A 225,926-nucleotide genomic window follows, 5' to 3' on the forward strand; every position below is an offset into this window, starting at 1 on the left:
GGTGCGCGTGACGTGCGCGGGTCATGGTGATCGAGAGGTCATGTCCATTACAAGGGGGGCTTTTCGGCCGTCCTCCGGTGGGCCCCGGTGGCCCGCACCGGCCGGGCGGGCCAGCCTGAAGACATGACTGCGCCCGCCGAGCCGTCCGGAGCCGGTGTCCCGATCGCGTCCGCACGCGGCCGGTGGATCCTGCTGACCACCGTGCTCGGGTCGACCATGGCCATGCTGGACGGGACCGTGGTGAACGTGGCGCTGCCGCGCATCGGGGAGGATCTCGACGCCGATCTGGCCGTGCTCCAGTGGACGGTGAACGCCTACCTGCTGACCCTGGCCGGGCTGATCCTCGTCGGCGGATCGCTGAGCGACCGCTTCGGGCGGCGGCGGATCTTCGTGCTCGGCGTGGTGTGGTTCGCGGTCGGCTCGCTGCTGTGCGGCATCGCGCCGAACGCCGGGGTACTGATCGCGGCCCGCGCCTTGCAGGGCATCGGCGGGGCGTTGCTGGCGCCCGGTTCGCTGGCCCTGATCCAGGCGTCCATCCGCGCCGACGACCGGGGGCGGGCGATCGGCCTGTGGTCGGGGCTCGGCGGGGTGGGCGCGGCCGTGGGGCCGTTCCTCGGCGGCTGGCTGGTGGACGGGCCGGGCTGGCGGTGGGTGTTCCTGCTGAACGTGCCGCTGGCCGCGGTGTGCGTGCCGGTCGCCCTGCGGCACGTACCGGAATCGCGGGACCACCAGGCGCACGGGCGGTTCGACGTGGCGGGGGCCGCGCTCGGCGCGAGCGCCCTGGGGCTGGTCACCTACGCGCTGATCGAGGCCCGGTCGGGCGCGCCGGCGGTGATCGTCGCCGCGGTGCTCGGAGTCCTGCTGGGCATCGCCTTCGTCGCCGTGGAGCGGCGGCGGGCCGATCCGATGGTGCCGCCGGACATCTTCGCGTCCCGGCTGTTCACCGCCGTCAACCTCGTCACCCTGTGCGTGTACGCGGCGATCGGCGGGTTCTTCTTCCTCGTCGTGCTCCAGCTCCAGGTGGTGTCCGGCTACTCGGCGCTGGCCGCCGGGGCCGCGATGCTGCCGACGACCCTCCTCATGCTCCTGCTGTCGGCGCGCTCGGGTGAGCTCGGGGAGCGGATCGGGCCGCGCGTCCCGCTCACGGTGGGGCCGCTGCTGTGTGCTGCCGGGACGCTGCTGATGCTGCGGGTGGGGCCCGCCGCCTCGTACGTACGGGACGTGCTGCCGGCGATGGTCGTCATGGGCATGGGCCTCGTGGCCCTGGTGGCCCCGCTGACGTCGACCGTGCTCGCCTCGGTGCATCCCGGCCGGGCGGGCCTGGCCAGCGGCATCAACAACGCGGCGGCGCGCGTCGCCGGGCTGCTCGCGGTGGCTGCCCTGCCGTTGCTGTCCGGGATGGGGCCGGAGGCGTACCGCTCGGCGACCCAGTTCGACGCCGCTTTCGGGCGGGCCATGCTCTGGTGCACCGGGGCGTTCGTGGCCGGCGCCGCCCTGGCCTGGGCGACCGTACGCTCCCCCGCCCCCGAGGCGTGCCACCCCCAGTGCCATACGTACTGCGCGGTGTCGGCCCCGCCGCTCGAACCCCGTGAGGAGCGCGGCTGATCCCGTGTGCTGGAGCGCGACGGCCGATCTGGTGGCGGGGACGGTGATCTCGGCCGCCGGATCGTGTGCCTGGCCCGGGTGCGGCGGGCCCGGGACCTGCCCGTCGCCGCGCTGCCGTTGCTGCTGGCGCGCACCAGCTGGTGGAGGCCGCGGTCTGGGACACGGGCGGCGGCTGCTCCCCGGCCGCCACCGCCTGGGCGGTGATCGCCCTGCCGCTACTGGCGGTCTGGGTGCCGGTCGGGGTCCTGCTGGCGGCCTCGCCCGGGGCCCCGCGCCGGCTGTGGGGGCCACTGGCGGCGGGGCCGGCCACCGCCGGAGTGCTCGCGTACTGCCTCGCGACGCGGCCGGTGACCGCCGAGATCCGGGGCCACGTCATCGGCTACGGCGTGAATGTTCCGTGGATGCCGCTGGTACTGACGGGCTACCTCTTCGCCACCCTGGGCGCCCTGCTGCTCGGCGGTGACCGGCGGCTGCGGACCCTCGGCGCGGTGTTGACGGCGGGCGCGCCGGCCTGCTCAGCGCTGTGGCGGCTGGAATTCGCCTCCACCTGGTGCGCTTTCGCAGCCGTCGCGTCCCTTCTGCTCCTGGGCTGGGTACGGCGCCCGCGCGATGCTCCCCCTGTCACGTGATCGACCGAAAGTTACCTACACGTATGTAGTGACTTCACACGCGGGCGGCAGTAGAACTCGTTCCCATTCTGTCATCGAGTGAGGAACGTCACATGAGCGAAAAACCGCTGCCCAGGAAGAGTTCCAACGGGATCTCCCGTCGGGGATTTCTCGGTAGAACAGGTTCTGTTATCGGGGCGGTGGCCCTGGCCGGTCACCTCGCCCCGGCGCACGCGGCCGCGGCCGCCCCGCCCGGCCCGATCCCCGACGGCGCCCAGGTACCGGCCCTCGTCATCGGCACCGGTTACGGCGGATCGGTGGCGGCCCTGCGGCTGGCACAGGCGGGGGTGGACGTGCAGATGATCGAGATGGGCATGTCCTGGGACACCCCGGGCTCCGACGGCAAGATCTTCCCGAAGGTGACCACCCCGGACTACCGGTCCTTCTGGCTGCGCACCCGGACCAAGGCGCCGCTGAGCAACTTCCTCGGCTTCCCGATCGACAAGGACGTCCCCAAGTACACCGGGATCCTGGACGCGGAGGACTTCGCGGGCATCACGGTCTACCAGGGCCGCGGCGTGGGCGGCGGCTCGCTGGTCAACGGCGGTATGGCGGTCACGCCCAAGCGGGCCAACTTCGCCGCCGTCCTCCCCTCGGTGGACGCCGACGAGATGTACGACACCTACTACCCGAGGGCCAACGCCGGGCTCGGGGTCGGCATGATCGACCCGGCCTGGTTCGACACCGCCGACTGCTACCAGTTCTCCCGGGTCGGCCGCAAGCACGCCCAGCGCTCCGGCTTCGCCTGGACCTTCGTGCCCGACGTGTACGACTGGGACTACATGAAGCGGGAGGCCGCCGGCACCGCCACCAAGTCGGCCCTGGCCGGCGAGATCCTCTACGGGAACAACCACGGCAAGAAATCGCTGGTGCAGACGTACCTCGCCCAGGCGAAGGCCACGGGCCGGGTCGCCATCTCGCCGCTGCACAAGGTCACCTCGGTCTCCCCCGCGGCGGGGGGCGGCTACACGGTCACCATCGACCAGATCAACACCACCGGCGACACCGTGGCCACCAAGACCGTGACCGCGAACCGCGTCTTCTTCGCGGCCGGCAGCGTCGGCACCAGCAAGCTCCTGGTCAAGTTGAAGGCCACGGGCGCGCTGGCGAACCTCAACGGCGAGGTCGGCAAGGGCTGGGGCGAGAACGGGAACGTCATGTGCGGCCGCGCCAACCACATGTGGGACCCGACCGGCAAGCTCCAGTCGACCATCCCCTGCTCCGGCATCGACAACTGGGACGCGGGCGGCGCCTTCGCCGAGGTGGCACCGCTGCCCACCGGCATCGAGACGTACGCCTCGTTCTACCTCTCGATCACCAAGAACCCGAACCGCGCCGAGTTCACCTGGAACGCGGCCGCGGGCAAGGCCGAGCTGAGCTGGCAGACCGCCTGGAAGGCGCCGTCCATCTCCATGGCCAAGACCATCTTCGACAAGATCAACTCGAAGGAGGGGACGATCTACCGGACCGACCTGTTCGGTCTCAACAAGATCTGGAACGACACCCTCACCTACCACCCGCTGGGCGGGGCGGTCCTGAACAAGGCCACCGACAACTACGGTCGGCTGCACGGCTACACCGGCCTGTACGTGATCGACGGCGCGCTCATCCCCGGCAACGCGAGCGTGAATCCCTTCGTCACCATCACGGCGCTCGCCGAACGCAACATAGAGAAGATCATCGCCACCGACCTCCCGTAGGGCCGCGTCCTCCCCCCAGCGGCCGGGGCCGTTCGGATTCACCGAACGGCCCCTTCTCCTTGTGTGCCACGCCCCGTGCGCCTCGCTCGCACCCCGTGCCGCGGGCCGGCGCTCGGCTCAGTGCCCCGGCAGCGCGCAGACGCTGTCCAGGCCGAGCACGTGGTTGAGCCGGCCGAAGGCCAGCCAGGACCCGATGCTCATCGTCAGCTCCACGATCTCCAGCTGGCTGTAGTGCGCGGTCATCCGGTCCCAGAACTCCTCGTCGAGCCCGTGGTGGTCGAGGGTGTACCGCTCGGCGTACTCCGCCGCGAGCCGGGTGCGCTCGTCGAACGCGTCGGTCGTACGCCACTCGGTGACGGCGTCGGAGAACTCCTCCTCGACCTTCTCCCCCTCCCGCTCGGTACGCCAGTCCAGGCAGAAGACGCACCCGTTGATCTGCGCCACACGCAGCCGGGCCGCCTCGAACTCGCGCAGGCCCAGGGTGGTGTGGGCGTACACCGACAGGGAGAAGTTGGCGGCGGCCATGCCGATGCCGGGGACCATGTCGCCCCACACGTACTCGATCGGGTGCTGGCCTTCGGGGATGTCGATCCTCATGACTTCGTCCTTCCGAGTCTGCCGATGGCGGGGCGCAGGGGGATGTCGAGGGCGTCGTAGAGGCCCGGTTCCGCCTCGACGAGCCAGTCGATGGCGCCGACCAGGCGGCCGACGGCGGTGGCGTTGCCGCCCGCCGAGCGGTTCTCGCCCTCGTCGGTGGCCTCGATGGTGACCTCGATGCGCGGGCGGCCCTCGATGACGACCCGGTGGGCGCCGTCGCCGCCGTCGGGCGGCATGGGCCAGTCCGGTGCGCACGAGGCGTGGATGCGGGTGACGTGCTCGATGACGATGCGGGGCTCGCCCCCGACGATGCCCTGCACCTCGAAGCGGATCGCGCCCTGGGTGCCGGCCTCGAACGTGCCCATGGTCCGGGTGGTCACCGTGGTGTCGAGCGCGCGGCGCTCCGAGGTCTCGCGGATCTCGTCGAGTTCGACCCCGAGCGCGCGGGCCATCATCCGTATCTGACCGCCCCACACCATGGTGGGGATCGAGGGCATCAGCATCATGGGCTCGTGGTCCATGGGCCGGCCCATGCCCACGAGGTCGCGGACGGAGTCCGGCTGATCGTAGGTGGAGTAGTCGAAGATCTCCTGGCAGCGGATGACGTCGACGGTGGTGCCGAGGCCGCTGAGCAGGAGCGGGAGGACGTCGTTGCCCCACCCGGGGTCGACGCCGGAGGCGAAGAGCGAGCCGCCGCCCTCCGCGACGGCGGCGAGCACCGGGTCGCGGAATTCGGGCGGGGCGTTGCGGTGGTCGTAGAGCGGGTAGAGGGCGGGACTGACGACGACCGCGCCCGACCGGACGGCCCGGGTGATGTCGGCGAGTGCCTCGTCGGGCCGGATGTCTCCGGACGCGGCGTACACCACGGCCCGGGGGCGGGCGGCGAGGACGGCTTGGATGTCGTCGGTGGCCTCGACCCCCGTCAGGCGGTCGAGTTGGCCGAGTTCACCGGCGTCGCGGCCGACCTTGGCCGGATTGTGGACGATGACTGCGCAGAGTTGGAGCGCGGGATGGGCCTCGACGGCGCGGATCGCCAGACGGCCCACGTTGCCGGTACCCCAGACAACCGTGGAAATCATGCGCGGAGGGTAGCCACAGCGCCTTGACGTTGCCAGAGTCGCGCGGCCCGAACTCGTCTTCCGGGGTGGGTTACTGGTTCTGGCCACCCAGGACGAAGAGGAGGTAGACGAAGAAGGCGAAGAGGTGGCCGACGAAGAGGTAGGCGATGAGTCGGATGATCAGGCCGCGCGGGAACTTGGACTCGAAGCGGGCCCGTATGGTCCGGGGCGCCGGTGCGGGGGTGGTCGCGCTCGACGGGGTGGTCGGATGCGACGTCGCGGTCGGGTCCGCGGGCTGCTGGGCTTGGGACATGGGGACGACTCCTCGGCTATCGGTGGTGCGTGGTCGTGTGTGTGGTGGTGCCGCCGAGGCACAGCCCGGCCAGGCTGCTCTGCAGCAGGGTGTGGACGAAGAGCAGATCGGCCCCGCCCGTCGAGGCCGCGCCGATCCGGTGCGGGGTGAGCGAGTCGAAGTGCGCGCTGTCCCCCGGCTCCAGCAGGTACTCGGTCTCGCCCAGGTGCAGCCGTAGCCGCCCTTCCAGGACGTACAACCACTCCTCGCCGGGATGTACGCGGACCAGCTCGCCCTGGCTGCGGCCCCGGGGGCCCCTCCCGGCGGTGGCCGGGTGAGGGACGTGCACGCGCAGCGCCTGCATCCCCCGCCCGGAGCCGCCCGCCTGCCAGTACGTCCAGCCGTCGGCCTCGCGGGCGCCCGGACCGCCGGCCCGTACGATGGGATCCGCGACGGCGGGGGTCTCGCCGAGCAGCTCGGAGACGGTCGTACCGTAGGTGCGGGCGAGTCCGAGCAGGAGCGGCAGCGAGGGCTGGCGCCGACCGGTCTCCAGGCGGGACAGGTGGGCGGGCGAGAGCCGGGCCCGCGCGGCGGCGGCCTCCAGGGTGAGTCCGGCGCGGCGGCGCAGCTCGCGCAGCTGCGGTGCCACGGCGGGGAGCTCGTCCGCCGCCTCGTCGGTACCGGCCGCGCCTTCGGGGCCGGTGTCGGGTCCGGGTGTCATACCCCGATTGAGCCAGATTCTTGCCTACCTGGCAAACCTCCTTGCCTCTCAGGCAAAGCGCTGCGGCGTGGCGCCGCCTTCACCTGTTCGGGGGCGCGATCACGGGCGAACGCGTGACCACGGTTGCGCCCCTCCCCCGGCGGTACAGGCTGGGAGGCATCGCACCAGGTGACCTACGGCGAGGGACGATGATCGTATCGATGATGTCCATGCCGGAGGGCACCCTGACGCGCGGCCCTGTCGCGCAGGCCCGCGAGAGCCTCGCCGTGTCCCGCTTCCTGTTCGTGGACGTGGAACTGCCCGAGGCGGCCTCGCCCGACGAACAGCCGATCGCCCAGCTGCTCGGCCTGAAGGCCGAGGACGTGGCGTGGCTCGGGCGCAAGGAGAAGTCCGCCCGGGTGGAGATCTTCGGCGACAGCGCCGCGTTCGTCGTGCCCGCGGTCGACGGGGACCGGGTCGTCCATGTCCACGCCCTGGTGACCGAGCGGTACCTCGTCACGGTGCACCGGGGACCCGCCGCCCTGATCGGGAACCTCACCGCCCGGTTCCCGGTCGAGAACCCCGCGGATTCCGTGGCCATGCTGTTCCTGCTGCTGGACGGGGCCATGGAGACCTACCGCCGGGCAGCCGTGCAGGCCCTGTTGGAGGTGGAGGACCTGGAGGACGCCATGTTCCGCCGCCGCGAGCCCGAGCAGCTCTACCGCCTGGCCCGGCTGCGGCGCACCGCCGCCCTGCTGCACCACACCCTCCTCCCCTACCACCGGGTGGCGGAGGAGAGCGTCACGCGCCGGGTGATGAACCGGGGCTTCCACGAGGAACGCCGGCAGCTCGTACGCGAGTACCGGCGTACCGCGTCTCTGGTGCTCTCCGACATCGAGTCCCTCCAGGAGACCGCCCGGCGGGCCTTCGGCAGCTACTCCTCCTTGGTGTCGGGCGACCAGAACGGCGTGATCAACCGCCTCGCCGTGGTGTCCACCATCTTCCTGCCGCTGACCTTCCTCACGGGGTTCTTCGGCATGAACTTCGCCTACCTGACGGACGAGCTGGAGAGCAGTGCCGTCTTCTGGCTGCTCGCCGTGGGCCTGCAGGTGCTCTTCCTCCTCGCGGCCCTCTACGTGCTCCACCGCACCCGGCTCTGGCGCAGGCTGCGCGAGGACGACGGCGACCCCGACGACGAGTAGGACGGGCAGGACACCCCGGTCGATACCCCCCAGGGCGCCGCGCACGCCCCGGACGGCCGTGCGTCAGCTCGGGCGCTCGTAGTTGGTCAGGACGCAGCCCTCGACCTGGGCCCGCTCCAGCCGGTGGCCGGCCGGCGCGGTGAAGCCGGTCTCGCAGTTCAGGTACAGGAACTGGAGCTGGTACAGCCCGCGGCGGACGTTCGCGTTGTTGGTCTCCACGGCGATGTTCGTGCCGACCAGCAGCTTGCTCGCAGTGGCCTTGAGGCGCCCGTCGTCCTTCAGGTCGGCCAGCTGCGCCGCCTTGGCCTTGGTCTGGAGGGTCTTCATGTCGGAGACGGTGTCCAGCCAGTTCAGGTCGTGCGCGCGCTGCTCCCCGCCGAGCCGGCCGCAGACCGCTCGCTGCGTGACGCCCCAGGCGCTCGGGGGGCCGTCGACGACCGGCATGTAGTCGATCGACTGTATGTGCTCGTCGGTGACGGTCATGCTCGTGCAGTCGACCGTCTGCGGGCTGACGAGCTGCTTCAGCTCGACGATGCTGCCGGCGCTCGGCAGGCCCGGGCTGCCGGTGGACGGCCGGCTCGGCTTCGCGGCTCCCTCGGTGGAGGGGTCGCGGACCGCCCCGCGGTGGGGGCTGCCCTGACCGTCGGGGCTGTTGACGTAGTCGGTGAGGAAGCAGCCCTCGACCAGGGCCTTCTCCTTCTTGAACCCCTCCGGGACGAAGACGTCGGGGTTGCAGGTCAGGATGCGCAGGTCGGAGTTGGGCGGGTCGACCAGGGACACGGCGGTGGCGGTCTTCAGCGCGGTCAGGGCGAAGGTCTTGCCCACGACCGTGCGGCTGGCGAGGTCGGTGTCGCCCCGGCCCTCGGCGAGCAGCTTCGCGGTGTGGTCCTTGGCGGCCTGCTGGAAGGCCTTCATGTCCGGGGTCAGGAACAGGACGATCTCGCCCCGCGCCTTCTTGTCCGTGCAGACGCCGCGCTCCGTGATGCCCCAGTCCCCGGCGCCGATGAACCCGCTCAGCGGCACCCGGCTGTCGTCCGGGTCGGTGCTGAGGTTCTCGCAGGACGTGTACTGCTGTACGTGGGCCTGCGCCCCGGCCAGCGTGGCGGGCGCGGCGCCGGTGGCGGCCGGGGAGGCGGTGGCCGGGGCGCTCGCGGCGGGCGGGCCCTGCTCGGAGGAGTCCTCGCAGGCGGTGGCGAGGGTGGTGAGCGCGGCAAGGGCCGCGGTCGCGGCGGATATCCGCTGGAGGCGCATGGGTGTCTTCCGTCGGCTGGACACGGCACGGGGGATGGCGTGCCCATGCTAAGGCCACCTGGCCGATAATTGATCTTGGGCAGGTCGAGGTGAGTCGACACGCCACGGAGCCGGTCCGCCCGTGATCATTTGTCAGGCACCGCCCCGGGGGTGCGCACCGCCAGGACCGTGTCCACCGTGTCCGCCTCGGTGGCGTTCTTGTCCGGGCGGTGGCGCAGGACCCGGGCGAAGCGCAGGGCCACCCCCGCCGGGTAGCGCGAGGAGCGCTGCAGGCCGTCGTAGGCGATCTCGACGACCAGCTCGGGGCGGACCCGGACGGTGAAGCCGTCGTCCTCGACGGCCAGCTCGCGCAGCCGCTGGGTCTGCCAGCGCAGCATCTCGTCGGTGAGCCCTTTGAAGGTCTTGCCGAGCATGGCGTACGTGCCGTCGGCCGCGCGTGCGCCCAGGTGCAGGTTCGACAGCAGTCCGGTGCGTCGGCCGTGGCCCCATTCGGCGGCGAGGACCACCAGGTCCAGGGTGTGAACCGGTTTGACCTTGAGCCAGTGTTTGCCGCGCCGCCCGGCCGCGTAGGACGAGTCCAGTGATTTGATCACGACCCCTTCGTGGCCGCGGCGCAGCGTCTCGGCCCAGAACGCCTCGGCCTCGGCCGCCTGCGCCCCCGGGTCCTCGACGGCGAGGCGGCCGACCCGCGCGTGTTCGGGTACGAGCGCGGCCAGGGCCGCGTACCGCTCGCGCACCGGGAGGTCGAGCAGGACCTCGTCGCCCCCCACCAGGATGTCGAAGAAGTAGGGGACGACCGGGAGCGTCCGTCGGGCCGCCTCGATGTCGACCCGGGAGCCGACCCGGCTCGCGATCTCCTGGAAGGGGACCGGGCGGCCGTCCGCCGCCCGGCCGATGACCTCACCGTCGAGGACGAACCGCTCCCCCGGCAGCGATCGGGCCAGCTCCGCCACCTCCGGCAGGCGCCCGGTGATCTCGTCCAGGGAGCGCGTGTACACCCGTACGTCGTCCCCGTCCCGGTGGACCTGGACGCGGATCCCGTCCAGCTTCTCCTCCACCGCGCACGGCCCGAGCACGTCCAGCGCCTCGGCGACCGACCCGGCCGTGCCCGCCAGCATCGGCTGGACGGGCTGCCCCACGCGCAGGGTGACGCCGCGCAGCGCCTGCGGCCCGTCGGCCAGTACGGCGGCCGCGACCCGCGGCAGCGAGCCGTCCAGCATCACCGCCCGGCGCAGGTCGGCGGCCGGCACCCCGGCGGCCGCGGCCACGCCTTCCAGGGCCACCGCGTCGAGCGCGCCCTGGCGCACCTCGCCGGACAGCAGGCTGCGCAGGAACGCCTGCTCGGGTGCGGTGGCACGGCCCATGAGGGTGGCGAGGACGCCACCGCGCCGTTCCACGGATCCGGCGCCCCGGGTGGCGGCGAGTTCCGCCACCGCCGTGTCGACGTCGAGGACGGTCAGGGTGGGCTCGGCCGCCGGTGCGGTCTCCTGGCCCAGCGTGCGCCAACCGATGCCGGGGCGGCCCTGGGGGAGGCGGCCGGAGAGGTACGCGACGACCAGGCCGGCCTCCTGCGCGGGTGCGGCGGCGAACAGTCCGGCGAGCAGGGCGGTCTTGCGGGAGCGGGCGGAGGTCTCGGCGACCTCCCGGGACACACGGGCGACCTCGGCCAGCAGCATGCGGCCATCCTCCCGCCCCCGGACGTCTCGCGCAGGTCGGTCGGGCACGTGGCGCTGTGACGCGCTCGTGACGACCGGGGGACGCTCTCGTGAGGAGCGACCGCCAGTCTCGTGAGTAGGGACAAAAACGACATATCGACTAACCGTCCCTTTCACCCCACCGCCGCTCCCCCTCCCTGGAGAACTCTCATGATCCGCACCTCCCGCAAGCAGCGTTTCGCGATGGTCGCCGTGTCGGGCGCGTTCGTCGCCGGAGGCGTGCTGCTGCCCGGGACGGCCTTCGCCGCTCCGCAGGCCCTGGAAACGACCTCGACGGCCGTCCACCAGGCCGGTTACGAGAAGGGCGGTCACCAGGGCAAGAAGGACCGGCACAGCAAGAAGGACCAGCACGGGAAGAAGGACCAGCACGGCCGGAAGGGCAAGGTCCGGGACGTCGAGAACATGCCGGGATGCAAGTTCTACCAGGGCAAGGTCTACTGCGAGCACCAGCCGAACCCGGCACCGAAGCCCGCCCCGGCCCCGCAGCCGGACCCGGCCAAGGTGGAGAAGGACAACCCCGACCACGTGCCGAACATCCCGTCGTGATGCCGCCCCGGTGAGCCTTTCCGGTCACGTCACCGGAAGGCCGGGCGACCCCGCGCGTACCGCAGGTGCGGTACGCGCGGGGCTTTGCATAGTCCCTGAGAAGGTGGGCGGTTCCGCCTGTGGGTGCTCGGAGCCCGGCGAACGGGCCCTTAGGGTGCCCGTATGAAGCTCCGAATGCCCCGGCGCCGCCGAGACCGTCTGCTCGCGGGCGCCGCCGCGCTCGCGGTCGTGGCGGGGGCCGGTACGTGGACGGCCGCGTCCGCGACCGGTGACGAACCCGCCGTGCACCGCCAGGACCAGGTCATGAACATGCCCGGCGCCGGGATCGACACCTCCTACTTCACCGCGGGCGGCGGCGGGGAAAAACGTCCCGCCGTGCTCCTCGGGCACGGATTCGGCGGCAGCAAGGACGACGTCCGCGAGCAGGCCGAGCGCCTCGCCCGGGACGGGTACGCAGTCCTGACCTGGTCGGCGCGCGGCTTCGGCCGTTCCGAGGGCCGGATCGGTCTGAACGACCCCGCGTACGAGGTCAAGGACGTCTCCCGGCTGATCGACTGGCTCGCCGCCCGACCCGAGGTGAAACTCGACGCGGCCGACGACCCGCGCGTCGGCGTCTCCGGCGCCTCCTACGGCGGCGCGATCTCGTTGCTCGCCGCCGGTCACGACCCGCGGGTCGACGCGATCGCGCCGCAGATCACCTACTGGAACCTCGCGGACTCCCTCTTCCCGAACGGCGTCTTCAAGAAGCTCTGGTCCGGCATCTTCTTCACCAGCGGCTCGACGGACGGGATGCAACAGGCCCCGCGCGGCCCGCGACCCGATGCCGCGGCGGCGCCCGGTTGCGGACGGTTCCAGCCCGAGCTCTGCGCGATGTACGAACGCGTCGCGGTGGCGGGCAAGCCCGACGCCGAGGCCCGCGCCCTGCTGGAGCAGCGCAGTCCGTCGGCCGTCGGCGACCGGATCAAGGTGCCGACGCTGATCGTCCAGGGCCAGGACGACTCCCTCTTCCCGCTGGACCAGGCCGATGCCATGGCCAAGGCCATCGCGGCGAACGGCGCGCCCGTGTCCGTGGACTGGGCGGCCGGCGGGCACGACGGCGGCATGCGCGAGGCCGACCGGACCGAGGCCCGCGTGGCCTCCTGGTTCGACCGCCACCTCAAGGGGGACGAGGGCGCCGACACCGGCCCGGCGTTCCGGGTCACCCGATCCGGAGGCATCGACTCCACGGACGGCGAGGTCACCCGGCGCGGCGCGACCGGCGACCGGTACCCCGGGCTGGAGTCCGGCCCGCGAGAGTTCGCGCTGACCGGACCGGAGCAGACCTTCGCCAATCCGGCGGGCGGCGCGCCGCCCGCCCTGTCCTCCCTGCCGGGCATCGGCGGTCAGCTGGCCGCCTTCGGGGCCGGGCTCTCGCTGGACTTCCCCGGCCAGAACGCCCGGTTCGAGTCGGCGCCGCTGACCGAGGACCTGCGGATCACCGGCACCCCGACCCTCACCCTGAAGGTGAGGTCGACAGCTGCCGACGGCTCGGCCGTCCTGTTCGGCAAGGTGTACGACGTGGGGCCCGACGGCCGGCAGCAGGTGCTGCCGAGCCAGTTGGTCGCACCGGTGCGGGTGGAGAACGCGCAGGAGGGCACGACCGTGCGCCTGCGCCTGCCCGCGATCGACCACGAGGTCGTGGCCGGGCACCGGCTGCGGCTGGTGGTCGCCGCGACCGACCTCGGCTACGCCACCCCGGCCGCGCCGGCCACCTACACCGTCGCCGCCCAAGGCCCGCTGGCCGTGCCCGTCGCCGCCCAGGTGCGCACCGCCTCGGCCGGCACGCCCGCCTGGACCTGGTGGCTGCCGCTGGGCGCGGTGGCCCTGGCCGCGGCGCTGCTCGGGATCCGCCGGCCCGGCCGAGGCTCCGCGGGGCCGCGGTCCGGCGTCCCGGGCCCGGACCCCGCACTGGCCGACGTACCCCTGCAGATCACCGGACTGACGAAGCGGTACGCGAAGGCGCAGGACCGGTACGCGGTGCGCGACCTGTCCTTCCGCGTCGAGAAGGGGCAGGTACTGGGACTGCTCGGGCCCAACGGCGCCGGGAAGACCACCACCCTGCGCATGCTGATGGGGCTGATCTCCCCGGACGCCGGGGAGATCCGGGTGTTCGGGCACGCGGTGCGGGCCGGGGCGCCCGTGCTGTCGCGGGTCGGCGCCTTCGTCGAGGGTGCCGGGTTCCTCCCGCACCTGACGGGCCGCGCCAATCTGGAGCTGTACTGGCAGGCCACCGGCCGCCCGGCCGAGGACTCGCACATGGCGGAGGCCCTGGAGATCGCCGGGCTCGGCGACGCGCTGGAGCGCGCGGTACGCACGTACTCGCAGGGCATGCGCCAGCGCCTGGCGATCGCGCAGGCCATGCTCGGGATGCCGGACCTGCTGATCCTCGACGAACCGACGAACGGTCTGGACCCGCCGCAGATCCGCGAGATGCGGGACGTGATGATCCGCTACGCCGCGGGAGGCCGGACGGTCATCGTCTCCAGCCACCTGCTGTCGGAGGTGGAACAGTCCTGCACGCACCTGGTGGTCATGGACCGCGGACAGCGGGTCGCGGCGGGCGAGGTCGCCGAGATCACCGGCGGCGGGGACACGCTGCTGGTGACGCTGGCGGAGCCGGTGGACGAGGTGTGCGTCGAGAAGGTGGCGGCGCTGGAGGGAGTGGGTTCCGTGGTGGCCGCCGACGACGGGCTGCTCGTACGGCTCGACGGCGCGACGGCCGCGGGCCTGATCGCCGAACTCGTACGGCTGGAGGTGCCGGTGAGCGGGGTAGGACCGCACCGGCGACTGGAGGACGCGTTCCTCACCCTGATCGGAGGTGCGGCGTGAGTACGGCGACGACGGTACGGGAGGTGGCTCCGGGCTACCGGGCGAGCCGTACGCTCCCGCTGCGCGTGGAGGCGCTGCGGCAGTGGCGCCGGCGGCGGACGCTGGTGATGGCCGGGGTGCTGGCCGCACTGCCGTTCGTCCTGATGATCGCGTTCGCGGTGGGCGGCGGACCCGGCAGCCGGGGCGGTGGGAACGGCCGCGTCACCCTGATCGACACGGCCACGGCCTCGGGGGCGAACTTCGCCGCGACCTGCCTGTTCGTCTCGGCCGGTTTCCTGCTGGTGGTGCCGGTGGCCCTGTTCTGCGGGGACACCGTGGCCTCGGAGGCGAGCTGGTCCTCGCTGCGCTACCTGCTGGCCTCGCCGGTGCCACGGGCGCGGCTGCTGTGGAGCAAGCTCGTGGTGGCGCTGGGCTTCAGCCTGGCGGCGATGGTGCTGCTGCCGGTGGTGGCGCTCGCGGCGGGCACGGCCGCCTACGGATGGGGGCCGCTGAAGCTCCCGACGGGCGGGGCGCTGGCGGCCGCGGACACCGTGCCGCGGCTCGCGCTGGTGGTGGCCTTCATCTTCGTGTCGCAGCTGGTCACGGCGGGGCTGGCGTTCTGGCTGTCGACGCGGACGGACGCGCCGCTGGGCGCGGTGGGCGGAGCGGTCGGGCTGACGATCGTCGGGAATGTGCTGGACGCGGTGACCGCGCTCGGCTCGTGGCGGGAGTTCCTTCCGGCGCACTGGCAGTTCGCGTGGGCGGATGCCCTGCAGCCGCAGCTGGAGTGGGGCGGGATGGTCAAGGGGGCGGTGGTGTCGGCCTCCTACGCGCTGGTGCTGTTCGCGCTCGCCTTCCGCGGGTTCTCCCGCAAGGACATCGTGTCCTGAGCCCGCACGGACGGCCCACGGGCGGCTCGCGGACGGCCCGTGGGCGGCTCGCGGCCCGTGGCCGTGGGCCGTCCGTGGCATTGCGGCCGCGCCCGTGTGTGGCTGCGGTCCGCACGCCCCCGGCACGATGAACAATCGCGGTCATCACGACCGAGGGGTACCGCCCATGCGCATCGCAGGACCTCCGGCCCGCAGGGCCGTGCTGACCGGTGGCCTCGCGGCCGCCGCCGTCGCCGTCGGGCTCGCGGGATGCTCCTCGCCGCGCGTGCCGAGGGAGACGACCGCCGCGCCCGAGCCGCGGCCCGACACGCCGAAGGCCGCGTACGCCCGCCTGATGGAGGGCAACGCGCGCTGGGTGAGCGGGGAGCTGGACCACCCCGACCGGGACCCGGAGCGGCGCGAACTCGTCGCCGAGGCACAGGACCCGTTCGGCGTGGTCCTCACCTGCATCGATTCCCGCGTGGCGCCCGAGCTCGTCTTCGACACCGGGCTCGGCGATCTGTACGTCCTGCGCACGGGCGGGCAGGCGATCGGCCCGGTGGTCACCGGCTCCGTCGAGTACGGGCCGATGACGGGCGGCACCCCACTGATCGTCGTGCTCGGGCACCAGCGCTGCGGCGCCATCGAAGCCGCCTACACGTCGCTGCAGGACGGCACGCCGCTGCCCGGGAACCTCCAGTCGATCGTGAAGGCGCTGGGACCGGCGTACCTGCTGACCGTCGAGAACCCGGGCGCCGACCCGGTCGACACCATGATCCACCAGCAGATCCGGGTCACCGCGGACGGTTTGCGCACCAACTCCGACCTGGCGCCCCTCGTACAGAAGGGCGCCCTGGCCGTCGTCGGCGCCTACTACTCACTGGACACCGGCACGGTGGACGTCCTGACGGGCGCGCCCACCTAGGGGGTGTCCGCGGCCCTTTCGGACCGGCGGGTCACTCGGGCTTGCCCGCCCCCGGGATCGCGTCGATCGCGGCGAGCAGCTCGGCGTCCAGCGGGCGGTCGGCGACGGCAGCGTTGGCGCGCACCTGCTCGGGGGAGGTGGCTCCCGCGATGACGGAGGCGCAGCCGGGCTGGGCGGAGAGCCAGCCGATGGCGAGTTCGAGGACGGTCCGGTCGTGCTTCTCGGCGAGCGCGGCCAGCGCTTCGACGACGTCGAGGCGCTCCTCGGTGAGGTACGCGTCGCGGCCTTCGAGTCGGGAACCGGCCGGTACGGGCGCGCCCCGGCGGATCTTGCCGGTCAGCAGGCCGTTGGCGAGCGGGAAGTACGGGAGCACGCCGACGCCGTAGTGGAGGGCCGCCGGGACCAACTCGCGCTCGACCGAACGCCGCAGCAGAGACCACTCGTTCTGCGCCGACACGAAGGGGACCGAGCCGGTCTCGCGGGCGATGTGGGCGGCTTCGGCGAGCTGCCAACCGGAGAGGTTGGAGTGTCCGATGTAGCGGACCTTGCCCTCGGTGACCAGCTCGGTGAGCGCGGCCAGGGTCTCGGCCATCGGGGTGGCCGGGTCGGGGCTGTGCAGCTGGAAGAGGTCGATGTGGTCGGTGTCGAGGCGGCGCAGGGACTCCTCGACGGCACGGCGGATGTAGGCGCGGCCACCGCGGGAACCGGCGGCGGGCCCGTACTTCATGTCCACGCCGTCGTAGCCGAACTTGGTGGCGAGGACGACCTGGTCGCGGCGGCCCTTGAGGGCCTGCCCGAGGTGGACCTCGGAACCGCCGGCGCCGCCGTAGATGTCGGCGGTGTCCAGGAGGGTGATGCCCGCGTCCAGAGCGGCGTCGACGACGGCGCGGGTGGCCTGGGCGTCCAGTCGGCCGCCGAAGTTGTTGCAGCCGAGGCCTACGGCGGAGACCTGCAGTCCCGAACTGCCCAGGGGGAGATGACGCATGCGTGTTCGATCCTCCGACTCGACGATGAATGATCAACCGACCGGCAAGTCTAGGACTCAGGACCGAAGACCCGCCGGGAATCCGCACGGCCCGGTGTGAACGCTGTGTGACGGCCCCGGAAGACCTCCTAGAGGAGCCGGACGGCTCCCGGGGACGGGGAAGCGGTCGTGACGCGGGGCGCCGTGAAGTCCGCGCGGAGGAAGGCGTTCGCCACCGCCCGGGTCACCTCCTCCTCGGCGTCCACGTCGATCAGGGACAGCGCCGAGCCGCCGAAGCCGCCGCCGGTCATACGGGAGCCGTACGCGCCCGCGGCGTTCGCCGTGGAGACCGCCAGGTCCAGCTCGGGGCAGGACACCTCGTAGTCGTCGCGCAGCGAGAGATGGCCCTCGGTGAGCAGCGGGCCCGCCTCGCGCAACCGGCCCGCGCCGAGCAGTTCCTCGACGCGCAGGACGCGTTCGTTCTCGGTCACGACGTGCCGCACCCGCTTGCGCGCGATCGGGTCCGGCAGGCGGGGCAGGGCCTGTTCCAGCTCCTGGTACGGGAGGTCGCGCAGGGCGGGCAGGCCCAGGGCCTCGGCCGCACCGTGGCAGGAGGCCCGGCGTCGGGCGTAGGCGCCGTCGGCCAGTGCGTGCTTGACCCGGGTGTCGATGACGAGGAGGCGCAGGCCGGCCGCCGCGCAGTCGAAGGGGATGTGGCGCCGGTCGAGGCTGCGGGTGTCCAGGTGGAGGGCGTGCCCCTGGGTCGCGCAGGCCGAGGCCGTCTGGTCCATGATCCCGCAGGGGACGCCGACGTACGCGTTCTCGGCGCGCCGGGCCAGTGCGGCCAGTTCGGGGCGGGTGAGCGGGATCGCGTACAGGTCGGTGAGGGCCGATGCGGTGGCCACCTCCAGGGCTGCGGAGGAGGACAGGCCCGCGCCGGTCGGTACGTCCGACCGTACGTGCAGATCGGCTCCGCCGACCGGAAGTCCGGCGTCCAGCAGGGCCCATGCGACCCCGGCGGGGTACGCGGCCCAGCTCGCGCGGCCCTGCGGAGGGTGCGCCGGGTCGAGACCGGCGAGGTCGAGGGTGACGGCACCGGAGGGGGCGTCGGCGGAGTGGACGCGCAGGATCCGGTCCGTGCGCCGGGCGGCGGCCACCTCGGTGCGCTGCGGGAGGGCGAAGGGCAGCGCGAAGCCGTCGTTGTAGTCGGTGTGTTCGCCGATCAGGTTGACCCGGCCCGGTGCCGCCCAGACGCCCTCGGGCGGGTACCCGTACAGCTGCTGGAAGCCGTCCTGTGCCGACCCGCCGTTCCCGCCGTTCCCGCTGATCCCGCCGTTCCCGCTGATCGCGCTGATCCCGCTCACGTGCTCGCCACCTCTCGCAGTCGCGCGGCCGCGTCCTCGGGCCGGACATCGTTCATGTAGGCCTCCATGCCGGACTCGGTGCCGGCCAGGTACTTGAGCTTGTCCGCGGTCCGGCGGATCGTGAAGAGCTCCAGGTGGAGTGCGAAGTCCGCCCGACCCTCGCCCGTCGGGGCCTGGTGCCAGGCGGAGATGTACGGGGTCGGCTCGGACCGGTCGAAGAGTCGGTCGAAGCGGCGCAGCAGCTCCAGGTAGACCCGGGGGAACTCGCCGCGGGCCGCGTCGCCGAGGGCGGGCAGGTCGGGGACCCGGTGGCGGGGGTAGAGGTGGACCTCGTACGGCCAGCGCGCCGCGTAGGGCACGAAGGCGGTCCAGTGCTCCGTTTCGAGGACCACCCGGGTGCCGTGGGAGCGTTCGGCGGCCAGGACCTCCTCGAAGAGGTTGCCGCCGGTGCGCTCGCGGTGGGCGGCGACGGTGGCGAGCATCCGTGTGGTGCGCGGGGTGACGAAGGGGAAGGCGTAGATCTGGCCGTGCGGGTGGGCGAGGGTGACCCCGATCTCGGTGCCCCGGTTCTCGAAGCAGTAGACCTGCCGGACGCCGTCACGGCCGGAGAGTTCGGCCGTGCGGTCGCTCCAGGCGGCGAGGACGAGCGCGGCGCGCTCCTCGTCGAGCTCGGCGAAGGAGGTCCGGTGGTCGGGGGTGAAGCAGATCACCTCGCAGCGGCCGGTGTCGCCGGCGAGGGAGGGGAAGCGGTTCTCGAAGACGGCCACCTCGTAGTCGGGGGCCGGGATCTCGCTCGCGCGCCCCTCGGTGGAGGGGCACAGCGGGCAGGCGTCGGCGGGCGGGTGGTACGTGCGGCCCTGCCGGTGGGCGGCGATGACGACCGGGTCGCCGAGCAGCGGATCACGCCGGACCTCGGGCCCGGTCCCCGTCCCGGCGGCCGGCGCGTCGAGCGGGCGGGTGTCGGGGACGGCACGGGCGGCGGCGCCGTCGTCGGTGTCGTAGTAGAGGATCTCGCGGCCGTCGGCGAGGCGGGTGCTCGTGCGCTTCACGGGAGGAACTCTCTCACTGGAGGGTGACGACCGTGGTGCGGCCGAGGTCGGACCGGCGCGCGACGGCAGTACGGTGCCGGGGCGCCCCGGTTCGACAACAATGATCTCGTTCCCGTCCGCGACGTCGTGCCCGAGGTGCCTCGGGTGCCTCGTCGCGCGCGGACGGTTCCGGCCGCCCGGTGGAATCGTTGGCCCAAGCGTCACATAACGTGCCCTGCATGGATCAGGAGTACAAGGCCGGGCCCGCCGCGGACGGCGAAGGCGCGGGCAGGCGGTGGTTCCTCGGGGTCGCGACGGGCGCGGCCGCGGCCGCGGGGCTCGGGACCGTGGCCGGTTGCGGGAACGGCGACCGCGACGGCGGATCCGAGGCGGCGTCCGGGGCGGCGTCGAAGTCCGGCGCGCCCGACGGGAAGCCGTCGCCGGCCCGCGCACCGGGTCTCGATGTCAAGGCCGAGAACGCCCTCCCGGGCCATGCCGACTGGCCGGTGGGCAAGGCCGGCCCGGCGCGGGCCATCGAGGGGTTCGCGGACAAGGTCAGCGTCCTGCCCGGCGAATCCTTCGGGCTGCACGTGTCGACGACCGCGCCCAGGTTCACCGTCTCGGCCTACCGGATGGGCTGGTACGGCGGAGCCCGCGCGCGTCTGGTGTGGCGCTCCGAGGCCCTGCCCGGAGCCCGCCGGCCGGAGCCCACGGTGGACGCCGGGACCAGGATGGTCCGCACGCGGTGGACCCGTACCGCCACGGTCGAGACGAAGGACTGGCCGGAGGGCAGCTACCTGCTGCGGCTGGACGCGCAGGGCGGTGAGGGCCGGCGCTTCGTCCCGCTCACCGTCCGCTCCGCGACGACCGCCGGCCGCACCGTCGTCGTCAACGCGGTGGCCACCTGGCAGGCGTACAACCGGTGGGGCGGCTACAGCAGTTACGACGGCCCGGGCGGCGGTTTCTCCTCCCGTTCCCTCGCCGTGAGCTTCGATCGGCCGTACGAGTACGACGACGGCGCGGGCCTGTTCCTCGTGTACGAGGCTCCGCTGATCGCGCTGGCCGAGCGGCTCGGCATACCCCTCGCCTACACGACCACCACCGACGTGGCGCGGGAGAAGCGGCTCCTGGACGGAGCGGCGGCGGTGCTCTCGCTCGGGCACGACGAGTACTGGTCGCCGGAGCAGCGGGCCCACGTCACCGCCGCCCGCGACGCCGGTACCAACATCGCGATCCTGGGCGCGAACTGCTGCTACCGCCGGATCCGCCTGGAGGCCTCCGACCTGGGGCCGGACCGTACGCTGGTCTGCTACAAGTCCTCCTACGAACAGGACCCGGGGTTCAAGCGCGGCCATCCCGCGACGGTGGACTTCCGCTCGGCGCCCGGCGCGGATCCGGAGAGCTCGCTGCTCGGCGTGATCTACGACGGCTATCCGGTGGACGCCCCGTACGTGGTGACCAACCCCGGGCACTGGCTCTTCGAGGGCACCGGCGCTCGGGCGGGCGACCGCTTCGAGCACCTGGTGGGCGTCGAGTACGACAAGGTCTCCACCGGCTTCCCCACCCCTCGGCCGATCGAGATCCTGGCCCACTCCCCCGTGGTGTGCGAGGGACGGCCCAGCCACCAGGACACCGCCTACTACACGGTGCCGAGCGGGGCCGGGGTGTTCGCGACCGGGACGATGCGCTGGGTGGAGGCCCTGGACGCGACGGGCGACGGCCGCAGCGGGCGCAACCACGGTCTGGACGCGCGCTCCGGGGCGCTGACCACGCGGGTGACGGAGAACCTCCTGCGGGTGTTCGCGGCGGGTCCGGCCGGCCGGACCCATCCGGCCCAGGACAACGTCAAGGCGGTGTACGGGAGTTCGTGACGTCCGCGGCCCGGCGCGACCGGCGGGCGGAAAGGATGGACTTCGCCCGAAGGGGGTGTTTAGGATCGTGATCACGGCATCGCGTGTCGGTCACCGACCGGGTGAGGCATGGAGGTGCCGTGACGTGCCTTTCGGAGGCATTCACCCATGTCCGTCCAGCTGAACCACACGATCATCCACTCCCGCGACAACCGGGAGTCCGCCACTTTCCTGGCGCACATCCTCGACCTGGAGGTCGGGACCGAGTGGGGACCCTTCATCCCCGTCGAGACCGCGAACGGCGTCACCCTCGACTTCGCGACCGTCCCCGCCGAATCCATCACCGTGCAGCACTACGCGTTCCTCCTCTCCGAGGAGGAGTTCGACGTGGCGTTCGCGAAGATCCGGGCGGCGCGGGTCCCGTACTTCGCCGATCCGCACGGTCGGCACCCCGGCGAGATCAATCACAACGACGGGGGCCGCGGGGTGTACTTCACGGACCCGAACGGCCACGGGATGGAGATCATCACCCGCCCGTACGGCTACCAGGAGCCGGGCGCCGCGTAGCCCCGGCCGCCGACGGAGCAGGGCCGCGGTGAGGGACGGGGCATCCCCGCCCCTCACCGCCGCCGGCCTCGCGGACGCGGAGAGATCGCAACCGGCCCTTCTCCGGAGGCCGAGGGCGAAGGCCGGCCCGGGAACGAACAGTCCGGCGACCGAAGGCCCGCAGCGGGAACTGGCGAGGATCTTGCGGTCCTCCCGGTGGGCGTTCGTCCGGTCGAGAGCCGGAGCGTGCGGACCGGAGCCCGCGCACGCGGATCGCCGCCGCCGGTGCACGAAGCGCTTCTGCCCGGCCGACAGCGCCGTCGTGCACCACTCCTCAGGAGTTCCGCGGTCACCGGTACCGGCCTCGCCGCGGGCCATATGCCAGAGGCAGCGGAACGCCTCCGATCCCTGTCCCGATGCCGGACTCGCCCGTCCTGATGACCGAATACCGCCCTGTCGAACAGTGTGGCCGATAGTGAAGCCACGCTGTTGTCACGGGATCGAGACCGGGCAATGATCGCTGGACCGCCTTCCGGAATTCGCAACTTCGGAGCCACGGTGGGAAATTCGACTACTGAACAACGGAGGTTCCTGGAACTCACCTGTAAATCCACTGGGGAAGCTCGGAGGACGCTCTTCGGCCCGGCCCCGCTGCGGCGGTTCTCAGCTTCTCCCGCACCACAACATTCGCGTAGGCAAGGCCGTTCGTGCCGAGCAGGTCCGCCGGTGGCATGGCGCCGCCCCGTACGCCGGACTCCACACCTGCGCCTCCCCGGACCACTCGGTCCGGCACGCGTCGTCATCACAGCGGCCTGACGCAGCCGCCCCGGCCCGAACGGGTCGGGCGGCCGACGGATGACGGCCATGGCTGCCCCATGCGTGCGCGGCCCTGATCCGATCATCAGCTCGCCGCCCCCTCCACCGTGCCGCTCTCCCGCATGCCCTGCATGCACACGATCCACTCCGAAGGAGTTCTCGATCCACATGTACAAACGCTCAGGGTTTCTCGCCCTCACCACGGTGGGCGTAGTGATGTGCACCGCCGCTCTCGCACCCTCCGTCAGCCAGGCGGCCGGCAGCGCCGACGGCGGGACCGGGTCCTACGCCGAAACGCACGGCCTGACCCTGGATGACATCGGGCACATCAACGCGCTGAACGAAAAGGCTCTCGATCTGGGTCGGCCCGACCGCCCGACGGGAGGGTTACCGCCGAGCGCAGCCGATTCCCTCCGGCCCTCCGCGGCGGCCGACGACAGGGTGACGCCTCCCGCCGAGCCGCTCGGCAGCCTGCCCGACCCGTACCGAGCCCGTGGGGACAGGGCCACCACCGGCATCAGCAATTACATACGCAAGTGGCAGCAGACCTACAGCCACCGCGACGGCCGACCTCAGCAGATGACCGCGGCACAGCGAGCGCAGCTGTCCTACGGCTGCGTCGGTGTCACCTGGGTCAATTCGGGCCCCTACCCGACGAACAAGCTGGCCTTCGCATCCTTCGACGAGGACCGGTACAAGGACGCCCTGGAGAACACCGGCCCGCGGCCGGGCGAGACGCGGGCGGAGTTCGAGGGACGCGTCGCCAAGCAGAGCTTCGACGAGACGAAGGGCTTCGACCGGGCTCGTGATGTCGCGTCCGTCATGAACAAGGCCCTGGAGAACGCCCACGACGAGGGCACCTATCTCGGCAACCTCAAGGCAGAGCTCACGAAGAGGAACGACGCCCTCTCCCATGAGGACAGCCGTTCGAACTTCTACTCGGCCCTGAGGAACACGCCTTCCTTCAAGGACAGGAACGGGGGCAACCACGACCCGTCCGCGATGAAGGCGGTCATCTACTCCAAGCACTTCTGGAGCGGACAGGACCCCAGGGCCTCCTCCGACAAGAGGAAGTACGGCGACCCTGAGGCCTTCCGACCCGACCGGAACACAGGCCTGGTCGACATGTCGAAGGACAGGAACACCTCGCGCAGCCCCGCCAAGCCCGGCGAGAGCTACGTCAACTTCGATTACGGCTGGTTCGGGGACCAGAAGGAAGCGAACCCCGACAACACCATATGGACCCACGCCAACCACTACCACTCGCCCGGCGGCGCCATGGGGGCCATGCAGGTGTACGAGAGCAAGTTCCGCAGCTGGTCCAGCGGCTACACGGACTTCGACCGCGGAACCTACGTCGTCACCTTCATACCCAAGAGCTGGAACACCGCCCCCGCCAAGGTGACGCAGGGCTGGCCGTAGCATCCCGCCCCTCACCATGCACACACCCTCGGCGTGGCTGACCCGCCTCACCCCATGCCACAGGTGGGGCGGGGCAGCCCGTCGATGACGCACAGGCCAGGTGCCCGGCCGGGGACAACGGGCCGGCGGCCTCAGATCTTGGTGTGGTCGGTGTCCTCCGGTCGGGTGTGGTGGGTCAGGGGTTGCACTGTGTGGCGCCGGGGCCGGTGGCGGGGGCGGAGGCAGACGTCGGTGCCGGGCCTGCAGGACGGCGGGGCTGGTGGCACAGGTCGCGGCCGCGACGGGCACGGTGAAGGTGATGGTGACGCTCGTGGTGGCCACGGTGGCGGGAGCGGCCGTCCGGGTGGCGGCCGTCGGCAGTACGAACGACGATCCCGCACCGCCCCCCGCGGCAGCGTCGGGGGCACTCCCGCCGCCACCGCCCGGGCCCGGCAAGGCGCCACCCGCGCCGCCCTCACCCGCACCCGGGCCTGCCGGCGAGGTGCCACCGTCACCCCCGTTGCCGCCGCCGGTCCCGAAGCCCCCACCCGCACCGCCTCCGTTGAAGCCGCCCGTGCCGGTGTCGGAGCCGTTGCCGCCGACTTCGACGTACAGGGTGCTGCCGGCAGTGACGGGAACACCGGTCGCCGGGACCCGCGCCCCGTTGCCGCCGGCACCACTGCCCGGCCTGTTGCCGTTCACCCACTCGGGCGCACCGTCCGCGGGTCCCGGGACCGGCCGACACCGCCTGTGCACCGGAACCGCCCGCCGAGGAGACACCATCGGATGCCCCCGGGCCCACACATGTGTCGCGGATCACTCAACCTCGCCGTCGGTCCAGGTCGTCGAGAGGGTGAACACCTAGGAGGGGACATGCAAGGTGCTGTCGGTGACGCTGAGTTCGCCGAGTTCACACGGGCCCGCTGGGGGCCTCTCGTGCGCTTCGCGTACGGCCTGACGTTGGACGTCGGCCGCGCGGAGGACCTCGTACAGGAGGCCTTGGTCCGTTTCTGGCGCATGCGCGGCAGGGTGGCGGTCGAGCGGCCCGAGGCGTACGTCCGCCGCACGCTCGTCAACCTGGCCGTGACGGCCGGGCGGCGCCGCTGGTGGAGCGAGCGGGTCCTCGGACGCGTCCCGGAGGTCGCGAGTCATCCCGAGTCCGATCCCGGCCACGGCAGCGCCCAGCGCGACGAACTGCGCCGCGCGCTGGCCCGGTTGCCCGCGCGCCAACGCGTGGTCGTGGTGCTGCGCTACGTCGAGGACCTGTCGGAACGCCAGGTCGCGGACCTCCTCGGGTGCTCGGTCGGAAGCGTCAAGTCCCACGCGTCGCGCGGTCTTTCGACGCTTCGCGGAACGGCCGCGCTCCAGGCGGCTCCTGAAGCGGTGTCCGGTTTTCGTCTGACCCGAGGGGAGGCCGCGCGATGAGCGGCATGAACGGTGCTGAGCGGGTGCTGAAGGAATCGATCGACGAGATGGTCGGCGGGTACCGGCCGGCGGGCGATCCGTTCGCCCGTGTCGAGACGGCCGTCCGTCGTCGTCGGCGCAGGAACCGGGCCGTGGTGGGTGCCTCGCTCGCTGCCGTGGCAGCGACGTCGGTCGCTGTCGTGGTCGCGCTGCCGGGCGGCGGCGGGCAGGCGTCCGAGAGGCCGGCGGCTTCCTCCCTCGAGTCACCGAGCGTGGTGCTGCCGGGCTACGAGACGGTGCCCGGCAAGGTCTACCGGGTCGCGCGCGGCACACACGCCGGGGTCGAGTGGCAGGTGGGTTCGGCCGATGGCCGCAAGGGCCAGGCGTGCTTGGTCTCCCGGAACGTGCTGATCGGGATCGCCGCGTGCTTCCCCACGGGGGACGCCGCGGTCCATTGGGCCGCGGCATCGTCGAGCAGCGCGGGAAAGACGACCGACGAGCCGTTCACGGTCGTCGGGGTCGCCCCGCCGGGTGCGGCACGCGTCAAGGTGCTGCTCCCCGGCGGTTCTGGACCGGAGGCGGAGACCGTCGAGACCCCGACCGCGCCGGACACGCGCTTCTTCGCCGTACTCGTCCCGGCGAACATCCGTCAGCAGGTTCAGGTGCAGGCCTTCGACGCGGCGGGCAGCCCCCTGGGGGCATCCGTGGCGGCCGACGGAAAACAGCAGTTCAAGGACCGTACGCCGCCGTGGTGCCGGACCGGCGGCGATCACCCTGCGGACGGCCCGGACACGACCGTCGCCCCCGACCCCGACCCGAACCTCCTTCCCGGCGCCCCGTGCGGAACGCCGTCCTCGGCTCTGGGCCGGCCGGTTGCGGCCTCGTCGGCGCCGCCCCCCTCGGGTACGGCCCGGTGAAAGGGAGGGGTCGACGACGATCCGGTGGATGCGGCGCGCTCGGTACAGCGCGCCGCCGAGCATCGTCGGGCGCCGGGACACGGGCTCGCGATCCGTGGCGTTCTCCGTGGTCGGCACGGAGGCGGTGCGGACCCCGGCCGGGGCAATCTGTGGTCACGGCGATCGGCGCGGCGACAGACCGGGCCGATCGTGACCAGCGACCGAGGGAGTGACCATGGCCGGCACCGGCAGCAGCACGTACGAGGGGTTCAACGCGCAGGAGCGGGCCGCGATGAAGGCGCACGCCCTGGATCAGAAGAAGGCGGCACGTCGTGGTTCGACCGAGGAGAAGGCGGCCGAGGCCGAGCGGGACGTACTGGCGAAGATCGCCGAGATGCGGGAGTCGGACCGGGTCATGGCCGAGCGCGTCCATGCCGTCGTCACCGCCCACGCCCCGACCCTCGCGCCGAAGCTCTGGTACGGGATGCCCGCCTACGCGTCGGACGGCAAGGTCGTCTGTTTCTTCCAGAGCGCGGAGAAGTTCAAGGCGCGCTACGCGACCCTCGGTTTCAGCGACCTGGCGAAGCTGGACGAGGGTCCGATGTGGGCGGCCGGTTTCGCGCTGACCGAGGTGACGCCCGAGGTGGAGGCGCGGATCGCCGCCTTGGTGAAGCGGGCGGTGTGACGGCCGGCCGCGCCGCGGCTACAGGAGGATCCTCGGGGCGAGGCCGAGGTCGGCGAGGGCGCCCGTGCCGCGGGCGGCGTGTTCGCCGCCCGCGAGGATCAGGGTGCGCGCCGACTGGTAGGGGCAGCCGGCCGCCTCGAACACGCTCGCGGTGGCGAGCAGCCGTTGCCCGTCGGCGTCGAGCAGGGCCGTCGCGCGTTCCACGAGGGCTGTGGCGACGGGGTTCCCGGCCACGGTGGTCCGGGCTTCCGTCAGCCGGGCGGCCGCGTCGGGGGACCCGGCGAGCACGGAGGCTTCGGCGCGTAGTGCCACGTACCAGTGGAGCCAGATCCAGGTGGTCCACTGTCGTACCTGGCCGGGCTCGGGGGCCGTACGTTCCAGCGCCGCCTCGGGCCGCCCCTGGTGGAGCATGAGGATCGCGTCGAAGACCGCCCCGTATCCGTGGGTGTTCCACGGCGAGGGGTCGACCCGTGCGAGCAACGCGCTCCATTCGCTGCGTGCTTCGTGGTCGTCGCGCAGTCCGTGGACGGTCGCCATCGCCGCCGCGGGCGGGCCGAGGACCGCCCGGGCGGGGCTGCCGGCCCGCTGCCAGGCGTCGCGGAACCGCAGGCCCGCGGTGCGTGCCCGCTCGGCATCGCCGGCCAATGTTTCGGCGACGAGGAGCCGGCCCGTGGCGCGGTGGCCGACCTCGGCGAGCTGCGGGTGTTCCGCGAGCCGCCGGGCCCACCGGCGGGCGCCGGGGAGGTCGCCCACGCCGAGGGCGGCTTCGGCGGCCTCGCCGAGCGCCTCGATCAGTTCATGGGTGCCGGCCGGGCCCAGGGCGTGCGGGCCGTGCGGGCCGCCGTCCGTCGCGGACGAGATCAGCTCGGTCCGGCGCCGTGTCGTCGCCGCTGCCGCGAACGCGTCCCCGGCCCAGCTCTGGGCGCCGGCAAGGGTGTCGAGCGCCGCGGACTGCGCGAGCGGGTCCTTTTCGAGGCGGGCGAGTTCGACAGCTCGTTCGGCGGAGGCGAGCGCCTCCTGAACGGCGGAACCGCCGGGGCCGCTCACCGCGCGGGCCGCTTCGGAGGAGGTGTCGGCCGTGCCGGCCTCGGTGTCGATCGCGTGGGTGAGGGCCCGTCCGGCCTCGACCAGCGCGACCGCGGCCCGGGCGGATGGATCGGCGCCGGCCAACTCCCGTGCCTCGGTGATGAGCGCGTCGGCTTCCTCCGGCGGGAGTGGGCGGGCGAACTTGCTGGAGAAGCGGTACGCGTTGCCGGCGGCGGCCGCCAGATCGCGGGCGGCCGCGGCGGTGTCGCCCGCTCGACGTGCGACGTCCGCGGCCGCACGGCCCAGGCGGTACATGTCGTCGCCGTGCAGCCGGCAGGCGGCCACGGCCGCGGCCCGCCGGTACATCGACGCCGTGTCGGCCGGGGCGGTCGCGAGGGCGGCGGCCTGCTCGTAGCGCTGCTGGGACTCTGCGACGAGATGACGGGTGAAGGCCAGCTCCGCCATGGCGCGGGCCAGTCGGAAGGCGTCCGCGCGCTGCTCCGGACGGCTGTGCGCCCGGGCGAGGGCGGCGCGCAGTTCGTCGGCCGTCTGATCGAACCGGGCCCGCCAGTCGGCTCGTGGCGCGGCCAGTTCGGCGCTTCGGGCGAGGCACCAGTTCAGGTGGCGGGCGTGGGTGTCGTGCAGTTCGCCGGCCTCGGTGAGGCGGTCGGCGCCGTACTGGCGCAGCGTTTCCAGCGCCCTGTAGCGGGTTCCGTCCGGGGAGAAGGTGACGGCCAGCAGGCTCTGTTCGGCGAGTCGGGCCAGCCCGTCGACGGCGGTCGCCGTGTCGAGCCCGGTGACCTCCGCCGCCGCCGGGGCGGTGAACGGTGTCACGAACACCGACACCCGGCGCAGCAGCGTCCGATCGGCCGGGTCCAGGAGGTTGTGGCTCCAGTCCAGTGCCGCCCGTACCGAGCGGTGCCGGTCCTCCGCGCGGGAGCCGCCGGTGAGCATGCGCAGGGGGTGGGCCAGGGCGGCGGTGATGCCGTCCAGCCCGAGCGTGGGATAGCGGGCGGCGGCGAGCTCGATCGCCAGGGCCATGCCGTCGAGCCGTGCGCAGATCTCGGCGACCTGGTCGTGCGCGGGCGCATCCTGCAGGCGGGAGCCTGTCGATGTCGCCCGGTCCATGAACAACGCGACCGCGTCCGATCCGTTGTCGCCGGCCGTCGACAGTGACAGCGGCGGGACCGGGTAGACCCGTTCGAACGGGACCATGAGCCGGGACCGGCTGGTCACCAGTACGCGTACGCGAGGGCAGGCGGCCAGCAGGCGTTCGAGGAACGGTGCCGCCCCCTCGACGACGTGCTCGCAGTTGTCCAGCACCAGCAGGGTGTTGCGATCGGCCAGTGCGGCGGCCACGGACTCGGCCATGTCGTGGCCCGGTTGCTCGCCCAGGCCGAGCGCCTCGGCGACCGCGGTCGCGATCATGCCGGGATCGGTGACCGGGACCAGGTCGACGAACCACACCCCGTCGGCGAACCCGTCGGCGACGTCGGTGGCCACGGTCAGCGCGAGGCGGGTCTTGCCGACCCCGCCGGGGCCGAGGGCGGTCACCTGCCGGTGCTCCCCCAGCATGGCGGTCAGCGCGGCCCGCTCGCCGGCTCGGCCGATGAACGAGGTCAGACGCGTCGGCAGGGCCGGGGCCGGGTGTGACCGGTCGGCGCGTGTCCGGTCGGACGCCCGGCGGGCCAGTGCCCGCCGATCGGTTACCTCCAACTTGCGCAGCAGGGAGGAGACATGGGTCTCGACCGTGCGCACCGAGATGTACAGCCGTGCCCCGATCTCGGCGTTGCTGAGATGGTCTCCGACCAGTTCCAGGACCTCGGCCTCGCGCGGCGAGATCTCCGCTGCTTCTCCCATGGCCGCCATTGTGTCGCACGCGTGTCCGTGGCTGCCGTTCCGTGATCGTCTCCGTGGTCGCCACGGATGTCGACGGACCGTGCCGGACGGGACGCTGTGACGAAACACGGAACGGCCTTACGTGGCCCATGACTTCAAGGAGCGCCATGTCCGACGCGACCACCTCGACCACTTCGGCCGGCTCGGCCACTTCGGGGATCAGGACCGTGCTCCATCCGGTGTCCGATCTGGGCCGGGCCAAGGGGGTGTACACGGCCCTGCTGGGCGTACCGCCGTGCAACGAATCGCCGTACTACGTCGGCTTCGAGGCCGCGGGACAGCACGTCGGGCTGGTGCCGGGCGGCGGACCGCAGGCGATGACGTCGCCGGTGACCTACTGGCAGGTGCCGGACATCCGGGCGGCACTGGCCGCGGCGACCGCGTCGGGCGCGCGCGTGACCGAGCCCGCGCATGACGTCGGTGGCGGTCGCCTGGTGGCCACGGTCGCCGACCCCGACGGCAATGTCCTCGGCGTCCTCCAGGACCGGGCGGGTGCCACCCCCCGCTCACGCGCCCGGCGCCGTGCCGACGTCGAGCGGCGACTCACCCACGACGTCGACGTGTGGGTGGCCACCGCCTCCGCCGACGGTGCGCCGTACCTGGTGCCGCTGTCCTTCGACTGGGACGGCGAGGTACTGCGGATGGCCACCCCGGCGGGCAGCGCCACCGGCAGGAACCTGGCCGCCGCCGGGACCGTCCGCCTCGCGCTCGGCCCCACCCGCGACGTCACCATGATCGACGGCACGGTCGAGGTCGTCGACCTCGATGCCCTCCCGAAGGAACAGGGTGACCGCTTCACCGAACGCACCGGCTTCGACCCGCGCGCACTCACCACGGTCCACCGCTGGTTCCACGTCACCCCGCATCGCGTCCAGGCCTGGCGCGAGGAGGACGAGCTTGCCGACCGCGAGCTGATGCGGGACGGCCGCTGGCTCGCCTGACGGGCCCGCACCGGCACCTCAGCGGGCGCTGCCGAGGTTTCGGTCGGCGTCGGTCCCCTCCAGCATCAAGGTGGTCTCCTCGATGCGCCGGAAGCGTCCGTCGGGGGCCATGGAGGCGAACACGTAGACCTCCATGCTCACGGTCGTGCCGTCCTTCTTGGTGATGTGGCAGGTGTGTCGGTCGGCGTACTTGTCGCCGTCGTGGAGCTCTTCGTGGACCTCGACCTCTCCTGCGGCGACGAGCGTCCGCAGGTGGGCGATGTGGTCGAGGAACTGGGAGCGGTCGGCCCATTCGCCGTCGGTGCGCTGGCGGTAGTCGGGGGTGAAGTGCCGGTCGGCGGCCTCGGCCAGGGTGATGTCCTCGTCGAGGAGCAGGTCGGTGAGGGCGGCCTTGATGCCGGTGCGGGTCATGTCGTGTGTCATGTGGGGTCCTTCGGGTGGGTTCGGCCGCCGGAGTTCTCGGCGGTGTCCGGCGGGGTGAGGCGCGGTCGGGTGGGGTGAGGTGAGGCGCGGTCGGGTGGGGTGGGAGTCAGGGGCGGGTGTTGGTGAGGGTGTCGTCGAGCCAGTCGTAGATGCGGGCGTTGGCGAGACGCATGGCGCCGGGGTGGCAGTGGGCGCCGGCCCCTTCCTCGGCGGTGAAGAGCATGAGGGTCTTGGGGCAGGTGAGGTGTTCGTAGAGCTGCTCGGGCTGGCCCTGGAAGAAGATGTCCTCCTCGGCGTCGCAGACGAGGGTGGGGCACTGGATCCGCTCGGCGATCCCGCCGGCGAGGGTGTAGTCGAGGTAGGAGGCGTTGAAGGCGCGGGGGGTGTCGACCCCCATGACGTACATGCCGTGGTTGAGCGCCCAGCGGGCGATCGGGTCCTTGGCCATGATCTGGTCGATGGCGGCGTCGAGTTCCGGGGCGGAGTCCGCCCGCAGGAGGCGTTCGGCTTCCGCGCGGTCGCCGGGGATGTTGCGGACGGAGGTCTCGCCGAGGTCGTAGAGGCCGTCGACGGCTATCAGCGCGGCCAGCCTGTGCTCGAACGCGGCGGCCCGGGGGGCGAGGACTCCGCCCATGCTGAGGCCGAGCAGTGCGATGCGGCTGTTGTCGACCTCCGGGATCGTCTCCGCGAAGTCGATCACCGGGGTGATGACGTTCTCCCAGTCCGGGCGGAAGACGAGGCCTTGGTGGTGGCGCGGGCCGGGCATGCCGGGACCGTCGAAGGCGAGCACGGTGTAGCCCCGCTCGACGGGGCCATCGCCCCGAAGAAGTGGAGCTCCTCGGCGGTGCCGTCGAAGCCGTTGTGCATGATCAGCGTCGGCCGGGGGTGCCCGAGTCGTCGACCCGGTAGAGATAGCCGGGCAGCGTGGTGTTCTCGTAGGGGATCAGCACCGGCTCGATGTGCGGGGTGGTGTAGAGGGCCGCGGCGGCCTTGAAGCACTCCACGGAGCGGTCGTAGGCGTGGTCGTGGCGCGGGTCGCAGTCCTTGCCGTGCAGGAAGAACTCCGCCGACCGGTAGTAGTTCGAGGCGCGCAGGAACCCGTCGCGGGCGCTGACCCGGTGACCGGCCGCCAGGGCCTTCTCGGCCTCCGACGACACCCGGCCGGCGGTCGCGAACCACTCGGTGTACCAGCTGTCGTAGTCGCCCTCGGTGATCCGCGCGGCGGTGGAGACGACCTCGCCGAAGTCGGCGCCGCCGTAGGCGATGTGGCTCATCGAACGCAGGGTCTCGTACCAGAACTGGGTGTTGTTCGGGAACAGCAGCTGCTTCATGGCGGTTTCCTCCTGCCGGAATCACAAGCACAGATCTGTGCTTGTGAGATCGACTGTAGAGCCTCGCCCAGTCAGAAGCAAATATCTGTGCTTAAGATGGTGGCGTGACTCAGAAACAACCGGCCACGCGCATCCGAAGAAGCCCCGAACAGGTCCGCGCAGCCGTCCACCAAGCGGTCCTCGACCTCCTCTCGGCCCCGGAGGGCGAGGACCTGACCATCCCCGCGATCGCGCAACGCGCGGGCGTCAACCACACCAGCCTCTACCGGCGCTGGGGCGGCCTCGACGCACTGCTGGCCGACACGGTCACCACCCGCCTGGAGCGCAACTCGCCGCTGAAGGACACCGGCACCCTGCGCGGCGACCTCATCGCCTGGGCCGAAGCCGGCGTCGCGAGCATGCACACACCTGAGGGGCACGCCCTCGTACGCGCTGTCGTGCTGTCCATGCCGAAGAACACCCAGGAGCGGAGCGAGCGCGCCCAGCACTTCCGGCGCCGCATGCATTCCATCGAGCAGATCCGCGAACGGGCGACGGCCCGCGGCGAGAACCCGCCGCCGCTGGAGCAGATCCTCGACCAGCTCATCGCGCCCTTCTACATCCGGACGATCTTCGGCATCGGCCTGCCGGCCACCGGCTACCCACAACTCCTCGTGGACAGGCTCCTCGGCAGCGCCCGCGGACCGGACCCGGCCTGAGGAACGGGGTCCTGCCTCTCCCCCCCTCCGCACGTCGGACACGGCGAGGCAGGAGAGCGCGGGCCTCGGAAGCGGTTCGCCCCCTCGGCTACGAGCCGTGGGGTGCGTACGGCTCCTCCCCCGCGTACATCTCGGTGAGTTCCGCGCCGATCCGGGCCAGCCACCGCCGCACCTCCGGCGGCTCCAGCACCTCGACCCGCGCTCCCAACCCCGCCAGGTGTCCCGCCAGGGCCTTCGCGGCCGGGCCGTCGACCCACACCTCGGTCCAGCCGTCGGGCAGCGGACCGCCGACGCGCACGCGGCCGCCGAGGAACCGTTGCAGCAGGGCCAGCGCGTCAGGGTGGACGCGGGCCCGCGCGGTCACCGCGTACATGCCGTCCTGGAAGGCTCCGGACAGCGTCCGCCACGCCGTGGCGAGGTCGAAGTCGGGCGGCCGGGTCACCGGTTCACCGGTCGGCTCGACGGAGGTGACCCGGCTGAGCCGGAAGGTGCGCAGGCCCTTGTCCGTACCGGCCACCAGATAGTCCACTCCCGCCTTGGCCACCAGCCCGAGGGGGTCGACGGTGCGTTCGCCGGCCGGCTTGCCGACGCCCGCGTACCCGAGGCGGACGCGGATCCCGTCCACAACGGCGCCTTGGAGCGCGGAGCGGTGGGCGGCATCGGCGGTGACGGCGTTGCGGGACCAGTCCGTGGCGTCGACCACCCCCGCCCGGGTCGCGGCGTGGGCCTGCGCCCGCATGGTCGTCGGCAGCGCCCGGACCAGCTTGCGCAACGTGGTGCGCAGCTCGGGGGTGTCCGACAGGGGGCCGGCGACGAGGAAGAGCGCCCGGATCTCGTCGGCCGTCAGTCCGGTCAGATCGGTACGGGCCCCGCCGACGAGGGACCAGCCGCCGCCGCGGCCGCGCTGCGAGTAGACGGGGATGCCCGCCGATGCCAGCGCCTCCAGATCTCGGCGCGCGGTGCGCTCGGACACCTCCAGTTCGGCGGCCACTTCGGGGACGGTGACGCGGCCTCGCTCCTGGAGGAAGAGCAGGGTCGCCAGCAACCGGTCGGCTCTCATGTGCCCCTTCGCCTCTTTCGTGGGTGCCGTTTCGTCGTCTTTCATTCTCTTCGGAGAACTGGCCAGAAGGTGGCCACTTCTGCGCGCAGGATGAACCCATGAACAAGACCGAGCAGCTCATCGAGACCCCGTCCGACTCCCCCGGCGCCGCCCCCTCCTCCGTCGATCCGCGGACCGACCTCGCCGCGGCCGTCGAACTGGCCGGCCGTACGCTGGCCGCCGTCCGGCCCGAGCAGTACGACGCCCCGACCCCTTGCGAGGAGTTCGACGTACGGCGGCTGTCGAGCCACCTCGTCGCCGTCGTCCGCCGGATCTCGGTGATCGGGCGCGGCGAGGACCCGTTCAGCGTCCCGTCCTTCGCCGACGAGATCGCCGACGGTGCGTGGGCGGAGGCCTGGGTGCCGGGTGCCCGCGAGGTCGCGGAGGTGTGGGCGGATCCGGGCGTCCTCGGCCGGGAACTGCGCCTGCCGATGGGGGTCCTGCCGGGTGCGGCCGCCGCGGCCGTCTACACGCACGAACTCACGGTGCACACCTGGGACCTGGCCAGGGCGACCGGGCAGGACCCGGACTGGGACCCGGCTCTCATCGAGCGGGTGATCGGCGTCGTACGTCGCGCGCTGCCGGCCGAAGCCCGCGGCGGACGGATTCCCTTCGCGGAGGTGGTGGTCGTGGACCCCGAGGCCCCGGCCATCGACCGGCTCGTGGCCTGGGCCGGGCGCCGGCCCTGAGGGCCCGTCGGGGTAGCGGCGCACCACCGTGTCGGTGAGGCGGCCACCGCGACCCGGAGGGGGTGGCCGGCGAACTGCCCGCCCGCCGGCCCGCCGGGTCGGCGGCACGCCTCATGCCCCTGTGACGGTCATCCGTTCCATGACGGCCACCGGCAGCACCGGGTTCCGGGCCGCGGCCGCCGCCGTCTCCTCGTCGCCGAGCAGCGCGACGAGGAGCGGTACGGGCACCCGTGGATGCCGCGCCGCCATCGCGCGTACACCGCTGTCCGGGTCGTCGAGGAGCCGTACCACCGCGTCCGGCGCGAGCCGGGGGTCGGTGGCGGCGCGCAGCCGTACCTCGGCGTCCTGGTCCACGCTGAACCGCGCCACCAGGTCGGGCGTCGAGTCCGGTTCGTCCAGGGCCAGTTGACGCAGCCGCGGATGCGGGTCGTCCGCGTGGCGGAGCAGGTCGCGCCGAGGGAAGTTCGGGTGCCCGTAGGGCCGGTCGGGGGTGGAGTAGCTCCCGTTCCACCACTGCCACACCTCCAGCAGCATGTCCGCCGGGGCGTCGTCGCACCGCTCGGCGAGGAAGAGCCGTACGACCCGGTCCTCGTCCCGGGCCAGCCGTTCCACGACGTCCGGCGGCAGGCGTCGGGCCCTCGCGACGCTGCTGCGCAGCAGGACGTGTCCGGATGCCGCGAGGCGGCGCATGGCCTCCTCGTCCTCGTGCAGCGCCTCCACCCACCCGACCGTCCGCCGTATCGTCCGGGGGTCGATGTCCACCGGGACGGCGGCCCGCCGTTCCTCCGTCAGCTCGGGCCGTACGGACACGGCGAGTCGTACGTCGCCGTCGGGGTCGGCGGCGAGTACGTCGACCAGGTCGGGCCCGAGGTAGGGGTTGCCGGCCAGGATCCGGCGCAGCCAGGGGTCGGGGTCCGCGCAGAGCCGCAGGGCGAGGTCCGGATCCAGCCGGTGGCTTCCGACGACGTGGCGGTCCCTGCCGGCGGCTTCGAAGAACTCGGCCGTCAGCGGGACCTCCTCGTGCCGGGCGAGTGTGACGGCGGTCCGCACGGCGGGGTCGGGATCGGCCGCCAGCCGGGCCCGGGTCCCGTCGTCGAAGTCACCCCAGGCGGCCTCGCACGCGGCGGCCCGCACCCTCGGGAGCGGGTCCGCCTGCAGGGTGAGGCGTAGCGGGAGGGGCAGGGTCGGCATCCGGGCCAGTTCCTCCCGGACCGGGCCGAAGGGGTCCGCGGCCAGCGTCTCGTACGCCTGCGGCGTCAGCCCCCGCCCGGACAGGGCCGCGGCCTCCAGGAACAGGTGGCGCCGGGCACCGCCCGCTTCGCCGAGCACCAGCCGCGACCACTGGCCGGCGGAGAGTCCGAGAGAAGCGGGTACCTCGGCGAGCCGGGCGCGCACCCGGCGGTCCGGGTGGTCGACGGCGGCGTCCACCACGGCGGGCGGCAGATCGCGCCGCGCGAGTACGGACGGGGCCAGGTCCAGGTGGTCGAGCAGCCGGATCCGGATGTCGTCCGGTGCGGCGGTGTTGAAGGTCAGCCCCTGCAACCAGGCCTGTCGGAGCCGCGGCGCGGCCTGGGGCCCCCAGCCCCGGTCCGACCATCGGTCGTCGAAGCCTCGTACGTCTGTCCCCATCCGGAGAACGGTAGACGATGTCGGCGCCCCCGTGCCGGTCCGGGGAAACAGCGACGCCCGGCCGGGAGCGATGCTCTCGGCCGGGCGTGCGCGACAGGTGCACTGTCGGTGTCGCAGGGGCGGCAGGATTCGAACCTGCGGCCTTCGGTTTTGGAGACCGGCGCTCTGACCAGCTGAGCTACACCCCTTCGGTGGGACCAACCATGGCACGAACGCGCCCGGAGATCCAATCAATTAGCGGCTCGACCGGGTGAGAGTTCCTCGGCGGTCGACCGGACCGCGCCCGGGGGGTGTCCGCCGGTCCGGGGGTGGCGCGACCTCGGGGTGCGGAGGATCGTGGGTGGGGGGGGACCCGTGGAGCGGAGGTTCCGTCATGCCCCGAAGCCGACGAGCGGGGCGCCTGCGGGGCTCGCTCCTCGCGCTCGCGTTCCTCGCGCCCGCCCTGCTGGGCGCGGCCCCGGGCGGCTCGGGGGAGACGATCTCCCTCGCCGGGAACGAGCCGGGCGAACGGCTCGACGTCACGTTGACGCGGGTGGTGGATCCGGCCGACCCCGCAGGTCAGGAGCCCGCGGGAGGCGAGCGGCTCGTCGCGACGCGCTTCCGGCTGGAGAACACCGGGACCGCCGTCTACCAGGACTCCCCCGCACCGGCCGCGCACCTGCTGGACAGCAACGGGCGGCGGTTCACCGGAGACGACGTCCCCACCGCCGCGGGGCCGTCCTTCCCCGAGACCGTCACCCTCGACCCCGGCGGTACGGCGGAGGGCTTCATCACCTTCCGGCTGCCGCGGGACGCCGACCCGGCCGCGGTCCAGTTCGCCCTCGATGCCGGCCTCGCCGACGACGTCGGGCACTGGAGCCTGCCGCTCCCGTAGCGGGCGAGTTCCGGCCGCCCCCTTGACCACTCTGGTCCAGACCAATAGTTTCCGGCATGCACAGCGCACGCGCACACGCCCCGCTCCCCGCATCCGCAAAGGAAGCCCATGCGCCGCAGCATGCTCGGCAGGCTGGCCGTCGCCGCCTGCTCCCTCTCCCTACTGACCGCCTTCGCGCCCGCCGCCGTCGCCCAGGCCGACGGCGGCGGCCACGACCGTTCGTACAAGAAGGTCGGCTACTTCACCCAATGGGGCGTCTACGGACGGGACTTCCAGGTCCAGGACCTGGAGGCGAACGGCTCCGCCGGCAAACTCACCCACATCAACTACGCCTTCGGCAACGTCAGTCCGCAGGGCCGGTGCTTCACCGGGAACGTGCCCGGCGAGGCCGACGCCTGGGCCGATTACGTACGCCCGCTCGACGCCGCGAACTCCGTCGACGGGGTCGCCGACACAGGCGAGCAGCCCCTCGCCGGCAACTTCAACCAGCTGCGCGAACTCAAGGCCAAGCACCCCGGCCTGAAGGTGCTGATCTCGCTGGGCGGCTGGAGCTGGTCCACGCACTTCTCGGACGCCGCGCTCACCCCGGCCTCCCGCAAGGCCTTCGTCGAGTCCTGCATCGACCTGTACATCAAGGGCAACCTGCCGCAGGACGGCGCCCGCGGCGGCGCGGGCGCCGCCGCCGGCGTGTTCGACGGGATCGACCTCGACTGGGAGTGGCCCGGTTCCGCGGGCGACACCGACACGAAGTACCGGCCCGAGGACAAGCAGAACTTCACCGCGCTCGTCAAGGAGTTCCGTACACAGCTCGACGCGTACGCGCGGAGCCAGAAGAAGAAGACGAAGTACGAGCTGAGCGCCTTCGTCCCGACCGCCCCCGCCAAGATCGACGCGGGCTTCGACGTCCGCCGGATCATGCGCGACCTCGACTTCGTGACCCTCCAGGGCTACGACTTCCACGTCTCCGGCGAACCGAGGACCGCCCAGCAGTCCGCGCTCCGCGCACGGGGCGACTTCAGCGTCGACGGCACGGTGGACGCCTGGCTGCGACGCGGCGCGCCCGCGAACAAGCTCGTGATGGGCATGCCGTTCTACGGCCAGGGCTGGACCGGCGTCAGCGGCGGCGGGGACGGCATGGGGCAGCCGGCCACCGGCCCGGCACCGGCCACCTGGGCCGCCGGGTACGAGGACTACAAGGCGCTGAAGAAGCTGGCCGAATCCGGTACCTACACGATCCACCGGGACCGGCGCGGCGGCCACGCCTGGCTCTTCGACGGCACCACCCTGTGGACGTACGACGACCCGCAGGTGCTGCGCGCCAAGACCGGGTACATCCGCGAACACGGCCTCGGCGGCGCGATGTTCTGGTCGCTGGACGCGGACACGGCGGACGGCGAGCTGATGACCGCCGTCGACCGGGGCCTGCGCGGCCGCTGACCGGGCGGACCGATACCGGCGCCGCCGGGCCGCGGAAAACCATCCGGCCCGGCGGCGCCCCTCCACATACGCTCCCCCGCATGAACAACGGGACGGTACGGGCGGTCAACCGCCTCACGACACGCTGGGCCGCGCAGGCCCCCGCACCGGACTCGGGAACGGTCTTCGCCGCCTCCGGGGTCTGGCCGCTGCTCGCCCTGCTCGCCGACGGCGCGGGCGGTCCGGCCCGCGCCGAGCTGGCGGAGGCGTTGGACATACCTGCCGAGGCCGCCGCAGGGGCGGCACGGGAACTGCTGGACGCGCTGGGCCGCGTACGAGGTCTGCGGGCGGCGACCGGTCTGTGGACCAGGGCCGAGGTTCCGCTGGAGGAGAGCTGGTCGGCGAAGCTGCCGGCGGGAGCCCGGGGCACGCTGAGCGGCGTACCGGTCGCCGACGCGAAGGTGCTGGACGCGTGGGCGCAGGAGCGCACCGGCGGGCTGATCGAGCACGTTCCGGTGTCGTGGCCCGAGGACACCCGCCTGGTCCTGGCCTCGGCGCTCGCACTGCGGGTGCGATGGGTCGAGCCCTTCCAGGAGGCACCTGTCACGGTGGCCGAAGGCCCGTGGGCGCGCCGACTCCTGCGTCGGCTGTCCCGGACCACACGTTCCCTGGACGCGGTCCGGGTGGCCCACGGGCCGGGCGGAGCCGTCACCGTCCTGGAGGTGGCCGGCACCGAGGACGTGGACGTGCACCTGCTGCTCGGCGAGCTGGGGACCTCGCCCGTCGCGGTGCTGGAGACCGGACTCACCGCCGTCACGGGCGCCGTCCCGTCACTGCCCGGCAGCGAACTCCCCGACGGAAGCCCGGGCCCCGGGCTGACCACACGCACCGTGGATTCGCCCTTCCCGGTGGACCTGCTGCAGGTCCGTACCGTGGCCTTCTCCCTGTTCGCCGAACACGACCTGCTCGACCGAGCCCCGCTGTTCGGGCTGGACACGGCCCGCGACGAGAACTTCGAGCACTTCCCCGGTGTCAGTTCCGAGCCGCTCGCCATCGGTTCGGCCCGGCAGTCCGCGATGGCCCGGTTCCACGCGACGGGGTTCGAGGCCGCCGCCGTCACCGGGCTCGCGGCACGTCCGGGCGGGTCCGCGCCGGGACGCGTACGCCACCGGGTCCGCCGGGCGGAGCTCCGGTTCGACCGGCCGTTCGGGTTCCTGGCCGTCCACCGGGACTCTCGACTGGTCCTCGCCGCGGGCTGGGTCACCGACCCTGAGACGGCGGTCGAGGGGGGTCGGACCGGCGGTGCGAGGCGGCCAGTGCCGCGGTCTCGGTGAAGGCGGGGACGCGTCCGGTGCCGCCGCGGCCGGAGACCGAGAGGGAGGCCGCGGCCGTGCCGTACGCCACCGCGTCCGCGAGGGTGTCACCGAGGACGAGCCGGGCGGTGGTCGTGCCGGTGAAGCAGTCCCCCGCACCGGTCGCGTCCACCGGCTCCGGGTTGACGGGCACGGGGTGGTACTCCACCCGCGTGCCGTCGTCCAGCAGGAGCCGGTCGGCGCCCGCGGTGACCGCGACCGCGCGGGCGCCGAGCGCGCGGCAGCGGGCCGCGGCGGTGCCCGGGTCGGTGGTGTCGAGCAGGGCCGTCGCGTCGGCCGGGCAGGAGGCCTTGAGCAGCCCGGTCAGCGGCGCGATCCGGGTCAGCAGCTCGCGGGCCTCGGCCGGGCCGGTCAGCCGGGAGCGGAAGTTGGGGTCGTAGGTGAGGTGCCCGCCCGCCCCGTGCACGAGGCGGGCGGCGGACAGTACGGCGGCGCGGCTGCTCGGTGACAGGGCGCCGGTGACGCCGCTGGTGACGACCGCTCCGCAACGGGTCAGCAGCGCGCGCCAGGACGCGATGTGGTGGGGCGCGAGGGTGGAACCGGCGCTGCGGGTGCGCCAGTAGACGAACGCGCGGTCGCCGTCGGTGTCGGCGGAGAGCAGGTAGGCGCCGTTGGGGTGCGGGGCGTGGCGGACATGGGAGACGTCCACGCCGAGTTCGGCGGCCCGGCGGAGCAGCGGCACGGTGAGTTCGTCGTCGCCGACGACGGCGAGCAGAGCGGTACGGGCGCCGGCCGCGGCCGCGGCGGCCGCCGCGTTGAGGGCGTCCCCGGAGTAGGAGATACGGGCCCGGGTGCCGTCGGCGGCCTGGCGCAGGGCGGTGTCCGCGTGGATCTCGACCAGGACCTCGCCGAGTACGAGGACGTCGTAACGCGGTCCGGTTCGTCCGGGCACGGTCAGGACCCCGCGGCGGCGTCGCGGGGCGCGGGGCACGGCGGGGCCGCTCCGGCGAACACGGCGGCCAGTTCGTCCGGGTCGGCCGGTAGTCCGCCGCCGATGCCGACGGCCGTGGCGCCGGCCGCGAGCCAGTCGGGGACCTCGGCGGGCCGGATGCCGCCGGTCGGGACGATCACCGCGGTGGGCAGGACGGCCTTGAGCGAGCGGACGAATCCGGGGCCGCCCACGTGCGCCGGGAAGACCTTGGCGGCTCCGGCGGCCCGGACTGCGGCGGCGATCTCGCCGGGGGTGAACCCGCCCTCGATGAAGACGGCTTCGCGGCGTACGGCCACGGCGCGGACCTCGGGGGCCGGGTAGGGGGAGATCAGGAAAGCGGCGCCCGCGTCCAGGGCGGTCTCCGCCTGCGCGGTGCTGGCGACCGTGCCGACGCCGATGAGCGCCGGGCGGCCGTGGACGTCGCTCAGCGCGGCGGTGCGGGCGACGGCCCCGGCCCAGTCGGGGGTGGAGGTGGTGAGTTCGACCGTGCGGCAGCCGGCGGCGAGCAGGGCGGCGGTGCGGCGGACCGCCTCGTCGGCGTCGGCCTCGCGCAGTACGGGCAGTACGCGCTGGGCGGCCAGCGCCGCGTACAGGTGGCCGGACTCGTGGCCGGACAGGTGATCGGGCAGGTCGGGCAGGTGATCGGGCAACGGAGGACCCTCCCCTTCGCTCCACGCCACTTGTTCCATGTAGTGGAACGTCGTACCGTGTGACGGAACCATATGATCGGGACCCTACCCACGGGAGCGCTCGTGTCAATGGACGAAGCGGCGACGGGCGGGCGCGCGGGGCGGACCTCCACGGCCGGTTCCGCCCTGGAGAAGTCCCTGCGCGTCCTGGAGGCGGTGGCCGCGCCCGGCGGCCCGCACCGCCTCGCCGATGTGACGACGGCGGCCGCGGTGCCCAAGTCGAGCGCCTTCCGCATCCTGGCCTCGCTGGTCGAGCAGGGCTTCGTACGCCAGGAGGCCGACAGCCGGTACGGGGTGGGGCCGCGGCTGCGCGGACTGTCCGCCCTGGTCGACGCCGGGGAACCACCCAGCATCGGGCGCATCCTCGACGAACTCCGGCGGGCCACCGGCCAGACGGTCCATCTGGCCCTGCACAGCGGGCGGACCATCACCTACATCCGCAAGCTGGAGAGCGAGGAACAGCCCTTCCGGACGGCCTCCCGCGTCGGCATGCGCATGCCGCTGCACACGACCGCGATCGGGAAGAGCATCCTGGCCCTGCTGCCCGCCGAGGAGGTACGGGAACTGATCGACGCGACCGGGCTGCCGCGCCGGACACCGCACACCCTCACGACCGCACGGGCCCTGCACGCCCAACTGGCGGCGGTCCGCGCCCAGGGCTTCGCCGTCGACGACGAGGAGAACGAACCCACCATCCGTTGCATCGGCTCGGCGATCCTCGGTCCGACGGGCCGGCCGGTCGGCGGGGTCAGCGTCACCACGGTCACCTTCCTCGTGTCCCGCGAGGAGATCGAGGCGTACGCACCGGCCTTGCGCACGGCCTCGGAGGCGCTGGCTCCGCTGCTGTGACCCCCGGTGGAGGGGCGGTGAGAACTCTTCGGGAAGATTCTTCCGGATAACTGTTATCGACGCCCCCGTCGACGGTCTCCCATGTATCGGGCATCATCGACCGCCGGTACGGACAGGGAACATCACATGACTACTCAGCACACCGCAGCGCTCGTGGCAGCGGCCCGCGCGGGCGACCCCCGCGCGCAGGACGAGCTCGTCAGCGCCCATCTCCCGCTCGTCTACAACATCGTCGGGCGGGCTCTCAACGGCTCCTGCGACGTGGACGACGTGGTGCAGGACACGATGCTGCGGGCGCTCGACGGGCTGGGCGGCCTGCGTGTGGACGAGAGCTTCCGGTCCTGGCTGGTGGCCATCGCGATGAACCGCGTACGGGCGCACTGGCAGGCGCGGCAGAGCGGTTTCGGCGAGAGCACCCTCGAAGCCGCGAGCGATGTCGCCGACCCGGGTGCCGACTTCGTCGACCTGACCGTCGCCCGCCTGCACCTCGCAGGCCAGCGGCGCGAGACGGCCCGCGCCACCCGCTGGCTGGAGCCCGAGGACCGGGCGCTGCTGTCCCTGTGGTGGCTGGAGTGCGCGGGGGAGCTGACCCGGGCCGAGGTGGCGGGCGCGCTGGAACTGTCCCCGCAGCACACGGCGGTGCGGGTGCAGCGGATGAAGGCGCAGCTGGAGTCGGCCCGTGTGGTGGAGCGGGCGCTGGACACCCACCCGGCGTGCGAGGAGCTGCGGACCGTGATGGGGGGCTGGGACGGGGAGCCCTCGGCGCTGTGGCGCAAGCGAATAGCCCGGCACGCCCGTGAATGCGTACGTTGCTCCGGTCTGTGGAGCGGACTGGTTCCGGCGGAGGGATTGCTGGCCGGTCTGGCCCTGGTCCCGGTGTCGGCGGCCCTGCTGGCGGGGATGAAGACGGGCGGAGCGGCCGGCTTCGCCCCCGCGAGCGTCGCCTTCGCCGAGGGTGTCGACGGGGGCTTCGAGGGCGGCCTCCACGGCGGCTTCGACGATGCCTCGACCCAGCTCACCCCGGTGGCCGACATGGGCGGCGGCGGTCGGGGCGCGCTGCGCAAGCGCCGGCAGAGCCGCCGCCGGGTGGTCGGCGGTGCGGTGCTCGCCGCCTGTGTCGCGGGCGGTGGGCTGGTGTACCTCGGGGGCCTGCCCGGTTCCGGCAGCACGAAGGACGGCGCCTCCGCGCCCGCGACCCCGCTGGCCGCGCTCTCGGCGACCGAATCCCCCGCCCTGCCCTCGGAGTCGGCCTCGCCGTCCGCCTCCCCCTCGCCCTCCCCGTCGGCATCCGCCTCGCCGAGCCCGTCGGCGAGCCCGAGCCCGACGCAGTCCAAGAGCAAGTCCCCGAGCCCGAAGGCCTCGCCGGTCAAGCCGGCGCCCGCCCCGCCGTCGGGGATCGCCGGCCAGGTCGTGGCCCTGGTCAACAGCGAGCGGGCGGCGGCCGGCTGCGGCCCGCTCAAGGAGGACCCGCAGCTGCGGGCGGCCGCTCAGGGGCACTCCGACGACATGGCGGCCCGGGACTTCTTCGCGCACACCAGCCCGGACGGCAAGGACCCCGGCGACCGGACCACCGCGGCCGGCTACCGCTGGTCGACGTACGGGGAGAACATCGCGCGGGGCCAGCAGACGGCCCAGTCGGTCATGGACTCCTGGATGAAGAGCCCGGGCCACAAGGCGAACATCCTCAACTGCTCCTTCAAGGACATCGGCGTGGGCATCCACCAGGGGTCGGGCGGCCCCTGGTGGACCCAGAACTTCGGCGCGCGGTAGCCGGCGCTCGCCCGACCCGTGGCGGCGGGGCCTGGACGCGCTAGTCGGTCGCTGCGTCAGGCCGCAGGCCCCGTAGCTTCTCCGGGTTGACGGTGACGCGCAGTGCGGTGATCCGGCCGTCGACGGCCTCGAAGGTCATGGCGCCGACGGTCGCGCCCTGGTGGACCAGCAGCAGACCGGGCTCACCGTTGATCTCCGCGAGGCGCAGCTCCCCGTCGCGGGCCTCGACCTTGGCCATGACGCCGAGCCACCAGCGGGCGACGTGGTCGGCTCCGTGCAGCGGGCGACGGGCGGCGGTGACGACGCCGCCGCCGTCGGCCCAGGAGGCGACGTCCGGGGCGAGGACCGTCAGCACCTCGCCGAGGTCCCCGCCGAGGCACGCCCGCCGGAACTTCTCGACGATCTCGCGCTGCTCGGCCGCCTTGGCGGTGAAGCGGGGTCGGCGGGCCCGGACGTGTTCGCGGGCCCGGTGCGCGGACTGGCGGACGCTCGCCTCGGACTTCCCGACGACCTCCGCGATCTCGGTGTGGGAGTACCCGAACACCTCGCGGAGCATGAAGACCGCGCGCTCGGTCGGGCTCAGGGTCTCCAGGACGACCAGGACCGCCATGGAGACCGTGTCGGCCAGTTCGGCCTCCTCGGCGATGTCGGGCGAGGTGAGGAGGGGTTCGGGCAGCCAGGGCCCGACGTACGCCTCGCGGACGACCTGGGCCGACCTGAGCCGGTTGAGGCTCAGGTTGGTGACGGTGCGCACCAGGTAGGCCCTGGGGTTCTCGACGGCCGCACGGTCGGTGCGGTGCCAGGCGAGCCAGGCGTCCTGCACGATGTCCTCGGCGTCGGCGACGCTGCCCAGCATCCGGTAGGCCGTGCCGAACAGCAGTCGCCGGTGTTCCTCGAAATCCTCACTCATGATCACCAAGGTGTCATCCGTCGACCCGCCCGATCAAGGGGGGGTCCGGATGTCGACCTCACCGCCGGCGGCGCGACGGTGGGACCGGCGGTCAGTGGTGGAAGCCGGACCTCGGCTCGGTGGCCGGTACGGGCGGGGGCGTGGCCGTCAGGTGTTCCACGGCCGCGCGCAGGTCGGTGACGAGCAGGGCCATCTGGTCGCGGGTCACGCCGTGCCGGACGAGGACGCGTTGGATGACCGTGTCGTCGCGATCGGCGGGCAGCGGGTACGAGGGCACCTGCCAGCCGCGCATGCGCAGCCGATCGGAGAGGTCGTAGAGGCTGAAGGGGGAGGCGTCCCGGTCGGTGAGCTTGTAGGAGACGGCGGGCAGCGCGCCCTGGCCGTCGTAGAGGAGGGTGAAGGGGCCCATGTCGGCGATCTGCCGGGCGAGGTACTGGGCGGTGTCGGCGCAGGCCTCCTGGACGCGCCGGTAGCCGGCCCGGCCCAGGCGCAGGAACAGGTAGTACTGCGCGATGATCTCGCCGCCGGGGCGGGAGAAGTTGAGGGCGAAGGTCGGCATGTCGCCGCCGAGGTAGTCCACCTTGAAGACGAGTTCGGCGGGGAGCAGGTCGGCGGTGCGCCAGATGATCCAGCCGACGCCCAGCGGCGCGAGTCCGTACTTGTGGCCGGAGGTGTTGACCGAGGCGACGCGCTCCAGCCGGAAGTCCCACACCACGTCGGGGTGGAGGAAGGGCGCCACGAACCCGCCGCTCGCGGCGTCCACGTGGATGGGGACGTCCCAGCCGTGCTCGGCCTGGATCCGGTCGAGCTCGGCGGCGATCTCGGCGACGGGCTCGTAGTCGCAGGTGTAGGTGACGCCGAGGATGGCGACGACGCCGATGGTGTTCTCGTCGACGTACTCGGCGAGCTGATGGGCCCGCAGGCCGGTGGCATCGGCCTCGATCGGGACCTGCCGCAGTTCGACGTCGAAGTAGCGGGCGAACTTCTCCCAACAGATCTGGACCGGGCCGCACACCAGGTTGGGGCGGTCGGTGGGCAGGCCCGCGGCGCGGCGGCGCTCGCGCCAGCGCCATTTGAGGGCGAGTCCGCCGAGCATGGCGGCCTCGCTGGAGCCGGTGGTGGAGCAGCCGGACGCGGTGGCGCCCGCGGGGGCGTTCCACAGATCGGCGAGGATGTTGACGCAGCGGGACTCGATCTCGGCGGTCTGCGGGTACTCGTCCTTGTCGATCATGTTCTTGTCGAGGCAGACGTTCATCAGACGGTGGACGCCCTCGTCCGACCAGGTGGTGCAGAAGGTGGCCAGGTTCTGGGCCGCGTTGCCGTCCAGGAGCAGCTCGTTGCGGAGCAGCTCGTAGACGACCTCGGTGGGTGAGTGGTCCTCAGGAATCTTGTACTTGGGGAGGATCTGGCCGCTCAGCGTGGACGCGAACACGTCCGTGTCGGCGTCCTGGGCGCGTGCGTCCTTCGTCTCATGAAGAGCCATATCGGGACTATAGGCGCAAAAGTGCTCGCTATCGGGCAGGATGACCGGTCGCCCCGGACCGACCGCGCGGCCTCGCGCGCGTGACGGCGGCGGCAGTGGCGGTGGCGGTGGCGGCGCGGTCGGCCCGTGACCGGCAGGTGGTTCGAAGCAGCCGCCTTCGAGGTACGGACCGTCGGCCTTCACCTCGCGCCGCTCCTCCACAGACGTTCGAGGACGGGCTCGACGCGGTCGGCCTCCCGCCGGGCGTCCTGGGCGCTCGCGGGAGACATCTCACCCGACATACGGAAGGCGTTGTGCTCGCGATGGCGCGACCCCGCGTCCTCCGACACCGAACCGGTCGAGGCGGTCGAGGCGGTCGAGGCGGAATGGGAACGGTCCCAACTGTGCTGCGCGGCCACCGGCACGACTCCGGCCAGCATGGCGAGCAGTACCTGCGACAGCACCGTCCAGGGCGCCCGGGACACGAGGGCGAGGAGCACGACCACGAGCACGACCACGAGGAAGGTCTGGATCCGTGCCATGGAGGCGAGGTCCGCCGTCTCGATCCGCCCCAGGTCCCCCTGGGCCGCCCAGGTCTCCAGCCCGTGACCGAACACGGCGTCCAACACGAGCCATCCCGCCCCGACTGACAACAGGGGGATGCCGATGGCCAGGTCGGCCGACCCGGCCACGTCCTCCACGACGGTGCGACCGGCCAGGAGTGCGCGTCCTACCGGCCGGCTCGAAGAACACCGCGCCGCGGACCCCCGCGGAGACACTCCCCGGGCCGCGCCGCACGGCCACTCGGCACCGCCGGCCCGGTCTGACGCTCTGCTTCCGGCCGACTCTGCAGTGTGATCCCGCACATATCGCCCCCCTCACCCAGAAGAAATTACCGTCAAGTAAGGTTTACCCAGAAGATCTTCCCGTTCAAGCCCCCGAGGCTGCGTCGAACGGGAAGATCATCCAACTTGTTCTACCGGAAACTTATCCGCGCATGTCCGGATACAGGCCAAGCCTCTCCCGAGTCCTGATACCTCTTCGGCCATGAAGAAGATCACTCGCCGTCAGGCCTTGGGGACAACAGCCGGTGCCCTCACCGTGCTTGGCCTGACCGCCGCTGCCGCGGGCGCCACGAACGCCGCCGCGACTCCCACCGAGCCCACCACCCCGGGCACGGTCGACGAGGTCTACAAGGGCCGTCGTATCCAGATCACCGCCGGCGGTGGCGGCCACCACGGCGGCCACCACTCGCCCGGTCAGCCCACCGTCCGAATAGACGGCCAGGAACTGCACATCATGCGCAACGCCGACGGCACCTGGATCAGCGTCATCAACCACTACGAGACCTTCGCCGACCCGAAGCTCCTCGCCCGGGCCGCGGTCCGCGATCTCCAGGGCGCCGCCCTCGTTCCCTTCGGAGGTGCGGCATGACCGTACGCAAGAACCAGGCGACGCTGACGCCCGAGGAGAAGCGCGCCTTCGTCTCGGCCCTGCAGGAGCTCAAGCGCACCGGCGTCTACGACCGCTTCGTCACCACCCACAACGGCTTCATCATGAGCGACACCGACTCGGGCGACCGCGTCGGACACCGCTCCCCCTCCTTCCTGCCGTGGCACCGGCGCTTCCTCCTCGAGTTCGAGGAGGCGCTGCAGAAAGTGGACGCGAGCGTCGCGCTGCCCTACTGGGACTGGACGGTGGACCGGACCTCCCGCGCCTCCCTCTGGGCCCCCGACTTCCTCGGTGGCACCGGACGGGCCCGCGACGGGCAGGTCATGGACGGCGCCTTCGCGTACTCGACCGGCAAGTGGAACATAAACGTTCGTGTGGACGGGCGTGCCTACCTGCGCCGCGATCTCGGCACGGCCGTCGCCCAGTTGCCGACCAAGGCCGAGGTGGACGCCGTACTCGCCATGCCGGTCTACGACATGGCGCCCTGGAACAGCTCCTCCAACGGCTTCCGCAACAACCTGGAGGGCTGGCGCGGCGCCAACCTGCACAACCGGGTGCACGTGTGGGTCGGCGGGCAGATGTCCACCGGGGTCTCCCCGAACGACCCGGTGTTCTGGATGCACCACGCCTTCATCGACAAGCTGTGGGCCGACTGGCAGGCCAAGCACCCCCGGTCCACGTACCTGCCGGGGGCGGGCACGCAGAACGTCGTCGACCTGAACGACACCATGCGGCCCTGGAACAACGTGACCCCGGCGGACATGCTGGATCACCGGAAGTTCTACACCTTCGACACCGAACCGGTCGCCGCCAACCAGCGGTAGTGCAGTTCGGGGCGGCCGACCTGGCCGTACCGGGGGGTGCGGTCCGCGCGGCCGGTGTCCACCAGGTGCTCCAGGTAGCGACGGGCGGTGATCCGAGAGATCCCCGCCGCCTCGGCCGCCCCCGCCGCCGTCAGACCCTCGGGCGTCGACCGCAACAGGGCGGCGACCCGGTCCAGGGTCGGGCCGCTCAGCCCCTTGGGGAGCTCGGCCGGGCGGGGTGCGCGCAGAGCCGCCATCGCCCGGTCGACGTCGTCCTGACCGACCGCCTCGCCCGCCGTCTGGCGGAACTCGGCGTAGCGCAGGAGCCGTTCGCGCAGGGTGGGGAACGCGAACGGCTTCAGTACGTACTGGACCACGCCGAGGGAGACGCTCTCGCGGACCACGGCCAGGTCCCGCGCGGAGGTCACCACGATCACGTCGACGGGATGTCCGGCGGCACGCAGCCCGCGCGCGAACCGCAGGCCGTGCCCGTCGGGCAGGCCGAGGTCCAGGAGCAGCAGATCGACGCGGGTCCGCTCCAGGAACCGGGTGGCCTCGGCGAGCGAGTGGACGGCGCCGACGGCGGTGAAGCCGGGCACCCGGCCGATGTAGAGCGCGTGCGCGTCGGCGGCCACCGGATCGTCCTCGACGATCAGCACGCGGACCTCGCCGCCGCTCATCTCGGATCCCCCGGACCGGCGGGCGCGGATGCGGGGGCGGGCCCCGGCGCGGGCGCGGGCTCCGACGCGATCGGCAGGCGGACCGTGAACTCCGCTCCACCGCCAGGGCCCTGGGCCGCGACCACCGCGCCGCCGTAGCGCTCCGCCACCTGCCGGACCAGCGCCAGGCCGAGCCCGCGGCCCTCGCCCTTGCCGGACCAGCCCCGGCGGAACACGTCGACCCCCTCGGGCAGGCCGGGTCCGTTGTCCGCGACGCGCAGCAGCAGCTCGTCCGGCTCGGGCCGCAGCGTCACCGCGATCCGGGCCCCCGGTACGGCGGTGAGCGCGTCGACCGCGTTGTCGATGAGATTGCCGAGCACGGTGACCAGGTCCCGGGCCGGCGGCAGCCCGCCCCCTTCGGCCAGACTGCGACTGTCGGCGGTGACGACCAGCTCGACGCCCCGCTCGTGCGCCTGGGCGGCCTTGCCCAGCAGCAGCGCCACCAGCACCGGCTCCCCCACCGCGGTGACCACCTCGTCGGTCAGGGCCTGGGCGAGTTCCAGCTCGGCGGTGGCGAAGTCGACCGCCTCGTCCGCGCGGCCGAGTTCGATGAGCGAGACCACGGTGTGCAGCCGGTTCGCGGCCTCGTGGGCCTGGGAGCGCAGCGCCTGGGTGAAGCCTCGTTCATGGTCCAACTCGCCGGTCAGCGACTGCAGTTCGGTGTGGTCGCGCAGGGTGACCACGGTGCCCCGACGGCCGCCGCCCGCGACCGGCGAGCTGTTGACCACCAGCACCCGGTCCGCGGTCAGGTGCACCTCGTCCACCCGGGGCCGGTCCGCGAGCAGGGCCCCGGTGAGCGGGGCCGGCAGACCCAGCTCGGCGACCTTGGTGCCGGTGACCTCGCCCGGCAGGGCCAGCAGTTCGCGCCCGGCGTCGTTGATCAAGGTGATCCGGCGCTGCCCGTCGAGCATCAGCAGGCCCTCGCGGACCCCGTGCAGGGCCGCCTGGTGGTAGTCGTACATCCGGCTGAGCTCCGCCGCGTTCATGCCATGAGTGTGACGGCGCAGCCGCGCGTTGACGACGTACGTGCCCACGCCGCCGAGGGCCAGCGCGCCGCCCGCGACCCAGGCGAGGGCGGAGAGCTGCGCGGCGAGCCGATCGCTGATGGCGCGGACGGTGATCCCCGCGCTGACCAGGCCGATGATCCGGCCCTCGTCCTGGAGCGGGGTGACCACACGGATGGACGGGCCGAGGGTGCCGGTGTACGTCTCGCTGAAGGTCTCGCCGCGCAGCGCGGGGGCGGTGTTGCCCATGAACGGCTCGCCGATCCGGCGGGGGTCGGGGTGGGTCCAGCGCCGCCCCTCCGGGGACATGATCGTCACGAAGGCCACCCCGGAGTCCTCCCGGACCCGCTCCGCGTAGGGCTGGAGCAGGGTGGACGGGTCGGTACCGCCCGCCGCTCCCCGTACGGCCTCGCGTACGGACGGGGAGTCGGCGACCGCGCGGGCCACGGCTCCGGCCTGGCGTCGGGCGGCCTCCTCGGCCTGGCCGCGGGCCGTGGCGTACGCGAAGACGGCGCAGCCCGCGACGACCACGGCGACCAGCAGCACCTGCATGGCGAAGAGCTGGCCGGCGAGGCTGCGCGGGGGGCGGGGGAAGCGGAACATGGCGCTCAGTGTGCCCCGGGTCGTGAACTCAATGAACGTAAGGGTGACCGGGGTCACAGCCCTGGGCGATGGTCTCCCCGAACGTAATCACCACCGGGAGGCATCGTGGCCGCCAGGCGCGACAGAACGCACTATCTCTACATCGCGGTGATCGGCGCGGTGCTGCTCGGCATCGCCGTCGGCTTCGCCGCCCCCGGCGTGGCCGTGGAGCTCAAACCGCTGGGCACCGGCTTCGTCAACCTCATCAAGATGATGATCTCGCCGGTGATCTTCTGCACGATCGTGCTGGGCATCGGGTCCGTGCGCAAGGCAGCCAAGGTGGGCGCCGTGGGCGGACTGGCCCTCGGCTACTTCATGGTCATGTCGACGGTGGCACTGGCCATCGGCCTGCTGGTCGGCAATCTGCTGGAACCGGGCAGCGGGCTGCATCTGACCGAGGCCGTGCGCAGTGCGGGCGAGGCGCAGGCCAAGGCGGGCGGGGCCGAGAGCACGCCGGAGTTCCTGCTCGGGATCATCCCGACCACCCTGGTCTCCGCCTTCACCGGCGGCGAGGTGCTGCAGACGCTGCTGGTGGCGCTGCTGTGCGGGTTCGCGCTGCAGGCCATGGGCACGGCGGGCGAGCCGGTGCTGCGGGGCATCGGGCACCTCCAGAAGCTGGTCTTCCGGATCCTCGCGATGATCATGTGGGCGGCGCCGGTGGGTGCCTTCGGGGCCATCGCGGCGGTCGTCGGGGCCACCGGCATCGACGCGCTGAAGTCCCTCGCCGTGATCATGATCGGCTTCTACACGACCTGTCTGCTGTTCGTGTTCGTGGTCCTCGGCACGCTGCTGCGGGTCTGCACCGGGGTCAGCGTCTTCGCCCTGCTGCGCTATCTGGGCCGGGAGTTCCTGCTGATCCTCTCGACCTCCTCCTCGGAGTCGGCGCTGCCGCGGCTGATCGCGAAGATGGAGCACCTGGGGGTCTCCCGGCCGGTCACCGGGATCACCGTGCCGACGGGCTACTCCTTCAACCTGGACGGGACGGCCATCTATCTGACGATGTCCTCGCTGTTCATCGCCGAGGCGATGGGCAAGCCGCTGGCGCTGGGCGAGCAGATCTCGCTCCTGCTGTTCATGATCATCGCCTCGAAGGGTGCAGCCGGTGTGACCGGTGCGGGTCTGGCCACCCTCGCCGGAGGACTTCAGTCGCACCGGCCGGAACTGGTGGACGGCGTCGGCCTCATCGTGGGCATCGACCGGTTCATGAGCGAGGCCCGGGCCCTGACGAACTTCGCGGGCAACGCGGTCGCCACGGTGCTCATCGGAACGTGGACGAAGGAGTTCGACCACGCGCGCGCCACCGAAGTCCTCGCCGGGCGAATGCCGTTCGACGAGAGCACCCTGGTGGACGACGGGCACGGCACGCAGGGCGAGGGCGAGCCGACACGGGCCGCCGAGTCCGGCGGAACCTCGGATTCCGTGCCGCAGCCGTCGAGCAGCCCCAAGGACGGGGTACCGGTCTGACCGGAGCGCCCCCACGGGCCGACCGGGCAGGGCTCGCCCCCACGGTGCCCAGCCCGGTCGGCCGACGCATTCTCCCCAGTTGCACCCATAGTCGGTATTCGGCCACCGATAACCGAACCCCCCGGCTGTAAAAGGTACTTCCGTAACCGGCTGTGTGCATGACATCTTGCGTCCACCACTTGTTTCGTTCGACCCGGCCTGACCACCGGGTCTTCGGAGGACGCATTGATACCCCACATATCCAGCCGACCTCGACGTACCCTCGTGCTGGCCGCCACGCTCGGCGCGGCACTCGCTTTCGGGGCCCCCGCCGCGCTCGCCGGCACCGCCCCCGTCTCGCCCAACGGCTCGTCGGCCCCCGCCCCCGCGGCGGCCCCGAAGGCCGCGGCCCCGACCTCCCAGAGTGCGACCTGGGTTGCCGGTACCCGCGCCTACCTCGTGATCACCGCTCCCGGTGACACCACCGCGGTACGCAACGCCGTCACCGCCAACAACGGCACGGTCTTCCAGTACTACGACGCGATCGGCGTGATCGTCGCCCACTCCGCGTCGGGTACCTTCGCCACCACCATGCGCGGTGTGAGCGGCGTCCAGCAGGTCGGCGCCACTCGCACCTCGGACGTCCCGGCGGACGCCTACAACCCGGCGCTTCCCGCCAACCCGACGCAGGCCACGACCCCTTCGGGCGAGCCGGTCCGCGCCGACATGACCCAGATCAAGGCCGACCAGGCCTGGGCCGTCACCACCGGTTCCGCCTCCGTGAAGGTCGGCATCCTGGACACCGGTGTCGACGACCAGCACCAGGACCTGGCCCCGAACTTCAACGCGGCGGACTCCGCGTCCTGCGCCTACGGCAAGCCGGACGCCCGTACGGGCGCCTGGCGGGACGTCGGCACCCACGGCACGCACGTGGCAGGTACGGTCGCGGCCGCCAAGAACGGCAAGGGCGTCATCGGCGTGGCCCCGGGCGTGAAGATCTCCTCGGTGCGCATCGCCGAGCCGGGCTCCTCGCTCTTCTTCGCCGAGAACACCGTCTGCGGTTTCATGTGGGCCGGTGACCACGGCTTCAAGGTCACCAACAACAGCTACTACACCGACCCGTGGCAGTTCAACTGCCCGGACAACGCCGACCAGGCCGCGATCATCGAGGGCGTCAAGCGCGCCCAGGAGTACGCGGAGGGCAAGGGCTCGCTGCAGGTCGCGGCGGCCGGCAACTCCAACATCGACCTGGCCAACAAGACGACCGACACCGAGAGCCCGAACGACTCGACGCCGGTCACCCGCACCATCACCAACGCCTGCCTGGACATCCCGACCGAGCTCCCGGGCGTGGTCACGGTCTCGGCGATGGGCACCACCGCGAAGGCCTCGTACTCCAACTACGGTCTGAACGTGGTAGACGTGACCGCCCCGGGCGGCGACTCCGTCGGTATCTACAGCACCCAGCCGGGTGGCAAGTACGGCACCATGAGCGGCACCTCGATGGCGTCCCCGCACGTCGCCGGTGTGGCGGCCCTGCTGGCCAGCACCAACCCGGGCATCACCCCGGCGCAGCTGCGCGACAAGCTGGCCACTCAGGCCAACGACGTGGCCTGCCCGTCGGACAGCCGTTGCAAGGGCACCACGGCGAAGAACGGCTTCTTCGGCGAGGGCCAGGTCGACGCGCTGAAGGCCGTCGGCAGCACCCCGCCGCCCGGCAAGTACTTCGAGAACACCGGTGACTTCGCCATCGGCGACAACACCACGGTGGAGAGCCCGATCACCGTCAGCGGTGTCACCGGCAACGCCCCGGCCACCCTCAAGGTGGGCGTGAACATCGTGCACACCTACATCGGTGACCTCAAGGTCGACCTCGTCGCGCCGGACGGCACCGTCTACACCGTGCACAACCGCGCGGGCGGCAGCACCGACAACATCAACCAGGTCTTCACCGTGAACGCCTCCTCCGAGGTCGCGAACGGCACCTGGAAGCTGCGCGTCAACGACAACGCCGGCGGCGACACCGGCAAGGTCGACGCCTGGAACCTGACCTTCTAGAAGGTCGGACGTTCCGTCAGCGCCCGAGCACGTCGGCGAGCCAGTCGAAGACGACGTCGCAGTGCTGCTGCGGGGCCATCGGGGAGCAGTGCAACTGCGCCCCGGTGGCCTCCGTCATTTTCACGTACTCCCGGCGCCTGCGCAGGAGGTCGTACATCTGCTGCGGCTGGCCCGGGTAGAACAGCTCGAAGTCGTAGTCCACGACCAGCGTCGGGGCCTTGATCCGCCCGACCACCGCGGTGATGTCGAGGCCCATGGCCACCCGGGCCGGGGTCCAGATGTCCGTGAGCACCACCCCCTCGCGGGCCTGGCGCAGGGCCTGCCTGTCGAAGATCTCGAACCGCTTCTTGACGGTGAAGGCGAGCTCCGGAGTCAGCTCCGGGACGACCTCCTCGTTCCAGACCCGGTTGGTCTCCTCCTTGTCGGAGGTGACGACGGCGCGCAGCTCCGCGTCGAATCCCAGCCAGGGGCTGACGCATCCGGGCTGGCAGGCCACGGCCGCGAGCCGGTGCTCGAAGGCGGCGGCGCGGGCGACCAGGTTGCCCCCCATGCTGAGGCCGGTGATCGCGATGCGGCCGCTGTCGACGTCCTTGCGGTCCTCCAGCCAGTCGACGATCGGGGAGACGACCTTCTCCCAGCGGGTGGTGAAGGGGATCTCCTCCACGAACAGCAGCTGGCCCTGCCCGGGTCCGTCGTAGACGAGGGCGTTCCAGCCCCGGCCCAGGGCGGCGGCCACGCCGTACGTCCACATGTCCACGTTCTGGCCGTCGCTGCCGTTGGTCAGGATCACGGTGGGACGCGGTACGGCGGGACCGTCCGGGCGGAAGAACCACACCGGCAGGTGGGTCCGGCCGTACGGAATCTTCGCGCGGACGGCGGCGGGCGAGCACAACCGGGTGAAGGTGTCCCAGGCCCTGCGCCCGGCCAGGTAGACGGCCTCCTCGTCACCGGGGTGGTCGGTGCCGAGCACGTAGAACAACGACTGCGCGTAGTACTGGGCGGCGCGCAGGGACCGGAAGCGACGGGTCTGCGAAGGGGCCTCGTGGCCGTGCCGGCCGGCGGCCGGGGGCGCGGAGAGCCGGTCCCCCCAGGCCCGGAACGTGTCGCTGAACGTCTGCTCGGACAGACCCGCCGCGTTGATCGCGTTGACCGCCGTCAGGACCTCGCCCACCTCGGAGGCCCGCATCCCCGCGGCGCCCAGGGCGAGCAGGCCCGCGAAGTTGAAGCCGGGATCGTCGAAGAGCTTCATCGCCCCGGGGGTGGGGTCCACGGCCTTGGCGGACGGCTTGGGCGCGGCGGCCGCGCTGCGGGCACCACCCCCGACGGCGAGCGCCCCCGCCCCCGCGGCGAGCCCGGTCAGGGCCGCGCGACGGGTGAGTGCGGAAGGCTGCAGCGGTGTACGAGCGGTCATGCAGCGGACCGTACGCCGGGCCCGTGACCGGGCCGGGTCGGCGCGCCCTCCCTTGCTCCGAACGGCCGCGCGCCGGCCGCATGCCGGCCGGGACCGTCAGCCCCTCCGCCGCCCCGTCCGCAGCACGCAGTCACCGCAGAGGCCGCCCCCGGGCACCTGGTAGTAGAGGCAGCAGCTGCGCCGTACGAAGGCCACCCCGAGCCCTTCCTCGTGCAGGAAGGTGCCGGTGCCCCCCAGCGCTCCGCCGTCGGCCAGCAGGGCGCCCGCCGGCTCCACGGCCGCGCCGCCCGGCACCCGGTCGATCAGCACCCGCAACGCCCCGACGAGCCCGGACGCCGCGTTCCCCCGCAGGATCTTCGGCGAGACCCCGAAGCACTCGCGCAGGCCCTCGTCGAGCACCGCCAGATGCGCCAGGACGTTCTCCCCGAGGTCTTCGGCCGGCAGACCGGGGGCGGGCTCGGGCAGCCACAGCTGGAGCGATCCCGCGTCCGGCAGCCGCCACCACACCCGATCGGCGGCCAGGTCCGGAATCCGGCCGGACAGCGCCGCGCACCCGAGCCCCAGCGACCAGAGCCGGGAGGCGATCCCGAGCTGCGCGGTCGAGGCGGCCACCCGGCCGGGCCCGGTGCCGATCCGCCGGCCCACCTCGGCCACGTACGGCCCGAGTCGCTCCCCGTACAGCGCGGTGAGCGGGAGGAAACCGGGGCCGGGCGGCTCCTTCCCGTAGGGCACGGTGAAGAAGGGTCCTACGGCGGCCAGTCGCCGCAGTACGTCGTCCATGGGCGAAATGATCGCAGCGGCGCGGGACCGGGGTCGGGCCGGGTCCCGGGGCAGGGGTCCCAGGGCAGGGGTCCCGGGTCCGGGGTCAGGCCGGCTCAGGGGTCAGGCCGGGTCCGGGGTCGCCCCGTCGAGGACCTCCAGGTAGTGCGGGTTGCGCATGATGCCGAGCACATTGCCGAAGGGATCGGTGACGGCGGCCGTGACGAAGCCCCCGTCACCGTGCGCGGTCACCGGCTGGTACTCCTCGGCCCCCAGGTCCAGCAGCCGCTGTCGCACGGCGGGCAGGTCGTCCACCGCCCAGTAGGCCACCGCTCCGCCGGGCTTGTCGGCCGCGCCCGGCGGAGCGTAGCGGCGGTCGACGATGCCCAGCTCGTGCTGGTGGTCGCCGATGCGGAACTCGGCGTACCCGGGGCGCTCGAAGTACGGGGCGATCCCGAGCACCTCGGTGTACCAGTCCTTGGCCGCCTCCAGGTCGTCGGCCCAGAAGTTGATCGTCGCGATCCCTCGCAGCATGGACGTCCTCCTCGACGGACGGAAACCTCGTCCCGACTCTACGGCGGACTCCCCCGGGAGGGCCGTAACAGACCCGGGTGGCGCAGTCGTACCTCCCCCGTGATCCCACCGTTCACGGACACACCGCCGACGAGCATGCGTTCGATGTCGGGGCGGGTCGGCGCGGCGCCGGGACCGGCCGCGGGATCCGCTCGCCGGGCCTCACTCGGGGGCGCCGGACTTTTTTCACATCGTCGCAGGTCAGGCGTGATCGCGCGGCGACCGATGGTAGCCGGCACGGCCGTCCGGGGGGCCCATGTCGTGCGGTTGAAGGGATGTCCGTGGATCGTGATTACGGGCGCTCCGAGGCGGGGACCCAAGTCCCCGGAAATCAGTGTCGCGCCATTGCCAAATTGGGGGTTCAAGAGAGGACTTCGAGGAGCTACATTGAGCCACTCGCGTTCACCTGACAGCCGGTTGCCTTTCACTCGTGTTTTGCACGGGGGGCGACGTCATGGACGCAGACTGTGCAACCACCCCACCGCCCAGAAGGACCGAAGGCTCCGTGCCCGTACCCGTACACCTCGCGGGCCGCACCGTGCGGCTCGAGCCCCTCGCCCCCCACCACACCGAGGCTCTGGCCGTGGCCGGGGCCGAGGATCGTACGACTTACGCCTTCACTCCCGTGCCCCACGGTGTGCAGGCGTCACACGAGTACATCGAACGCGCCCTCGCCGATCAGGCCGCGGGTCGATCGCTCCCGTTCGCGGTGGTCAGAGCCACCGACGGGCGGGTCGTCGGTTCGACCCGGTTCCTGGAACTCGACTATTGGCAGGGGCCTCTGATCTGGCCCGCCGTGCCCGGAGTCCCGTTCGGCGATCCGGCGACGGCGATCCCCGATGCCGCCGAGATCGGCAATACCTGGCTGTCCCCGGGCGCCCAGGGAACCGGCATCAACACCGAGGCGAAGCTGCTCATGCTCCGCCATGCCTTCGAGACCTGGGGGGTACGGCGCATCTCGCTGCGCGCTGACGCGCGCAACGGCCGTTCGAGAGCCGCGATGGAACGGCTGGGCTTCACCTGCGAGGGGGTCCGCCGGGCCCACTCGCGGGGGCTGGACGGTGCCGTCCGCAGTACGGCCTTCTACTCGATCCTCGACGAGGAGTGGCCGGCCGTCCGGTCGATCATCGAGCTGAGGCTGTCGGCGGGCGCGCAGCGCAAGCGGCGCCGCAAGACGCTCATCCCCGCATAACCCGTCCGGCCGGACGGAAGAACGGAAAAACGGTCCTGCCTCCCGGCCCTCGCCCCGGCCTCCTCACCCGAGGAAGGCCGGGGCGAGGGCCGAGTCCATGAGCCGGGCGGGGGCGCCGCTCCCGTCGGCCGGTACGGCGTACAGGTCGGCGCCGAAGTCTCCCGGCAGGGCGTAGACGACGGTCCGGTCGTCGCTCCACACCACCTGGTCGTCGACGCTGCGCTCCTCGGCGAGCGGGGTCTCGGCGCCGGAGGCCAGGTCCAGGGCGTACAGCCGCCACGGCGCCTCGGCCGGCAGCCCCGGCACGCGCTTCTTGAACACCGCCCGGGTGCCGTCCGGGGACAGGGACGGGCACTCGACGTTCTCCCGCAGGGTGGTCACGGTGCGCCCGCCCAGGTCCCCGCGGACCAGGTGGGTCCGGCCGCCGGTGGCCAGCGTCGCGTAGAAGGTCCGCTCGTCGGCGGCGAAGGTGACCCCCCAGAAGTTGACGTCGGCGCTGCGGTACGGCTTGCCGTCCTTCAGGATCGTGAAATCCTCCAGCGAGGTTTCGAGCCTGCCCGTGCGCAGGTCGAGGACCGATGTCCGCGTCGAGAAATTCGTACCGGCGTACGAGTCGCCGCCGACGAAGACCGTCCAGGCGGCGAGGTGCCCGCCCGGCGAGACCCGGGCCCGGGTGGGGAGTCCGCCCAGCGGGTGGGCGGACACCTCCTTCAGACGGGCGTCGAGCACGACGGCCCGGTAGCCCTCCTGGACCCCGTTCCGGTCCGACCGGAGGCAGATCCCGGTGTTCCCCGCCGCGTGGAAGCGCAGGCAGCTCACCCCGGACGCGGTACGGGGCCCCCGCGGCGCGTCGGTCGCCACCGTGGCGAGCTCGTCCCGGTGCGGTCCCCAGGCCATGGTGCGGAACACGATCCGCCGGCCGCCGTCACCCGCGGCCAGCGAGACGGCACCCGGGGTGACCGCCGGGCCGCCCGCCCGTGCGTGGTCCTTCTCGTCCGCGCGGGAGGAGGCCCGTACGACGGCGAGTACGCCCACGGCCGCGAGCAGGACCACGGCGGTGGCCAGGATCAGGATCCGGCGCTGGAGCGTCATGGGATGACTCCGGGGCGGTGTGGGGTTCCGGGGGCGGCGCGGGCGCACCATAACCGGCGGCCCGTGCAAGGGCCAGGCACGCGAGCGGGCGGGTTCGTGAACGCCGGCGGGCGCACGGGGCCCGGGCAATGGCCTCCCCCAGGGCACCCCAAGAGTAGGGAAAATGCGGAACCCTGACATGCTTTCGTTCATCCTTCGAACGGAAGGACCAGCAGTCAGACCACCCCGCCCCTTCTGGGGCAGCAGCAGCCGGAGAGCCACCGCACATGTCGTACGCACCCGACGGGCAGCAGTACCAGCCGTACCGGCCGGAAGGACAGATACCGCAGCCGCCCCACGGCGACCCGCACGCCCAGCCGTACGGACAGCAGCCGCACCGGCAGCCCCAGGGGCAGCAGCCCAGGCACGGGCAGCAGGCGCAGTACGCACCGCAGGACCCGTACGAACAGACGGCGCGCTACGGACCGCAGGATCTTTTCCCCGAGGAGCCGCCGCGCCGCCGCAAGGGACGCCGCCGGCTCATAGCCGGCGCCTCCGTGCTCGCGCTCGCCGGTATCGCCGCGCTCGTGCTGAACCACTTCGAGATACCCCCGTTCACCGACAAGGGCTCGTCGGTGTCCTTCGGGCAGGGGCCCGCGGGTGGCAAGAAGAACGACGCTCCCCCGCCGAACTCCAAGATGCTCATGCCGACCGGGCCGACCGCCGAGTTCAAGAACACGATGACCCTCGCGGACGGCACGCACGTGGCCGTCACCACGCTGGACGGCAAGAAGTCCGGCTTCAAGGGCAAGGTCTGGGTCTGGGCCCCCAAGGAGTACAACGACCCGAAGTTCGCCAAGAGCGGCTTCCCGGTCCTGATCGCCCTCCCGGGCGGCGCCGGTTACCCCAGCAACTACTGGATGGGCACCGATCTCGGTCTCCAGACCAGCATCAGCAAGTGGTACGGGGAGGGCAAGAGCAAGCCCTTCATCCTGGCCATGCCGGTGCTCAATCCGGGGCCGGACGACAAGGGCGTCTACTGGGACGGCTCCGACATCCCCGGCCAGCCCAAGATGGGCACCTGGCTGACCGAGGACGTCCCGGACCTGATGAAGGCGAACTTCCGCACCGTCAAGTCCCGTGACGGGTGGGCCTTCATGGGCTCCTCCACCGGTGGTTTCGCGGGCATGAAGGCCGTGCTGAAGCACCCGGACAAGTTCAAGGCCGTGATCGCCTCCGGCCCGGACATCGTCCCGGACTCCTCCCTGTGGAAGGGCCACGACAAGGAGAAGGCCGAGAACAACCCGGAGCTGCTGGCGAAGCACCTCATCGACACCAAGGGGCCCGAGGTCTACCTCGCCTTCCAGGTCGGCGACAGCGAGAACAACAAGAAGACGCTGCCCGACGTGCAGAAGTTCGTCGCCACCTACGGCAACAAGGGCCCCATCCACGCCGAGTTGAAGGTCATCAAGGGCGGCCAGCACAACGCCAAGACCTATGTGCCGAACATGGGTGAGGGACCGATCCAGTTCATCAGCAAGGTCATGGAAGGGCCCGTCGAGTAACCACCGACGCGCGCGCACCATCGAGTTCCGGCCCGCCGAACACCTTCGGCGGGCCGTCGCCGTTCCACGCCGCCCAACCCGGATCGCCCGTCACCGCGAACCGCACCCAGGCCGCGTGCATCTCGTCCGCGAGCGCCTGCGGGGTGTCGGGTCCGGCCAGCCAGGCGGACTCCGGCGCCGCGAGCGTGTCGAACACGAAGCCCAGCTCCAGGGCGTGACAGGCGCCCAGGCCCGGAAGCCCGGAGGGCCAGGCGAACTCGTACACGAAGCTCGGCGCCGCCCGCCGGGCCCCGGCGAGCCGGCGCAGCGGATCGCGCAGCAGCCCATCGGTGAGCAGTTGTCCGGCGAGTTCGGCGGGACCGGCGGCGGGCAGTACGGCGCGCAGCGCCCGTACGGCGGCGCGGTCCTTGCCGGAGCGGGCGCGGGCGAGCGCGACGGCGAGCGGGCCCAGTCGGTCCAGCAGCCGCATCCCGCCGGTGGGGGCGAGCCACAGCCGGTATTCGTCTCGCGTCCAGCCCAGGAGCAGCGGTACCTCGTCGGAGGCGGCCGCGGCGCACAGGGTGTCGAGGGGGTCGGCCGGAATCGTGTCCGGGTCGGTGACCAGGCCGAAGGCGGGTCCGCCGACGAGCGGGCCGGATCGGCGCAGGACGGCCGCCTGTGCGGCGAGCAGGTCGGGCAGGGAGGTGGCCGTGAAGGCGGCGGCGGTGGCGTCGACCTTGAGCAGCGAGGCCATCCGGCGGACCATGGCGCGGACCTTGGGGCGCGCCACGACCTCAGGAGCCCCGCTCTGCAGGACGGCGCGGGCGAAGAGCCCGGCCGCGCCCGGGGCGGCCAGGAGGGCACCGATGCTGATGGCGCCGGCGGACTCGCCGAAGACGGTGACCCGGTCGGGGTCACCGCCGAAGGCCGTGATGTTCTCGCGCACCCAGGTGAGGGCGGCGATCTGGTCCAGCAGGCCGCGGTTGGCGGGGGCGTCGGGGAAGAGGCCGTAGCCGAGGACCCCGAGCCGGAAGTTGCAGGAGACGAGCACGACCCCGTCGCGGGCGAAGGCGGAGCCGTCGTAGACGGGGACGGCCGAGGAGCCGCGGGTGTGCGCCCCGCCGTGGATCCAGACCATGACGGGCAGCGACGCCCCGCGGGCCGGGTCCGGGGTCCACACGTTCACGTTCAGGCAGTCGTCCCCGGGGACGACCGGGTCGGGCAGCAGGGCCGCGAAGGTGTCCGGGTAGGGCACCTTGGGCGCGGTGGGGCCGTAGGCGCCGCAGTCCCGTACGCCGTCCCGGGTGGGCGGGGGCGCGGGCGCCGCGAAGCGCAGGGCGCCGACGGGCGGGGCCGCGTACGGGATGCCCCGGAAGACCGCGGTCCCATCAGGTCCGGTCCGGCCCTCGACGACGCCGGCCGTGGTCCTGACCCGCGGTCGGTGGCTGCCGGCGGGCGCGCCCTCTGCGCTCATCTCGTCCTCCTGCGCTGACGATGCCGGGGGCGGTGCCCGTGCGACGGTCCCGCCGTGGCACCGTCGCACAGCCGTCCAACGGGTGACAAGGCGTGACCGGGTCCGGGCCCGCCCCGGTTGGACGGGCATGCGATTCCTGCGTATCCACCATGCCGTGCCCCTCCTGCTTCTGGCCGGCGCAACGCTCCTGGCCGGTCCGGCGCGGGCCGCCGCCGGGTCCGACTTCCAGTACGTCGGCCAGGACGACCGGGTCCACGGCCTCACCGCCCCCCGGGGGTGCGTCGAGGCGGAGGGCGGGGGCGCCCGGGCCGTCACCAACGGCACCGGCAGCTCGGCGACCCTGTACGAGCGGCCCGGGTGCTCGGGGCGGGTCCTGCGGGTCCTGCGGCCCGGTGAGGTCGGTCAGGTGCGGCCGTACTTCGCCTCCGTCCGGTTTTCCGTCACCGGGTAGGCGCATCGGCCGTGACCCCTCGGCCGCCCCCGCGTTGTATGCCATGTCAAATGCCACAGATTCTGTGGCGCCCCACATATCTCATGAGGAGATCTTGATGTCGCGTATCGCGAAGGCATTCGCCATCACCGCTGTCACCGGTAGCGCCGTGGTCGCCGGTGCGGGTCTGGCTGTCGCCGATGCCGGAGCGCACGGTGCGGCGGTCGGCTCCCCCGGTGTCCTGTCGGGCAACCTGCTCCAGGTTCCGGTGCACGTCCCGGTCAACGTCTGCGGCAACACCGTGAACGTGATCGCCCTGCTGAACCCGGCGTTCGGCAACACCTGCGTCAACGCCTCCGGCGGCGGCGCCGACCACCACACCGAGGGTGGCGACTACGGCCACTGATGGCCTGATCGGCTGATCCGCTGATCCGCCGATCGACGGAAGGGCCCCCGCCACCCGGCGGGGGCCCTTTCCCCTTGCCCGCTGCGCGCGCACGCGGCGCACGCCACGTCATTCGTAGCGGTACAGGCCCTGGTGGCCGGACATCTCGCGCGGGGTGACGTTCCACGGCGGCATCGGCTCGTCGAGGGCGATCACCCGGCCGCGCTGGACATCGCCGACGGCGAGCGGGGCGGCGGGCAGGTAGCCGGAGCCGGGGTGCTTCTGCTGCCAGCGGTCCCAGATCAGGTCGACGAAGGCGTGGTGCAGCCAGAACGCCGGGTCGTTGGGCGCCGTACCGCCCGTCATGTGACCGCCGATCCACTGGTGGACCTTGTTGTGATTGCGCCAGCGCTCGCTCCTGGGGGCCGACCAGCCCTCCAGCTTGTTGCGGAAGCCGCCCGCGGTGGCCGTGGAGTCCCAGGGGGAGACGTCGTAGGTCGGATCGTCGATCGCCCACCGGAGCTCGGCCGCGGTGGGCAGGGTGATCGGGTTCTGCGGCCGGCCGAGGTTGCGGGTGAGGAACGCGGACTCGGTGATACCGACGGTCACCGTCCAGTTGCCCGTGTCGTAGGCGAACGGCCCGGTCATCACCTTGCGGTCGCTCGCGCGGCCGGTGCCGCCGAGGAAGTCGTCGGCCCAGAGGGAGGAGACCGGGCTGGTGTCGGTGGTCCAGTCCCAGTACGGGACGCTCACGCCGGGGTCGATCTCCTGCAACTGCCTTTCGAACTCCAGCAGATACCGCCGGTGCCACGGGAAGAAGGACGGGGACATGTGCCCCACGCGCAGCTTGCGGGCGCGGTCGGGCACGAAGTACTTGTCGTGGGTGCGTACCAGGGCGTCGTAGGCGCCGTTGCGCTTGAGCTCCAGCACCGCCGCGGTGAACCGCTTCTTCTGGGCGCTGGTGAGGTTCTTCTGGTTCTGCCGAACGTGCAACGCGGGGCTCCTCCCGTTCCCGTGGGTCAGTCAGCCGTGGTGCGGGGCCGCGAAGGCGAGCTGGGCGGTGCCCAGTTCGTCGACGGCGGCCCGGGCCACTTCCAGTGGCGTGGAATAGGACTGGAAGTGGTTGATGCCGCTGAGGTAACTGCCGTCGGCCCGGCGCATGACGTGCAGCGGGCGGCCGTCGATCCGGACCCCGGCGACGTCGACGGCGATGTGCCGGCCGCGGTAGGTCTCCTCCTCGGCCAGCGGCGCCGGGGTGACGGTCTGCCGGGGGCGCCGGGCGCGCAGCACGGGGGCCAGCGCCGCGGCCGTACCGGCGAGCACGGCCGCGGTGAAGGCCGTACGGAGAACGGCGCGGCGGGTCAGTGGTGCGGCGGGCGATGCTGCGGACATACGGACTCCCTCGCTCGGTGGCCGGCGGCTACGGGTCTAACGCCGCGCGGCGGGCGAGGTCACCGGTGGGCGCGCCCGAGCTGCTTGTAGAACAGGGTCGTGGGGTGGAGCCGGCCCTCCGGGTCTGTGGCGTAGTCGGGGATGGTGCCGGCCTCCGTCCAGCCCGCGGAGCGGTAGACGCGTTCGGCCCCGCTGCCGGTCTCGGTGTCCAGGAAGAGCAGCACCACCCCGGCGCGGGCGGCGGCCGACTCGGCCTCGGCGAGCAGGGCGCGGGCGGTGCCCCGGCCGCGGGCGGCCGGGTGGACCATGAGTTTGCGCAGTTCGGCACGGTGGCGGCCGTTCGCCTTGGTTTCGCGGTACCAGCTGACGGTGCCGTCGATCCGGCCGTCGTCACCGGTGCGGGAGACCCACAGGGCGAGGGAGCCGTCCTCGACGGCGGGCAGCAGGGAGTCCCACCAGGCGGCGGCGCCGTGCCGGTCGAGCCCGGCGAGGAAGCCGAGGGAGGAGCCGCCGTCGACCACGGCGAGGAGCAGGGCGGCGAGTTCGTCGCGGTGGGCGCGGAGCGCGGTGGCGGAGAGGGCGGTGATGGTGGCCGTCATGGGGCGAGGATAGGGACCGGCCGGTGGCCCGCCGCAGGCGGGGCGGGGTGCGGCGGCCGTCACGCGGCCCTGCCGTGGCGCCCCGGCCGGCCCGGCGTCGGGGCCGGCCGGGGCGCCACGGCTCACGGCGCGGGGAGTTCCGCGAAGTCCGCGACCAGGCCCCGGTGGTGGCCCGCCGTGCCCAGGGCCAGGGAGTCGGCCTTGGCCCGCTTGAGATAGAGGTGGGCGGGGTGTTCCCAGGTCATGCCGATGCCGCCGTGCAGCTGTACGCACTCCTCGGCGGCCCGGACGGCCACGCCCGAGCAGTAGGCCTGGGCCACGGCGACCGTCAGCGGGGCGTCGGGGGCCGAGGTGGCGAGGGCGTCGGCCGCGGCCCGCGCCGCCGCCCGCGCGGAGGCCACGTCGAGCCAGAGCCGGGCGAGGCGGTGCTTGAGGGCCTGGAAGGAGCCGACGGGGCGGTTGAACTGGTGGCGGCCCCGGACGTGGCCGACGGTCTCCGTCAGGCACCACTCGGCGATCCCGAGCTGTTCGGAGGCGAGGAGTCCGGCTCCGGAGAGCAGGGCTCCGGCGATGGCCGCCCGGGCCGTTCCCAGGTCGGCCAGGCGGGTGCCCGCGGCCGCTTCCAGCGTGACGGTCGCGAGCGGGCGGGTCAGGTCCAGCGGGACGCTCGGTGTCAGCCGGGCCGCTGCGGCCGGGACGGCGTGGAGCCCGGTGTCGGCGAGGACCAGCAGGACGTCGGCGGCCACCGCGTCCGCCACGGAGGTGATCGTGCCGGTCAGGATCCCGTCGCCGAGGTCCCGGACGGGGGCCGGGAGGGGCGCGCCCGGGGCCGACGTCAGCGGCACGGCGGGGACGCACACCGTGCTGCCGGAGGCCAACTCCCGCAGCAGCGGGGCGGCTTCCGCGGTGTCGCAGCCGAGCAGGATCTCCGTGGCGAGGACGGCGCTCGTCAGGTAGGGCGCGGGCGCCACGGCCCGGCCCAGCTCCTCCAGGACCACGGCCGCCTCGCGGTGGCTCGCGCCCTGCCCGCCGAGCTTCTCGGGAACGAGGAGCCCGGCGGCGCCGATCCCGGCGGCCAGGGTGTGCCAGAGCGCCGGGTCGTGCGGGCTGCCGGTCTCGGCCCGCTCCAGGACGCTCTTCGCGTCGCAGCGGTCGGTGAGGAGGGCGCGTACGGCGGAGCGGAGCTCCTCCTCGGCCTCGGAGTAGAGCAGGTCGGTCGGTGCCGCCGCGGTGGTCATCGGCTCAGGTCCTTCCAGGCGAGGTCCTTGTCGTCGCGCGGCTCGGGGGGCAGGCCGAGGACGCGTTCGGCGACGATGTTGAGGAGGATTTCGCTGGTGCCGCCCTCGATGCTGTTGCCCTTGGCGCGCAGGTAGCGGTAGCCGGCCTCGCGGCCGGTGAAGTCGACGCCTTCGGGCCGGCGCATGGTCCAGTCGTCGTACAGGAGGCCCTCCTCCGCGAGGAGTTCGACCTCCAGTCCGCTGATCTCCTGGTTGAGCCGGGCGAAGGTGAGCTTCATGCCCGATCCCTCGGGGCCGGGCTGTCCGGCGACGAGCTGCTGACGCAGCCGTTCCCCGGTGAGGCGGGCGACCTCGGCCTCGACCCACAGTTCCAGCAGCCGCTGGTGGAGGGCGTGGGTGCGCAGCTCGGGGCGTTCGCGCCAGGCGGCGGCGACGGGGGCGATCATGCCGCCCTCGCGTGGGATGCGCATGCCGCCGATGGAGACCCGTTCGTTCATCAGGGTGGTGCGGGCGACCGCCCAGCCCTCGCCGACGGCGCCGAGGCGGTGGGAGTCGGGGATGCGGACGCCGGTGAGGAAGACCTCGTTGAACTCGGCCTCGCCGGTGATCTGGCGCAGCGGCCGGACCTCGACGCCCGGGGCGTGCATGTCGCAGAGGAAGTAGGTGATGCCCTGGTGCTTGGGGAGCCCGGGGTCGGTGCGGGCGATCAGGATGGCCCAGCGGGCGGTGTGGGCGCTGGAGGTCCACACCTTCTGCCCGTCGACGATCCAGTCGCCGGAGCCGCTCTCGCGGACCGCGCGGGTGCCGAGCGCGGCGAGGTCGGAGCCGGCGCCGGGCTCGCTGAAGAGCTGGCACCAGACCTCCTCGCCGGTCCACAGGGGGCGCAGGAAGCGCCGCTTCTGCTCGTCGGTGCCGTAGGCGAGGATCGTGGGGGCGGCCATGCCGAGGCCGATGCCGATGCGGCGCGGGTCGTTGTCGGGGGCGCCGGCGGCTTCCAGTGCGGCGTCGACGACGACCTGGAGGGAGCGGGGCGCGCCGAGGCCACCGAAGCCCTCGGGGTAGTGGACCCAGGCGAGTCCGGTGTCGAAGCGGGCGCGCAGGAACGCGCCGCGGTCGGTGTCGGCGGGCGGGTGGGCGGCGAGCAGGTCCTGGACGCGGGTGAGCAGGTGCTCGGCGGTGATCACGGTCATCGGGTCACACCCGGCTGCCGGGGCATGGCCAGGACGACGCGGCCGGTGGTGGTCCCGTCGGCGAGGCGCTGTACGGCGTCGGCGACGGCGGGGAGTGCGACGAGTTCGCTGATGAGGGGCTTGACGGCGCCTTCGTCGGCGAGGCGGGTGAGTTCGGTGTGGCAGGCCAGGATCGCGGCCGGGTCCTTGGTCGCGTAGAGGCCCCAGTGGAGGCCGAGGATCGAGTAGTTCTTGACGAGGGCGTGGTTGAGGGCGGGGGTGGGGATGGTGCCGCTCGCGAAGCCGACGACGACGATGCGGCCCTCGAAGGCCACGCACTTGGCGGAGGCGGTGTACGAGTCGCCGCCGACGGGGTCGTAGACCACGTCGGCTCCGCGCCCGCCGGTGAACTCCTTCACGCGGGCGACGACGTCCTCGGTCGTCCGGTCGATCACGAGGTCGCAGCCGAGTTCCTCCGCGGCGGACACCTTGGCCTTGCCGCCGACGACCCCGATGACGGTGGCGCCCGCGGCCTTGCCGAGCTGGACGGCGGCGCTGCCGACCCCACCGGCGGCGGCGTGTACGAGGAGGGTCTCGCCCGGCTGGAGGCGCGCCCGGCGGTGCAGGCCGAACCAGCCGGTCTGGTAGCCGATGTGCAGGGCGGCGGCCTGGGCGTCGTTCAGGCTCTTGGGGGCCGGCAGCAGGGCGCGCTCGGAGGCGATCACGTACTCGGCGAAGCCGCCGTGGGGCAGGCTCGGGGTGGCGATGACGCGGCGGCCGTCGTCGGTGAGGCCGCAGATCTCGACGCCGGGGGTGAAGGGCAGCGGCGGGCGGATCTGGTACTGGCCGCGGACGAGCAGCGCGTCGGGGAAGTTGAGGTTCGCCGCGAGCACCTGCAGCCGCACCTCGCCCTCGCCCGGGACCGGTTCGGGAATCTCTTCGAGGCGCAGGGCCTCTCGGGGTTCGCCGGGGGTATGTACTCGCCATGCCTGCATCCGGGGCCTCCAGCCGCCGTCGATGAACCACGCTCCGCGCGCATACTAAGCGGTCGCTTGCCCTTCTGTGAACCGTCGGCCGGGGTGGAGAACCATCGGGTCCGGATCAACACGCGTCATTCAGGCCACATCCGCCTCAAGATCAGGCAACATGTGGCGTGCACGTGTCATGACTCAACGGGGAACAGCACCTGTCCAGGGGGGACACCACATGAGAAGAAGCATGTCCGCGGCCGTCGCCGCCGTCGTTCTGACCGGCCTCATCACCGCGGCCGGCCCGGCCGTGGCGGCCGACGCGAAGTGCGCACCGAAGATCCAGGTACTCGGCTCGATCGGCGACGAGTCGTACGCGCGCGACGTGATGCAAAGCCAAGGCGTCTTCGACCTCGGCGCGGGCGACCTCGCCGTCGGCGTCTCGGGCCACAAGCCCGTCTACTGGACCGGCACCACCGTGCACCGGGTCCCGCTGACCGACCCGAACCGGACGGGGCAGGTGCTCGCCGTCAACGCGCACGGCCTGATGGTGGGCGTCCTGCACGTCTTCGGGGGCACCTCCCCCCTGTTCACGTACCAGGCGGGCGCCGCGTCGATCACCCTGCTGCCGGACAGTGACGGCTCCTACCGGGAGGCCGACATCAACGACGCCGGATTCGTGGTCTCCCGCGCCGACGGCGGGACCGGCGCCGTCTGGAAGGACGGCCAGAAGGTCCGCGAGCTGCCCGTCCCGGCCGACGCCGGCCCGGAGACCCGGATCACGACGGTCACCGCCATCAACAACCAGGGCGACATCCTCGGCATGGCGACGCAGGACTATGAGGTCCCCGAGACCGGCCAGCACCTGGAGGGCACCCACCCGGTGCTGTGGCCGGGGGACGGCACGGCCGCCCGGCTGCTGGCTCCCACCGGGAACGACAGCTACGTCCAGGACATCGACGAGAGCCGCCGGGTCGTCGGCTACGACTGGGCCGGACCGTGGCACGAGTACACCCCCGTGATCTGGGAGCCCCCGCTCACCGGGCCTGTCACCTCTCCCGGGGGCCTGAGCTCGCACCCGTACGCCACCTTCGAGGCGATCAGCGCGCACACGAACCTCACCGTCGGCACGGCCAAGTTCCACCCGGAGCAGCTGACCCTGCCGGACCAGGCGCTGCTGAAGTCCGGCTCCGGGCCGGTCAAGGCCCTGCCGCGGCTGGCCTCGGGTGGGGCGAGCATGGCCGACGCGGTCTCGGACACCGACCGGGTCGGTGGGGCGGCCGTGAACGCGAAGGGCAAGCTCAAGCCGGTGATCTGGACCTGCGCGACCAAGCAGGCCTACAACCCGGGAAGTTGACCCGGCGGCCGGGCACGCTTCGGGCATGGTGATCTGAGCCCCGGCACGCTATCGATGGGCGCATGGAGAACCCTCCGCGCGGGCTGCCCGCGCCACCGGCGCTCGGCGCCGCCGCCCTGCCCCCCGGTACCTACGCGGGGCAGGTGGTCCTCGTGACCGGCGGCGGCACCGGGCTGGGCAAGGCCATCGCCACCGAGTTCGCCCGGCTCGGCGCCGATCTGGTGATCGCGAGCCGGCGCGCCGAGCAGCTCAAGGCGGCGCGGGAGGAGTTGGCGGCCGTCCCCGGCGCGGGCCGGGTGACGGCCGCCGTCTGCGACATCCGGGATCCGGAGCGGGTCGCCGATGTCTTCGACGCCGCGCAGGCGGCCTTCGGCCTGCCGGACGTGCTGGTCAACAACGCCGCCGCGAACTTCCCCTCCCCGGCCGAGGATCTCTCGCCCAACGCTTGGCGGGCGGTGGTCGACATCACGCTGACGGGCACCTGGTTCATGACGCGCGAGTTCGGTCGCCGCCACCTCGCCGCGGGCACCGGCGGCTCGATCGTGAACATCGGCGCCTCGTACGCCTGGACGGGCGGGCCGGGCTTCGCCCACAGCGCCGCCGCCAAGGCGGGGGTGAAGAGCCTCGTGGAGACACTCGCCGTCGAGTGGGGCCCGTACGGCATCCAGATCAACGGGCTCGTTCCCGGGCTGTTCCCGCACGGGGACATGAGCGAGGACATCCGGGGCGGCCTGGAACGTGCCGCGCCCGACGCGAAGGACGCCCGGCAGCCCGCCCTGCGCGTCGGCGCACCGCGTGAACTGGGCTGGGCCGCCACCTTCCTGGCCTCGCCGTACGCCCGGTTCGTCACCGGGCACACCCTGGTGGTGGACGGCGCGAACTGGCAGCGCCGCTCGGTGGTCAACCCCGAGGTGGTCCCGGTCCGCACCCAGCTGGGCCGCGGCCCGTTCACCCCCTCCCCCTGAGCACCGGTTGTCGGTGGGCGGTGCGAGGATCGGGGCATGTCTCTCGCCGAACTGACCCTTGACCGCTGGCGTTCGCTCGACCTGGCCGCCGCCGGACGCTTCGCCGACGAGGCCGCCACGCAGGTGGGCGGCCGGGTGGTGCTGCTCGACGCCGTCGAGCACCTCGGCCGTCCGCTGCACCGCGTGCTTGTCGAGCGTGAGGGGCGCCGGTTCGCCCTCGTACCCGGCGGGAGCGTGCGGCTGGGCTTCGACCTGGACGCCTGGGAGCCGACGCCCGCGCAGGCCGCCGACTACGCGGAGAGCGTGGAGGAGGGGTACGGGTACGGGCACGAGGACCTCAAGGCCTATCTCGCCGACGTACTCAGCCCGCCGCGCACCGCGACGCTCGCGACGGTGCTCATGGCCGTGGAGGACGAGGCCCTGACCGAGCACGTGGCGGACATGCCGGCCGCCCTGGCAGCGCACGGGCTGCGGATACCGGGCGCCGACGAGTGGGAGCACGCGTGCGGGGCCGGGGCCGGCACCTTGTTCCGGTGGGGGAACGACTGCCCCCTGGACGAGCCCTCGTACGGCAGCGGGGACGTGCGCCACCGGCCGAACGCCTTCGGGCTGCACATCGCCTACGACAGCTACGGCACGGAGCTGAGCGGGGACCCGACCGCGGTGCACGGCGGTGACGGCGGCGAGGCCGTCTGCGGCGGGTACGGCGATCTTCTCGGGTGGCTGCCGCTGGCGACCGCCAACCGCAACCCGTACGCGGCCGAGTTCACCTACGGCCCGGACGGCGAGGGCATGTACGAGGAGTTCTCGACCCGACCCGTGCTCAGCCTCCGCTGAACCGCGGGGGCCGACGGGCGGCCTTGGCCGTGTAGCCCTCCCGGCAGTCCTCCGAGGTGAGGGTGAGGGCCGCGGTCATCGCCACCCGGTCGAGGGCCGCCGGGAGGGCGGCGTCGGCGTAGCCGTCGATCGCGCGCTTGATGCCCTGGACCGCGAGCGGCGCATTGTCGGCGATCTCCCGTGCCACGGCGCGGGAGGTGGCCTCCAGTTCCTCGCCGGGGACGAGCAGTTGGACCAGATGCAGCCGGTGCGCCGTCGCGGCGTCGATGCGCCGGCCCGTCAGGGCCAGGTACTTGGCCCAGCCCGCACCCGCCTCGCGGGCGATGCGGAGGTCGCCGCCCGCGTCCACCGCGACACCCAGCCCGGCTTCCGGCAGGGCGAAGACGGCATCCTCGGCCGCCACCCGGACATCGGCCATCAGCGCCAGCTCGAAGCCGAAGCCCAGGCAGTAGCCCTGGACGGCGGCCACCACCGGCTGCGGGAGGCGGGCGAGGACGGCGAACCGCTCGTGCACCCAGCGGATGCCCTCGTAGTAGTTGCGGGTGCGCTCGGCCGGGGAGCCTCCCGTGACGGCGCCGCCCGGCGCGGTCACGTCGATGCCCGCGCAGAAGGCCCGCCCCTCGGCCCGCAGCAGCACCGCCCGGACGGACGCATCGAAGCGGATCCGGTCCGCGAGCAGGCCGAGCTGGCGGGTGGACTCCCAGCTCCAGCCGTTGAGCTTGTCCGGGCGGCACAGGGTGAGGACGGCGAGGCCGTCCGCGACCTCCAGCCGGATCCGCTCCTCACCCTCCGCGATCTCCGTGGAGATGGTGTCGATCACCGTGTCCCGCACCCCCGGCCCGATGGCTGACGACCCGCCGAACTGACGGATCGTCAGACTAGGGGTGGTCGGTCAGCGGGGGAAGACCTCGAACGCCACGGCCGGACGCCCGCCGAACCGGGCCGCGGCCTGCTGGGCGTTGCCGGTGAGGAAGGTGCGCACGTACTCCTCGGGGTCCTGGTCCGTGAGCACCTCGATGTACGCCTTGTGTTCCAGCAGGGACTTGATCGAACGCTCCAGCCCGGGGCCGGCGTCGACCGCGTGCGTCGGGGTGCTGGACCCGGCCACCGCGACCCAGCGCACGCCGTTCCAGGGCTCCAGACCCTGCTCGATCAGCTCGGGGAAGATCCAGCGGTTCCCGGCGTCACCGGCCGCGTCCAGCACGGCCCGGCCGACGGCCTTGTGGTCGGGGGTGTTCCAGTAGCCGCCGCCCTGCGCGCCGCCCCAGGTGTCACGGTGGTTGAGCGTGACGATCAGCTCGGGCCGGTGCCGCCTGATGGCCGCCGCGATGTCCCGGCGCAGGTCGAGGCCGTACTCGACGACGCCGTCGTGGTGGTCCAGGAACTCCACCTCGGACACCCCGACGACCGCCGCGCTCGCCCGCTGCTCCGCCTCGCGCAGCGGACCGCAGGTGGCGGGGGCGATGCTGTCGATGCCCGCCTCGCCGCGCGTGGCGAGGAGGTAGACGAACTCCCGGCCCCCGTCCGTCCAGTGCGCGATGGCCGCCGCGCACCCGTACTCCAGGTCGTCGGGGTGCGCGACGACCGCGAGGGCGCGCGTCCAGTCGGTGGGCATGGGCTGCAAGGCGGCCTGCTGATCAGGTTGTTCGGTCATGTCTCGCACAATAGGCGAATGGAGAGACATGGGCGGGTGGTGGCGCTGCTCGACGCCACGGGGATCTTCTTCGAGCCGGCCCGCACGGCCTTCCCGGGCGCGAGCGAGGCCGCGTGGGAGCGGGCCGGGCGGCTGGACCCCGGCGCGATCGGGCCGGACGGGACCTGGGCGCTCGACTTCCGGTGCTTCGCGATCGCCCGGCCCGGGGGCCGCTGGGTGCTGGTGGACGCCGGGGTCGGACCGGCGCAGTCCCCCGCCGCCCCCTGGGCGCCGGTGCCGGGGCGGCTGCCGGACGCCCTCGCCGAGGTCGGCATCGCGCCGTCCGACGTGGAGACGGTCGTCCTGACGCACCTGCACGAGGACCACGCGGGCTGGTCGTCGGGGGCCGACGGGCAGCCGCTCTTCCCGGCGGCCCGGTACGTCGTACAGCGCGCGGAGGTGGCCGCGCTCGACCGGGCGGACCCGGTGTGGGACTGGACGGTGGCGCCGCTCCGGGCGAGCGGGCAACTGCACGAGGTGGACGGGGTCCATCGGACGGCCCCCGGCATCACCCTGCTGCCGACGCCCGGGCACACCCCCGGGCACCAGTCGGTGCTGGTGGACCAGGGCGCCGGGGCCCGGGACGTGGTGGTCACCGGGGACGTGCTGGTGCACGCGGTCCAGCTCGGGGACCCGGCGGTGCCGTACTCCCACGAGCGCGACCGGGAGACCGCCCGGGCCTCCCGGGAGGACCTGTTGGCACGGGCGAGGGAGCGCGGTGCCCTGCTGGCGACCGCGCACCTGACCCGCGCCTTCGTGGAACCCGGCTGACCGGGGCCCCGGCCGACCGTGTCTCGGCCGACCCGGGCCCCCGCCGGCTCAGATCTCGTCGCGGGCCAGGGACAGCAGCCGGTCCAGGACGCGGGGGCCGCCCGCGCGGACGCCGTCGTGCTCGAACTCGTCCGTCACCCAGGTCCGCAGGCCCCGGACGGACCGGGCCGTCTCCAGCGAGTGCGCGGTGTCCACGTACATGTCGTCGTGGTAGACGGCGGCGGCCACCGGCACCTCGTTGGCGGCCAGGCGCGCCGGGTCGTAGAGGGGCTGCCAGCCGGTGCGGGCCGCCAGGAGTTCCGCGGTCTCGCGCAGGGGGGCCAGGGCCGGGTCGGTGGTGAAGTGCCAGGGGTGGATGGTCTCGCCGGTCAGGAGCAGCGGTTCGTCGCCCGCGAGCGCCTTGTCGGCGTCGAAGCGGGGGTGGTTCGCGCGTACCCGTTCGGCGGCCCAGGCGGTGGGCGCGGTGGGGTCCTGGGCGTAGATCGCCTCGTGGACCAGCGCGTAGAGGGGGTGCCCGGCGAAGGAGAGCTGGGCGCGGACGCCCTCCAGGAAGGCGTCGGAGAGGGTGGGCCCCGCGGGGGTCGGCACGAAGGCGTCCTCCAGCAGGTGGTGGAGCTGGTGGCTGCCGTCGCCCCCGCCGAGGAGGATGCCGAGGGACTGGAACCCCTCGACGGTGAGGCGGTGGCCGCCGGGGAGTTCGGTCGGGGTCCGCGCGAGGTGGGCGGCGATGCGGCGGACGCGCTCGACGTCCATCGGGTACCGGGCGTAGTGGGCCAGGTTCTTGCGTGCGATGCGGGGGTACGCGGCCTCGTACACCTCGTCGGCGGTGGCGGTCAAAGACGGGAGGCCGCCGGTGACGAGCGCGGCGGTGAGGCCTTCGGGCGCGGTGGAGAGGTAGTGGATCGTGCAGAAGCCGCCGAAGCTCTGGCCGAGCACGGTCCAGGGCGCGCCGCCGGTCAGGCCGGGGCGGATGGTTTCGGCGTCGCGCACGATGGAGTCGGCGCGGAAGTGGGCGAGGTACTCGGCCTGCTGGGCGGGGGTGCCGCGCAGGGGCAGGGTCTGCCGGTTCACCGGGGTGGAGCGTCCGGTTCCGCGCTGGTCGAGGAGCAGCACCCGGTACTCGGTCAGCGCCCGCTCCAGCCAGGCCTGGCGGCCGATGAAGCGGCGGGCGCCGAAGCCGGGACCGCCCTCCAGGTAGAGCAGCCAGGGCAGCGTCTCGGGGTCCTTGCCGGCGGCCACGACCTCGCGGGCGTACAGCTCGATCCGCTCCCCGTCCGGGCGCGTGTGGTCCAGGGGGACGGAGAACCGGTGGTCGGTGACGACCGTGCCGGGCTGGCGGTAGCTGTGTGCGATGGTCACGGACGGCCCCCAGGGGTACGAGGAGATGAAGGACCGCGCCCCGGCCGGGTGGCGGCGGGGGCGCGGGGTGGTGGCCCTGAGTCTACGGAGGGCCGGGTCCGGCCCGATGGGCCGGACGGGGTGTCAGAACTCGACGACCGAGCGGAGGACCTCGCCGCGCTCCATCCGGGCGAAGGCGTCCTCGACGCCGTCGAGCGGGATCGTCTCGGAGACGAAGGCGTCCAGGTCGAGGCGGCCCTGCAGGTAGAGGTCGATCAGCAGCGGGAAGTCGCGCTCGGGCAGGCAGTCCCCGTACCAGGAGGACTTCAGGGCGCCGCCGCGGCCGAAGACGTCGAGGAGCGGGAGTTCGAGCTTCATCTCCGGGGTCGGCACGCCCACCAGGACCACCGTCCCGGCCAGGTCGCGCGCGTAGAAGGCCTGCTGGTACGTCTCGGGGCGGCCCACGGCGTCGATGACCACGTCGGCGCCGTTGCCGCCGGTCAACGCCTGGATCGCCTTGACCACCTCTTCGGTGCGCCCGTTGACGGTGTGGGTGGCGCCCAGACCCCGGGCCCACTCCAGCTTCCGGTCGTCCAGGTCCACCGCGATGATCCGCGAGGCGCCCGCGAGGCGGGCGCCGGCCACGGCCGCGTTGCCCACTCCACCGCAGCCGATGACGGCGACGGAGTCGCCGCGCCCGACGTTGCCGGTGTTCAGGGCGGCGCCGAGGCCGGCCATCACCCCGCAGCCCAGGAGGCCGGCGGCGGCCGGGGCGGCCGCCGGGTCCACCTTGGTGCACTGGCCGGCCGCGACCAGGGTCTTCTCCGCGAAGGCGCCGATGCCGAGGGCCGGGGAGAGCGGGGTGCCGTCCTCCAGGGTCATGGGCTGGGTGGCGTTGTGCGTGGCGAAGCAGTACCAGGGGCGTCCGCGCTTGCAGGCGCGACAGGTGCCGCACACCGCGCGCCAGTTGAGGATCACGAAGTCGCCGGGGGCGACGGACGTGACGTCCGGGCCGACCGATTCGACGACTCCGGCGGCCTCGTGGCCGAGGAGGAAGGGGAATTCGTCGTTGATCCCGCCCTCCCGGTAGTGCAGGTCGGTGTGGCAGACCCCGCAGGCCTGCACCCGGACGAGGGCCTCGCCGGGTCCCGGGTCGGGCACGAGGATCGTCGTCGTCTCCACCGGTGCGCCCTTGCTCCGGGCGATGATCCCTCGTACGCGATGTGTCACGTCGTACCCCGCTCTGATCGATTCCGTCTGGATCAACGAACGTACACGGACGGCACGCGGTACGGGAGTTGTGTCACGTTCCGGCGCGCGACCCGGCCAGATCCGGCGGTACGGCGGCCCGAAGCGCCGCACCGAAGGCCGCCACGGCCGGGTGCGCGCCGGCTCCGCTGCGGAAGGCGAGGTTGGTACGCCGTTCCATCAGCAGTCGGGTGAGTCGTACGGCCGGATCGGCCGGGCCCGTGACCCCGAGCTGCGGGACGACGGCCACCCCTTGGCCCGCCGCGACGAGGGCGAGCACGGTGGCGAACTCGTCGACCTGGTGGCGTACCCGTGGGGTGAAACCGGCGGCCTGGCAGGCCCGGACGGTCATGGCGTGGCAGAGGGTGCCGGGGGTGGCGGTGATCCAGGGCGCCTTGGCGTGCGTACGCAGGACAGCGCCCTGGTCGGATCCGCCGGACGGGTCGGGGGCCTCGGAGGGCCGTGTCCCGGACGGGTCCGGGGCCTCGATGGCGGGCGCGGCCAGGTACATCGCCTCGCCGTAGAGCGGTTCGGTGGCCAGTCCCGGTTCGGGCTCGGCGGGTACGAAGTCGTACTCGTGCACCAGGGCCACGTCCAGGTCCCCGGCCCGCAGGGCGTGCGCCACCGCCGCCGGGTCGGTCTCCGAGACCATCGGCTCCAGCCCCGGGTGGCGCCGGGCGAGGGTGATCAGCGCGGCCGGGACGATGGCCCGGGTGGCGGTGGGGAAGGCGCCGATCCGCAGGGCTCCGGCCAGGCCCCCGCGCGCCTCGGCGAGGTCGGCGTCGGCCCGCTCCAACCGTTCGAGGACGGCCTCGGCGTGTCGGACCAGGTTCTGGCCGGCCGGGGTGAGGCGGACCCCGCGGCCGGTGCGCTCCAGCAGGGGCAGGCCGGCCTCCCGTTCGAGGACGTTGAGCTGCTGGGAGACCGCCGAAGGGCTGAAGGTGAGGGCCTCGGCGACGGCGGCGATGGTGCCGCGGCGGGCGAGTTCGCGCAGCAGGCGCAGGCGTCGTACATCGAGCATCGGCTCAGCTTACGGGTCGAGTAAGAAAAGCGAACTGGATTTGATCCTTCGGGCGGGCGAGGCTCTTGGGCATGGCACAGGACATCGCACAGGACATCACGCAGGACATCGTGGAGACCCTCCCGTCGCACGGGATCCACGTACCGCTCGTCACCCCCTTCACCCGCGGCGGGGAGGTCGCCGTGGAGGCGCTGGAGGCGCTGGCCCACGAGGTGCTCGACGCGGGCGCCACCGGCATCGTCGCGCTCGGCACCACCGCGGAGGCGGCCGGCCTCGACGAGGCGGAGCGAGACCTCGTCACGGGGGTGTGCGCCCGGGTCTGCGGGGAGCGGGGCGTGCCGCTGACGGTCGGGGCGGGGGCCGGGGGCACCCGGGCCGCCGAGGCCTCGCTGGCCCGGCTGACCCGGTGGCCCGAGGTGCGGGCGGCGCTGGTGACCGTTCCGCCGTTCGTCCGGCCCGCGGCCGCCGGGGTGCTGGCGCACTTCACGCGACTGGCCGAGGTGAGCCCGGTCCCGCTGATCGTCTATCACATCCCGTACCGCACGGGGCAGCCGCTCGACGCGGCCACGCTGCGGGCGCTCGGGGCGCTGCCGGGGGTCGCCGGGGTGAAGTACGCGGGTGGCGGCATCGGCGAGGAGGCGGTGGCGCTGCTCGGCGACCTGCCGTCCGGGTTCGAGGTGCTGGCCGGTGACGACGTGTACCTGTCCCCGCTGCTGGCGCTGGGTGCGGCGGGCGGGATCCTGGCCTCGGCGCATCTGGCGACGGACCGCTTCGCGGAGCTCGCCGCGGCTTGGCGGGCGGGCGACGTGGCCACGGCCAGGCCGCTGGGACACGCGCTGGCCCGAATGTCGGCGGCGACCTTCGCCGAGCCGAATCCGGCGGTGCTCAAGGGTGTCCTGCACGCCCAGGGGCGCATCCCGACCCCGGACGTCCGCCTGCCCCTGCTGCCGGCCTCCCCGGGGGCGGTGGCGGCCGTCACAGCCATGTTGGAGCGACTGGGGTGACGGCCGAGCCGTCGAGGCGCCCCTGAGGCGACCGAGGCACCCCGGGGGCGCCCCTGAGGTGCGCACCGGCCGGCGATACGCCGGAAAGAATCCTCTATGGGCGATTTACCACCTACGGGCCGGTCGCCCGAATGAGGGTGTCCGAGAGCGGACTTGCCCGTATTGGCCGCCGGGCCGGCGACCCGTGATGTGAGCCACACCGAACACCTCAACATCATTTCCGCAGAACAGCCGATTCCCTTTTCCCGGAAAGGGAATCGGCTTTTGCATCGATACCCCTTCAAGGTCATTTACCCGGCCGATAGCGAGATGTCGATCTATCGGTGGAATTCGGGTCTTGTTCCCGCGTGGCGGGCTCGCCTACGGTCACCTCGTTCCTGGTGGTCAGCTGCCGAATACGGCCGCCGCCCGGGATCTCCCGTCCCCCCACGTGAGGAATTCCGCCATGCCTGCAAAGGGTAAGCACCGTCGGCCGAAGCACTACCGGATCACCCGCAAGCTGGCGCTCGCCGGCACCGGTGGCGCGGCCCTCACCCTCCCGCTGATCAGCGCCACCTCCGCCGGGGCGGTGGAGACGGCCGCCGCCCCCACCACGTATTCCGTGGTCGCGGGCGACACCCTTTCGGAGATCGCGGCGAAGCATTCCCTGAGCGGTGGCTGGCAGCAGCTCTACGCGGCGAACCGGAGCGTCGTCGGCGACGACCCGTCGATCATCCGGCCCGGCATCAAGCTGAAGCTCGGCGTCCAGGCGGAGACCGAGCGTGCGAGCCGGTCCGCAGCCCGGACCACCCTCACGCCCGCGGCCGCGCCCGCCGCGAAGCCCGCGGCCAAGCCCGCCACCACCTACGCGAACAATCTCGACGGGTGGATCCGCGAGTCCCTCGCCGTCATGGCGAAGCACGGTATTCCCGGTTCCTACAACGGAATTCACCGCAATGTGATGCGGGAGTCCTCGGGCAATCCGCTGGCGATCAACAACTGGGACATCAACGCCCGCAACGGAATCCCGTCCAAGGGGCTGCTCCAGGTCATCGACCCGACCTTCCGCGCCTACCACGTGCCCGGCACCTCGCAGAACTCCTACGACCCGGTCGCCAACATCACCGCTGCCTGCAACTACGCGGCCGCGCGCTACGGCTCGATCGACAACGTCAACGGGCCCTACTAGGAATCTCCCCGAACCGGTTCACACCGGACGACGCCGGGCGGCGCGGACGAGGATCCGCAGGGGCGCCGCCAGGCCGTATCCGATGTCCCGGCGCAGGGCGGCGGCTCCCGCCCGCTCCACGGCGGTCAGCTGGTGCGCCATCAGCTCCGCCATCGTCGCGATGACGGGACGCAGTCCAGGTTCGGCGAGATCGAGGATGCCGTGCGTCGCGTCCAGGGCGCTACGGGCACGCCGGCACTCGGCGGCCAGCAGAGCGCGCACGGCCGGGGTGTCCCGGGCCTGTTCCAGGTCGGCGCGGGTCACGGAGTGCTCGTCGAGCCGGGCGCGCGGGATGCAGAGCCGACCGTCCGCGAGGTCCCCGTGGAGGTCGGCGAGGAAGTCCACGCGCTGGGCGGCGTCGACGAACCGCCGCCAGCCCGCGGCCTGTTCCGGGTCGGGGCCGCCCCGGTACTGCAGTCCGGTGAAGACCAGCACCCCGGGCCAGGCGTAGGCGTCGAGGTAGGCCTGGAAGTCCTCCTCCGCGGCGAAGCCGTCGAAGCCGGCCTCGGCGGTGGCGGCGCCCTCCAGGAACCGGGAGACCCAGTGCGGGGGCAGGCCGCGGGAATCCACCGCGTGCGCGTAGGCCCGCAGGAGGGGGTCGGGGCCGTCCCCGGACTTCAGGGCCGCCTCCACCCGCTCGGACAACGCGGCGAGACCGGCGGCCCGTTGCCGGGGGGTACCGGTCTCGGCGACATCGTCGACCAGGTTCATGAAGGCGAGACCGGCGGCGAGGGCGGGCACCAGCGGCGGCGCGGCCAGCAGCCGCAGCGCCAGGTACGGGGCGGACTCGCGGCGCAGCACCCGGCGCGCGGCGTGCGTGTAGTCCTCCCGCAGCCGGGTGCCGCGGACACCGGCCGCCGTGAGGGTGTTGCGCCAGCTGGGCATCGTGGTCGTGCTCCTGAACCTGTCGGACCGCGGGTGTGTACGGATGGACGAGGTCAGAACTTGGTGGCCTTCTTGACCTTGCCGTCGATGCCCGCGAGCAGATAGCCGCCGCGACCGTACTCGTCGGTGACGTAGGGCCGCATCGCGGGGACCTGATCCATCATCCAGGGGTCGATGATCACATAGGTCGAGGTCGGCTTCTCGACGCCGAACTCCTTCTTCGACTGCTCCAGCAGGCCCGGCACCGCGTCCCAGTTGACGGTCGCCATGTCGATGAGCGGCTCGCCCTCCTCCACCGTGCCGTCCGGGCCGGTGCGCTTGGCGGCGCCGTCGCGGTACTGCCAGGCGTCGACGGTGTCGGCGCCGGGGGCGGTGGGAATCGACGCGAGGACATACCCCTCGTAGACCGTGAGGTCGACGAAGGTGGTGGTGCCGGTCTTCTCCTTGAGGGCGTCCAGGGCGATCCGGATGTTCTGCGGGGTGAGCATGCTGCCGCGGGCCGCGACGCTCTTGGACGTGCTCGCCTTCGCGCCCGGGGTGGACGCCGGGGTGCCGGCCGGCGTGGCCACGGCGGGCCGGGTGGCACGGGAATCCGCCACGTCGTCGTCGCCGGACTTCCCGTCGGGCATCCACTGGACGATCCCGACGACGGCGGCCGCCAGCACCACCGTGAGGGCCGCGCCGATCAGGGCCGGGCGTCTGCGCGTCGCGTTCGTCAGCCGGACGGGCGTGGTCGGAGCCCCGTACGGGGAGCCGCCCTGGCCGAACGGAGGCGGGGTGGGCGGGCCGTACGGGCCGCCGTACGGCCCGTACTGACCCGGGACGACGGGCGCGGCGGGTGCGACCGGTACGGAGACGGCCGGAGCGGCGGCGACCGGCGATGCGCCCGCCGCGTGGCCGGATCCGAGGGCGGCGCTCGCGTCCCGGAGCAGTTGTTCCAGCTGCGCCCCGTCGGGCCGCGCGGCCGGGTCCCGTACGAGCAGCCGTTCCAGTACGGGCGCCAGCGGGCCGGAGCGCACGGGCGCCGGGATCGGCTCGTCGAGCACGGCGACGACCGTGGCCAGGCTGGTGGCCCGGCGCAGCGGATGGACGCCCTCGGCGGCCACGTAGAGCAGCATGCCCAGCGACCACAGATCGGAGGCGGCCAGCCCCTCCTCCCCGCGGACGCGTTCGGGCGCGATGTACTCGGGCGAGCCGATCAGCACCCCGGTGGACGTGAGTCCCGTCGAATCGTGGAGGGCGGCGATGCCGAAGTCGGTGAGCACCGCCGACCCGCTGGGCCGCAGCAGCACGTTGGCGGGCTTCACGTCGCGGTGGAGCACGCCCTCGTCGTGCGCGGCGCGCAGCGCGGAGAGCACGTCGAGGCCGAGCCGCACCACCTCGGCGGGCGGCATGGGGCCGGACTCCAGGCGGTCGTGCAGGGAGCCGCCCCGGACCATCTCCATGACGATCCACGGGTGTCCGTCGGTGCCCTGCGCGGGCTCGACGATGTGGTGGATCGTCACGACGTGGGGGTGGGCGAGGCGGGCGAGGGCGCGGGCCTCGCGGACGGCCCGTTCGCGCATCTGATCCGCGAGGCCGGGTTGGGCGGCGGCGGTCGCCGGGTCCGGCGGGCGCACCTCCTTGAGCGCGACCTCGCGGTGCAGGGCGATGTCGCGGGCGCGCCACACCGTACCCATGCCCCCGCTGCCCAGGGGTGCGACCAGCTCGAAACGGCCGTCGATCAGCTGTCTGCCGGCCTCACTCGTATCCATGGCCGCTCATCGTAAGGGGCGGCCGGCTCAGCAGTGCCGGCGGTCCACCGTGAGCGTGCCCTGGACGGTGGCCACCGTTCGGTCGTAACAGCCGCCGGGTGCGGCGGACCCGTACAACCGGTAGCGGGAGGAGGTGGTGGCGACCGCGTGCCGCTGGTCGCGCGGGACGTTCGCGGTGTAGGTGGCGTCGCCGGTGTACCGGTCGTCGAGCCGGGAGCTGCCGACGGTCCGCCCGCCGCGACGGGTGACGGTGTCGGCGCGGTCGCCGAGCGAGAGGACGGTGCGCAGCCGGTCGCCGGCGCCGAGGGTGGTCTCGCCGTCCATCGTGTAGGTGCGGGTGGTCCGGGTGGTGGTGGGTCCGTGCGTCACGCTCTCCTCGTCGGTCCAGGTGGCGGTGAGCGCGTCCTGGTTCTCGCCGTCGGTCCAGCGGTGCACGGAGGTGTTCCGCACGGCGCGCGTGACGGTGGTGGCCACCCGGCCGTGGGAGGTGTTCAGGTGCCCGGCGACGGTCAGCCGGTGGCCGCCCTCGGTGTCCAGGCGGTGTTGCGCGCCGGGGGCCGCCGGGGTCCAGTGGGAGTGGCCGGTCGGATCACTCCCCTCGTGCCGGGTCAGGGCGCCGGTGACGATCTCCCGGCCCTCGTCCTGCCAGAGCAACAGGTTGGTGGGGGTGCTCCAGCCGCTCTGTCCGGCGGGGACCCCGGCGACGGAGACCTCGATCCGGTGCGGGCGGCCGTCGTTGAGGAGCGCGGCGTAGGGGGTGAGGTCGTAGCGGATCGGCTGGACGTCGAAGGCGCGCGGGCCGGGGGTGACGTACCAGAGGAAGGGGTTGGACCAGCCTCCGGTCCAGACGGTGGGGAAGGGCGCGGCGATGCCGGCGAGTTGTCCGTCGACCGAGACGCGGACCTCGCGGTAGGGGCCGTCGGCGGCCTTGCAGGAATACGGGGCTGCGTCCGGGGTGGTCATGTACCAGTACTCCTCGCAGCCGCCGCCCGAGCCGGTGGCGTACACCTCGGCGAGGAGGCGCTCCGTGTTGCGGGGGGTGGTGACCGAGGGGGTGGTGAGGGGCAGGACGCGGTCGGGGGTGTCGGGGGCCGGGTCGCGGCCGTCGGCGGCGTAGAAGGTCAGGGTCACCTTGACGTCGATGACGCCGGTGTAGGTGTCGTCGACGACGTTGCCGATGAGCATCTCGACGGGTTGCGGGCGGGCGAGGGTGTCGCGGTAGCGGGTGACGTCCTTCTCGACGGACCAGGTGATGCCGTCGGGCGAGGGTTGCGGGGTGGAGGTGCGCAGGATCTCGACCCCGCCGAGGGAGAGGTGGCCGAGGCGGTCGTACTGGCGTCCCTGGACCTTGCCGTCGAGGCGCAGGACGACCTTGGCCCAGCCGTTCGTGCCGCAGGCCGCGGGTGGTGTGTAGCTGCCCCGGTAGGGCGTGAAGTCGCGGAACCGCGCCTCCGCGAGGGTCACCCGGCAGGAGCGGGTGGCGGGTCGGGCGACGGGCGGGGCCGCGGTGAGCGGGTCGTGCCAGTCGGTGCCGAACTCGGCGGGCGGCGGGTCCACGACCGGGGCTCCGGCGGCGGCCGCGGGTCCCGCGGCCGCCAGGGTGGCGGCGGTCAGCGCGATCGCGCCGAGCAGGCCGGTGATCCGGTGTCGTCGTCTCATGGGCCCGCAGTGAAACCCGGCCGGCCGGGGCCGGGCCAGGGCCGGTGCTCCGGCCCTGGCCGGTTCTGAACCGCCGGTCGGCTCGCGCGCGGGCGTCAGCGGGGCAGGACGACCACGCCGTCGTCGTCGGCGTGGACGATGTCGCCGGCGCGGAAGGTGATGTCGCCGATGGTGACGGGCTCGTCGATCGCGCCGTCGCCGGCCTTGCCGCTCTTGCGGGGGACCGTGCCGAGCGCCTTGACGCCGAGGTCGAGGCCGCCGAGGGCGACGCTGTCGCGGACCGAACCGTTGATGATCAGGCCGGCCCAGCCGTTGGCCTCGGCCGCGCCCGCGATGAGGTCGCCGACGAGGGCGGTACGCGGCGAGCCACCGCCGTCCACGACGAGGACCGCGCCCTCGCCCGGCGTGTGGAGGAGGGTGCGCAGCAGCGCGTTGTCCTCGTGGCAGCGGACGGTCCGTACGGGTCCGGCGAAGAGCCGGCGGCCGCCGAACTGGCGGAACCCGGTGGCGCAGATGGCCAGGGACTCGCCGTACTCGTCGTACAGGTCGGCTGTGGGGACGGGGGTGACACTCATTCGGCTACCGGTTTCCTCGCTGCTCGTGCTCGTACGTCGCGGTGGTGCGGCCAGCGTAATCGGCCGAACACGCGGGACGGCAGGGCGGTTCACCGAGGTGGCTCGGCCCGTGAGGAGGGGGACGGCCGGGGCGGGACGCCTGTCGCCGGTGGCGGCGGCGAGGCCCGAGCCGGACATCGGCCGGAATCCGACGGGCGGCCCCGCGTTCGCGGGGTCGGATCGCTCGGGGCCGGGTCAGTCCCGGGAGTTGCCGAAGAGGATGCGGTAGCCGATCAGCAGGACCAGCGAGCCCGCGATGGCGGAGCCCCAGGTGGCGAGGTCGAAGAACTGGGTCTGGATGGGCTTGTCCAGGACCTTCGCCGACAGCCAGCCGCCGATGAAGGCGCCGGCGACGCCGATGAGGGTGGTCCCGATCAGGCCACCGGGGTCCCGGCCGGGCAGCAGGACCTTGGCGATGCCCCCGGCCAGCAGTCCCAGGATGATCCAGCTGACGATCCCCATGTCCAGTCACTCCGCTTCGGTCGTCCGGTCGTTCAGGTGTTCCGGTGTTCTCCCAGGAGGACGCGCGCGGGCGTGGATCGGTTCTCCGACGATCAGACCGCCACGCGGCCGACCTGCACGGGAAGCTCCGCGCCCGGGAGGTGGCCGGTGTCGGGACCCGGCCCGGCGGAGGGCGTCCGGGTGAGCAGGAGCACTCCGCGCGCGGCGAGGAAGGCCCCGGCTCCGGCCAACAACAGGCCCGGCACTCCGCCTTGCAGCCGTTCGCCGAGCAGGACCATGCCGATGACGGCCGCGGCCAGCGGGTTGGCCAGGTTCACCACGGCCAGCGGGGCGCCGAGTCCGCCGCGGTAGGCCCGCTGGGACAGCAGCATCCCGCCGACCGCGAAGACGACGACGAGCAGGGCCACCGCGACGACCCGGACGCTGAGCAGGGCTCCGCCGCGACCGGCCGCCACGGCCACCGTCTGGGTCAGGGCCGAGGCCGCCGCGGAGGCCAGCCCGGAGGCGGTCGCGTGACGCAGGCCCGAGCGCGGGTCCTTGTCGGCGGTCAGCATGAGGATCACGGCGAGGGTCGCGCCGGAGACCGCCAGTGCCTCGATCAGCGTGAGGGTGTCGTCGGGCGCCGGCCCGGAGGCCGGGAGCAGCAGCAGGCCGAGCCCGGCGACGGTGGCCAGGGTGCCGCGCCATTCGGTGGCCGCCACGCGACGGCCGGCCCTGCGCGCCCCCAGCGGGACGGCGGCCACCAGGGTGAGCGCTCCGAGGGGCTGCACCAGGGTGAGGGGGCCGTACCGCAGGGCCGCCGCGTGCAGGAGCGCGGCGGCGGCGTTCAGCCCGGCCGACCACCACCAGGCGCCGGAGCCCAGCAAGGCCTTGGCGCTGCGCGCGACGGCGGCCCGGGCGAGCCGCTCCTGGGCGACGGCGGCGGCCGCGTAGGCCACGGCCGACGCGAGGCAGAGCCCGACGGCGAGGGCGGTGTCGTTCATTGTCCGGCTCCTACGGCCGCGTCCGCGCTCCGCGGGCGCGGCAGGCCTCGTACGGGGATGTCCTGGACCGGCTCCGCGGTCGATCCCGGGCCCGGGCCGGCGTCCGGGTCCGGATCCGGTTCGCTCGGGCGCGGCTTCGGGACGAGCAGCAGGGCCGCCCACAGGAGGACGGCGGCCACGACGGCGTCGAGCCAGTAGTGGTTGGCGGTGCCGACTATCACCAGCAGGGTCAGCAGCGGGTGCAGCAGCCACAGGAAGCGCCACCGCGAGGAGGTGGCGGCGATCATGCCGAGCGCGAGCATCAGCGCCCAGCCGAAGTGCAGTGAGGGCATGGCGGCGAACTGGTTCGCCAGGGTGTCCTCGGCCGGTGCGGCCTTGTACACGGAGGGGCCGTAGACCTGGGCGGTGTCGATGAGCGCCGCGGCGTCGAGCAGGCGCGGGGGCGCGAGCGGGAAGGCCAGGTGCAGGGCGAGGGCGGCTCCGGTGAGTCCGGCGAGCACGCGGCGCGTCCACAGGTAGTGGGCGGGGCGGCGGACGTAGAGCCAGATCAGGAAGAGCGCGGTCGCCGGGAAGTGGACGCCGGCGTAGTAGGTGTTCGCGGTGGTGACGAGGGCGTCCCCGTGCAGCAACAACCGCTGGATCGCGCCCTCGCCGGGCAGGTGCAGGAAACGCTCCGCGTCCCATATGCGCGCCGCGTTGCGGAAGGCGTCCTCGGTGCGGTCGGTCGAGAGCAGCCGGCCCGCCTTGTAGACGGTGAAGAATCCCGCGACGAGCAGCAGCTCGCGTATGAGGCGGCGGCGCGCGGCTCTCGGTCCGACTGCCGGCCCGGCAGGTGTGGTGTGGGAGCTCATCCCCCGGTCTCTCTTCCTGTTTACGCGCACAGCGACACGCCAGTGTATCGATACATTGGCGTATCGATACGCTGGTGTACCGATACGGTCGCGTTCCCGTACACTTCCGTAGTGGAACCTGCCGCCGAGGCGCCCCCAGAGGAGAGCCGCATCCATGACGACGACGCCGTCCCCCGCGCGCCGCTCCAAGATCACCCCGGAGCGTGAGCAGGAGTTCTACGACGCCGTCCTGGAGCAGCTGCGCGAGCACGGCTACGAGGCCCTGACCATGGAGGGCGTCGCCGCCCGGGCCAGCTGCGGCAAGTCCACGCTCTACCGGCAGTGGAAGACCAAGCCCCAGCTCGTCGCCGCCGCCCTGCGCGCGGGCCGCCGCGGCACCCTCGTCGCCGTGGACACCGGCTCACTGGCCGGCGATCTGCGGGAAGCCGCCCGGATCGCGGCCGGCACCTCCGGCAGGGACACCCGCCTGACGCAGGCCCTCGGGCACGCCGTGCTCAGTGACGAGGAACTCCAGGCCGCCCTGCGCGAGGCGCTGGTCGAGCCGGAACTGGCGGCGTTCGACGAGATGGTCGGACGGGCCGTGGCGCGCGGCGAGATCGACGCGGACCATCCGGCCGTGGAGTTCCTGCCCGCCCAGCTGATGGGCGTGCTCCGCATCCGGCCGGTGCTGGAGGGGCGGTACGCGGACGCCGACTACCTGGTCCGGTTCGTCGACGCCGTGCTGCTCCCGTCCCTGGGCCTCACGCCTCCCCGCCCCACCGGACCCCCGGCCGACCAGGCCCCCTGAACCGGCGGGCCGCCGTCCTGATGACCTGACGGCGACCTGCCCGCGCTGCCTCGTGGGGACGGCGGCAGCGCGCCACCCGGATCGGGCGGCGACCACTCACCCCAGGAGTGGTCACCGCCCGATCCGTGCGGCTCCGCACCGGCTCCGGCGACCGGCCTCAGCGGGGCGCGCCCATGGTCCGCGCGAACACCTCCGGGTCGGCCTCGAAACCGTGCAGCCGCAGGCCGAAGGACCAGGCACCCGAGGCGTCGCGGGTGAACTCTGCGACGGTGGCCGCGGTGGCGGAGGCCACGGCCGTGAAGTCACCCTGGGCGAGGTCGGCGTGGCCCTCGCGGATCCGGTACCCGGTGCCGCCGATGTCGGCGAAGCTCTTCGTACGGCCGGCCGCGCCGGCTTCGGCGTTCTGGATGACGACGCCCACCACCACCCGGCTCGACTCCGGCGCCATCCGGTTCAGCTCGATGGTCATCACCTCGTCGAAGCCGAAGCCCTGGCCGGTGTGGCTGTCCCGGTTCAAGGTGATGGTTCCGTCGGGCGACCGACTGCCGAAGTGCACCAGCTGGACCGGCGCCCCGTGGAGGTCCTCGGCGCCGAAGACGGCGGCGACGATGTCGAGGTCGTTCGCGGGTGCGCCCGTCGGGCTGGGGTCCCACCGCAGCGCGAACTCCACCTTGGCCAGTCCCTTGCGTACACCGCTCACCGAACTCCCCCTTCGTTCACAGGCATTGCCCGCCCATGATCCCACGGCCCCCGGGCCCGGCCCGAACGATCGTACGCTTCCGGCCATTTCGGCCGGTTCGATCGCCTCGGCCCGGATGGGCCGTACGCACCGAATTCAGCAGCGGCGAAATGGCGACAAACCCGATGTGCACGCTTCGCACCATAGCGACGCATTTCCGTTCCATCGCGCCACGGGCGTTTCCGGGCCGTCCCTTCCTCCCGTTACGACCCGAGGCCACCGCACGATCTGCGGCTGAACCGGATCGTTATCCTCAAGTTTTCCTCAAATCTAGTGACGGTGAGCCCGTCCGCTTCCTAGCTTCCTCGTACACGCGTCCCCACGTCCCCACATTCGCGCGGTTTCACACGCCCCCGGCGATCCCGGTGACGCGTCCCGCGTTCCCCAGGAAAGAGTTCAGCATGAAGGTTCCCCAGGCCGGTGCGGTCGCCGCAGTGATCGCGATCGCCCTGACCGCCTCCGGGTGCGTCTTCGACGAGGGGGACCAGGGAGACGAGACCCTCTCCATCGGCATCAAGTTCGACCAGCCTGGCATAGGCATGCGGGAAACCGACGGCACCTTCACCGGATTCGACGTCGATGTCGCGACGTACGTCGCCAAGGAACTCGGCTACAAGCCGAACAAGATCGAATTCAAGCAGGTCTACAGCAACGACCGCGAACTGCTGATCCAGTACAACGAGGTCAAGTTCGTCGTCGCGAGCTATTCGATCAACGAGAAGCGCAAGGAGAAGGTCGACTTCGCCGGCCCGTACTTCGTCGCGCACCAGGACCTGATGACCCGCGCCAACGACGGTTCGATCGCCAAGGCCGAGGACCTCAATTCGAAGAGCCTGTGCTCGGTCAGCGGCTCGACCTCGGCCGAGAACCTGCGCAAGAACCTCGCCCCCAAGGCGGGCCTGCTGGAGATGAGCGGCTACGCGGACTGCGTCGTCGCGCTCCAGGACAGCCGGGTCGACGCCATGACCACCGACAACTCCATCCTGGCCGGGTACGCCGCCCGCAAGGGCAACGAGGGCAAGTTCAAGCTGCTCGGCACGAGCCTGAGCAACGAGAACTACGGCATCGGGGTCAAGAAGGGCAACAAGGAGCTCCAGCGCAAGATCAACGACGCGCTGAAGAAGATGGTCGCGGACGGCTCCTGGGAAGCGGCCGTGAAGAAGAACTTCGGCACGAACTACAAGTACGAGCCGGCTCCGGCGATCAACCCCGTGAGCTGACGCCCGTCGAGGCGGCCGGCGCCCTGCGGGGATCTTCGGCGCGCCCGCGTCCGGCCCGGGAGCGGTGCCGCCTTCACGACCCGACGGCCGTGACCCCCTGCGAGGGGGTCACGGCCGTCCGTGTGATCCGCGCCCCGCTCAGACCACCGGGGCCTTGCCGCGCAGCACGGTCAGGAACTCCCGCATCCAGCGCGAGTGGTCCGGCCAGGCCCGGGCCGAGACCAGGGTGCCGTCGACCACCGTCTCGGCGTCCTCGAACTCGGCCCCGGCCGCCTTCATGTCCAGTTCGAGCGCCGGGTACGCGGTCACCCGCCGGCCGGTCAGGCCTCCGGCCGCGGCCGTGATGAGCGGGCCGTGGCAGATCTGGGCGATCGGCTTGTCGGATTCCGCGAAGGCGGCCAGGATCCGGCGCACCTCGGGGTCGTTGCGCAGGTACTCGGGTGCCCGGCCGCCGGGGACGACCAAGGCCGCGTAGTCCTCGGTGACCACGTCCGCGAAGGCAAGGTCGGCGGGCCAGGTGTAGCCGGGCTTCTCGGTGTAGGTGTCGAAGCCCTCCTCGAAGTCGTGGACCACGAACCGCAGTTTCTTCACCTGCGGCGCCGCGATGTGAACCTCGTAGCCCTCCTCTCGCAGGCGCTGGTACGGATACAGGACCTCCAGCGATTCGGCGGCGTCGCCGGTCACGATGAGGATCTTCACTGCCATGGGCTGCTCCAGAGAGGGCCGGTCAGGGTCGGTGCGGCCCCGCCCGGGGCCACCGCTACCCTGCCCGCGCCGGACGGTCGGCACACACCAAGATCCCCCACTACCGACACGTGGTTTTCACCTGTTCGGCACATGACAATGTGACCCTCGCTGTGCCACTGACACTCCGCCAATTCCCCGGGCGGGGACGGTGCGTAAGGAGAGGCAACCCCCCACCTGATGAAGATCTCGCGCATGACCCCCTGGGCGGCCGCCCTCGCCGCCGCCACTCTGGTAGGCATACCGGCGGCCGCGTCCGCCGGCCAGCAGGGCACCACCGCCGCCGGGAACCCGACGGCCGCCGCGGCGGACCCGTACGCGGACTACTACGCGAACGCCCAGGGCAAGACCGGGCCCGCGCTGAAGAGCGCCCTGCACGACATCATCAAGACCCAGTCCAAGGTGTCCTACGACGGCGTGTGGAACGCCCTGAAGGTGACCGACCAGGACCCGGCCAACTCCGCCAACGTCATCCTGCTCTACTCCGGCCGCTCCCAGTCCAAGGCGACGAACGGCGGCGGGGCCAACGACTGGAACCGCGAGCACGTCTGGGCGAAGAGCCACGGCGACTTCGGCACCGCCACCGGCCCGGGCACCGACCTGCACCACCTGCGCCCCGAGGACGTCACGGTCAACAGCACCCGGGGCAACAAGGACTTCGACAAGGGCGGCAGCCCCGTGAGCGAGGCGCCGGGCAGCCTGACCGACGCCGACTCCTTCGAGCCGCGCGACGCGGTCAAGGGCGACGTGGCACGGATGCTGCTGTACATGGCCGTCCGCTACGACGGGGACGACGGCTTCGCGAACCTGGAGCCGAACGACAAGGTCAACAATGGTTCGGCGCCCGCGATGGGCCGGATCAGCCTGCTGAAGCAGTGGAACCAGATGGACCCGCCGGACGCCTTCGAGCAGCGCCGGAACCAGGTCATATTCGACCGGTACCAGCACAACCGCAACCCGTTCATCGACCACCCGGAGTGGGTCGACTCCATCTGGTGACCGGCGCCCGCGGTCACGACGTCCTGCGGGGGTTGGGCCGCGTCAGGCAGGGTATTCCCAGGCCAGAGGCTGCGACCCGCGCCCGACGGCAGCAGCCGGCGGAGGTACGTCGTGATGGACGGAGCCGGACTCTCCGATCGCGAGCAGCGCGCCCTCTCCGCGATCGAGGCCGAACTCAAGGGTGATCGTTCCCTCGACCGGATCCTGCGGTCCACGTCGCACCGGCGCCGGCGCACCGTGGCAGCCTGGCTGCTCGGTGCGGTGGCGGCGGTGCTGTTCGTGGCGGCCTCGGTCACCGTCTCCCGGCTTCTGATCTGGCTCTTCGCCGCGGTCTGGACATCGGCGGTGATCCTCGCGCTGCCGCTGGTCGGCCAGTGGCTGCGGCGCCGCCGGCAGCGCGTCGACCGTACGGAGCGTACGGAGCGGCTGTGACGGACGGACGGGGCGGGGGCCGGCCGGGGGCGGGGCGGACCGGCCGGGTCAGAGCCGGTCGGCGAGGGCTTTGAAGTCGGCCCACGGCAGCTGGGGCGTACGCGCGTCCCACACCTTCTGCGAGAGCGCGGCCAGCGGAGTCTGGATGCCCGCGGCCACCTGGGCCTGGGTCTGGGCGCCGGCCAGGTCGCTCCAGATGGCGAGGCGCCCGCCCAGGATCTGGGGACCGTACGAGGCCGGGACGGGGGTCGTGCCGCGCAGGACGAGCGGGGTCCACTGCTCGTAGATCCGCTGCCCGGTGGGGTACGTGAACTGGTTGGGCTGGCCCAGTACGTAGTAGAGGTATTCGTCGTTGAGGTTGACGAGCTTGCGGCCCTCGCGCAGGTACTCCAGCGGCGGCCGGGCGCCGTTCTCCTTGCCCGTCCAGTACTCGACCTGGATGTCCTTCGCGGCGCTCGTCACGCCGCCCGCGAAGAACCCGTCGTTCCATGCCTTGAGGGCCTTCCCCGACGGCCGGACCACGGCGGCGCGGTCGTTCAGCCAGCCCGTGGCCAGGTCCTGGACCCGCGCGGAGGGCCCGTACCGCTGCTGGGCGGCGCGGGCGAGCTGGGGGAAGGAGGCCTGCGGGTCGCGGTAGACCAGCGCCTGGTACTCGTCGGCGCCCAGGTGCCAGGCTCCGCCCGGGAAGAGCGGTATGTACTCGCGCAGCAGCTCGTCCACGAGCTTGGCGGACGCCGGGTTCGATATGTCCACGGCGCCCTTGACCGCCCGCCCCTGGGTGTCGCGCAGCTGCAGGTCGGGGTGGGCGCGCAGGACCGCGCCGAGGTGGCCGGGCGAGTCGATCTCGGGGACCACGGTGATGTGCAGCCGGGCGGCGAGCGCGTTGATCTCGCGGACCTGGGCCTTGGTGAGGTGCGGGGTGGAGACGATCTCGGGGTGCGTGTCGGACTGGATCCGGAAGGCCTGGTCGTCGGAGAAGTGCAGACCGAGCTGGTTGAGCTTGAGGTCGGCCATCTCGCGGAGCCGGTCCTCGATCCAGTCCGGGGAGTAGAACTTGCGGGCGATGTCGAGGTTGAGGCCGCGCTGCGGTTTGGCGGGGGCGTCGCGCACGGTGCCCTCGGGGGCCGAGCCGGCGCTCTTGACCGCCTGCTTGAGGGTCCGGGTGCCGTAGAAGACCCCGGCCTGGTCGGGGCCGTTGATGCGGACGCGGCCGTCCTTGACGTCGAGGGTGTACGACTCGGGCCCTCCCGCGGCCCCCGCGTCCAGGGAGAGCTGCACGTCCCCGGCGCGCGGCGCGGCCGACTTGCCGTAGCCGATGTTCAGTTCACCGGCCAGCAGTTGGGCCTCGTCGGACAGGGCGGCGGTGTCGTCCGGGGCGACCACCACGCGGGCGTCCGGGGTGGGCTTCCAGCCGGGGCCGCGGGCGGGTACGTGCTCCCGCACCGCCGGGATGGTGCGCGGGGCGGTGGACAGCGGGTACGACGGGGTCGGCGTGGGGGTGGGGGCGGCCTCGGCCGGGCGCGCCGCCGTCGTGGAGGAGCCCGGGGCGCTGGGGGCGGCGGGCGCCTCGTCGGAGGCGGCCGTACAGCCCGGGAGGGCAAGGGTGACCAGCGCGGCGACCGTGGCCGTCGCGATGGTGTGGACCCTCCTGTGTCGCCTCTGTGTGCTCATGATGGATGCGTGTCCCCCGTACCAACGTGGCACGGGGGACCCGGGCGCGCGACCCGGCGGGCTCAGACCAGGACGTCGCGCGCGGCGACGGCGAAGCCGTGGTCCTGCTCGGGGGCGCCGCCACCGACGCCGATGGCGCCGATGAGGCGGCCGTCGCGGTGGACGGGCAGCCCGCCCGCGATGAACAGCAGCGGCCGGTCGAGGGCCGTGGGCAGGGTGTGGAAGGGACCGCCGGGCCGGACGGCTTCGACGAGGTCGGCGGTGGGCGCGTCCAGCTGGAGCGCGGTGTAGGCCTTGCGGGTGCTGGTCTCGCCGGAGATCAGCACGGCGCGGTCGTCGCGGCGGAAGGCGAGCAGGTGGCCGCCGGCGTCGAGGACGGTGACGCTGACCGTGACCCCGGCCGCTTCGGCGGCGGCCGCGGCGGTCGCGACGAGCAGCTCGGCGTCCTCGGTGGTCAGGGGGGCGACGGCGGTACGGGTGGGGGTGGACATGCGGGTCTCTCCTTGCGGGTGGGGGGTGCGTGGGTACGGGGGGATCAGTGATGGGCGGGGACGGCCGCGGTCGTTCCGGGGGCGCCGGCCGCCACGACCGTGCCCCGCTCGCCGCGGGCCGAGCGGGCCGTCGTACGGCGTTCCAGTGCGCCGGAGACGAGGGCGAGCAGCAGGGCGGATGCGGCCAGGGCGGCGCCGACCCAGTTGGGGGCGGTCCAGCCGAGTCCGGCGGCGATCACCAGGCCGCCGAGCCAGGCGGCGAGCGCGTTGCCCAGGTTGAAGGCGCCGATGTTGACGGCCGAGGCCAGGGTGGGCGCCCCGGCGGCCTGGTCCAGGACGCGCTTCTGGAGCGGGGGCACGGTGGCGAAGCCGAGGGCGCCGATCAGTACGAGGGTGACGGCCGCGCCGACCTTGGTGTGGGCGGTCAGGGTGAACACGGCGAGGGTGACGGCGAGGGCGCCCAGGGCCACGTACAGCATCGGCATCAGCGCGCGGTCGGCGTACCGTCCGCCGATGAGGTTGCCGGCTACCATGCCGAGGCCGAAGAGGACCAGGAGCCAGGTGACGGAGGTGTCGGCGAAGCCAGCGACGTTCGTCATCATCGGGGTGACGTAGGTGATCGCGGCGAAGACACCGCCGAAACCGAGGACGGTCATCGCCATCGCGAGCAGCACCTGGACGTTGCGGAAGGCGGCGACCTCACTGCGGATCCGTACGCCGCCCTCGGGCCGGGGCAGGTCGGGCACCAGCCGGGCGATGCCGAGCAGACCGGCGACACCGAGCGCGGCGACGATCAGGAAGGTGACGCGCCAGCCGAGGGTCTGGCCGACGAAGGTGCCGAGCGGGACGCCGACGACGTTGGCGACCGTCAGGCCGGTGAACATCATGGCGATCGCGCCGGCCTTCTTCTCGGGGGCGACGAGCTCGGCGGCGACGACCGCGCCGATGCCGAAGAAGGCGCCGTGGGCGAGCGAGGCGACGACGCGGCCGGCGAGCATGACGCCGAAGGCGGGGGCGAGGGCGGAGAGCACGTTGCCCGCGATGAAGAGGCCCATGAGCAGCATCAGCATGCGCTTGCGGGGGATGCGGGTGCCGAGCACGGTCATGAGGGGTGCGCCGAGGACGACGCCGAGGGCGTAGCCGGTGACCAGGAAGCCCGCGGTGGGGATCGAGACGCCGTACGTGCCGGCGACCTCGGGGAGCAGGCCCATGATCACGAATTCGGTGGTGCCGATCCCGAAGGCCCCGACGGCGAGGGCGAGGAGTGCGAGAGGCATGGGGGAGGTGTCCTTCAGGGGAGGGGGTGGTGCGCGGTGCAACGGCGGCGACGGCGGGACGTGGGCCGGTCACGACCCGGTTCCGCTGATTGCGGTCGCCGATTGCATGCGTCCACATTAATTGCAGACGCGGGATATTTGCAAGCGCGGGCTATTGCGCGTGTGGACTATCCTGGGGACACAGACCCAGCCAGGGACGCTTCGATGGAGGAGCCCATGACGGCCACGGACAGCGCGCTCACCGCCCTCTCCCAGGGCTGGTGCGCCCTCTCCCTCCTGCACGGGCGGATCGAGGCACACATCGAACGGGCCCTGCAGGCGGGCCACGGACTCAGCGTGCGCGAGTACTCGCTGCTGGACGTGCTCAGCCGCCAGCACAACGGCCCGGGCGGACACCTGCGGATGCACCAGGTCGCCGACTCGGTGGTGCTCAGCCAGAGTGCGACGACCCGGCTGGTGAGCAGGCTGGAGGACCGCGGCCTGCTGAACCGCTACATCTGCGACACCGACCGGCGGGGCATCTACACCGATGTCAGCGAGGCGGGCCTGGCCCTCCTGGCCGCCGCCCGCCCCACCAACGACACCGCCTTGCGCGAGGCGCTCGACGAGGCCTCGCTCGACCCGGAACTCGCCCCGCTGGTGGTGGCGGTGGAAAACCTCCGGCGCTGACCGGCACCGACGGGCACGGACCGGAACCGACCGACGCCGGCCCTGCCCCGGCCCGGGGCCTCCCCGGGCCGGACCGCCTCAGCGCGGGGCGGAGCTCGGCGGTGGCGAGGACGTCACGACGGCTCCGCGCGCCCCGGAGGGGCTCGCCGAGGGCGACGCCGCTCCCGACGGCCTGGGCGAGACCGGGACCGACGGGCTCACCGACCGGCCGGGGGGCGAGGAGGCGGCCGGGCTCCCCGAGGAGTCCACGCCCGGGCTCCGCTCCCCCGAACCCGACGGCCGCGGCGCGGGAGACGTCGGCTGCTCCGAGGAGGGGCCGGGGGCCGTGATCCTCGGCGGGGTGGCCGGCGGCACCGGGCCGGGCGCCGGATCGGGGGCCGACAGCAGGTAGCCGATCCCGGCGACCGCCGCTGCCGCCGCCAGGCCCGCCAGGCCCGCCAGGCCCGCCGGCGGCAGGGCGAACCGCCGCAGCCCGGCCATCGGGCGCCGTCCCGGGTGGGCCCCCGGCGGCTCCGCGGGGCGCAGCCGCCGGACGTCGATGCCGTCCGCGCGCGCGTCGAGGGCCGCCCGCAGCCGGCGCTCGACGGGGCGCTCGGCGAGGCGTTCGCCGTCACGCGTCATATCCGTCCCTCCAGAATCCGTTCCAGGGCGTCCAGGCCGCGGCTCGCGTTGGACTTCACCGCTCCCCGGCTGATCCCGAGGGTGGCCGCGATCTCCGCCTCGCTGAGATCGGCCCAGTACCGCAGCACCAGCACCTGGCGGCGGCGCGGGGTGAGCCGGCCGAGCGCGGCGAGTACCTCGCGGTGCGCCTCGTCGAGGACCACGTGGTCCTCGGCGGACGGTATGTCGGCCGCCGTCGGCGGGGTCCAGGCCCGGACGGTCCGCCTGCGGCGCAGCACCGAGCGCGAGGTGTTGACCACCGCGGTCCGCAGGTAACCCAGCGCGTTGTCGACCTCGGTGATCTGCTCCCCGTGCCGCCGGTACAGCGCGGTGAAGGCGTCCTGGACCACGTCCTCGGCGGTGGCCAGGTCGTCGACGAGCAGCACCGCGAGCCGGACCATCCGCAGCCGGTGCGCGTGGTAGAGCTCGGTGACGGTGGGCGGCCGCGATGCGCCGAGGCCCGTGTGGTCGTGGTCGTGGCCGTACGGCGGCCCGTACGAGGATCCGTACGGATCCGGGCGCGACCGCGGGGAGGCGGCCGGGGCCGAACGCTCGCGGCGCAGCAACGACCAAAGGCCCCGCCACGCCCGGCCGAAGCCGGGCGTGAGGGGGCCGACGGGTGATGCCAGTTGGAGCACGGGATTCCTCAGCTGTTCGCGCGGCGCCGCACGGCGTACAGGGCTCCCGCGCCGGCCAGGACCAGAACGGTGGCCCCCGCGCCCATGGCGACCGTGGTCGCCGAGGAGCCAGTATGCGCGAGCTCCGGGGTGCCGGGGGCGGCGGCCGGCTCGGACGGCGACGTGCCGGGCCGGACGCCCGACCCCGGGGCCGACGGAGCGGCGCTGGGGGCGGCGCTGGGAGACGCGCTCCGCGTGTCCGATCCCGCGCTCGGCGGGGTGCTCACCGACGGGGAGGGCTTGACCCCGCCCACGCTGGGCGAGGCACTCGCGGGCACGCTGACGGCCGGGGAGGGCGCGGCCGAGCCGCCGCTCGCGGCGAACGCCGGGCCGGCGAGGGCGAAGGCCACCCCGGCGGCGGCAGCGGTGACGGCCGTCGTCCGGCGCAGGGCCAGGGGGACGCGCAACAGGTTCTTCACGGTGGTTCTCCACGGTCGGGTCGAGGACGCGGGACTGCGCCCCTTCACCCCCGCACGACGCGCGACCCCCCGGGAGGTTGCCGCCCTTCCGGAAAAACTTTCCGACCGGTTTCCGGCGGCGCTGCCACCACCCCGGCGAGCGCCGTGGCCAGGGTGGCCACGCCGTCCTCGATCTCTCCCGTCGAGCCCGCCGCGTAGCCGAGGATCAGTCCCGGCGGGCCGGGCCGGATCCGGTGCCAGGACAGCGGATGGGTCTTCACGCCCAGGTCCAGGGCCGCCGAGGCGAGGTCCGTGTCCTCGAAGCCGGCACCGTCGAAGGTGACCATCAGGTGCAGACCGGCGGCCGCGCCGTGCACCCGGGCACCGGGCAGCAGTTCGGCGACGGCCCCGAGCATGGCGTCGCGGCGACGGCGATGACGGCGCCGGACGTGGCGCAGGTGCCGTTCCAGCTCGCCGGAGTCCATCAGACGGGCGAGGACCAGTTGGGCGAGGACCGGATTGCCGAGGTCGGCGTAGCGTTTGGCGGCGGTCACGGCGTCGCGCAGGCGCGGTGGGACCAGGAGCCAGCCCAGGCGTAGGGCGGGGGCGAGGAGCTTGGACACGCTCCCGGCGTAGCAGACCCCCTCGGGCAGCAGGGCGCGCAGGGCGGGAACGGGCGCGCGGTCGTAACGGTGCTCGGCGTCGTAGTCGTCCTCGATGACCAGTCCCCCGGCGGCCGCCCAGCCGAGCAGGTCCCGGCGGCGCTCGCCGTCGAGGACGACCCCGGTCGGGAACTGGTGCGCCGGGGTGAGCAGGACGGCCCCGGCGCCGCTCGCCCGCAGCGCGGCCACGTCCAGCCCGGCCTCGTCCACCGGCACGGGGACCGTCTCCAGCCGCCCGTACTCCAGTTGCTGCCGGGCGCCCAGCGAGCCAGGGTCCTCCACGGCGACCCGGTGCACGCCGTCCTCCCGCAGGACGTGCGCGAGCAGCGCCAGCGCCTGGGCGACGCCCGCGACGACGACCACGTCGTCGGGGTCGGCCCGGATCCCCCGGTTCCTGGCCAGCCAGCCGACGACCGCCTCGCGCAGTGCGGGTGCGCCCTGGGGGTTCCCGTAGCCGAAGTCGGCCGGATTGAGGGAGGCGAGGACCCGGCGTTCGGCCTGCAGCCAGGCGGTACGGGGGAAGGCGGTGAGGTCGGGCACGCCGGGCGAGAGGTCGATCCGGCACGGTACGGCGCGCAGCGCGTCCACGAGTCCGCCCCGCTCGGGCGCGCGGGAGGGGGCGGCCGCCGGTGGTGGTGGCGCGGCGACGACCACGGTGCCGCCCCGGCCGCGACCACTGACCTGGCCGGTCTCGGCGAGGCGCTGGTAGGCCTCGGTGACGAGGCCCCGGGAGACGCGCAGTTCGGCGGCGAGGACCCGGCCGGCCGGAAGCCGGCTGCCGACCGGGAGGGTGCCGTCGGCGATGGCCGCGCGGAGCCGGCCGGCCAGCCATTCGGTGCGGCCGCCGGGCGGGGCCTGGCCGACGTCGAGCTGCAGGAAGTCCGAGCTGCCGGGGCTTTTGGACCCCTCGATGTCACCTTGATTGGACCTCCTCATGGGGCCATTGTGCGCCCAGGCTGGATCCCATGCAGACACGGCCCGCTTCCCCTTCCCCCTCGACATCCACCCCCACCCCCACCTCCGTTCCCGATTCACCGGACTCTCCCGGCGGGTCCACCGCGCTTCGTGACCTGGTTCCGGGGATCGCGGGGATGGCGTTGGTCGGCAGCAGTGTCACGGTCTCGCGGGCGCTCGTCGACGCCCCGCTGTTCGCCACCCAGGCCGTCCGGTACGCCGCCGCCGCGCTGCTGCTGTTCGCCCTCGCCCGAGCCGCCCGGGTGCCGGTGCACCTGCCGCGCGGCCGGGAGTGGCTGTGGCTGGCGGGGATCGCGGCGACCGGGCTGGTGCTGTTCAATGTGGCCGTGGTCCGCGGGGTCGCACACGCCGAACCGGCCGTCATCGCCGTCGCGGTGGCCTCCGTACCGATCCTGCTGGGACTGCTCGGCCCCTTCCTGGAGGGGCGCCGACCCAGCCGCCGGGTGCTGCTCGCGGCTCCGGTGGTGGTGGCGGGGGCGGTACTGGTCGAGGGGACGGGCCGCACGGATGCCGCGGGGGTGGCCTGGGCGGCCCTCGCGCTGGGCTGCGAGGCTGCCTTCACCCTGCTCGCCGTGCCGGTGTTGCGCCGGCACGGGGCGTGGGGGGTGTCCGTGCACGCGGTGTGGCTGGGTGCGCTGATGCTGGCGGGGCTCACGGTCGTCTTCGAGGGCCCGGCCGAGCTGACGTCGCTCGGCCGGGCCCAGTGGGCGGCGGCCGGCTACCTCGCCGTCATGGTGACGGCGGTGGCCTTCCTGCTCTGGTACCGCACGGTGGCCGCCGTGGGCGCCGGCCGCGCCGGCCTGCTGACCGGGGTCGCGCCCCTGGCCGCGGCCGGTGCGGGGGTCCTCGCGGGCAGCGGTGTCCCGGGGCCGGCGGTGTGGCTGGGCCTGCTCGTGGTGATCGCGGGGCTGGCCGCCGGGCTGCGCCCCGACCGAGCCCCGCGGTCCACCCCTACGCTGCCGTCATGAACCCACGCTCCGGCGCGCGTAGCAGAAGAGGTGCTCCTCCGGGACCGCCCGGTCGTCGGCGGGCCGGAACTGCGCGGTGTGGTGGTGGAGTACCTCCAGGCCCAGGTCGGTGAGCCGGGCCAGGTGGTCCGCCGTGGAGAGGCTGCTGACGGTGACCTCGTGGCCCATCCACTCGATGTCCAGGCCTCGGATGTCCCCCGGTACCGTGGCCAGCACGAGGTATCCGCCCGGCGCGACCCAGGACGCCATGCGGTCCAGTGCCTCCGCGACCTCCGGCTGGTCCATCACCAGCAGTGGGAAGAAGGAGCACACCGCGTCGAAGTCGGCCCGCTCGGGGGTGTAGGTCCGTACGTCGGCCTGCTCGAAGCGGGCCTGCGGGACCCTGGCGCGGGCCAGTTCGACCATGGCCGCCGAGACGTCGATGCCGGTGACGGCGCAGCCGGCCCGGACGAGAGCCTCGGCGGTGGGGCGTCCGGTGCCGCTGCCCACATCCAACACCCGCGCCCCGGAAGGCAGTCGACCGGTGAGCCAGTCAAGAGCGGCCAGTTGGCCGGGGACCCGCCCGAAGACCTCCTCGTAGCGCTCCCCCAGATCGTCGAACACCTCTGCCGCCGACTTGCGTTGACTCATCGGGCCGCCCCTTCGTCTCCGGAGTGACCACCGTACCGGCGCGGTGCGTCGGTCGTCCGCTCCCCCGTTAGGATCTGGTGCCAATGATCATCAAGGGGGAGCCCATGACCAACAGCGCCGACGCCGTACTGAGACCGCTCGGTCCGGGCGATCCGCAGGAGATCGCCGGATACCGGCTGCTCGCGAAGATCGGCGAAGGCGGTATGGGTTCCGTCTACCTCTCGCGGACCCGCGGGAACCAGCCGGTCGCCCTCAAGGTCATCCGTCGTGAGTTCGCCCAGGAGCAGGACTTCCGGGTCCGCTTCGAGCGCGAGGTGCAGGCCGCCCGCCGGGTGCAGGGCTACCACATCGTGCCGGTGCTCGACCATGACACCAGTGGCGAACAGCCGTGGCTGGCCACGGCGTTCGTGCCGGGCCTGGCGCTCGACGACGCCCTCGCCACGCACGGCCCGCTGCCGCTGTCCGCGGTGTTCCAGCTGATCGGGTGCACGGCGCAGGCCCTGCACTCCATCCATGCCGCCTCGGTGGTGCACCGTGACCTCAAGCCGAGCAACATCCTGCTCGGGTCCAACGGCCCGTGGGTGATCGACTTCGGGATCGCGCGCGCCACGGACACCACCCAGTTGACGCGCAGCGGCGGTTTCATCGGGACGCCGCAGTACATGTCCCCCGAGCACGCGCTCGGCCGGACGGTCACCGCGGCGACCGATGTCTTCGCGCTGGGTCTGATCGCCGCGGTCGCGGCCACCGGTCGCCACCCGTACGGCGACGGGGCGGGTCTGTCCATCGCCGCCGCGATAGCCAACACCCCGCAGCAGGCACCGGACCTGAGCGGCTACTCGGAGCCGCTGCGCGGACTGTTGGAGGGCTGCCTGCACTCCGATCCCGAGCAGCGGCCCACCCCGACGGAGCTGGCCGAGTGGTGCGGCCGGGCGGCGGGCCGGGAGCTGCGGGACTTCGACGGCTGGCTGCCCGCTCCGCTGGCCGCGGAGATCGAGCGGCGCGAGCGGTCGGCGCGGGCACAGGCCCAGGCGCCGGCGCCGTCCCCGACGCAGTTCTCGGCACCGGCGGCACCGGCGCACGCCCCGGCTCCGGCCCCGCCGTCGTACGCGCCCACGCAGGCGCCCGGGCCGGTCCCCTCGGCGTACGCGCCGACGCAGGGCCCCGGCCCGGTGGGCAGCGCGCACCCGCCGCTGTACGGCGCGCCCACCGCCGCACCCGCCTACGCCCCGACCTACGGCGCGCCTGCCGAACCGGCCGCCCCCGTCCCCGCCCCCGCTGCGCGCCGCGGTCGGGTACCGCTGGTGGTGGGAGCGGGTGTCCTGGTCGTCGCCCTCGCCGCGGGTGGCACCTGGTACCTCACGCGCGAGGACGACAGCGACGCGAAGCGGACCGCGAGCGACAGCGATCAGAAGAAGCCGGCCGAGTCCCCGAAGGACGCGTCGCCGGCGACCCGGGCCGGCGGCTCGACCCCCTCCCCCTCGGCTTCGGGCTCGTCTTCCGGCGCGCCCGCCACGCGCACCTACACCTCGGTGTTCAAGGACAAGCCGCTGAAGCTCCTGGCGCCCAGGGAGTTCGGCAAGGTCAACGACGTCGACCTCGACTTCCCCAAGGTGGCCACGAACGGCGAGGTCGGCTGGCAGGACCAGGAACTGGCGATGGGGTACGACGGCGTCAAGACCTCGACCTCCTTCGGCAAGAGCAAGGGAGCCACGCCCGAGCAGTGCGAGACCGGGGCCGCCACGGACCCCATCCCGAACCGGATGCGGGAGGCGGACCTCACCGGTGCGGACAGCACCATCGTCCAGGGCGACCTGCTGTGCACCGTCACGACCAAGGGCAACCTGGCCATGGTGAAGATCGTCAGCCTTGAGCCCTCGACCGACAAGAACTACACGACCCCGACGTACATCACCGAAGTGACGCTCTGGAAGCGCTAGTCGCGGTCCGCCGGTGAGGCCGTCGCGTGCGGCGCCGCGAAGGGGCCGTCGCGGTCATCGAGGATGGCCGCGACGGGCCCTCGCCCGACGCCCGCTCACACGGCTCGTTCCATGCAGACCAGGTGGTCCCGTTCGTCCCACGCGGCGGTGACGGTGAAGCCGAGCCGTTCGTAGAGCGTGATCGCTCCGGTCCGCCAGTCCCACACCGACAGCCGCACCGCGGCGGCGCCGCTCTCCTCGGCATGGGCGAGCGCGGCGCCGATCAGGCGGGACGCGACGCCCAGCCCGCGGAACTCCGGTGCCGTCCAGAGCCGCTTCACCTCGTGCCGGCCCCCGACCGGGGCGGTCACCACCAGACAGCCGACGGCGGTGTCCCCGCTCAGCGCCAGCAGCACCACGTCGTCGGCGAACGCGGCCCGCGGATCGGCGATCTCCGCCCGGTAGCGGTCCGGCAGACCGTCCACGCCGGCGACGGCCGCACCCTTCTCGGCCTCGGTCCGCAGATGGTAGGCGGCCAACAGCTCGGCCAGGCCGTCCTGGGCGCAGAGGGCCCGACCGGGCCGGCGGACAACGACAACCTCGTATCGATCGGTCACGAGGTGAGCATCGCAGCAGGGACCGGGCCGCCGGTCGGGCGGGTCAGGTGGACGCGGGGACGAGGACGACGGCCGTCCCGTACGCGCACACCTCGGTCCCGACGTCCTGCGCGTCGGTGACATCGAAGCGCATCATCAGCACGGCGTTGCCGCCGCGCGCCTTCGCCTGTTCGATGAGCCGGTCCATGGCCTGGTTCCGGGTCTCCACCAGGGTCTTGGTGAGGCCCTTCAGCTCGCCGCCGATCATCGACTTCAGGCCCGCGCCGATCTGGCTGCCCAGGTGGCGGGAGCGGACGGTGAGGCCGAAGACCTCGCCGATGACGCGCTCGACCCGGTAGCCGGGGACGTCGTTGGTCGTCACGACGAGGACGCCGCTCTCGTGTGCGCCGGCGCCGCCGCCGTAGTCATCGATTCCCATGGCACCCACTCTCGCACCCGCCGGGCACCGTCCGCACCCCGAAGCGGATGCGGACCGCCGCCGGGCGGGTGCGTGACCACACCTCAACCTCCTTGTGTACCACCCAGGTTGTAGGACGTCGCCTCCTTGAGTGGTAGGCCGGTCTCATCCCCTGGATGGGCGCGGTGCCGGTGGCCGCGCCGTAGATTCTCATCCGCCGGCTCATCGACCGGCACCGGCCCAGTCCCCCCGGGGCCCCGCTGCGCGGCCGTGCCCGTTCGGGGGCGGGCACGGCCACGCACCTCCGTGGAGCAAATTGGTCATATCGGGTTAAACGGCGGTGAGCCACCGGGACCACGCGCCCCACCCTCGCCATAGTCGTCCCTGGCAACCGCCTGGTTGTCGCCCCGTGCCGCGCGTCGCGGCCGGGTGGATGTCTTCGTAGAGGAGCCGGCTCATGCTGAAGCCCACCAGAACCACCCTCGCTCTCGCCACCGGCAGCCTGGTTCTCGGTCTGGTCGGAGCGGGCGCCGCCGTCGCCGACGACGGTCCGGAGAACCGCCCGCCGCGGGAGATCGTCGTCGGCGGTGGGTCCGCGGAGCCCGGTGTCTACCCCGAGCGGCACGTCACCGGCAAGGTCGTCTCGAAGGGCCCGCTGACGGTCCGCAGCAAGCCGAGCACCCGCTCGCAGTCCCTCGGCCACGTGTACCCGAACAGCAAGGTCGAGATCGACTGCAAGAAGTACGGCGACAACGTCGACGGCAACCGCATCTGGTACCGCCTGGCCGAGCGGAACGGCAGCTGGGAGAACGACGCCGCGGCGCCCAAGCACGCGTACGACAAGGAGCGCTGGGTCTCCGCGCGCTACGTCAAGAACCTCTCCGAGGTGAAGTACTGCCGCTGACCCGGTCCCGCCGGTAGGCAGCTCCCACGGGTGGCCGGACCGGCAGGTCGACAGTCAGTCCACCGGGCGTACGGCACGCGGACCCACGCACTCCGCGCCGTACGCCCGGACCCGTTCCCGCAGTTCTCGGTCGGCCGTGACCACGACGCAGCCGCGCTCGGCGTACGCGGCGGCCAGCTCCACGATCCGATCGTCACCGCTCCCGGGCGCCGAGTCCACCCGTACGCCGGGCACGGAGTCGACGCCCCGGGCGGCGCCTTCGACGACGAGGACGATCTCCTCGTCCCCGCCCCTGCCGGCCAGCAGGTCGCGCAGCCGGACGGCCGCACCCCGCCGATCCCGCCACCAGCCTTCGGGCACCGAGCCGACGACGTTCGCGCCGTCCACGATCAGCACCTGCCGCTGGGCACCGGTGGCGTCCCTCGCGTTCACGGTGGCCCGATCCTCAGAAGTCGCCGTAATTGACCTGCCAGGTGGGCAGGCCCATCCGGCGCCAGATGGCGACCACCCGGTCCCGGTCGTCGAGCGAGACCCGTACCGCGTACCGGTGTCGCACGTGGGTGTCGAACAGCTCCGCCTTCACCACGTCGTCGCGGCGCGTGTCTCCCGCCGGACGCATCCACAGCTCGTCGTACGGCACCTCGTGGCGCCGCAGCCAGGACTCGGTCTGCGGGCGGTGCTCCTCTCCGCGCCCCGACAGCAGCACGATGACATCGCCGTCGGCACGCCGGAAGGCGTCGAGGGCGTGCCGTACCGGCTCGTTGAGCAGGTCGAGCTCGCAGCGCGAGAAGTCGTACGGGCCCCGGTCCCCGGTCAGGGCGAGCGTGCCGTCGATATCGCACATCACCGCCGCCGGCAGGGCCGGGTCGGGGACGTACTCGGTCACCGGCGGCGCGGCCATCGCTCCCGACCCGCCGTTCATCCACTCCGCCGTCAGCCGCCAGCCTCCCCGCCGCGCCTTCTCGTGCTTCTCGGCCAGGATGCGGATGATCTCCTCGCCGACCTGGCGCTCGCGCCCGGCGTCCCTGCGCAGGCACTCCTCCAGCGGGACGTCGGTGAAATCGTGCACGACGAAGGTCGCGAGCCCGCCGACCGCCGCCTTGAGCCGCTTGGGGATGTTCTTCGTCAGATGGGTGTTGTCGACGACCACGTCGAATCCGCCGTCGACCGCGGCGCGGACCGCCGCGTCCTGGACGGCCAGCACGGTCTGCTCGTGCCGGAAGCTACGGCCCCGCGCGGGGTCCGGGAGGTCGAGCATGAGGCGCAGGTCGTCGAGGTTGACGCGGCGCATGCGGCCACCGGCCTCGGCCTGCAGGGCGCGCGCCGCCGTCGTCTTGCCGGAGGCCGGCAGGCCCGTCATGACGTGCACGACGGGCAGCCGGGGCTCCTCGGCGGCGACCAGGGCCGCGGTCTCGCCCGCGGCCGCCTCGGCGGTGGGGTTCGCGGTGGGGTTCGCGTCCGTATGGGGTGTCTCTTCGGACACGGGTCAGCTCTCCTCGTCGTTCGTGAAGGGGTCGGACGTCTCCGGCCGCACGTTGCGCCAGACGGCCAGTTCCGTGGACCGACCGTCCAGGCGCAGGAACATCGCGGCCCGGACCTCCCGCTCGGGCAGGGCCTTCACGGCACGGGCGAAGGCACCCCGGTCGGCCGCCAGGTGCGCCAGCCCCGCGTAGGCCTCGTCGATGGCACGCTCGCGCAGCGCCGCCTCGGACTCGAGCCGCTCGATCACCTCGCGCACCCACGCGTCGAACTCGTCGGGTACCTGGTCGAGCAGGGCGTCGAGCGGCTTGCCTCCCGACGCCTCGATCTCGGCGGCCGTGGTACCGAGGCCCTGGGCGAGCTGCTTGAGGGGCAGGCCGGCGAACCGCTGGATGCCGTGGGCGCGCCAGATGTCCCGCTCGGTGGCCTTGGTGAGCACCCGGTGGAGCCGTACGTACTCGGCCAGCTTGGCCTTCGCGCGCACACCGGAGGCGAAGCGCAGCACGAACCCCTCCGCCTGGGTGCCGGTCGCCGAGGCGCCGCCGGGCAGGGTGTTGGACTCGGCCAGCGCGATCAGCTCGTCGAGGGGCATGGCGGGCCACACCGTGACGACGGAACCGATCCCCTCCCAGTGCGGGGCGGCCTCGGCGAGCGGGACCTCGGTGCCGTCCGGCCCGAAGGCCGCGAGCAGGACGAGGTCCCGGCGGTCGCCGTAGTCGACGACGATGCGGTTCTGCGGGTACAGGATCTCGGCGAGGTAGGTGGTGCCGGGGCGCAGGGCCCCGGTGTCCCGGCCGTCGAGCGTGCGCTGCGCCCAGGTCGCCTGGGCGCTGATGAAGGAGCCCTTGGAGGCGACCCGCCAGCGGCCCGCGTAGTGGAAGACGACGGCGAGGCTGCCGTCGACCTTGTCGTAGACCTCGAACGGCTCGTCCGGGAGGGCGGGGGCGTACGGCTGACCCGACTCGTGCTCGCCGACGTTGAAGAACTTCGGCAGCGGCAGGGCGACGACGGCGCCGGTGGTGTCGTCGGCGACGAGTCCGCGACAGCGCGTGGTGACGTCGTTCCATACGCGGTCGTACTGGGCCGTCCGTGTGTAGGTGTAGATGGACAGCGGCAGTTCGGGGTGCGACTTGCGGGTCACGTACCCTGCGTCGATCGACTCCGCCAGCGCCTGCGCGGGCATCAGGTCATGCAGAGTCAGGGTCTCCTGGCTCATGGGGTCCTCCCGGTTCGAGATGGCTCATTCTCACGTGCGGGAGGGTGTGCCCGGTAGTCAATTATGCCTGGTCGGCGCTCCGCCCAGGCGGTTGATGTCGGCCGGCCGCAGGATGTGGCCGGGGACCTCGGTGCCGGGTCGGGCGACCGCGATCATGGCGCGGCCGAAGGCCTCGGAGGTGATGACGAGGTTCGGGGCGACCCGCCGCACGAGGGGGACCAGCGGTCCGAGGACGGCGTAGAACATCCGTGAGATGCGGGCCTTGGAGGGCACGCCGCGCACCGGCTGGACGATCCCGGGGCGGAACATGTAGGCGCGGAAGGGGAGTTCCAGCAGGTCGTTCTCGGTCCTGCCCTTGACCCGGGCCCACATGGAACGTCCCCGCTCGGTACTGTCCGTGCCTTCGCCGGAGACGTAGACGAAGGTCATGCCCGGATTGGCGGCGGCCAGGGGCCGGGCCACGGCGAGCGTCAGGTCGTGGGTGACGTGCCGGTACGCCTCCTCCGTCATACCGACGGACGAGACCCCGAGACAGAAGAAGCAGGCGTCGTACGCGGCCGGGTCGATCCCGGCGGCCGCCAGGTCGGACGGATCGCCCTGCACGGACTCGCGCAGCTTGGGGTGGCTGACGCCGAGCGGCGTGCGTCCGACGGCGAGGACGCTCTCGACCGCCTCGTCGCGCAGGCATGCGCGCAGGACGCCCCGGCCGAGCATGCCGGTCGCGCCGAAGAGGATCACCTTCACGGACATCCCCTAGTGAGAGACGCAGAGCTCGTTGCCCTCGGGGTCGGCGAGGGTCGTCCATACGCTGGGGCCCTGGCTGCCCTCGTGGAGGTGCGTGGCACCCTTGGCGATGAGGCGTTCGACCACCGCCTTCGGGTCGTCGGAGCCGGTCCGGACGTCGAAGTGGGCCCGGTTCTTGACCGTCTTGGGTTCGGAGACGTACTGGAAAAGGACGCGGGGCGCGCGCTCCAGCCCCTCCGGGTGGCGGATCGCGGCGCCCGCCTTCCAGACGAGGGTGCCCCGGTGGGTCTTGGTGTCGTCCTCGCTCGCGTGGCCCGCCTCGATCAGGCCGCGGATGAACTGCTCGTCGCTCGGCTCCACTTCCCAGCCGAGGGCCTCGGCCCACCAGTCGGCGAGCGTGTGCGGGTCGGTCGAGTCGATCGTCACCTGAAATGTGTACGCCATGCCCGGACCCTACTGAGGAGGCGGCGCCGTCGCCACACGGCCGGAAACGGGGGTGGGTGCGGGGCGGGCGCCTCATCGGCCCGGAGCCCCGCCGCGGGCGGTGAGGTGCGAGGCGATCAGTGCGGTGAAGGTCAGCAGCCAGGCGGCCACGGCGATCCAGAGCAGTACCTCGCCCAGCGGGCGCAGCCAGGCGATGCCGGCCGGGTCCGCCACGGAGAGGCAGGCGGTGGCCGTCATGCCGAGCGGGAAGACGGTGGCCCAGCGCCGGATGTCGTAGCGCGGGCGCGGGTGACGCAGTTCCGCGGCGAGGAGGACGACGTACCAGACGAGGGACAGGGCGAGCAGGGCGAGGGTGACGGTACGCAGCGTGGCGTGCGCCGAACCGGTCCATACGGGTGACGCCGTGAGCTTGGATCCGGCCAGGGCGGAGAGGGAGAGCGCGCCGCCCGCCACCCAGTGGTCACCCGCCCCGCCCACCACCTCGCGCAGGTCGAAGCGGAAGAGGGCGGCCAGATAGAGCAGCAGGCCGAGGCAGAAGCCGACCAGCGCCGCCCGGGCGAGCGGCTCCTGGTGTTCGGCGTCGGCGAGGGACGCGGCGAGGAGCGAGAGTCCCTGGGTCGCCACGCAGCCGAGGAAGGCGGCTCCCGGCATGCGCCGCCGCCAGTGCCGTAGGACGTTGAACAGCAGCCCGGGCCAGAGCAGCGCCGCCAGTACGAGCAGTACGGCGGCGGCGGTCTGCCACCCCTGCTGCGAGAGCCGGGCCCCGATGACGGTGGTGGCGGCGACGGCCGTCAGCGCGGCCGGTGTGTCGGCCTCGGCGCGGAACCGCCCGCGGTCGCCCAGCAGCCGGGCGGTGAAGTCGGCGGCGAGTACGAGCCACAGCGCCGCGGCGACGACCAGCGCGGCCAGTGACGCCGCCTCGTGCCCGGTCAGGCGCAGGCCGACGGAGAGGATGCCGGTGGCCATGACGGCGGCGCCCGCCGCGGGCGGGAGCCCGGTCCACCAGTCACGGCCGGGGAGGATGCTCACGCGTCCAGCGGACCCCACGGGGCGGCCGATCGCCGGCGGACGGGGCCGACCCGCCGCGGGAACCACACGGCCGGACGTCGAACCTCACGCACACGCGATCGCACGCGCTCACACGGAACTCACACGCGCGGTCCGTGCGACCCCGCGCGCGGCCGGCCGGAAGTCGCGCTTGCCAGCCTGGTTAGGTCTACCTAACCTGTGGCTCACCCCACGATCGAGAACGTCGGCACGACTTCGGAACCCGTCCCCGACCGAAGGATCCTCCCCCCATGAACTCACGTCTCGACCCTGCCCGGCCCTACGCCGTCGGCCTCTTCCGGATCGTCACCGGACTGCTCTTCGCCTCGCACGGCGCCGCCTCCCTCTTCGGGGTCCTCGGCGGCGCGCGCGGTGGCGGAACCATCGCCGCCGGCACCTGGCCCGGCTGGTACGCGGCCGCCATCCAGCTCGTCGCGGGCGCCCTGATCCTGCTGGGCCTCGGCACCAGAGCGGCGGCCTTCGTCGCGTCCGGATCGATGGCGTACGCGTACTTCACCGTGCACCAGCCCGGCGCGCTGTGGCCGCTGCAGAACGGTGGCGAGGCCTCGGCGATGTTCTGCTGGGCCTTCCTCCTGCTGGTGTTCACCGGCCCCGGCGCCCTGGCCCTGGACGGGCTGTTCTCCGCGCGGTCGGCGACCTCCCCCGGGCGGCGGGACGAGAACCGCCCGGAGCCCGCGACCGCCTGAGGAATCGATTCAGCGCGGCGTCGAGACCAGCCCCATCTCGTACGCCATGATGACGAGTTGGACCCGATCCCGAGCCGCGAGCTTGGTGAACAGTCGCGAGACGTGCGATTTGGCCGTGGCCGCCGAGATGAACAGCTCCTCGGCTATCTCGCCGTTCGAACGACCCCGCCCCACCAGGGTCAGGACCTCCCGCTCGCGCTCCGTGATCCCCACGACGGGCCGTGGCGCCCGGGCCTCGGGCACCGCGGGCCCGGGTGCCCGGACGAAGTCCGCGATCAGCCTGCGGGTGACGCCCGGCGCGATCAGGGCGTCCCCCGCGGCGATCACCCGGATCGCCGCGAGGATCTCCTCCACGGCCATGTCCTTCACGGCGAATCCGCTCGCGCCGGCGCGCAGCGCCCCGTAGACGTGGTCGTCCTCGTCGAAGGTGGTCAGCACGAGCACCCTGACGTCCTGCGCGTCCGCGGTGATCAGCCCGGTGGCCTCGATACCGTCCATGCCGGGCATCCGGATGTCCATCACCACCACGTCGGGGCGCAGTTCGGCGGCGAGGCGGACCCCGTCGGCGCCCGTGCCGGCCTCGCCGACGACCTCCAGGTCGGCCGTGTCGGCCATCAGCACCCGTAGGCCGGACCTGACCAGCGGCTGGTCGTCCACGAGCAGGACGCGGATCGCCCGCGGGGGCGCGACGCTCATCGGAGCCCGTCCACGACCGTCGCGGTGCGGGGCAGCGGCAGCGCCGCCTCGACCCGGAAGCCGCCCCCGGCCCGGGGGCCGGCGCTGAAGCGGCCGTGCAGCAGGCCGACCCGCTCGCGCATGCCGGTGATGCCGAATCCCGTACTCCCGATGCCGTCGGGCGCACCGCGCCCGTCGTCGACGACCTCCACGGTCAGCTCCTGTTCCCCGTATCCGATGGTGACCCGGCAGTGCCCGGTGCCCGCGTGGCGGACCACGTTGGTCAGCGCCTCCTGCACGATGCGGTACACCGACAGGTCCATCTCGGGCGGCAGTCGACCGCGCTCCCCCACCCACCGTACGTCGACCCGCACTCCGGCGTCCGCGGTGGTGGCCACCAGCGCGTCGAGGTCCGCGAGTCCCGGAGCGGGTCCGAGCGGCGCCTGTCCCTGGTGACCGTCCGGCTCGGCCCGACGCAAGGCGACCAGCGTACGGCGCAGGCCGGACAGGGTCTCGCGGCTGGTGGTCTCGATGGCCAGCAGGGCGGCGCGGGCCTCGGCCGGCTGGGTGTCGATGACCCGGCCGCCGACACCGGCCTGGATGGCGATCACGCCGATGCTGTGGGCGACCATGTCGTGCAACTCGCGTGCGATGCGCAGCCGTTCGGCGGTCACGGCCTCGGCCACCTGCCGTGTGCGCAGTTCGACGGTGTGCTCGCGGCGCTCTCGGTACCGTAGGCCCGCCGTGCAGACGGCGCCCAGGGACAGGAAGGCGATCAGGCCCGTGCTCATCATGTCGTAGGGTCCGTGGGACAGGAGCCCGACGGCCGGGAGTTCCACGACGACCACCGCGCCGAGGGCGACGGCCGCGTCCCGGCGGGGGCGCGTGGCGACGACGAGGCCCAGGACCAGGTCCGAGGCGAGGAAGACGAGGAACCGGCCGGGGCTGCTGTCCCGGGCGGCGCCCGCGACGAGCGTGCCGCCGAGGAGGGTCAGCGTCAGTGCCGCGAGCGGCCGGTGCCGCAGCAGCGGGACGAGCGGGGTCAGGGCCAGCAGCAGCACGATTCCCAGGAGCGGCCCGGCGGCGTACGGGACCCCACCGATCAGCAGCGCCAGGACGAGGGTGTAGAGGGCCGCGCCGCCCCAGGCCCGGAGGGCCGCTCCGGTCCCTGGCGTCGAACTCCGCGCGGTCTTCGTGGTCTTCGCGCTCTTCGGTGGGTTGTCCATGGCCCGACGGTAGCCGGCCGTCGGCGGCCCGGGCATCGGCCCCCGGGCTTACACCCCGGGGCCGATGTCGCCCGGTGCCTTCCGTCGGCAGCCCCGTCCGGGCCGGGCGGCGGGCGATAGCCTGGGCGCATGGAGGAGCTGGGCGGGGTGGAGATCATCGGCTTCGTGGACGCCGCGGCGTTCGAGAGCTGGCTGGCGGAGCACCACACGCGCCACGAGGGCGTGTGGATCAAGCTGGCGAAGAAGAAGTCGGGGATCGCGTCGGTCACCGACGACGAACTGGTCGACATCGGGCTGTGCTACGGCTGGATCTCCGGGCAACGGCGCGCCCTCGACGAGCGGTACTACCTGCAGAAGTACGTGCCGCGCCGGGCCAAGAGCCTGTGGTCGCGGGTGAACGTGGACAAGGTCGCGGAGCTGAGCGCCGCGGGGCGGATGCGGGAGCCCGGACTCGCCGAGGTGCGCAGGGCGCAGGCGGACGGACGGTGGACGCACGCCTACGAGTCCCAGCGGACGGCGGCGGTGCCACCGGACCTCGCGGCGGCGTTCGCGGCGCATCCCGCGGCGGGAGCGGCGTTCGAGGCCCTCGATCGCACCGGGCGCTACCAGGTCATCCTGCCGTTGCTGCAGGCTCTCACCCCGGAGAGCAGACGGGCCCGGCTCGACCGGGCGGTGCGATCACTGGGCGGCGACGGGGCCGCCGGGTGAGTCGGCCGGGCCCCATGGGGGTGAGGTGTCGGTGGCCCGGCGGGCTTGGAGAAGGCGTCAGGCCTGGCCTCCCCACGGGAGACCAGGCCTGGCGGACGGCGAAGCCGCGGGTCAGGAGTGCTGGTCGCGGGCCTTCGCGGCCCGCTCCGCCTCCTCGGCGTGCTTCTCCTTGATGCGGACCGTTTCCTTGCGGACCTCGGCCTGGGTGGCACGCTCACGCTGGAGCCACTCGGGGCCTTCCTGCTTCAGCGCTTCGATCTGCTCCGTGGTGAGGGGCTCGGTGACCCCGCCGCGGGCGAGGCCGGCGATGGACACGCCGAGCTTGGCCGCCACCACCGGTCGGGGGTGCGGACCGTTGGCGCGCAGCTGCTGCAGCCACTGGGGCGGGTCGGCCTGGAGCGCACTCAATTCGCTGCGCGAGACGACACCCTCCTGGAACTCTGCGGGGGTGGCCTCGAGGTACACGCCCAGCTTCTTCGCCGCGGTCGCGGGCTTCATCGTCTGGGTGTTCTGGTGCGACGTCATGGTGTCAAGAGTATCGAGCGTGTGCGCTACCTCCGACCACGACCGGTAACCTTGCGGGGTGACAGGCTCGGAAGTACCCCATTCGTTCCGGCTCGCTTATGTCCCGGGGGTCACACCCAGCAAGTGGGTGCGTATCTGGAACGAGCGGCTGCCCGACGTCCCGCTGACCCTGGTCGCGGTGTCCCCGATCGAGGCGTTCGGCGTGCTGCGGGCGGGCGACGCCGATGCCGGATTCGTGCGCCTGCCGGTCGACCGTGACGATCTCAGCGCGATCCCCCTCTACACCGAGACCACGGTGGTCGTGGTCCCCAAGGATCACCTCGTGGCCGCGGCGGAAGAGGTGTCCACCGAGGATCTCGCCGACGAGATCGTGTTCCACCCGCTCGACGACACCCTGGCCTGGGAGCAGCTGCCGGGCAAGCCGGCGATCGAGCGCCCCGAGACGACGGCCGACGCGATCGAGCTGGTGGCCGCCGGCGTGGGCGTGCTCGTGGTCCCGCAGTCGCTCGCCCGGCTGCACCACCGCAAGGACCTGACCTACCGGCCGGTGACGGACGCGCCCGCCTCGCGGGTCGCGCTGTCGTGGCCGCAGGAGGAGACCACCGATCTGGTGGAGGAGTTCATCGGGATCGTCCGCGGCCGGACCGTGAACAGCACTCGGGGGCGCGCGCCGACCCCGCCGCAGCCCAAGGCGAAGCGCAAGCGCCCGGAAACGGGCACGGGTGGCGGCGGGCAGCGGAAGTCGGGGGGCGCGAAGACCTCGTCCGGGAAGCCGACCGGCAAGAACCCCCGCGGCGCCGCGGGCGGTGCCAAGGGCGCGAAGGGCGGCAAGAGCGGCAAGCCCCGCCGTCGCCCGTAGGACCGGGAGGACGGGACGGTCCGGCGGAACCGGCCGGACCGGCGGTCCCGCCCACGACGGCCTGGCTTCGGGGCTCCGGCCCGCCTCGCGGTGTATGCAGGGGGGATGGATCTCCGGCCACCGTCGCCCCCACGTCACCACCGGTCCCCCACGGTGGACCGCGCGCAGTTGGCGGTCCCGTTCGCGCTGATCGCCCTGGTGACGACGGTCGACGTGCTCGCCCCGCCCGAGGTGCACCTCGGGCCGTTCCTGGCCGCCGCGCCTGCCGTGACCGCGTCGTTCGCGGGGCCCCGGATGACGGGCTTCGTCGGGCTGGTCGCCGTACTGGCCCAGGTGGTGGTCGCCACGACCCGCACCAGCCTGACCGATCTGAACCACACCTTCCAGATCATCGCGCTCGTGATGATCTCGGCGTTCGCAACCTTCTTCGCCCACCTGCGCGAGGTGCACGAGAAGGAGGTCACCCAGCTGCGCTCGGTGGCGGAGACCGCCCAGGAGGTCGTCCTGCGGCCGCTGCCCGACCGGATCGGCCCACTCGGTGTCGCCTCCGTGTACCTGGCCGCGGCGGCCGAGGCCCAGATCGGCGGCGATCTGTACGCCGCCGCCCGGACGGCCACCGGCACGCGGCTGATCATCGGCGATGTGCGCGGCAAGGGGCTGGAGGCGGTCGGGGACGCCGCGCTCGTCCTGGGCGCCTTCCGGGCCTCCGCCCACCAGGAGGCCGGGCTGCCCGGCCTGGTGGACTACCTGGAGGCCGCGGTCTCGGCGGACCTGGACGGCGGCGGGGACGAGGGCGAGAGTTTCGTGACCGCGGCCGTTCTGGAGATTCCCGACGCCGAGCCGGTGGTGCACCTCGTCAGCTGCGGCCATCCGCCGCCGCTGCTCGTACTGCGCGCCGGCGGCGCCGAGCAGCTGGAGGTGGACCGGCCCGCGCCGCCGCTGGGGCTCGCCGGGCTCGTGGCATCGTCGGTCACCGCGCAGACCTTCGCCTTCTCCGAGGGGGACGTGCTGCTCCTCTACACGGACGGGGTCCTGGAGGCACGCGACGAGGCGGGCGCCTTCTACCCGCTGGCGCGGCGCGTGAGCGCATGGCCGGGGCTGCGCCCGCAAGCACTGCTGGACCGTGTGTGCGAGGACCTGCTGACGCACGCGGCCGGCAACACCCTGGACGACGACGCGGCGATGGTCGCGATCGCACGGAGCGCGGCACCCTAGGGCTGTGTGGTCGAGGACCGGGTTTGCCAGAATCGGATCATGCTGACCCTCGGAACGATCGTGATGGGAGCCGCGGACGTGCGGCGGGCCGCGGATTTCTGGAGCCGGGCGCTGGGGTACGTGCCCCGCGACGGCCAGGTGGACGACGACTGGACGGTCCTGGTCCCGGCCGACGGCGGCGGCCCGGGCCTGGCGCTCGGCCGGAGCGTCACACCCGTACAGGAACGGCCGCGCGTCCACCTCGACCTGTACGCGGCGGACGCGGCGGAGCAGAGCGCCGAGGTCGCGCGGCTGGTCTCGCTGGGGGCGCGGCACGTCGACTGGGATTCCTACCCGCAGGACCCGGACTTCGTGGTGCTGGCCGACCCCGAGGGCAACCGCTTCTGCGTCATCGACGCCACGCACGGCTGACGCCGCCGGCGCGACGGGAAATCCCATTGATCGCACGGGTCCGGCCCGGACAGGATGTGGCTGTGCGCCGCGCCCACGAGAACCCCGAACTCCTCGCTCTGATCCGCCGCTACGTCGCGCGCGGCGATCGCTACCTCAGGCTCGACGGCCCACTCATGGGCATGAGCGAGCACGACCGCACCACGTTCCTGCGGGAACTCGGCGAGGACGCGCGCGCCATCACGCCCCGCGAGCTGACCGTCCTGCTCGAAGGCGGGTGGCGCGAACGCCTCACCGCAGCCTGGCTCGTCGCCGCCGCCCGGAGAACCGAGTTCCGCGAACGCCTCGGCGAGTTGCTGCTCGCCAGTGAGGTCTGCTTCGCGGGCTCGGCCTACTGCGTCACCCTCGCCACGTTCGCGACTCCCGCCGACGCCGACCTGCTGGCGGCCTACCTCGATCGCTACCTGCGACGCCCCGACCTCGACTACGACCAGCCCGCCGCCATGGGCGCGCTCCTCCACCTCGACGCCCAGCTCGACACCGATCACGCGGCCCGATTCCTGACCGCGGACGGACTCTGGCATCGGTGGATCGACGGTCCACCCCGCAAGAAGCACCACGACACACCGGACAGCCATCGCGAGGATATCGGCCTGCTCTGCGCCTTCGCCGAGGAGAGCGCCGAACATCGCCCGGCAAGGAAACGCCGGCGATTCCCCGGCTTCCGCTGATCCCTCTTCAACGGAAGGGTGATGTCAGGGAATCGCGGGCGAAGGCCGCGGACTAGAGTCGCCCTCCGGTCATCCATATACGTGACATCGCATCGGCCAGGGCGGGATATCGGGCGGCCTCGCAGAGCATTTCCGAGAGCACGAGCAATCCGTGAGCGGTGCTCCGCGCATCGCGGTTCTGATGCAGTCGGACGACGGCGTCGCTCAAAGGCCGGCGCCCGAGCAGGATCCCCGAACGCCGGACGGCGGCGGCCGTCTCCAGGTCGGCGCGGCCTCCGCCGAACGGCAGGGCCTCCGTGCGGCTCAGGCCCGGTGGTGCGACCGAATCCCGCACGTGGCGGACGTACGCTTCCGGCGGGGCCTGACCGTTCTCGAAGATGTTGCGGAAGCCGACGATCCGCAGACTCGTATTGCGTGGACGGAGCTCGATGTAGAGCTCGATGAACAAACCACGCAGTTGGACGTGGAGGGGGAGGTAGGGCATTTCGCCCTCCTTGCGACCGGCTCCGCCGAAGAATCCCTGCGCGTCCTGCGCCTTGGACCGGATGGTCGAGGTCAGGGATCGGTATTCGTCGGCCGAAGCGAGAGCCGGGGAGAACAGCATCGGTATCAGCATGGCCGGCCTATCGGGAGAGAGGTCCGCGACGCGGAATTCGCGTCAGCGATCTGACCGCGATCGCTCGGATCCTGCTGCGCTCACGCATGCACATCACCACCTTCGCCATATTCCGCCGACGGGTTCATCACCGCATCGACGCCGGGTTCGGTTTCCGATGCGCTCCTTTCTAGTCGGCCGGGTGGGGGCCGAGAGAATTGTTGACCTCTGATGCTAAGAAATCAGCGCGTGATCCCCCGGACGTCCGAACGACCCACACACGACCCAACGCGGCCTGCCGGAAGCGGGGTTGACCACGGAGCCGGGCCGTGGTCGTCGCCTCCGCGACGCTTCCGGCACGGACAGCCCCGTGTCGGAGTCCGAGCCTCCTCGGCCCCGCCGCACCCGGTGAAGTCGACGACTCCCGGGCCGGATCGGGCCCGTTTCTGATCCCCCGCTTGTCCCTGCCTTAAGCGGAACCTAAGACTCATCACGGCCGCACCGAAACGAACGAATGTCCGTTTCGGTGCGGCTAGCGTGCTGCCGGATCCCCAACTCCCCAGTAACACAGAGGCAGGCACGCGATGGGCAGCACAGTCGGGCACCGGCGCAGGACGAGTCGTACGGCGAAGGTCACGGGTGCGCTCGTGACGGCCGCGGTGATCGGTGGGGTGGCCTTCGCCTTCACCGGGACCGCGCAGGCGAGCTCGGTCGGGGCCGTGTACACGAAGTCAAGCTCCTGGAGCGGCGGTTACACCGGCCAGTACGTCATCACCAACAGCACCGGCACGGCGCAGTCGGACTGGACCCTGCAGTTCGACCTGCCGGCGGGTACGAAGATCGACTCGCTCTGGAACGGCACCCACACGGTCTCCGGTCGCCGCGTGACCGTGAAGCCCGCGAGCTGGAACGCCCGGCTGGCGGCGGGCGCCTCCGTCACCGTCGGCTTCGTCGCGAGCGGCACCGGACCCCTCGGCGACCCCACCGGGTGTCTGATCAACGGGGTGAAGTGCTCGGTGGACCAGGGCGCCACGGCCCAGCCCAGTGGGCGTCCCACCGCCCGGCCCACGGTGACGGCGAGCCCGGCCCCGACCGCGTCCGCCACGTCCGCCGCGCCCACCGGGACCAAGTCGCCCTCCCCCACGGCGACCGCCCCGACCCCCACCCCCGTCCCCGGGGGCGGCGGCGCGCGCTTCGCCCCGTACGTGGACACCTCCCTGTACCCCGCGTACGACCTGCTCGACACCGCGACGAAGACGGGCGTGAAGGAGTTCCACCTCGCCTTCATCACCTCCGGCGGGGGCTGCGCACCGCTGTGGGGAGGCGTCACGGATCTCGCGAACGACAAGGTCGCCGCCCAGATCGGTGCGCTGCGCGCCAAGGGCGGTGACGTCCGGGTGTCGTTCGGTGGGGCCGCCGGTCACGAACTGGCCCTGAACTGCGCCACCGTGGACGAGCTGGCCGCCGCGTACGGCAAGGTCGTCGACCAGTACCGGCTCACCAAGGTCGACTTCGACATCGAGGGCGCCGCCCTGCCGGACACCGCGGCGAACGCGCGCCGCGCGCAGGCCATCGCCCGGCTGCAGAAGTCCCACCCGGGCCTGGACGTCGCCTTCACCCTGCCGGTGATGCCCGAGGGGCTGACCCAGCCGGGCGTGGCGCTGCTGGCCGACGCCAAGAAGAACGGTGTGCGGGTCGACGCCGTCAACATCATGGCGATGGACTACGGTCCGGCGTACAGCGGGGACATGGGGCAGTACGCGATCCAGGCCGCGACGGCCACGCAGGCGCAGATCAAGGGCGTGCTCGGGCTGTCCGACGCGGCGGCGTGGAAGGCCGTGGCCGTCACACCGATGATCGGCGTGAACGACGTCGCGAGCGAGATCTTCACGGTGGAGGACGCGACGCAGCTCGTGCAGTTCGCCGCCTCGAAGGGGATCGGCCGGTTGGCCATGTGGTCCTCCACGCGGGACAAGCAGTGCGCGGCCGGGGCCGTCAACCACGCCGATGCCACGTGCAGTTCGATCCTTCAGCAGCCGCTGGCCTTCACCAAGGCGTTCTCCGGACTCAAGTAGCCGCCGAGGGCGCGCACGGGAAACGGCCGTCGGCCCGCCGCACGTCATGTGCGGCGGGCCGACGGCCGTGGTTCGGGACGCCTCAGGACACGCCCGGGGAGAGGATGCCCGCGCGGGTGGCGAGGTCGAGTGCCGCGTCGAGGCGGGGAGCCGGGCGGCCTTCGGTGTGGGCCGCCGCCAGGAGCGCCGCCACAGCGCCCGCGTCGGCCTTGCGTTCCCGTGCCAGTGCCGCGAATCGGGCGACGGCATCGGTCAGGCTCCGCTGCCGCGTCGACGGGGCGTCGAACGAGGACACGGTGAGTCCGAGGAACTCCTCCTCGTCCGCGCCCACCCAGGCGGCGGCACCGTCCAGTCCGTCCTCCCGCACCTCGTCCGGGTAGGGGATGCGGTGCCAGGCGCCGTTCTCCCACCAGTAGACGAAGCCGAAGAGGTTCCCGGCGGCGTCGTCGCGCAGGAGGTCCCAGGGCAGCCAGTCGGGTCCGCCCGCGAGGAAGTCGATCTGTTCTCCGTCGACATGGGTGTGGCTGCCGTCGGGGTCCTGGCCGCAGAACACCGCGTGCCCCTCGTCCACCAGGGTCAGGCGCCACCAGCCGTCCCCGCCGGTGGAGTGGCACCACAGGCCGTCGTCGTCGAGGGCGAACTCGGTACTGGTGGAACACGCGGTGTCGACCATGGCCATGGTCACCGCCCTGGCCCACAGCAGTTCGGGGTGTTCGAGGTCTTCGGGCCGGCTCGGCGTGTGCATCGTGTGGTCTCTCCTCCCGGGTACCGGGCAAGCCTCGCACGAGGGGCCGGGTCGGCCGAAATGCCGATGCTCGTCCTCGACTCCTCCCGCACGAACACCGCACCGGCCCGGCGCGCCGCCCGGCGATCCGTGCGGACCAGGTGCCCGCACGCGGTGCCCGCATGCCGAGAAGATCTCGTCCGCATCCGGCCTGCCCGCACGCGGATCCCGCCATTGTGGTCGCCGCACCAACTTCCTTACCGGAATGGCGGGTTACGGTCCGGCCATGTCTTCGAACATACGAACCACCTCCGCTCCGCACAGCCGCCGCGCCCTGTTGCGCACCGCGGTGGCGGGCACGGCCGCGGCCGCCGGAGCGGGACTGACCCTCGGGGCGGCCCTGCCCGCCTTCGCCGGCTCGTGGGACCCGGAGAGCGCCGAGCCCGTGACCACCCCCGCACAGGCCCTGCGTCGGCTGGCGGCCGGCAACCGGCGATGGCGGGCCCAGGACCAGGAGCACCCGCACGAGTCCGGGCCCCTGCGCCGCCGGCTCGCCCAGGGCCAACAGCCCTTCGCGCTCGTGCTGGGCTGCGTCGACTCCCGCGTTCCGCCCGAGCTGGTCTTCGACCAAGGACTGGGTGACCTGCTGACCGTACGGTCCGCGGGCGAGGTGCTGGACGAGGCGGTTCTGGGGAGCATCGCGTACGGGGTTCTGGAGCTACGCATACCGCTCGTGCTCGTCCTGGCCCATCAATCGTGCGGAGCGGTCGCCGCCGCGGTCCACGGCGACGAGTCGGGCGAACCACTTCCCGCCCATGTCCAGTACCTGGCCGATCAGATACGGCCGTCCATCGATCACGGTCGGCAGGGCGAGGCCCGCGTCGACGCGACGATCGATGCGCATGTGCGCAACGTCCGCCGACGGCTCGCGGCCGAACCCGACCTCGCCGGGAAGGTGGCGGCGGGCGAACTCGCCCTGGTCGCGGCCCGCTACGAGCTCCGTGACCAGCACGTACGCATTCTGGCCTGACGGCGGTGCCGCCGCGTGCGGGCCCGTCCCGGTCGAGCTTCCGACCGGGACGGGCCACGGTTCACGAGCTTCAGGCGTTGACGCAGACGTTGCCGGCGGCCGGGTTGAGCGCGCCGATCACGTTGATGCTGTTGCCGCACAGGTTGATCGGAATGTGGATCGGGATCTGGATCACGTTGCCCGACAGCACACCGGGCGAGCCCGCCGCGATGCCCTCCGCGGTGGCGTCGGCCGACGCCGAGGACGCACCGCCCATGACCGCCAGGCCGAGCACCAGGGCCAGACCCGCACTCTTCAGAACACGCGACACGTGAATCTCCTTGTCACCGCACAGCGGTGCCGAAGCACCGCACGGCCCCGAGCGGGGTCGTCGCCCTTTACTTCGGCAGGTGACGGGCTCCCGCCCTGGGTCAGGGCGCCCGGTTCCCTCGAAGAGGTGGCACCACGCCTCCGTTCGGGGGTACGCGAGCGCCGTCGGGCCCCGGCCGCCGCCCCGCCGGCGCGTCGGCGACGCGGCCGATGCGCGGCTCGTCCTCCAGGCTTCGTACCCGGCGCCGGGCCGATGGCATTTCTTAGCATCAGAGGTCAACTATTCGTCCCGTCGACGCCCTGACGACTAGAAAGGTCGGGACCGGGCCGGACCCGCCGACGGGGATGATGCAACCCGTCGGTGACCGGAATGATGACTGAAGGCGGTGGATGCGCGTGTGTAGATGCGGCAGACTCGAATGGACAGCGGTCAGATTACTTCCGGAGAGACCGAGTTCAGACTCCTTCACCTGACGCGGTCGGTCCCGCCACAGCCTCTGTCCATGGGCGGTGCCGGGCTGACTCGGACGCAGGGAGGAGGGATTCCCCGACCTCCTCCCTGCGTATGCGGCTGCGCGTTTGCAGCTCGCATTCCCAGCCGCTCCGCACAGGCCCCGATACGGCCTGTCGCAAGCCGCTGACGTGTGACTTTCGAGGATTCCGCCTCGCGCCACAACCTGGCCGACGCGATGATACGGCTACCGTCCGAGTGCGTTCCGACGTGCACCGGACGCGGAATTGAGCCGGTTTCGGAACGAATCCGGCGAACACAGTCGGAACAAGCCACCTGAGATTTTTCAATTGGGCACCCATCCGCAGGCGTTGGGGCAACGAAGGATCAGCGGGAGCCTCTGCAGGGCCTCGCACAAATCCCGTACGATCTGCGATTCCCGTCCTGGGGATCCACGGAACAGGAGCGAATGTGATAGTCAAGCGCGCCGGTCGCCACGTGGTTCTCGCCGCCATACCCGCCGCCGTGGTCCTGAGCCTCGGCCTTTCCGGACCAGCTCTCGCCGAGGGCGGAAAGGCGTACCAGATCGACCTTGCGCAGCTGAACGCATCAGGCTCCAGCGGCACGGTCATGCTCACCCTCAAGGGCAAGCAGCTGACCGTACAGATCGAGTCCAAGGGCATGGTGCCGGGGCAACCGTCGGCCCAGCATCTGCACGGTTCGACCAAGGGCCACGACTTCCACTGCCCGGACGCGACCGACGACACCGACGGCGACGGGGTTCTCAGCAACACCGAGGCCACGCACGACTACGGCGACATCAACATCTCGCTCACCACGGGCGGAGACACCAAGCCCACGAGCGGCCTCGACGTGTTGCGCATGCCCGTCGCCGACGCGCAGGGCACGATCCGCTACAAGCGGACGATCGAGGTCGGCCAGGATGTGGTCGACCACATCAAGGACCTGCATGTGGTGCAGCACGGTATCGACCGCAACAAGAACAAGAAGTACGACTTCGAGGGCGCCGGCAAGAGCGAGCTCGACCCGAAGCTGCCCCAGGAGGCCACCGCTCCGACCAACTGCGGAGAGGTCAAGGGCGCGGCCGTCGGATCGATTCCCGTGGGTGGCATCGAGACCGGAGGCGGTACGACGGAGCACGCGGCCGCTCCGGTGACGATGCGCGACGGTGTGGCCATCACCGTCCTCGCGGTCGCGGCCGGTGCGGTGATCATCGGGCGCAAGCGGGCCGGCGGCGGGCCCGTCCGCCGGGAGACCACCGGGGGTGGCGCGTGAAGTCGACCCTCGTACGGTCCCCCCGCCGGGCCCTGGGCCCCCTGGCGGCCGTCGCCCTCGCGGGGCTGCTCCTCACCGGGTGCGGCGGCCAGAACGCGGCGACGCCCCCCGCCCCCGCGGGGCAGAGCGGGCAAGGCGGGGCGCCCGCCGCCGCGGACGCCGCTCCGCCCACCGGGAAGGCACCCGCGGCCGGATCGCAGAGCGGCGGGAGCACGGGGACGGGTGCGGGTGCCGGCTCGGGCCGGGCCGAGCAGGCCCTGGCCCGGTCCGCGCCGCAGAAGATCTCGATCCCCTCGCTCAACGTGTCCAGCTCCCTGGAGACCCTGCAACAGAACCCCGACGGCACCATGCAGACCCCGAAGGACCCCGCGCTCGCGGGCTGGTACGAGCCGGGACCGACCCCCGGCTCCCAAGGACCGGCCGTGATCGCCGGGCACGTCACGTGGAACGGCGCATCCGCGGTGTTCGAGAAGCTGAAGACGATGAAGGGCGGTGACACCATCAAGGTCACCCGGAAGGACGGCAAGACGGTCACGTTCACGGTGGACCGCGTCGCCGAGTACCCGAAGGCCGAGTTCCCGACTCTGGAGGTCTACAAGAACATCGACCACGCGGGCCTGCGACTGGTCACCTGCGGCGGCAACTTCGACCCCAAGAAGCACTACTACGACAGCAACGTGGTCGTGTACGCCCGAATGACGGGCGCCGCGTAACCGGAACCACGGGGCCGGGAACACGCCCGTCGGCCGCAGGACCCCCACTGCGACCGGCGGGCCCGGCCGTCCCGGACGACGAGACCCACCCTTCGCCGCGCACGCGTTCGGCGGAAGGCGTCCGCGTGCGCCGCGGCCCACGGCCGGAACGGACGGGCCGGCGCTCCCCGAACGCATGCATCCCAAAGCGGACTGCAACGCCACCGGATCCGTGATCGACCGAGTGACACGCGCGCCCGCGGGCACGCGGCGGCACCCGACCCGTCACCGGATCGGGTGCCGCACATGCCTCGCGTCAGTCGGTGGTGTGCGTCCAACTCGTGCACAGGGCCCAGATGATGAACACGTCGATCGCGATGATGATGATCGACCACCAGGGCTGGTACGGCAGCCACATGAAGTTGAGGATCACGCTGATGCCGGCGAGTGCGATACCGGCGCCCCGCGCGAGGTTCGAGCCGGCGAACAGGCCCACCCCGGTGAGGATGACGATGATCCCGACGATCAGATGGATCCAACCCCACGCCGTGAGGTCGAATTCGAAGACGTAGCTGCCGATGCGGGCGTAGACGTCGTCGTTGGCGATGGCCGCGATGCCTTGGAACACCGCGAGGCAGCCGGTCACCAGAAGGAGGACGGCGGCGAACAACGTGCCCACGTTCCCCGCGCCCTGGCTGTCGCCGCTTGGGTACAGCGGGGTGTTGCCCGGCGCGGGGCCGGTGTTCCAGTTTCCCCCGGTCGGTGTCGGCTGGCCCATGGAATTCACCTCACAGTTGGCGGTTCAGCGCAGGACCGTCCTGCTCCGGCTCGTCGGTCACAGGCTTCGGTGCCCACATCGCAGTGTCGTCCGACGGTCCGGTTCCTGTGATCACCCGAAGCGGGTGGTCTTCGCCCGGGAGCACCGGGCGGCCGCACACGGGGCGGCCGCACACGGGGCGGCCGCTCCCGCTCACGCGGGCAGCCGGCGCATTTCGAGCACCCGCAGGCCCAGGGACTGGAAGCGGGTGAGGAGCCCGTACAGGTGGGCCTCGTCCGCCACGCTGCCGCAGAGGAGCGTCTGCTCCGGTACGGGGATCCGGGCGAGCTCCGGAAAGCTCGCGGCGAACGTGTCCGGTACGACCCCCGAGATACGGAATTCGTAGCGCATGGGAGCGGTCACTCCTCTCGGAACGAAGGCTTCGGGGTCCGGGCCGGTGCGAGAGCCCGGACCGCTTCCGGCCTTCACCGCCATCGTGGGCCCCCGGCTCGGGGCCCGACATCGCCCGGTGCGGGCGAGAAACCCGCGCGGCGACCCGCCCCGCGCGACTCAGAGCATCCCGAGATCCTGCGCCCGGTGGACCGCCTCGCTGCGCCGGGTGACGCCGAGCTTGCGGTAGATGCTCTTCAGGTGGGTCTTGACCGTGTTGGCCGACACGTACAGCTCGGTCGCGATCTCCTCGGTGGACAGCAGCTCCGCGGCCTTGCCCAGCACCTCGGTCTCCCGCGCGCTCAGCGGTTCCACCACGGGTGGCCGCCCCTCGCTCCGCGGCGCGCGCGCCGTACGGGCCGTACGGGCCGGGGTGCGGGGGGCCGGCCGGCCGTGCGACCGCGCCGTCCGCGGGTCCTCGCGCAGGGTTCGGCGCACCCAGGGACCGCTCTCGGTGAAGATCCTGCGCAGTTCCTCGGGACGGGCGAGGGCCAGCGCTTCGTCGAGGTACCGGTGCGCCTGCGCGCAGTCGCCCCGCGCCTCGGCGATCCGCGCGCGGAGCAGGCAGGCATGGGCCCGTACCGGCGTCGGGACGCCGTCGTCCGCCGGTACGCCCGCCAGTGCCCGCGCCGCGTCCGCGGGACGGCCGGCATCCAGCAGGGCGCGGGTCCGGGCCAGCGCGCGCTCCGGCCGGTCACCGTCCGGGGCCGGCGCCGCGTCCAGCACCCGCAGGGCCGCGACGGCGTCGCCGCCCGCCAGGTGTACGGCCGCTTCGGCCACCGTCAGCGCGTCCGCCGCCCAGGCGGGCAGTCCCGCCGCGTCCACCGCGCGCAGGGCGGCGAGCGCGGCGTCCCCGTCGCCCTCGGCCGCCGCGATCCGGGCCCCGATGACGGCGGCCCGGGCGGCGGTCGCGGGATCCGGGCGCGGCCCGGGCGCCGCGGTGGCCAGGTCCAGGTGGTGGCGGGCGGCCGGCAGGTCGTCCTGCTCGACGGCCACGCCCGCCAGGACGAGGTGGTCGATCCCGGACCGGCGTTCGGCCGGCAGGGCGGACCGCTCGGCGACGGCGAGCGAGGCGTGGGCGTGTTCGGCCGCCTGCCGCAACCGGCCGCGCAGCAGTTCGGTCAGGGCGAGTGAGCCGAGGGCGCCTCGGAGCGGGGCCTCCGTGCCCGGCGGACCGCACGCGGCGACGGCGGCGGTGAGCGTGGATCCGGCCCGGTCCAGGTGTCCGGCGCCCAGCTCGACGGCGCCGAGATGGGCCAGCAGCAGGGCGTGGAGCTCGGGGCGCTCGGCGACCAGGGGCGGCGGCAGCTCCCGTAGCAGCCGGTCGGCGTCGGCGGCCGCCCGTTCGACGGCCGTCAGGTCGTCGGCCGGCCGGCCGACGAGCACACCGAGGAAGGCGCGGCCGAACCGGGCCGCCGGGCCGCAGGCGTCCGCGAGCGGGTCGTCCGCGGACGGTGCGAAAGCGGCGTCGGCCCGCCGCAGTTCGGCCTCGCACCCCGGGAGGTCCTGTTCGGCCAGCCGGCAGGCCGCGCCGACCAGTGCGGGCGCCGGTCCGGGCGTCCCGGTCGGCATGTCGGCGAAGGCCCGGACCAGCTGGTCGGCCTCCAGGCCCGTCAGGAGGCGGCCGAGGGCCAGGTTGTCGACCAGTTGCGCCGCCGCGAACTGCCAGTCCTCGGCGGCGGCGCCCTGGAGCACCGCCTCGGTGAGCCGCCCGGTCCGGGCGAGCCAGCGCGCCGCCCGCCCGTGCAGCCGGGGTTCGAGGCCGGGGCAGCGTTGCCGTAGGTGCGCGCGCAGGACCTCGGCGAACAGCGGGTGCAGTCGGTACCAGGCCGAGGCGTCGATCTGTTCCAGGAACGCGTTGTCGCGGGCCAGCCGGGCCAGGGTCCGTGCTCCGTCGTCCCGGCCGGTCAGGGCGTCCGCGAGATCCGGGTGGACGCGGTCGGTGACGCAGACGCGCAGCAGCAGGTCCTGGGTGGGGGGCGGCTGCGCGTCGAGCACCTCGGTGAGGAGGTAGTCGGCGATCGTGGTCCGGTCGGCCGCGAACTGGCGCAGGAACGCCTCCGGGTCGGCGCTGCTCTGCATCGCCAGGGCGCACAGGCGCACCCCCGCCGCCCATCCCTCGGTCCGCTCCATGAGGAGGCGGATTCCGTCGGGCGAGACGGTCAGACGGTGCTCGCTCAACAGCGCCTCGGCGTCCGCGTCGGTGAATCTGAGGTCGGCGTGTCGGATCTCCGTGATCTCACCGGCCGCCCGGTAGCGGTGCAGGGGCAGCAGGGAGTCCGAGCGGCTGGTGAGCACGATGCGCAGCCCGCCCGCCGCGTGGCGGAGTACGAAGTCCAGCCCCTCGCTCGTCGCGGGCGGCTGGGTGGTGTCGAACTGGTCGAGGACGAGGACCGCGGGCTGCGCGGAAGCGGCCAGCCCGTCCGCCAGGCGCACCAGGAACGACCGGGTCACGCCTTCGGCCCGGGTCGGCCGGCCCACCTCGGCGGGCAGGGCCGTCCCGCCCCGGTGGAGGGCCTCCAGCACGTAGGCCCAGAAGGCTCCGGGGGCGTCGTCGGGCTCGACGGTGAGCCACATGGGGGGACGTGTGGTGCGTCCGTCGGCCGCCCAGTGGGCGGTGAGCACGGTCTTGCCCGATCCGGCGGGACCGTTGATGAGGGTGAGCGGCCCCTGCGCGCCGGCCGTCAGCCGCACCAGCAGCTCGGGCCGGTGGACCAGCAGCTTCGGGACGGCCGGGGGCGCGAACCTGGCCGCGAGCATGGGGTCGCCGGTCGGCGCCCGGTGGTCCATGGAGGTCACCGGGGGTCCCACGGGGGTACGGAGTGTGATCGGCCCACGCTTCCCACTGAACCGGTGATCGGTGGTGATCACCAGTCGTGTCACCCGGTCCGGGTGAGGCCGGGTGAGGTCCGGGCACCGCCCGTGCGGGCCCGGGGGCCGAGCGCCCGGGTGCGCTGTCGCCGTGTGGGCCGGTCGTGCACGGACGGAAGGTCGGATCATGGAGCCCGGCGTAGGGTACCGGGATGATCGAGACACCAGAGGTGTTCACGCGGACCACGATCGAGCGGGAGGGCGCGGCCGGCGCCGCCTGGCTCGCCGAACTCCCGCACATCGTCGACGAGTTATTGGCACGCTGGCAGTGCGTACCGGACGGTGCGGTCTTGCACGGAGGGGTCGGGATCATCGTTCCGGTGCTGCGGCGGGCCTCGGAGCCGGCCGTGCTGAAGGTGTCCTTCCCGCATCCCGGCAACGTCCATGAGCCGGACGCGTTCGAGGCGTGGGCGGGGAACGGCGCGGTCCTGCTGCACGAGCGGGACGACGCGCGCTTCGCGATGCTGCTGGAGCGGGTCCGGACCTCGACGCTGGAGGAGATCGAGGACGGTGACGAGGTGGTGACGGTGGCGGGGCGGCTCAGCCACCGGCTGGCCGTCCCCGCACCGGCCGGCCTGCCTCGGCTGCGGGACCGGAGCGGCGCCTGGGAGGAGCAGCTGCGCCGCGATCAGGTGGAGTTGACGCACACGATGTCGCCGTACGTGGTGGACGCGGCGGTGGCGACCGTCCACGAGCTGGGGCGCACCCAGCCGGACGTCCTGATCCACGGTGACCTCCACGCCCGGAACATCCTGCGCGCGGACCGCGAGCCGTGGCTCGCCGTCGACCCCAAGGGCTACGTGGGTGACCCGGCCTACGACGGCGGCACCCTGCTCAAGACGCGCGCGTTGTCCCTCCTCGGGGCCGAGGACCTCGGCAAGGCCGTCCACCGCACCCTGGACCTCTTCGTCGAGGCCGCGGAGCTCGATCGCGAACGTGTCCGACGTTGGGCTCAGCTCCACGCCGTGCAGGCGGCGTTCTGGGGTCGTCGGCACGGCTTCCGGGTCGCCCGCGGCGGCCCGATGCTCGACTGGATCACGGAGTTCGCCGACCACCTGGCGGGGTTGCTGACGCGGCCGGCCTGATCACCGACGGCTGGGCCGCCCCTTCTCCCGTACCCGGTGCGGCGCGGGTGCGGCGACACCACTCGCCCCACCCGCGCCCTTCCCGTGCGTCTCCGGCGCACCCTCTGCCCTGGAGACCCGCCGGGGCCCCTCAGCCCCGGCCGTACGTGTGGAACCCGCGGCCGCTCTTTCGGCCGAGCAGACCCGCCTGCACCATCCGCTGGAGCAGCGGGGGCGGCGCGTACAGGGGTTCCTTGAACTCCTCGTAGAGGGATTCCGCGATGGCCGCGACGGTGTCCAGGCCGATCAGGTCCGCCAGTTTGAGCGGGCCCATCGGGTGCGCGCAGCCCAGTTCCATCCCGGCGTCCACGTCCTCGGGGGCGGCGAACCCGGATTCGGCCATGCGGACGGCCGAGAGGAGGTAGGGGATCAGCAGCGCGTTCACCACGAAGCCGGCCCGGTCCTGGGAACGGACGACGGTCTTGCCCAGGACGTCGCGGGCGAAGGCCTCCACCGTGTCGAGGGTGTCCCGCGAGGTGTGGAGGGAGGAGACGACCTCCACGAGGGGCAGGACGGGGACGGGGTTGAAGAAGTGCAGGCCCACGACCCGGTCGGCGCGGCCCGTGGCCATGCCCAGCCGCATGATCGGGATGGCCGAGGTGTTCGTGGCGAGGATCGCTTCCGGGTCCGCCACGATCTTGTCGAGGGCGGTGAAGACCTCGGTCTTGGCCTCGGGGTTCTCGGTGACGGCCTCGATGACGAGCTGCCGGTCGGCGAGGTCCTCCAGCTCGCCGGTGAAGACGAGCCGGGCCAAGGCGTCCTCGGCGGAGATCCGGTCCAGTTTGCCGCGCTGCACGGCTCGTTCGAGGGAGACGGCGACGCGTTCCCGGGCGGCCCGGGCGGCCGTGTCGTCCGCCTCGGCGACGACGGTGTCGAGGCCGGCGCGGGCGCACACCTCGGCGATGCCCGCGCCCATCTGACCGCCGCCGACGACACCGACCCGGCGGATCGACGGGGTCATGACCGGTTCTCCGTCCGGCGGACGAGATGGCGGGTGTACGCCTCGGGGGTGAAGAAGGCGGGCAGGCCGGGGGTGAGCGCGGTGTTCACGAAGATCTCTCGGGCTTCGGTGACCCGGGCCCGCGGGTCCTCGTCCTCCAGTGCCGCGCATTCGGCGTCGAGGAGGTCGAGGACCGTCGCCCGGTCGGCCTGGTCGTGCCGCAGCCACTGCCAGATCTGGACGCGGGCGATCTCGGCGGTCGCGGCGTCCTCCATCAGGCCGTGGAGGGCCACGGCGCCGCTGCCGCGCAGCCAGGCGTCGAAGTAGCGCAGGGCGACGGCGACGTTCGAGCGGATCCCCTCCCGGGTGGGGGGCGCGGCGATCCGGCGGACGGACAGCAGGTCGGCGGCCGTGATCTCGACGTCCTCCCGGGTCCGGTCGAGTTGGTGCGGCCGCTCCCCCAGGACCTCGTCGAAGACCTCGCGGCAGACGGGGACCAGTCCGGGGTGGGCCACCCAGGAGCCGTCGAAGCCGTCCTCGGCCTCCCGTTCCTTGTCGAGGCGGACCTTGGCGAGGGCGGCGCTGTTCGCCTGCGCGTCCCGGCTGGGGACGTGGGCGGCCATCCCGCCGATGGCCTGGGCGCCGCGCCGGTGGCAGGTGCGTACGAGCAGCTCGGTGTAGGCCCGCATGAAGGGGGCGGTCATGGTGACCGCGGCCCGGTCGGGCAGTTGGAAGTCGGTGCGGTGGCCGAAGGTCTTGATCAGGCTGAAGAGGTAGTCCCAGCGGCCGGCGTTCAGCCCCGCGCTGTGTTCGCGGAGCTCGTGGAGGATCTCCTCCATCTCGAAGGCCGCGGTGATCGTCTCGATGAGGACGGTGGCGCGGACGGTGCCGCGGGAGATGCCGAGGAGTTCCTGGGCGTGGCGGAAGACGTCGTTCCACAGGCGCGCCTCGTACCGGTTCTCCAGCTTGGGCAGGTAGAAGTACGGGCCGTGGCCCGCGTCGATCTGCCGCTGGGCGCAGTGGAAGAAGTACAGGCCGAAGTCGACGAGGGACGCGGACAGGGGGCGTCCGTCGATCTCCAGGTGCTCTTCGAGGAGGTGCCAGCCGCGCGGGCGGACCATGATGGTCGCGAGCTGCTCGCCGAGGCGGTACTCCTTGCCCTCCGGGGTGGTGAAGTCGATGCGCCGTTCGACGGCGTCGAGCAGGGTCAGCTGGCCGCCGATGATGTTGGTCCAGGTCGGGGCGGTGGCGTCCTCGAAGTCGGCCATCCAGACCTTGGCACCGGAGTTCAGGGCGTTGACGGCCATCCGCGGCTCGGGCGGGCCGGTGATCTCGACGCGGCGGTCGGTGAGGCCGGGCGCGGGCGGGGCGACGCGCCAGTGCGGGTCCTCGCGCAGGGCGCGGGTGGCGAGCGGGAAGTCGAGGGGGGTGCCGCCGGCCAGGTGGCCCGAGCGGCGTCGGCGCTCCTTGAGGAGCTCCAGGCGGCGATCCGCGAACGCGCTGTCGAGCCGGCCGATGAACTCCAGGGCCTCGGGGGTCAGGATCTCCTCGTGGCGCTCACCCGGCGCGCCGAGAACCTGGACGCTGCTGGTCAGGGACGGGAGGGGCATGCGGTTCTCCTCAGGCGGGTCGGGGGTGGGTGCCCGGGGGGGAGGTCCCTCGGGCACCCGTCGGAAGGGGCCGCCGAGCGGGCGGGCCGGCCGATCGGCGGGCGGGGCCGGCGGTGCGGCTCACGCCCGTCGGTGGCTCAGTGGAACTGCTCTTCCTCGGTGGAACCGGAGAGCGCGGTGGTGGAGGAAGCCGGGTTGACGGCGGTGGAGACGAGGTCGAAGTAGCCGGTGCCGACCTCGCGCTGGTGCTTGACGGCGGTGAACCCCTGGGCCTGGGCGGCGAACTCGCGCTCCTGGAGGTCGACGTAGGCGGTCATGCCGTGCTCGGCGTAGCCGCGGGCGAGGTCGAACATGCCGTGGTTGAGGGAGTGGAAGCCGGCGAGGGTGATGAACTGGAAGCGGTAGCCCATCGCGCCGAGCTCCCGCTGGAACTTGGCGATCTGGTCGTCGTCCAGCGCGGCCTTCCAGTTGAAGGAGGGCGAGCAGTTGTAGGCCAGCATCTGGTCGGGGTACCGCGCGTGGATCGCCTCGGCGAACTCGCGGGCCTGGGCCAGGTCCGGGGTGCCGGTCTCGACCCAGATGAGGTCGGCGTACGGGGCGTAGGCGAGGCCGCGGGCGATGACCGGGGCCATGCCGTTCCGGACGTGGTAGAAGCCCTCGGCGGTACGCTCGCCGGTGCAGAACTCCGCGTCGCGCTCGTCGACGTCGCTGGTCAGGAGGGTCGCGGCGAGGGCGTCCGTACGGGCGATGATCAGGGTCGGGGTGTCGGCGATGTCGGCCGCCAGGCGGGCCGCGTTGAGGGTACGGACGTGCTGCGCGGTCGGGACGAGGACCTTGCCGCCGAGGTGGCCGCACTTCTTCTCCGAGGCCAGCTGGTCCTCGTAGTGGATGCCGGCGGCGCCCGCCGCGATCATCGCCTTGGTGAGCTCGAAGGCGTTCAGCGGGCCGCCGAAGCCGGCCTCGGCGTCCGCGACGATCGGCGCGAGCCAGTCGGTCGTGTCGGTGCCGCCCTCGGCGGTGGCGATCTGGTCGGCGCGCAGCAGCGCGTTGTTGATCCGACGGACCACCTGGGGGACCGAGTTGACCGGGTAGAGGCTCTGGTCGGGGTAGGTGTGTCCGGCCTGGTTCGCGTCGGCGGCCACCTGCCAGCCGGAGAGGTAGATCGCCTGGAGTCCGGCGCGCACCTGCTGGACCGCCTGGCCACCGGTGAGGGCGCCGAGGGCGTGGATGTAGTCCTGCTCGTGGAGCTGTCGCCACAACCGCTCGGCGCCGCGCCGGGCCAGGGTGTGCTCCTCGCGGACGCTGCCCGAGAGCCGCACCACGTCCTCGGCCGTGTAGGTGCGCTCGATGCCCGCCCAGCGAGGGTCGTCGGCCCACCGCTGCTTGAGCTGCTCGGCCGCCGCCGTCGTGTTCGCCTCTGCCATGACCGTCACCGTTTCCATCCGTCGCTGGTCTTGCCAATGAGCCGGACCGTGGGCCCGACGACTTGGCACTCTGTGCCTGTTAAGGAGCTGCGGCCGCCGAACCCGGCGCGGGGCCGAAGCTGAGCAATGCTGCCGAACGGCCGGGTCGAACCTCCTGGATGGCCGAAATCAGGGCGTGAGTCGGGCCGGTCGGTTCGTCCCGGCCGCCGTGTCCGGCGGGCCGCTGCACCGACTCTGGCACTGACACCGAGTGCCTTCAAGGAGGTACATCTGCCAAGGTCTGCGAATCTTCGGCATCGAAATTGCCAAGATTGCGAAGGGGTCGGTCGATGAAGATCCCCGTATTCTGACGTCGCGTGTCGGGCCCGGAACGGCGAGGGAGCGCGGTGAGCAAGACGTACGCGGGGGCGCGGTTGCGACGGCTGCGCGAGGAGCGGCGGATGACCCAGGCCGACCTGGCCCGGGTGCTCGCCATCTCCCCCAGCTACCTCAACCAGATGGAGCACGACTCCCGGCCCCTCACCGTTCCGGTGCTGCTGCGATTGACCGAGGCCTTCGGGGTGGATCCGGGCTTCTTCTCGGAGCGGGACACCAGCCGGCTGGTCGCCGACCTGCGCGAGGCGCTCGCGAACGAGGTGGCCGAGGCGCGGGTCTCCCCCTCCGACCTCGCCGAACTGGCCACCCGGATGCCCGCGGTCGCCTCGGTCCTGCTGGACCTGGGCCGGCGCAGCCAGCTGTTGGCCGAGCGTCTCGCCGACGCGGCCGACGGGCGGGACGTGGCCGCCGACAGCCCGCGCTCGCCCCATGAGGAGATCCGCGAGTTCTTCTACCGCCGGCAGAACTACCTCCACGACACCGATCTCGCCGCCGAAGGTCTCGCCGCCGAGATCGGCATCCGCCCGGGCGACGTCATCCGCGCGCTGACCCGCCGGCTCGCCGAGCGGCACGGGATCCGGACGGCCACGGACTCCGACCGGCTGCACCACTACGACGCCACCGCCCGGGTGTTGCACCTGTCGAACCGGCTCCGGCCGGGACAGCAGGCGTTCCGGATGGCCACCCAGCTGGCGCTGATCGAGTACGGGGCCGAGCTGGACCGGCTGGCCGCCGAGGACTTCCCGCCCGGCTCCCCCGTCCACGGCCTCGCGCGGATCGGCATCGCCAACCACTTCGCGGGCGCGCTCATCCTCCCGTACCCCGCCTTCCACGCCGCCGCCGAGGAGTTCCGCTACGACATCGAGCGACTCACCGACCACTTCGGGATCGGCTACGAGACGGTCTGCCACCGGTTGAGCACCTTGCAACGGCCCAGGCTGCGCGGAGTGCCCTTCTCCTTCGTGCGGGTGGACCGGGCCGGGAACATGTCCAAGCGGCAGTCGGCGACGGGATTCCACTTCTCCCGCGCGGGCGGCACCTGTCCCCTCTGGAACGTGTACGAGGCCTTCGCCGCGCCCGGCCGCATCCACGTCCAGGTGGCCGCCATGCCCGACGGACAGCGGTATCTGTGGACCGCCCGGGCCGTCACCCGCCACCGCGGCGGCTGGGGGGAGCCGGGCAAGACCTTCGCGATCGGGCTCGGCTGCGAGATCCGGCACGCCTCGCGCCTCGTGTACGCCGACGGGCTCGACCTCGACAACACGGCGGCGGCCACCCCCATCGGCATGGGCTGTCGGCTCTGCGAGCGCCTCGACTGTCCGCAGCGGGCCGTGCCGCCGCTCGGCCGGGCGCTGGCCGTCGACGAGAACAGCAGCACCTTCGTCCCGTACCCGGTGACCGGGAACCCGGGCCCCACGACGTAGGGCTGAGGGGACGTCAGGCCGCGGACGCCGGACGAAGGCGCGCGGCGGCGGCTCTGGACTTACTAGGACGTCCAACTATATGTTCGTGGCACAAGGTCCGCGGTGCAGGGAAGCCGGTGAGAATCCGGCACGGTCCCGCCACTGTGACCGGGGAGTGTGCTGCCATCCACACACCACTGACGAGCTTCGTCGGGAAGGCGGGCGGCACGCGGGGATCCGGGAGTCAGGATACCGGCCGCGGATGTTCCGTGTTGTCCACGAGGATGGAGCAGACACGCATGGCACCGGTTTGTACCCACGACCCTGGTGATCCGGCGGAGCGCGCGCACATGTCCGCACGCTCGTAGTCCCACGGCCCTCCCCAGCGGCGCACCCCATCGGGTGCCGTCCGCCGGTCAGCCGTGCCATCCCCGGATCCCACCTGACGAGAGCAGGCAACCATGGTCCGTGAACTCACCCATTTCATCGGCGGCAAACACACCACCGGATCCTCCGGTCTCTTCACCGACGTGTACGACCCCAACACGGGCGCCGTCCAGGCCCGGGTCCCGCTCGCGGGGCGCGCCGACACCGAGGCCGCCCTCGCGAACGCCGTGGAGGCGCAGGCCGACTGGGGGCAGTGGAACCCGCAGCGTCGCGCCCGCGTCCTGCTGCGTTTCCTCCAGCTGGTCGAGGCCGAACGTGACGCGCTGGCCCGGCTGTTGTCCTCCGAGCACGGAAAGACCGTCGCCGACGCCCATGGTGACCTGCAACGCGGCCTGGAGGTGGTCGAGTTCGCCTCCGGTGTCCCCCACCTGCTGAAGGGCGAGTTCACCGACAACGCGGGCGGCGGGATCGACGTGCACTCCTTGCGCTCACCGCTGGGCGTGGTCGCCGGGATCACCCCCTTCAACTTCCCCGCGATGATCCCGCTGTGGCAGGCAGCACCCGCTCTGGCCTGCGGAAACGCCTTCATCCTGAAGCCTTCCGAGCGGGACCCGTCCGTACCGCTGCGCCTCGCCGAGCTGTTCCTGGAGGCCGGCCTGCCGCCCGGCGTGCTCAATGTGGTCAACGGCGGGAAGGAGGCCGTCGACACCCTGCTGGAGGACCCGCGCGTGCAGGCCCTCGGCTTCGTCGGCTCCACCCCGATCGCCGCGCACATCTACGCGACCGCCGCGGCCCACGGCAAGCGCGCCCAGTGCTTCGGCGGCGCCAAGAACCACATGATCGTGATGCCCGACGCCGACCTCGACCAGGCCGTGGAGGCCCTGATCGGCGCCGGCTACGGCTCCGCGGGCGAGCGCTGCATGGCCGTCGCCGTCGCCGTCCCCGTCGGCGAGGAGACCGCGAACGCGCTGGTCGCGAAGTTGAAGGAGCGGATCGCCACCCTGCGGGTGGGTCGCTCCGACGATCCCGAGGCCGACTTCGGGCCACTGGTCAGCCGCGACGCCCTCGACCGGGTGAACCGCTACGTCGACATCGGAGCCACCGAGGGCGCCGAACTCGTCGTGGACGGACGCGGGTTCACCCTGCCCGGGCACGAGAACGGCTTCTTCGCCGGCGCGACCCTCTTCGACCGCGTGACCCCGCAGATGCGGATCTACCGCGAGGAGATCTTCGGCCCGGTCCTGTCCGTCGTACGGGCCGCCGACTACGAGGAGGCCCTGCGCCTGCCCACCGAGCACCCGTACGGCAACGGTGTCGCGATCTTCACCCGCGACGGCGACACGGCGCGCGACTTCACGCGCCGGGTGGGCGCCGGCATGGTCGGCGTCAACGTGCCGATCCCCGTCCCCGTGGCGTACCACACCTTCGGCGGCTGGAAGCGGTCCGGCTTCGGCGACCTGAACCAGCACGGCCCCGACTCGATCCGCTTCTACACCCGGACCAAGACCGTCACCTCGCGCTGGCCCTCCGGGGCCAAGGAGACCGCGAGCTTCACCATCCCGACGATGGGATGAGCCCGGTGACCACCACCCTCACCCCCGATCAGCTCGCCCTCGCCGAGGTCACCCTCGACTTCGCCCAGGAGCAGCTCGGCCCGAACGCCGTCACCTGGGACCAGGACAAGCACTTCCCGCTGGACGTGATCCGCAAAGCGGCGGACCTCGGGCTCGGCGGCGTCTACGTCCGCGAGGAGCACGGCGGTTCCGGCCTCTCCCGGGCCGACGGTGTGCTCGTCTTCGAGACCCTCGCCACCGGCTGCCCCTCCATCGCCGGATACCTCTCCATCCACAACATGGTCGCCTGGATGATCGACCGGTACGGGGACGCGGACCAGCGGGCGCGCTGGCTCCCCGACCTGTGCTCCGCCCGGTCGCTGGGCAGCTACTGCCTGACCGAACCCGGTGCCGGCTCCGACGCGGCCGCCCTGCGCACCCGGGCCCGACGCACCGACGACGGCTACGTACTGACCGGGGTCAAGCAGTTCATCTCCGGCGCGGGCGCCTCGGAGGTCTACGTCGTCATGGCACGTACCGGCGGGGAGGGTTCGGGCGGCATCTCCGCGTTCGTCGTCGAACGCGGCGACCCCGGGGTCTCCTTCGGCCCGAACGAGCGCAAGATGGGCTGGAACGCCCAGCCCACCCGCCAGGTGGTCCTCGACGGGGTCCGCGTCCCCGCCGACCGGCGGCTCGGCGCCGAGGGCGACGGCTTCCGCATCGCCATGAACGGCCTCAACGGCGGCCGCCTCGGCATCGCCGCCTGCTCACTGGGTGGTGCGCAGAGCGCACTGGACCGCAGCCTCGTGTACCTGTCGGACCGGGAGGCCTTCGGGGCCCGGTTGTCGCAGGCCCAGGCCCTGCAGTTCCGGCTCGCCGACATGGCCACCGAGCTGGCCGCGGCACGCGCCCTGGTCCGTCAGGCCGCCGACGCCTTGGACCGGGGCGACCCGTTGGCACCGCAACTGTGCGCGATGGCCAAGCGGTTCGCGACGGACACCGGGTACACGGTGGCCGACCGGGCCCTCCAGCTCCACGGGGGCTACGGCTACCTGAGCGAGTACGGCATCGAGAAGATCGTCCGCGACCTTCGGGTCCACCAGATCCTGGAAGGCACCAACGAGGTCATGCGCATCATCGTCGCCCGCGGGCTCACGGAAGCCCTGCGATGAACCACGACTCCCCCGAGGACCACGCCCCGGACCACGTGCTCCTGCGGACCGAAGGCCGCACCGCCTACATCACCCTCAACCGTCCGAAGGCGCTCAACGCCCTCAGCCACTCCATGGTGCTGCGCGTCGACGAGGCGCTCGCCCGCTGGCAGCACGACCCGGACGTCACGGCCGTCGTCATCGAGGGCGCGGGCGAACGGGGCCTGTGCGCGGGCGGTGACATCCGCGCGATCTACGAGGACGCCCGCACGGGCGGCACGGCCTCGGCCGACTTCTGGCGCGACGAGTACCGGCTCAACGCCCGCATCGCCCGCTACCCCAAGCCGTACGTCGCCCTCATGGACGGCATCGTCATGGGTGGCGGCGTCGGCATCTCGGCCCACGGCACCGTGCGGATCGTCACCGAGCGCTCCCGCGTGGCGATGCCCGAGACCGGCATCGGCTTCGTCCCCGACGTCGGCGGCACCTACCTGCTGGCGCTGGCGCCCGGCGAGTTGGGCACCCACCTGGCCCTGACGGGGGCGCCTGCCGGTGCGGCGGACGCGCTGCTGTGCGGGCTCGCCGACCACTTCGTGCCCTCGCAGCTGCTGCCGCGGCTGGCCGCGGACCTGGCGGGTGACCCCGTGCACGAGGTGCTGGAACGGTACGTGGCGCCCGCGCCCGCCGGCACGCTCGCCGAGGACCGCGAGTGGATCGACCACTGCTACGCGCCGGACACGGTGGAGGACATCCTGGAGCGCCTGCTGCGCAGCGACGCCCCGGCGGCGAAGGAGGCCGCCGCGACGCTCCGCTCCAAGTCGCCCACGGCGCTCAAGGTGACGTTGGCCGCCCTGCGCCGGGTGCGTGCGCTCGGCCCGCTGGAGAGGGCTCTGGAGCAGGAGTACCGGATCTCCTGCGCGGCGCTCTCCTCCCCCGACCTGGTGGAGGGGATCCGCGCCCAGGTCGTCGACAAGGACCGCAGCCCTCGGTGGTCGCCGCCCTCCCTGTCGGAGGTGACCCCGGCGGACGTGGAACGGTTCTTCGCCCCGCTCGGCGCGCACGAACTGGGGCTGGCCCCCGCCCACACGACGTCGGAGGTGCCCTGGTGAGTACGACCGTGGCGTTCATCGGACTGGGCCACATGGGTGGCCCGATGGCGGCCAACCTCGTCCGGGCCGGACATCGCGTCCTCGGCTTCGACCTGGTGCCGGACCTGCTGGCCGAGGCCGCGGCGACGGGGGTGGAGCCGGCGTCCTCGGCCGGCGCCGCGGCCGCCGACGCCGACGTGGTGATCACCATGCTGCCGGCGGGCGGCCACGTCCTCGCCCTGTACGGGGAGGGCGGGCTGCTCGGCGCCGCGCGGCCCGGCACCTTGTTCGTCGACTGCTCGACCATCGACGTGGCCGACGCGCGGGCGGCGCACCGGGCCGTGGGCGCGGCCGGTCACCGGTCCCTCGACGCGCCCGTCTCGGGCGGGGTGGTCGGCGCGCGGGCGGCGAGCCTCACCTTCATGGCGGGCGGCGGCGCCGAGGAGTTCGCGGCGGCCGAGCCGCTGCTCGGCGCGATGGGCAGGAAGGCCGTGCACTGCGGGACGGCGGGCGCCGGACAGGCCGCGAAGATCTGCAACAACATGATCCTCGCCGTCTCGATGATCGGGGTGAGCGAGGCCTTCGTCCTCGCGGAGAGCCTCGGCCTGGACCATCAGGCCCTCTACGACGTGGCCTCCACCGCCTCCGGCCAGTGCTGGGCCCTCACCGTCAACTGCCCGGTACCCGGACCGGTTCCGGGCAGCCCCGCCAACCGTGACTACCTGCCCGGCTTCGCCGCGCCCCTCATGGCCAAGGACCTCGCCCTGGCGGCGAACGCCCTGCGGGCCGGCGGGGTGGAGGCACCGCTCGGCCTGAAGGCCGCCGAGCTGTACGCCGACTTCGCCGCCGGCGAGGGCGCCGGCCTCGACTTCTCGGCGATCGTCCACACCCTGCGACCCCGGAACGGAACACCCGCATGACCTACGAAACGATCCTGCTGGAGCGCAAGGGGCGGGTGGCCGTCCTCACCCTCCACCGGCCCGAAGCCCTCAACGCCCTCAACCTCCGGGTGATGACCGAGGTGGTGGCCGCGGCGGAGGAGCTGGACCGGGACCCCGGGGTCGGCTGCATCGTGCTGACCGGCTCCGCGAAGGCCTTCGCGGCGGGCGCCGACATCAAGGAGATGCGGCCGCAGGGCTACATGGACATGTACCTGTCCGACTGGTTCACGGCATGGGACCGCCTCGGCCAGGTCCGTACCCCCACCCTCGCGGCGGTCTCCGGCTACGCCCTGGGCGGCGGCTGCGAGCTCGCGATGCTGTGCGACATCCTGCTCGCCTCGGACACCGCGAAGTTCGGGCAGCCCGAGATCAAGCTCGGGGTGATCCCGGGGATCGGCGGTTCCCAGCGGCTCACCCGGGCCGTCGGCAAGGCCAAGGCGATGGAACTGTGCCTGACCGGGCGCACCATGGACGCGGTCGAGGCCGAACGGGCCGGTCTGGTCTCCCGGATCGTGCCGGCCGACGAGCTGCTGTCGGAGGCGCTCGCGGTCGCCGAGACCGTCGCCGGGATGTCGAAGCCGGTGGCGATGATGGCCAAGGAGGCCGTGAACCGGGCCTTCGAGACCACCCTCACCGAGGGCGTCCGCTTCGAACGTCGGCTGTTCCACGCGGTCTTCGCCACGGCAGACCAGAAGGAGGGCATGTCCGCCTTCGTCGACAAGCGCCCGCCCCGCTTCGGCCACAACTGAGGCACGCACGAAGGCCGGGTGCGGCGCTGTTCCGCGCGCCGTACCCGGCCTTCGGCCGACTCCCGATGCCGCCTGGCGACGGCTGCGTACGAGCAGGTGGAGGAAGTACGGCGTGCCGATCACCGCGGTCATCAGGCCGGCGCCGAGCTGGGCCGGGGCGATCACGGTGCGGCCCACCAGGTCCGCCGTACAGACGAGGACGGCGCCGAGGAGCACCGCGACAGGGACCACCCGGTGGTGCTGCCGGCCCACGAGCGCGCGGGCCGCGTGCGGTGCGACGAGCCCCACGAAGCCGATCGTGCCGGCGGCGGCCACGGCGGTGGCGCTGAGCAGGACGCCGACCAGGAGGAAGCCGAAGCGGCTGCCGCCCAGGCTCAGGCCGAGCAGCCTCGGGGTGTCCTCGTCGAGCGACACGAGGTCCAGTTCGGTGCGCCGGGCGACCGCGACGACCAGGCCGACGACGAGCACGATCGCGAGCGGCACCACGTCCGGCAGGGTCCGGCCGTAGGTGGAGCCGGAGAGCCAGGTGAGCGCCTTCGTGGCGTTGAACGGGTCGGTGAGGATGATGAGGAGGCTGACGAGGGCGGCCGAGGCGGTCGCGACGCCGAAGCCGACCAGGACCAGTCGGTTCTGCTGGAACCCGCCGCGTGCCGCCGGCCCGAAGACGATGACGGAGCTGAGGGCGGCGCCCGCGAACGCGGCTCCGGCCACGCTCCAGGATCCGGCCAGGGGCACCGTCGTCACGAGGAGCACCGCGCCCAGCGCCGCGCCGCCGGAGACGCCCAGGATGCCCGGTTCGGCGAGCGGGTTGCGGGTCACGGCCTGGACCAGGGTGCCGGCCAGGGCGAGCGCGGCTCCGGCGAGGAGGGCGGCCACGACGCGGGGCACGCGGGTGTCGAGGACGAAGTGGTCGTCCGGCCGGCTCGTCCCTGGGCCCAGTTCAGGACGTCGCCGAGCAGCAGTTTGCTGTCGCCCACCAGCACGGCGGCGACGATCACGCCGACCAGGACGGCCACCAGGACCGCCGTGGTGGTGAGGAAGACGGTCCGGCTCCTGATCCGCAGCCGGTCGACGGCGGCGGCTGTGGCGGTGTCCTCGACCCGGATGGCCATGACGATCAGGAACACGGCGCCGACCAGGCTGGTGACCACGCCGGTGGGCACGCCGGTGGGCACGGCGACCGCCACGTCGGTGCGTACGACGGCGCGCAGCAGGACGTCGGAGCCGAGCACGAGGGCCGCACCGGTGAGCCCCGCGACCGGCAGGCTCGCGCGGTTGCGGGTGAACCCGCGGAACCTACGGGCGAGCGGGCGGACCAGGGCGGGGCGCACATTCCGACGAAGCCGACGGGGCCGGCGAGCGTGACGGCGGCCGTGGAGAGCAGGGCGGCGAGCACGACGGCGGTGACCCGGGTGGACCGGACGGGGACGCCGAGGCCGCGGGCGGCGTCGTCGCCGAGGGCCAGGGCGTCGACGCGGCGGGCGAGGAGCAGCAGTCCGACGAGGCCCACGAGGCCGATCGGTGCCATCTGCAGGACCCCGTCGAAGCCGTGTTGGGCGATGCTGCCCTGGTTCCACCGGAAGATGCCCGCGGTCTGCTGGGGGAAGAGCAGGAGCAGGCCTTCGGTGATGGCGGAGAGGCCGAGGGTCAGGGCGCTGCCCGCGAGGACGAGCCGGACGGTGCCGGCGCCGAGCCCGGACAGTCCGAGGACGACGGCCGCCGCGGCGAGGCCGCCGACGAAGGCGACGCCGGAGGAGGCCAGCAGCGGGAGCGAGGCGCCGGAGACGGCGAGGAGGCCGAGGCCGAAGTAGGAGCCTGCGTTGACGGCGAGGGTGTCGGGCGAGGCGAGGACGTTGCGGCTGACCGCCTGGAGGGCGGCGCCCCCCATGCCGAGGACGGCGCCGACGAACAGGCCCGCGACCATCCTCGGGAGCCGGGAGGCGATGACGACGGACGCGTCGCCCGGGTCGGCCCGGCCGGTGAGCGCCCGCCACACCTCGGGCACGCCGACGGAGGCGGTGCCCTGGGTGATGTCCACGGCCGCGAGGCCGGCGACGAGGAGGACCAGCGCGGCCGTCACCGCGGCCGCTCCCGTCCGGGACGTGATCGACGACGGACGGGTGGCGGCAGTGGGTGCGGTGACGGCCATGGTGCTACTTCGTCAGTGCGGCGACGACGGAGTCGATGTACTTGTTCATCGACTCGGGACCGCCGAACATCCAGATGCCGTCGGGCAGTCGGTTGACATTGCCCTTCTGCACGAACGGGAGCGAGGTCCACACCTTGTCCTGCGCGAGGACACCGGCGAACGGGTTGCTGTCCTTGTCGCCGTCGTTGCCGATGTAGGCGAACTCCACGTCACCGAGCTTGGTGAGGCCCTCGACGTCGCTGGTGGCCAGGCCGTAGGCCTCGTCGCCCTGGACCGCCCAGGCGTTCTTCAGGCCGAGCTTCTCGTTGACCCCGCCGATGAGCGAACCGCTGGTGTAGGGGCGGATCGAGACCTGGTTGGAGGTGACGTAGCCGTCGGCGAAGGCGTACGCGCCGCCCTTGCCGGCGTCGGCGAGGGCCTTCTTGGTCCAGCTTCGCCTGGAAGCCCTGCTTGAGCTTGTCGGACTGGGCGGTGGTGCCGGTGGCCTGGGCGATGAGGTCCAGGTTCTTGGTCATCTGCCCGATCGGGTCGGCGGCGTCGCCGGGGCGCACCTCCAGGACCGGGGCGACCTTGCGCAGCTGCTGCAGGGCGGCCGGCGGCAGGTCGGAGGTGGCGATGACGAGGTCGGGCTTGAGCGAGGCGATGGTGTCCATGCTGGGCTCGCCGCGCGTACCGATGTCCTTGGGCTCGCCCTTCAGCGGGACGGCGGTGTTCCAGGTCTTGTAGCCGGCGACGTCGGCGACGCCGACCGGGTCGACACCCAGCGAGACCAGGCTCTCGACGACGTTCCACTCGGTGCCGACGACCTTCTTGGCGGGGCCGGCGAGCTCCACCTTCGCGCCCGAGGCGTCGGTGAGGGTGATGGGCGCGGCGGTCTTCTTCGCGTCGTCGGCGGCGGGCTCGGTGGTCCCGCAAGCGGTCAGGGTGACGGCCGCGACGGTGGCGGCCGCCACGGTGAGGAGGAGTCGTCTCATGAGGTGGTACTGAGCCTTTCGGTACGCAAGTGGTGTCGGCCTATCGCGCGGGTGCGCAACTGGCCTGTCAGGGGGTCGGTTTCGACGTCGATGCGGATGCCGTAGGTGTCGGTCAGCCGCTCGGGGGTGAGGACGTCTTCGGGCCCGCCGTCGGCGATGACCCGTCCCGCGTGGAGCAGGACGATCCGGTCGGCCACGGCGGCGGCCTGGTCGAGGTCGTGCAGTACGGCGCCGACGGCGATCCTGTGGTCGTCCGCCAGATCGCGCATGAGGTCGAGGAGTTCGACCTGGTAGCGCAGGTCCAGGTAGGTCGTCGGTTCGTCGAGGAGGAGCACGCCCGTCTCCTGGGCGAGGCAGCCGGCCAGCCAGACGCGCTGGAGCTGTCCGCCGGAGAGGTGCTCGGTGCCGCGTTCGGCGAGTTCCTCGACGCCCGTGAGGGCGAGCGCGCGGTCGACCGCGGCCCGGCCGCCCGGGTCGTCCCGGCCCCAGCGTCCGCGGTAGGGGTACCGGCCGAATTCGACGAGGTCCCGTACCGTCAGTCCGCTCGGTGTGGGGCGCCCCTGCGTCAGGAGGGCGACACGGCGGGAGAAGTCACGGGGGCTCAGCGCGAAGCCGTCGGCGTCCCCGTCGATGACGAGGGTGCCGGTCCGTGGCCGCTGCAGTCTGGCTATCGTGCGCAGCATGGTGGACTTGCCGCTGCCGTTCGGTCCCACCAGGACGGTCACTTCGCCGGGTCGCAGCGTCATGGAGGCGTCGTGGACGACGTCGACGCCGTCGTACGCCACGGTGACGCCCTGGGCGGTGAGTTCATGACCCTGGGGACGCGTGGCCCCGGCGGTCTCTTCAGCTGCTGCGCGACGGTTAGGTCAACCTAACCTCAGAATACGGCAAGCACTTCCCCTCGCGTGATCGCAAGAGCGAGAACCAGCCATTTACGCACTTCGGACATATCCCTTCGGCGCGAGGTACGGCAGACCCATTGTTCGGGGAATGTACGGATGGCGGCGCGTCCACCGGAGGGGCCGGTCGGCACGGTTAGCATCGATGCTGCCAACCGCGGCTGAAAGGCAGTGATGACGGAGTCCAGGGGCCTCGTGCTGGTCGTCGAGGACGAGCGCCACATCTCCGACGTGCAGCGCCTCTACCTGACCCGCGAGGGCTTCGGCGTCCACGTCGAGGCCGACGGGGCGACCGGCCTCGCAGCCGCGCGGCGCCTGCACCCGGTGGCGATCGTCCTGGACATCGGCCTGCCCGGCATGGACGGCATCGCCTTCTGCCGCGCCCTGCGCGACGCCGGCGACTGGACACCCGTCCTGCTGGTCACCGCGCGCGGCGAGGAGGCCGACCGGATCCTGGGCCTCGAACTCGGCGCGGACGACTATCTGACCAAGCCGTTCTCCCCGCGCGAACTGGTCGCCCGGGTCAAGACCGTACTGCGCCGGGCGGCGGGCCCACCCGGACCGCCGCCCGGGAACACCGGCGGCCGGCTCAGCGTCGACCCGGTCAGCCGCACCGTACGCCGCGACGGCGAGCCGGTCGAGCTCACCGCCACCGAGTTCAACCTGCTCCACCACCTCCTCCAGCACGCGGGCCAGGTCTTCACCCGCGAGCAACTGCTCGCCCAGGTGTGGGGGTACGCCCGCTACCGCGACACCCGCATGGTCGACGTGTTCGTCTCTCAGGTACGCGCCAAGCTCGGCGACGCGAGCCCGATCCGTACGGTCCGCGGCGTCGGGTACAGCGCGACGGCCCCCGGCCCGTGAACCACCCCCGCACCGGCTCCCTCGCCCGCAAGATCGTGGTGCTGACCACCCTCGTGGCGGCGCTCGCGGTCGCCCTCACCGGCCTGATCGCCTGGCAGACCGCCGCGCACGGCGCCGAACAGCGCGAACGCGACCAGCTGGCACGCCAGGCGACGGTGCTCAGCCGGCTGCCGGCCGTGTCCGAGGCACTCTTCACCGGCGCCCAGGTACTGGCCGGACCGAACGAGGTGCAGCTCGCGGTCATCGCCCAGGACGGCACCGTGAGCGGAACCGCCGGCCCGGCCGTCGACAGGACGTCCAGATCGGCCCTGCTGGCGGGGGATCCCGTCTCCACCACCGGCATCCTCGGCGGCCAGGAGGTACTGCTGGTGGGGCGGCCCGGCGTACGCGGCGGCGCCGTCGTACTGACCGAGCCGTACTCCGTCGTCACCGAGAACACGAACCGGATCCGCCGCAACGTGATCGTGCCGCTGGTCTTCGGCATGCTCGGCGCCGCCCTGGCCGGAGCGCTCCTGGCCCGCCGGATCGCCCGTCCGCTCGTGACGGCCGCGCAGATCGCGCACCGACTCGCCGACGGCGAACGCGGCGTACCGGCCCCGGTCGACGGCCCCCGGGAGACCGCGGACATCGGGCGCGCCCTCAACGTCCTGGACCGGGCGCTGGCCCACAGCGAGAACCGCCAGCGGGAGTTCCTGCTCTCCGTCTCCCACGATCTACGCACTCCGCTGACCGCGCTCCAGGGGTACGCCGAGGCACTCGCCGACGGCCTGATCGAGCTGGAGCGGGTGCCCGAGGTCGGCGGCATCCTGGCCGACGAGACCCGGCGCCTGGACCGGTTCCTCGGCGACCTGTTGGACCTGGCCCGGCTGGAGGCCGACGACTTCCGCCTGGACGTGGCCCCGGCCGACCTCCGCGCGCTGCTCTCCGAGGCCGCCGCCTTCTGGAGCGGCCTCTGCGCACGCCACGGTGTCGATCTCCGGCTCGACCGGCCGGAGGGGCCCGTCGTCGTCGCGACGGACGCCTTCCGGGTCCGGCAACTGCTCGACGGTCTGGTGCAGAACGCGCTGCGCGTCACCCCCGAGGGCGCGCCGCTGGTCCTCGCCGTCCGCCCGGCCGCCACGGGCGGCGGGGCGGAACTGCAGGTCCGCGACGGCGGACCCGGCCTCACCGACGACGACGTACGCATCGCCTTCGACCACGGCGCCCTCCACGAGCGCTACCGGGGCACCCGCCCGGTCGGCAGCGGCCTGGGGCTGGCCATCGCCCACCGCCTGACCGGCCGGCTCGGCGCCGACATCCACGTCGAGGGGCACGGTCCGGAAGGCGGCGCCTGCTTCACCGTCACCCTCCCGTCGTCGCCCGCCCCCCGCTGAACCCGCTGCGCCGGCGACTCCCTTACATTCCCCGAACAATGCGCCCACGGGCCCCTTACACGCACCGCGCACTGTGTCCCCATGAACATCGAATCGACCCGGCGGCCGGGGCTCCTCCACCGGAGCGGGCGCTGGTGCGCCCGGCACGCCTGGCGCGTCGTCGCCCTATGGGTCCTGGCACTGGTCGGCCTCGGGCTCGCCAACCACACCTGGGGCGGCACCTACGCGGACAGCTTCTCCCTCCCCGGCACCAGTACCCAGACCGGCGCCGACCTGCTGACGGCCCACACGGACGGGGCCGGCGGCACGGCCTCCGCGCTCGTGATCACCTCCGACGAGGGGCCGGTCACCGATCACCGGGCGGCGATCGACACGGCCGTCGACAACCTGGGCCGGCTCCCGGACGTCCTGTCGGTGGCCGACCCGCTCACCACCCCCGGGGCGGTCTCCGCGGACGGCGGAACCGCCCAGGTGACCGTCCGCTTCGACGGCAACCCGGCGAGCTTCGACCCTTCCTACCTCGCCGAGGTGGACACCGCCGTCGAGCCGCTGCGCGCCGACGACCTCACCGTCGAGTACGGGGCTCCGCTCGGCCTGCTGGCCACCCCCAAGTCCGCCGACCGCGCCTCGGAGGCGATCGGGCTGGCCGTCGCCGTGCTGGTGCTGCTGATCGGTTTCGGCAGCGTCGCCGCCACCGGCCTGCCCCTGGTGACGGCCGTGATCGGGCTGTCCGTGAGCCTGGCCGGACTGGGACTGCTCGCCGGGCACTTCAGCTTCGCCCAGGCGGCCCCGACCCTGGCCGCGATGATGGGCCTCGGCGTCGGCATCGACTACGCCCTCTTCCTCGCCACCCGCTACCGGGCCCTGCTGCACGCCGGAGCCGACCCCGCCGAGGCGGTCGGCCGTACGGTCGCCACCAGCGGCCGGGCCGTGCTGGTCGCCGCCGCCACGGTGGCCATGGCCCTGTGCGGGTTGTGCGCCTCCGGCGTGGGCTTCATCGGTGCCCTCGGCGTCGCCGCCGGACTCAGTGTCCTCGTGGCCGCCGCCGCGTCGGTGACGCTGACCCCCGCCCTGCTGGGTCTGCTCGGCCGCCGGATCGACCGCTTCCACGTCCGCGAGCCGGTCGCCGAACCCTCCGGCGAGGCGGACGTGTGGCACCGCTGGGCCGTCCGGGTGAGCCGCCGCCCCTGGCTCTTCCTGGTCAGCGGCCTGCTCGTGCTCGGCGTCCTCGCGGTCCCGCTCGCGTCCATGCGCCTCGGACACGTCGATGCCGGCGCCCAGTCCACCAGCCGGACCGACCGCCGGGCCTACGACCTGATCACCGAGGACTTCGGCCCGGGCGCCAACGGCCCGCTCACCGTGGTCACCCACCTCGACAGCCGGCACGCCGAGAGCGAGAGCCTGCGCCAAGGCCTCGCGACCTCGCTCCGGCGCGAGCTGGCCGCCGTACCGGGCGTCGCCTCCGTCACTCCCCCGGTGCCCAGCCCCGACCGCGCCCTGCTCATCACCACGGTCGTGCCCACCACCGGCCCGCAGGACGCGGCCACCGCGGACCTGATCCACACCCTGCGGGACGAGACGGTGCCCCGGACGCTGTCGGGCACCGGAGCCACCGGCTACCTCACCGGTACGACCGCCGCCGCGCAGACCTTCACCGACACCCTGACCGCCAAGCTGCCCCTGATCATCGCCGTGGTCGTCGCCGCCGCGTTCCTGCTGCTGCTCACCGTCTTCCGCAGCCCGCTGGTGGCGCTGAAGGCCGCCGTGCTCAATCTCTTCTCCATCGCCGCCGCCTACGGCGTGGTCGTCGCGGTCTTCCAATGGGGCTGGGGCGGCGCACTGTTCGGCATCACCGAGGAGGTGCCCGTCGAGTCCTACGTACCGATGATGATGTTCGCGATCGTCTTCGGTCTCTCCATGGACTACGAGGTGTTCCTGCTCTCCCGGATCCGCGAGGTCTGGCTGCAGTCCGAGGACAACCACCTGGCCGTCGCCACCGGCCTCGCCGCCACCGCCCGTGTCATCACCTGCGCGGCACTGATCATGACCAGCGTCTTCCTCGCCTTCCTGCTCTCCACGAACGTGGCCGTCAAGATGCTCGCGCTGGGCCTGGGGGTCAGCGTCATCATCGACGCGACCGTGGTCCGCCTGCTGCTGGTACCCGCGTCCATGTACCTCTTCGGGCGCGCCAACTGGTGGCTCCCGGGCTGGTTGGACCGGTTCCTTCCGCACCTCGACCCGGAGGGCCCCGCCGAGGCGCCCGAGCCCCCTGCCGTACCCGATCCCGGTGCCGTGTCCGGACCCGATGCCGTGTCGGATCCCGGTACCTCCCCCGATCTCGCGCCCGCCCGAGGAGAACGGCGATGAAGCACCCCCTGACGAAGACCCGGGCGGTCCTGCGCCGGCACCTCGTCCTCACGGTCACGGCCGCCGTGCTGCTGCTCGCGGTCGTCGCCACCGGCGCGGCCGAGTACACGGTCCGCGGCGTCATCCACGGCCGCGTGCTGAAGGCGGCTCCCGGCCTCGGCGACGACGTGGCGGTCGGTGTCGCCGGCGGCTGGGCCCTGTGGGACCTGGCGCACGAGAACATCCCCCGGCTCGACATCAGCAGTGACGACGCCCAGGTGGGGCGGCTCTCCCAGGTCCGCGTCCGGGCGCGGCTGGACGACGTCCGCCTCGGCGGGACGACCACCGTCGGCAGCACCCGTGCCGAGGTGACGGTCTCCACGCAGTCGCTCGCCGGCGCGATCCGTGCCGCCGTGCCGTCCGTGGCGGTGGCCGCGGTCACCACCGACCCGGCGCGGGGGACGGTACTCGCGGACGTCGGCCCGGGCGGCCTCGGGCGGCTGACGCTGCGTCCGGTGCTCGCGGACGGCAAGGTCACCCTCGCCGTCGACGGGCTCACCCTGTTCGGCCGCTCCGTCCCCACCGACCGGCTCGGTATCGCCGCCGGCGGCCTCGGCCCGCAGGCGGGAGCGCCGAAGGAGTACCCGCTCGGGCTCGCCGCGACCTCCGCCGAGGTCCGGTCGGACGGCCTGCACGTCGCTCTGACGGGCGGCCCCAGCACCCTGTCCGACACCTGACGCCCGGCGCTCGACCGGATTCGCCCGGAACGATCCGTACCCGCCCGATGGCCGGATCACAGTGCATGACCAGGGTGTTCGAGCGACCGTTCGCACAGCCCCAGTTGGCGGCGGGTACGGTTCCGGCATGGATGTTTCCGCAATCAGTTCGACCGAGGACGACGACATCACCCCGGCGGTGGTGATCAAGGACATCGCGCGTCAGCAGCTGGTGGAGCTGGGCGCCGCAGCGCTGTCCCTCGATGCCGTGGCGCGTGCCGGCGGTCTTCCCCTCGCCGATGTCGAAGCCGTCTTCCCGCACCGCGACGCCCTGTTGACCGCGCTGGTCATCGACGCCTACGAGGCGTCCGGCGAGGCGATGGAAGAAGCCGACGGCGCGGCCACGAAGGCCGGCGCGTCCGGGGGCGCCCGGCTCCTCGCGGTCACCCGGGCGCTCCGGCGGTGGTCCTTCGACAACCCCGGCGAGTTCACCCTGATCTACGGCTCGCCCGTACCCGGCTACCACGCCCCGCAGGACACGGTCCCGTCGGCCTCGCGCACCCCCGCGGTCCTCGCCGGCATCGTGCGCTCCGCGCTGGAGGCCGGTGAACTGACCCCGCCCCGGCGGCCGGTGCCGGGTCCGCCGCTGCTCCTGCCGGAGGCCCTGCAGCTCTTCGGCGGCGCGCCCGAGGCTCCGTTCTCGGACATCGTCGAGCGCGGCATGGTCCTGTGGAGCAATCTGATCGGCCTCCTGGTGTTCCAGGTCTTCAGCCGTACCCACGACAGCGTCCGGGACGAGGTCGCGTTCTTCGACTACGCCATCGCCGTGGCCGCCGAGAGCATCGGCCTCGACGTCCCCCCGGCCGAGCACACCGACTGACCGTCCGTCGCCCGCGCGGCACCGGCAGAAAACCAGGACGTGAACACCACCAGAACCCTCTGCTTCGTCATCGCGTCGCTCTCGTCGTACGCGGCGCTCGTCTACCGGCTGTGCCAGGCGCGGCGCAGTTGGAAGGACGGCGCGTACCGCACGCTGATCGCCACGCTGCTGCTCCAGTGCCTGACCTTCACCATGGGGGCGTTGGCCATGGGGGGCGCGCCGCTCCTGGGAGTCGGCAACCTCGCCGTGCTCCTCATGCACCTGTCGGCGGTCGCCTTCTGTGTCAGCGCGCAGATCATTCTGCTGCGGTGGGCCGCCGCGGACGAGGAGGCCGTACGCAAGACCCGCTACTGGCTGATCACCGGCATCGTCCTCGACCTGCTGCTGGCGGTCCTGTTCTTCCTCGCCGACGGAACCGGTCGGCCGGCCTCGGACTTCGACGGCACGAGCGAGCCGCTGCTGCTCACGTATCTCCTGGCGTTCATCGTCTCGCAGGCGATCCCGTGCGTCACGATCTACCTCCAGTGCGGTCCGTACGCGCGGATGACGGACAACGCCTCGCTGCGCCAGGCCCTTCGGCTGCTCTCGGTCACCGCCGTGGTCCTGTTCCTCTACTGCCTGGCCCGGACCGTCAACATCCTCACGGCGGCGTTCGGCGTCGACATCGGCGTCTGGAAGGTCGCCGCCTCGGTCTTCAGCGCCGCGGGCATCGTGATGCTCTCGCTCAGCCTGACCAACTCCTCCTGGGGTCCGGCCGCGACCCGGCTCCTGGAGTGGGCCCGCACGTACCGGTCGTACCGGGCGCTCTATCCGCTCTGGCGGGACCTGTACGAGTCCTCCCCGGACATCGCCCTGGAGCCGCCCGGCGCCGCGGTGTCCGACCTCGACTACCGGCTGCACCGCCGGGTCGTCGAAATACGGGACGGGTGGCGGGACTTGCGTCCGTACATCGACCGGGCGACCGGCGAGGGTCACGATCCGGCCAAGGGGGCGAGTGCGGAATCCCGGCAGGCCTTCACCGAAGCCACACAGATCAAGCGCGCCTTGCAGGCAAAACTGACCCGCACGGTCCCGCAGAACAACAAGGACGCGGGCGACTTCGACGACCGCGATACGAGCAACTTCGCGGCAGAGGTGGCATGGCTCACCCAAGTGGCAGCCGCCTACAGTAAGCTCGACAAGGCGAGTTGAGAACTCCCGCCCGGTTTGCATCCCCCGTCAAACCGGGCGGGTATCCCGTTTCCCCCGCTGTTGCGCGGCCGGACGGGTGGCTCCCGCCCGGACTGGCCCGGCCCATCCCCCGAGGGCCGGGCCAGTCCGATGCCACCGGCGACCAACTGTGCGTCCCCCGTGAGCGCAAGTTAGCTGCCAGCTATCGGCCGGACCCCACGTTCGCCGAGTCCTGGTCAATTGTCAACTGACCGCTAATCTGTGAAACTGGCGTATAGCTGAGAGCTATGCCGAGGAGGCGACGGGAGGATGGGCCACCATGACCGGGATCGAGAAGGACGCCGAGAACGGGAGTGAGGAACGCCCCCTGCTCGCGACGCGCCTGGACGACCTCTTCCGAACGGTCCGCCCCAAGGGCAAGCACTGGACCAACGCCGAGGTCGCGGACGAGCTGAAGCGGGTGAACCCCGAACTCAAGGTCGGCGGCGTGTACCTGTCGCAGCTGCGCACGGGGAAGCGCTCCAATCCCTCGCCGGACCTGCTGTCCGCGCTGGCCAAGTTCTTCGGTGTCTCGGTCGCCTACTTCTTCGACGACAAGGTCGCCGAGTCCGTGCTCGGGGAGCTCGCCGCCATCGAGGCCCTGCGGCAGTCCGGCGTACGCGCCGTGGCGATGCGGGCGGCCGGTATGAAGAAGGAGAACCTCCAGGCCATCACGGCCATCATGGACCAGTACCGGCAGATGCAGGGTCTGCCGCCCGTCGCCGACCCCTCCGAGTCGCCATGAGGGGCGCCCGCAAGGAGCGGGCGGCCGATCACGAGCGCCGTAGCCGGCTCAAGAAGCTCCGGAAGGCCGGCGCGCAGCGGATCGCCGAACTGGACCTGCCGACGGCGACCGACGTGGCCGAGCTCTGCCGCCACCTCGGCGAGGTGCGCGACCGTCCGATCACGTTGGTCCCGATGCAGATGCCCTCGTCGCATCCGTGCGGCATGTGGGTGGCCGCTCGCGACGAGGACCTCATCTTCTACGACGCCAACACCACCGGCGCGCATCAGGAGCACATCATCTTGCACGAGCTGGGCCACATCATCTGTTGCCATCGCGGGGCAGGCGGGCTGGACGAGGCGGCGGCGCGCCTCCTCTTCCCCAACCTCGACCCCCAACTCGTCCGTGACATGCTCCTGCGCGCGACCTACGACGACGTCCAGGAGCAGGAGGCGGAGATCATCGCCTACCTCCTGTCCCAGCGGCTCGGCGACGCCGAGCAGCGGCACGCCACGGCGCCGGCCGCGGCGGCGGACGAGGACGGCAACCCCGCCAAGAGCGCCACGCTCAGCCGCATCGAACGCACCCTGATCTGAGATGGATCACTTAACGTCCGGCTGCCGCCACCTCTTCGGCCAGGATCGACACCGCCCGTCGGATGTCCTCCTCGTGGTGCTCGCTGGTGACGAAGAACCGCAGGCGCGACTGCCCCTCCTCCACGGCGGGGTGGAAGATCGGGTCCGCGACGACGCCACGGGCGAACAACCCGTTCGCGACGTGCAGGGTCTTCGCCGAGTCGCCGAGGACGCACGGCACGATGGGGGTGCCGGCGCTGGAGCCCGTCGCCAGTCCGGCCGCGGTGGCCAGCCCGAGGAAGAGTTCGGAGTTCCGCCGCAGCGCGCGCAACCGCTCGGGCTGCGCGGTGAGCAGTTCGGTGGCGGCCAGTGCCGCGGCCGCGTTGGCCGGGGTCAGGCCGACGCTGTAGACGAAGCCGGGGAGCGTGTGGCGCAGCCAGCGCACCATCCGGGCCGAGCCGCCGAGGTAACCGCCGCAGCTGGCGAAGGCCTTGGAGAGGGTGCCCATCCACAGGTCCACATCGGATCGGTCGACGTCGAAGAACTCGCCGACACCCCGGCCTCGTTCGCCGACGGTGCCGATGCTGTGGGCCTCGTCGATCATGAGCAGGGCGCCGTAGCGCTTCTTCAGCTCGATCACGGCGGGCAGGTCGACGAGGTCGCCGTCCATGCTGTAGGCGCCCTCGACGGCGATCAGCACCCGTCGGAACCGGGACCTGTTGAGCCGGAGCATGTGTTCCAGCTGCCCCATGTCGTTGTGGGCGAAGGGGCGTCGTGCCGCGCCGGACAGGGCGCAGCCCTGGAGGATGCTGTCGTGGGCGAGGGCGTCGTGCACCACGAGGTCCTCGGGGCCGACGAGGTGCCCGATCGTGGTGACGTTGGTGGCGTGCCCGCTGACCAGGGCCAGGCAGTCGCCGACGCCGAGGAAGTCCGCGAGTGCCCGCTCCAGCCGGACGGTCAGGTCCCGTTCGCCGGAGAGGACGCGGCTGGCGGAGACCGAGGTGCCGTACCGGTCCACCGCCCGGTGCACGGCCTCGTCGACGGCCGGATGGCCGGAGAGCCCGAGGTAGTTGTAGCTGCCGAAGGACAACAGGGTTCGGCCGGCGATGAGGGTCGTGTCGCGGATGTTGCCCTGGTGGACCCGGAAGTACGGGTTCTCCGCACCGCCGTCGGTGATCCGGTCGAGGCGCCGCTCGAACTCACCGACCTCCGGGAAGTCGTCGATGACTGCCGTGCCGGCGGCCCATGTGGAGCGCTCCTGCCGGGGGGCCGGTACGGCGGGGGCCGGCGGCGGCACGTGGTGCGGGGTGGTTCCGGGCGCGGTGTCCGGATCGACGAGTTCGATCAGCCGGCCGACGGTGAGTTCGGGCGAGAACAGCTCCTCGTGCCGGAAGCCCGGTATCCGCTTGGCGATGTTGACTTCGAGCTCCTGCAGCATGAGGGAGTCGAATCCGAGATCGGTCACCAGGGTCAGGTGCCCGCGCAGCTCGGAGAGCGGGAAGACACCGGTCCGCGAGACCTCTTCGAGCACGAGGGACACGGTGGACGCGGAGGGCACGGCGACCGTGGCCGTGCCGGTGCGCGCGCCGCCGGGGCGTGGCACGGCGGCCGCCGCGGGTATCGACTCGGTGGGAGCCGCGACCTCACGCGCCGATTCGTCCACGACCCAGTGGTGACGCGGGGACAGCGGGCTCGGTGGCAGGGTGCACGGGGGCGTGCGCACCGTCACGGGCGGCCGGGGCGCGGGGGCGTGCTCGGTGTACTGCGCGAGCTCGTCCGTACGTCCGGCGGCGAGGGCGGCGGCCGCCGCCGTCAGCCGGGCGGTCGCGTCGGCGAGGTCCCGCGCCACCACGGTGAGATGGTGCGTGAGGGGCGTGCGGCGGGCGAGGGTGTCCGCCACCGCGGCCGGCGCGGGCCGGTCCTCGGCGAGGGTGTCCGCGAGCTCGCGGGCGTAGCGGGCCAGTCCGTCCCGGTCACGGGCGCTGAGGGCCAGTACGTGCGGTCCGTGGTCCGGGTCGGTGGGTGCTGCCGGTGCGGCCGGCGGCGTGGTGCACTCCTCCACCACCAGGTGGACGCCGGTACCGCCGAAGCCGAAGGCGCTCACTCCCGCCCGGCGCGGCCCGGCGCGGTCGGGCCACGGTGTCGGGGTGGTCGCCACGGTGAGCCGGGCGGCGTCGAGCGCGGGGCGATCGGCCAGGTCGCACTCCGGCTGCGGGGGTATCACGCCCCGCTGCACGGCCAGGACCGACTTGATGAGCCCGGCGATCCCCGCGGAGTTCAGCGAGTGACCGACCACCGCCTTCACGGCGCCGAGGTAGGCGGGTTCGGGTCGCGCTCCGCGCAGTTCGCGCAGGACACCGAGCTCGACGGGGTCCCCGACCGTGGTCCCGGTGCCGTGCGCCTCCAGATAGCCCACCGCGTCCGGGGCGAGTCCCGCGTCCCGGTAGGCCCGGCGCAGTGTGCGGAGCTGACCGGCCGCCTGGGGGTGCATCCCGCCCTGTACGGTCCCGTCGTTGGCCGTTCCCACGCCTCGGATCACCGCGTAGACCCGGTCGCCCGCCGCCAGGGCGTCGGTCAGGGGGCGCAGCACCAGGACTCCCGCGCCCTCGCCCAGGACGAACCCGTCGGCCTTCGCGCCGAAGGGCAGGCAGCGGCCGCTGCGCGAGATGGCGCCGATCCGGCACAGCCCGACCAACAGGTCCGGAGTGAGGACGAGTTGCGCGCCGCCCGCGAGGGCGATGCGGGTGCGACCGGCACGCAACGCGTGCACGGCGTTGGCGACGGCCATGAGACCGCCCGAGCAGGCCGAGTCCAGGGCGTAGCTCTCGCCGTGCAGGTCGAAGACGGAGCTGATGGTGTTGGGCCCCATGTTGAGCAGGAGGCCTGCCACGGACGTGCCGTTGAGCCCGTGGACGGCCCGGACCGCTTCGGGCAGGCCGGGGTGGGCGAGCCGGGCCCCGAACTCACCACCGGCCAGTTGGCGCATCCGGATCTGCAGGGTGCTGAGTTCGCGGTAGCCGCCCTCGGTGAGCGCGGTGATCACCGAGGTCTCCTCGCGGTCGAAGCCGTCGGCCTCCCAGCCCGCGTCCTGGATGGCCTCGCGGGCGAGGTCGATCAGCAGCCGGGCCTGCGGGTCCATCGCCCGGGCCCGCCGCGGCGGGATGCCGTAGTGGGCCGCGTCGAAGTGGCCCACGTCCGGCAACAGCGCCATGGTGTCCGTGTACGCCGACGAGGCGTCACGGAGGCTGTAGCCGAGGAAGGTCGCGGTGCGCCAGCGCGAGTCGGGGATCACCGCGAACTGGGCCTGTGGGGCCGTCAGGAGCCGCCAGTACTGGTTGACATCGCGCGCTCCCGGGAATCGGCACGCCATCCCCACGACGGCGATGTCCTCGCGCCGTGGCCTGGGGTCCTCCATATGGTCCATCCCTGTCCTGTCACCTGGGTCCGCCGCCGGTCGCGAGTCGCTCGCGCCACCATGCGACGGTCTCCTCGACCTGCTCGTCGACGGGGGTGGACCGTACCGCGAACGCCGCTTCGTAGGCGCTCGAATTTACGACGAACGGACGGTCGAACTGGTAGCGGATCTCCTTCAGTTCACGGATCAGCGGGGAGAACAGCGCGGCCACGCCGACCACGGCGGACGGCAGCCCGCGCACGGCGACCGGGCCCGTCCCCGCTTGGGCGCACAGTCGCCCGACCATCTCCCTTACGGACAGCGCCGGCTGGGTCGGTACGTGCCAGGCGCGTCCCCAGGCGCGCTCCTGGTCCGCGACCTCGACCAGCGTCCGGGCGACATCGGGGAGGTAGGTCCAACTGTGCGGGGCGTCCGGGTCCCCCAGTGTGGTGACGGGCTTGCCGCGCAGCAGCGGTGGCACGACCCGTGCGGCCAGGTGGCCGCCGTCGGTGACGCCGGGTCCGAAGAAGTCCGAGGCGCGCACCTCGACGGCTCGGATCCGGCCCTGCTCGTGCAGTTCTCGCGCCCGCTCCCAGACCGCGGCGCGGACCCGTCCCTTGGCGCCGGTGGCCGCGAGCGGCAATTCCTCGGTCATGGGGCCGTCCACCGGGCCGTAGCCGTAGAGGTTGCCCAGCATGACCAGGACGGCCCCGGTCTCCTCGGCCGTGGCGCAGAGCGAGGAGGCCAGCGGCGGCCAGTCGACGGCCCAGTGGTGGTAGGGCGGTGCCGCGCAGCTGTGGATCGCCGTCGCGCCCCGCGCGATCTCGATCAGCCCCCGGGTGTCCGTCGCGTCCAGAGCGACGTGTTCGATCCCGGGTTCCGGGCTGCGGCCCGATCTGGTGACGACCCGTACGGTACGGCCCTGTTCGGCGAGGAGCCGGGCGGTTGCGGAGCCGGCGGGACCAAAACCTATGACGACATGAAAGCTCACGTGCGCACCCTAGCGCGGGCGATCGGCGCGCCCTTCCCCCGAGAACGTCTCCCGGCCGGCACGGGGGCACGGGGCGCCGGACACTGGGGAGATGAGCGGCAACCCCACCGGTGACCAGGTCGGCGGCCCCGTCAACGGGCCCGCCGTCTCCCGCGAGGAGTTCGACGCGCTGTTCGCGTCGGTCCGTACGTGGGGCCGGTGGGCGGCGGCCGACCGCGGGGCCTGGAACCGGGTGACGGTGCGGCACGCGCGCGGGGCCACCGCCGCGGTCCGGGACGGAACGGTCGTCCCGCTGGCACGCCCCTGGGACACCCGCCCCGGGCCGGACAACACCAAGCCCGCCCTGCACTACATGTCCGACCTCGGTGACGTGCAGGCTCCGGAGCCGTCCGTCTACAAGGACTTCCTCGGCGCGGACTACCACGGCAAGGGCGTGACGCATCTGGACGCACTGTCACACGTCGCCTACCGGGGGCGACTGTACGACGGGCGCGCGGCGCGGGAGGTGGTCGACGCGGCAGGGGCCCGCTTCGGAGCGGTGTCGGCGCTCGGCGCCCTGGTCACGCGGGGCGTCCTGGTCGACCTGCCCGCCGCCCTCGGGGTCGAATGGCTCGAACCGGGTCGTGCGGTGCACGCGCGGGACCTCCTGGCCGCGGAGGAGGCGCTGGGGGTGACGGTCGGGGACGGCGACGCGGTGCTGCTGCGCTCCGGTGCCCTGCGCCGGCGCCGGGAGGTCGGCCCGTGGAATCCCGACGGGGCGAGCGCGGGCTGGCACGTCCACGCCGTGCCGCTGCTGGCCGAGCGCGCCGTCGCGCTGCTGGGCGGCGACGGGGACAGCGACGTGCGGCCTTCGCCGGTCGAGGGGCTGCACTCCCCCGTCCACACGCTCGCCGTGACGGCGATGGGGGTGCCCCTGCTGGACAACCTCGATCTCGAAGCGCTCTCGGCCGCGTGCGCCGCGGCGGGCCGTTACGCGTTCCTGCTCGTCGTGGCGCCGCTGAACGTGCCCGGTGGGACGGGTTCGCCCGTCAATCCGGTCGCGGTCCTGTGACGGCCGGGACCGCTGATCACTTCACTCCCACCCCTCATTGCCGAAATGTGAGGAATATACTCAAATCTGGTGATCGAGGGCGCGCCGGTGAGGGATGTGATGCACATGGGGGTCGTCGGAGACCGCATCGGCCCCGTGCGCTTCCGTGACCGATTCCTGCAGGGCGAGTCGGTCGAGGGGAGCGTGAGAAGTCCGATCCTGAGTTCGTGGCAGCGCAGTCGACTGCTGGGGCTGTCGCCGGACCAGTCGGAACTCCCCTTCGAGCAGGACATCGACCTGGAGGGTCCGCTGCTGCGCGCCGCCGAGCCCGTGCTCGACCGCCTCCAGGCCATTTTCGCGGGCAGCCAGACCAACATCAGCCTCGCCGACGGGCACGGCATGGTGCTCGCACGACGCTTCGGCGAGAAGTCCATGGTCAGGAGGCTCGCCCCGATCCAGATCCTCCCCGGGTTCGTCTTCGCCGAGCGGTTCGCCGGGACGAACGGCATCGGCCTCAGCCTCGCCGAACGCCGGCTGTGCCAGGTCTACGGCGCCGAGCACTTCGCCGAACGGTCCCAGGCGAGCGCCTGCACCGCGATCCCGCTCCGTGACCAGCTCAGCGGGCACATCCAGGGCGTCCTGTGTCTCGGCTATCCCTACACCGACGCGGACCCGGCGCTGATCCCCGTGGTGCGCAAGGCCGCCGAGGCCATCGAGCGGCGACTGATGGACCAGAGTTCGGCACGCGAGCACGGTCTGCTGCAGGCCTACCTCGATGCCGCGCACCTGGCCCGGAGCGGCGAGCACGGTCTCGACGGACACCCGGTCGCGATGGCCGACTTCCTCCGGAGCGAGCTGGAGCAGAGCGACCAGGCGACCCTCAAGGAGAAGGCCACGGAGCTGATGTCCGGGGACCGGCGGGCCGCCGCCGAGGTGCCCCTGTCCCGCGGCCGGTGGGTCACCCTGGTCAGCCGCCCCGTGACGAGCGCCGCCGGGGTGGAGGGGGTCGTCGTCGAGGCCCTGCTGCCCGAGGACTCGGAGCGGCACGCCCCCGCCCCCACCCACCCGCACGCCCCCGCCGCGCCGCCGCCCGCGTTCCGGCCCCACGTCGCCCCCGGTCCCGACCCGGCGAGCGCCCGCGCGCGCGGCGCACCACCGGCCGACGGACCCACCCGGGCCGGCCGGGTCAGAGGGCTGGTGCTGGTGGGCGAGCCCGAGGTGGGCAAGTACGCCGTCGCGGCGCGCCGGCGCCTGGAGTTGCTCGCCGAGGCCAGCAACCGCATCGGCACCACCCTCGACGTGAGCCGTACCGCCTGGGAGCTCGCCGAGACGGCCGTCCCGAGGTTGGCCGATTTCGTCACCATCGACCTGCCCGCGGGCGTCCTGCTCGGGGAGGAATCCCCGCATCCCACCACCGAGATGCACCGCACGGTGGTCCACGGCATTCGCGAGGACTGCCCCTTCTATCCGGTCGGCTCGCAGGTCAGCCTGCGGCCCACCACGCCCCACATGCGGTGCATCGCCACCGGGCAGCCGGTGCTCGAACAGGATCTGAAGGCCGCCTTCGGCTGGATCGCCCAGGACCCCCAGCATGCCGAACTGCTCCTGGCGCACAACATCCACTCCCTCATCACCGTCCCGCTGCTCGCCCGTGGCGCCGTCCTCGGCGTCGCGAGCTTCTACCGCTCGCAGGACCCCGCCCCGTACGGGGACGACGACCGCTCGCTGGCCCAGGAACTCGCCGCCCGGGCCTCCCTCTGCATCGACAACGCCCGCCGCTACACCCGCGAACACACCCTGGCCCTCTCCCTGCAGCGAAGCCTGCTCCCCCGCGGGCTCCCCGAGCAGAGCGCCGTCGAGGTCGCCCACCGCTATCTGCCCGCCGAGTCGGGCGTGGGCGGCGACTGGTTCGACGTCATCCCCCTGTCCGGAGCCCGGGTCGCCCTGCTCGTCGGCGACGTCGTCGGCCACGGACTGCACGCCGCCGCGACGATGGGCCGGCTGCGCACCGCCGCCCGCAACTTCGCCGAGCTGGAACTCGCCCCCGACGAGCTCCTGACCCACCTCGACAACCTGATGGTGCGCCTCGACCGGGAGGAGGGCGGGGACGGTCCCGACTCCGCCAGCACCGGCATCGTCGGCGCCACCTGCCTGTACGCCATCTACGACCCCACCTCCCAGCTGTGCACGATGGCCCGCGCCGGCCATCCGCCGCCCGCGCTGGTCCGACCCGACGGCGCCGTGTCCCTGCTCGACCTGCCCGCCGGCCCCCCGCTGGGCCTCGGCGGCCTGCCCTTCGAGTCGGTCGAGATCCGGCTCCCCGAACACAGCCAGCTCGTCCTCTACACCGACGGACTCATCGAGGACCGCCACCGCGACGTCGACGTGGCCCTCGACGCCCTGAACCGGGCACTGGCCCACCCGGACCGGGCCCCCGAGGACACCTGCCAGGCGGTCCTCGACGCCGTGGCACCCGAGCACCCCGCCGACGACATCGCGCTCCTCGTCGCCCGCACCAACGCCGTCCCCGCGGACCGGATCGCCACCTGGGAGCTCGACGCCGATCCGGCCCTGGTCTCCGAGGTCCGCGCCGCTTCCGTGAGCCAGCTGAACCGGTGGGGGCTGGAGGAGTCCGCCTTCGCCACGGAACTGCTGCTCAGCGAGCTGGTCACGAATGCCGTCCGGTACGGGACCGCGCCGATCCGGGTGCGCCTGATCCATGACCGCAACCTGATCTGCGAGGTGCACGACGCCAGCAGCAGCGCCCCGCGCATGCGCCGGTCGGCGACCACCGACGAGGGCGGCCGCGGCCTGTTCCTCGTCGCACAGCTCGCCCAGTCCTGGGGCACCCGCTACACCACCGGCGGCAAGGTCATCTGGGCCGAGTGCAGCCTCGCCGCGGCATGACCCCGCGCCCCGGCCGTTCGGCCAATGGGGTCAGACCCTGCGACGACATGCCGGGAATGCCCCACCCCATCCCCGTAGAGTGCCCCGTACCGTCGGGAAGAACTCGGAGGCCGACCCCCGGAGAAGTCTGTGCATGACGCTCCCGACACCTGGGCGAGCCCACCCTCGCACTCCGGTGCCGCACCACTCGTCCGCGTGCGCGGCCTGAGCAAGCGGTTCGGCGGCACGCTCGCGCTGGACGCGGTCGACCTCGACCTCCACCGCGGCGGCGTCCTCGCCCTGCTCGGCCCCAACGGAGCCGGGAAATCCACCCTGATCAAGGTACTGGCCGGGGTCCTACGGGCCGACGCCGGTGAGGTGACGGTGGCCGGCCATCCCCTCGGCAGCCACGCCGCGACCCGGAACATGTCCTTCATCCACCAGGACCTCGGTCTCGTCCCGTGGATGACGGTGGCCGAGAACATCGCCCTGGTCACCGGCTACCGCCGCCGCCACGGGCTGATCTCCTGGCGACGGACCCGGGAGCGCTGCGACGAGGCCCTGCGGATCGTCGCCGGGCACCTGGACGCCGACGCCCGGATCGGGCGCCTCGGCCCCGCCGAGCGCTCGCTCGTCGCCATCGCCCGCGCCCTCGCCACCCGGGCCGAACTCATCGTGCTCGACGAGCCGACCGCCACGCTCCCGGCCGCCGACTGCGCGCGGCTCTTCGACGTGCTCCACACCCTGCGCGACCGCGGCCACGGCATCCTCTACGTCAGCCACCGGCTCGACGAGGTCTACCAGGTCGCCGACACCTTCGCCGTGCTGCGGGACGGCCGGCTGGTCGATCGGGGCCCCCTCGCCGGTCACAGCCCGGACCGGTTGGTGCGCGCGATCGTGGGCCACGCACCGGCCCGCCGGACACCCGGCGCACCCCCGGCCACCGGCGCGCCCCTGCTGCGCCTCGACCGGGTGCGGACCGTGGCCTCCGGAGAGGTCAGCCTGGACCTGCGCGCCGGAGAAATCCTCGGCATGGTCGGCCTGACCGGCGCCGGCCACATGGAACTGGGCCGCGCCCTCGCCGGCGCCCGGCCGATCCTCGGCGGGCGGGTTCTGCTCGACGGCCGCCCGTACCACCCGCGTACGGTCCACTCCGCGCTCGACTCCGGCATCGGTTTCGTGGCGGCCAACCGTCAGGAGGAGGGCTGCGCCCCCGACCTGACCGTTCGGGAGAACTTCCTGGCGAACCCGCGCGCGGCCGGCGCCCCGGCGGCGCACTGGATCAGCCCCCGGCGCGAGCGCGGCGAGGCCACCGCCCTCATCGACCGGTTCTCGGTGCACCCCCGCGACAGCGAGGTGCCGATCGCCACCCTGTCCGGCGGCAATCAGCAGAAGGTCATGGTCGGCCGATGGCTGCGGGGACACCTGCGCCTGCTCGTCCTGGAGGAGCCGACCGCCGGGGTGGACGTCGGCGCCAAGGCCACCATCCACCGGCTCCTCGACGACGCACGGGCCTCGGGCCTGGCGGTCCTGCTCATCTCCACCGATTTCGAGGAGGTCGCGGACGTGTGCCATCGCGCCCTGGTGTTCGTCCGCGGGAGGGTGAGCACCGAGCTGAGCGGAGCGGCCCTCACGGTCTCCGAACTCACCCGGACCGCCTCGGCCATGCCCGCGATCACCGGACCCACGACGGACCGATGACCATGCCCCCTTCGCCCTCGCCGTCGCCCTCGCCCGCGTCGCCCGATCCTGCTGGGCGTTCCCTGCCGGACCACCTGCGGGGGCACCACCTCGGCACCTACGGCCTGCTGGTCCTGGCCGTCCTGCTCTTCCTGGTCTTCTCCCTGGTCCTGCCGGACACCTTCCCCACCCGCGACAACGTCTCCTCGATCCTGTCCAACCAGTCGATCCCGGCCATCCTGGCCCTCGGCGCGACCATCCCCATCGCCACCGGCAAGTTCGACCTGTCCATGGGCTACGGCCTCGGCCTGGCCCATGTGCTGGTGATGCGGCTCATCGTCGACACGGGTTGGCCGTGGCCGCTCGCCTGTCTCACCGTGGTCCTCGGCGGGGCGCTGGTCGGCGTCCTCAACGGCGTCATCGTCGAGTACGTGCGCATCGACTCCTTCATCGCCACCCTCGGCACCGGCAGCATGATGTACGCGGTCACCGGCTGGATCACCGACGGCTCCCGCATCGTCCCCGGCCCGGACGGCCTGCCCAGCGCCTTCACCGGCCTCTACGACTCCCGCTTCCTCGGGCTGCCGCTGCCCGCCTATTACGTCCTGGCCCTCGCGGCCGCGCTCTGGCTGGTCCTGGAACGGTTGCCGCTCGGCCGGTACATGTACGTGATCGGCTCCAGCCGACGCACCGCCGACATCATCGGCATCCCCAGCCACCGGTACTCCGTCTACGCCTTCGCCGGATCGGGCCTGGTCACCGGCCTCGCCGGGGTCCTCCTCGCCGCCCAGCAGCAGACCGGCAATCCGACCGTCGGGCTGGACTACCTGCTGCCCGCCTTCGTCGGCGCCCTGCTCGGGTCCACCACGATCAAACCCGGCCGCGTCAACGCCCTCGGCACCGTCGTGGCCGTCGCCGTCCTCGCCATCGGGCTCGCCGGCATCGGCCAGCTCGGCGCCGACTTCTGGGCCACCCCGCTGTTCAACGGCGCCACCCTGCTCATCGCCGTCGGCCTGGCCGGCTACTCCGCCCGCCGCCGGCTGCGCACCCCCTAGGAAAGTTCGTACGCGCACCGCGTCAGGAGCACCGTGTACCCGAACGACTCGCACCCCCGCCCGCAGCTCAGGACCCCACTCACGACCGCGGCCCTGCTGACGGCGGCCGCCACCCTGCTCGTCGGCTGCGGGAGCGGTGGCCCCGCCACCGGCGCCGCGCCGCCCAAGGCGGCCGGTTGCCCCACCGCCCTCGCGAGCGCCGGGGCGGCCGTCGCGCGGGCCGAGAAGACCGACACCGCGTGGCACGGCCCCACCACCGGCCCCGCCGCGGTCCCCGGCAAGTCGATCGTCTACGTCGCGCAGACCATGACCAACCCCGGTGTCGCGGGCGTCGCGAAGGGCGTCGAGGAGGCAGCGAAGGCCATCGGCTGGCAGGTCCGTGTCATCGACGGGGACGGCACCCCGGCCGGTATCCAGGCGGCGCTCAGCCAGGCCATCACCCTTCGGCCCTCGGGCATCGTCATCGGCGGCTTCGACCCCCAGCTGACCTCGCAGCAGATGGCGCGGGCCGAGGCGGCCGACATCCCGGTGATCGGCTGGCACGCGGTGGGATCCCCCGGCCCGAGCGAGAGACCCAAGCTGTTCACCAACGTCACCACCAAGGTGGAGGACGTGGCGCGGATCAGCGCGGACTGGATCATCGCCCGGTCCGAGGGCGATGCCGGAGTCGTCCTCTTCACCGACGACTCGATCCCGTTCGCCAAGAACAAGGCCGAGCTGATCCGCAAGGAGCTGGCCACCTGTTCCGGCGTACGACTGCTGAGCTACGAGAACATCCCCATCCCCGACGCCGCGAGCCGCACCGGGCAGGCGGTCTCCTCGCTGCTCTCCCGCTTCGGGGACGACTGGACGTACTCCGCCGCCATCAACGACCTGTACTTCGCGGACGCGGCGCCGGCCCTGCGGGCGGCGGGCCGGCCGGGCTCCGGGCCGCCGTTCAACATCGGCGCGGGCGACGGCGACCCCTCCGCCTTCCAGCGGATCAACAGCGAGCAGTTCCAGGCCGCCACCGTGCCCGAGCCGTTGAACCAGCAGGGCTGGCAGATCGTCGACGAGTTCAACCGCGCCTTCGCCGGCCGACCGGCCAGCGGCTACGTGGCCCCGGTGCACATCGCCACGGCCGACAACAGCGACGGCGCCACGTCCTGGGACCCGTCCGGATACCGCGAGGGGTACCGCAGGATCTGGGCGGGCTGACGACAGGCGTCGCCACCGGCACCGGTCCCGCTCGCTGCGAGGCCGGTGCCGGTTCGGGTGCCGGTGCCGGTGCCGGTCTTACTGGTACGGGTCGAAGGGGATGCCGGCCGGCTTGGCCTCCGCCAGGTGGTTGGCGAAGGAGTCGTCCCTCAGGCCGAAGTGCGCGCTGCCGAAATCGGCCGCGGTGAGCTTTTCGCGCACGGTCGCCGGGTAGCCCGACCACCCCACGAGCGTGGGGAACTGCCAGGTGCCGCGGTGGTTCTCGGGCGGCTCGTCGTTGGTGTTCGCCGCGCGGAAGCAGTGCGTGCCGATGCCGTCCTTGTGGTAGACGATCTTGGGGTGGTTGCCGTCCCAGCGGATCCGGTCGCGCGCGTGGATGTCGAAGTCCCCGTGGGCGGAGGTCGCGACGTACTTGGCCTCGTCGCCCTGGATCCACACGACCACGTGCTCCCAGTCGTGGCGGTGGCCGCCGAGCTCGATGCCGGGAAGGGCCTGGTCCTTCTCGAAGTACAACGCGTAAAGGACGGCGCACCAGCCGTTGTTGCACTTCCAGCGGGAGTAGCCGTTGGTGTTGGCGAGGTCCGAGGCGTCCCGGCAGCTGCCGTTGAGGGCGCCGGTGGGCCTGAGCCCGCCGTTGAGGACTCCGTTCGCGCTGATGGCTGGGGTCGGGTAGCAACCGTCGGTGTCGTAGTCGTAGGCGGGTTGGTAGGTCAGCTCGATCGCTTCGGCTTTGCCGGGGAGCGCCGGGGGCGGCGCCGCGAAGGCCACCTGGGGAACGGCGACGACCACCGCGAGGGCGGCACCGACGACCACCATCGATCGCCGGATGTGACGGTTCGTCCGCAAAACGGGCCTCCTGGCCGGCCGGGTGCGAGGGTGGCGGACGCATCGCGACGGAACACCGTCGACCGACGCGCCGCGAGCATCATTCGCGAACCGGGGCGACACGGCAAGAGGCCGGGCAGACTCCGTTCCTTGCGCACCGAAGGTGCGTAAAGGCCTTGTACACAATAAAAATTGACGGATTGTCAGGGCTGAGCCGGACATCCTCTCCGACGGACGGGGACCGTTCGTCGGCGCTCAGCGGCGGGCTCTCGCCACGCCGGGCAGCACGACAGCCCGGTGATCGGCATGTCCGTCACCGGGCTGTGCGGCCCGCTCGACCGGGCCGGCCCCGCCGTCCGTCAGGCGGGTGTCAGCCGAGGGTGTTCATCAGGATGATCGCCAGGAGGTCCAGGAGGATGACGGCGACGACGGCGCCGATCATGAACCAGGCCTTGCGTGATTCGTCCATGCCCACGGGTCACCTCCCGGCCGGGGCGGCCGCCGCGCGGTCCGGGGACCGCGCGAAGGACTCGTCCGCCTCCGGCCATCATGACCCGATTCCGGGCGGGCCGCTCGCGGCAGGTCAGCCGACCCAGGCTCCGGTCATGCCGACGACAGCCGAGCCGTCCTGGTCGACCAGCTTGTTCCCCGTGAAGTCACGGGCCCACTGGGAGGTCTGGATACGGAAGGCGGGCCGCTCGACGGTGAGCGCCTCCATGACGGACTCGGCGGCGCCGGCCGGCGTCTGCGCGCCGTTCATGAACTGGCCGACGGTGCGCTCGACGTAGTGGCGCAGCGCGTCGGAGTACGGGCCGGCGGCGGCGATCCGGGCTTCGAGGTCGAGGCCGATGTTGTTCACGAACTCCGTCGCGACGGCGCCGGGCTCGATGACGGACACGCTCACACCGACGGCGCCCGCGACGGGAGCCAGGCTCTCCATGTATCCCTCCACGGCGAACTTCGCGGCGCAGTAGGCCTCGTTGAAGGGCTGGCCGATGACGCCGCCGACGCTGGTGACCGTGATCAGCCGGCCGCCGGTGGCCCGCAGGTGCGGCAGCGCGGCCTTGGAGACGTTCAGGACGCCGAAGAAGTTGACCTCCATGACCTCGCGGACGTCGGCGACGGATTCGAGCTCCAGGGTGCCCACGTGCCCGGCGCCGGCGTTGTTGACGACGGCGTCCAGCCGGCCGTAGTCCGCGACGACGCCCTCCACGGCGGCGGTGACGGAGGCCTCGTCCACGACGTCGAGCTGCCGGATGTCGATCTCGACACCGGCCTCGACGGCGGCCTTGCGCAGGGCGTCGGCGCGGCCGGTGTCGCGCAAGGTGGCGACCGTACGCCAGCCCGCCCGGGCTGCGGCGATCGCGGCGGCCAGGCCGATACCGGAGGAGGTTCCGGTGATCAGGACGGTGCGGGCGGAGGTGGTGGAGCCGGAGGCGGGGGTGGTCGACATGGCGGGCCTTTCACGGGGGGATTTATGTGCGTGCACACACACTATAAAATTATGTGCGTGCGCACGCAAGCTCTAGACTGCCGACATGCCGAAGAAGCTCACCGAAGCCGAGATGCCGGCGGCCGACTACGCCTTCTACGGGCTGGTGTGGGCCGGAACCGTCATGACCGATCGTGTCGACCGGGCCCTGGTCAAGGCGCACGACCTCCCCGTGTCCTGGTTCGAGGTCATGCTCTGGCTGGCCTCCAGCCCCGAGCCGGTGCCCGCCTCCGTACTCGGCAACAGCACCCTGCTCAGCCGCAGCCAGGTCTCCCGCGTCGTGGACGCCCTGCAGACACGGGGCCTGGTGACCCGCACACCCTCGGCGCGCGATGCCCGGTCGGTCGAGGTCTCCCTCACGGAGGCGGGGCGCACGGTGTTCACCGAGGCCGACGCCACCAGGCGCGAAGCGCTGGCCCCCGTCTTCACCGAACTGCTCGACGAGCGGGACCTGGAGGCGCTGGGCACCGTGTGGCGCAAGCTCAAGGCGGCGAAGGCCGCGCAGGCCGAACAGGAGCGCGCCCGGTAGTCCCCCGTCCGGGAAGGGGGCGGGCCACCCTGCACCTGGCGCGCTCAGCTGGACCGACCGTAGCGGTGGGCACCGACGACGGGGGCCGCGCGGCCGCCGCACGCCGCGCCGGCGGCGGTGTCAGCCGCGGCGCTCGTCGGGCGTGAGCGTGGCGGCGGCCGCGAAGAGGCGGGCGCACCGCCGTGTCATGGCCTCCGGGGTCTGCTCCGGGTGCTTGACCCACCAGCGGACGAGGGTGGCGACCAGGTCCCGCCAGACGTACTTGAGCGCGTCGGCGTCCAGCGGGTCGGTGGATCCGGCCGAACGCAGCAGTTCCGCAGTGCCGCCGGCGGCGAGCCGGTCGATCGCCGACCAGTACGCCGAGGCCCGGCGCGCGGCCTCGCCACCGGGCGGCAGCGTGGTGTCGTAGAGCACGAACCACGCCTCCCGCTGCCCCTCCAGGGCGGTGAAGATGCTGTGCAGCACGCGCAGCGGCGTGTGCGGGGCGGCGGTCCCGCCCTCACCCATCGCCGCGCGGATGGTGTCCAGCAGCCGGTCCCCGACCGGGACCAGACAGGCCACGTACAGGTCCTCCTTGGTGCCGAAGTACTGGTGCAGCAGCGTCTTGGTGACGCCCACGCGTGCGGCGATCGCGGGCAGCGACGCCGCCGCGTAGCCGTGCGTGCCGAACTCCTCCGTGGCCGCCTCCAGCATCTGCCGACGGCGGTGCTGCCGCGGGACTCCCTTGGTGCCGGCCTTCGAGGAATGCGAGGAGGGGGTTGCCATGAGCCGATATTATCAGTAGGTAATTTACCACTAGGTAAATTACCTCGACACCTGGAGCGCCGCCATGGCCGGCACCACCTCGCAACCCGACCGACCGACCGCCCGCACCCGCTCCTGGTGGGGCTGGGGCTGGGCGGACGCGCATCCCGACGACGCGGAGTGCGCCGCGATGGGCGCCCTGCTCCCCGGCACCCTCAGCCGTCCGCTCCCCGTCCCCCGCGTCCGCGACCTGGCCGTCGCCGCCCCCGCCGTCGAACCTCCCCGGAGCCTCGCCCACCTGGTCGGCTCGGATCCCGCGGACCGCGCCGCGCACTCCATGGGCAAGGCCTATCGCGACGTGGTGCGCGCCTTGCGTGGACGCCCGGGCCGCATCCCCGATCTCGTCGCCCGCCCCACCGACGACCAGGGCGTGGCCGATCTGCTGGACTGGGCCGGCGAGCGGCAGGTCGCCGTCGTCCCGTACGGCGGGGGCTCCTCGGTCACCGGTGGTGTCGAGTACCGCGGCGACGCCCACCGGGCCGTCCTGTCCCTGGACCTGACCGCCATGGACCGCGTACTGGAGGTGGACTGCGAGGGTCGGGCGGCGCGCATCCAGGCCGGCACGCTCGGACCGAGCCTGGAGGACCAGCTGCGGCCCCACGGCCTCACCCTGCGGCATTTCCCGCAGAGCTTCGAGTTCTCCACGTTGGGCGGCTGGCTCGCCACCCGGGCCGGCGGCCACTACGCCACCGGCCGCACGCACATCGACGACTTCGTCCAGTCGCTGCGCGTCGTGACCCCGGCCGGCATCAGCAACTCCTGGCGGCTGCCCGGCTCCGGGGCCGGCCCCTCCCCCGACCGCCTGTTCCTGGGCTCCGAGGGGGCCCTCGGCATCATCACCGAGGCATGGGTGCGCCTGCAGGAACGCCCCCGCCACAAGGCGTCCGCCTCGGTCGCGTTCACGGACTTCCGGAGCGCCCTGCGGGCGGTGCGCGCCCTCGCGCAGTCCGACCTCTCCCCCGCCAACTGCCGTCTGCTGGACTCCGGTGAGGCCGCGCTGTCGGGCGCGGCGCACGACGGCAGCTCGGTACTGGTCCTCGGGTTCGAGTCGGCGGACGAACCGGTGACGGCCCGACTCGAACGGGCCGTCGCGCTGGCCCGCTCGCACGGCGGCCGGTACGACGGGGCGGGTGAGGACAACGCGGTCGGCGGCTCGGCGGGAAGCCCGGACGGCGACGCGGCGGTGGGCGCCTGGCGCTCGGCCTTCCTGCGGATGCCCTACCTCCGCGACGGCCTGGCCCGGATGGGGGCGATCGCCGAGACCTTCGAGACGGCGGCCACCTGGGACCGCGTCCCCGACCTGATCGACGAGGTACGCCGGGAGGTGGGCGAGGCGGCGACCAAGGCCACCGGCTTCCCCGCGACCGTCAACTGCCGCCTGACACACGTGTATCCGGACGGCGCGGCGCCGTACTTCACCGTACTCGCCGCCGGCCGGGCCGGGGACGAGGTCGCGGTCTGGGACGACCTCAAGGCCGTCGCGAACGAGGTCCTGCACCGCCACCGGGCCACCATCACCCACCACCACGCCGTCGGCCGGGACCACCGCCCGGGCTACGACCGCCAGCGCCCCGAGCCCTTCGCCCTCGCCCTGCGGGCCGCGAAGGGGGCCCTCGATCCGCGGGGCGTCCTCAACCCCGGCGTGCTCGTGGACTGAGCCCCGCCCGCACGCCTGCCGGACGCCTCCGGGACGACACGGAGGGGCCGGGCCCGTCGGACGACGGTCCCGGCCCCTCGCGGTCGGCGTTCGGTCAGACGCGGTCGGCCGCGATCAGCACGTACTGGAAGGAGCCGTCCTTGTAGGACTCGATGAACGCCTCCTCGATGCCGGTGACCAGGGAGGACGTGGCCCGCAGCTCCCAGTAGGGCAGGGTGTCGGGGGTCAGGTCGATGACGGCCTGCGGGACGAGACGGTTGTCGGCCATCGCGCGCAGGTACTCGCGGCGGGAGTGGATGTTGCACTCGAAGTGCGCGTTGATCTGGGAGACCCACTTCGAGGGCTGGCCGTACCGCGGGTTCCAGCAGCCGGTGATGGTCACGTACCGGCCGCCGACCTTCAGGACGCGCGAGTGCTCCGCGAAGAGGTCGTGCAGGTCGACGTACATGCTCGACTCGTTGTTCCACGAGCCGGCGGCCTGCCCGGTCTCGAACGGCGTGCTGAGCATGTTGCAGACACGGGCCCGGACGTGGTCCTCGATACCCAGTTCGTGGGCCCGCTGGTTCGCGAAGTCGGCCTGCTTGGCCGACAGGGTGACGCCCTCGACCTTGCATCCGAAGCGCTGGTGGGCCATGACCATCGAACCGCCGCGGCCGCAGCCCGCGTCGACGAGGGTGTCGTCACGCCCGATCGAGCCGAGGTGCTCAAGGAGGACGTCGGCCTGGGCCGACTCCAGGCGGTGGAGCTCGGCGATCAGCTTCTTCTCGTAGGCGCTGTCCTCGGTGTCGCCGAGGGCGGCGTGGTCGATGTCGCCGATGCCGTAGTGGTGGTGGTAAAGACCGTCGACATCGCCGAGACGAAGGTTCACGGGCCTGGCCTCGTGGTCCCAGTAACGGGCGATGTCCCCCTGGTAGGGAGTCGCCGGGCCCGGGATGAACACGGAGGAGGTACCGGCGGCGGTGGTGAGATCGGTGCTAGTCATGAACAATTCCCATCTTTACCAGAAATCGGGCAGGCTGTAGCGATAGGTGTTGGTCTGATGCCAGTAATGGTTGCCGTCGACCCACACGGCGACCCCGCGCAGGAAGCGCTGCACGCTCGGGACGGGGCAGGCGACGGCCAGTTCGGCGGCCGCGGCCTCGAAGTCGTGCATCAGGTCGTTGTGCACCTCGACAGCCTTCAGGTAGGCCTCCCGGTCGGAGCGGCTCTCGCGTTCGGCGATCACCACCGGCAGGTTCAAGTGCCGTCCAGGACTGGCCAGTTCCTTGGTGTAGGAGTACAGATCGTTGACGATGGTGGTGGCATTGCCGGCCAACGCGATCACCCGTTGCATGGCGGGCTGCGCGTGGAGATCCGCGGGCAGTTCGTAGCCGCCGACGGAGTCGGTGATGGTGGGGCAGGGGCGGAAGTTGTTGAACTGACGCATCGCCAGGTACTCCCACACCTCGGGCACGTACTCCGTCTGCGCCCAGGCCCCCTCGGCGAGGTAGCCCATGTGCAGCCGGGCCATGTCGTGCCGGTACCGGTCGGCCTGCGAGGGGGTGGTCGCCTGGAGGAAGTACTCCATGGCGGACCGGTAGGCGCGCCGGGGTGCGTCCGACAGGAGCGAGGCCTCCCAGTCCGGCGCGTACTCCTTCGTCGTGTGGACGGGGTCGAGAGCGGTGTGCGCCAGCAGCAGACGACCGCCGAGGCCGATGGGCGAGCCGCCGTGGTCCTCGCAGTAGCAGTCGTCGACCGCGTTCTCGGCGACCATCAGCCGGGTGGCGAGCATCAGGTGGTCGATGCTGGGGGCGTCCGGATGGCAGGCGACCATGTAGCGCCCGACGGAGAAGCCGTCGAACTGGTCCTCCCAGTCCTCCGGGTAGAGCGACACCTCGTCCAGGGCCCAGGCCTTGATCCGGCGACCGAGCTCCTCCACCCGTACCGGGTCGGGCTCCGGCACCGGGTGGTGGTAGAGCCCCGGGATCGGACGGCCGGGGATCGGCGCGGACGCCTCGGGGGCCGCGGCGACGGCGGGGGCATCGCTCCGGGCCCAGTGCAGGCTCGTCGTACCCAACCCGCTGGGTCCGCGCAGGATCCGTTCGAGGGCGGCACTCGGCTGCGGCGCGGCGGCCGCGGTCGCGGCCGCACCCTCGTCGGGAACGGATACGGGCACGACCACGGGTCCCGGTCCGGGGTGCCCCGTGGGCAGGACGGGCGGGGCGGGCGAGACCGGCGGAGAAGGCTCCACGGGCCCGGCGTCGGCGGCCGGTTCGACGCCGGCGGCGAGGGCGCTCGCGAGAATGTGCGCCCCGAAGGACGTCACCGCGGCGGGCAGGCTCGACTGCAGAGGGGAAGGCCCAGGATCGGGCATCCGTAACTCCTTGGAGAGGTAAGTGGGTCGTCCCGGATCCCGGGCGTGCTCGGCGGGCCAGGACAGGCAGGTGTCCTGGCCGTCACGGCCGTCGGGCAGGTCCTCTTAGTCCCGCCTGCGGGCGATCTGCACGTTCTCCAGCACACCGAGCGCGTCGGGTACCAGGATGGCGGCCGAGAAGTAGGTGGTGACCAGGTACGAGATGATCGCCTGCTCGTTGATCCCCATGAATCGGACCGAGAGGCCCGGCTCGTACTCCTCCGGCAGGCCGGTCTGGCGCAGACCGATGACACCCTGGTTGTCCTCGCCGGTTCGCATGACGAGGACGGAGCTGGTGTTCTCCTTGCTGATCGGGATCTTGTTGCAGGGCAGGATCGGGACCCCGCGCCAGGCCGGGACCTGCTGGCCGCCGACGTCGACGTGGTCCGGGTAGAGCCCGCGGGCGTTGAACTCGCGCCCGATCGCGGCGATCGTCCGGGGGTGGGCGAGGAAGAACTTGGAACCGCGGCGGCGGCAGAGCAGCTCGTCGAGGTCGTCCGGGGTCGGCGGGCCCGAGTGGGTCTGGATCCGCTGCTTGAAGGCGGCGTTGTGGAGCAGACCGAAGTCCCGGTTGTTGATCAGCTCGTGCTCCTGGCGCTCGCGCAGCGCCTCGATGGTGAGCCTGAGCTGTTCCTCGGTCTGGTTGTGCGGCCCGTTGTACAGGTCGGCGACCCTGGTGTGGATCCGCAACACGGTCTGCGCGATGGAGAGTTCGTACTCGCGGGGCTTGAGCTCGTAGTCGACGAAGGCGCCGGGCAGGTCCGCCTCACCGGTGTGACCGGCGGACATCGCGATCTCGGCCTCGCCGTGCTTGTTCTGGCGCTGCTGCGGGAGCGAGCTGAACCGGTTGATGTGGTCCTGGAGTTGCGGCGCCGCGGCGAGCACGGAGGCGAAGTCGCCGCGGGAGAGGGTGAGCAGGATGCCCGGGGTCTCGGCGGTGGCCGTGTAGTCCCAGGTGGCGTCGGCGTCCAGCAGGGCGTTCTCGCCGAACCGGTCGCCGTCGGCGAGGACGGCGACGGCGACGTCGTCGCCGTACTTGCCGACGGAGGTCTGGCTGATCCGGCCGTGGGCGATCAGGTGGATCCGGTCGGCGGGGGTGCCGCGTTCGACGATCACCTCACCGGCCCGGAAGTCGCGCTGGACGCACCGGCCGGCGATCGCGGTCAGCACGTCGTCGTCGTCGAAGCCGCGCAGCAGGGCCAGTTCGCCCAGCTCGCGCGGGATCACCCGGACGTCCGCACCGTCCTGGACGAACTCGATGGTGCCGTCGCCCACGGTGTACGTCAACCGGCGGTTGACCCGGTAGGTGCCGCCCTTGGTCTCCACCCAGGGGAGCATCCGCAGCAGCCAGCGGGAGGTGATCTCCTGCATCTGCGGGGCGGACTTGGTCGTGCTGGCAAGGTTGCGGGCAGCCGCCGTGCTCAGGCTGGACTGCCGCGGCGGCTCCAGCTGGGCTTCCGGGCTGGTGTCAACGGTCATCGGGCGAGCTCTCCTTCGTAAGGGTGATGGACGGCGCACGCGCGCGTCACCGAGGAACGAGGAAAAAGGGGGGCGAATATCAGGGAATCCGTACAGATCCGGGGGAACAGTAACGGCCGGTACACCCAGTTGAGCCTGAAAACCGTTGGCATTACTTCGATGCGGTGATCTTGCGACACAGGTGGTTTGCCGGGGTTATAGACGATATTCGGCCTTACTCACGAACACGGCCGAAAGACACTGCGCCGGTCGGCTCCCACGCCCCCTACTCGCCGGCGCGCGTCCGCTCGGACGGGTCCGGCCGCCACATCGCCGTCACGTCCAGCGGGCCCACCGTCAGGCGCCGCAGGGTGGTGAAGCCGAAGCGGTGATATAGCCGTACGTTCGCCTCGTCGGCGGTGGTGAGGAAGACACCGCCGGGCGCGGGGGTCGCGGCGAGCAGGCGGTCCAGGAGCCACCCTCCGGCGCCCCGTCCCGCGGCCGCGGGCTCCACGCCGATGAACTCCAGGGTCCAGGCCCCGGGCGGGGTTTCGGCCTCGGTGGCGTGCAGGTAGCGCAGCGTCCGCAGCAGGGCGCGGGGGCCGCAGCCGAGCAGGGTTCGGGCCGCCCAGGCGGCCCGGGCCGCGCCCGAGGGGGCGGCGGCCGGCGGTGTGAGGACGGCGGCGGCGACGGCTCGACCGTGCCGGTCGGCCAACAGGTGACGACGGGCCCCGGGGAGCGTGGCGTGCGTCCGCAGTGTGGTGGTGAACCATGCCCGCCGCACCCGGTCCGATCCGCCCGAGATCCACCTCATGGCGGGTTCGCGGACGAAGGCGGCGGCGAGCACGGGGGCACACCGCGCGGGCGGCGGAGTGTCGTCGTGGTCACCCGCGCCGTACTCAGACATCGCGCTTCCGTTCCAGCGGCGCCTCCGGCACGAGGTGGCACACCAGGAGCTTGAGGAAGAAGAGCGGTGCGAACCAGGCGAGCGCGGTGGGCACGGGCAGCCAGAACAGGTTGACGACGACGGCGGCGGTGTAACCGGCCATGGCCGTCGGGCGCTTGAGATGGACGGGCGTGAACTCGACGACGACGGCGGCGAAGAGCAGCAGCGCGGCGTTCCCCAGGGTCCAGCCGCGGTCCCCACCGAGCACGAGCGAGCCCATCGCGGCGAGGTGCAGGACGTGGGCGCCGACGAAGAGCAGGCGCGCGCGCCGCGCCCCCGGGTCCTGGCGGTGGTACCAACGCTTGGCGGAGTTCGTCGCGTTGGTGAGGATGCCCCCGAGCAGGTCGAGGCCGATCAGCACCACCACGACCCACTGGAGGCCGCTCCATCCACGGTGGATCCCCGACGACCACACGCCGGCGGCGAGCAGCACCGCGCACCCGCCCGCGCCGAGGAGTTCCACGGTGGACTCGGCGCGGGACTTGCCCGGCCCCATGAACCGCTCCAGGCGGCCCAGCGGTCCCGGTGAGGTGGGTGGTATCTCCCAGCGGATCTCCAGATCAGTGCGCACGGCCGGCTCCTCCGTCCGCTCCACCGCTCCACAGCCCGCGCAGCAGGCTCCAGACCTGCTCGCTCCCGGGTGCCGCCGGCGCCGTCGGCCGCTCCGCGGGTGCCGCGCGCAGCGCACTCAGCGCCCATGCGTCGGCCGCCCGCATCACGGCCGCGGTCGCGCCCGCCAGCAGGTCCGGGTCCACGTCCGTCCGGATGAGACCGAGCCGCCGGCCGTCCTGGACCACGGCCCCGAACCAGCCGAGCCAGACGCCGTCCCGCGCCCGCCCGACGGCGGCGTCGGCGAGGGCCAGATCGTCCGGGTGTGCCTGCAGGTGCGCGGCCAGGGCATGCGATCCGGCTTCCAGTCGCGCCCAGAAGTCGGCCTCGTCGCGGGCCGGGGTCCACGGCCCGAGCACGCCGAGGAGGCGGTCGAGGACGTCGTCGAGAACCGCGGCGAGGAGGTCCTCCCGGCCGTCGAAGTACTGGTAGGCGGCGGTCTTCGAGAAGCCCGCCGCTTCGATGATCTTGTTGTACGAGGCGGACGCGGGGCCGTGCTCGGCGAAGTGCGCGCGGGCGACGGCGAGGATCGCCTGCTGTCGCTCGGCCGGCAGTCGATGGAATCGAGGGAGCGGAGTCATGTACTGACGGTACACACCAGCAGGGTGTACCGCCAGTACACCCCGCCGGTACACCGTGCCCGAGGGAACCGAATTGATCACGTATGACGTCTTCGGGGGCACATGACCGCCCAGGAAGAGGAGGACCTGACGTGAGGACCCCGGACGCATCGACGTCCCGACGCGCGCTGCTGACCGCGGGGGCGGGGGTGGCACTCGCCGCCGCGCTGCCGGTCGGTACGGCGAGTGCCGCGTCGCCGGCGGCCGGCCTGCGCGCGCTGGAGCGCGAGTACGGGGCGCGGTTGGGGGTGTACGCGCTGGACACGGCCTCCGGCCGGACCGTGGTCCACCGGGCCGACGAACTGTTCCCCATGTGCTCGGTGTTCAAGACGCTCGCGGCGGCGGCCGTGCTGCGGGACCTCGACCACGACGGCGCGCATCTCGCCAAGCGGATCCACTACACGCTCCAGGACGTCACGGACGCGGGCGGCGGGTCGATCACCGAGAAGCCCGAGAACATCGCGAACGGCCTGACCGTGGCGGAACTCTGCTCCGCCGCCATCGCCCAGAGCGACAACGCGGCCGGGAACCTGCTGCTCCGCGAGCTCGGCGGCCCCACCGCGGTCACCCGCTTCTGTCGCTCGCTCGGCGACCGCACGACCCGGCTCGACCGGTGGGAGCCCGCGCTGAACTCGGCGGAGCCGTCCCGGGTGACGGACACGACCGCCCCGCGCGCGATCGGTCGGACCTACGCCCGCCTCGCACTCGGCGACGCGCTGGACTCCGGGGACCGGGAACGGCTGAACCGATGGCTGCTGTCGAACACCACCAGCGGCGACCGCCTGCGGGCCGGCCTGCCGAAGGACTGGGCCGTCGCGGACAAGACGGGCGCCGGTTCGTACGGGACGAACAACAACGTGGGTATCGCCTGGCCGCCGGGGCGTCCGCCCCTCGTCCTGGCCATCCTCTCGACGATGCCGGAGGCGACGGCGCCGCGTGACAACACCCTGATAGCCAGAACCGCGAAGCTGCTGGCGGACACGCTCGCCTGACGCCGGACCCCGCCGTCGGGGCCGCCCGGCACGGCGGGCCAGGTGCCGCCGCCACTCCTACGGACGCGCGAGGCGCAGCCCGTCCAGATTGAGGTCGAGGAGGCGTTCGGCCTGGTCCCGCCGGTCGGGGCCGGCGGAGGTGAGGGCGATGCCCGCGAGGGCGGCGAACATGTCGGTCGAGCTGATGTCGGTCCTGATCGCGCCCGCGGCGGCGCAGGCGTCCATGAGGGAGGTGAGGGCGTCCTGGATCATCCGGCGGCTGTCGGTGTAGGGGTCGGTCCCCGCGGCGAGGACCGCCCGCATCGCGTCGGCCATCCCCATCTTGGCGGTGGCGTAGTCGATGAAGCGGCGCGTCCAGGCGCGAAGGGCCTCGTACGGCGGCAGGCTCGCCAGCAAGGTCGGGACGGAGTCGCACAGTCGGGCGACCTCGTTGCGGTAGGCCGCCTCGATGAGGGCTTCCTTGGTGGGGAAGTTGCGGTAGAGGGTGCCGGTGCCCACGCCGGCCTCCTTGGCGATGCGCTCGAAGTGCGCCTCCAGCCCCTGCTCGGTGAACACGCGCACCGCGGCGGCCAGGATCTTGTCCCGGTTGCGCTGCGCGTCGGCTCTGAGCGGGCGTCCCGCGTCTGCGGCCATCAGTGGCTCCCTCGTCCTCACTTGCTAAGTGGAGGAGCCTCCACTTAATGTGCGTGAAAGTGGCGGCGCCTCCACTTTCACTCTAGGGCATGGCCTGGCCTGCCCATTCCTCTTCCGAAGGGACTCCCGGTATGTCGGGGATCGAAGGCAAGGTCGTCGCCGTCACCGGCGCCGGCAGCGGTATCGGTGAGGCGACCGCCCTCCTGCTCGCCGAGCGGGGCGCGAAGGTGGTCCTCGGCGGACGCCGCACGGAGCGGCTGGAGGCGCTGGCCGCCCGGATCGAGCGGGCCGGCGGTCGAGCGGCCTGGATCCGTACGGACGTGACACGGCGCGCCGACCTGTCCGGCCTCGTCGGCCTGGCGCTGGAACGGTACGGCAGGCTCGACGTCCTCGTCAGCAACGCCGGGGTGGGGCTCCTCTCCCCGCTCGACGAACTGCGCGTCGAGGACTGGGAGGAGATGATCGACGTCAACCTCAAAGGCGTCCTCTACGGGATCGCGGCGGCGCTCCCCGTCTTCCGGGAGCAGGGCTCCGGACACTTCGTCAACACCGTGTCCACCGCCGGACTGCGCGTCGTACCGCTCCAGTCGGTGTACGCGGGCACCAAGAACGCCGTGCGCACGATCTCCGAGGGCCTGCGCCAGGAGGCCGGGGACGCGCTGCGCGTGACCGTCGTGTCGCCGGGGGCCGTCCGCACGGACTTCACGGAGCGCATGGACCCGCAGGCGCGGGCCCGGATCGACCGGATGATGGAGACGGCACTGTCCCCGGACGCGGTGGCCCGCGCCATCGCCTTCGCCGTCGAGCAGCCCGACGGTGTCGACGTGGGAGACATCGTCGTGCGCCCCACCGCGCAGGCCTGAGCACCCGTGACGGGGACCGGCTCCGGCCGCGGCGGAGCCGTGCCGTGCCGGTCCCCCGGGACCGCGTTCCTACGGGGCCATCTCGTACGTGCCGGACAGGGCCTCGACCCGCGCCCAGACGCGCGCCGCCCGCTCCTCGTCGACGACCGGACGCCGCACCGCGCCCAGTGCCCAGTCCTGCTGGGCGGCCGTCGCGGAGTCCTTGCCGTACAGCTCGACCGCGTGGCCGGAGAAGTCGCGGACGAGGACGGAGAACAGCTCGTCGAGCACCGACCCGTCCAGGTCCGTCAGGCGGGCCTGCTCCAGGATCAGCTGGCCGTAGACGACGAGCGCGAACAGCTGGCCCACCGAGAGGAGGAAGTCGAGGTCGCGGCTCTGCTCCTCGTCCGGGGCGACGGTGGCCACGAAGGCGCAGAGGGCGTCGGCCTGCTCGCGGAACCGGGCCACGTTCGGCACGTCGGCGTACGCGTCGTAGGCGGTCCGCCAGTCGTGGAACTGCACGGCGCCCAGGCCGCGGGCCGGGCCCTGCCGGAAGAGGAAGGCGTCGTCGGCCGCGTCGAGCCGGCTCGGTACGGCCGGGTACTCGGCCGGGTTCAGCAGGTGGTTGCGCATGAACTTGAGGATCAGCGCGAGGTTGACGTGGACCGTGCCCTCCAGCTTGGGCAGTCCACGGATCTCGATGGCCGCCTGCGCGAAGTAGTTGTCCTTCTCGAAGCCCTTGGCCGCGATGACGTCCCACATCAGGTCGATGACCTTCTCGCCCTCCGTGGTGACCTTCATCTTCGTCATCGGGTTGAAGAGCAGGTAGCGGCGGTCGTCCGGGCCGGCGGAGCGGAAGTAGTCGACGGCGCGGTCGCTGAAGAGCTTCATCCCGACCAGACGGACGTACGCGTCGGCCAGCTCCCGGCGCACGTGCGGGAAGGCGGTGACGGGGCGACCGTAGAGGACCCGGTTGTGCGCGTGGGTGACGGCCTCGTACATCGCGTGCTCGCAGATGCCGATGGAGGCGGTGCAGAGGTTGAACTTGCCGACGTTGACGGTGTTCAGGGCGGCGTCGAAGGCGGCCTTGCCGGTGTGCAGGACGTCCTCGGCGCGGACCGGGTAGTCGTCGAGGCGGAACTCGCTGACGTACTTGGAGGAGTCGACGACGTTCTTCACCAGGTTGTACGCCGGGTGGCGGCTGTCGGCGGCGAAGAAGACGTAGCCGTCGGGACCCTCGATGTCGGTGCGGCGACCGAAGACGGAGACGAGGCCGGCGGCGTTGCCGTTGCCGATGTAGTACTTGGAGCCGCTCGCACGGAATCCGGCGGCACCGGATTCGTCCACGTACGGCCGCAGCAGCATGTCGGTGGAGTAGATGTCGGCGCCGTGGGTCTTCTCGGACAGGCCGAAGGCGAACACCTCGCCCTCGGCGAGCAGCTGGGCGGCGCGGTCGCGGGCGTCGGCGTTGTCGCTCTGCCAGACCGGGCCGAGGCCGAGAATGGTGACCTGCCAGGCGTACCAGTAGTCGAGGCCGTAGAAGCCGAAGATCTCGTTCAGGGCGGCGACCCGCGCGGTGTCCCAGCGCTTGTCCGTCTCCCCCTCGCCGGCGGCGGTGGCCGGGGTCAGGAAGGTCGCGAAGAGGCCCTCCTTCGCCGAGAAGGCGAGGAAGTCGGCGAGCCAGGCGCGGGAGCGGTAGTCCTCGATCAGCCGGCGCTTGCCGCGGCTCTCGAACCAGTCGACGGTGGCGCGCAGCAGCCTGCGGGTCTCGGGGTCGAAGTGCGCCGGGTCGTACGTGTGCGGGTTGAAGAGCAGGGCGTCTGCCATGAGGGTTCACCTTCCGAGGGGGTGGAGGAGGGGCGGGGAGGGGGCGAGCGCGTGCGTGGGAGGTGCGGAGCGGCCGGGTGCGGTGCGGCCGGCAGGGGCGCGAGGGATCCGGGCGACGTCAGGCGGTGGTGGTCGGCGCCGTACCGCCGAGCCGGTGGAGGGTGGCGAGGACGTCGTCGAGCCAGGCGATCGTCATCCGCTCGAACGCGATGCCGCCGCGCAGCACGACGTGCTGGAGCTCCTGACCGGCGTCGAGCGGTGCGGGGGCCTCCGGCCCGGTGAAGTCGCGCCGTTCACCGGCGAGATAGCGGGCCAGTCGGTCGCTGTGCGCCCGGTGGTGCCGTGCGACCTCGTGGATCAGCGCGGCCGGGTCGTCGAAGGCCGCGCCACGGATCTTGACGGCGAGGTCGTGGCGCAGGCTCTCGGGTTCGATCGGCTCGTGCAGCCACTCGGCGAGGGCGGCGCGGCCGGGGCCGGCGACGGAGTACTCCTTCTTGTCCGGTCGGCCCTGCTGCGGGACCTCCCGGGCGGCGAGCAGCCCGTTGCCCTCCATGCGCCCCAGCACCCGGTAGATCTGCTGGTGGGTGGCGGTCCAGAAGTAGCCGATGGACCGGTCGAACCGGCGGGCCAGCTCATAGCCGGAGCCCGGCTTCTCCAGCAGGGAGACGAGGATCGCGTGGTCGAGCGCCATGCCCCGATCTTTCTATGCAACTCGTTGCATAGACAAGCGGCAGGGGTCAGGTGAGACGCGGCTCACCCGTCGCCCCGCCCCTTACCCGCTCGTCGGCCCGCTCACTCTGCGCCGAGCCGGGCACCCGTCCAGACGAGCGCCGGCGGGATCTCGCGGAGCCAGGTGTTGAAGCTGTGGCCGCCGCTGTCGAGGATGATCGACGAGACGTGCGCGGGCGCCTTCACCTTGCGGACGAACTCCTGCGTCTCGCCGTAGTTCGGCTCGCCCCGCAGGGAAGAGGTCACCAGGAACGAGGAGTTGCCCTGCGGTCGGTGGTCCAGGTGCCACAGCAGGTCGGACCGCTTCTCCTCGTCCTTGTTCCCCTTGAACAGATCACCCGAGTCCTTGTCGATCTCGGGCCGGTACTCCGCCGAGAGCCCCACGCCGACCGTGTACGCCTCCGGATGCTGCACCGCCATCTTCAGGGCGCAGTAGCCCCCGGTGGAGTCGCCGATGATGCCCCAGCTCCGCGACGAGGTGCCCACGCGATAGGCGCCGGAGACCGCCTTGACGACGTCCGCGCCGAAGAAGGCCTCGCTCTGCGGGCCCCCGGGGACGTCCACGCACTGGGTGTTGGGCGCCGCGATGGTGGGCCGCATCATCACCAGGATCATCGGTTGCATGCGCTTCTGCTTCGCCAGGCTCCACGCCAGGCGCGGGTAGTGCAGCTTCTTGATGAGGTTCTCGGCCATGCCCGGGTAGCCCGTGAGGACGACGGCCGCCGGGAACCTGCGCCGCTCGTCCGTCTTGTCGAAGTACTCCGGCGGCAGGTAGACGTACGCCTCGGCGGCGGCCCGGGACCGCTCACCGTGAATCGTCACCTTCTCGATCACGCCACCCACCTGCGGGTTCCGACCGCCGGGCACCTCCGGGGCCTGCCGACCCAGCACCTCCACGGCGGCGCCGCCCGGGGCGGCCGGGGCCTGAGGCCTGGTCCCCGCGAGGTCGGACCAGGAGTCGTAGAGGAGGAAGGTGCGGTTGGCCGCGGCGCCGACCGACGCGAGCACCATCAACTGCACCAGTACGAGCAGCCCGACGCGTCCCAGTACCCACCGGAGGCCGGGCCGCGCCAGCCGGGACCACAGGCCCACCGTGAGGGCGAACAGCAGCGCCGCGCACACCACGACGCCCGCCATCAGCGTGCCACTCGTCAGACCCATGAATCAGCGAACCCTTTGCATCGTCCCTGTCCGGACGCTCGGGTCCGGAGCGCTACCGGCGGGTGGCGCACCAGGCAAGAGGGACGGATCGGGCCCCGCGTTCCCTTCCGGAGAAATCCACCGGCACGGACCTCGCCTTCGTCGCTTCGACCGAGCCAGGACCGAAAAGGCGCGGCCGGCTCGACTCCCTTTTGTGCAATGCCACATGAGGCTCTGACGGCGACCCGGATCCGGTACCGGAAATCCATTCCGAAGCTGTTGGCATTTGACAGTTCTACCGTCGTGGGGCGGGGGTCACGCCGTGTGGCGCAGGTGTGCGCCGCCGCCGTCACCGCCTTGCTGATCACCTCCTGCGGCGCGGCCGACGACCCGAAGGCCGCGGCCGCCTCGTCCACCTCCTCCGCCCCGGCATCGGCGTCCCCGTCGGCCTCCCCCAAGGCCTCGTCGGCTCCGGTCGGTCCGGGTGAGGTACGGATCGCGGGCGAGGTCGACAAGCCGTACACCATCACCCTGGCCGACCTGCGCAAGCTGCCCCAGGGCGAGGCCTCGGTCGAGTTCATCAGCGCCAAGGGGGACCAGAAGCACACCTACCGGGGCGTGCCGCTGCACGAGGTGCTGACGGTGCCCACTGAGGCAGCCGGAGCACCCGGCGGCCGGCGGTCCCTGACCCGGCGCGCGCTGCTCGGCGCCGGCGGGCTCGGGGCCGTGGTGGGCGGCGGCGCCCTCGTCACGGCCTCCGTGCGCGACGCCCCCGCGGCTCCGGGCGCCTCCCGGGCCACCGTCGCGTTCCACGGACCGCAGCAGGCCGGGATCCTGCACCCCCGTCAGACCCACGCCCACCTGGCCGCCTTCGACTTCGGGGCGCGCACCGACCGGGGCCGGGCCGCCGCGCTCATGCTGCGCTGGAGCACCGCCGCCGAGCACCTCAACCGCGGGGAACCGGTCGGTGAGGAGATCGGCCCGCCCGGTTCCCGGGCCGCCGACACCGGCGTCGCGCTGGTCTCCGGGCCCGCCGGGCTCACCCTCACCTTCGGGTTCGGCGCGAGCTTCTTCGACCGGGTGGGCCTGGCCGCGGCCCGTCCCGAGGCACTCGCACCCCTGCCCGCGTTCCCCGACGACCGGCTGGACGCGGCCCGCGGCGGTGGCGACCTGTTCGTCCAGATCGCCGCCGACGACCCGCTCGTCGGGTGGCACGCCCTGCGCACCGTGCAACGCCTGGCCCACGGCGAGGCGAAGACCCGCTGGGTGATGTCCGGGTTCACCACCGCGCCGGTGCCCGGCCGCAGCGTGCCCACGCACCGCAACCTCATGGGCCAGCTCGACGGCACGGCGAACCCGTCCCCCGCCGACGGCTCCCCGCTCACCGGCGGCGCCGAACACACCGCCCCCGACCTCACGGCCCACCGTCCCGACGGGGTCCCGGTGATCGCGCACAGCGCGCACATCCGACTGGCCGCACCCGGCGCCAACGGCGGCGCGACGATGCTGCGCCGCGGCTGGTCGTACTACGACGGCCTGCGCGCCGACGGCACACCCGACGCCGGAATGCTCTTCGTCGCCTGGCAGTGCGACCCCCGCACCGGCTTCGTCCCCGTCCAGCGGCGCCTCGCCCGCGGCGACGCCCTCGGCCGCTACCTGGTCCACGAGGCCTCGTCCCTGTTCGTGGTCCCCGGCGGCGTCCGACCGGGCGGCTACGTCGGCCAGGCCCTGCTGGAGTGACGCACCCGGCCAGGCGTCCGTCCGGGCGAAGCTCGGGAACCCGGGGGCGGTGGTGGGCGTTGGTGCGACCATAGGAAGGTGATCAGCGGGATCCGACTTCCGATGACTCCGAGGGGAGCCGTTCATGAGCACGGCGAAAGACCTGTTCATCATCGCCATGGATCCGCCGCCGGACCGTGCCGTCGGGCAGGGTGACCTGTCGCTGGCCCTCGCCGGCGCCGAGCTGATCGATCTCCTGCACGCGCAGGCCGCCGTTCTGGACGGCGACCGCATCGTGCCGGGCGGCGCGCCCGGACTGAACGACGAGCTCCTGACCGAGGCCTCGTCGGCGCTCACCCGGCAGGCGCCGTACGAGCGGGTCGAGGACTGGCTGTGGCGCCGCGGCCGTGATCTCTCCGGCTCGTACCAGGCCGCACTGGAGCAAGCCGGTCAGTTGACCCGGGGACGGCGCGGCCTGCTGCCCTTCGGCACGGATCACCTGGAAGTGGCCGATACGCCCGCTCAACGCCGGGCGCTCAGCCGCTGGGAGTCGGACGAGCCCGTTCTCGCCTCGCTCGCCGCGGCCGTGGGCGTCCGCGAACCGCGCTCCGACGACGAACCGGGCCCGGACGACGAAGCGGTGACGACCGTACTGGCCGTCGTCGGCGACGCCGTGATGGAACTGGAGGCCGTACGCCAGCGGCGGTCCATCGAGAACGCGGCGTTCGCCAACGTCTGGCGCGTCCCGTGACCGGTGACCCGTAGGCGCCGGGGCGGTGCCCTTCGGGGTGTCGTGCGGCAACGGGCGCCCGTCACCACCTCGTCGCTTCCCGGTGAGTGACGGCCCCGGGCCGGCGCGGGCCCGTCAGCCGGCATCGAGGACGAGATCGGCGCGGTACCGGCCCGGGGCGACGAGGCGCGCGTTGACCTCGTCCGAGCGGGCCACCCAGGCGCGGGCGTACGCGGGGTCCTTGCCGTGCCGTACGTGACGCTCGATCAGCCGCTCCAGGCGCAGCTCCTCGGACGGGGCGAGGTACCAGGCCTCGTCCAGCAGGGGGCGTACCGAGGCCCACTCCCCCACGTCGTGCAGCAGATAGTTCCCCTCGGTGATCACCAGCGGTACGTCCGGGGGGACGGGGATGCTGCCCGCGATCGGTTCCTCCAGGCGACGGTCGAAGGCGGGCGCGTACACCGTGGGCCCGTGCGGCGCGCGGAGCCGGCGCAGCAGGCAGACGTAGCCCGCCGCGTCGAAGGTGTCCGGGGCGCCCTTGCGGTCGGCGCGCCCCAGCCGGTCCAGTTCGGCCTGGGCGAGGTGGAACCCGTCCATCGGGACCACGACGGCCCGCCCGGGCCCGAGCGCGTCCGCGAGTCGGGCGGCCAGCGTCGACTTCCCGGCGCCCGGGGGCCCGGCGATACCCAGGACGCGCCGCTCGCCCCGGGCGGCCAGCGCCACCGCCCTTGCCACCGGTTCCGTCGTACTCATCCGCACATCCTGCCCGAGGGGTCCCGAGGGGTGCGGCCCGGCGCCCTGCCCCGGCGCCGGGCGGGGTGCCGGGCCGCCCGGTCAGCAGCGGGGGCAGGCGTCGCGGATCACGCGCCAGGTGAAGGTGGCGGACGCGGTCGCACCGGTGGCGTCCTTGGCGGTGACGGTCACCGTACGGATGCCGCTGCCGCGCAGGAGGCCCGAGATCAGGCCGGTCGAGGAGTTGATCGAGGCACCGACCGGCAGGTTGACCGCCGACCAGGTGTAGGGGGCCTTGCCGCCGGTGGCGGTCATGGGCAGGTACGCGGAGTCGTACTGAAGGGACACCTGGTTGCCCGGGTTGACCACGGACGGGGCGGCGGTGGCCACCGTGCGCGTCACCGCGGAGCCGATCGAGCCGTGCGGCGCGGCGAAGGAGGGACCGACCGACGCGGCCAGGCCGGCCGCCAGGACGGCAGCCAGGGCGACGGCCGGCGCCGCCGCCGGTCTGCGCGGGAAGCGTGTGCGTGCGAGGGTGCGCGTGCGTGTGCTCAACAGGACCTCCGAACTCGTCGGGCGGGGGCGGCGTTCCCGGTACGGATCCCGGAGGCCGCCATCACCCGTTGCGGGTATGCGTGTTCGAGGTGCGTGGCGCGTCGGCATCATAGGCGGGCCCGGCCGTCCCGTCGATGGCGCCGAGGCCGACCGCCCGGGCCTACGATGTCCGCCATGTCCGGTACGGTCGCCGTCCCGCTCGCCCCACCGCCCCGCGCACGCCTGCGCTCCGCCGTCCGCCTGGCCGTGTGCGCCGCCGTGCCCTGGTTCCTGTGTCTGTGGTGGGGCACGAGCACGGTTCCGGTCCCTGCCGCCCTGCCGGCCGTCCTGATCCTCCGTGACGACGTGTACGACGCCCCGCGGCGCGGGTGGGAACGGCTCGTGGGCGTCGTCGTCGGCGTGGCGCTGACCACCCTCGTGCTGCACTGGCTGCCGCCTCCCACGGCCTCTTCCGTGGCCTCGCTGTCCGCGGCCGCGTCGGCGTCCTTCCTGGCCGTACTGGCCTGCGGCTGCGCGGGCATGTACCTGATGTACCAGGGCGGTGCCCCCAACCAACAGGTCCTGGTCAGCGCACTGGTGATCTACGCGACCGCTCTCCCCGGCTACGCCCTGGCCCGCCTTACGGAGAGCGCCGTCGGCATCGCCACCGTGGTCCTGCTGGGCCCGCTGCTCTGGCCGCCGGACCCGTACCGGACGGCCGCGAGGGGACTCGACACGTACCGGGGCGAACTCGACGACCTCCTCGGCGCGGTCGCCGCCCGGCTCGGCGCCGGCGGACCGCCCACCGTCCCGGGGCTCCCCGAGGACGCGGAGCTGTGGCGGCGACCGCGGAGCGGCCTCGCGGCGTACGAACGGGCCGCTCGGCGCACCCGGCTCCCCCGGCTGTACCTGCGCACGCCCGCCCGGCCGCCGGACGGGCTGGAGGAGCGGCTGAGACTGGCCGCCCGAACCGCCCTCACCCTCCAGTACTTCACCGAGGAACTCCGGGAGCGCGCCCGGACCGACGGCCCCGACCGGCCCCCCGGGACGCCCGTGCCGGACCCGGCCCTGCGCGATATCGCCCCGCTGGTCGGGGCCACCGCCCGCGCGCTGGACGCCGCCCTGCGCGGCGCGGACTGCGCCGCGGACCTCGACCGGGCCCGCGCGCTGGACCTCGCCCACCGCGCGGCCCACCCCACCCGGCACGACGCGGTCCTGCGGGCGGGTCTGCACCTGACCCACGAGGCCGTCGCGGCCCACCTGTCGGCCCGCCGCTGACCGGCCGATGGCGTTCCCCTGCTGAGCGGTGCCGGTCGGGGCCGGCGCGCGGGCCACCGATAGGCTCGGGCACCGACCGGGGAGATGAAGGATCGATGACGTTGAACGAAGGCCTCCGGGTGAGGCTGGCCGAGGACCTCACGCTGACCGGTTCGGTCACCGCGGCGGGGGACGCCGTCGCCGGGTTCCTGGCCCTGGCCTCGGGTGCCGAAGGCACGGTCGAGCGGGTGGACGAACACCGGCCGCGGAGCGGCGAGGACGTCCGTGAGTACGAGCGCCTGAAGTCGCTCCTCGACTCCTTCGGCCATCAGATGCCCGAGGGCAGCAGGAAGCAGCTCGAAGAGAAGGTCGCCTCCCTGGAACCCGCGTGGATCGCGTTCCAGGAGCAGCGGGTCCGCGTGACGGTCCGCGTCCGCTTCGACAACGGATTCGTCCTCGACGGCGCGCACGAGGGACTCTTCACCTCCGCCTGAGGCCGCCCGAAGCCGGTCCGCGGCCGGTTCGGGGCCGGTCCGACGCCGACGCCGAGGCCCGCCCGGGTCCGGTCCGTGGCCGCGCGGCCGTCTGGCACCCTCACCCGGCGCGCGTTTCACTGGAAGGTGCCGTACCCAGCGCGCCCATGGCGGACCGCGCACCCGGGAGGTCCCGTGAACACGTACGTCCCGCCCCGCTTCGACCCCACCCGTGTCCCCCACCTGCTGGGGTCCTTCGCGCCCGTGTCCGAGGAGGTCGACGTCGCGGACCTGGAGGTGACGGGCGAGCTGCCCGACACCCTGGACGGCCTGTACCTGCGCAACGGCCCCAATCCGCGGTTCACGCCGATCGGCTCGTACCTGTACCCCATCGACGGCGACGGGATGCTGCACGGGGTGTGGGTCTCCGACGGCCGGGTCCGCTACCGCAACCGTTTCGTCCGTACCCCGGCGCTGCTGGCCGAGGAACGAGCCGGCCGGGCCCTGTGGGGCGGCCTCGCATCGATGATCGTGCCGGACGCCGACCAGGTGGGACCGGAGCTCGCCGGCACCTTCCGGGACATGCCCGACATCAACGTGGTCCGGCACGCGGGCCGCCTGCTGGCCCTCGCCGAGTCGGCCTGTCCCTTCCGGATCGACGCCGAACTGGCGACACTGGGCCGCGAGGACTTCGGTGGGGCCCTGCCCGCCGGCATCACCGCCCACCCGAAGATCGACCCGGTCACGGGCGAGATGGTCGTCTTCTGCTACGGCCTGGAGCCGCCCTACCTGACCTGGTCCGTCATCGCCCGCGACGGCACCGTCGGCCGCGGGCCCACCCCGGTCGACGGCGTGGACGAGCCGATGATGATCCACGACATGGCCCTGACCGGCCGCTACGCCGTTCTCGTCCTCGCCCCGGCCTTCTTCGACCTCGCCGCGGCCATGGCGGGCGGCTCCTTCCTGGCCTGGCGCCCCGAACGCGGCACCCGGGTGGCACTGATCCCGCGCGACGGCGGACCGGTGCGCTGGGCGTCCGACGAGGCCTTCTGGACGTGGCACACCGTGAACGCGTACGACGACGGCCCGGGCCCGGACGCCCCGGTGGTCCTCGACTACGTGCAGTGGAGCAGGCTGACCGTCGGCGGCCCCGAGGAGGACACCGGCCCGATCAGCGGCGGCCTGGTACGGGCACGCCTCGACCCGGCCGCCGGCAGCATGGCCCGTACCCCGCTGGACGACTCCCGGGTGGAGTTCCCGCGGGTCGACGACCGGCGCATCGGCCGGCGCCACCGGTACACCGCGCTGGCCACCGAGACCGGGCGGACGGACCTGCTGCCGGGCGAGTACGACGCCGTGCGCTGGTACGACAACGAGACCGGCACCTCCCGCGTCTGGTCGGCCGGGGACCTCTCCGTCGGTGAGCCGGTCTTCGCCCCCGAGCCCGGCTCCGAGGAGGGCGGCCACTGGCTGACCTTCGCCACGGACCGCACCGACGGGTCGAGCTGGTTCCTGGTCATCCCCGCCGAGGACCCCGCCGCCGGCCCGGTGGCCCGCGCCCGTATCCCCGTACGCGTCCCGCTCGGCCTGCACGGCTGCTGGCTGCCGACCGAGGAGTGAACCCGTCCGGCGCGCCCGCGCGGCGCGGCCGTGCCACGCTGTTGTTCGGCCTCGGGAGGAGAGCGCCGCGACGAACGGAGCGCGCTGTGAGCAGACCGTTCCACCTCGCACCGATACGACGCGGCCTGGCCGCAGCCTGCGCCGCCCTGCTGTTCGTGGCCCTCGCCTCGGGAACCGCGACCGGCGCGGACCCGACCCCGAACCCGTCCCCGACCGCGTCCACGGGCGTGTCGCCGTCCGCGACCGGCGACACGGGCCTCGGGAGCCTCGACCCGCGCATCACGGCGATCATGCGCAAGCCGGACTACCGCAACGCCCAGTGGGGCCTGCTGCAGACCGACCCGGACGACGGCCGCGTGGTGCACAGCCTCTTCCCCGAGCAGTTCTTCATCCCCGGATCCACCGCCAAACTGCTCAGCGTCTCGGGCCCGTGGCACACCCTCGGCGCCGACCACCGCTTCGTGACCCCGCTCTACGCGGTCGGGGAACGCGACGGCGCGACGCTGACCGGCGACCTCGACCTCGTCGCCCAGGGCGACCTCACCATGGGCGGCCGGACGCGCCCCGACGGCACGGTCGCGTACACCGACCTCGACCACACCTACGCCAACGACTTCCCCGGCGCGACCCTCACCCCGGAGAACCCGCTCGCCGGGATCGACCAGCTCGCCCGGCAGGTACGCGACTCCGGCATCACCCGCGTCGACGGCGACGTGATCGTCGACAGTCGACTGTTCCTCCCCGACCCGGAGCTCGTGCCCACCCCGACGCCGCTGATCATCAACGACAACCTGATCGACCTCATGACCACCCCCGGGGACCGACCCGGCGCGGACGCCCGGCTGGACTGGCGGCCCAAGGTCGCGCCCTACGAGGTCACCTCGGCGGTGAAGACCGTGGCGGCCGGGAGGCCGACCGCGATCACGGTGACGGCCACCGACGGCGGCACCCGGATCCGGCTCACCGGAACGATCGCGGCGGGCTCCGAACCACTGCTGCGCACCTCCCCGATCGTGGACCCGGCCGGCTTCGGACGCGTCGCGCTGATCGAGGCCCTCGAACGCGCCGGGGTGCACGTCACCGCCGACCCGACGGGCGCCAACCCGGTGGGGCGGCTGCCGAGCGACTACGACGGGCGGCCGCGGGTGGCGGCGTACACCTCCCCGCCCTACGCCCAGTACGCCAAGCTGATCCTCAAGGTCAGCCACAACCTGGGCGCCAATCTCGGCATCTGCCTCCTCGCCGTCACGGCGAAGAGTGACCAGTGCCCGGCGGGCTTCCCGGTGCTCGCCGACTTCCTCGACCAGGCCGGCGTGGACCGTGAGCAGGCGCAGCTCATGGACGGCCGGGGCGGCAACCCCGCCGACCGGGCCACCCCTCAGGTGCTGGTGCAGATGCTGGCGTACTGGCAGCGGACCCCGGACGCCCGGCTGTTCCGGGAGGCTCTGCCGATCCTGGGGGTCGACGGTCTGCTGGCCGAGAACTGCCGCGGCTGCCCGGCCCGGGGAAAGGTGTTCGCCAAGACGGGCGCGGCCGTCGGCGGTGACGCCCTCAACGACCGGCTGGCCGTCGGCGCGATCACCATCGCGGGCTACCTGGACAAGGGCGGCGGCCGCTTCGACACCTTCTACGCGGGCGTCAACGGCGCCTCCACACCGGGCGCCGACCCCACCGAGGTACTGACCATCGCCAACGACCTCGCGATGATCGCCGCCTATCTCCAGGAGTCTTCGGCGCCCTGACCGGTCCGGGGCCCTGCCGAAAGGGCCCCGGCGGCGGTCCGAAGGAGACCTACGTGAGGTCGAACCGGTCGAGGTTCATCACCTTGTCCCAGGCGGAGACGAAGTCACGGACGAACTTCTCGCCCGCGTCCTGCGCCGCGTAGACCTCCGAGAGCGCCCGGAGCTGGGCGTGCGAACCGAAGACGAGGTCCACCGCGGTCGCCGTCCACCTGACCTGTCCCGTGGCGTGGTCCCGGCCCTCGAACACGTTCTCCGTCGACTCCGACGCCTTCCACCGCGTGCCCATGTCGAGCAGGTTCACGAAGAAGTCGTTGGTCAGCGCCTCGGGGCGGTCCGTGAACACGCCGTGCCGGGACTGCCGGAAGCCGGTGTTCATCGCCCGCATCCCGCCGATGAGCACCGTCATCTCGGGGGCGGTCAGGTTCAGCAGGGCGGCGCGGTCCAGCAGCAGCGTCTCCGGCGACAGCTTCTCGCCCGCCCGCAGATAGTTCCGGAAGCCGTCCGCCTTGGGTTCGAGAACGGCGAAGGACTCCACGTCCGTCTGCTCCTGCGAGGCGTCCGTGCGGCCCGGCGCGAACGGCACCTCGATGGCGTACCCGGCGTTCTTCGCTCCCTGTTCGACGGCCGCACAGCCGCCCAGCACGATCAGGTCGGCGAGCGAGACCTTCTTCCCGCCGCTCTGCGCGCCGTCGAAGTCCCGCTGGATCCCTTCGAGTGTCCGCACGACCTCGGCCACCTCGGGCAGGTCGTTGACCTCCCAGTCCTTCTGGGGGGCGAGCCGGATCCGGGCTCCGTTGGCCCCGCCCCGCTTGTCCGTGCCGCGGAAGCTCGACGCCGCCGCCCACGCCGCGGTGACGAGCTGCGGGAGGGACAGCCCCGAGGCGAGGATCGTGCGCTTGAGGGCGGCGATGTCCTCGGGACCGACCAGTTCGTGATCGACCGCGGGTACGGGGTCCTGCCACAGCTGGGGTTCGGGCACCCACGGGCCGAGGTAGCGCGAGATCGGGCCCATGTCGCGGTGCAGCAGCTTGTACCAAGCCTTGGCGAAGGCCTCGGCGAGCTTGTCCGGGTTCTCGTGGAAGCTCTTCGCGATCGGTGCGTAGACCGGGTCCATCCGCAGCGCGAGGTCCGTCGTCAGCATCATCGGGGCGTGCTTCTTCGACGGGTCATGGGCGTCCGGCACCGTGCCCTGGGCCGCGGGGTCCTTGGGGGTCCACTGCTGCGCGCCGGCCGGGCTCGTGGTCAGCTCCCACTCGTACGCGAACAGGTTGTCCAGGTAGCCGTTGTCCCACTTCGTCGGCCGGGTGGTCCACGCGCCCTCCAGACCGCTGGTGAGCGAGTCGACGCCACTGCCGCTGCCGTAGGTGTTCTTCCAGCCGAGGCCCTGCTGCTCGATCGGGCAGCCTTCCGGCTCGGGTCCGATGTAGTCGGCGCCGACCGCCCCGTGGCACTTGCCGAAGGTGTGGCCGCCGATGATGAGGGCGGCCGTCTCCTCGTCGTTCATGGCCATGCGCGCGAACGTCTCACGGATGTCGCGGGCGGCGGCGAGCGGGTTCGGGTCCCCGTTGGGGCCTTCCGGGTTCACATAGATGAGCCCCATCTGCACGGCGCCGAACGGGCCGGAGAGTTCCCGGTCGCCGCTGTAGCGCTCGTCCCCGAGCCAGGTGTCCTCGGGGCCCCAGAAAACCTCCTCGGGTTCCCAGATGTCCTCGCGCCCGAAAGCGAATCCGAACGTCTTGAAGCCCATGGATTCCAGCGCGCAGTTACCGGCGAACACCAAAAGGTCGGCCCATGAGATCTTCCGACCGTATTTCTGCTTGACCGGCCAGAGCAGCCGGCGGGCCTTGTCGAGGCTCGCGTTGTCCGGCCAACTGTTGAGCGGGGCGAACCGCTGGGCGCCGGCACCGCCGCCGCCCCGGCCGTCGGCGATACGGTACGTTCCCGCGGAATGCCAGCTCATCCGGATGAAGAGCGGTCCGTAGTGGCCGTAGTCCGCGGGCCACCAGTCCTGCGAGGCCGTCATCACCTCGAAGACGTCCCGCTTCAGGGCGTCGAGGTCCAGGGTCGCGAACTCCGCCGCGTAGTCGAAATCGTCGCCCATGGGATCGGCCAGGGGCGAATTCTGGTGCAGAACCTGAAGGTCCAGCTGGTTCGGCCACCAGTCACGATTCGACCTGGGTCGGGTCGGCGCGGGGGTCGGGGCAGGAATTACCGGGTTCTCGCTGTCGCTGCCGGACACGTCCGTCCTTCTTCCTGTGTCGATGTTTCCATCTGCTGGCTGCTTGCGTCGGCGCGTCCGTATGGTCGCGCACCGAAGGGCTTGCCGCGGAGAGAACACGCAGGACGTGGGCGGGTGGAAAACACTCGGAATGCGAACCGAGGTCCCGGCGCGGCGGATCGGCTTCCTGCCGGGCCGGTTCGATATCGCTAACGTTCTGTCGTCCCGCCGAACCGAAAAGGTGAACCGATATGAGCGACCTGTTGGAACGGCTTCGGGGGCGCGGCTGGCGAATGACGTCCCAGCGGCGCGTCGTGGCGGAGGTGCTCGACGGCGATCACGTGCACCTGACGGCCGACGAGGTGCACGCCCGCGCGGCGCTGCTGCTGCCCGAGATCGCCCGGGCGACGGTCTACAACACCCTGGGCGAGCTGGTCGCGATCGGTGAGGTGGCGGAGGTCTCCGTACAGGGCCGGGTCAAGCGCTTCGACCCCAACGTGCGCCATCCGCACCAGCACTTGGTGTGCACGGGCTGCGGCACCATCCGCGACGTCCACGCGACCGGGCTGCCGGCCGACCTGCCGCCCGAGGAGCGGTTCGGCTTCACCGTGTCCGCGGTCGAGGTCACCTACCGCGGGCTGTGCCCCGCCTGCGCCGTCGGGGCGGGAGGCGCACGATCGTGACCGTGCTCATCGAGGGCCCGCGCTCCGTGCCCGGTACGCGCCGGGGGTGACGCCCTCCCATCGGGTGAACGCGCGGACCAGGGCCGTCGCCCCGCTCAGGCCGACGAGCGGGGCGATCCGGTCGAGCGGCAGGTCCGTGGTCTCCAGCAGCCGGCGGGCCCTGCGGTGCCGGGCCGCGTCGAGGAGGGCCCGCCACGAGGTGCCCTCCTCCTGGAGGGCCCGGCGCAGGGTGCGGGGGCTGAGGTGGACACCCCGGCCGGCGTCGGCGGGCCCGGTGCCGTCCAGCGGCGCGTGGTCCAGCCACTGCCGGACCCGGTCGGCGAGCGTCACGGAGGTCGACAGCTCGCGCAGCAGCCGGTCGGCGTAGGCGCGGTGCAGGGCGCCGAGTTCCGGGTCGTACGGGGCTCGCGGCCGGTCGAGATCGCGGTTGGCGACGGTGAGCGCGTTCTCGGCGGCGCCGAAGGTCACCGGGCAGCCGAGGACCCGGGCGTACGGCTCGGCGGAGCCGGCACGGGCGTGCGTGAAGGACACCGCCAGCGGCGCCCAGTCGTCCCCGGCGATCCAGCGGGCGGCCCGCACCATGCCGGTGACGACGGCCTCCACCTGCTGGGGACGCATGGTGGCCGGGTCGACGGTCGGCCGGTACCGGATCCGGGTGCTCTCGCCGCCGCGTTCCAGGGAGACCGTGCCGGCCTGGCTGACCAGCGGGTGGTAGCGGACCGCCGCCTCGGCGGCCTCCGCCAGCGTCGCGCAGGTCAGCACCACGTGGCCGAGGACGTGGAGGCTGCCCGGCTTGATCCCGTCCCCGACGCGGAGCCCCGCGTGCGGATCCCCGTCCCCGGCCCCGATCACCACGTCCCAGAGGGCACGCACCTGCGTGAAGGGCAGCCGGTCCCCGGGCGGGGCCCAGACGCCGGCCCCGGCCCTGCCGTCGGCGCCGTCCCCCGTGGCGTTCAGGACGGCGCGCGCGTAGGACGCGGCGACGGTGGACGGCTCGAAGCCGGCCGGCTCGAAGCGGGGCATGGCGGTCAGTCAATGCCGGGGCGCGACCCGTCGTCAACCGGAGGCGGGGCCGGAGAGTCAACGAGGTGGCCGCCAGGGTCAATGACCGGGCCGGGCGACGCCCCTAGGGTCGGGCTGCCCGTTGCGGCAGGCGGTCGGCCGACACGCCGGCCCGCGGTCCGTTCGCCGCGTGCGCACCGAAGGAGCACCTTTTGATCGTCTTCCTGCTGCCCTCGTCCGGCTACGATCCGACCGAGGCGGCCGTGCCCTGGGCCGCGTTGCGGGACGCCGGGTACGACGTACGGTTCGCGACCCCGGACGGGCGGGTCGCGCTCGCCGACCGCCGGCTGACCGACATCGGCTTCTCCTGGCTCTCCCCGTGGCTGATGACCCGCCGTGCCGAGCTGGCCGCGTACCGGGAGCTGACCGAGGACCCTGCTTTCCGCGCCCCGCTGTCCTACACCGCGGTCGATCCGGCGCAGCTGACGGGGCTTTTCGTCCCCGGCGGGCATGCCCAGGGGGTGCGTACGCTCCTGGAGGACACGGCCGCGCAGCGGTTGTTCGCGCGGGTGTTCCTGTTGGGGCTGCCGGTGGGCGCGGTGTGCCACGGTGTGCTGCTGGCCGCCCGGGCGAAGGACCCCACGACCGGCCGGTCGGTGCTCCACGGGCGCAGGACCACGGCTTTGACCTCGCTGCTGGAGCTGACCGCCTGGAATCTGACCCGGCTGTGGCTGGGCGGCTACTACCGGACCTACCCGGCGACGGTCCAGGCCGAGGTCACGGCCGCCCTCGCGGACCCGGCCCAGTTCCTGGCCGGCCCGTCGCTGCCGGTCCGGGACACGGCGGCGCGCCCCGGCCGCGGTTTCACGGTGCGGGACGGCAACTACGTCTCGGCCCGCTGGCCGGGCGACTGCCACCGCCTCGCGGCGGACTACCTCGCGCTGGTCCGCTCGTACCGGGGCAGCCCCGCCCGGTCCACCACGGAGAGCGGCGCCTGACCCGCCCGCGGATCTCAGGGCTGTCCCGCAATCCCCGGCGGGCGCACGACGACAGCTACGGCACCTCGCCGCGTTGCCGGAACGCCCTGATACGCCCAGTATGAGGACGCCCCGCCGCCTTGCGATGCACCGCATCCGACGCCGTGCGCCGATCCACCGGGGATTACGGGACAGCCCTCAGGGCTGCGCCCAGGTGTGCAGCAGGGCTTCCCGTGCGCGGGGCTCGGGGGTGCCCTCCGCGGCGTGCTCCCGGCCCCATTCCTCAAGGATCTGCGGGTTCCTGCTTCCTCCCACGAATCCGTCGAGCAGGGCCTGGGAGAGCCGCGACTCCTCGGCGGTGTAGCCTCCGGCCGCGGCAGCGTGGACGGTCACCTCGTCGGTGCCCTCCGCCGACTCCAGCCGAAGCCTCATCTCGGGCGGCCCCTCGCCCAGGTTCTCCGCTCCGATCGCGGCCGAGACCATGGACCCGAGGATCTTCGCCGCGCGGCCCACCGGGTTGTGCTTGGGCGCGTCCTCGACCACCGCGGACCGCAGCTCCGACCACGTCCACGTCCGGGGGCTGTCCGGGTCGGTGGCTTCCACGCCCTCGCCGGTCAGGCGCACGCCGATGCCGAGGGTGTTCGGCGGGGAGCCCACGTACACCGCGTCCGAGGTGACCCAGAACAGTCCGACCATGGCTGCCACGCGCCGCTCCTCGCTCTCGCCCCTGGTACAACCCATCCATACCGCCCGCCGGGAACGGACGGCCGCCGACACACCGCATGCCCCGTGTGCCGGGCGCGGGCGTAATTCGATGGGATCCCCCGGCCCGGTCTGCGAGCATCCTCGGATGGGTGCACGGGACGCGGTGGCCGGCAGGGTCGCGGGCGGAGCCACCGTGGAGTTCCGGCCGACCGGCTCCTCGATGGTGCCGTTGATACGTAGTCGTCAGCTGGTGGTGGTCGCCCCGGTCGACCCGACGATGCTGAAGGTCGGGGACATCGTCCTGGCCCGTGTGGCCGGGACGGTGTACCTCCATCCGGTGTCGGCCGTGGACCCGGCGAGGAAGCGGGTGCAGATCAGCAACAACCGGGGGCGGGTGAACGGCTGGACCGGCCACGACCGGGTCTTCGGCATCTGCACGACGGTCGACGGGGTCCCCCGGGTGGGCGCCGCGGCCAAGACGCGTGCGGCCTGAGGGCGCGTGGTGGAGCACCGCATGAAGCTTTCGGTCACCATCCATCGGGCGCGGCTCGGCCCGGTGGAGTTCAAGGTCATCCGACCGGCCCGACCGCCGGTCCGCGCCGCACTCGTCGACCGTGACCGCTACCTGAACGCCTTCCTCGACCAGGATGCCGCGCGGCTGATCGGCGGCCTGTGGACGGTCGCCGCCGCGTCACCGCGCTCGCTGGTCCACGTGCCGATGCGCGGGAACCACGCTCCCGCGCACGGGTGGCCGGAAGCGGGAACACGGCAGCTCGATCTCGTGCTGCTGCACCACTCGCTCCAGTTCGCGCCCGCGCGCTGGAAGGAACTCCGTGCCCGGCTGGGCCCGGGGCGGCCGGGGACGGTGACCGTGCCGGTGCCGGCCCGGTCGCCGGCCGGTGGATCCCCGGCCGACGACGAGGCACGGCACCACCGGGAGAACCGGGATCTGTTCCACCAGCACCTCCACGCCGAGACCCTGTTCATGACCGGCAGCGCCAAGGTGTTCCGGGCCACCGCCGACCACTTCCTCGATGTCGCCCGGCACGGTCCCGGACACGCGGCCGCCCATCCGCGCAACCCGCACTTCTGCACGCGGTTCCACGCCGACGCCGGAATCCTCGGTGACGCGCGCGAGATCCACATCGAGTACTGCGAGCGATGGGGCCCCGGCGGGTGACCCCCGCGACCTGTGTTTCCTCGCGCACGCGGCCGCGCACGTACCCCTCGTACGGGCGGAGTTGATCCACCGGTTCGCGGACATCGCCGACGGGCGCGGCCTGGAGTGCGCGGGGCGCGGGGACGAGGACGCGGCCGCCCTCGGCCGCCGGCGGTCGGCCGTTAGGGTGAAACCTGACCCTCCGTGAAGAAAGGCCCTGCGGCTCACTGTGACCGAATCACGCACGCACACCTTGTTCTCCTTCGGCACGCTGAGGGACGACCGGGTCCAGACCGCTCTCTTCGGTAGAGCCGTCCCCACCTCCCCGGCAGCGCTGGCCGGGTACACCACGCGGCCCCTGAAGATCACCGATCCGGCCGTGATCGCCGCCAGCGGGCTCGACGTGCACCTGATCCTGGAACGCAGGCTCGGCGCCTCGGTCGAGGGCGCCGTCCTGCACCTCACGGACCAGGAACTCGCCGCGGCCGACGCCTACGAGGTCGACGACTACACCCGCCGGCGGGTGGTCCTGTCCTCCGGGGCGACCACCTGGGCCTACCTGGACGCCAAGCCGCTGCGCCCGGCCGAGCGCATCGTCGTCGTGGGCGACAGCATCGCCTACGGGCGCTGCGACCCTCGGGGCGGCTGGGCGGGCCATCTGGCGGCCGCCCACATCGCCGGGAACGAGGCCGAGCGCCGGCTCTTCAACCTGGCGGTCCCCGGCAGCACCCTCGCCGACGTCGGCGAGCAGACGCCGGCCCTGCTCACGGCCCGCCGGCCCGACACCCTCCTGGTCGCCGCCGGCATCAACGACTCGGCCGTGCCGGCCGCCGGTACGACGGCGCGGGCCGACGCGGACCTCGCCGTCCACTCCGGCTCCGGCTCCGTCTCCGGCTCCGACTCCGACTCCGACTCCGACTCCGACGGGACCGACGATTTCGCGCGGCTCACCGGCAGCCTCGACACGCTGGCCGCGACCGCTCTCGGCCACAACGCCCGGCTCGTCGTCGCCGGGCCGTCCTGGCTCGACGAGGACCGCACCCGCGACTACGAGGGCCTGCGCTTCACCCGGGCCCGCGCTCTGGCCCTGCGCGCCTTCCTCCGGGCCTGGTGCGAGGCGAACCACATCGACTTCCTCGATCTGTGGGAGCCGCTGCGGGAGCGGACGGAACTGCTCGTCGACGGCCTGCACCCCAGCGCCGAAGGGCACCGGGCGCTCTACGAGCACCTCGACGCACTCGGCCGCTGACCACCTCACCGCCCTTGGTGATCTTGACGAAGCCGCTTGTAACCCCCGGGGGGCACCGCCCGTCACCTGCGCGCAACAGGGACTTCCTACGTTGGACCGCAACGGGACCGACCCGCACACGGCCGCGGCGGCCCGCGGCGGTACGGGGAGGCCGACGGCGCGAGGAGGTCTGCTGTGGCGGAGACGGGGGCGGAGGCGAAGGCCTCGACCGGGCAGCGGGTGCGTACGGTCTGCTCGTACTGCGGTGTCGGCTGCGGGATCGTCCTGGACATCACCACCGGCGGCGACGGTCGCCGTACGGTGGCCAAGGTCGCCGGTGACAAGCGGCACCCGGCGAACGCGGGGCGCCTGTGCACCAAGGGCGCCACACACGCCGACATGCTGGCCGCGCCCGGCCGGCTCACCACCGCGCTGGTCCGCGCCGAGCGGGGCGCCGGGCCCACGCCCGCCCCGGTGGACGCGGCCGTCACCGAGGCGGCCCTGCGCCTGAGGGAGATCCTCGACGCGCACGGCCCCGACGCGCTGGCGCTCTACGTCTCCGGCCAGATGTCCCTGGAGGCCCAGTACCTGGCGAACAAGCTGGCCAAGGGCTTCCTGCGGACGAACCAGATCGAATCCAATTCCCGGCTGTGCATGGCGAGCGCCGGCACCGGCTACAAGCTCTCGCTCGGTGCCGACGGGCCGCCCGGCTCGTACGAGGACTTCGAGCGGGCCGACACCTTCTTCGTCATCGGCGCCAACATGGCCGACTGCCACCCCATCCTCTTCCTGCGGATGATGGACCGGGTCAAGGCCTCCGGCGCCAAACTCATCGTCGTCGATCCCCGGCGCAACGCCACCGCCGACAAGGCCGATCTGTTCCTGCAGATCCGGCCGGGCACCGACCTGGCCCTCCTCAACGGCCTGCTGCACCTCCTGGTCGAAGGCGGCTGGACCGACCCCGCCTTCATCGCGGAGCACACCGAGGGCTGGCAGGACATGCCCGCCTTCCTGGAGGACTACGCGCCCGACCGGGTGGCCCGCATCACCGGCATCCCGGAGGCCGACATCCGGCTGGCCGCCCGCTGGATCGGCGAGGCGGGCGAGTGGACGAGCTGCTGGACCATGGGCCTCAACCAGTCCACCCACGGCACCTGGAACACGAACGCCCTGGTCAACCTGCACCTCGCCACCGGCGCGATCTGCCGCCCGGGCAGCGGCCCCTTCTCCCTCACCGGGCAGCCCAACGCGATGGGCGGCCGGGAGATGGGGTACATGGGGCCGGGACTGCCCGGCCAGCGTTCGGTCCTGGTGGAGGAGGACCGCCGCTTCGTCGAGGAACTGTGGGGCGTGCCGGCGGGCAGCCTGCGCACCGACGTCGGCCGCGGCACCGTCGAGATGTTCGAGAAGATGGCCGCCGGTGAGATCAAGGCGTGCTGGATCATCTGCACCAACCCGGTCGCCTCCGTCGCCAACCGCAGCACCGTGATCAAAGCCCTGGAGACCGCCGAACTCGTCATCACACAGGACGTGTTCGTGGAGACCGAGACCAATGCCTACGCCGACATCGCGCTCCCCGCGACGCTGTGGGCCGAATCGGACGGCGTGATGATCAACTCGGAGCGGAACCTCACCCTGGTGCGGGGGGCCGCCGACCCGCCCGGTGAGGCCCTGCCCGACTGGCAGTTGATCGCCCGGGTCGCCTGCGCGATGGGCTTCGCCGACGCGTTCACGTACACGTGCGCCGAGGAGGTCTTCGAGGAACTCCGGCAGGCCTGGAACCCGAAGACCGGCTGGGACCTGCGCGGGGTCACGTACGAGCGGCTGCGCTCGGGCCCGGTGCAGTGGCCGGCCGCCCCGGGCGGGCCGGACCGCAACCCGGTCCGCTACCTCAACGACGGGGTCAGCCGGATCCTGGTCGAGCGCCCGGACGGCGATCGCCCCCGGCTCGTCTTCCCGACGGCGACGGGACGCGCCGTCTTCTTCGCCCGCCCGCACCTGCCGGACGGTGAACTGCCGGACGACGACTATCCGTTCGTGCTCAACACCGGCCGTCTGCAGCACCAGTGGCACACCCTGACCAAGACCGGAAAGGTCGGGAAACTCAACAAGCTCAACCCCGGGCCGTTCGTGGAGATCCACCCGCAGGACGCGGCCGCGCTCGGCATCGCGGAGGGGGACGGGGTGGAGGTGGCCTCCCGGCGGGGGCGGGCCGTGCTACCGGCCGTCGTCACCGACCGGGTTCGGCCCGGGAGCTGCTTCGCCCCCTTCCACTGGAACGACCTGTTCGGCGAGTACCTCAGCGTCAACGCCGTCACCGACGACGCCGTCGACCCGATCTCCTTCCAGCCCGGATTCAAGATGTGCGCGGTGACGTTGACCAAGACCCGGGCCCCGCTCCCCGCGGTGGCCGGGGCCACCACGGGGAGCACCGACGGCGCCGGCGACGCGACCACCGGCCCGTCCTCACCGGGCGCCGGTACCGTCACGGCCACCGCCACGCCGGCCCGTCCGGCACCGGCCCCCGCGACGGCCGCCCTCGCCTCCCTGTTCGGGGTGGACGACCACACCCCGCCGGCCCTCTCCGACCCGGAGCGCCGCTACCTCGCCGGATTCCTGGCCGGGCTCGCCACCTCCCCACCCGGCACGGGCGTCCCCTCGCTTCCCGCCGGGGCCCCCTTCGAGGCCGGGCACGCGCTCTGGGTCGACGGTGTTCTCGCCGGTACGTACTCACGCACGGCCGCCGCCCTGACACCGGCTCCCCCGGCCGCGCCGGCCGCCGCTCCCGCCGCCCCGGACCGGCCGACCCCGCAGACCCGGCAGACCGTGATCCTGTGGGCCTCGCAGACGGGCAACGCCGAGGAGCTCGCGGCCACCGTAGGAGCGGCTCTGACCGGGAGCGGCGCGCCGGTCAGCGTGCACAGCATGGCGGACCGCCCCGCCGCCGCCCTGACACCCGGCACCGATCTGCTGATCGTCACCAGCACCTTCGGCGACGGCGACGCACCGGACAACGGAACCGCCTTCTGGGAGTCCCTCAGCGCCGCGGACGCGTCCCGACTCCAGGACGTCCGGTACGCGGTGCTCGCCCTCGGCGACTCCACCTACGACGCCTTCTGCGGCCACGGTCGGCGGCTCGACCAGCGGCTCGAAGAGCTCGGCGGCCGACGTCTGCTGCCCCGTGCGGACTGCGAGCCCGACTACGAGGAGCCCGCGCGGCGGTGGCTGGAGCAGGTGCGCGAGGCGCTCGCGGCCGCCCCGGCCCCGGCCCCGGTGCGCGCCGAACGGGCCCGGCCGACGGCGGACCGCGGCTCCCCCTACACCGCGCGGCTCTCCGGCAACCGGCTGCTCAGCCTGCCCGGAGCCACCAAGGAGGTCCGCCGCTTCACCTTCGACCTGGGCGAGGACGGCCCGGCGTACGAGGCCGGCGACGCGCTCGGGGTGCAGCCGGTGAACTGCCCCGACCTGGTGGCGCAATGGCTGGCCGTCACGGGCCTCGCCCCGGACGCGGAGGTGGCCGTACCCGGCCGCGACCCCATGCCGTTCGCCGAGGCGCTCCACCGACACCTGGACATCACCCGGCTCACGCCCGACCTGCTGCGCTTCATCACCGAGCACACCGGCGACCGTACGCTCAAGCGGCTGACCCGACCCGACAACAAGGACGGCCTGGCCCGGTGGACCTGGGGGCGTCAACCCGTGGACGTCCTGGCCGAGTTCCCGGTCCGGATCGGTGCCCAGGAGTGGACCGAGCGGCTGCGGCGCCTCGGGCCGCGCCTCTACTCGATCTCCTCCAGCCCGCTCGTCGACCCGCGCGAGGTCAGCCTGACCGTCTCGGTCCTGCGCTACGAGGGGCCGGGCGGCCACTACCGCAAGGGTGTCGCCTCCACCTTCCTCGCGGACGCCGAACCGGGCACGCCCGTACCGCTGTTCGTGCAGAGATCGGCGCACTTCCGCCCGCCCGCGGACCCGGACACTCCGGCGATCATGGTCGGGCCGGGGACGGGCGTGGCACCGTTCATGGCCTTCCTCGAACACCGCCGGGCGCTCGGGCACCCGGGCCGGAACTGGCTGTTCTTCGGGGAGCAGCGCCGCGCCACCGACTTCTACCACCGTGAGGAGCTGGAGGAGCTCCACCGGCACGGCACGCTCGACCGACTCGACCTGGCGTTCTCCCGCGACCAGCGGACCAAGGTCTACGTACAGGACCGGATGCGCGAGCACGGTGCCCAGTTGTGGTCGTGGCTGCAGGACGGCGCCCACTTCTACGTGTGCGGCGATGCGAGCCGGATGGCCAAGGACGTGGACCGGGCGCTGCGCGACGTCGCCATGACGCACGGCGGACTCGACGCGGACGAGGCCGCCGCGTACCTCAAGCAGCTGTCCGCCGCCAGGCGGTACGGTCGCGACGTGTACTGAGCGCACCTCAGGCCGGGTCGAGCCCCTCACGAGGACTTCTCTCCCTCCTCTTCTCCTTGTCGACACCTCCGATACGGCCTGCTCAGACGCAGTGCACTTTGGGGCTCCTGACAAGCATCTGCCAGATCATTGTCGAATTTTGACCGCAGATGCAGGATGACTTCGGAAGCTTGCAAGCCGAGGAGGTCATCTGATGGGCGAGGGAGACCGCGGCAGCGCCGTCCGCGGCCGGCTGCGGGGCATCGAGGTGTTCGCGGGGCCCCTTGCGGAGTTCGATCCGGAGCGGGCTCCGGCCGATCCCGTGCCGCTCCTCCTCTCCTGGCTGTCGGACGCCGTGGCGGACGGTGTGCGCGACCACCGGCGGGCGGGCACCTCCCCCGTTCCTGCTCACAAGGCGAGGCAACACCGGATGACCACACCCACACGGACCCCGTACGGCGGCGGAGCGATCGGCTCCCTCCGCGCCGGCCACTCTCCCCACCGCCGCCCGGACGAGCGCATCGCCCGGCTCGTCGCCGAGGCCCTCGACGACGCCCGGACCGTCCTCGACGTCGGCGCCGTCGCCGCCGATCTACCCTTCGGTGACGGCGAGTTCGACGCGTCGATGACCCTGTTCGGCGTCCACCGGTGGTCCGACGTACCGGCGGGGCTGCGCGAGATGCGGCGCGTGACCCGGGGGCCGGTGGTCATCCTGACCTGCGACCCGGCCGTGGTGAGGGACTTCTGGCTGTACCGGTACGCGCCCGAGGTCCTCGACATCGAGGCCCTGCGCCACCCGACCGTCGAGGAACTGGCCTCCGCCCTCGGCGGCTCCGGCACGGTCCGGACCGTGCCGATCCCCCTGGACTGCACGGGCGGGTTCGACGAGGCCTACTACGGCCGCCCGGAGACCCTGCTCGACCCGGCCGCCCGTCAGGCGGGTTCGGCCTGGAGCTTCGTGGACGACCGGGTCCGCGAGCACTTCGACACCACCCTTCGCGCGGACCTGGAGTCCGGGGCCTGGGACGAGGAATTCGGCCACCTGCGCAGTCGGCCGACCTACGAGGGATCGCTCGTGATCGTGCGCGCGGCCCCGTAGGAAGCAGCGGAAGAAGAGGAAAGAACGTGATGTCAGTACCCGACCGGATGGACGAACGACTGCGCGCCCTGGGGCTGGTGGAGACTCAGCGCATGGCCGAGGCCCTCTTCGCCGCGACCGCGGCCCGCGGTCGGCCGCCCGGGCACGTGCTCGGCCGGTCGTCAGCCGGCCGTCAGGAGCAGGGGCGCCGCGCTGCCGTCGGTCCAGTCAGGGGGGATCGCGGCGAGCGCGTCGCCCACGGCGGCCCCTTGGAGGAAGGCGGCGCGGTGCCCGTCGGCGATCCGGGCCCGCGCACCGTCCCAGGTGACGGGGACCAGCCGGGTCGTTCCGGGGGCGGGCCGCGCCCGCCCGTGCACCGGAACGTGCGGCAGGGGATCGAGGGCGCGTCCGGACAGGCCGGCGATCAGGGGGCCGAGCAGGGTGCGGGCGGCGACCAGGGCGGCGTACGGGTTGCCGGGCAGTCCCACCACCCAACGGTCCGGGGCCTGTTCGGCGAGCAGCATCGGGTGTCCGGGCCGACAGGCGACGGTGTCGACGACCATCCGGGCCCCGGCGTCGGCGAGCAGCCGGCGCAGCTGGTCGGTGGCCCCGACCGAGGTGGAGCCGGTGACCACGACGACATCGGCGTCCCGCACCGCCCGCACGGCCGCGGACAGCCGTCCGGGCCGGTCGGGTACGTACCCCAGCTCCGTTGTCCCACCGCCCAGTTCGGCGATCAGGGCCGGGAGCAGCGGCCCGAGGGCATCGCGCACCCGGCCGGGGCCGGGAACTCCCGCGTGGTCCAACTCGTCCCCGGTGACCAGTACGCCCACCCGGGGGCGCGGCCGCACCGGTAGGGTGTCGTGGCCGCAGGAGGCTGCGAGGCCGAGCAGCGCGGGACCGATCCTGGTGCCCGCCGGAGCGAGCCGGCGGCCCGCGGGGGCGTCCTCGCCGGTGCGCCGGATGTGCCGGCCCGGCGGCGGCACGGGACCTGACACCCGGCCGTCGTCCATGGTGACCGCCGACTCCAGCGGCAGGACGGCGTGGGCCCCGGCCGGCACCAAGGCCCCGGTGGAGATCTCCACGCACTCCGCCGTGCCGAGTACGCCCGCCCAGGGCGCGCCGGCGCGGACGGCGGCCCGTATCCGCCAGGGGCCGGTGCCGCAGACGGCGTAGCCGTCCATCGCGGCCGTGTCGAAGCCCGGGAGCGGCCGCAGGGTGGGCAGGTCGTCGGCCAGGGTGAGGCCGCCGGCATCGCGCAGGGGCACCGTACGCGCGGGCAGCGGGCACGGTGCGCCGTGGGCCAGGACCCGGGCCCGCGCCCAGGACACCACCGGGTGCCGTGCCGGGCCCCGGGGCGCGGTGGCGGGGGCCGAGGCGGCGTGGGGCGCGAGGCCGGTCGCAGGTGCGAGTGCGGCTGCGGTCGCGGTCGCGGGTGCGGTCGTCGGAGGCATGAACACGACTGTCGGCCCGCGGCGTTACCGGGTCCCGGCGGGAGGATTGCGGTCGCGCTCCGATCCACTCACCTCGCGCGTCCCGCGGCTGTGAACCTCCTGGGTGATCAGGCGGCGGCGAGGGAGATCTCGGTCGACTTGATCAGGGCGACGACGGAGGTGCCGGAGGCCAGGCCGAGGGCCTCGACGGCGTCGGTGGTGATGGCGGCGGTGATGTCCTGACCGCCGACCAGACGCACCTTCACCGAGGCATGGCCTCCCCGGCCGTGACAGCGGTGACGGTGCCGGCGATCTGGTTACGGATGGACAGACTCATGGAAAACACGCCTCACATGGTCGGAAACGAAACCGCAGACACTTCTGTGACCCGCGTCGTGGCCGAAGGTGCCCGATGAATCTTGAGGCCCGGAGCGCCCCCATCGCATTCGCCAACCGAATGGACGCAACCGCCTGGCGTATTCCGGAAAGGCCCGAAGTCCCTTCTTTCTCCGGGCCCTTCACTCGCCTGAACAGGGACTCTTGACCCGGTTGGCCGAATCGCCACCTCGTCGACCCGGATACACGAATTGCAGATGCGGGCCTGCCGATGCTCGATTGACAGCAAATGCAGCACCGTTCCCGTATCCCACGCCGTGTGTGCACGGAATACGGACAACCGGACTGGAGAACACATCCCGCCATGCGCTTCCTTCAGTACGTCCGACAGCGCCGGGCGGCCGCCGCGCCGACCGTCTCCGCGTCGAGCTCCGTACCGGCCGCGAACCTGACGGTGCTCGCCGCCGCCTCCCTCACCGACGTGTTCAAGACCCTCGGCACGCAGTACGCGAAGGAACACCCCGGCACGCAGGTCACGTTCTCCTTCGCCGGATCGCAGGAGCTGGCCGCGCAGGTCAGGCAGGGGGCTCCGGCCGATGCCCTGGTCACCGCGGACACCAGGACGATGGACGGCCTCAAGGCGGAGACCGGAGCGCCGACCGTGATCGCGATGAACGAGCTCGTGATCGCCACCGCGCCGGGCAACCCGCACAAGATCGACTCCTTGAAGGACCTGTCCGACCCGAACCTGAAGGTCGTACTGGAACCCGGGCCTTCTTCACCCGGCGGGCCGATGCCTGGGAGGAGCGGTTCGCCTACCAGGCCCCCGCCTACGAGGCCGCGGTCGCCCGGCTGCGGCTGGCACCCGGTCGGCGGGCGATGGACCTCGGCTGCGGCACCGGACGGGCCATGCCCGCGCTCCGGGCCCAGGTCGGGCCGGACGGCCATGTGCTCGGCGTCGACCTCACCCCGGCCATGCCGGCCGCCGCCGCCCGGCACGGCCGCACCGGCCACGGGCACCTCCTCGCCGCCGACTGCACCCGACTCCCGCTGGCCACCGCGTCCGTGGACGGCACCTTCTCGGCGGGGCTGCTCGACCACCTCCCGGACCCGGCCGCCGCCCTGCGCGAATGGGCCCGCGTCACCGCGGCCGACGGGGTCCTGCTGCTCTTCCACCCCTCGGGCCGCGCGGAACGCGCCGCCCGGCACGGCCGCCCCCTCGACCCCGACGACCTCCTCGCCGAGAGCAACCTGCGCCGCGCCCTTCGGACCACGGGCTGGCGCCTGGACGAGTACGAGGACGGCGCCGGTCACTTCCTGGCCCGTGCGGTGCCGCGCGGCTGAACCCGCGCGCCGGCCGGCTCACAGGCGGTGGATCCGCTCGATGCCGTACCAGCTGGAGACACACGCCGCGACCCAGTCCCGGCGGTAGTCGGACGTGAAGAAGGGCTCGGCCAGACTCCCGATGTACATCGGCTCGTACCCGAGGTCGGTGGCACCCCTGGCGGCCTCGGTCCGGATGCGGAAGTTCTGCGCGTCCCAGGCCACCGCGCGGGTGACCGTGGCGGTGGTGAGCTGCTTGACGCTCGGGACGAGTACGGCCAGCGAGGCCAGTGCCAGTCCGGCCGCGACCACGATGCCCACCGGCAGGGCCACGGCGACGCCCCGGCCCGCCAGGAACCGGCGGGCCCACACGCCCAGCAGGACCCCGTAGGCGCACAGCGCGAGTTCCATCGGTACGAGGTAGTTGGTCCAGGTCCGGGCGTACGTCCATCCGGTCGGTCCGTAGCCGCTCCGCAGCCCCACCACCACCGCGAACGATCCCAGCACCACCACGAGCACCGGCAGCAGCAGGAGGGCGACCAGCATCGGGCGCGGGACGGCCCGGCCCGACTCCCGCTTCCCGGGGGCGGGCACGCGCGCCGCGAGACCGGCCCCCAGGCCCAGCAGGAGGCCGACGGCGGTGGCTCCGAGGTAGGCCCACTGGCCGGTGACGGTGTCCCACATCCGCAGCCAGTCCTCGTAGGTGCCTCGGAGTTCGCCCGCGGAGAGCATGGACTCCTTGGCCGGCTGCTGGGCGCGGCGCCACCGGGCGCCGGGGGACGTGGTGAGCACGACCAGTCCGCAGACGACCCCGGAGCACCAGAGCAGGCACCAGGTGAACGGATGCCAGGTCCGCGCGAGCCCCAAGGGGGGCACGGCCAGCAGTCCCACGCAAGCCGCGAGAAGGCCGCTGACGAGGGAGAACGACTCGCTCAGGGTGCCGATCGCGAACCCGATCAGGAACGCCGCGGCGAACCCGCCCGCGCGGACGGGAGCCCGGGGCTGCCGGACGGTCCAGATGCCCAAGAGGAGCGCCCATACCCCGATGACGCTCGGGATGGTGTGGGAGATCGTGGCCGGGGCCCACAGCAGGACCTGATAGCTGCGGGTGCCGCCGAAGTAGATCAGGGCCTGGACGGCCAGGGCGGCGGCGAGCAGGAGCAACACCGGAGGTTTCACGCCGAGGCACCGCAGGAACTGGATCCCGAGGAGCACCAGGCCGACGGTGAGGACGACGGCGATGACGGTCGGCAGGACCTTCACCCCGGCGAGTCCGTCGCCGTAGATGATGCCGCTCAGGAAGGCGTTGGTGATCCGGCCGTTCTGGGTGGCGTAGAAGTCGTGCGTGATGCCGAGGACGCCCATGTCGCGGGACTTCCAGGCAGCGCACCAGTCGTCCGAGGTGGGGCGTACGTAGAGGCCGAGGAAGCAGCCGACGGCGATCAGGGCGCCGGCCGCCGCCACGAGGGAACCGCCCGCGACCGGCAGGAGCCTGCGGACGAACCGGCGATTCCCCTCGGTCGCAGCAGTGCTCATCCACCAGTCCTTCGTAGCGGGGCGCGGCCGGGCCGACGTGCGACGTATGTGCGACGGCTGAGGCGGCGGCCGATTCCGGTCCCACCAATCTGCACGGTCCGCCGTCCACCGGCATCCGAGAGGAGCGCCGCCGGTATCGGGACCGGAGCCCTCCGGCCGTGTGCCACGGGCGCGTTCGCCCCTGCCACGGCCGGCGCCCGGTTGCTCCGTCCGTTGCTCCGTCCGTTGCTCCGCGCGTCATCGCCCCGGTCGTTCCGTCCGCCGGTGCGTCCGCCGGTGCGTGTCACCCGGGCGGCGGGCATGTCGTGGCGGGCTCCGCACCACAGGCCCACGATGGGAGTTCCGGGGGGCCGCGCGCACGGAAGCCCGACAGAAGGAGTGGCGATGCCTGCTGCCCCGCTCGTCCGCTGGGCGGCCGTCACGGCGGCCCTCGCGAGCGTCGCCCTCCCGGTGTGCGTCGCGGGGAGCTCCGCCGGCCGGCCGGCGGACGAAGAGCGGCGAGCCTTCTTCGTCCGGCCCCTCGGACACCAGAGCCACGGCGATGAGGAGGGCCGCTACGCTCCGCTGTCGATGCTCGTCGCCCCCACCGTCGGGCTCCTGTCCAACACCACCGCCGCCGAGGGGGTCCCACCCACCCTCGCCGGGGGCGCACGGTACGTCGAGCGGAGCCACGTACTGCGGCTGCTGTCCGGCCGGTGGCGGTACCTCCCCGCCGGGCGGACGGCGTCGATCGTGGTGGCCCCGGAGGATCCGACGGCCCGGCTGCAGATCGCCGAGAGCCGTGCCTGGCTGGCCTCCGGTCGGGTGCCGGGCCGCTCGACGGCCCGGCGCGCGGCGGCCGAGCGGGCCCTGCTGGCCATGCGCGCCCTGCTACGGCCGAACGGCGCGTTGGCGGCCGGCTGGTCCCCGGGCTGGATGTACTCCTGGCCGCGCGACTCCAGCTTCGCCTCCGCCGCGTTCGCGCACACCGGCCACGACGCCGAGGCCTACCGGATCCTGCGCTACAGCGCGGCGACGCAGCGCGCGGACGGGACCTGGGAGGCGCGGACGGAACTCGACGGGTCCGGGCCGCCGGACAGCCGGCGGTGGCAGCTCGATGCCAACGGCTGGGTCCCCTGGGCCACCTGGCAGTGGTACCGGACTGCGCCGCCCGCCACCCGCCTCGCCCGACTGACCGCCCTCTATCCGATGATCCGCAAGGCGGCCGACCACGCGGCGGCCTCCCTCGGGGCGGACGGGCTGCCCCCGGCCTCTCCGGACTACTGGGAGGTGAATACGACCACCACGAACATCGGCACGGCAGCCCCCCTCCTCGCCGGGCTCAACGCCGCCGCGGACCTCGCCGGCGAGCTGGACCGTCCGCGGGACGCGACCCGCTGGTCCGGCGCCGCGGGGCGGCTCTCCGCCGGGATCTCGCGGAAGTTCGCCCCGCTCGGCTATCAGCGCACCGTCGACGGACAGCACGGCCGGGACAGCGCCGTGGCCTTCATGGCGCCCCCGTTCAACACGGCCCCTGCCGACCTGCCCCGGGCGCTGGACAGCACGTACCGGGCGCTGCTCCTGCCCAACGGGGGGCTCACCCCGGGGAACGATCCGACGGCGCCCTGGGGTGCGAACGCCTGGACCCCGAGCACCTCCTTCTTCGCGCTGGCATGGGCGGCGACGGGAAACGCGGCGAAGGCCGGGCCGGTCCTGGACTGGGTCCTCGCCAAGCGGAACCCGCTCGGTGAACTGCCCGAGAAGGTGGACCGGGCGGGCCGGCCCTCGTCGGTCGCCCCACTGGCCTGGACGGGCTCGATCGTCGTCCTCACCCTGGTGGCACTCGACGGTGGGGCACTCACCGCACCACCCCTGAGGCCGTAGTCGAGACACGGTCCCCCACCGTTGCCCCGGCGGCCGTCAGACCGGATCGGTTCCGTCACCGGGCGGCGGGGCGGTGCGCAGGCGCTCCAGTTCGGCCAGGAGGCTCTGGTACGCGCGCTTCTCGGCCGCCACCGCGCGGGCGAGGGGGAGGTGATGGGGATCCTGCCGCGACCGGGCCTCCCGCGCCGCGGCGGCGCGTAGCTCTCTCGCCCGATCGAGTGCGTTCATCGCGTCCACGGTTGCGACATCGAGCAGCTTGTGGTCCAGGACCTGGGCGAAGGCCCGCTCGGTCGGTGCCGTGAGCCTGTCGAGGTCCTGCGCGCAGCTCTCGGGGGTCTCCGTCCGGCCGCAGGCCTCGTCGAGATCGCGTGAGAGCGCCCGGAGGGTCGTGGCGAGTTCCGGGTACGCCCGGTCGGGCGCGGTGTCGTCGCCGCAGCCGGCGACCAGGGCCGTGCAGGCGGCGAGGGCGGCCACGGCGCGCATCGTCGCGGCCCCCGGGCCCATGCGTCGGCGCGAGATGAGAGGAGGGGTCATGGAAGCCCCGATCGCCCGTTGGTCCGAGTGCGGCCGCGCCGGCCGCGCGAGGTGGTCGGCTGCCATCCTCACCCGCCCCGGTCCGCGCTGCCACCCGGCGGACCGGGACCGCGGCGCAGGTCAGCGCGGGGGTTGTCCCCCGGCGACGGTCGAGCCCGGGCGGCCGGCCTGGGCGAGGGTCCAGGGCTGGACGGCGCGGTGCCAGGGGGCGGGGGTCCGGCTGCCGGGCGGCATGGCGCCTCCCGCGGGGGCCGTCGTGATCACGTGCAGATCGGCGTCGAGGCCGAGGGCCGCGGCGACGGCCGTACCGGCTCCTTCGGTCACACCGGCCGGGGCGCCCGTGTACAGCATCTGGGACTCCTGCCAGGGCTGCGGAGCGTCGGTGGCCACGACCCCGACGGTGCCGGCGCCCGCCCGGCCTGCGAGGAGGTCGCCCGCCATGCCCACGGCGCCGTAGCCGCCGAGGCCACCGGCCTCGGCGACCGGGGAGAACTCGGGCGCGGGCCCGGCCGCGCGGGCCAGGCTCGTGGCGACGGTGCCGATGCCGGGCCGGCGGAAGAACACACGGACGCCGTCGCCCTCGGGGCGCACCGAGAGCGCGCCCGTCGTCTGGGGCAGCCCGGTGGACACGGGGCCGCCGAAGGGGGCGTCCGGCGCCGGCTGGACCCAGGCCAGTACGGACCCGGCCGTGGCCGCGTACACGTGGCGGCGCCCCGAGGCGTCGGTGGCGGTGACCGGATCGCCCTGGAGGCCGGATCCGCCCAGGGCCTGCCAGGCCCCGAAGTCGCCGCCCGGCGTCTCCTGCGCGCGGGCGCGCAGCGTCCGCCGGGAGTCGCGGACGTACACCGTCATCCGGCCCTCGTCGTCGACGGCGACGGACGGGCCGCTGATCGCCGACGTGCCGGACAGGTCCACGGTGTCCGGGGTGCCCAGCGACCGCCACGGGCCGAACGCGCCGTCGACCGTGTTCTGGACGGCGTAGACGATCTCCCGACCGTACTCCTGGGGCGTCGCGCCCAGGGTGGTGCGGGTGGCGAACACACCGATCCGGCCGTCCCAGAGGCGGACGGCCGCGGCCCCGGAGTCGATGCCGTCGCCGGGCAGGAATTCGGGGCCCTGCCAGAGGGCCTGCGGGCCGCTGCGCGACCAGTACGCCATGCGGCCGTCCAACGCGGCGAAGGCCCACAGTCGCCCGGATACGCCCTCGGTCATCCAGGAGGTGCCGTCACCGCGGCTGTAGCGGATGGTCTGGCTCCAGCCGGCGCCGGTGGGTCGCGTGGCGGTCTTGCGGTCGCCGCAGCCGGCGGGGCTGCCGCACCAGTCCTGATGGTCGGTCCAGGCGTAGGTCTTGAGGTAGCCGAGCTTCTCCTCGGCCGTCCGCGGGTCGAGGGTCGGCGGCAGGGAGCTGTTCGGGTAGCTCACGTAGTTCTGGACCGAGAAGTGCGGTCGGTCGGTGGTCGTGGCGTAGCGCTCGACGGCGGCCTGCACGAAGCGGGCGCCGTAGATGTGGTCCTGGTGGTCGAGGAAGGCTCCGCCGCCGTCCGCCCGGCCGGGGGTCGGGTCCTGCGTCCGTATCGTCGTCGGCCGGTACGCCTCGAACACGCCCGCTATGGCCGCCACGGCCTGGTCCTTGGTGTACGAGAACCAGTCCTTGACCGGCGTCCCGGAGGTCAGCTGGGCGCCCAGGGCAGGGGTCCGGCCGTCCCACAGGCCTCGGAGGCTCTCGGGGTTGTCGCCGGAGATGCTGCGGGCCTCGCGCAGCTCCATCCACACGAGGTTGACCTCGGGACGGGCGACCAGGACGTCGACCTCGGCACTGCCGCCGCCGGCGGTGGGTACGGCCTTGCGCTGCCAGGCGCTGGCCCGGTCGCCGGTGGCCATCTGCGCGTAGGCGGCGCGTATGCCGTTCTGGCGGGCCTCGGCGTAGGCGGCCCGGTCGGCGGGGCCTGCGGCGTCCTGGAGGTGCGGGCTGTGGGCCTCGTTCCTGCCGTCGGACTCGCCGGAGGTCAGGTAGACGGTGGTGACCTTGATGCCGGTCGATATGGAACGGCTGAGGTCGGGGTTCATGAAGAAGAGGTCGTCGTCGGGGTGCGCGACGACCTGGAGGGCGGAGCCCTCGGTCACGCTCGCGGCGATCACCGCCGCGGGGGGTATGTGCGGATGCTCGGTTTCGTGTCCGTAGGCCCAGGCCGTCACGCCGGCGGTGCCGACGGAGAACGCGGCGAGCAGGGCCGCGAGTCGGGTGCGGCGGGCCAGGGACATGTACAGCGCCTTGAGGGTCGATCCGGTGCGGCGATCCGCCTGGGAGGTCGATCGGTGTCCCGATGGCTCCAGTGCTTCCGGAGACGACCGGGGCCGATTATGTCCCGCACGTTGGGGGCTGACACACCATCAAGTCACGTATGACCGCAAAGGGAGTTGTGAGAGAAACAACAAGATTTGTCCTATTTGCTGATATTTATGCGGTTGGCCCGGATAACAGGCCGGAACCGGCGTATGTGCTGGCCACGCGTGGGTTGCGTGGGATCGGTACGGTCGCGGAACGCGCGGTCCTCTTCGCCACCGACCCCCACAAGTGGCGCATTCCACACCCCTGACCGAGCGGTGGCGGCAGTGACGCAGCTCTCACCGGCACCGAGCCGGCGACTCGTCGACCGGCGACGGGAAACCTTCCGGAGGCCAGGCGCCTCCACCGCCCCCGCACCAGGCCGTCTCTTTCGGATCTTGTCGGTCGAGCCCGGGTCGTCCGGTGCGGTGCCTCGCAAGGCGGAGGGGCGCTCGTGTACCGGACGTACTCGTGTGCCCCGACAACCTGGGGGTCCCCCCGGACGGAGTCTGGGGGATGAGGTGCCGTGCCGGGCGGGCCGGGCCCGGCAAGATCCGAAAGAGACGGCCTAGCATGGACGCAAGCAACCGAAAGGCCTGTACCGCCGAGACGGTGGATTCTCGGCATTCCGCTCGGGTGGATCGAGCCGTTCGACCGGCGCTCAGGACAACCCATGCCAAGGAAGCGCATCACGGGATCGCGCCCGCGCAAGAGAATCCCCGCCGTCCCCGCCATCGCCACGGTCGTCACCGTGACCGCCGCCTTCCTGCTGTCAGGAGCCGCCGATCCAGGCGGGAAAGCACCCGCCTGCCCCACGGCGCCGTCGGACAGTTTCTGGCACGCCCCCGTGGACGAACTGCCCGTGCACCCGAAGTCCGACCGGTACGTCGCCTCGATCGGTGCCGCCGAGCCCCTTCACCCGGATTTCGGATCGGGACTCGTGGAAGGCCGACCTTTCGGTATTCCCATCACCGTCTCGGAAACCACCATTCCGGAATCGAAGGTCTCCCTGGACTACGCCGAGGAGAGCGACACGTCCGGCTACCGGATCCCGCCGGACGCCAGGGTCGAGAACGGTCCGGCGAGCGACGGGGACCGGCACGTCGTCGTCTGGGACAAGGCCCTGTGCACGTCCTACGAGCTCTTCGACGCCGAGCGGCAGGGTGGAGGCGCCTGGCACGCCGGCTCGGGGGCGATCTTCGACTTGCGGTCCAACGTCCTGCGGCCCGACGGATGGACCTCCGCCGATGCCGCCGGCCTCGCCATCCTCCCCGGCCTGGCGCGCTACGAGGAGGCGGCCGACGGGCGGATCGACCACGCGATCCGCATCACCGTGCCGCGCTCCGACCGGAGCTACGTCTGGCCCGCGCGGCACCAGGCGGGCCAGGCGGCGGACAGCTCGCTGCCTCCGATGGGGCTGCGGCTGCGACTCAAGAGCTCGGTGGACACCTCGGGGCTGGCCCCGCAGGCCAAGGCCGTGGCCGACGCGCTCAAGAAGTACGGCGTCATCGTCGCGGACAACGGGTCGCCCTGGTACATCACCGGTGAGGAGAACGCCGGTTGGGACAACGCCCAGCTCGACGGACTCAAGGCCTTCAAGGGTTCGGACTTCGAGGCGGTCGACGCCTCCGGACTCCAGCAGGCACCGGACTCCGGAGCCGTCGCACCCCGGTGACCCGGGGCGACGCCGTGACACGGGGACGCCCCGAGGACGCCTCCAACGGGTCAGAAGGTCCCTTCCCCGACGCGGGAAGGGGCCTTCGGCGTCCGTCCGTCCAGGCTCCCGCGTCCAGCCGTTCGGTGAGGCTGCCGTAGAGCCCGGGGCGGCGGGTGCGCATGAGACCGAACTCCAGCCAGTCGCGGCGCTGGTCGAGGTCGAGGTCGGCGACGAGGACCGCCTCGCGGTCGCGCGGGGCGCGCAGCATGACGCGGCCGTAGGGGTCGGAGATGAAGGAGGAGCCGTAGAAGGTGGAGCGGCCCTCGGTGCCGACACGGTTGGGCACGACGGCGAAGAGGGCGTTGGCCAGGCCGTTGGCGGTGATGGCGTGCTCCCACATGGGGCGGGTGTCGAAGTCGGGCAGGTCGACCTCGGAGCCGATGGCGGTGGGGTGGACGAGGATCTCGGCGCCGGCCAGGGAGTAGGCACGGGCGAGCTCGGGGAACCACTCGTCCCAGCAGGTGGGGAAGCCGAAGCGGGCGCCCTCGTGGGCGACGACGGGGAAGCCGCTGTCACCCGGGCGGAAGCGGTCCTCGCGGTAGCCGGGGAACGCGGGGATGCGGTTCTTACGGGTCCGGGCGATCAGCTTGCCGTCGGAGTCCACACAGACGGCGGTGTTGTAGCCGAGGCCGCCGTCCTCGGCGCGCTCGTAGAGGGAGGCGTGGACGGCGATGCCGAGGATGGTGGCCAGCTCCGCCGCGAGGGCGACGGTGGGTCCGGTCTCCACGTCCTCCAGGTAGCGGGCGGCGCCGTCGGCCATGGGGTCGTCGGTGTTGCAGAAGTAGGGGCTACGGGTGAGCTCGGGGAGGCAGACGATCGTGGCACCCTGTGCGGCGGCCAGCGCCACGCCCTCGCGGAGCCGGTCGTCGTGCTCGGCGGCGTCGGCGTACCAGCGCGTCTGGACGAGGCCGACGCGCAGCGGTTCGCGCTCGCCGGGCTGGCCTCTGTCGCAGACAGCACGGCACCTTTTCCACCGAACGACCACGTCCGATCCGCGAAGCGGCTCGATGAGCGGGACGGCCGATGTTCTGCCGCGGCTCCGCGGTCCGGCGACGCCGAGTGACTGTGGGGCCGGCGAGACACATCGATGAAAGGCCGAGAACACGCGCCCGCCACACCCGTCCACCTCGACCGAAGCGATGGCCCCCCAGCCGACCCCTGCCCCGCCTCCCGCCCTCTTCCGCCGCGTTGGGGACGTCCTGCTTGCTTTGCGGGCTCACCCCGGTCTAATCTCGTCACTATGACGATAATCGCTCAGCGGCCCCCGCTCCCTGCGGGCATCGACTCCCCAGGCCTCGATCCGCCGCCGCGCGCAAGGCCGTGACGTCGAACACGACCCCGGAGCCATCCCGACCCGCACGCCGGCCGCCCGGCGACCGCCTGCCGTCGGACCACCGGCCGGCAGAGATCGATACAAGGCGGCCCCCATGTCAACACTGCGGCACCACGGCGCCTGATCCTTGATGCGCGATCCCTGCTCTCCGATGCGCCGCCCGTGCGCGTCACATCCTCGAAGACTCCGGCACCCCTGCAGCCTCGCGTCGACGCGAAGAAGCGCGTCGATCGAAGTGTGAACTCGGATGCCTCCCGGAGAAATCCACCCGCCCGGACCGCTTCGTGCGCCAGACCGATCCCCCTCCGCCACGCCGCACTCCCTCCTGCGGCACGACAGCATCGATTCCGTCGCCTTCGGGGCCTCGCACGACTTCGTCGAGCCCTGTCCGGAACGGCTCACGATCATGTCCGGCGAGAGACGTTCGCACCATCACCTCACTGCGCCGCCCGCGGCCGTGCCGGGTGCTCCGAGCCACGGCCACGTTGACATCGACAATGACCTCAGAACGGATGAGTAAGCATGTTCGAAAAACCGGTGAATCCCTTCACCCTCTCCGAAGAAACGCTGAGCCGCATATCCGCCGATGACTCCTGGGCCCCGACCAGGTCGGAGATCCCACACGTCGACGGCACGGTGATTCGCCATTTCCTCACTCCGGCCGAAGTAGAGGTGTTCGCGGCCGAACTCGCTGCCCAGCGCTTCGTGCCGGTAGGTCTGGACGGCGTTGCCGCCAACTACGCGGAGGGAGATCCGGTCGGCTCTCTCCGCGCCACGGCTGAATCCGAAGTCTTGGCGGCAGAGTTCTACCGCAGGCTGCGGACGTTTCTGTCGCCTGAGGTGGGGCCGGATGATCCGACGGATTCAGACGGAAGGTCCTGGAGGCCGGCGTCCGTCAATCCGCGGATGCGCTTCATCACGTACGAACACGGCGGATTTCTGGTCCCGCACTACGATTCGCCCTACTTCGCCCCCGACGGAACGCGAACTCATCTGACGGTCGTCGTCTACCTGTCGTACGAGGCAGTGGGCGGAGAAACGCGGTTCATCGCCGACAAGCAGAACGACCTCCCCTTTGCACAACGAGACTTCTCGGACTGGCCCCGGCTCGCAGACCCTGAGGAAATATTGAGCGCCCACCGCCCCGAACCGGGTGATGCGCTCCTCTTCTGGCATCGGACGCTTCACGACTCGGCCCCGATTCTTGACGGTACGAAAACCATTCTCAGGACCGACGTGCTCTACGAGCCGATAGGTGCGCCTTGAGCAGTTCTGCGCGATCGCGACCAGGTACGACAAGCTCGCCGACCGCTACCGCGCGGAACCAATCCGTGATCACTTGTCAGACTCTGTCCGAACGAGCAGGAGGAGCGACCGATGTATTCGATCCGACGAACCGTACCGACCGCCTCCCCGTCTTCGTCCACCCTGAGCGCGCGCGGCTCGGAGTGGTCCGGCCCACCCCCATGGCCGCGCGACGCGTCGTCGCTCCTCCTCAGTGGGCGCCGTCCGGGCGCAGTTCTATGTGGTCCGGGGCGAGGTCGACCGCCACGCGGTGTTCCATACCGAGGGCCTCCAGGAATTTCGGCGGGAGCTGGACGCGCCCGGAACGGTCGAGGACGACGTACTCGCGTTCGCTGATGGATTCCTCGCCGTGCTCGTCGGTGACCAGACGGCGCAGGACCTCGCTGCTGGTGCGGCCGTCGCGGATCGCCACGGTCCGGCGGACCTCGCCCGCCACCATCGGGTCGTGCGTCACGATGACCACCGTCACGCCGAGTTCCTTGTTCACCGTCCGGAAGGTCTCGAAGACCGCCGCGGCCGTCTCCGAGTCCAGTTCGCCCGTGGGCTCGTCGGCGAGCAGCACCTTGGGGTCGTTCGCCATCGCCACGGCGATCGCCACGCGCTGCTGCTGTCCACCGGACAGTTCCGCCGGGCGCCGGTGGGCCAGTTCGCCGATCCCGAGGGCCTCCAGGATCTCGCCGACCTTGGTCGCGCGGCGTGCGCTCGCGCCGCGGCGGGGGCTGTCGCCCTTCAACTGCATCGGCAGGGCGACGTTCTGGGCGGCCGTCAGGAACGGCAGCAGGTTGCGGGCCGTCTGCTGGAAGACGAAGCCGACCGCCTCGCGCCGGTAGCGCAGCCGGTCCCGTGCCGACAGTTCCAGCAGGTCGTAGCCGGCGACCGCCGCGCTGCCGGCGGTGGGGACGTCCAGGCCCGCCAGGATGTTCAGGAGGGTGGACTTGCCGCTGCCGGAGGCGCCGACGAGGGCCATCAGGTCGCCCTGGTCGACCGTCAGCTCCAGTCCCTGGAGGGCCTGTACCTCGATGCCGTCCTGGCTGAAGATCCGGACCAGGCGGTCGCAGGCGATCGCGGCGTCCGCCGCCGGGGTGCGCGGCTCCGCGGCGGCCGTCGCCCGGCGGCGCAGCTCCTCGTACGTCGGCTGGTCGGTGTTCAACGCTGGTCTCCCGCTCTCAACTCGTTGGTGATCTGCCGTCGCCCGGATGTCGCCGCCTCCACGAACACCGCTGCGGCGACCAGGGCGGCCAGGCCCAGAGCCTGGGTCAGTACGGGCCCGGCCGTGAGCCGTACTCCGTTCGGCACATGGGCGCCGACCAGCGTGGACAGGTCGATCGCCGGGCCGAGCAGGGCCACCGCGGCGGCCGCCACCAGTGCCCCGCCGAGCGTCGCGGCCAGGGTTTGCGGCAGGGTCTCGGCGAGGATCAGGGCCACGCCCTGCCTGCGACGCAGGCCCATGGTGCGCAGCCGGGCCAGCAGCGCGGCCCGTTCGGGGACGGCCCGCATCAGCGTCAGCAGCACGGCCAGCAGGGCGAAGCCCGCCGCTCCGGCCATGGCGGCCCAGAAGAGGCGTTGCGCCGAGCGCTGCAGTGGGTCGGAGCCCAGGGCGGTGACGGCCTCGGCGCTGGTGCTCACGGGGTACGGCTCGTCGAGCGCGGCCGGGCCCGCGACGGAACCGGAACCGGGGATCGGAGCCGGGGCCGGGGCGGGGGTCCCGGACGACGCCGGGAGCTTGGAGCGGACGAGCGCGCGCAGCCGGTCCCCGTCGATGTCACCGAGGCCGAGCCAGCGGTTGGGGTGGTCGGCGCCGCCCATGAGGGCCGTGGCGGCGCCCGTCGGCAGGACGACGGTTGCGGCGTCGCGGGCCGGATGGGCCGGGGTGCAGTCGATCGTTCCCGCGACCCGTACCTTCAACTCCCCGCCGTCGCCGGGCTGCACGGTGTATGTGCCGCCCTGCACGGCCTGGCCGGCCAGACTCGCGCTGAACAGCGCGGGCAAGGGGGCGTCGGCGGTCGACGCACCTGTGGTGGCCAGCAGGGCGGGGTCGAAGGATCCGCAGCCGAGGGTCCGGGCCAGCTCCGCGTACGCGGCCGGGTCGGCGACGACCACGGTGACCTGGCTGGATCTCACGGTGGTGCCGTGCAGGGCCGAGTCGTGGTCGATCCACAGCGGCACGGACGTCCGTACGCCCGGCAGCTCGCCCGCGGCTTTCGCGAGCCCCGCCGGGAGGGGGGACTTCCCGTACGCGGAGATCGCCGCGTCGCCTCCGACGGTCAGCCTGGCCACGCCCAGCCGGGACGAGTCGACCGAGTGCAGTACGGAGGCGCCGAATCCGCCGGTGGTGATGGCGAGGAGGAGAGCGATCATCGGCAGGACGGAGGGGCCGGTGCGGCCGGTGGACCCCGAGCCGCGGGCGGCTCGTGCGAGCCCGAGGAAGCCGACCAGTCCGGAGCTGCGGCCGGCCAGCCGGGCGAGCCATCCGGTGACCACCGGCTGGAGTCGGGCCAGCAGCAGCCCGCCGCAGAGGGCGAGCAGCAGTGGGGCCGCGATCAGCAGCGGGTCGAGGTCGCTGCCGGGCGGGGCGACCCCGCGGCGGCGGACCTCCACCACGGCGGCGACGGTGGCGAGGAGGACGAGCAGTTCGGCGACGGGCCTGCGCCACCGCCCGGCCGGGCGGGCCGGGGTGAGCAGTACGGCGGCCCGTACGGGAAAGGCCAGCAGGGCGAGCAGGGCGACGGCCGCGGCCGAGAGAAGCGTGGGCGCGAGCCGGGGGGTGGGCAGCAGCAGGATGGCGAGTGCGGTGGCGGCCGCGGCCGCAGGGAGCACGGTGACGGATCCTTCGCCGAGGAGCCGGCCGACGATGGCGGCGCGCGAGCCGCCGCGCGCGAGCAGCAGCCGTAGTTCGGCGTCTCGACGGTCGGCCGCGAGCGCCCCGGCGAGGCACAGGACGACGAAGGCGACGCCGCCGACACCGGCGGGTCCGATCGCGGCGAGCGGTGCGGCGGCCCGGGTGCGTGCGCGGGCCTCTTCGAACCGCTCGGGCAGCCAGGATGTGGTGTGCAGCCGTGGGCGGCCGGTCTCCCGGGCGAGGGTGGCGGCGGTGGGCCCGGCGATGTACGAGGCGATGTCCTTCCTCGTGGCGTCGAGCCGGTCGGCCCGCAGCCGGCCGATGTCCACCGGCAGTTGCCAGAAGTCGTCGGCGGCGCGGCTCCAGGTGGCCATCCGGTCGAGGTCCCCGGTGCCGACGAGGGCGTCGACGTCCCAGGCGAGGCTCTCGTTGTAGAAGTGCTCGCAGGCGCGGGCGAGGCACCCCAGGTTGTCCGTCCAGAAGTCGTCGCTCTCGTCGAGGACGGCGTAGAGACCGACGACTTCGACGGACGGTGTGCCGTCGACCCGGGTTTCGCTCTTCAGGACGGCTCCGACACGGGCGCCGAGGGTCGCGGCGGCCTTCTGCGAGAGGGCGATCTGCAGGGGCGCCGCCTCACCGGGGGTGGCCTGCGCGGGGGCCGTGGGTGTGCTGCCGGGCCACTTCCCCTCCGCAAGCTTCACATGGGATTCCGCCTCGCGGACGTGCAGGAGGTTCATGCTGGGTGGGAGACCGGAGGGACGGGAGAGTTCCGGATTCAGCAGCGGCTGCCGCTTGGTGGTGCGCGTGCCGTGGACCGTCTTCTGCGGGTCCACGTGGAAGGTGGATCCGGTGGGCCCGAGCAGTTTCTCCAGCGTGGCGTCCAGGGCCTGGGCGCTCTGCCCGCTGTCCGGGGACGGCGCGGTCACCTGCAGGCTGGTGTTACCGGCGGCGCTGCGTTCCAGGAAGGACCGCAGGGCCTGGTCGGCGCCCCGGTCCTGGGCGCGGGGCAGCGCGGCGGCCAGCAGGACGGCGACGAAGGCCAGCGCGGCACCGAGCAGGGTGGCCAGGGGCGCCGCCCGCAGCCGGGTCCTGACCCAGGGCGCGGGCCGCGGGGCGGTGGACGGGGGCGGGGTGGGCGACGTCCGGAGGGCGGAAGGCCTGGTGGTGGACGGCGGGGTGGTCACATCTCCTCCACGGGACGCAGCCGGGCGGCGATGTCGCGGCCGCGGGGGCCGCTGAGCGCGGCCGACAGCAGGGGAACGGCTGCGATGGCGGCGACCGTGAGCACGGTCTGCCAGAACGGCATGTCCACGCGCACGGGCGGGAAGGGCCGGCCGGCGGCGGGCGTCAGCACGACCAGCGGCGCCATCAGATGGACGAGGGCGACGCCCAGCCCGGCTCCGACCGCGGACCCGATGGCGATGAGCACCCCACCCTCGGCCGCGGACGCCAGAGCCAGCGAGCGGCGCGGGGTGCCGAGGGCGAGCAGTACCGAGAACTCCCGGCCTCGGACCCGTCGTTCGGCGGCGGTGGAGGTCGCGAAGCCGATGGCCGCGAGGACCGCGCACGCGGCGGCGAGGGCGGCCAGGGCGCTCTGTGGGCCTGCGCTCAGCGGGTCGTCGAGGAGTCGCTCGGTGATCTCCTCGCGCAGTTGGACGCGCTCGATCCGGGCACCGTCGCGCAGTTGGGTCGCCGCGCGGGCCGGGACCGGGTCGGCGGTCGACTCGGCGGGCAGCCACCACTCGGTGGGCGAGGCCGGCTGTTGGCCCACGGCCTCCAACAGGAACCGGCCGAGCACGTGCAGGTCGACGGCGAGCGCCGAGCGGCCGACGACCGGGAGGGAGTCCACGGAGGCGGTGATCCGCATCTGGACCGCGGCGCCGTCCAGGGTCACGGGGACGGTGTCGCCCACGGCGGCGCCCAGGGATCGCAGGTAGCGGGTGGTGGCGACCGCGGGGACGGCCACGGGGGTCGGCTCGGCGGGGGTCGGGAACACCACGGTGGTGACGCCCTGCAGGGTGCTGAAGCCGCCCCAGTAGCGCAGTCGCAGCAGGTCCGTGGAGCCGGCCGGGACCGGGATCGGCTCGGGGGTCCTCAGGGTGCTCTTCCCTTGCGGGAGGGAGGTCCGCCAGCCGGTGGCGTCCTTGGGTGCGGTGACGGCGGTGGCGGCGCCGTCGGCGGTGTCGGAGGCGGCGATCCGGCGCACGGTCAGTTCGCTGCCGTCGCCCGGCTGGTCGCCGTCCCCGGCGTACGAGAGGCGTATCCCCGCCAGGGTCAGCGGGGTGGCCGCCGAGCCGACCGGGGCGCCGGTCAGCGCGTCGAGTGAGAACGTGAGGGTGGTGTCGCCGGCGGCGGGCAGGGTGACCGAGGCCGTCCCGTACGTCGCCCCGAACCGGTCGCGCAGCAGCAGGCTCACGGCGGACCAGCTCATGGCGGAGGTACGGACCGACACGTCGAGGTCGATCCGGCGCGGGGAGCCGGGCAGGGTGACGCCGGGGCTCGCGGAGGCGGCCTGGGCGCCCGTGCCTTGGGCACCCGTGCCTTGGGCGCCCGTGTCACCGGCGGCGAGCGGGGTGAACAGCTCGCTCATGCCGTGGCCGCCGCGCAGGTCCGCGCGCAGCGGGACGCGTTCGCCGGTCTTGACGGCGTCCAGTGCGACGATGTCGGCGGGGTTGCCGTCCGGCAGCTTCTGCTCGCGGCGGACCACCGGCACGAGGCGGTCGCCGCCGGGCAGGGCCGCGTAACGTCCGCCCTGCCCCATCGGGGACATGCTGCTGCCGGAGATCCGCAGGCCGCCGGCGGTCGCGAAGTCGGCCTGGTCGCGCTGGGACGCGGACCAGCCGACGTGCTGGCCGAGCGCCAGGATCCCGCTGGCGACGGCGAGTACGAGCAGCAGCACGGGGCCAGTGGCCCGGCCGGGCCGTCGGGCGAGCTGCCAGCCGAAGAGGGCCGGGCCCAGGCTCCGGCCGCGCGCCGCGA

General features: G+C 72.8%; 198 protein-coding genes, 1 tRNA gene, 7 pseudogenes and 1 riboswitch (1 of these 207 running past the window's edge). Of the genes and pseudogenes, 98 read left to right on the forward strand and 108 right to left on the reverse strand.

Annotation, left to right across the window (positions count from 1 at the left end; translation table 11 throughout):
- The first annotated feature begins 123 nt into the window (after positions 1-123).
- The 3 genes from ACWG52_RS01840 (at position 124) to ACWG52_RS01850 (ending at position 3,973) form a co-directional block, all read left to right on the forward strand.
- On the forward strand, positions 124-1,605 hold the full coding sequence (locus ACWG52_RS01840; RefSeq protein WP_453127597.1) for an MFS transporter: 1,482 nt from the start codon (positions 124-126) through the stop codon (positions 1,603-1,605).
- A gap of 140 nt (positions 1,606-1,745) precedes the next feature.
- Complete coding sequence (locus tag ACWG52_RS01845; protein WP_389802407.1) at positions 1,746-2,234, forward strand: DUF6629 family protein; 489 nt, start codon at positions 1,746-1,748, stop codon at positions 2,232-2,234.
- A gap of 92 nt (positions 2,235-2,326) precedes the next feature.
- Positions 2,327-3,973 (forward strand): GMC oxidoreductase, encoded by a 1,647-nt coding sequence (locus tag ACWG52_RS01850; protein ID WP_389802404.1) that lies wholly within the window; start codon positions 2,327-2,329, stop codon positions 3,971-3,973.
- 117 nt (positions 3,974-4,090) lie between these two features.
- Here the strand turns inward: ACWG52_RS01850 and ACWG52_RS01855 are convergent, their stop codons facing one another.
- The 4 genes from ACWG52_RS01855 to ACWG52_RS01870 all read right to left on the reverse strand — a co-directional run bounded on the left by ACWG52_RS01855 (position 4,091) and on the right by ACWG52_RS01870 (position 6,641).
- Positions 4,091-4,570: a carboxymuconolactone decarboxylase family protein gene (locus ACWG52_RS01855; RefSeq protein ID WP_030717911.1), complete on the reverse strand. Its 480-nt coding sequence runs from the start codon at positions 4,568-4,570 to the stop codon at positions 4,091-4,093.
- Positions 4,567-5,649 carry an NAD(P)H-dependent amine dehydrogenase family protein gene (locus ACWG52_RS01860; RefSeq protein ID WP_390138903.1) on the reverse strand — a complete coding sequence of 361 codons (1,083 nt, stop codon included), beginning with the start codon at positions 5,647-5,649 and terminating at the stop codon, positions 4,567-4,569. The genes ACWG52_RS01855 and ACWG52_RS01860 overlap by 4 nt, the downstream gene beginning before the upstream one ends.
- Positions 5,650-5,719: 70 nt before the next feature.
- A complete protein-coding gene (locus ACWG52_RS01865; RefSeq protein WP_390138901.1) occupies positions 5,720-5,941 on the reverse strand; it encodes a DUF6126 family protein in 222 nt (73 codons plus the stop codon).
- A gap of 16 nt (positions 5,942-5,957) precedes the next feature.
- Entirely contained in the window at positions 5,958-6,641 is a 684-nt protein-coding gene (locus tag ACWG52_RS01870) for a helix-turn-helix domain-containing protein (RefSeq protein WP_453127599.1), read from the reverse strand.
- 200 nt (positions 6,642-6,841) lie between these two features.
- Between ACWG52_RS01870 and ACWG52_RS01875 the strand changes: the two genes are divergently transcribed.
- The gene (locus tag ACWG52_RS01875; protein ID WP_453127601.1) at positions 6,842-7,822 is read left to right on the forward strand and encodes a magnesium transporter CorA family protein; all 981 of its coding nucleotides are present in this window, start codon (positions 6,842-6,844) and stop codon (positions 7,820-7,822) included.
- A 63-nt stretch (positions 7,823-7,885) separates the two neighbouring features.
- Here the strand turns inward: ACWG52_RS01875 and ACWG52_RS01880 are convergent, their stop codons facing one another.
- Both ACWG52_RS01880 and ACWG52_RS01885 read right to left on the reverse strand, forming a co-directional pair.
- Entirely contained in the window at positions 7,886-9,073 is a 1,188-nt protein-coding gene (locus ACWG52_RS01880; protein WP_390165908.1) for a hypothetical protein, read from the reverse strand.
- Positions 9,074-9,198: 125 nt separating this feature from the next.
- Positions 9,199-10,749, reverse strand: coding sequence for an ATP-dependent DNA ligase (locus tag ACWG52_RS01885; RefSeq protein ID WP_389802390.1), 1,551 nt, complete (start codon positions 10,747-10,749; stop codon positions 9,199-9,201).
- Positions 10,750-10,938: 189 nt separating this feature from the next.
- Here ACWG52_RS01885 and ACWG52_RS01890 point away from each other — a divergent pair, with 189 nt between their 5' ends.
- The 4 genes from ACWG52_RS01890 (at position 10,939) to ACWG52_RS01905 (ending at position 15,975) form a co-directional block, all read left to right on the forward strand.
- On the forward strand, positions 10,939-11,334 hold the full coding sequence (locus tag ACWG52_RS01890) for a hypothetical protein (RefSeq protein ID WP_389802387.1): 396 nt from the start codon (positions 10,939-10,941) through the stop codon (positions 11,332-11,334).
- A gap of 162 nt (positions 11,335-11,496) precedes the next feature.
- Positions 11,497-14,202: an alpha/beta fold hydrolase gene (locus ACWG52_RS01895; protein ID WP_389802385.1), complete on the forward strand. Its 2,706-nt coding sequence runs from the start codon at positions 11,497-11,499 to the stop codon at positions 14,200-14,202.
- Positions 14,199-15,071 carry an ABC transporter permease gene (locus ACWG52_RS01900; RefSeq protein WP_033216494.1) on the forward strand — a complete coding sequence of 291 codons (873 nt, stop codon included), beginning with the start codon at positions 14,199-14,201 and terminating at the stop codon, positions 15,069-15,071. The genes ACWG52_RS01895 and ACWG52_RS01900 overlap by 4 nt, the downstream gene beginning before the upstream one ends.
- Positions 15,072-15,237: 166 nt before the next feature.
- On the forward strand, positions 15,238-15,975 hold the full coding sequence (locus tag ACWG52_RS01905) for a carbonic anhydrase (protein WP_389802383.1): 738 nt from the start codon (positions 15,238-15,240) through the stop codon (positions 15,973-15,975).
- 31 nt (positions 15,976-16,006) lie between these two features.
- On the opposite strand, the gene ACWG52_RS01910 is transcribed toward ACWG52_RS01905, so the two are convergent.
- From ACWG52_RS01910 to galT, 3 genes are all read right to left on the reverse strand, one after another.
- A complete protein-coding gene (locus ACWG52_RS01910) occupies positions 16,007-16,960 on the reverse strand; it encodes an aldo/keto reductase (protein ID WP_389802380.1) in 954 nt (317 codons plus the stop codon).
- A 128-nt stretch (positions 16,961-17,088) separates the two neighbouring features.
- On the reverse strand, positions 17,089-18,267 hold the full coding sequence (gene galK / locus ACWG52_RS01915) for a galactokinase (RefSeq protein WP_453129111.1): 1,179 nt from the start codon (positions 18,265-18,267) through the stop codon (positions 17,089-17,091).
- Between the two features lie 32 nt (positions 18,268-18,299).
- Entirely contained in the window at positions 18,300-19,352 is a 1,053-nt protein-coding gene (galT, locus tag ACWG52_RS01920) for a galactose-1-phosphate uridylyltransferase (protein WP_390165904.1), read from the reverse strand.
- A 218-nt stretch (positions 19,353-19,570) separates the two neighbouring features.
- On the opposite strand from galT, the gene ACWG52_RS01925 reads away from it, so the two are divergent.
- The 6 genes from ACWG52_RS01925 to ACWG52_RS01950 all read left to right on the forward strand — a co-directional run bounded on the left by ACWG52_RS01925 (position 19,571) and on the right by ACWG52_RS01950 (position 26,929).
- Positions 19,571-21,202 (forward strand): N,N-dimethylformamidase beta subunit family domain-containing protein, encoded by a 1,632-nt coding sequence (locus ACWG52_RS01925; RefSeq protein ID WP_390138629.1) that lies wholly within the window; start codon positions 19,571-19,573, stop codon positions 21,200-21,202.
- Between the two features lie 147 nt (positions 21,203-21,349).
- Positions 21,350-21,748 (forward strand): VOC family protein, encoded by a 399-nt coding sequence (locus tag ACWG52_RS01930; protein ID WP_389802370.1) that lies wholly within the window; start codon positions 21,350-21,352, stop codon positions 21,746-21,748.
- Positions 21,749-22,711: 963 nt separating this feature from the next.
- Positions 22,712-23,965, forward strand: coding sequence for a protein-glutamine gamma-glutamyltransferase (locus ACWG52_RS01935; RefSeq protein WP_389802367.1), 1,254 nt, complete (start codon positions 22,712-22,714; stop codon positions 23,963-23,965).
- Between the two features lie 852 nt (positions 23,966-24,817).
- Positions 24,818-25,369 (forward strand): SigE family RNA polymerase sigma factor, encoded by a 552-nt coding sequence (locus ACWG52_RS01940; protein ID WP_453127605.1) that lies wholly within the window; start codon positions 24,818-24,820, stop codon positions 25,367-25,369.
- Entirely contained in the window at positions 25,366-26,265 is a 900-nt protein-coding gene (locus tag ACWG52_RS01945) for a hypothetical protein (RefSeq protein ID WP_453127607.1), read from the forward strand. Before ACWG52_RS01940 ends, ACWG52_RS01945 begins: the two co-directional genes overlap by 4 nt.
- A gap of 214 nt (positions 26,266-26,479) precedes the next feature.
- Positions 26,480-26,929 carry an iron chaperone gene (locus ACWG52_RS01950; RefSeq protein ID WP_389802359.1) on the forward strand — a complete coding sequence of 150 codons (450 nt, stop codon included), beginning with the start codon at positions 26,480-26,482 and terminating at the stop codon, positions 26,927-26,929.
- 18 nt (positions 26,930-26,947) lie between these two features.
- Here the strand turns inward: ACWG52_RS01950 and ACWG52_RS01955 are convergent, their stop codons facing one another.
- Positions 26,948-29,815, reverse strand: a complete 2,868-nt coding sequence (locus tag ACWG52_RS01955) for an ATP-binding protein (protein ID WP_453127608.1) — start codon at positions 29,813-29,815, stop codon at positions 26,948-26,950.
- 146 nt (positions 29,816-29,961) lie between these two features.
- Here ACWG52_RS01955 and ACWG52_RS01960 point away from each other — a divergent pair.
- Positions 29,962-30,312 (forward strand): annotated as a pseudogene (locus tag ACWG52_RS01960) (VOC family protein); the annotation flags it as partial.
- Positions 30,289-30,795 carry a pyridoxamine 5'-phosphate oxidase family protein gene (locus tag ACWG52_RS01965; RefSeq protein ID WP_453129112.1) on the forward strand — a complete coding sequence of 169 codons (507 nt, stop codon included), beginning with the start codon at positions 30,289-30,291 and terminating at the stop codon, positions 30,793-30,795. The pseudogene ACWG52_RS01960 and the gene ACWG52_RS01965, both read left to right, overlap by 24 nt.
- Positions 30,796-30,813: 18 nt before the next feature.
- On the opposite strand, the gene ACWG52_RS01970 is transcribed toward ACWG52_RS01965, so the two are convergent.
- From ACWG52_RS01970 to ACWG52_RS01980, 3 genes are all read right to left on the reverse strand, one after another.
- On the reverse strand, positions 30,814-31,206 hold the full coding sequence (locus ACWG52_RS01970; protein ID WP_453129113.1) for a nuclear transport factor 2 family protein: 393 nt from the start codon (positions 31,204-31,206) through the stop codon (positions 30,814-30,816).
- A gap of 118 nt (positions 31,207-31,324) precedes the next feature.
- Positions 31,325-31,984: an alpha/beta hydrolase family protein gene (locus tag ACWG52_RS01975; RefSeq protein ID WP_453127609.1), complete on the reverse strand. Its 660-nt coding sequence runs from the start codon at positions 31,982-31,984 to the stop codon at positions 31,325-31,327.
- A 103-nt stretch (positions 31,985-32,087) separates the two neighbouring features.
- Positions 32,088-32,549 carry a hypothetical protein gene (locus ACWG52_RS01980; protein WP_389802351.1) on the reverse strand — a complete coding sequence of 154 codons (462 nt, stop codon included), beginning with the start codon at positions 32,547-32,549 and terminating at the stop codon, positions 32,088-32,090.
- A gap of 104 nt (positions 32,550-32,653) precedes the next feature.
- Here ACWG52_RS01980 and ACWG52_RS01985 point away from each other — a divergent pair, with 104 nt between their 5' ends.
- Complete coding sequence (locus ACWG52_RS01985; protein WP_389802347.1) at positions 32,654-33,247, forward strand: TetR/AcrR family transcriptional regulator; 594 nt, start codon at positions 32,654-32,656, stop codon at positions 33,245-33,247.
- 88 nt (positions 33,248-33,335) lie between these two features.
- Here ACWG52_RS01985 and ACWG52_RS01990 read toward each other — a convergent pair whose 3' ends face one another.
- Positions 33,336-34,307, reverse strand: a complete 972-nt coding sequence (locus ACWG52_RS01990) for a helix-turn-helix transcriptional regulator (RefSeq protein WP_389802344.1) — start codon at positions 34,305-34,307, stop codon at positions 33,336-33,338.
- Between the two features lie 98 nt (positions 34,308-34,405).
- On the opposite strand from ACWG52_RS01990, the gene ACWG52_RS01995 reads away from it, so the two are divergent.
- Positions 34,406-35,035, forward strand: a complete 630-nt coding sequence (locus tag ACWG52_RS01995; RefSeq protein ID WP_389802341.1) for a TIGR03086 family metal-binding protein — start codon at positions 34,406-34,408, stop codon at positions 35,033-35,035.
- Between the two features lie 111 nt (positions 35,036-35,146).
- On the opposite strand, the gene ACWG52_RS02000 is transcribed toward ACWG52_RS01995, so the two are convergent.
- The gene (locus ACWG52_RS02000) at positions 35,147-36,664 is read right to left on the reverse strand and encodes a PE-PGRS family protein (protein WP_453127612.1); all 1,518 of its coding nucleotides are present in this window, start codon (positions 36,662-36,664) and stop codon (positions 35,147-35,149) included.
- Between the two features lie 114 nt (positions 36,665-36,778).
- Positions 36,779-36,852: transfer RNA gene (locus tag ACWG52_RS02005), tRNA-Trp, on the reverse strand.
- 185 nt (positions 36,853-37,037) lie between these two features.
- Here ACWG52_RS02005 and ACWG52_RS02010 point away from each other — a divergent pair.
- The 3 genes from ACWG52_RS02010 (at position 37,038) to ACWG52_RS02020 (ending at position 40,288) form a co-directional block, all read left to right on the forward strand.
- The gene (locus ACWG52_RS02010) at positions 37,038-37,538 is read left to right on the forward strand and encodes a DUF4352 domain-containing protein (RefSeq protein WP_390138619.1); all 501 of its coding nucleotides are present in this window, start codon (positions 37,038-37,040) and stop codon (positions 37,536-37,538) included.
- Positions 37,539-37,646: 108 nt separating this feature from the next.
- A complete protein-coding gene (locus ACWG52_RS02015) occupies positions 37,647-38,975 on the forward strand; it encodes a glycoside hydrolase family 18 protein (RefSeq protein ID WP_389802333.1) in 1,329 nt (442 codons plus the stop codon).
- Between the two features lie 80 nt (positions 38,976-39,055).
- Positions 39,056-40,288 carry a serpin family protein gene (locus tag ACWG52_RS02020; protein ID WP_453127613.1) on the forward strand — a complete coding sequence of 411 codons (1,233 nt, stop codon included), beginning with the start codon at positions 39,056-39,058 and terminating at the stop codon, positions 40,286-40,288.
- On the opposite strand, the gene ACWG52_RS02025 is transcribed toward ACWG52_RS02020, so the two are convergent.
- Both ACWG52_RS02025 and ACWG52_RS02030 read right to left on the reverse strand, forming a co-directional pair.
- The gene (locus ACWG52_RS02025; RefSeq protein ID WP_453127614.1) at positions 40,215-41,219 is read right to left on the reverse strand and encodes a PfkB family carbohydrate kinase; all 1,005 of its coding nucleotides are present in this window, start codon (positions 41,217-41,219) and stop codon (positions 40,215-40,217) included. The genes ACWG52_RS02020 and ACWG52_RS02025 overlap by 74 nt on opposite strands.
- Positions 41,220-41,221: 2 nt before the next feature.
- Entirely contained in the window at positions 41,222-41,908 is a 687-nt protein-coding gene (locus ACWG52_RS02030) for a bifunctional 4-hydroxy-2-oxoglutarate aldolase/2-dehydro-3-deoxy-phosphogluconate aldolase (RefSeq protein ID WP_390165890.1), read from the reverse strand.
- Between the two features lie 108 nt (positions 41,909-42,016).
- On the opposite strand from ACWG52_RS02030, the gene ACWG52_RS02035 reads away from it, so the two are divergent.
- Both ACWG52_RS02035 and ACWG52_RS02040 read left to right on the forward strand, forming a co-directional pair.
- On the forward strand, positions 42,017-42,796 hold the full coding sequence (locus tag ACWG52_RS02035) for an IclR family transcriptional regulator (protein WP_453129114.1): 780 nt from the start codon (positions 42,017-42,019) through the stop codon (positions 42,794-42,796).
- Between the two features lie 126 nt (positions 42,797-42,922).
- Entirely contained in the window at positions 42,923-44,566 is a 1,644-nt protein-coding gene (locus ACWG52_RS02040) for a sigma-70 family RNA polymerase sigma factor (RefSeq protein ID WP_389802320.1), read from the forward strand.
- 40 nt (positions 44,567-44,606) lie between these two features.
- Here ACWG52_RS02040 and ACWG52_RS02045 read toward each other — a convergent pair whose 3' ends face one another.
- From ACWG52_RS02045 to ACWG52_RS02055, 3 genes are all read right to left on the reverse strand, one after another.
- Positions 44,607-45,476, reverse strand: a complete 870-nt coding sequence (locus ACWG52_RS02045) for an RNA polymerase sigma-70 factor (RefSeq protein ID WP_389802318.1) — start codon at positions 45,474-45,476, stop codon at positions 44,607-44,609.
- A gap of 91 nt (positions 45,477-45,567) precedes the next feature.
- Complete coding sequence (locus tag ACWG52_RS02050) at positions 45,568-46,959, reverse strand: glutamate decarboxylase (RefSeq protein WP_389802316.1); 1,392 nt, start codon at positions 46,957-46,959, stop codon at positions 45,568-45,570.
- Between the two features lie 179 nt (positions 46,960-47,138).
- Entirely contained in the window at positions 47,139-47,630 is a 492-nt protein-coding gene (locus ACWG52_RS02055) for a DUF6234 family protein (protein WP_453127617.1), read from the reverse strand.
- Positions 47,631-47,985: 355 nt separating this feature from the next.
- On the opposite strand from ACWG52_RS02055, the gene melC1 reads away from it, so the two are divergent.
- Both melC1 and melC2 read left to right on the forward strand, forming a co-directional pair.
- On the forward strand, positions 47,986-48,372 hold the full coding sequence (melC1, locus tag ACWG52_RS02060; protein WP_389802309.1) for an apotyrosinase chaperone MelC1: 387 nt from the start codon (positions 47,986-47,988) through the stop codon (positions 48,370-48,372).
- The gene (gene melC2, locus ACWG52_RS02065) at positions 48,369-49,214 is read left to right on the forward strand and encodes a tyrosinase MelC2 (protein WP_389802308.1); all 846 of its coding nucleotides are present in this window, start codon (positions 48,369-48,371) and stop codon (positions 49,212-49,214) included. Before melC1 ends, melC2 begins: the two co-directional genes overlap by 4 nt.
- Here melC2 and ACWG52_RS02070 read toward each other — a convergent pair.
- Positions 49,172-49,873 (reverse strand): response regulator, encoded by a 702-nt coding sequence (locus tag ACWG52_RS02070; protein ID WP_389802305.1) that lies wholly within the window; start codon positions 49,871-49,873, stop codon positions 49,172-49,174. The genes melC2 and ACWG52_RS02070 overlap by 43 nt on opposite strands.
- Positions 49,870-51,468, reverse strand: a complete 1,599-nt coding sequence (locus tag ACWG52_RS02075) for a sensor histidine kinase (protein ID WP_389803300.1) — start codon at positions 51,466-51,468, stop codon at positions 49,870-49,872. Before ACWG52_RS02075 ends, ACWG52_RS02070 begins: the two co-directional genes overlap by 4 nt.
- A gap of 156 nt (positions 51,469-51,624) precedes the next feature.
- On the opposite strand from ACWG52_RS02075, the gene ACWG52_RS02080 reads away from it, so the two are divergent.
- Complete coding sequence (locus ACWG52_RS02080) at positions 51,625-53,022, forward strand: cation:dicarboxylate symporter family transporter (protein ID WP_390138615.1); 1,398 nt, start codon at positions 51,625-51,627, stop codon at positions 53,020-53,022.
- Positions 53,023-53,286: 264 nt separating this feature from the next.
- Positions 53,287-55,059, forward strand: coding sequence for a S8 family peptidase (locus ACWG52_RS02085; RefSeq protein ID WP_389802301.1), 1,773 nt, complete (start codon positions 53,287-53,289; stop codon positions 55,057-55,059).
- A 16-nt stretch (positions 55,060-55,075) separates the two neighbouring features.
- Here the strand turns inward: ACWG52_RS02085 and ACWG52_RS02090 are convergent, their stop codons facing one another.
- The 3 genes from ACWG52_RS02090 to ACWG52_RS02100 all read right to left on the reverse strand — a co-directional run bounded on the left by ACWG52_RS02090 (position 55,076) and on the right by ACWG52_RS02100 (position 57,763).
- Positions 55,076-56,470 carry an alpha/beta hydrolase family protein gene (locus ACWG52_RS02090; protein WP_389802298.1) on the reverse strand — a complete coding sequence of 465 codons (1,395 nt, stop codon included), beginning with the start codon at positions 56,468-56,470 and terminating at the stop codon, positions 55,076-55,078.
- A gap of 96 nt (positions 56,471-56,566) precedes the next feature.
- Positions 56,567-57,250, reverse strand: a complete 684-nt coding sequence (locus ACWG52_RS02095) for a (2Fe-2S)-binding protein (protein WP_389802295.1) — start codon at positions 57,248-57,250, stop codon at positions 56,567-56,569.
- 102 nt (positions 57,251-57,352) lie between these two features.
- Positions 57,353-57,763, reverse strand: a complete 411-nt coding sequence (locus ACWG52_RS02100) for a VOC family protein (RefSeq protein ID WP_389802292.1) — start codon at positions 57,761-57,763, stop codon at positions 57,353-57,355.
- Positions 57,764-58,307: 544 nt separating this feature from the next.
- Here ACWG52_RS02100 and ACWG52_RS02105 point away from each other — a divergent pair.
- Positions 58,308-58,994: a GNAT family N-acetyltransferase gene (locus ACWG52_RS02105; protein WP_161292060.1), complete on the forward strand. Its 687-nt coding sequence runs from the start codon at positions 58,308-58,310 to the stop codon at positions 58,992-58,994.
- A 63-nt stretch (positions 58,995-59,057) separates the two neighbouring features.
- Here ACWG52_RS02105 and ACWG52_RS02110 read toward each other — a convergent pair whose 3' ends face one another.
- Entirely contained in the window at positions 59,058-60,086 is a 1,029-nt protein-coding gene (locus ACWG52_RS02110; protein WP_389802288.1) for a TolB family protein, read from the reverse strand.
- Between the two features lie 266 nt (positions 60,087-60,352).
- On the opposite strand from ACWG52_RS02110, the gene ACWG52_RS02115 reads away from it, so the two are divergent.
- Entirely contained in the window at positions 60,353-61,630 is a 1,278-nt protein-coding gene (locus tag ACWG52_RS02115) for an alpha/beta hydrolase (protein WP_389802285.1), read from the forward strand.
- On the opposite strand, the gene ACWG52_RS02120 is transcribed toward ACWG52_RS02115, so the two are convergent.
- Complete coding sequence (locus ACWG52_RS02120) at positions 61,608-63,083, reverse strand: carboxylesterase/lipase family protein (protein ID WP_453127623.1); 1,476 nt, start codon at positions 63,081-63,083, stop codon at positions 61,608-61,610. The two genes, ACWG52_RS02115 and ACWG52_RS02120, sit on opposite strands and share 23 nt — an antisense overlap.
- Positions 63,084-63,237: 154 nt before the next feature.
- Here ACWG52_RS02120 and ACWG52_RS02125 point away from each other — a divergent pair, with 154 nt between their 5' ends.
- Together ACWG52_RS02125 and ACWG52_RS02130 are read left to right on the forward strand one after the other, a co-directional pair.
- Positions 63,238-63,534, forward strand: coding sequence for a hypothetical protein (locus ACWG52_RS02125; RefSeq protein ID WP_389802282.1), 297 nt, complete (start codon positions 63,238-63,240; stop codon positions 63,532-63,534).
- A 97-nt stretch (positions 63,535-63,631) separates the two neighbouring features.
- On the forward strand, positions 63,632-63,919 hold the full coding sequence (locus ACWG52_RS02130) for a chaplin (RefSeq protein WP_030761160.1): 288 nt from the start codon (positions 63,632-63,634) through the stop codon (positions 63,917-63,919).
- Positions 63,920-64,027: 108 nt separating this feature from the next.
- Here the strand turns inward: ACWG52_RS02130 and ACWG52_RS02135 are convergent, their stop codons facing one another.
- The 6 genes from ACWG52_RS02135 to ACWG52_RS02160 all read right to left on the reverse strand — a co-directional run bounded on the left by ACWG52_RS02135 (position 64,028) and on the right by ACWG52_RS02160 (position 69,291).
- Positions 64,028-64,891 carry a tyrosinase family protein gene (locus ACWG52_RS02135; RefSeq protein ID WP_389802279.1) on the reverse strand — a complete coding sequence of 288 codons (864 nt, stop codon included), beginning with the start codon at positions 64,889-64,891 and terminating at the stop codon, positions 64,028-64,030.
- Between the two features lie 30 nt (positions 64,892-64,921).
- The gene (locus ACWG52_RS02140) at positions 64,922-65,290 is read right to left on the reverse strand and encodes a tyrosinase family oxidase copper chaperone (protein ID WP_033216442.1); all 369 of its coding nucleotides are present in this window, start codon (positions 65,288-65,290) and stop codon (positions 64,922-64,924) included.
- A gap of 59 nt (positions 65,291-65,349) precedes the next feature.
- Complete coding sequence (locus ACWG52_RS02145; protein ID WP_033216441.1) at positions 65,350-65,889, reverse strand: GNAT family N-acetyltransferase; 540 nt, start codon at positions 65,887-65,889, stop codon at positions 65,350-65,352.
- A gap of 122 nt (positions 65,890-66,011) precedes the next feature.
- A complete protein-coding gene (locus tag ACWG52_RS02150) occupies positions 66,012-67,127 on the reverse strand; it encodes an acyl-CoA dehydrogenase family protein (RefSeq protein ID WP_389802274.1) in 1,116 nt (371 codons plus the stop codon).
- The gene (locus ACWG52_RS02155; protein ID WP_453127627.1) at positions 67,124-68,317 is read right to left on the reverse strand and encodes an acyl-CoA dehydrogenase family protein; all 1,194 of its coding nucleotides are present in this window, start codon (positions 68,315-68,317) and stop codon (positions 67,124-67,126) included. Before ACWG52_RS02155 ends, ACWG52_RS02150 begins: the two co-directional genes overlap by 4 nt.
- A complete protein-coding gene (locus ACWG52_RS02160) occupies positions 68,314-69,291 on the reverse strand; it encodes an NADPH:quinone oxidoreductase family protein (protein WP_389802268.1) in 978 nt (325 codons plus the stop codon). Before ACWG52_RS02160 ends, ACWG52_RS02155 begins: the two co-directional genes overlap by 4 nt.
- A gap of 211 nt (positions 69,292-69,502) precedes the next feature.
- On the opposite strand from ACWG52_RS02160, the gene ACWG52_RS02165 reads away from it, so the two are divergent.
- From ACWG52_RS02165 to ACWG52_RS02175, 3 genes are all read left to right on the forward strand, one after another.
- Positions 69,503-70,621, forward strand: coding sequence for a hypothetical protein (locus ACWG52_RS02165; protein WP_389802266.1), 1,119 nt, complete (start codon positions 69,503-69,505; stop codon positions 70,619-70,621).
- A 62-nt stretch (positions 70,622-70,683) separates the two neighbouring features.
- Positions 70,684-71,586, forward strand: a complete 903-nt coding sequence (locus tag ACWG52_RS02170) for an SDR family oxidoreductase (RefSeq protein ID WP_389802263.1) — start codon at positions 70,684-70,686, stop codon at positions 71,584-71,586.
- A gap of 36 nt (positions 71,587-71,622) precedes the next feature.
- A complete protein-coding gene (locus ACWG52_RS02175) occupies positions 71,623-72,423 on the forward strand; it encodes a hypothetical protein (protein WP_389802260.1) in 801 nt (266 codons plus the stop codon).
- Here ACWG52_RS02175 and ACWG52_RS02180 read toward each other — a convergent pair.
- Together ACWG52_RS02180 and ACWG52_RS02185 are read right to left on the reverse strand one after the other, a co-directional pair.
- Positions 72,410-73,243 (reverse strand): enoyl-CoA hydratase/isomerase family protein, encoded by an 834-nt coding sequence (locus ACWG52_RS02180; RefSeq protein WP_033217115.1) that lies wholly within the window; start codon positions 73,241-73,243, stop codon positions 72,410-72,412. The two genes, ACWG52_RS02175 and ACWG52_RS02180, sit on opposite strands and share 14 nt — an antisense overlap.
- Positions 73,244-73,315: 72 nt before the next feature.
- The gene (locus ACWG52_RS02185; protein WP_389802257.1) at positions 73,316-74,077 is read right to left on the reverse strand and encodes a PIG-L deacetylase family protein; all 762 of its coding nucleotides are present in this window, start codon (positions 74,075-74,077) and stop codon (positions 73,316-73,318) included.
- A gap of 18 nt (positions 74,078-74,095) precedes the next feature.
- Between ACWG52_RS02185 and ACWG52_RS02190 the strand changes: the two genes are divergently transcribed.
- On the forward strand, positions 74,096-74,887 hold the full coding sequence (locus ACWG52_RS02190) for an MBL fold metallo-hydrolase (RefSeq protein WP_390138604.1): 792 nt from the start codon (positions 74,096-74,098) through the stop codon (positions 74,885-74,887).
- Positions 74,888-74,935: 48 nt separating this feature from the next.
- Here ACWG52_RS02190 and ACWG52_RS02195 read toward each other — a convergent pair whose 3' ends face one another.
- The 3 genes from ACWG52_RS02195 to ACWG52_RS02205 form a co-directional block, all read right to left on the reverse strand.
- Positions 74,936-76,240, reverse strand: a complete 1,305-nt coding sequence (locus tag ACWG52_RS02195) for an alpha/beta fold hydrolase (RefSeq protein WP_389803297.1) — start codon at positions 76,238-76,240, stop codon at positions 74,936-74,938.
- 129 nt (positions 76,241-76,369) lie between these two features.
- Entirely contained in the window at positions 76,370-77,455 is a 1,086-nt protein-coding gene (locus ACWG52_RS02200; RefSeq protein WP_389802252.1) for an S-(hydroxymethyl)mycothiol dehydrogenase, read from the reverse strand.
- A 73-nt stretch (positions 77,456-77,528) separates the two neighbouring features.
- On the reverse strand, positions 77,529-78,494 hold the full coding sequence (locus tag ACWG52_RS02205) for a LysR family transcriptional regulator (protein ID WP_389802249.1): 966 nt from the start codon (positions 78,492-78,494) through the stop codon (positions 77,529-77,531).
- A gap of 71 nt (positions 78,495-78,565) precedes the next feature.
- On the opposite strand from ACWG52_RS02205, the gene ACWG52_RS02210 reads away from it, so the two are divergent.
- Together ACWG52_RS02210 and ACWG52_RS02215 are read left to right on the forward strand one after the other, a co-directional pair.
- Positions 78,566-79,498, forward strand: a complete 933-nt coding sequence (locus ACWG52_RS02210; protein WP_389802247.1) for a dihydrodipicolinate synthase family protein — start codon at positions 78,566-78,568, stop codon at positions 79,496-79,498.
- A 445-nt stretch (positions 79,499-79,943) separates the two neighbouring features.
- A complete protein-coding gene (locus ACWG52_RS02215) occupies positions 79,944-80,666 on the forward strand; it encodes a transglycosylase SLT domain-containing protein (protein WP_389802244.1) in 723 nt (240 codons plus the stop codon).
- Positions 80,667-80,684: 18 nt separating this feature from the next.
- Here ACWG52_RS02215 and ACWG52_RS02220 read toward each other — a convergent pair whose 3' ends face one another.
- The 7 genes from ACWG52_RS02220 to ACWG52_RS02250 form a co-directional block, all read right to left on the reverse strand.
- Entirely contained in the window at positions 80,685-81,590 is a 906-nt protein-coding gene (locus tag ACWG52_RS02220) for a squalene/phytoene synthase family protein (protein WP_389802241.1), read from the reverse strand.
- A gap of 53 nt (positions 81,591-81,643) precedes the next feature.
- A complete protein-coding gene (locus ACWG52_RS02225; RefSeq protein ID WP_389802239.1) occupies positions 81,644-83,344 on the reverse strand; it encodes a serine/threonine-protein kinase in 1,701 nt (566 codons plus the stop codon).
- Positions 83,345-83,371: 27 nt separating this feature from the next.
- On the reverse strand, positions 83,372-85,003 hold the full coding sequence (locus ACWG52_RS02230) for a peptide-N4-asparagine amidase (protein ID WP_389802236.1): 1,632 nt from the start codon (positions 85,001-85,003) through the stop codon (positions 83,372-83,374).
- 95 nt (positions 85,004-85,098) lie between these two features.
- Positions 85,099-85,578 carry a ribonuclease E activity regulator RraA gene (gene rraA / locus ACWG52_RS02235; RefSeq protein ID WP_389802234.1) on the reverse strand — a complete coding sequence of 160 codons (480 nt, stop codon included), beginning with the start codon at positions 85,576-85,578 and terminating at the stop codon, positions 85,099-85,101.
- Between the two features lie 234 nt (positions 85,579-85,812).
- Positions 85,813-86,079 (reverse strand): GlsB/YeaQ/YmgE family stress response membrane protein, encoded by a 267-nt coding sequence (locus tag ACWG52_RS02240; RefSeq protein ID WP_389802231.1) that lies wholly within the window; start codon positions 86,077-86,079, stop codon positions 85,813-85,815.
- A gap of 92 nt (positions 86,080-86,171) precedes the next feature.
- On the reverse strand, positions 86,172-87,062 hold the full coding sequence (locus ACWG52_RS02245) for a DMT family transporter (RefSeq protein WP_453127634.1): 891 nt from the start codon (positions 87,060-87,062) through the stop codon (positions 86,172-86,174).
- A complete protein-coding gene (locus ACWG52_RS02250; RefSeq protein ID WP_389802225.1) occupies positions 87,059-87,913 on the reverse strand; it encodes a phosphatase PAP2 family protein in 855 nt (284 codons plus the stop codon). The genes ACWG52_RS02245 and ACWG52_RS02250 overlap by 4 nt, the downstream gene beginning before the upstream one ends.
- Positions 87,914-88,067: 154 nt before the next feature.
- Between ACWG52_RS02250 and ACWG52_RS02255 the strand changes: the two genes are divergently transcribed.
- Positions 88,068-88,700: a TetR/AcrR family transcriptional regulator gene (locus ACWG52_RS02255; RefSeq protein ID WP_030717715.1), complete on the forward strand. Its 633-nt coding sequence runs from the start codon at positions 88,068-88,070 to the stop codon at positions 88,698-88,700.
- Positions 88,701-88,857: 157 nt separating this feature from the next.
- Here ACWG52_RS02255 and ACWG52_RS02260 read toward each other — a convergent pair whose 3' ends face one another.
- Positions 88,858-89,400: a TerD family protein gene (locus ACWG52_RS02260; RefSeq protein ID WP_389802222.1), complete on the reverse strand. Its 543-nt coding sequence runs from the start codon at positions 89,398-89,400 to the stop codon at positions 88,858-88,860.
- Positions 89,401-89,840: 440 nt separating this feature from the next.
- Between ACWG52_RS02260 and ACWG52_RS02265 the strand changes: the two genes are divergently transcribed.
- Positions 89,841-90,659, forward strand: coding sequence for a glutamate ABC transporter substrate-binding protein (locus ACWG52_RS02265; protein ID WP_389802219.1), 819 nt, complete (start codon positions 89,841-89,843; stop codon positions 90,657-90,659).
- 138 nt (positions 90,660-90,797) lie between these two features.
- Here the strand turns inward: ACWG52_RS02265 and ACWG52_RS02270 are convergent, their stop codons facing one another.
- Entirely contained in the window at positions 90,798-91,364 is a 567-nt protein-coding gene (locus ACWG52_RS02270) for a DJ-1/PfpI family protein (protein WP_389802216.1), read from the reverse strand.
- 219 nt (positions 91,365-91,583) lie between these two features.
- Between ACWG52_RS02270 and ACWG52_RS02275 the strand changes: the two genes are divergently transcribed.
- Together ACWG52_RS02275 and ACWG52_RS02280 are read left to right on the forward strand one after the other, a co-directional pair.
- The gene (locus ACWG52_RS02275) at positions 91,584-92,402 is read left to right on the forward strand and encodes an endonuclease I family protein (RefSeq protein WP_390138591.1); all 819 of its coding nucleotides are present in this window, start codon (positions 91,584-91,586) and stop codon (positions 92,400-92,402) included.
- Positions 92,403-92,516: 114 nt separating this feature from the next.
- A complete protein-coding gene (locus ACWG52_RS02280) occupies positions 92,517-92,834 on the forward strand; it encodes a DUF3040 domain-containing protein (RefSeq protein WP_389802210.1) in 318 nt (105 codons plus the stop codon).
- Between the two features lie 48 nt (positions 92,835-92,882).
- Here ACWG52_RS02280 and ACWG52_RS02285 read toward each other — a convergent pair whose 3' ends face one another.
- The 3 genes from ACWG52_RS02285 to ACWG52_RS02295 all read right to left on the reverse strand — a co-directional run bounded on the left by ACWG52_RS02285 (position 92,883) and on the right by ACWG52_RS02295 (position 96,273).
- A complete protein-coding gene (locus tag ACWG52_RS02285; protein WP_389802207.1) occupies positions 92,883-94,505 on the reverse strand; it encodes a beta-N-acetylhexosaminidase in 1,623 nt (540 codons plus the stop codon).
- A gap of 62 nt (positions 94,506-94,567) precedes the next feature.
- The gene (locus ACWG52_RS02290; RefSeq protein ID WP_389802204.1) at positions 94,568-94,996 is read right to left on the reverse strand and encodes a GlcG/HbpS family heme-binding protein; all 429 of its coding nucleotides are present in this window, start codon (positions 94,994-94,996) and stop codon (positions 94,568-94,570) included.
- A 44-nt stretch (positions 94,997-95,040) separates the two neighbouring features.
- Positions 95,041-96,273: an MFS transporter gene (locus ACWG52_RS02295; RefSeq protein WP_389802201.1), complete on the reverse strand. Its 1,233-nt coding sequence runs from the start codon at positions 96,271-96,273 to the stop codon at positions 95,041-95,043.
- 216 nt (positions 96,274-96,489) lie between these two features.
- On the opposite strand from ACWG52_RS02295, the gene ACWG52_RS02300 reads away from it, so the two are divergent.
- The gene (locus tag ACWG52_RS02300; protein WP_389802199.1) at positions 96,490-96,942 is read left to right on the forward strand and encodes a MarR family winged helix-turn-helix transcriptional regulator; all 453 of its coding nucleotides are present in this window, start codon (positions 96,490-96,492) and stop codon (positions 96,940-96,942) included.
- 78 nt (positions 96,943-97,020) lie between these two features.
- On the opposite strand, the gene ACWG52_RS02305 is transcribed toward ACWG52_RS02300, so the two are convergent.
- The 4 genes from ACWG52_RS02305 to pdxR are packed head-to-tail and all read right to left on the reverse strand — an operon-like array spanning position 97,021 to position 100,275.
- Complete coding sequence (locus ACWG52_RS02305; RefSeq protein WP_389802196.1) at positions 97,021-97,563, reverse strand: hypothetical protein; 543 nt, start codon at positions 97,561-97,563, stop codon at positions 97,021-97,023.
- Entirely contained in the window at positions 97,560-98,240 is a 681-nt protein-coding gene (locus tag ACWG52_RS02310; protein ID WP_389802193.1) for an RNA polymerase sigma factor, read from the reverse strand. Before ACWG52_RS02310 ends, ACWG52_RS02305 begins: the two co-directional genes overlap by 4 nt.
- Before the next feature lie 8 nt (positions 98,241-98,248).
- Entirely contained in the window at positions 98,249-98,698 is a 450-nt protein-coding gene (locus ACWG52_RS02315) for an LAETG motif-containing sortase-dependent surface protein (protein WP_389802190.1), read from the reverse strand.
- A gap of 44 nt (positions 98,699-98,742) precedes the next feature.
- The gene (gene pdxR, locus ACWG52_RS02320; RefSeq protein ID WP_453127640.1) at positions 98,743-100,275 is read right to left on the reverse strand and encodes a MocR-like pyridoxine biosynthesis transcription factor PdxR; all 1,533 of its coding nucleotides are present in this window, start codon (positions 100,273-100,275) and stop codon (positions 98,743-98,745) included.
- A gap of 155 nt (positions 100,276-100,430) precedes the next feature.
- Between pdxR and ACWG52_RS02325 the strand changes: the two genes are divergently transcribed.
- Positions 100,431-101,282, forward strand: a complete 852-nt coding sequence (locus ACWG52_RS02325; RefSeq protein WP_389802187.1) for an EamA family transporter — start codon at positions 100,431-100,433, stop codon at positions 101,280-101,282.
- Here the strand turns inward: ACWG52_RS02325 and ACWG52_RS02330 are convergent.
- A complete protein-coding gene (locus ACWG52_RS02330; RefSeq protein ID WP_389802184.1) occupies positions 101,277-101,912 on the reverse strand; it encodes a class I SAM-dependent methyltransferase in 636 nt (211 codons plus the stop codon). The two genes, ACWG52_RS02325 and ACWG52_RS02330, sit on opposite strands and share 6 nt — an antisense overlap.
- Before the next feature lie 104 nt (positions 101,913-102,016).
- Between ACWG52_RS02330 and ACWG52_RS02335 the strand changes: the two genes are divergently transcribed.
- Positions 102,017-103,852, forward strand: a complete 1,836-nt coding sequence (locus tag ACWG52_RS02335) for a serine/threonine-protein kinase (RefSeq protein ID WP_389802181.1) — start codon at positions 102,017-102,019, stop codon at positions 103,850-103,852.
- Positions 103,853-103,947: 95 nt separating this feature from the next.
- Here ACWG52_RS02335 and ACWG52_RS02340 read toward each other — a convergent pair whose 3' ends face one another.
- Positions 103,948-104,448 carry a GNAT family N-acetyltransferase gene (locus ACWG52_RS02340; protein WP_389802178.1) on the reverse strand — a complete coding sequence of 167 codons (501 nt, stop codon included), beginning with the start codon at positions 104,446-104,448 and terminating at the stop codon, positions 103,948-103,950.
- A gap of 43 nt (positions 104,449-104,491) precedes the next feature.
- A complete protein-coding gene (locus ACWG52_RS02345; RefSeq protein WP_030717675.1) occupies positions 104,492-104,866 on the reverse strand; it encodes a YbjQ family protein in 375 nt (124 codons plus the stop codon).
- A 436-nt stretch (positions 104,867-105,302) separates the two neighbouring features.
- Between ACWG52_RS02345 and ACWG52_RS02350 the strand changes: the two genes are divergently transcribed.
- Positions 105,303-105,749 (forward strand): SH3 domain-containing protein, encoded by a 447-nt coding sequence (locus tag ACWG52_RS02350; protein WP_161293362.1) that lies wholly within the window; start codon positions 105,303-105,305, stop codon positions 105,747-105,749.
- 54 nt (positions 105,750-105,803) lie between these two features.
- Here ACWG52_RS02350 and ACWG52_RS02355 read toward each other — a convergent pair whose 3' ends face one another.
- The 6 genes from ACWG52_RS02355 to ACWG52_RS02380 form a co-directional block, all read right to left on the reverse strand.
- On the reverse strand, positions 105,804-106,181 hold the full coding sequence (locus tag ACWG52_RS02355; protein ID WP_390165863.1) for an NYN domain-containing protein: 378 nt from the start codon (positions 106,179-106,181) through the stop codon (positions 105,804-105,806).
- 13 nt (positions 106,182-106,194) lie between these two features.
- The gene (locus ACWG52_RS02360) at positions 106,195-107,232 is read right to left on the reverse strand and encodes a phosphatase domain-containing protein (protein ID WP_453127644.1); all 1,038 of its coding nucleotides are present in this window, start codon (positions 107,230-107,232) and stop codon (positions 106,195-106,197) included.
- A 3-nt stretch (positions 107,233-107,235) separates the two neighbouring features.
- On the reverse strand, positions 107,236-108,444 hold the full coding sequence (locus tag ACWG52_RS02365) for an RNA ligase (protein WP_390138577.1): 1,209 nt from the start codon (positions 108,442-108,444) through the stop codon (positions 107,236-107,238).
- Between the two features lie 57 nt (positions 108,445-108,501).
- On the reverse strand, positions 108,502-109,188 hold the full coding sequence (locus tag ACWG52_RS02370; protein ID WP_390138575.1) for a Rossmann-fold NAD(P)-binding domain-containing protein: 687 nt from the start codon (positions 109,186-109,188) through the stop codon (positions 108,502-108,504).
- Between the two features lie 9 nt (positions 109,189-109,197).
- The gene (locus ACWG52_RS02375) at positions 109,198-109,632 is read right to left on the reverse strand and encodes a VOC family protein (protein ID WP_389802163.1); all 435 of its coding nucleotides are present in this window, start codon (positions 109,630-109,632) and stop codon (positions 109,198-109,200) included.
- 72 nt (positions 109,633-109,704) lie between these two features.
- Complete coding sequence (locus ACWG52_RS02380) at positions 109,705-110,661, reverse strand: tellurite resistance/C4-dicarboxylate transporter family protein (protein WP_389802161.1); 957 nt, start codon at positions 110,659-110,661, stop codon at positions 109,705-109,707.
- A 269-nt stretch (positions 110,662-110,930) separates the two neighbouring features.
- On the opposite strand from ACWG52_RS02380, the gene ACWG52_RS02385 reads away from it, so the two are divergent.
- A complete protein-coding gene (locus ACWG52_RS02385) occupies positions 110,931-111,386 on the forward strand; it encodes a DoxX family protein (protein ID WP_390138573.1) in 456 nt (151 codons plus the stop codon).
- Positions 111,387-111,395: 9 nt separating this feature from the next.
- On the opposite strand, the gene ACWG52_RS02390 is transcribed toward ACWG52_RS02385, so the two are convergent.
- Together ACWG52_RS02390 and ACWG52_RS02395 are read right to left on the reverse strand one after the other, a co-directional pair.
- Positions 111,396-112,082, reverse strand: coding sequence for a response regulator (locus ACWG52_RS02390; protein ID WP_389802155.1), 687 nt, complete (start codon positions 112,080-112,082; stop codon positions 111,396-111,398).
- Positions 112,079-113,287 (reverse strand): sensor histidine kinase, encoded by a 1,209-nt coding sequence (locus tag ACWG52_RS02395; RefSeq protein WP_390165861.1) that lies wholly within the window; start codon positions 113,285-113,287, stop codon positions 112,079-112,081. Before ACWG52_RS02395 ends, ACWG52_RS02390 begins: the two co-directional genes overlap by 4 nt.
- Positions 113,288-113,416: 129 nt before the next feature.
- On the opposite strand from ACWG52_RS02395, the gene ACWG52_RS02400 reads away from it, so the two are divergent.
- The gene (locus ACWG52_RS02400; RefSeq protein WP_389802150.1) at positions 113,417-113,995 is read left to right on the forward strand and encodes a YdeI/OmpD-associated family protein; all 579 of its coding nucleotides are present in this window, start codon (positions 113,417-113,419) and stop codon (positions 113,993-113,995) included.
- Positions 113,996-114,106: 111 nt separating this feature from the next.
- Here the strand turns inward: ACWG52_RS02400 and ACWG52_RS02405 are convergent, their stop codons facing one another.
- On the reverse strand, positions 114,107-114,520 hold the full coding sequence (locus tag ACWG52_RS02405; RefSeq protein WP_389802147.1) for a DUF5997 family protein: 414 nt from the start codon (positions 114,518-114,520) through the stop codon (positions 114,107-114,109).
- 58 nt (positions 114,521-114,578) lie between these two features.
- Here ACWG52_RS02405 and ACWG52_RS02410 point away from each other — a divergent pair, with 58 nt between their 5' ends.
- The 4 genes from ACWG52_RS02410 to ACWG52_RS02425 all read left to right on the forward strand — a co-directional run bounded on the left by ACWG52_RS02410 (position 114,579) and on the right by ACWG52_RS02425 (position 117,715).
- Positions 114,579-115,379 (forward strand): LysR substrate-binding domain-containing protein, encoded by an 801-nt coding sequence (locus ACWG52_RS02410; RefSeq protein WP_389802145.1) that lies wholly within the window; start codon positions 114,579-114,581, stop codon positions 115,377-115,379.
- A 105-nt stretch (positions 115,380-115,484) separates the two neighbouring features.
- Positions 115,485-116,594 carry a PP2C family protein-serine/threonine phosphatase gene (locus ACWG52_RS02415; protein ID WP_389802143.1) on the forward strand — a complete coding sequence of 370 codons (1,110 nt, stop codon included), beginning with the start codon at positions 115,485-115,487 and terminating at the stop codon, positions 116,592-116,594.
- A 39-nt stretch (positions 116,595-116,633) separates the two neighbouring features.
- Complete coding sequence (locus tag ACWG52_RS02420) at positions 116,634-117,005, forward strand: VOC family protein (protein WP_389802141.1); 372 nt, start codon at positions 116,634-116,636, stop codon at positions 117,003-117,005.
- Positions 117,006-117,067: 62 nt separating this feature from the next.
- Entirely contained in the window at positions 117,068-117,715 is a 648-nt protein-coding gene (locus ACWG52_RS02425; RefSeq protein WP_389802138.1) for a DUF6000 family protein, read from the forward strand.
- A gap of 52 nt (positions 117,716-117,767) precedes the next feature.
- Here the strand turns inward: ACWG52_RS02425 and ACWG52_RS02430 are convergent, their stop codons facing one another.
- Positions 117,768-118,319, reverse strand: coding sequence for a ribosome-inactivating family protein (locus tag ACWG52_RS02430; protein WP_375935308.1), 552 nt, complete (start codon positions 118,317-118,319; stop codon positions 117,768-117,770).
- Positions 118,320-118,894: 575 nt separating this feature from the next.
- On the opposite strand from ACWG52_RS02430, the gene ACWG52_RS02435 reads away from it, so the two are divergent.
- A complete protein-coding gene (locus ACWG52_RS02435; protein ID WP_390138563.1) occupies positions 118,895-120,385 on the forward strand; it encodes a cellulose binding domain-containing protein in 1,491 nt (496 codons plus the stop codon).
- Positions 120,386-120,467: 82 nt separating this feature from the next.
- On the opposite strand, the gene ACWG52_RS02440 is transcribed toward ACWG52_RS02435, so the two are convergent.
- Positions 120,468-121,130 carry a hypothetical protein gene (locus tag ACWG52_RS02440; RefSeq protein ID WP_389802133.1) on the reverse strand — a complete coding sequence of 221 codons (663 nt, stop codon included), beginning with the start codon at positions 121,128-121,130 and terminating at the stop codon, positions 120,468-120,470.
- Positions 121,131-121,395: 265 nt separating this feature from the next.
- Here ACWG52_RS02440 and ACWG52_RS02445 point away from each other — a divergent pair, with 265 nt between their 5' ends.
- Positions 121,396-122,139 (forward strand): carbonic anhydrase, encoded by a 744-nt coding sequence (locus ACWG52_RS02445; RefSeq protein WP_389802131.1) that lies wholly within the window; start codon positions 121,396-121,398, stop codon positions 122,137-122,139.
- A 70-nt stretch (positions 122,140-122,209) separates the two neighbouring features.
- Here the strand turns inward: ACWG52_RS02445 and ACWG52_RS02450 are convergent, their stop codons facing one another.
- Positions 122,210-122,449, reverse strand: a complete 240-nt coding sequence (locus ACWG52_RS02450) for a chaplin (protein WP_343299077.1) — start codon at positions 122,447-122,449, stop codon at positions 122,210-122,212.
- Between the two features lie 921 nt (positions 122,450-123,370).
- On the opposite strand from ACWG52_RS02450, the gene ACWG52_RS02455 reads away from it, so the two are divergent.
- Together ACWG52_RS02455 and ACWG52_RS02460 are read left to right on the forward strand one after the other, a co-directional pair.
- Positions 123,371-124,195, forward strand: coding sequence for a hypothetical protein (locus ACWG52_RS02455; protein ID WP_161291687.1), 825 nt, complete (start codon positions 123,371-123,373; stop codon positions 124,193-124,195).
- Positions 124,192-124,908: a class F sortase gene (locus ACWG52_RS02460; RefSeq protein ID WP_389802127.1), complete on the forward strand. Its 717-nt coding sequence runs from the start codon at positions 124,192-124,194 to the stop codon at positions 124,906-124,908. The genes ACWG52_RS02455 and ACWG52_RS02460 overlap by 4 nt, the downstream gene beginning before the upstream one ends.
- 295 nt (positions 124,909-125,203) lie before the next feature.
- Here the strand turns inward: ACWG52_RS02460 and ACWG52_RS02465 are convergent, their stop codons facing one another.
- The 3 genes from ACWG52_RS02465 to ACWG52_RS02475 all read right to left on the reverse strand — a co-directional run bounded on the left by ACWG52_RS02465 (position 125,204) and on the right by ACWG52_RS02475 (position 128,905).
- Entirely contained in the window at positions 125,204-125,665 is a 462-nt protein-coding gene (locus ACWG52_RS02465) for a DUF7144 family membrane protein (RefSeq protein WP_033216352.1), read from the reverse strand.
- Positions 125,666-125,857: 192 nt separating this feature from the next.
- Complete coding sequence (locus ACWG52_RS02470) at positions 125,858-126,055, reverse strand: hypothetical protein (protein WP_389802124.1); 198 nt, start codon at positions 126,053-126,055, stop codon at positions 125,858-125,860.
- 159 nt (positions 126,056-126,214) lie between these two features.
- Positions 126,215-128,905 carry a LuxR C-terminal-related transcriptional regulator gene (locus tag ACWG52_RS02475; protein WP_390165859.1) on the reverse strand — a complete coding sequence of 897 codons (2,691 nt, stop codon included), beginning with the start codon at positions 128,903-128,905 and terminating at the stop codon, positions 126,215-126,217.
- 212 nt (positions 128,906-129,117) lie between these two features.
- Between ACWG52_RS02475 and ACWG52_RS02480 the strand changes: the two genes are divergently transcribed.
- Positions 129,118-130,050, forward strand: a complete 933-nt coding sequence (locus tag ACWG52_RS02480) for an aminoglycoside phosphotransferase family protein (protein ID WP_389802121.1) — start codon at positions 129,118-129,120, stop codon at positions 130,048-130,050.
- Positions 130,051-130,180: 130 nt separating this feature from the next.
- Here ACWG52_RS02480 and ACWG52_RS02485 read toward each other — a convergent pair whose 3' ends face one another.
- The 3 genes from ACWG52_RS02485 to aceA form a co-directional block, all read right to left on the reverse strand.
- Positions 130,181-131,050, reverse strand: a complete 870-nt coding sequence (locus ACWG52_RS02485; protein WP_389802118.1) for a 3-hydroxybutyryl-CoA dehydrogenase — start codon at positions 131,048-131,050, stop codon at positions 130,181-130,183.
- Positions 131,047-132,639 (reverse strand): malate synthase A, encoded by a 1,593-nt coding sequence (gene aceB / locus ACWG52_RS02490; RefSeq protein ID WP_390138556.1) that lies wholly within the window; start codon positions 132,637-132,639, stop codon positions 131,047-131,049. The genes ACWG52_RS02485 and aceB overlap by 4 nt, the downstream gene beginning before the upstream one ends.
- A 137-nt stretch (positions 132,640-132,776) precedes the next feature.
- Complete coding sequence (gene aceA / locus ACWG52_RS02495) at positions 132,777-134,063, reverse strand: isocitrate lyase (RefSeq protein WP_389116391.1); 1,287 nt, start codon at positions 134,061-134,063, stop codon at positions 132,777-132,779.
- Between the two features lie 386 nt (positions 134,064-134,449).
- On the opposite strand from aceA, the gene ACWG52_RS02500 reads away from it, so the two are divergent.
- The 6 genes from ACWG52_RS02500 (at position 134,450) to ACWG52_RS02525 (ending at position 141,710) form a co-directional block, all read left to right on the forward strand.
- A complete protein-coding gene (locus ACWG52_RS02500; RefSeq protein ID WP_389802111.1) occupies positions 134,450-135,862 on the forward strand; it encodes a short-chain fatty acyl-CoA regulator family protein in 1,413 nt (470 codons plus the stop codon).
- A gap of 83 nt (positions 135,863-135,945) precedes the next feature.
- A riboswitch (cobalamin riboswitch) is annotated at positions 135,946-136,116 on the forward strand.
- Positions 136,117-136,302: 186 nt separating this feature from the next.
- Positions 136,303-137,802 (forward strand): CoA-acylating methylmalonate-semialdehyde dehydrogenase, encoded by a 1,500-nt coding sequence (locus ACWG52_RS02505; RefSeq protein ID WP_453127654.1) that lies wholly within the window; start codon positions 136,303-136,305, stop codon positions 137,800-137,802.
- Positions 137,799-138,953: an acyl-CoA dehydrogenase family protein gene (locus tag ACWG52_RS02510; protein ID WP_453127658.1), complete on the forward strand. Its 1,155-nt coding sequence runs from the start codon at positions 137,799-137,801 to the stop codon at positions 138,951-138,953. Before ACWG52_RS02505 ends, ACWG52_RS02510 begins: the two co-directional genes overlap by 4 nt.
- Complete coding sequence (locus tag ACWG52_RS02515; protein WP_389802103.1) at positions 138,950-140,041, forward strand: enoyl-CoA hydratase/isomerase family protein; 1,092 nt, start codon at positions 138,950-138,952, stop codon at positions 140,039-140,041. Before ACWG52_RS02510 ends, ACWG52_RS02515 begins: the two co-directional genes overlap by 4 nt.
- Positions 140,038-140,940, forward strand: coding sequence for a 3-hydroxyisobutyrate dehydrogenase (gene mmsB, locus ACWG52_RS02520; protein ID WP_453127660.1), 903 nt, complete (start codon positions 140,038-140,040; stop codon positions 140,938-140,940). Before ACWG52_RS02515 ends, mmsB begins: the two co-directional genes overlap by 4 nt.
- A complete protein-coding gene (locus ACWG52_RS02525; RefSeq protein WP_389803292.1) occupies positions 140,937-141,710 on the forward strand; it encodes an enoyl-CoA hydratase in 774 nt (257 codons plus the stop codon). Before mmsB ends, ACWG52_RS02525 begins: the two co-directional genes overlap by 4 nt.
- Before the next feature lie 75 nt (positions 141,711-141,785).
- Here the strand turns inward: ACWG52_RS02525 and ACWG52_RS02530 are convergent.
- From ACWG52_RS02530 to ACWG52_RS02540, 3 genes and pseudogenes are all read right to left on the reverse strand, one after another.
- Positions 141,786-143,859, reverse strand: a pseudogene (locus tag ACWG52_RS02530) (iron ABC transporter permease); the annotation flags it as partial.
- A 4-nt stretch (positions 143,860-143,863) separates the two neighbouring features.
- Positions 143,864-144,833: pseudogene (locus ACWG52_RS02535) on the reverse strand (ABC transporter substrate-binding protein).
- Positions 144,830-145,618, reverse strand: a complete 789-nt coding sequence (locus ACWG52_RS02540; RefSeq protein ID WP_453127661.1) for an ABC transporter ATP-binding protein — start codon at positions 145,616-145,618, stop codon at positions 144,830-144,832. The pseudogene ACWG52_RS02535 and the gene ACWG52_RS02540 overlap by 4 nt, the downstream one beginning before the upstream one ends.
- Positions 145,619-145,906: 288 nt before the next feature.
- Here ACWG52_RS02540 and ACWG52_RS02545 point away from each other — a divergent pair, with 288 nt between their 5' ends.
- The 8 genes from ACWG52_RS02545 to ACWG52_RS02580 all read left to right on the forward strand — a co-directional run bounded on the left by ACWG52_RS02545 (position 145,907) and on the right by ACWG52_RS02580 (position 154,440).
- Positions 145,907-146,596, forward strand: coding sequence for a response regulator transcription factor (locus tag ACWG52_RS02545; protein ID WP_389802094.1), 690 nt, complete (start codon positions 145,907-145,909; stop codon positions 146,594-146,596).
- On the forward strand, positions 146,593-147,969 hold the full coding sequence (locus tag ACWG52_RS02550; RefSeq protein WP_389802092.1) for a HAMP domain-containing sensor histidine kinase: 1,377 nt from the start codon (positions 146,593-146,595) through the stop codon (positions 147,967-147,969). Before ACWG52_RS02545 ends, ACWG52_RS02550 begins: the two co-directional genes overlap by 4 nt.
- An 81-nt stretch (positions 147,970-148,050) precedes the next feature.
- Positions 148,051-150,336: an MMPL family transporter gene (locus ACWG52_RS02555; protein WP_453127662.1), complete on the forward strand. Its 2,286-nt coding sequence runs from the start codon at positions 148,051-148,053 to the stop codon at positions 150,334-150,336.
- Complete coding sequence (locus ACWG52_RS02560; RefSeq protein ID WP_390138540.1) at positions 150,333-151,052, forward strand: hypothetical protein; 720 nt, start codon at positions 150,333-150,335, stop codon at positions 151,050-151,052. The genes ACWG52_RS02555 and ACWG52_RS02560 overlap by 4 nt, the downstream gene beginning before the upstream one ends.
- A 127-nt stretch (positions 151,053-151,179) precedes the next feature.
- Positions 151,180-151,911: a WHG domain-containing protein gene (locus ACWG52_RS02565; protein ID WP_390138538.1), complete on the forward strand. Its 732-nt coding sequence runs from the start codon at positions 151,180-151,182 to the stop codon at positions 151,909-151,911.
- Between the two features lie 39 nt (positions 151,912-151,950).
- Positions 151,951-153,102: an MAB_1171c family putative transporter gene (locus tag ACWG52_RS02570; RefSeq protein ID WP_389802080.1), complete on the forward strand. Its 1,152-nt coding sequence runs from the start codon at positions 151,951-151,953 to the stop codon at positions 153,100-153,102.
- Positions 153,103-153,400: 298 nt separating this feature from the next.
- Positions 153,401-153,865 (forward strand): helix-turn-helix domain-containing protein, encoded by a 465-nt coding sequence (locus tag ACWG52_RS02575; protein ID WP_389802077.1) that lies wholly within the window; start codon positions 153,401-153,403, stop codon positions 153,863-153,865.
- Positions 153,862-154,440 (forward strand): toxin, encoded by a 579-nt coding sequence (locus ACWG52_RS02580; protein ID WP_389802074.1) that lies wholly within the window; start codon positions 153,862-153,864, stop codon positions 154,438-154,440. Before ACWG52_RS02575 ends, ACWG52_RS02580 begins: the two co-directional genes overlap by 4 nt.
- A 10-nt stretch (positions 154,441-154,450) precedes the next feature.
- On the opposite strand, the gene ACWG52_RS02585 is transcribed toward ACWG52_RS02580, so the two are convergent.
- Together ACWG52_RS02585 and ACWG52_RS02590 are read right to left on the reverse strand one after the other, a co-directional pair.
- Positions 154,451-157,834, reverse strand: coding sequence for an aminotransferase class I/II-fold pyridoxal phosphate-dependent enzyme (locus ACWG52_RS02585; protein WP_453127665.1), 3,384 nt, complete (start codon positions 157,832-157,834; stop codon positions 154,451-154,453).
- Between the two features lie 19 nt (positions 157,835-157,853).
- Positions 157,854-158,804, reverse strand: coding sequence for an NAD-dependent epimerase/dehydratase family protein (locus ACWG52_RS02590; protein WP_390138533.1), 951 nt, complete (start codon positions 158,802-158,804; stop codon positions 157,854-157,856).
- Between the two features lie 91 nt (positions 158,805-158,895).
- Here ACWG52_RS02590 and ACWG52_RS02595 point away from each other — a divergent pair, with 91 nt between their 5' ends.
- From ACWG52_RS02595 to ACWG52_RS02615, 5 genes are all read left to right on the forward strand, one after another.
- On the forward strand, positions 158,896-159,855 hold the full coding sequence (locus ACWG52_RS02595; RefSeq protein WP_389802065.1) for a cyclase family protein: 960 nt from the start codon (positions 158,896-158,898) through the stop codon (positions 159,853-159,855).
- Between the two features lie 105 nt (positions 159,856-159,960).
- A complete protein-coding gene (locus ACWG52_RS02600) occupies positions 159,961-162,741 on the forward strand; it encodes a SpoIIE family protein phosphatase (RefSeq protein WP_389802061.1) in 2,781 nt (926 codons plus the stop codon).
- Positions 162,742-162,870: 129 nt separating this feature from the next.
- On the forward strand, positions 162,871-164,421 hold the full coding sequence (locus ACWG52_RS02605; RefSeq protein ID WP_453127668.1) for a sugar ABC transporter ATP-binding protein: 1,551 nt from the start codon (positions 162,871-162,873) through the stop codon (positions 164,419-164,421).
- Positions 164,418-165,455, forward strand: coding sequence for an ABC transporter permease (locus ACWG52_RS02610; RefSeq protein WP_389802055.1), 1,038 nt, complete (start codon positions 164,418-164,420; stop codon positions 165,453-165,455). The genes ACWG52_RS02605 and ACWG52_RS02610 overlap by 4 nt, the downstream gene beginning before the upstream one ends.
- Positions 165,456-165,488: 33 nt before the next feature.
- Positions 165,489-166,652, forward strand: coding sequence for a substrate-binding domain-containing protein (locus ACWG52_RS02615; protein ID WP_389802052.1), 1,164 nt, complete (start codon positions 165,489-165,491; stop codon positions 166,650-166,652).
- 78 nt (positions 166,653-166,730) lie between these two features.
- Here ACWG52_RS02615 and ACWG52_RS02620 read toward each other — a convergent pair whose 3' ends face one another.
- Together ACWG52_RS02620 and ACWG52_RS02625 are read right to left on the reverse strand one after the other, a co-directional pair.
- Positions 166,731-167,468 carry an NPP1 family protein gene (locus tag ACWG52_RS02620; protein ID WP_389803289.1) on the reverse strand — a complete coding sequence of 246 codons (738 nt, stop codon included), beginning with the start codon at positions 167,466-167,468 and terminating at the stop codon, positions 166,731-166,733.
- 592 nt (positions 167,469-168,060) lie between these two features.
- Entirely contained in the window at positions 168,061-168,930 is an 870-nt protein-coding gene (locus ACWG52_RS02625; protein WP_390138526.1) for an SDR family NAD(P)-dependent oxidoreductase, read from the reverse strand.
- 85 nt (positions 168,931-169,015) lie between these two features.
- Between ACWG52_RS02625 and ACWG52_RS02630 the strand changes: the two genes are divergently transcribed.
- Complete coding sequence (locus tag ACWG52_RS02630; RefSeq protein ID WP_375935205.1) at positions 169,016-169,498, forward strand: MarR family winged helix-turn-helix transcriptional regulator; 483 nt, start codon at positions 169,016-169,018, stop codon at positions 169,496-169,498.
- Positions 169,499-169,618: 120 nt separating this feature from the next.
- On the opposite strand, the gene ACWG52_RS02635 is transcribed toward ACWG52_RS02630, so the two are convergent.
- Positions 169,619-170,263, reverse strand: coding sequence for a TetR/AcrR family transcriptional regulator (locus ACWG52_RS02635; RefSeq protein ID WP_390138524.1), 645 nt, complete (start codon positions 170,261-170,263; stop codon positions 169,619-169,621).
- Positions 170,264-170,327: 64 nt separating this feature from the next.
- Between ACWG52_RS02635 and ACWG52_RS02640 the strand changes: the two genes are divergently transcribed.
- Positions 170,328-171,959, forward strand: a complete 1,632-nt coding sequence (locus tag ACWG52_RS02640) for an FAD-binding oxidoreductase (protein WP_390165847.1) — start codon at positions 170,328-170,330, stop codon at positions 171,957-171,959.
- A 94-nt stretch (positions 171,960-172,053) separates the two neighbouring features.
- On the opposite strand, the gene ACWG52_RS02645 is transcribed toward ACWG52_RS02640, so the two are convergent.
- From ACWG52_RS02645 to ACWG52_RS02670, 6 genes are all read right to left on the reverse strand, one after another.
- A complete protein-coding gene (locus tag ACWG52_RS02645) occupies positions 172,054-172,941 on the reverse strand; it encodes a geranyl diphosphate 2-C-methyltransferase (protein ID WP_389802040.1) in 888 nt (295 codons plus the stop codon).
- A 15-nt stretch (positions 172,942-172,956) separates the two neighbouring features.
- Positions 172,957-174,312: a family 2 encapsulin nanocompartment cargo protein terpene cyclase gene (locus ACWG52_RS02650; RefSeq protein WP_389802036.1), complete on the reverse strand. Its 1,356-nt coding sequence runs from the start codon at positions 174,310-174,312 to the stop codon at positions 172,957-172,959.
- Between the two features lie 105 nt (positions 174,313-174,417).
- Positions 174,418-175,830, reverse strand: coding sequence for a family 2B encapsulin nanocompartment shell protein (locus ACWG52_RS02655; protein ID WP_389802033.1), 1,413 nt, complete (start codon positions 175,828-175,830; stop codon positions 174,418-174,420).
- Between the two features lie 265 nt (positions 175,831-176,095).
- Complete coding sequence (locus ACWG52_RS02660; RefSeq protein WP_389802030.1) at positions 176,096-176,716, reverse strand: GNAT family N-acetyltransferase; 621 nt, start codon at positions 176,714-176,716, stop codon at positions 176,096-176,098.
- A complete protein-coding gene (locus ACWG52_RS02665; RefSeq protein WP_453127672.1) occupies positions 176,709-177,326 on the reverse strand; it encodes a hypothetical protein in 618 nt (205 codons plus the stop codon). Before ACWG52_RS02665 ends, ACWG52_RS02660 begins: the two co-directional genes overlap by 8 nt.
- The gene (locus ACWG52_RS02670) at positions 177,316-177,945 is read right to left on the reverse strand and encodes a TetR/AcrR family transcriptional regulator (protein WP_389802024.1); all 630 of its coding nucleotides are present in this window, start codon (positions 177,943-177,945) and stop codon (positions 177,316-177,318) included. The genes ACWG52_RS02665 and ACWG52_RS02670 overlap by 11 nt, the downstream gene beginning before the upstream one ends.
- Positions 177,946-178,076: 131 nt before the next feature.
- On the opposite strand from ACWG52_RS02670, the gene bla reads away from it, so the two are divergent.
- Positions 178,077-178,976, forward strand: coding sequence for a class A beta-lactamase (gene bla, locus ACWG52_RS02675; RefSeq protein WP_389802022.1), 900 nt, complete (start codon positions 178,077-178,079; stop codon positions 178,974-178,976).
- A 57-nt stretch (positions 178,977-179,033) separates the two neighbouring features.
- Here the strand turns inward: bla and ACWG52_RS02680 are convergent, their stop codons facing one another.
- Entirely contained in the window at positions 179,034-179,609 is a 576-nt protein-coding gene (locus ACWG52_RS02680; protein WP_033216281.1) for a TetR/AcrR family transcriptional regulator, read from the reverse strand.
- Positions 179,610-179,740: 131 nt separating this feature from the next.
- Between ACWG52_RS02680 and ACWG52_RS02685 the strand changes: the two genes are divergently transcribed.
- The gene (locus ACWG52_RS02685; RefSeq protein ID WP_389802020.1) at positions 179,741-180,472 is read left to right on the forward strand and encodes an SDR family oxidoreductase; all 732 of its coding nucleotides are present in this window, start codon (positions 179,741-179,743) and stop codon (positions 180,470-180,472) included.
- 69 nt (positions 180,473-180,541) lie between these two features.
- Here ACWG52_RS02685 and ACWG52_RS02690 read toward each other — a convergent pair whose 3' ends face one another.
- From ACWG52_RS02690 to ACWG52_RS02700, 3 genes are all read right to left on the reverse strand, one after another.
- The gene (locus ACWG52_RS02690; RefSeq protein ID WP_389802017.1) at positions 180,542-182,278 is read right to left on the reverse strand and encodes an acyl-CoA dehydrogenase family protein; all 1,737 of its coding nucleotides are present in this window, start codon (positions 182,276-182,278) and stop codon (positions 180,542-180,544) included.
- A gap of 118 nt (positions 182,279-182,396) precedes the next feature.
- A complete protein-coding gene (locus ACWG52_RS02695) occupies positions 182,397-182,969 on the reverse strand; it encodes a PadR family transcriptional regulator (protein ID WP_389802014.1) in 573 nt (190 codons plus the stop codon).
- Positions 182,970-183,070: 101 nt separating this feature from the next.
- Positions 183,071-184,168 carry an alpha/beta hydrolase gene (locus tag ACWG52_RS02700; RefSeq protein ID WP_389802011.1) on the reverse strand — a complete coding sequence of 366 codons (1,098 nt, stop codon included), beginning with the start codon at positions 184,166-184,168 and terminating at the stop codon, positions 183,071-183,073.
- 303 nt (positions 184,169-184,471) lie between these two features.
- Between ACWG52_RS02700 and ACWG52_RS02705 the strand changes: the two genes are divergently transcribed.
- On the forward strand, positions 184,472-185,887 hold the full coding sequence (locus ACWG52_RS02705) for a Dyp-type peroxidase (protein WP_453127677.1): 1,416 nt from the start codon (positions 184,472-184,474) through the stop codon (positions 185,885-185,887).
- A 124-nt stretch (positions 185,888-186,011) separates the two neighbouring features.
- Positions 186,012-186,617, forward strand: a complete 606-nt coding sequence (locus ACWG52_RS02710) for a GOLPH3/VPS74 family protein (protein WP_390138518.1) — start codon at positions 186,012-186,014, stop codon at positions 186,615-186,617.
- A 114-nt stretch (positions 186,618-186,731) separates the two neighbouring features.
- Here ACWG52_RS02710 and ACWG52_RS02715 read toward each other — a convergent pair whose 3' ends face one another.
- On the reverse strand, positions 186,732-187,349 hold the full coding sequence (locus tag ACWG52_RS02715; protein WP_390138516.1) for a nucleoside/nucleotide kinase family protein: 618 nt from the start codon (positions 187,347-187,349) through the stop codon (positions 186,732-186,734).
- Between the two features lie 81 nt (positions 187,350-187,430).
- Positions 187,431-187,883, reverse strand: a complete 453-nt coding sequence (locus ACWG52_RS02720) for an Ig domain-containing protein (RefSeq protein WP_453127680.1) — start codon at positions 187,881-187,883, stop codon at positions 187,431-187,433.
- Positions 187,884-188,057: 174 nt separating this feature from the next.
- Here ACWG52_RS02720 and ACWG52_RS02725 point away from each other — a divergent pair, with 174 nt between their 5' ends.
- From ACWG52_RS02725 to dacB, 4 genes are all read left to right on the forward strand, one after another.
- Positions 188,058-189,140, forward strand: a complete 1,083-nt coding sequence (locus tag ACWG52_RS02725; protein ID WP_389801998.1) for an FUSC family protein — start codon at positions 188,058-188,060, stop codon at positions 189,138-189,140.
- A 95-nt stretch (positions 189,141-189,235) separates the two neighbouring features.
- Positions 189,236-189,613 (forward strand): hypothetical protein, encoded by a 378-nt coding sequence (locus ACWG52_RS02730; RefSeq protein WP_389801995.1) that lies wholly within the window; start codon positions 189,236-189,238, stop codon positions 189,611-189,613.
- Between the two features lie 174 nt (positions 189,614-189,787).
- Positions 189,788-191,212 (forward strand): carotenoid oxygenase family protein, encoded by a 1,425-nt coding sequence (locus ACWG52_RS02735; protein WP_389801992.1) that lies wholly within the window; start codon positions 189,788-189,790, stop codon positions 191,210-191,212.
- 86 nt (positions 191,213-191,298) lie between these two features.
- Entirely contained in the window at positions 191,299-192,954 is a 1,656-nt protein-coding gene (gene dacB, locus ACWG52_RS02740) for a D-alanyl-D-alanine carboxypeptidase/D-alanyl-D-alanine endopeptidase (RefSeq protein WP_389801989.1), read from the forward strand.
- A gap of 49 nt (positions 192,955-193,003) precedes the next feature.
- Here dacB and katG read toward each other — a convergent pair whose 3' ends face one another.
- Positions 193,004-195,193 (reverse strand): catalase/peroxidase HPI, encoded by a 2,190-nt coding sequence (gene katG, locus ACWG52_RS02745; protein ID WP_390165837.1) that lies wholly within the window; start codon positions 195,191-195,193, stop codon positions 193,004-193,006.
- Positions 195,194-195,423: 230 nt separating this feature from the next.
- Here katG and ACWG52_RS02750 point away from each other — a divergent pair, with 230 nt between their 5' ends.
- Entirely contained in the window at positions 195,424-195,855 is a 432-nt protein-coding gene (locus ACWG52_RS02750; protein WP_389801983.1) for a Fur family transcriptional regulator, read from the forward strand.
- 6 nt (positions 195,856-195,861) lie between these two features.
- On the opposite strand, the gene ACWG52_RS02755 is transcribed toward ACWG52_RS02750, so the two are convergent.
- On the reverse strand, positions 195,862-196,878 hold the full coding sequence (locus ACWG52_RS02755) for an AraC family transcriptional regulator (RefSeq protein ID WP_453127685.1): 1,017 nt from the start codon (positions 196,876-196,878) through the stop codon (positions 195,862-195,864).
- A 191-nt stretch (positions 196,879-197,069) separates the two neighbouring features.
- Between ACWG52_RS02755 and ACWG52_RS02760 the strand changes: the two genes are divergently transcribed.
- A complete protein-coding gene (locus ACWG52_RS02760) occupies positions 197,070-197,855 on the forward strand; it encodes a type 1 glutamine amidotransferase domain-containing protein (protein WP_389801978.1) in 786 nt (261 codons plus the stop codon).
- 177 nt (positions 197,856-198,032) lie between these two features.
- Here the strand turns inward: ACWG52_RS02760 and ACWG52_RS02765 are convergent, their stop codons facing one another.
- A complete protein-coding gene (locus tag ACWG52_RS02765) occupies positions 198,033-198,539 on the reverse strand; it encodes a hypothetical protein (RefSeq protein WP_389801976.1) in 507 nt (168 codons plus the stop codon).
- Positions 198,540-198,684: 145 nt separating this feature from the next.
- Between ACWG52_RS02765 and ACWG52_RS02770 the strand changes: the two genes are divergently transcribed.
- The 5 genes from ACWG52_RS02770 (at position 198,685) to ACWG52_RS02790 (ending at position 206,423) form a co-directional block, all read left to right on the forward strand.
- Complete coding sequence (locus ACWG52_RS02770; RefSeq protein ID WP_389801974.1) at positions 198,685-199,032, forward strand: S24/S26 family peptidase; 348 nt, start codon at positions 198,685-198,687, stop codon at positions 199,030-199,032.
- 21 nt (positions 199,033-199,053) lie between these two features.
- Positions 199,054-199,719: a hypothetical protein gene (locus tag ACWG52_RS02775; protein WP_390138507.1), complete on the forward strand. Its 666-nt coding sequence runs from the start codon at positions 199,054-199,056 to the stop codon at positions 199,717-199,719.
- A gap of 208 nt (positions 199,720-199,927) precedes the next feature.
- Positions 199,928-200,947, forward strand: a complete 1,020-nt coding sequence (locus ACWG52_RS02780) for a GDSL-type esterase/lipase family protein (protein WP_453127687.1) — start codon at positions 199,928-199,930, stop codon at positions 200,945-200,947.
- Positions 200,948-201,121: 174 nt separating this feature from the next.
- Positions 201,122-205,345, forward strand: a complete 4,224-nt coding sequence (locus tag ACWG52_RS02785) for a molybdopterin-dependent oxidoreductase (RefSeq protein ID WP_390165833.1) — start codon at positions 201,122-201,124, stop codon at positions 205,343-205,345.
- Positions 205,346-205,538: 193 nt separating this feature from the next.
- On the forward strand, positions 205,539-206,423 hold the full coding sequence (locus ACWG52_RS02790; RefSeq protein ID WP_390138500.1) for a methyltransferase domain-containing protein: 885 nt from the start codon (positions 205,539-205,541) through the stop codon (positions 206,421-206,423).
- A gap of 161 nt (positions 206,424-206,584) precedes the next feature.
- Here the strand turns inward: ACWG52_RS02790 and ACWG52_RS02795 are convergent, their stop codons facing one another.
- Positions 206,585-207,856, reverse strand: a complete 1,272-nt coding sequence (locus ACWG52_RS02795) for a molybdopterin molybdotransferase MoeA (RefSeq protein ID WP_389801958.1) — start codon at positions 207,854-207,856, stop codon at positions 206,585-206,587.
- 116 nt (positions 207,857-207,972) lie between these two features.
- Positions 207,973-208,172: pseudogene (locus tag ACWG52_RS02800) on the reverse strand (TOBE domain-containing protein); the annotation flags it as partial.
- Positions 208,173-208,586: 414 nt separating this feature from the next.
- On the opposite strand from ACWG52_RS02800, the pseudogene modA reads away from it, so the two are divergent.
- Positions 208,587-208,961, forward strand: a pseudogene (gene modA, locus ACWG52_RS02805) (molybdate ABC transporter substrate-binding protein); the annotation flags it as partial.
- A 47-nt stretch (positions 208,962-209,008) separates the two neighbouring features.
- Positions 209,009-209,515 (forward strand): annotated as a pseudogene (locus ACWG52_RS02810) (class I SAM-dependent methyltransferase); the annotation flags it as partial.
- Positions 209,516-209,533: 18 nt separating this feature from the next.
- Here the strand turns inward: ACWG52_RS02810 and ACWG52_RS02815 are convergent.
- Positions 209,534-211,030, reverse strand: coding sequence for a DUF6056 family protein (locus ACWG52_RS02815; RefSeq protein WP_389801956.1), 1,497 nt, complete (start codon positions 211,028-211,030; stop codon positions 209,534-209,536).
- 384 nt (positions 211,031-211,414) lie between these two features.
- Between ACWG52_RS02815 and ACWG52_RS02820 the strand changes: the two genes are divergently transcribed.
- Entirely contained in the window at positions 211,415-212,893 is a 1,479-nt protein-coding gene (locus ACWG52_RS02820; protein ID WP_389801953.1) for a glycoside hydrolase family 15 protein, read from the forward strand.
- A gap of 36 nt (positions 212,894-212,929) precedes the next feature.
- On the opposite strand, the gene ACWG52_RS02825 is transcribed toward ACWG52_RS02820, so the two are convergent.
- Entirely contained in the window at positions 212,930-213,427 is a 498-nt protein-coding gene (locus ACWG52_RS02825; protein ID WP_389801950.1) for a hypothetical protein, read from the reverse strand.
- 120 nt (positions 213,428-213,547) lie between these two features.
- A complete protein-coding gene (locus ACWG52_RS02830) occupies positions 213,548-215,689 on the reverse strand; it encodes a PIG-L family deacetylase (RefSeq protein ID WP_389801947.1) in 2,142 nt (713 codons plus the stop codon).
- Between the two features lie 737 nt (positions 215,690-216,426).
- Here ACWG52_RS02830 and ACWG52_RS02835 point away from each other — a divergent pair.
- A complete protein-coding gene (locus ACWG52_RS02835) occupies positions 216,427-217,428 on the forward strand; it encodes a hypothetical protein (RefSeq protein ID WP_453127690.1) in 1,002 nt (333 codons plus the stop codon).
- Here the strand turns inward: ACWG52_RS02835 and ACWG52_RS02840 are convergent.
- Positions 217,349-218,455 (reverse strand): nitrilase-related carbon-nitrogen hydrolase, encoded by a 1,107-nt coding sequence (locus ACWG52_RS02840; protein ID WP_390138494.1) that lies wholly within the window; start codon positions 218,453-218,455, stop codon positions 217,349-217,351. The genes ACWG52_RS02835 and ACWG52_RS02840 overlap by 80 nt on opposite strands.
- Positions 218,456-219,325: 870 nt before the next feature.
- On the opposite strand from ACWG52_RS02840, the gene ACWG52_RS02845 reads away from it, so the two are divergent.
- Both ACWG52_RS02845 and ACWG52_RS02850 read left to right on the forward strand, forming a co-directional pair.
- A complete protein-coding gene (locus ACWG52_RS02845) occupies positions 219,326-220,069 on the forward strand; it encodes a 2OG-Fe(II) oxygenase (protein ID WP_390165829.1) in 744 nt (247 codons plus the stop codon).
- Positions 220,062-220,154, forward strand: a pseudogene (locus ACWG52_RS02850) (IS5/IS1182 family transposase); the annotation flags it as partial. The gene ACWG52_RS02845 and the pseudogene ACWG52_RS02850, both read left to right, overlap by 8 nt.
- Positions 220,155-220,298: 144 nt before the next feature.
- On the opposite strand, the gene ACWG52_RS02855 reads toward ACWG52_RS02850, so the two are convergent.
- The 3 genes in view from ACWG52_RS02855 to ACWG52_RS02865 are tightly spaced (each overlapping or abutting the next) and all read right to left on the reverse strand, a layout consistent with a single transcriptional unit that may run on beyond the window.
- Entirely contained in the window at positions 220,299-221,258 is a 960-nt protein-coding gene (locus ACWG52_RS02855; RefSeq protein ID WP_386017433.1) for an ABC transporter ATP-binding protein, read from the reverse strand.
- Positions 221,255-224,131 carry a hypothetical protein gene (locus ACWG52_RS02860; protein WP_389801935.1) on the reverse strand — a complete coding sequence of 959 codons (2,877 nt, stop codon included), beginning with the start codon at positions 224,129-224,131 and terminating at the stop codon, positions 221,255-221,257. Before ACWG52_RS02860 ends, ACWG52_RS02855 begins: the two co-directional genes overlap by 4 nt.
- On the reverse strand, positions 224,128-225,926 hold the 3' portion of the coding sequence (locus ACWG52_RS02865; protein WP_389801932.1) for an FtsX-like permease family protein. It continues 1,522 nt past the right edge of the window; 1,799 of the gene's 3,321 nt are visible here — the last part of the coding sequence; the start codon falls outside the window, past its right edge; its stop codon occupies positions 224,128-224,130. Before ACWG52_RS02865 ends, ACWG52_RS02860 begins: the two co-directional genes overlap by 4 nt.

The sequence above is a fragment of the Streptomyces sp. CLCI03 genome, assembly GCF_053615355.1.

What these genes read in the sequence shown, in the direction of transcription:
- ACWG52_RS02680 (WP_033216281.1), bottom strand. Translation starts at nt 179,609, where the DNA reads ATGGCCGCAGACGCGGGACGCCCGCTCAGAGCCGACGCGCAGCGCAAC.
- ACWG52_RS02645 (WP_389802040.1), bottom strand. Translation starts at nt 172,941, where the DNA reads ATGACTAGCACCGATCTCACCACCGCCGCCGGTACCTCCTCCGTGTTC.
- ACWG52_RS02670 (WP_389802024.1), bottom strand. Translation starts at nt 177,945, where the DNA reads ATGACTCCGCTCCCTCGATTCCATCGACTGCCGGCCGAGCGACAGCAG.
- ACWG52_RS02075 (WP_389803300.1), bottom strand. Translation starts at nt 51,468, where the DNA reads ATGCAGGTGCTGCTGGTCGCCGTGGTCGTCGCGGGCTGCGCCGTCTTC.
- ACWG52_RS02580 (WP_389802074.1), top strand. Translation starts at nt 153,862, where the DNA reads ATGAGGGGCGCCCGCAAGGAGCGGGCGGCCGATCACGAGCGCCGTAGC.
- ACWG52_RS02185 (WP_389802257.1), bottom strand. Translation starts at nt 74,077, where the DNA reads ATGACCGAACAACCTGATCAGCAGGCCGCCTTGCAGCCCATGCCCACC.
- ACWG52_RS02350 (WP_161293362.1), top strand. Translation starts at nt 105,303, where the DNA reads ATGCTGAAGCCCACCAGAACCACCCTCGCTCTCGCCACCGGCAGCCTG.
- ACWG52_RS02020 (WP_453127613.1), top strand. Translation starts at nt 39,056, where the DNA reads ATGAACAACGGGACGGTACGGGCGGTCAACCGCCTCACGACACGCTGG.
- ACWG52_RS02750 (WP_389801983.1), top strand. Translation starts at nt 195,424, where the DNA reads ATGAGCGACCTGTTGGAACGGCTTCGGGGGCGCGGCTGGCGAATGACG.
- ACWG52_RS02775 (WP_390138507.1), top strand. Translation starts at nt 199,054, where the DNA reads ATGAAGCTTTCGGTCACCATCCATCGGGCGCGGCTCGGCCCGGTGGAG.
- ACWG52_RS02525 (WP_389803292.1), top strand. Translation starts at nt 140,937, where the DNA reads ATGACCTACGAAACGATCCTGCTGGAGCGCAAGGGGCGGGTGGCCGTC.
- ACWG52_RS02430 (WP_375935308.1), bottom strand. Translation starts at nt 118,319, where the DNA reads ATGCTGTTCTCCCCGGCTCTCGCTTCGGCCGACGAATACCGATCCCTG.
- ACWG52_RS02400 (WP_389802150.1), top strand. Translation starts at nt 113,417, where the DNA reads ATGGAGGAGCTGGGCGGGGTGGAGATCATCGGCTTCGTGGACGCCGCG.
- ACWG52_RS02345 (WP_030717675.1), bottom strand. Translation starts at nt 104,866, where the DNA reads ATGGGAATCGATGACTACGGCGGCGGCGCCGGCGCACACGAGAGCGGC.
- ACWG52_RS02280 (WP_389802210.1), top strand. Translation starts at nt 92,517, where the DNA reads ATGGACGGAGCCGGACTCTCCGATCGCGAGCAGCGCGCCCTCTCCGCG.
- ACWG52_RS02710 (WP_390138518.1), top strand. Translation starts at nt 186,012, where the DNA reads ATGAGCACGGCGAAAGACCTGTTCATCATCGCCATGGATCCGCCGCCG.
- ACWG52_RS02435 (WP_390138563.1), top strand. Translation starts at nt 118,895, where the DNA reads ATGGGCAGCACAGTCGGGCACCGGCGCAGGACGAGTCGTACGGCGAAG.
- ACWG52_RS01850 (WP_389802404.1), top strand. Translation starts at nt 2,327, where the DNA reads ATGAGCGAAAAACCGCTGCCCAGGAAGAGTTCCAACGGGATCTCCCGT.
- ACWG52_RS01885 (WP_389802390.1), bottom strand. Translation starts at nt 10,749, where the DNA reads ATGCTGCTGGCCGAGGTCGCCCGTGTGTCCCGGGAGGTCGCCGAGACC.
- ACWG52_RS02770 (WP_389801974.1), top strand. Translation starts at nt 198,685, where the DNA reads ATGGGTGCACGGGACGCGGTGGCCGGCAGGGTCGCGGGCGGAGCCACC.
- ACWG52_RS02325 (WP_389802187.1), top strand. Translation starts at nt 100,431, where the DNA reads ATGGCGTTGGTCGGCAGCAGTGTCACGGTCTCGCGGGCGCTCGTCGAC.
- ACWG52_RS02515 (WP_389802103.1), top strand. Translation starts at nt 138,950, where the DNA reads ATGAACCACGACTCCCCCGAGGACCACGCCCCGGACCACGTGCTCCTG.
- ACWG52_RS01975 (WP_453127609.1), bottom strand. Translation starts at nt 31,984, where the DNA reads ATGCCCGGCCCGCGCCACCACCAAGGCCTCGTCTTCCGCCCGGACTGG.
- ACWG52_RS02565 (WP_390138538.1), top strand. Translation starts at nt 151,180, where the DNA reads ATGGATGTTTCCGCAATCAGTTCGACCGAGGACGACGACATCACCCCG.
- melC1 (WP_389802309.1), top strand. Translation starts at nt 47,986, where the DNA reads ATGAAGAAGATCACTCGCCGTCAGGCCTTGGGGACAACAGCCGGTGCC.
- ACWG52_RS02620 (WP_389803289.1), bottom strand. Translation starts at nt 167,468, where the DNA reads ATGGTGGTCGTCGGTGCCGCCCTCGCGGTGGTCGTCGCCGTTCCCCAG.
- ACWG52_RS01875 (WP_453127601.1), top strand. Translation starts at nt 6,842, where the DNA reads ATGATGTCCATGCCGGAGGGCACCCTGACGCGCGGCCCTGTCGCGCAG.
- ACWG52_RS02140 (WP_033216442.1), bottom strand. Translation starts at nt 65,290, where the DNA reads ATGTCCGCAGCATCGCCCGCCGCACCACTGACCCGCCGCGCCGTTCTC.
- ACWG52_RS02270 (WP_389802216.1), bottom strand. Translation starts at nt 91,364, where the DNA reads ATGGCAGTGAAGATCCTCATCGTGACCGGCGACGCCGCCGAATCGCTG.
- ACWG52_RS02045 (WP_389802318.1), bottom strand. Translation starts at nt 45,476, where the DNA reads ATGAGTGAGGATTTCGAGGAACACCGGCGACTGCTGTTCGGCACGGCC.
- ACWG52_RS01890 (WP_389802387.1), top strand. Translation starts at nt 10,939, where the DNA reads ATGATCCGCACCTCCCGCAAGCAGCGTTTCGCGATGGTCGCCGTGTCG.
- ACWG52_RS01990 (WP_389802344.1), bottom strand. Translation starts at nt 34,307, where the DNA reads ATGAGAGCCGACCGGTTGCTGGCGACCCTGCTCTTCCTCCAGGAGCGA.
- ACWG52_RS01995 (WP_389802341.1), top strand. Translation starts at nt 34,406, where the DNA reads ATGAACAAGACCGAGCAGCTCATCGAGACCCCGTCCGACTCCCCCGGC.
- ACWG52_RS02405 (WP_389802147.1), bottom strand. Translation starts at nt 114,520, where the DNA reads ATGACGTCGCACCAGAACACCCAGACGATGAAGCCCGCGACCGCGGCG.
- ACWG52_RS02725 (WP_389801998.1), top strand. Translation starts at nt 188,058, where the DNA reads ATGTCCGGTACGGTCGCCGTCCCGCTCGCCCCACCGCCCCGCGCACGC.
- ACWG52_RS02815 (WP_389801956.1), bottom strand. Translation starts at nt 211,030, where the DNA reads ATGAGCACTGCTGCGACCGAGGGGAATCGCCGGTTCGTCCGCAGGCTC.
- ACWG52_RS02755 (WP_453127685.1), bottom strand. Translation starts at nt 196,878, where the DNA reads ATGCCCCGCTTCGAGCCGGCCGGCTTCGAGCCGTCCACCGTCGCCGCG.
- pdxR (WP_453127640.1), bottom strand. Translation starts at nt 100,275, where the DNA reads ATGAGGAGGTCCAATCAAGGTGACATCGAGGGGTCCAAAAGCCCCGGC.
- ACWG52_RS02505 (WP_453127654.1), top strand. Translation starts at nt 136,303, where the DNA reads ATGGTCCGTGAACTCACCCATTTCATCGGCGGCAAACACACCACCGGA.
- ACWG52_RS01910 (WP_389802380.1), bottom strand. Translation starts at nt 16,960, where the DNA reads ATGCGTCATCTCCCCCTGGGCAGTTCGGGACTGCAGGTCTCCGCCGTA.
- ACWG52_RS02010 (WP_390138619.1), top strand. Translation starts at nt 37,038, where the DNA reads ATGCCCCGAAGCCGACGAGCGGGGCGCCTGCGGGGCTCGCTCCTCGCG.
- ACWG52_RS02830 (WP_389801947.1), bottom strand. Translation starts at nt 215,689, where the DNA reads ATGTCCCTGGCCCGCCGCACCCGACTCGCGGCCCTGCTCGCCGCGTTC.
- ACWG52_RS02585 (WP_453127665.1), bottom strand. Translation starts at nt 157,834, where the DNA reads ATGGAGGACCCCAGGCCACGGCGCGAGGACATCGCCGTCGTGGGGATG.
- ACWG52_RS01895 (WP_389802385.1), top strand. Translation starts at nt 11,497, where the DNA reads ATGAAGCTCCGAATGCCCCGGCGCCGCCGAGACCGTCTGCTCGCGGGC.
- ACWG52_RS01905 (WP_389802383.1), top strand. Translation starts at nt 15,238, where the DNA reads ATGCGCATCGCAGGACCTCCGGCCCGCAGGGCCGTGCTGACCGGTGGC.
- ACWG52_RS02480 (WP_389802121.1), top strand. Translation starts at nt 129,118, where the DNA reads ATGATCGAGACACCAGAGGTGTTCACGCGGACCACGATCGAGCGGGAG.
- ACWG52_RS02000 (WP_453127612.1), bottom strand. Translation starts at nt 36,664, where the DNA reads ATGGGGACAGACGTACGAGGCTTCGACGACCGATGGTCGGACCGGGGC.
- aceB (WP_390138556.1), bottom strand. Translation starts at nt 132,639, where the DNA reads ATGCCCCTCCCGTCCCTGACCAGCAGCGTCCAGGTTCTCGGCGCGCCG.
- ACWG52_RS01980 (WP_389802351.1), bottom strand. Translation starts at nt 32,549, where the DNA reads ATGAAGCAGCTGCTGTTCCCGAACAACACCCAGTTCTGGTACGAGACC.
- ACWG52_RS02630 (WP_375935205.1), top strand. Translation starts at nt 169,016, where the DNA reads ATGCCGAAGAAGCTCACCGAAGCCGAGATGCCGGCGGCCGACTACGCC.
- ACWG52_RS02145 (WP_033216441.1), bottom strand. Translation starts at nt 65,889, where the DNA reads ATGACGGCCACCATCACCGCCCTCTCCGCCACCGCGCTCCGCGCCCAC.
- ACWG52_RS02115 (WP_389802285.1), top strand. Translation starts at nt 60,353, where the DNA reads ATGTCGTACGCACCCGACGGGCAGCAGTACCAGCCGTACCGGCCGGAA.
- aceA (WP_389116391.1), bottom strand. Translation starts at nt 134,063, where the DNA reads ATGGCAGAGGCGAACACGACGGCGGCGGCCGAGCAGCTCAAGCAGCGG.
- ACWG52_RS02420 (WP_389802141.1), top strand. Translation starts at nt 116,634, where the DNA reads ATGCTGACCCTCGGAACGATCGTGATGGGAGCCGCGGACGTGCGGCGG.
- ACWG52_RS02575 (WP_389802077.1), top strand. Translation starts at nt 153,401, where the DNA reads ATGACCGGGATCGAGAAGGACGCCGAGAACGGGAGTGAGGAACGCCCC.
- ACWG52_RS02330 (WP_389802184.1), bottom strand. Translation starts at nt 101,912, where the DNA reads ATGAGTCAACGCAAGTCGGCGGCAGAGGTGTTCGACGATCTGGGGGAG.
- ACWG52_RS01870 (WP_453127599.1), bottom strand. Translation starts at nt 6,641, where the DNA reads ATGACACCCGGACCCGACACCGGCCCCGAAGGCGCGGCCGGTACCGAC.
- ACWG52_RS01865 (WP_390138901.1), bottom strand. Translation starts at nt 5,941, where the DNA reads ATGTCCCAAGCCCAGCAGCCCGCGGACCCGACCGCGACGTCGCATCCG.
- ACWG52_RS02015 (WP_389802333.1), top strand. Translation starts at nt 37,647, where the DNA reads ATGCGCCGCAGCATGCTCGGCAGGCTGGCCGTCGCCGCCTGCTCCCTC.
- ACWG52_RS02845 (WP_390165829.1), top strand. Translation starts at nt 219,326, where the DNA reads ATGTTCGAAAAACCGGTGAATCCCTTCACCCTCTCCGAAGAAACGCTG.
- ACWG52_RS02250 (WP_389802225.1), bottom strand. Translation starts at nt 87,913, where the DNA reads ATGAGCTCCCACACCACACCTGCCGGGCCGGCAGTCGGACCGAGAGCC.
- ACWG52_RS01840 (WP_453127597.1), top strand. Translation starts at nt 124, where the DNA reads ATGACTGCGCCCGCCGAGCCGTCCGGAGCCGGTGTCCCGATCGCGTCC.
- ACWG52_RS02245 (WP_453127634.1), bottom strand. Translation starts at nt 87,062, where the DNA reads ATGAACGACACCGCCCTCGCCGTCGGGCTCTGCCTCGCGTCGGCCGTG.
- ACWG52_RS02595 (WP_389802065.1), top strand. Translation starts at nt 158,896, where the DNA reads ATGAGCGGCAACCCCACCGGTGACCAGGTCGGCGGCCCCGTCAACGGG.
- ACWG52_RS02465 (WP_033216352.1), bottom strand. Translation starts at nt 125,665, where the DNA reads ATGGGCCAGCCGACACCGACCGGGGGAAACTGGAACACCGGCCCCGCG.
- ACWG52_RS02445 (WP_389802131.1), top strand. Translation starts at nt 121,396, where the DNA reads ATGTCTTCGAACATACGAACCACCTCCGCTCCGCACAGCCGCCGCGCC.
- ACWG52_RS02215 (WP_389802244.1), top strand. Translation starts at nt 79,944, where the DNA reads ATGCCTGCAAAGGGTAAGCACCGTCGGCCGAAGCACTACCGGATCACC.
- ACWG52_RS02305 (WP_389802196.1), bottom strand. Translation starts at nt 97,563, where the DNA reads ATGACGCGTGACGGCGAACGCCTCGCCGAGCGCCCCGTCGAGCGCCGG.
- ACWG52_RS02170 (WP_389802263.1), top strand. Translation starts at nt 70,684, where the DNA reads ATGGAGAACCCTCCGCGCGGGCTGCCCGCGCCACCGGCGCTCGGCGCC.
- ACWG52_RS02655 (WP_389802033.1), bottom strand. Translation starts at nt 175,830, where the DNA reads ATGACCGTTGACACCAGCCCGGAAGCCCAGCTGGAGCCGCCGCGGCAG.
- ACWG52_RS02175 (WP_389802260.1), top strand. Translation starts at nt 71,623, where the DNA reads ATGTCTCTCGCCGAACTGACCCTTGACCGCTGGCGTTCGCTCGACCTG.
- ACWG52_RS01955 (WP_453127608.1), bottom strand. Translation starts at nt 29,815, where the DNA reads ATGGGAGAAGCAGCGGAGATCTCGCCGCGCGAGGCCGAGGTCCTGGAA.
- ACWG52_RS02635 (WP_390138524.1), bottom strand. Translation starts at nt 170,263, where the DNA reads ATGGCAACCCCCTCCTCGCATTCCTCGAAGGCCGGCACCAAGGGAGTC.
- ACWG52_RS02290 (WP_389802204.1), bottom strand. Translation starts at nt 94,996, where the DNA reads ATGTCCACCCCCACCCGTACCGCCGTCGCCCCCCTGACCACCGAGGAC.
- ACWG52_RS02625 (WP_390138526.1), bottom strand. Translation starts at nt 168,930, where the DNA reads ATGTCGACCACCCCCGCCTCCGGCTCCACCACCTCCGCCCGCACCGTC.
- ACWG52_RS02365 (WP_390138577.1), bottom strand. Translation starts at nt 108,444, where the DNA reads ATGAGCCAGGAGACCCTGACTCTGCATGACCTGATGCCCGCGCAGGCG.
- ACWG52_RS02695 (WP_389802014.1), bottom strand. Translation starts at nt 182,969, where the DNA reads ATGGCGCTCGACCACGCGATCCTCGTCTCCCTGCTGGAGAAGCCGGGC.
- ACWG52_RS01940 (WP_453127605.1), top strand. Translation starts at nt 24,818, where the DNA reads ATGCAAGGTGCTGTCGGTGACGCTGAGTTCGCCGAGTTCACACGGGCC.
- ACWG52_RS02820 (WP_389801953.1), top strand. Translation starts at nt 211,415, where the DNA reads ATGCCTGCTGCCCCGCTCGTCCGCTGGGCGGCCGTCACGGCGGCCCTC.
- ACWG52_RS02415 (WP_389802143.1), top strand. Translation starts at nt 115,485, where the DNA reads ATGGATCTCCGGCCACCGTCGCCCCCACGTCACCACCGGTCCCCCACG.
- ACWG52_RS02090 (WP_389802298.1), bottom strand. Translation starts at nt 56,470, where the DNA reads ATGACCGCTCGTACACCGCTGCAGCCTTCCGCACTCACCCGTCGCGCG.
- ACWG52_RS02035 (WP_453129114.1), top strand. Translation starts at nt 42,017, where the DNA reads ATGGACGAAGCGGCGACGGGCGGGCGCGCGGGGCGGACCTCCACGGCC.
- ACWG52_RS02390 (WP_389802155.1), bottom strand. Translation starts at nt 112,082, where the DNA reads ATGAGCGTCGCGCCCCCGCGGGCGATCCGCGTCCTGCTCGTGGACGAC.
- ACWG52_RS02610 (WP_389802055.1), top strand. Translation starts at nt 164,418, where the DNA reads ATGACCATGCCCCCTTCGCCCTCGCCGTCGCCCTCGCCCGCGTCGCCC.
- ACWG52_RS02150 (WP_389802274.1), bottom strand. Translation starts at nt 67,127, where the DNA reads ATGACCACCGCGGCGGCACCGACCGACCTGCTCTACTCCGAGGCCGAG.
- ACWG52_RS02395 (WP_390165861.1), bottom strand. Translation starts at nt 113,287, where the DNA reads ATGGACAACCCACCGAAGAGCGCGAAGACCACGAAGACCGCGCGGAGT.
- ACWG52_RS02560 (WP_390138540.1), top strand. Translation starts at nt 150,333, where the DNA reads ATGAAGCACCCCCTGACGAAGACCCGGGCGGTCCTGCGCCGGCACCTC.
- ACWG52_RS01855 (WP_030717911.1), bottom strand. Translation starts at nt 4,570, where the DNA reads ATGAGGATCGACATCCCCGAAGGCCAGCACCCGATCGAGTACGTGTGG.
- ACWG52_RS02225 (WP_389802239.1), bottom strand. Translation starts at nt 83,344, where the DNA reads ATGGATACGAGTGAGGCCGGCAGACAGCTGATCGACGGCCGTTTCGAG.
- ACWG52_RS02120 (WP_453127623.1), bottom strand. Translation starts at nt 63,083, where the DNA reads ATGAGCGCAGAGGGCGCGCCCGCCGGCAGCCACCGACCGCGGGTCAGG.
- ACWG52_RS01950 (WP_389802359.1), top strand. Translation starts at nt 26,480, where the DNA reads ATGGCCGGCACCGGCAGCAGCACGTACGAGGGGTTCAACGCGCAGGAG.
- ACWG52_RS02790 (WP_390138500.1), top strand. Translation starts at nt 205,539, where the DNA reads ATGGGCGAGGGAGACCGCGGCAGCGCCGTCCGCGGCCGGCTGCGGGGC.
- ACWG52_RS02825 (WP_389801950.1), bottom strand. Translation starts at nt 213,427, where the DNA reads ATGACCCCTCCTCTCATCTCGCGCCGACGCATGGGCCCGGGGGCCGCG.
- ACWG52_RS02190 (WP_390138604.1), top strand. Translation starts at nt 74,096, where the DNA reads ATGGAGAGACATGGGCGGGTGGTGGCGCTGCTCGACGCCACGGGGATC.
- ACWG52_RS02050 (WP_389802316.1), bottom strand. Translation starts at nt 46,959, where the DNA reads ATGGCTCTTCATGAGACGAAGGACGCACGCGCCCAGGACGCCGACACG.
- ACWG52_RS02375 (WP_389802163.1), bottom strand. Translation starts at nt 109,632, where the DNA reads ATGGCGTACACATTTCAGGTGACGATCGACTCGACCGACCCGCACACG.
- ACWG52_RS02700 (WP_389802011.1), bottom strand. Translation starts at nt 184,168, where the DNA reads ATGGGTCTGACGAGTGGCACGCTGATGGCGGGCGTCGTGGTGTGCGCG.
- ACWG52_RS02650 (WP_389802036.1), bottom strand. Translation starts at nt 174,312, where the DNA reads ATGCCCGATCCTGGGCCTTCCCCTCTGCAGTCGAGCCTGCCCGCCGCG.
- ACWG52_RS01880 (WP_390165908.1), bottom strand. Translation starts at nt 9,073, where the DNA reads ATGCGCCTCCAGCGGATATCCGCCGCGACCGCGGCCCTTGCCGCGCTC.
- ACWG52_RS02240 (WP_389802231.1), bottom strand. Translation starts at nt 86,079, where the DNA reads ATGGGGATCGTCAGCTGGATCATCCTGGGACTGCTGGCCGGGGGCATC.
- ACWG52_RS02160 (WP_389802268.1), bottom strand. Translation starts at nt 69,291, where the DNA reads ATGCAGGCATGGCGAGTACATACCCCCGGCGAACCCCGAGAGGCCCTG.
- ACWG52_RS02300 (WP_389802199.1), top strand. Translation starts at nt 96,490, where the DNA reads ATGACGGCCACGGACAGCGCGCTCACCGCCCTCTCCCAGGGCTGGTGC.
- ACWG52_RS02155 (WP_453127627.1), bottom strand. Translation starts at nt 68,317, where the DNA reads ATGACCGTGATCACCGCCGAGCACCTGCTCACCCGCGTCCAGGACCTG.
- ACWG52_RS02485 (WP_389802118.1), bottom strand. Translation starts at nt 131,050, where the DNA reads ATGACCCCGTCGATCCGCCGGGTCGGTGTCGTCGGCGGCGGTCAGATG.
- ACWG52_RS02210 (WP_389802247.1), top strand. Translation starts at nt 78,566, where the DNA reads ATGGCACAGGACATCGCACAGGACATCACGCAGGACATCGTGGAGACC.
- ACWG52_RS02070 (WP_389802305.1), bottom strand. Translation starts at nt 49,873, where the DNA reads ATGAGCGGCGGCGAGGTCCGCGTGCTGATCGTCGAGGACGATCCGGTG.
- ACWG52_RS02275 (WP_390138591.1), top strand. Translation starts at nt 91,584, where the DNA reads ATGAAGATCTCGCGCATGACCCCCTGGGCGGCCGCCCTCGCCGCCGCC.
- ACWG52_RS02730 (WP_389801995.1), top strand. Translation starts at nt 189,236, where the DNA reads ATGACGTTGAACGAAGGCCTCCGGGTGAGGCTGGCCGAGGACCTCACG.
- ACWG52_RS02545 (WP_389802094.1), top strand. Translation starts at nt 145,907, where the DNA reads ATGACGGAGTCCAGGGGCCTCGTGCTGGTCGTCGAGGACGAGCGCCAC.
- ACWG52_RS01970 (WP_453129113.1), bottom strand. Translation starts at nt 31,206, where the DNA reads ATGACCCGCACCGGCATCAAGGCCGCCCTCACCGACCTGCTCCTCGAC.
- ACWG52_RS02795 (WP_389801958.1), bottom strand. Translation starts at nt 207,856, where the DNA reads ATGCCTCCGACGACCGCACCCGCGACCGCGACCGCAGCCGCACTCGCA.
- ACWG52_RS02220 (WP_389802241.1), bottom strand. Translation starts at nt 81,590, where the DNA reads ATGCCCAGCTGGCGCAACACCCTCACGGCGGCCGGTGTCCGCGGCACC.
- ACWG52_RS02130 (WP_030761160.1), top strand. Translation starts at nt 63,632, where the DNA reads ATGTCGCGTATCGCGAAGGCATTCGCCATCACCGCTGTCACCGGTAGC.
- ACWG52_RS02255 (WP_030717715.1), top strand. Translation starts at nt 88,068, where the DNA reads ATGACGACGACGCCGTCCCCCGCGCGCCGCTCCAAGATCACCCCGGAG.
- ACWG52_RS02640 (WP_390165847.1), top strand. Translation starts at nt 170,328, where the DNA reads ATGGCCGGCACCACCTCGCAACCCGACCGACCGACCGCCCGCACCCGC.
- ACWG52_RS02660 (WP_389802030.1), bottom strand. Translation starts at nt 176,716, where the DNA reads ATGTCTGAGTACGGCGCGGGTGACCACGACGACACTCCGCCGCCCGCG.
- rraA (WP_389802234.1), bottom strand. Translation starts at nt 85,578, where the DNA reads ATGAGTGTCACCCCCGTCCCCACAGCCGACCTGTACGACGAGTACGGC.
- ACWG52_RS02440 (WP_389802133.1), bottom strand. Translation starts at nt 121,130, where the DNA reads ATGCACACGCCGAGCCGGCCCGAAGACCTCGAACACCCCGAACTGCTG.
- ACWG52_RS02295 (WP_389802201.1), bottom strand. Translation starts at nt 96,273, where the DNA reads ATGCCTCTCGCACTCCTCGCCCTCGCCGTCGGGGCCTTCGGGATCGGC.
- ACWG52_RS02165 (WP_389802266.1), top strand. Translation starts at nt 69,503, where the DNA reads ATGAGAAGAAGCATGTCCGCGGCCGTCGCCGCCGTCGTTCTGACCGGC.
- ACWG52_RS01935 (WP_389802367.1), top strand. Translation starts at nt 22,712, where the DNA reads ATGTACAAACGCTCAGGGTTTCTCGCCCTCACCACGGTGGGCGTAGTG.
- ACWG52_RS01860 (WP_390138903.1), bottom strand. Translation starts at nt 5,649, where the DNA reads ATGATTTCCACGGTTGTCTGGGGTACCGGCAACGTGGGCCGTCTGGCG.
- ACWG52_RS02715 (WP_390138516.1), bottom strand. Translation starts at nt 187,349, where the DNA reads ATGAGTACGACGGAACCGGTGGCAAGGGCGGTGGCGCTGGCCGCCCGG.
- ACWG52_RS02230 (WP_389802236.1), bottom strand. Translation starts at nt 85,003, where the DNA reads ATGAGACGACGACACCGGATCACCGGCCTGCTCGGCGCGATCGCGCTG.
- ACWG52_RS02205 (WP_389802249.1), bottom strand. Translation starts at nt 78,494, where the DNA reads ATGCTCGATGTACGACGCCTGCGCCTGCTGCGCGAACTCGCCCGCCGC.
- ACWG52_RS02600 (WP_389802061.1), top strand. Translation starts at nt 159,961, where the DNA reads ATGGGGGTCGTCGGAGACCGCATCGGCCCCGTGCGCTTCCGTGACCGA.
- ACWG52_RS02285 (WP_389802207.1), bottom strand. Translation starts at nt 94,505, where the DNA reads ATGAGCACACAGAGGCGACACAGGAGGGTCCACACCATCGCGACGGCC.
- ACWG52_RS02510 (WP_453127658.1), top strand. Translation starts at nt 137,799, where the DNA reads ATGAGCCCGGTGACCACCACCCTCACCCCCGATCAGCTCGCCCTCGCC.
- melC2 (WP_389802308.1), top strand. Translation starts at nt 48,369, where the DNA reads ATGACCGTACGCAAGAACCAGGCGACGCTGACGCCCGAGGAGAAGCGC.
- ACWG52_RS02335 (WP_389802181.1), top strand. Translation starts at nt 102,017, where the DNA reads ATGACCAACAGCGCCGACGCCGTACTGAGACCGCTCGGTCCGGGCGAT.
- ACWG52_RS02100 (WP_389802292.1), bottom strand. Translation starts at nt 57,763, where the DNA reads ATGCTGCGAGGGATCGCGACGATCAACTTCTGGGCCGACGACCTGGAG.
- ACWG52_RS02835 (WP_453127690.1), top strand. Translation starts at nt 216,427, where the DNA reads ATGCCAAGGAAGCGCATCACGGGATCGCGCCCGCGCAAGAGAATCCCC.
- ACWG52_RS02385 (WP_390138573.1), top strand. Translation starts at nt 110,931, where the DNA reads ATGAACTCACGTCTCGACCCTGCCCGGCCCTACGCCGTCGGCCTCTTC.
- ACWG52_RS01925 (WP_390138629.1), top strand. Translation starts at nt 19,571, where the DNA reads ATGGATCAGGAGTACAAGGCCGGGCCCGCCGCGGACGGCGAAGGCGCG.
- ACWG52_RS02690 (WP_389802017.1), bottom strand. Translation starts at nt 182,278, where the DNA reads ATGGCAGACGCCCTGCTCTTCAACCCGCACACGTACGACCCGGCGCAC.
- ACWG52_RS02040 (WP_389802320.1), top strand. Translation starts at nt 42,923, where the DNA reads ATGACTACTCAGCACACCGCAGCGCTCGTGGCAGCGGCCCGCGCGGGC.
- ACWG52_RS01945 (WP_453127607.1), top strand. Translation starts at nt 25,366, where the DNA reads ATGAGCGGCATGAACGGTGCTGAGCGGGTGCTGAAGGAATCGATCGAC.
- ACWG52_RS01930 (WP_389802370.1), top strand. Translation starts at nt 21,350, where the DNA reads ATGTCCGTCCAGCTGAACCACACGATCATCCACTCCCGCGACAACCGG.
- ACWG52_RS02095 (WP_389802295.1), bottom strand. Translation starts at nt 57,250, where the DNA reads ATGGACGACGTACTGCGGCGACTGGCCGCCGTAGGACCCTTCTTCACC.
- ACWG52_RS02265 (WP_389802219.1), top strand. Translation starts at nt 89,841, where the DNA reads ATGAAGGTTCCCCAGGCCGGTGCGGTCGCCGCAGTGATCGCGATCGCC.
- ACWG52_RS02110 (WP_389802288.1), bottom strand. Translation starts at nt 60,086, where the DNA reads ATGACGCTCCAGCGCCGGATCCTGATCCTGGCCACCGCCGTGGTCCTG.
- ACWG52_RS02470 (WP_389802124.1), bottom strand. Translation starts at nt 126,055, where the DNA reads ATGCGCTACGAATTCCGTATCTCGGGGGTCGTACCGGACACGTTCGCC.
- ACWG52_RS02555 (WP_453127662.1), top strand. Translation starts at nt 148,051, where the DNA reads ATGAACATCGAATCGACCCGGCGGCCGGGGCTCCTCCACCGGAGCGGG.
- ACWG52_RS02685 (WP_389802020.1), top strand. Translation starts at nt 179,741, where the DNA reads ATGTCGGGGATCGAAGGCAAGGTCGTCGCCGTCACCGGCGCCGGCAGC.